The following is a 228814-nucleotide window of genomic DNA, read 5'->3' as shown; positions in this document are numbered from 1 at the left end:
CGGCACTTAAAGGCGTCCGCCAAGCGCATGGCTTCCACGCGCACATCGCCTGTGCCCGCCACCTTAATCAACGCGAGTTCACGGGCGACGGCGTCGCTGTCACCATAAAAGTCGATGACACGCTTCACTGGTACCAAACGGCCGAGCTGCGCGCGAATCTGGGTCAAGACGCTGGGCGTGCCCGAGGTGACGATGGTGATGCGCGACGTATGAGCTTCATGGTCGGTCTCGGCCACCGTCAAGCTCTCGATATTATAGCCGCGCGCCGAAAACAGGCCGACCACACGGGCCAAAACGCCCGGTTCATTGGTGACGATCACGGCCAAAGTGGTGCGAATGATCGGGCTTTCGCCTTCAGGAATGAAATAAGCGGAACCGGGTTGGGTCATGAATGGGTCTCGACTTTCAGAGTTATGATTGCTTTAGCGATCATAGAGGACGCGTGCAAACACCACTTGCCCTTGTTCGTTCAATTCCATCAGTTCGGTTGCCGTTGCTCCTGTTTCGTCTTGATAGATCAAGGCCAAGCCTTGCCGATCTTGGCAGATCGTAAAGAGGGTAAAGTGCAACTGCGGTCTGATTTGAAACGCAAAACTGAAATAGGGACGCAACTCCTCGCGATGGGTGAAAAAGGTCTTTTCGCCCTTGGTGCGAACCGCAACCTTTGGAGAATGAAACACGACATCCTCCACGTAATGGGAGAGGATTTTCTCCACATCATGAGCATTCCAATCGGCGATCCAAGCCGCGGCGAAGCTGGTGGGATCAGTCATCTGTCATCCTCGTCGTCTAAGTCGTCGCCATCCGGATACCAGCTTTCCCGTCCCGAACCATGCACAGGGACCGGGGTACGCGGAGGCATCACCGTTACGCTGTGCACAGGAATGAGCATCGCCCAAGTTGCAACGGGTGCAGCTACCCAAAATGGAAACTTCGTCAGGATCATAGGCTGCTCCTTCGCGGATGGTTAAGTGGGCCTAGGGAAATTAGCGGTGGCGGGAATGGCTAAACCACAAATTATACACATTTAATTACACACTAATTGACAGGCTGACTTCCTCTAATTACTCTATCTCAATGGAGCGCGACAGCAAGAAAATCGTCAAGCGGCTTTTGTCCGAAGGGTTTATTTTGGTTGCGAGCAAAGGTTCACATCACAAATTCGCCAAAGGCGGCTTGGTTGTGATCGTCCCGCATCCAAAGAAGGACCTACCGCTCGGCACGGCGCGATCCATTGCAAAAATGGCAGGATGGCTATGAAAGGCAACGCGATGTTCTATTACCACGGCATCGTCCACAAAGACGAAGACAGCTCTTTTGGCGTCTCTTTCCCAGATTTAGAGGGCTGCTTCTCAGCCGCTGATGATCTGGAAAGCGTTGTGCGCGAAGCCACCGAAGCGGTGTCACTTTATTTTGAGAACAATGACCGTGTCATCGAGCCATCCAGCATCGAGACGATCCGAGATTTGGCGAAAGAGGATTTGGCAAATGGTGCCTTCCTGATTTTGGTGCCCCATATCGCCGCAAGCAACACGCCCACCCGCATCAACATCTCACTCGATTCCGGAATCCTCGCCGCCATCGACACCGCCGCCTCTGCCCGCAAACTCACCCGCAGCGCGTTTTTAGCCCAAGCGGCGCGCAATGAGATTGTGGGGCGGTAGCTTCTGCCGAAGGGAGTCGTCTGGGAGCGGTTTTGGTGACCATTTTGGTCACGCAAAACCTTGTTTCAATTATGTTGTTACCCGTTCAAGCGCGTCAAGGGTCGCTTCGCTTCTGCCCTTGACCCGCTTGAACTGGGGGCCATGTCGACGGGGTTCTGCGTCTGATGGCGGCAGTCAAGGCCAGAGAGCCAAGCGTGCCTTGACGGCCGGAAGCAAACAATCTGGCTATTTGGAATCTTCCATTGCTTTCAAGCGCACAGCTGTTCGACCAAGAAATAGCATAATAGGCACGAGCCAAACAAACATTCCAATAACTGGAATTGCGCACCACAATGCTTCCAATTCCTTACCTTGTCCCTCTTTTTTAAGCAGTCTCCAAATGGCGATACCCAATATTGCCTGTAACAATAATGATGGCAAAAGCTGCATAAAAACTTCTGTCATAAAAAAACTCCCATTTCGAATTAAAATAATCTAGGGTAGAATGACGTTGGCTGCTAAAGGTGTCAACGGTGGTTGCGTTTAAGGTCAACGGCTAATCGGCAATCCTATTTTTGACCCCCATCACACCAACTGCCGCCCCTTCTCGTCAATCGCGGTACCCAAGTCCTGACCATCGTCGCCCAAGAGCATTTCATTATGGGCCGCACCCGATGGGATCATGGGGAAGCAGTTTTCGTCTTTGGTGACGCGGCAATCAAAGATCACCGGGCCATCATAGTCGATCATGTCTTGGATGGCTGCGTCCAATAAAGTCGGATCATCACAGCGGATGCCCTTGGCCCCAAAGGCTTCAGCGAGCTTCACAAAGTCAGGCAAAGAATGGGAATAGCTTTGGGAGTAACGCTCGCCATGCAGCAATTGCTGCCACTGGCGCACCATGCCCATCCACTCATTATTCAGGATGAAGATTTTGACCGGCAGGCCATATTGGACTGCACAGCTCATTTCTTGCATGCACATTTGGATGCTGGCTTCGCCGGCAATATCGATCACCAAGCCGTCCTTATGCGCCATTTGCACGCCAATGGCGGCAGGCAGACCATAGCCCATGGTGCCGAGACCACCCGATGTCATCCAACGGTTAGGCTCTTCAAAGCGATAAAATTGGGCGGCCCACATTTGATGCTGACCGACTTCGGTGGTGATGAAGGTCTTGCGGTCTTTGGTCAGTTCATAGAGGCGCTCGACCGCATATTGGGGTTTAATCACCTCGCCACTTTGACGATAGGCAAAGCCTTTGCGGGCGCGCCAGCTATCAATTTGGGCATTCCAAGCGGCAAGGTCGGCACGCTTGCCAACGCGGGCCTGCCACTGGGCCAACAGGGCCTCGATGGCTTTGCCCGCATCAGCCACAATGCCAATATCCACGCGCACATTCTTATTGATGCTGGAAGGATCAATATCGACGTGGATTTTCTTTGAATTAGGTGAAAAAGCGTCTAAACGTCCCGTCACACGGTCATCAAAGCGCGCGCCCAAGCAGATCATCACATCGCAATCATGCATGGCCATATTGGCTTCATAAGCGCCATGCATGCCCAACATGCCGAGCCATTGTGGATCACTCGCAGGGAAGCTGCCCAAGCCCATCAGGGTTGAAGTCACGGGGAAGCCCGTCGCCGCTGCCAATTGGCGCAAGAGCTTTGAAGCTTCTGGCCCCGCATTGATCACACCACCGCCGGTATAGAAAATCGGCTTCTTGGCCGAGGCCATCAGCTCCACCGCCTTTTCAATCGCCAGAAGGTCTGGGCTGGTAGGCGGGCGATAATTGGGCGACAGATCGTTGGGCTTGCCACGATAAATCGTCTTTTTGAACTGAACGTCCTTTGGAATATCGATCAAAACGGGGCCCGGACGGCCGGTGGTCGCCACTTGAAACGCCTCATGCACGATCCGCTCGAGGTCATTGACGTCCTTGACCAGATAATTGTGCTTGGTGGCAGAGCGCGTGATCCCCGTTGTATCGCATTCTTGAAACGCGTCAGAGCCGATCAAATGCGAGGGAACTTGGCCTGTGATGCACACCAGAGGAATGGAATCCATCAAAGCATCGACCAAAGCCGTCACCGCATTGGTGGCCCCTGGCCCAGACGTCACCAAAAGTACGCCGCATTTGCCTGTGGAGCGCGCATAGCCCTCTGCCGCATGGCCTGCCCCCTGCTCATGACGCACCAGCACATGGTGAATCTGCTCTTGCTGATAGAGCGCATCATAGATCGGCAAGACGGCCCCACCGGGATAGCCAAAAATCGTCTCCACGCCCTGCTCTTGCATGGCCCGCACCAGAATTTCGGCGCCTGTCATTTCAATAGGTTCAGGCTTTGTCATGGTGCTGGTCTCGATTTCTGTGTCGTACATGGGGAAGGCTTCCAAGTTTTGGTGCTTATGGCGGTTTTTTGGGCATGAAAAAAGGGGCCAGTTGAGCCCCTTGTGTTACAACGCCGCGATTTGGTGAGAGGACTATCCCTCACCAAGCCGCGGCATTCTAACGAGTACAAGTGCGACGTTGCGCATGATGGAGTTTCCTCAAACTTCTACGAAAGGCATAAACATGCGCGACGCCTTGGTCAAGTAAAATTTCTTAGAATTTTATGCTTAGTATATCAGATAAATTAGAATTTTAATTCAAAATCTGTATTGATTTACACAAAACCGTGTTTGCTGGCATTGTGTTGTTTGCAAGCGGGGAAGTTTGGTTAAGCTAAGCCTAAATGCACAAGCGCCTTGGCCAATCAGGCGCACACAAAATGAAACGGGGGATGTGATGTCAGATCAACGCGAAACTTTGGGAGCGTGGGGCCCAAAAGCGGACCCCGATGCGACAGTCGGCGCACCGCCCCAATTGAGCGCTGCCTATGTGCGCTATGCGCTCTGGATGTTGTTGATCATCTACACATTGAACTTTCTCGACCGTGGCATCATCAACATTCTCGCCGGCCCGATCAAAAAAGACCTTGGCATTAGTGACAGCGCTTTAGGCCTGCTGATGGGAATTGGGTTTGCGTTTTTCTATACGATTTTGGGGCTGCCCATCGCGCGCTTTGCCGAACGCGGGAACCGCGCCAAAATCATCTCGGTTTCGGTGGTGATCTGGAGTGCGTTTACCGCTTTGTCCGGCGCGGCTCAGAACTACTGGCAACTTTTACTGGCGCGAGTCGGAGTTGGCGTTGGCGAAGCTGGTTGCACACCGCCAGCACACTCCCTGATCTCGGACTATGTTCCAGCAGAAAAGCGGGCGTCGGCTATTGCGTTTTACTCCCTGGGCGTGCCGATTGGCAGCGCGCTGGGATTGATCATTGGGGCAACGATTGCCGACGCCTTTGGTTGGCGTTGGGCTTTTGCAATCGTCGGACTTCCCGGTGTTGCGATTGGTGCCCTCGCCTATTTTACTTTGAAAGAACCACGTAAGCTTGGTCTTGTCCCTCAACCCAAAGCTGGCTCTGGCCCAACACTTCTGGCGACAGCTAAAGAACTGACCAATCGGAAGTCCTATTGGTATGTGGTGGGTGCCGCGACCATGATTTCCTTCCTAAGCTATGGGAAGAGCGCCTTCATCCCGGTCATGTTATCGCGGGTTCATGGCCTATCCCTGACCGAGATCGGCACACTTCTGGCGCTTAGCGGTATCGTGGCAGGGGTTATGGGCACCATGATTGGCGGCTATATTGCCGATCGGGCGGCCAAAGCCGACGTGAGGGCTTATATGACCATCCCAATGGTGGCATTTGTGCTTTCCGTTCCATTCTTCTTGTTTGCGATGTTTTCCGACAATGCCTACTTCGCCATTGCCTTATTGACACTGCCGGGCCTCTTGAATTCCATTTGGTACGGGCCGGTCTATGCCTCCATTCAAGGGCTCGTCGGTCCGCAAAGCCGGGCCACAGCGGTCGCCCTGATGTTGTTTGTCCTGAACATGGTTGGCTTGGGTCTTGGCCCCTTCACAGTGGGGCTGGTGTCGGACATCCTGACCCATCAGCATTTTGCAGCCAATGCGCCGGCGGGAATTGAGTTCGCCTCTTATTGCGCCAAGAAAGCGGCGACTGCTGGCGAAGCCATTTGCACGGTGGCCCAAGCCGAAGGTCTACGCCTGTCGCTGGCTTGGCACAGTGTGTTGGGCGTCTTCGTGGTCGCGTTCTTTTTACTTGCACGCAAAACGCTGAAGCAGGACATGGCAGAAGTCAAAGCGATGAGTGCCAACTGAGGCTTCCCTCGACCATGCAAATAAATCGCGCCATGGCATTGCTTTTTTCCACGTCGGCCCGATGGTAGGCCGATAAGAAAGGCAGGCATAGACCTGCCTATAAGGGGAACGACCGGATGGACAAACCTTCAGACACGATAGTCGGCTCTGGCACGCCAGCACAGCCGCAAGCCTTAAGCCCGGCCTATGTGCGCTATGCGCTTTGGGTGCTGTTGATCATCTACACACTCAACTTCGTTGACCGCCAAATTGTGGCGATCTTGGCAGGGCCGATCAAGAAAGACTTGGGCATAACCGATGGCCAATTGGGCATGTTGATCGGTTTGGCTTTCGCCTTCTTTTATACCATCCTCGGCATCCCCATCGCGCGCTATGCCGAACGCGGCAACCGCCCTGGCATTATCGCAACCGCCGTCATCGTCTGGAGTGGTTTTACCGCTTTGTGCGGCTTAGCCCAGAACTTCACCCAATTGCTGCTCGCCCGCATCGGCGTCGGCGTGGGCGAAGCAGGCTGTACGCCCCCCGCCCACTCGCTCATCTCTGACTATGTACCCGCTGAAAAGCGGGCGTCGGCCATCGCCTTTTATTCCTTAGGCGTGCCCGTCGGCACCGCGATGGGCTATATCGTTGGGGCCTGGATCGCCCAACATTATGGCTGGCGCGTGGCTTTCTTTGCCGTTGGTATCCCCGGCCTAATCATTGGCGTCATTGCTATGTTGACGCTGAAAGAGCCGCGCAAATTGGGTCTTGTGAAGCTTGGGGCCGCAGGCTCTGCGCCCAGCTTACGCCAAACCGCGCGTGAACTCACCAACCGCAAATCCTATTGGTATGCCGTCGGTGCCGCGACCACGATTTCCTTCTTGGGCTATGGCCACGCAGCTTTCTTGCCCATCTTCTTAGCCCGCGTGCATGGTATGGCTTTGGGTGATATCGGGACGGCGATGGCCGCTATGACCTTTATCGCAGGGGTTGCTGGCACGATGATTGGCGGCATTGCCGCAGACCGCGCCGCCAAGAATGACACACGCGCTTATATGGTCGTGCCCATGCTGGCCTTTATCGCGGGTGCCCCCTTCTTCTGGGCAGGCATGTTGGTCGAAGGCACCTTGGCTTCGATCCTTTTGCTCGCCATTCCAACCTTGTTGAACGCCGTCTGGTACGGGCCAGTCTATGCAGCCGTCCAAAGCCTCGTGCGGCCACAAAGCCGGGCGACAGCCGTGGCGCTAATGCTGTTTGTCGTGAACATGGTGGGCCTCGGCGCTGGCCCAACGGCCGTCGGCTTCCTGTCCGACATGTTTGCCAATCAGCACTTTGCGACAATCGCGCCAGCGGGGGCTGAATTTGCCACCTTCTGCGCCAAGGGTGCGGCGACGGCTGGTGACGCCATGTGTGGTGCCGCCCAAGCCGAAGGCATCCGCTGGTCGCTGATCGCGTCGAGTTCGGTTGGCCTGTTGGTCATCTTGTTCTTTGCGCTGGCCCGCAACACCATCCGCGAAGATTTGATTGCGACAGCCGAAGTCACTGCAAAAGATCAAGCCGCAGCCGCTTCCTAAGCCCAAGCGCGGCTTTCCGCGCTTGACCTCTAGGCTCACACCTACAAAACAGGGCCGCCGGTGGGACTCACCAGCGGCCCTTTGTTTGATAACGGAACGCCAGCCATGATCCCCCGCTATGCCCGCCCTGAAATGATCGCCATCTGGGATGCCCAAACCCGCTTCAAAATCTGGTTTGAGATTGAAGCCCATGCCGCCGATGCGTTGGCAGAGCTGGGCGTCATCCCCAAGGAAGCGGCAAAGACTATCTGGGACAAAGCGGGCGATGCCGTGTTTGACGTGGCGCGCATTGATGCGATTGAGGCCGAGACCAAGCATGATGTCATCGCCTTTCTAACCCATTTGGCTGAGATCGTGGGCCCTGATGCCCGCTTCGTCCACCAAGGCATGACCAGCTCTGACGTGCTCGACACCTGCCTTGCGGTGCAATTGGCCCGCGCGAGTGACTTGTTGATTGCAGGCGTTGACCGGGTACTGGCGGCCCTTGAGACCCGGGCAAAGGAGCATCAGCACAGCGTGCGCATCGGCCGCAGCCACGGCATCCATGCAGAGCCCACCACGTTCGGCGTGACCTTGGCTGGCTTCCATGCCGAGTTTCAGCGCGCCAAGGCCCGCCTAATGGCCGCCAAGGCTGAAATCGCCACCTGCGCAATCTCTGGCGCGGTCGGCACGTTTGCCCAGATCGATCCGCGCGTAGAAGCCCATGTCGCAGCAAAGATGGGCCTCGCGATTGAGCCCGTCTCGACCCAAGTCATCCCGCGCGACCGTCACGCCGCTTTCTTCTGCGCGCTTGCCGTCGTGGCTTCCTCGATTGAGCGCTTGGCCACCGAAATCCGCCATATGCAGCGCACCGAAGTGCTGGAGGCCGAAGAATTTTTCTCGCCTGGGCAGAAAGGCTCTTCGGCCATGCCGCATAAGCGCAACCCTGTTCTGACCGAGAATTTGACCGGCCTTGCCCGCCTCGTCCGCTCGGCAGCTGTCCCCGCGCTGGAAAATGTCGCACTGTGGCATGAGCGCGATATCTCCCACTCCAGCGTGGAGCGCGGCATTGGCCCAGACGCCACCATCCACCTCGACTTCGCGCTGCATCGCCTCGCAGGGGTGGTGGAAAAGCTATTGATCTATCCAGAGCGGATGAAGGCCAATCTCGACTTGCTTGGCGGCCTGCATAATTCCCAGCGCGTCCTTCTGGCACTGACCCAAGCCGGGGCGAGCCGTGAGGAGTCCTATAAGATGGTGCAGGCCAATGCGATGGCCGTATGGTCCATGCCAAGCCCGCGTCCGGCGACCGCCCTACTCGATCGGCTTCTGGCCGACAGCCAAGTCACGAGCCTGCTGAGCGTGGAACACATCCAAAGCTTGTTCGATGACAGCCACCACTTCGCGCAAGTCGACACGATCTTCGCTCGTGTGTTTGGCTAAGCTTTAGGCGCTTGGTGCAGGAAAAGGGCGTATTTGGCATTCTCCGACTACTCGCTTTGCACCAAAGCTATGCCGCGTGCATCCGTTTGGGATGTACCGAGTGATTTTGCTGTTCTTGCGGTTTTTTTCGCTTAGGACAGCCTTTGCCGCAGGCTATGCCTAGGCAAAGGCTTTGTTTGAGTTTGGGCGCGCAAGATGGGGCGTCAAGGGGCGCGCCTGCGGCGCGTCGGCGAAGCCGATAGGACCCCTTGACTCCCCAGCTTGCGCAGAAAGAATTGTCAGACGGCTTCAAGGCAAGCGAAGTGCGGCCTGAAGCTGTTCTAAGTCATTTCCTTTAAGCCTCACCCTCATCACTCTTCAGCAAAAAATGACCGTGTAAAGCGGCGATGGGGTCTGCGCGGTCAAACTGCCAGGCTTCAACCCGCACATTGGCGATGCGCCGACCAAGCTTAGTCACATGGGCGCGGGCATAGGTATCGACGGGCCTTCCAGAACGCAGGTAATCAATAGAAATATCAATTACTTTGGGAATTTTCTTACCACCCTGTGCCAAGAAAATTTCTGCCACAGCCGTCAATTCCATTAGCGCCCCAACAACCCCGCCATGCAGCGCTGGCAACATCGGATTGCCGATCAAATCATCCTTGAAGGGCAAGATGGCCGTCAGCTCATCGCCTTTAAGCTCAAACTGCACGCCGAGGAATTTGGCGTATGGTACCGCTTCAAACATGGCGCTGAGTTCGCCTAAATTCACGCGAACGGGGGTGGCGGATGTATCACTCATTTCGGCGGCCTCCGGTTCTGTCCCATGCGGCCGGATGTGCCCATCATAAAGGCCGCTTGGGCGGCCGCGACGGGATCTGTTTCATCCTGGCCGTCAAAGGCAAAGGCGCGCACAAAGGCGACCGTCTTGGTCATGCGATAGCAGTGGGCTTCCGCGCGTATGGTCGCGCCTTTCTTGGCCGGGCGCATATAGTCGATCCGCAGATCGAGGGTGGCAGTCGACATAGGCTCGCTCAGCGCGGCAAAAGCCGCAACCCCGCACGTATTGTCTAATAGGGTTGTCACAACGCCCGAGGCGATCACCCCGGTTTCTGGATCGCCGACCAAATCCTCGCGCCAATCCACTTCAACGACCGCGCGGGCTTCGGTGATGGCAATCACGCGCATCCCCAAAGCGCGTGCCTGCGGTGTGCCTTGAATCATCATGGCGCCGGCTGTCGCCATTCTTTGCCAAAGGGGTGTGTCATCACTCATGCGGCTACCTTAATTGGATGCGCCGGATTTGGAAACGTGGCAAGACAGGCCATTGCCTGCCGGATGGAGTGATCGTGATGATTTCTAAAAGCCAACCTCTTTCAGAGCGCGCAGTTTTGTTCCTGCGTCTTGGTGTCGGCTTTTTTATTGGCCTGATCGTCGCTTACTTGATTGCTGATGAGGTCCGCCGAAGCGCAGATACCTTGTTGCGACAGGATTGGCGGGAAGTCCTCGCCCAGACTTTGACATTGGTGGCCTTCATCCTCTGGGCCGGGGCTGGGGTGATGCGGCGGGCAAGCCTTGCCCTTTGGACCGCGATCGCAGCGGCTTTGCTCTGTTTCATCCTCTGGCATACGCGGATTTACTCAGGTGATGGCAGCACCAGTGAATTGCAGTCCATCCTGATCCTATTGGCCCTGACCTTCATCGCCAATGAATTGGTGTCGAGTGCCGATCAAGCCGGCAAGCCCTTTGCACCCTATGAGCTTTATTTCGATGAGGCGTGGAAGCGCGGCGTACAGCTGATCCTAGCAATTGGCTTTACTTTATTGTTCTGGGGCATTTTGTGGATGGGCGCGGCCCTCTTGGGCTTCATCGGCTTCAAATGGCTCGAAGACTTATTGAAGAATGAGTATTTCGCCTTCCCCATCACAGGCTTGGCTTTTGCCAGTGCCGTGCATTTAGGCGACATCCAGCCCAAGCTTTTGGCCAATGTCCGTGGCCTCGCCTTGGGCGTTCTGGCTTGGCTCTTACCCGTCATTACCCTGATCGGGGCGATCTTTGCCGTCAGCCTCGTCTTCAGTGGCTTGCAGCCCTTGTGGGATACAAAAGCGGCGACAGCCACACTTTTGAGCGCATGCATTGGCTTTGTGCTGTTGATCAATGCGGCCTTCCAACAAGGCGAGACCGACCGCAAGGTGCAAGTCGTCTTGAAATGGTGCGTGCGGCTGGCAGGCCTTCTATTGTTGGTCTTTGCCGTTTTGGCAGCGTGGAGCCTTGGCCTGCGGATCAATCAATATGGCCTTACGATTGATCGCACGTTAGCAGGCATGGTTGTGGTAATCGCCTTGGCCTATGGCCTTGGCTATAGCGCCGCCGTTTTTTGGCGTGGGCCGTGGATGGAGCTTCTAAAGCCACTCAATATCGGCTTGGCGGTTTTCAAATGCGTCGTTTTCATCGCCATTCTGACGCCGCTGGCCTCGCCTGCCCGCTTGAGTGTGGATAATCAAGTCAAACGCCTCACCTCGGGCCTGGTAAAGCCTGAAAAGTTTGATTGGTGGTTCTTGCGCTATGACACCGGCACTTATGGCCGAAAGGCCATCGACCAGCTGATCCAATCACCCGATATGCGGATTGCAAAAATGGCAGCCAGCGCAAAAGCGGAAACTTTAGGGCCTCGGCCTCGGTATCGTGGCGGCGACGAATTCCAAGAGGTAGAGCGTCCCGATCTGTCGAAGTTGGAGGTAGTAGCCCCTAAGGGCGCGGCCCTTCCTGCTGGTTTTATGGCGCAGAAGTTTAACGATGAGGCAGAGGCTTTCGTGCCGGACTGCCTCGTCAGGAAACCAAAGAATACGGATGAAGCCTGCAAAGCAGCGGTATTGGATATAGATGGCGACGCACAGCCGGAAGTCCTGATTATGACCAAGGTTGGAACGGTGGCCGCTTTCAAGCAATCGACAAACATGTGGGTGGCGATCCGCGCCGAAGTCACGCCAAGCCGGAATATTGAGCTCGAAAGTGTCACAAAGGGCGAAATTCGGGTCGTGGCCCCTCTGTTCAAAGATGTGATGATTGGAGACTCACGAGTGCGGTTCTTCCCAATTGATCGCCCAACCAACATCATCGTCGATATGGAACCTGTTGCCACAGCCAAATCTGCAGAGCCCGCAGCACAAGCCCCTTCAAAGCCATAGCCAACAGCTTTAAGCACGGGCGGAAGAATTAAGGAGAGGCACCCCATGAGCACGCGCACCGAAACCGATACTTTTGGACCCATTGAAGTGGCTTCTGACCGCTATTGGGGTGCGCAGGCCGAACGCTCGCTCGGCAATTTCAAAATTGGCTGGGAAAAGCAGCCTTTGTCGATCGTCAAAGCGCTCGGCATCGTCAAGCAAGCTGCAGCCCTTGCCAATATGAAACTGGGCAAGATGGATAAGGAGCTTGGCGAAGTCATCATTAAGGCCGCTCAAGAGGTGATTGACGGCAAGCTGAATGACCATTTCCCGCTGGTGGTCTGGCAGACAGGTTCTGGCACCCAGTCCAATATGAATGCCAATGAAGTCATCTCCAACCGCGCGATTGAAATGCTGGGCGGCGAAATGGGCTCAAAAAAGCCTGTCCACCCCAATGATCATGTGAATATGAGCCAAAGCTCCAACGATACCTTCCCAACTGCCATGCATATTGCTTGCGCGGTCGAGGTCACCCACCATTTGTTGCCGGCGTTAACGCATTTGCACGCCGCCTTGGACGCCAAAGCAAAAGCTTGGGCCGATATCATCAAGATCGGCCGCACCCATACCCAAGACGCAACGCCTGTCACCTTGGGCCAAGAATTTTCTGGCTATGCCAAGCAAATTGAAAATGGCATCGCCCGCATCCGCCAGACCTTGCCTGCCTTGATGGAATTGGCCCAAGGCGGCACGGCCGTGGGCACCGGCCTTGCCTCCCCCGTTGGCTTTGCCGATGCTGTCGCGACAGAAATTGCGGGCCTGACAGGCCTGCCCTTTACCAGCGCACCCAATAAGTTTGAGGCCCTCGCCGCCCATGACGCCATGGTCTTCACCCATGGCGCCATTACCACTGTGGCGATGAGCTGCTTTAAAATTGCCAATGATATTCGCTTCTTAGGTTCTGGCCCGCGGGCAGGTTTGGGTGAATTGGCTCTGCCTGAAAATGAGCCCGGAAGCTCTATCATGCCAGGCAAGGTCAATCCGACCCAGTGCGAAGCTTTGACGCAGGTGTGCGCCCATATTCTGGGCAATAATGCCGCCATCGCCTTTGCCGGCAGCCAAGGCCATTTCGAACTCAATGTGTTCAACCCGATGATGGCCTATAACTTCCTACAATCGGTCCAGCTTTTGGGCGATGCGGCTGTCAGCTTCACCGACAATTGCGTTGTGGGCATTGAACCGCGCCTTGATAACATCGCCAAAGGCCTCGCCAATTCCTTGATGCTGGTGACGCCGTTGAAGGAAAAATATGGCTATGATCTGGCCGCCAAAGTCGCCAAAACCGCGCATAAAAACGGCACCACCTTGCGCGAGGAAGCCATTGCTCTGGGCATCAGCGGCGATGATTTCGACGCCATCGTCCGCCCAGAGTTGATGATCGCGCCGGGGTGAAGTCCTTCGAGGCCGACTGCCCTACACCCAAGCCTCAACCAATTCCTTCAAGATATCCAAGGGCACAAAACCGCTGCCCAGCACGATGTCGTGGAATTTCTTGATGTCATAGCGGCTGCCAAGGCGACGTTGGGCATCCGCGCGCAGGCGTAAAATCTCCATCTGGCCAATCATATAGGCCGTGGCTTGGCCGGGCATGACGATATAGCGATTAATGTCGCGTGTGGCGCTTTCAAGGTCGCCCGGCTGATTGGCGAGGATATAGGCGATTGCCTGCTCTTTCGGCCAGCGCTTGGCGTGCAGGCCCGTATCGACAACCAAGCGAATGGCGCGGCGCAGTTCGAGGACCTGACGACCAAAGTCTGAATAGGGGTCTTGGTAGAAGCCCATATCCTTGCCCAAACGCTCAGTATAAAGGCCCCAACCTTCCGAATAGGCCGTGAATCCCGAGAATTTGCGGAAGCGCGGGATGCCCTGCAATTCTTGCGCGATGGCAATCTGCATGTGATGGCCCGGCAGGCCTTCATGATAGGCCAAGGCCTCCATCTGATAAGTCGGGATCGCCTTCACATTGAAAGTATTCACATAATAATAGCCGGGGCGCTTCCCGTCGGCCGAGGGTCGGCTATAGAAGGCAAGACCAGCCGAAGCTTCGCGGAAAGGCTCCACTGCGCGGACTTCCAAGGGCGCTTTCGGCATCAGATTAAAGGCTGTCGGCAAACGATCCCGCATCGTGTCGATCAGCGCGGTCGCCTTGGCGACATAAGAGGCCTTTCCCTCGACTGTGTCGGCGACAAAGAAGCGCGGATCGGTCTCCATAAAGTCGAAGAAGGCATCGCGTGTGCCTGTAAAGCCCACTTTGCGCATGATCCCTGCCATCTCACCATGAATGCGGGCTACCGCGTCCAAACCCAATTGATGGATCTCGTTGGCGGTTAGGCGGGTCGTGGTTTGGGTTGCCAAACGCTCGGCATAATAGGCCTCGCCATCGGGCAGAGCCCACACGCCATCGGTGGTGCGGGCTGTGGCTTGCTGCTTGGTCATTTCCGCGATGATGGCCTCGTAAGCCGGCTTGACCTTGTTTACGAGGGCCGCGCGGGCTTGGACTTTGAGGCGGTCCTTGGTGGCGGCATCGAGCGTGGTCTTATCGATCTTGCCTTTGATATCGCTCCAGAAAACCGAATCCTTGCCGGTCTCCGTAAAGGGTGCGCCGGCGAGGAGATTGGTGCAGTTGGACAGCACAAAGTCATAGAGATGGCGCGGCGGCGTAATGCCTTTTGCGGCTGAGTCCGCTGAGCGCGCCAGCAGGCCCCCGACTTTCTCCGGCATGGCTTCAAGGCGGGCGATATAGGCCTGCGCATCTTCTAAGTTCGCCACGCTATGATTATTGGCTAAGAAGGTCGGGATGCCGGATTGGGCACCATTATGCTGATCAAACACATAGGCATGGCCCCGGTAGGGCGCATTGGCCTTGGCATTTTGGGTTAGCTTATCAAACAGGCGTACACTCAAAGCGTCAGTCGGGTTCAACTTGAGGGTCGCGGCAAAGGCGGCGACCTCCTGATTGGTTTTGACCTGTAACGCGAGGTTTTGGGCTGCATAAGTGTCAGACTCATCATTCCACCGATCTTGCCCGCGCTTATCGCCGAGGCTGGTTGCCCGCTCTGGATTGCGCACCAAAGTCTGGTCAAAATAGCTTTCGAATAAGGCATTTAAGGGTGCCGAGGCCTCTTGCGCTTGGGCGGGGATCGACAGGCCCGCCACACCGATGGTGGCTGTTCCAGTAGCAAGTAAGGTACGGCGCGAGATCATGGTGTGGGCCTTTCTAAGAAGCAGAGACTAGAGGTCGGAAAGTGCAGCGCGCAATGCCAGTAAGTCGTCCGGCAGGTCGCTTTGAAAGCTCATCCGCTCGCTCGTAGCGGGATGGGTGAAGGCCAAGGTCTCGGCATGCAGCGCTTGGCGCTTTAGGCGCACGTCTTCTGGCAAAGCGGCATTGAGTGCGCGCGCTGCTTTGGTGTCGCCATAGACCTGATCGCCGATCAGGGGCATACCAATATGAGCCATATGAACGCGGATTTGATGGGTCCGGCCTGTCTCAAGCACGCACACCATCTCGGTTGCCGCCGCGCCTGGATTGCCCTGCAAGCCAATGCCAAAGCGCTTGACGATTTCATAATTGGTTGCCGCATTTTTACCGGCAGAGGCCGTGTCGGCTACCACCGCCATGCGCTTGCGGTCGCGCGGGTCTCGCGCCAGCCGCGCATCGACCCGCCCCGTCTTGCCCCAAGGCGACTTAGGCTGGCCCACGCCAAAAGCGCGATAGCGGCGCGATATGGTGCGGTCTTGGAATTGCCGCCCCAGTGAGGCCAAAGCAAACTCACTCTTACACACCACCATCACGCCAGAGGTGTCCATGTCCAAGCGGTGCACGATACCGGGCCTGCCCGTCGCCCCCACCACTTTCAGGCTATCGCCAGCGTGCCACAGAACCGCATTGACCAAAGTCCCCGTCCAATTACCCGGTGCGGGATGCACCGACAGGCCGGCCGGCTTATCCACTACCAGCACATGGGCGTCCTCATAAAGGATCGACAGCGGGATATTTTCGGCTTGTGGTTCAGCGGGCTCTGGTGGCGGCACTTCGACGCGATAGTGCGTGCCAACTTTCACCTTGGCCGAGACATTCATCTCCTTGACGCCATCACGGTAAACCCGCGCCGCCTCGATCAAATGCTTGATGCGTGAGCGGGAAAGGGCCGGAAAGGCTTCAGACAAGAACTTATCCAGCCGCTCGCCCGCCGCCTCAGGCGAGACGACCACTTCTTGCAGGCTGGGCGCGACATCGGGGGCGTCTAAGGCCTCAAGGTCGGCAAACTCGTCATCTTCCATGCGGGTGATGACTATTGCGCCCGAAAATCAAGCGTCGTCCACGCCGCAAACCAAGCCGTGACCGCATAGACGGCGACATTCTGGCGGACAGAGGCCAAATCAACCTTCTCCAGAATGTCATCCGGCGTATGGTGAATGGAGAAATATTTGCTGGCATCTTGCTGCAAATCCATCACCGGCACGCCCAAGGGCCGCAAGGTGGAGATATCGGACTGGCCACGCGCATCGTCGGTACCACGGGCAACGCCTAAGGGTTTGAGCGCCTTGGCAATGGCGGCTTTCACAGGGCCCGTCCCCGCGCCAAAGCCGAAATCGGCCTGATAGACTTTGCCGTCCCCGGAATCCGATTCTGCCGCAAACACATAGGAATCGGCCTTGCCCTTGATGGCTTGGGCATGGGCGGCAGCACCAATCAGGCCGACCTCTTCGGCGCCATACCAAATGATGCGGATGGAGCGTTTGGGTGGACCAGCAATATCGCGCACGAGTTTTGCCGCAGCCGTCACAATCCCACAGCCGACCGCGTCGTCGAGCGCACCTGTGCCAAGGTCCCAGGAATCCAAATGACAGGCCAACACGACATATTCGTCCGGCCGTTCGGTACCGCGCATTTCGGCGATGACATTGCCAGACTGGGCTTCAGGCTGAACCTTGGTTTGAACCTGCATGCGAACCTGGGTGGGCCCGCGCTCCAGAATGCGGCCTAATTGATTGGCGTCGGCATTGGCAAGGATCAGAACTGGCAGCTTACCCTGTTGGCCGCGCGCGCCTTGCCCGACATGGACTTCACGCTCAGACGTTCCCGCCGAACGGATAAGACAGCCAATGGCCCCAAGTTCTGCGGCCACCGACGCACATTCCCGTCGCTTTGCCACCGCCTTGCCATAGCCACTGCCATCTTGGGTGACGGGCATCACATCATCGACAAAGGCAATCTTGCCCGCCAAGGAACCCGGCGCCGCAGCCTTTAAAGCCGCCATATCGGCAAAGCGCACCACGTCACCCACGAGGCCCTCGGCCGGGGTTGAAGGTGAGCCACCTGTGGCATGCACTTCAAGGCGTTGGGCATGGGGGCCTAGAACCGTCGCGGTTTCCACGACCCGCTCCCAAGCGGTTAAGGGGAAGGTCTCAATCCGCGCATCGGTGAAGCCTTCTTGGGTGAGGCGCGCCACAGCCCACGCCCGCGCACGGGCCTCAGCTTCTGTACCGGCCAAGCGCGGCCCGACATCGGTGGTGAGGTCGCGGGTAATCGCATAGGCGCGATCATCTTTCAGGGCCGCCTCAATCAAGGCCTTGGCGGGCGGGGTTGGCACCTTGGTTTGCGAGAAAGCCAGCGCGGGCAGCCCCGCCAACAAACCTGCGACAATCATCGCCTTAACTCTACCCATCACCTACCCCTTATGCGTCGCTTAAGCGATCATGGTAGTCGTGACCGCCGCCGCGATGCAAGCCCATTTACCCCGTCGGCCTACTTGATGGTGATGGTTTGGCTATTCTGGCCTTGTTGCACCACAAAGCGCGTCGCTTCAGGCTTTGGTGGACCCAATTGGGCCTTGGCATTGTTTGAAAATGCATAGGGCTCCTTCGGGATGCCGAACGGGCCAAGATCCAGTTCTTGATTGCCATTCACATCGCGAAACGCACGCATCGTGCAGACTTGACCCACCCGCTGGTCTGCAAAGCGGATCATAACTTGTGGGCCACGCACATCAGCTTGGGCGGAAACCGAACGCCCCTGATCGCCCGGCTTTTCGGCACAGGTCAATTGCGCCATCACTTGGCCCGCCTGCTTTTCAAAACCCGTAAAAACAAACTGCACTGGGGCTAAACTGGCAACAGGGGCTGCCATGACAAGGGGGCCGGTAGCGAGAAAAAGTGCGATCGCGGCAATCGGGAGGGGAGGAGACAAAAAGCGCATGGAAGTAGGTCCTTTAAGGATCGAATTTGGTTGGGAGGGAAGAATTGAGCTGCAGGGTCCTGCTACCCAAACAGCAGCGCATAGAAGGTGCGGCCGGGAATGAAGGTCATGACGCCCGCTACGCAGAGTCCGAAGTAAAGGCCTCGCATGGTTTTAAAATGGGCTTGCACATTGCCTTGGCGGACGAACCAAATGGCACGGGGCAGGCTGATGAATGTCCAGACGGACAGGATATGAATGGGGCCAAACTGCCCCAGCATGGGTGCAAAGCTCTTCATAAAGAGGCTGGAGAGCGCCGTTGTCATCATCGTCACAGCCCAGATTCGGCCCATCACCTTATGGCCGGGTGTGCCCTTTGGGCCAAAAAGCACGATGCCACCCAGAACTAAAGAACTGGTCGCTCCACCGACATGGATCAGCGTGACAAGGGGGAGCTCGGCGAAGACGCGCCAGTCAGGGGCACGAAGCGTAAAGCTCTGGCTCAACAGCCAAGACCACACATTCGGCCCGAAAGACGAAAGCGCCACAGCCACCATGACGACGGCAAAGGCAGGGCCTAGCACGGGGCGAATGATCTCCAGCATTTTGCCAGTCTGGTTCAATCGATTGGCCGTGAGGCTTAGGGTTTTTGGGGAGGAAATGTCGGTCATCAGCTTAAACTCCAAATCGTGTCACAAGCTCTTTGCGAGGGACGCAGGACTTGGTTAGAAGGGGGTTTGGGTGCTTGCACGCGCCGATACGTGGAGAAACTGGCTTTATGCGCGAAACACCAAGCACTGTGGTTCACGAAGCGCCAAATACCAGTTGGACTCGCCTGTTTGTTAGCGCCGAAAACCTGCGCGGCTATGGCATTAGTTTGGCGCTCGGCAGCCTTTTGGCCATATCTGGTGCGTTTGAAACCCAAAACTTGCCGCTCTGGGTCCGCTTTGCCTATTGGCTACCCATCATGCTGGCGGGCGCATTCATCGGCGGGCTGATCAGTTGGAAGCTGGTGGCCATTGAGCGCTGGGCCCGTTCGCCCTTCTTGAGTTGGGCCGTGGTGACTTTGTTGGTCTCCATCCCCATGACCGTCATCGTTTGGGCGGTTACGGGGTTGGCCTTTCAGGATCGATTACAGCCACACGCCCTGCCCTATTTCTTTGCCCCGGTTGCCATCATCTCAGCCTTTATGGCGGGCCTCCTGACCTTGACCAATCAAGCCCCGCGCGAGACTTATGGCGCGCCGCCCAGCAGCGCAGATGATAAACCCACAACCATTCGCTTCTTAGAACGCCTTCCCATCTCCCTGCGCGGTGCCGAAATCTATGCGGTCTCCAGCGAGGATCATTATTTGCGCATCCACAGCTCACGGGGGACAGATCTGATCCTCATGCGCTTAAGCGATGCGATCAACGAGCTAAACGGGATTGAAGGCGCGCAAGTCCACCGCTCGTGGTGGGTGGCGCGTGGTGCGGTCAAGGATGTCGAACGCGGCGACGGCAAAGCCGTCTTCACCCTCACCAACGACACCCAAGTCCCCGTCAGCCGCACCTATGCCAAAGCCCTGCGTGAGATTGGCTGGTATTAGGGGGTGTCTTCCCGAACGGCGTCTGCCGAGTCCCAGACCTTGCGGCGCAAAGTCCCAGGGGGTCCCCGCTCTGCGCTGACGCTTCGACTCGGGTGACATCGTGGGGGAACGGAGCGCGCAACAAAAGTTGCGCTTGTCCTCGCGTTTGCATGCCCAACTCGTGTTGCGCGGTCCTTTTGGTGATCCTTCCATCTCACCAAAATCGGTCCAGATGAAAACACCCCTTCAGTCCGCTTCGCGGCCAGCTTCCCCGCGAGCGGGGAAGCGGCAGCAGCTGGGACACGCCGCTTCCCCGTTTACGGGGTTTCGGCGCATGCGCCGATGTCCGCCGGAGGCGGTGAAGGGGTGCTTCCGCAAACTCACAAAGGTCCCCGCTCTCCGCTTCGCTGCGGCGGGGATGACATCGTTGGCGTGCAGCCTTCCCCTAATACCCTAAGCGACCACTCAAAGTGCCGATCAGATCTACAACCGCTTCGCCGATCACCGTGCCTGGCAGATAGACAGCACTTGCCCCCATTTGTTTGAGGACGGGCACATCATCAGGTGGGATCACGCCGCCGATGACGATCATGATGTCGCTGCGGCCTTCCGCAGACAGGGCTTGGCGCAGGGCAGGCAGCAGCGTCAAATGGCCCGCAGCCAGCGACGAGAAGCCGATGACATGGACATTATTCTCCACCGCTTGGCGCGCAGCCTCTTCCGGTGTCGCGAACAAGGGGCCGATGTCGACGTCAAAGCCCAGATCGCTAAAGGCCGTGGCAATCACCTTTTGGCCGCGATCATGGCCATCTTGGCCCATTTTGGCGACAAGGATTTTGGGTGCGCGACCATCGGCCTTGGCAAAGGCGGCAATGGCCTCGCGGGCCTGTTGCAGCACAGGATTTGAGGGGTCTGCTTCGCGGGCGTAGACGCCAGAATTGATCCGAATCTCTGCCTTGTGGCGGCCATAGACATCTTCTAGGGCCAGCGAGATTTCACCCACGGTCGCTTTGGCCCGGGCGGCCTTGATAGCGAGGTCGAGAAGATTGCCAGACCCGTCGCGGGCAGCGGCCGTCAAGGCGGCACAGGCGGCATCGACTTCGGCTTGGTTGCGTTCAGCCTTTAAGCGCTTGAGCTTCTCCAGCTGTTTCATGCGCACCGCCGTATTATCGACCTTCAGGACCGGCACGTCTTCGACGTCATCGAGCGGGAATTTATTGACGCCCACGACGGTCTGCATGCCCGTATCGATGCGCGCTTGGGTCTTAGCTGCGGCTTCTTCAATGCGCAGTTTGGGCAGGCCCTGTTCGATGGCTTTGGCCATGCCGCCCAAGGCTTCGACTTCTTCAATATGCTTCCAAGCCCGCTCGGCGAGATCAGCCGTCAGCTTCTCGACATAATAGCTGCCGCCCCAAGGATCGATGGGGCGAGAGAAACCGGCTTCTTCTTGCAAGACCAATTGCGTGTTGCGGGCGATGCGGGCGGAGAAGTCGGTTGGCAGGGCCAGCGCCTCGTCCAAGCTGTTGGTGTGCAAGCTCTGGGTGTGGCCATGGGTGGCGGCCATGGCTTCGACGCAGGTGCGCACGGCATTGTTGAACACGTCTTGCGCGGTCAGGCTCCAGCCAGAGGTCTGGCTGTGAGTGCGCAGGGCCAAGGACTTCTCGCTCTTAGGATTGAACTGCTGGACCAAGCGCGCCCACAAGGCCCGCCCTGCCCGCATCTTGGCGACTTCCATGAAGAAATTCATGCCAATCGCCCAGAAGAATGACAGACGCGGGGCAAATGCATCAATATCTAATCCTACCTCTAGGCCAGCTCGGATATAATCCAACCCGTCGGCAAGGGTGTAGGCGAGCTCGAGGTCTGCCGTCGCCCCGGCTTCTTGCATATGATAGCCGGAGATAGAGATGGAGTTGAACTTCGGCATGTTTTGGCTGGTGAAGGCGAAAATGTCCGAAATGATCCGCATGCTGGGTCCGGGCGGGTAGATATAGGTGTTGCGGACCATGAATTCTTTGAGGATGTCGTTTTGAATGGTGCCGGAAAGCTTGTCAGGGCTCACGCCTTGCTCTTCAGCTGCCACGACATAGAGCGCGAGGATGGGCAGGACCGCGCCATTCATGGTCATGGACACGCTCATTTGGTCGAGGGGAATGCCCTCAAACAAGGTGCGCATGTCGTAAATGCTGTCGATGGCAACGCCGGCCATGCCGACATCGCCTAGAACGCGGGGGTGGTCGCTGTCATAGCCGCGATGGGTCGCCAGATCGAAGGCAACCGACAGACCTTTTTGACCCGCTGCCAGATTGCGGCGGTAAAAAGCGTTGGAATCTTCGGCCGTAGAGAAGCCTGCATATTGGCGGATCGTCCAAGGCTGTTGCACATACATGGTGGGATAGGGCCCACGAATATTGGGGGCGATACCGGGAAGCCCGCCCAAATGGTCCAGCCCTTTGAGGTCTTCCGGGCCATAAGACGGCTTGACCAGCACATCTTCTGGCGTGCGCCACATCTCAGCGCTGGCCGCGCCCGTGGATGCCGGGGCTAGGTTTGGCGTGCCAAGCGCTAACTGGGCGAAGTCAGGTAGCTTGCTCATGCGGGCTCCTCCAGAAGCGTGATGGCGTGGGTGAGTTCGGCCAAAATGTCTGCCCCGGCAAAGAGGTTGCGATCGATGGCTGGGGCTTGGAATTTGCCGGCCAACCAAATTTGCGTGGCACCAGCGGCTTTAAGGGCGGCGGCAGCTTCGGAGGCCTGTGCCTCATAAGTCGCATCATCGCCGCACAGGCACACCAGCTGTGCGCCACTGGCCTTGAAAGCGGCAATGAGCGCCGCCTGATCTGTATGGGCGACGTCGGTGCCCAAGGCCTTGATACCGCCCGCTTCAAAGGCATTGCGGGCAAAGCCAGCGCGTGCACTGAACTTGGCGAGCGCGCCCAAAGTCGCCAGAAAAATCTTAGGGCTGAGGCTGTCTGCCCGGTCGCGCAGCGCTTCAAAATCTTGCGCCAAACGCATCGGTGGGATTGCGCCGGGCAAAGGTGTTGCGGGCGTCGAGGTCGCCGCGATGGCAGGCGTGGCGGGCAACACTTCGTCCAGATTGGCATAGATATTGATGCCAATGAGCTGCGTCTTGCGCTTGGCAATATCGCGGACCCGCGCAGCCCGCGTTTGGGCCACCCATGCTTGGACCAAGCCTTGATCCAAAGCAGTTGGCAGGCCACCTGCCCGTTCAATTTCTTGCACCAAGGGCCAAGCCGCTTGGGCCAAATCCTCGGCCAAAGCTTCCATCGCCCAAGCCCCACCGGCAGGATCGGTCACGCGACCCAGATGGCTCTCTTCTTGTAGGATCAATTGTGTGTTGCGGGCGATACGGCGGGCATTCTCGTCAGCCAGCCCTAACGCACTTGAATAAGGAAGGACGGTGATCACGTCTGCCCCACCGGCCGCGGCCCCAAAGCAGGCGCACGTGGCGCGCAAGATATTCGTCCACGGATCGCGCTTGGTTTGCATACGGCCAGAGGTCACAGCCTGCAGGCGCATGGGTGCTGCGACACCGCACGCATCCAAGACCCGTGCCCACAGCCTGCGGGCTGCGCGCTGCTTGGCGATCTCGACCACCACATCAGGACCTGCAGCCAGCGTGAACAGCAAGGTTGAATTCACCGCCGCAGCAGACAAGCCAAGCGCCTCACCTGCTCGCAAATGGGCGATCCCAGAGGCAATCAATACTGCGAGCTCTTGGGCCTCAGAACCACCGCCTTCATGCACGGGCCGCGCATCGGCGCGCAAGCAGGTCGCCATCGGAAACAGGGCTTGGGTCTGGGCGGCAAAGCCTGCTGCTGCTTCAAGGCTGCATCCGGTTTGGCCATTCATGCGGGCAGCTAGGGGGTCGAGATTAAAGGCAAGCTTTGCCGTCGCGCGGTCACCTTCCGGCACAGCATCAGCCAAAGCGCGCGCAGCGCCCAAGGGATCTGCTGGCGCATCCAAAGCCACCGTCGCCAGCGCCACGAAGATGCCTTTAATCAAGACTTGAAAGTCTGCAACGCGACTGGCGACGACGCCGCAATTACCGGTTGGATCAATCACAAACTCCAGCGAAGAGACGCCGCGTTCCAGATCATAAAGAGCAGTTTGATTGGCGGCTTGCGGGTCTGGCGTCAGAATGGTTTGGCGAACATCCCAAGGCAGGAACGCATCGCGCACCGAATCTGCACCGCGAATGAAAGGTGCTTGGCCTGCCACCCCGGTCTGTTCCGCCGGGTTCGGCGCATCGACCGACGTGTAAAGCGGACGAACGGGCACGCCATCATAGGTCTGCCCAATAAGGCGTTCAAACGGAGACCCCTTCAATGCTTTCTCTGCCAGCTCCTGCCAGCGCGGAATTTCAGGGTTAGTGAAGCCAGAAGCCAGTGCGAATGGATGAGTCATGAGATGGCAAGTGCAGGGCTAAGCCCGCCTCGTCAAGACCTCACCTAGCGGTAGATACCAGTCGAACCAAATCCGCTTGCCGCCGCAGGCCCAATTTTGCAAGCAGGCCTTTGATTTGACTCTTGACGGTCGCCACCGAAGTCTTGCGGATCGCCGCAATCTCTTCGACCATGCGGGCTTGCGAGAGGAGTGTTGCGATATTGGCCTCAGATTTGGTGAGGCCGGCAAAAACCTGCAAACCAGTGATGGTCGCCATCTCATCTTGCGCGGTTTTGGGCAATAGCACGGCGACATAGGGGCCCAAGGTCACCTCGCATTTAAACAGGCGGACCATATCGACGACCCAGCCATCCAAGTTCCGCAATGGCACAGACAAATGCTTGCCCTGATAGCCGTCATACAGAACACCAATCCCGGCTTGCAGGTCCGTGACACTGCGGGCTGCCAAAGCCGTCAATTTGCCGTCCTTCAAACGCAATGTGCTCGACGCCTCAATCCGGCGAGCCCATTTTGACGTGCCCGCGTGGACGTGGCCAGTTTGGTCCACAATCACGCCATGGACGCTAGCGGCCTCGAGACCAGCCAAAAACTGTTTAAGCTTGGCGCGACGGTCCTTCTCTGCCTTGGTGTCATAACCGGAATCGGTTTGCCAGGACGGCACATGCTCATCCGAGGTACGATCAATGGCATCAAAAGCCCATGAAATCCCCACGGCTTCTGGATCGTCGAAACCGATGGGCATTTCCTGCACAGGTTCATAATCAGGACGAATCTTTAGATCAGAACTGGTGCTATCAGCACTGGCGTCAACACTGATCATGGGAGTTGGTTCAAACGAACCATTTTCCTCGGGCTTTTCCGCGCTCATACAACTTCCCCAAGCCGAGGCTTCATCTTGTTGAGGCTATTGGGCAAAGTCCACTCAAAATAGCGGTTAATTCGCCACCGGATCAAAAATGTTTCGCAATTGTGATCAATAATCTGTCAGCCCCGCGCGAAACGCCGGTAAGCTTCTGGTGGTCAATGCCAGTTTTGTCCGGTGCTTCTACTTGCATCGCGGCGCAGGACGCGCCAAGACGGGACCATAAACGTAGCCATAATGGCACCTGCCACACTGCTCTGGGAGTTCATATGTCGGTACCTGCAGTTCTATCTCGTCTTCGGATCCCTGTGATTGGAGCCCCGCTCTTTATCATTTCCAACCCTGATCTGGTCATTGCTCAGTGTAAGGCCGGTGTGGTGGGTTCATTCCCAGCGCTCAACGCACGCCCTGCCCACGTACTGGAAGAATGGCTCGACAAAATCACCACCGAATTGGGTGAGTGGACCGACAAAAACCCAGACCGTCCCGCCGCACCATTCGCCGTCAACCAAATCGTTCACAAGACCAATGACCGTCTGATGCATGACGTTGAGGCTTGCGTGAAGTTTAAAGTACCGGTTGTCATCACCTCGCTGGGTGCCCGCGAAGATGTGAACCAAGCCATCCAGTCTTACGGCGGGATCACTTTGCACGACATCATCAACAATCGCTTTGCCAAAAAGGCCGTTGAAAAGGGTGCGACGGGTTTGATCGCCGTCTCGGCCGGTGCCGGTGGCCACGCAGGTACCTTGTCTCCTTTCGCTTTGGTACAAGAAATTCGCGAGTGGTTTGACGGACCTTTGTGCGTATCGGGCTCCATCGCCAATGGTGGTGCAGTTTTGGCAGCCCAAGCGATGGGCGCAGACTTTGGTTACATCGGCTCAGCCTTTATCGCGACGGCGGAAGCCAATGCCGAGGAGGCCTATAAGCAAATGATCGTCGACAGCAATGCCGACGATATCATCTATTCCAACTTGTTTACTGGCGTGCACGGCAATTACTTGGCTCCTTCGGTTGTCAACGCTGGCCTCGACCCCGCTAACCTGCCTGAAAGCGACCCATCGGCTATGAACTTCGGCTCTGGTGGCAATCAGTCGAAGAAGGCTTGGCGCGATATTTGGGGCTGTGGCCAAGGCATTGGTGCCGTCAAAAAGGTGGCGACTGCGGGTGAGTTTGTAGACCGCTTGGCTGCGGAATATGAAGCCGCGAAAGCGCGGATTATCGCAGCACCCTTGCGCTAGATTAGCCTGTATCGGTCAATCTATCCGACTGACCTATGACAAGGGCCATGGTGTCGTCTTCGTTCAGAGGATTGACCCATGGCCCTTTTTAATTCCCCACCCCCTGCCGCTCAGCTTGGTTGGCGTTGGCCGCACTTCACGGCGACAGAATTGTCCTGCCCGTGCCGCAAGCATTGTACAGGCGAGTATTTTCATGATCCGCGCTTTTTAGACGCCCTAGAGGCGATGCGGCACGACGTTGGCCCATTGATCATCCGATCCGGTCATCGCTGTCGGGCCCATAATGCCGCTGTAGGTGGTGTCCAAAATTCCTACCATGCCAAAGCGATAGCAGCCGACATTGCCGTTACAAACAAGGACCGGGCACGAATATTACAGGCAGCCGTCAATGCGGGCTTCACCGGTCTAGGCTATGGCCGCAGCTTTTTGCATGTCGATTTGGGTCCAGCCAGAGCTTGGACTTATCCAGGTGCCTTGGGCTTATGGGTTAGAGCACTCGGGTTTGACCCGATGCGCAATCCATTAAAACCTCAGAAGCAACAAGCTTAGCCGCCCTTGCCCTTATTCTTGGCTTCTTTGGCTTCGCGCTCGGCTTTGGTTGGCGGTGGTGGGGCGCTGGCTTTGATCTGACGCGCTTGCAAGGCCAAAGCCTCACCGCGAGCGCCCTCTTCATCTTCGCAACTGACGCGATCTTTAAGAATCGGGTCGCGTCCAACGACACACAAGCCACTGGCAGCCACGCGGACATTGCCGACGCTGTCAGCTGGATCATTGGTGTCGCGATTGAGAAGTTGAGATGAAACCTCGGCTTGGGCGCGCGATTTGATCTCTTGGGCGTAGAAGGACAAAGCCGCGCTCTCGCCAGAACGGCCCATCGAGCCAGTCGCACTGGCAAATCGCTGAACAGAGTCAGCAAAAGCACGCGGCGAGATTTTGCCGGAGAAATAAAGACGGCGAGCCAGCACGGCCTCTGCACCGAAAAATGTTTCAGCAGAGCGCGGGTCGCGCTTTTCAAAGGCTAAAAAGCCCAACCGCTTGGTGGCCTCTAACGCAACCGCATCGCCTGCTTCACCTGGCGGTGCCAATGTCAAAGCATTGCGGAACGCTTGTTCTGCTTGCCGAAGATCACCAGCCGCGCTGGCCGCCGTACCGGCTTTCAGGGCCTCGCGCGCAGCTTCATCGGTGATGGGCGGTGGCGGTGGGGCCGGTTCGGGTGTTGCGACTGGAGCTGGAGCCACGACTTCAACGACGGGGGCTGCAACCTCTTCAACCGGGGCCGGAGCCGGTTTTGGGGGCGTTACTTTCTGAACCACAGGCGGACGCTGGGTACGCTTGGACTTGCTATGCTTCTGACCTGCGGTTTGCGCCAAAGCGAGGCTGCCCAAGCTCGCCGCCATACCCGCTAACAGGAACAAGTTTGTTTTGGAAACTTTCAAGTGACCCTCGGTTCTAGAGCGAACAAACTGTTGCTCCAATTTAGTCAGGACTCGCGCCAAGCGCCTGTGATTGACCACAATAGCGAACGCACGCTGCGACGCAACGCGTAACACGCAGAAGGGTTAGGGATTTCCTGCATAGTCACAAAGTAAGGCCGCAACGTGGCGTTCTAAACTCTCCCACTTCTTATAGGCGCGCACATCTTGGTTTGCCTCATGCCAAGCCTGCTGGAAAGCGCTAGCAAGGGCTTGATCGGCAAGGAGGTCTGCCAATCGATAGAGTCGGATGCGTATGGTGAAGAGGACTGCGCCTGTTTGGGGAAGCCTGCGAATGGTCTGGCGCTCGACCCTCACATGAAGCGCGTCCCTTGCCGCATCAAGGGCGGCCGCAGTGGCCGCTGCGCGCAAGGGCGTGGCGTCGGGCGTATAACGCGCGTCGCTCCATTGCACGGTCCAATTAAAGCGCTCCAGAACGAGCTCATCACGCAATAAGGAGAAGACACGAGAAATCCGCCCGCCCAGACCTGGATCGCCGCCGGGCACCGGTCGATGCAGGGCAAAGAGGCTTTTGCCAATGGCTTCATGAGCCGAGAAAAAGGTTGGACTGCACAAACACAGGGCCGTGTTGGTCCAAGCGCCCTCGCGCATTTCCATCAGTACCAGATCGTCGGAAACCAACCGGCTGGCGGCAAACAGGGGAGGCTCACCTGGATCAAAACTCTGACCACAAGCGGTGGCAACCAGCTGTGCCGCCTCTAATTGACCGGGCATAGAGCCTGTTACGCTAGCAAAAACCGCGTCGGATTCGGTATCCATAAGCGCATTTTTAGGCGCAAGCCAATCGGCCTGATCATCGGGCATCAACCAAGCTTGCGGCTCAATCGGGGCGAGGCCGACATCAAAGCGCGGCGGGCCCTGCTCAAATGGCAGAGGACGGGAGGAGGATAGCGCGTGCGACACGCTTTGTTGAAACCTGTCTGGGCGCAGGTTGCAAGCGGGCAGATGCGGTGAAGCCGCTGCCCACCGCTAAATTAGGGTGAATAGATCAGGGGGTCGTTTGTGGCACCAAATCATTGGGCCCAATCACCCGATTGGTCGACCTACTTGGATTGGCCTTGCTGGCGGCCGCAGCCCGTTGGCGATAAGTCCAAGAATCCGCTTCGTCGCCGCAGACGGTGGCAAACACACGTTGCGGCTTGCCGTCGGCCCCAATACGCACATCCTCTTGGGTTTGGCAGGTGGAATCTGGGTTCACATCACCGCTGAAAATGTCAGACGTGACTTTCAGGCCTTGGTCTGGCGCTGCTGCGCAGCTGGGGGTGGGCTGTCCTGGAGTCACAACGCACAGATTGGACGGGCCGAACAAACTCGCGGTGGGATCAAAGGCTTCCACATTCGCATCCGCGCCGGGTTGCTTCGCTGCGGGCCCGGACCAATCCAGCGGAACGGCCCCATCCGGGGTCGCAATCGCATTCTTCAGACCTGGCATGAGAGGGCCAGATGGTGATTGAGTCTCTGCACCAGTAGGTGAATCTGGCGACAAGGGTGACGTCGCCGACAATGCGACCATCATAAGGGCCAAAAATTGGGTCAACGCGAAAACCTCTCATGCACGGAACGACGAGATTGTAGATTGGCTGGAACATGCCTGCGAAGTCTTACTTTGGCGTGAATGCGTCGCCGGCTTGGGAAGTCGGCGGGCATAAGGGTCCTCCAACTTGATCTCAGGACGGGGATGACTCAATTGATGGACCGATAGATCACCTCGCAACAAAGCACGCACCGCCGCCTGAACCCGATTGACGACACCCAATTTTCGCGAGGCATTGCCTAAATGAAACTGGACTGTGCGGGCCGTCACGCCTGTCACCACCCCGATTTCCCAATTGGTTTTGCCTTCCAGAACCCAATGCAAACACTCAATTTCACGACTGGTCAGATGGGCAGGTTCGGCAGGTTGAAACAGGGCGGCAGCCGTCAGACGGCGGACGCGCTGGTAAAAGGCCATGGCAATATGGCTGAGCGCCTCCTCATCATCCGGGTCAAGGCGGAGCAGTCGAGGTGCAGCAAACATCATGATGGCCACACAGCCTTGTGGCCCATGGACGGGCGTGGTGATGCCATCGCGAAACCCTTGTTCGCGCGAGGCCCGCACAAAGTCGCGCTGTTCAGGGTTGCGGGCAGAGGCAAAAGCCCGTTGCCATTGGACAGAGCCCGCCCGTTGGATGGCCTGATTGCGGGCAGGGTCAGTCCGACAACTGGGCTCTGTGGCATATTGGCGTCGCCAAGTCGGGTCAAAATTGCCAAAGTTCAAAAGGCTGGTTGGATCCAACATCGGGTTGTGCGGCCCCGGGGCCAATTGATACCAGCCAAAGCCGCAAGCCTTGGCATAGGTGGTGAGGATGTGGTGGAGGTCGCCTTCACGCCTTGCGGCACGCAACTCGAGTAAAACCGCGGCAGTTAGGCTTTGAATCTGAGTCATCGCCGTCTCCGTTTGTGCTGCACTCTTCTGGTGCATTTAATAAGTTTATCAATTTTAGATAGAGTTTCTTGGTGGCGATAGGGGGGCGCTGTGTGTTTCCTCCGTTGCATGGGACCGCTCTCAGTGAAAATCGCGGCTATTGGCGAAGGCGCGGGTGGTCCGCTGTTGGGCGAGTGCACGATTATTGGCTTGAGTCAGCTTTGGATCTTCGCGCGGACTTTGATGTTCATCGGCGCGGGCCAGTGCTTGGGTGAAGCCTTGGCTGCCGTCGGACAATTCTGCCAGACGGGGGTTCAGATTGGTGACTCGGTCCGCGATCACATGGATGACGCCATGCTCTCGCTGCAGCCTGCCTCTGATGCCCATGAATTTTGCAGCCAAAGTCTCACGCCGGAACCGCTCAAAAATCTTTGGCCAAACAATCACATTGGCAGAGCCAAATTCATCTTCCAGCGTCACAAACAAGACGCCTTTAGCCGTACCGGGCTTTTGCCGCACCAAGACAAGGCCAGCAATATCAACGCGCGCGCCATTGGGGGCGGTCTTGAGCGCTTGGGAAGTCACAAAGCGCTTCTCGGTCAATTCAGCGCGGAAGAAGGACACTGGATGGGCTTTGAGACTGAGGCGCAGACGGGCGTAATCATGCACGACCTGTTCGCTCAGCGGCATCTCTGGCAGGGCAGGATCCACTTCTGGGCCATATTCGCTCGCATGCTCAAATAAGGGCAAGGCATGTTCAGCTAGGCCTTTGGCACGCCAAAGTGCTTGGCGGCGATCCAAGTTCAAGCTGCCCATCGCATCCCCATCAGACAGCAAATCCATCGCCCGACCATTTAAGCGCGCGCGCCGTTTCAGGTCTTCCGCATCGAGGAATCTTGCACCCCCAGCGCGGGCCGCAACCAAGCGGGCGGCATCGGCCTCCTTAAAGCCCTTAATCTCCCGCAGCCCTAGGCGCACGGCTTTACGGGCCTGCCCCGGACGCGCTTCCAACATAGTGTCCCAATCCGAAAAGCCGACGTCTGGCGGCAGCACCTCCACCCCATGCTCCTTGGCATCGCGCACCAATTGGGCAGAGGCATAAAAGCCCATGGGTTGAGCGTTGAGAATGGCGGCTAAAAAGACCTCGGGCCAATGCTTCTTCAGCCAAGCCGACACATAAACAATCAAAGCGAAACTGGCCGCATGGCTTTCAGGGAAGCCATATTCGCCAAAGCCCTCAATCTGGCGGAAACAACGCTCGGCAAAATCTTGCTCATAGCCATTGGCCACCATGCCATCGACCAAGCGTTTGCCAAATTCATGGATGATGCCGACTTTGCGAAAAGTTGCCATGGCGCGGCGTAAACGGTCTGCTTCAGAGGGTGTGAAGCCTGCCGCAACAATGGCGATGCGCATGGCTTGTTCTTGAAACAAGGGCACACCAAGGGTCTTGCCCAAAACGTCTTCCAGTGCCTTGGAAGGAAAGGTGACCTTCTCTTGGCCTTGGCGGCGACGCAAATAAGGATGGACCATATCGCCTTGAATGGGCCCGGGCCGCACAATAGCGACTTCAATCACCAGATCGTAAAAGGTGCGTGGGCGCAGCCGTGGCAGCATGGACATTTGCGCCCGGCTTTCAATCTGAAACACACCAACCGTATCAGCCGCGCAAATCATATCATAAACGGCGGGGTCTTCAGCTGGAATATCGGCAAGCCCCAGCCGCACGCCATAGTCGTGCTCTAAAAACTCAAAGGCGCGGGCAACACAGGTCAACATGCCCAAGGCCAGCACATCAATCTTCAAAATACCCAAAGCATCCAAATCATCCTTATCCCACTCCACAAAGGTCCGGTCTGGCATGGCGGCATTGCCAATGGGCACCACTTCATCGAGCGGCCCACGTGTGATGACAAAGCCACCAACATGCTGAGACAAATGGCGGGGAAATCCGTGCAGGGTGCGGGCCAGCATCATGGTCTGGGCAATCACGGGGGTCGTAATATCCAAACCTGTCATCTTGTGAATAAGGGCCGGATCAACCCCGCCGCGGCCCCAGCCCCAAACCGACTTGGCCAAAGCCTCTTGTGTATCCCCGCTCAACCCCATGACTTTGCCAACCTCGCGCAAGGAAGAGCGGCCACGATAGGAAATCACCACCCCAGCAATACCCGCCCGATGGCGGCCAAATTTGTCATAGATATATTGGATCACCTCTTCGCGGCGCTCATGCTCAAAGTCGACATCAATATCGGGTGGTTCGCGCCGCTCTGCTGAGATGAAGCGCTCAAACAAGAGGTCAACGCGGATGGGATCTACCGCCGTGATCCCTAAGCAATAGCACACCACCGAATTGGCAGCAGACCCCCGGCCTTGGCAGACAATGCCCCGGCTGCGCGCAAAGGCGACAATGTCATAAACGGTCAGAAAATAAGGCGCGTAACTCAATTCCGCGATCAGCGCATATTCATGATCCAAGGCCGCCCGCACCCGCTCTGGCACACCCTCAGGATAGCGGCCTTGCGCGCCCAATTCACTCAATCGAATTAAACTATCCATCGGGGTTTCCCCCCGTGCTACAACTTCATCGGGATATTCATAGGCCAGTTGATCTAGGGAGAAAGTGATCGCATCAAAAAGTTTCTTTTGCGCCTGAAGACAATCTTCAAACCCTTTGAAGAGGCGGATGATTTCTTCAGGGGGTTTCAGGCATTTTTCGCTATTTTGTAACCGCAAATAGCCCGCAGCTTCCAAAGTCGTCTTGGTGCGGATACAGGCCAAGACATCGGCCAACAGCCGGCGGTCTGGCGTGTGGAACAGTGCATCCATGGTGGCAATCAGGCGTGCGCGCGTGCCCTGAACCAGGCTCACCAGAGCGGCCAGACGTTGAAAGTCTGTACCGTCAAAAGGTCGGGTCGCGGCCACATAAAGGTCAGCGGTCAAGGGTGCGTCGGACAGGTGGGTCTGGGCTTTATCCAACCAAGCTTGGGTGAGGATGGGGGGTGGCACAAGGATGGCACAAGCCCCGTCCATGGCCTCCAACAGATCGGCTTTTTCTAGCGTGCAACTGCCCTTGCGCGAGCGGCGGTTGCCGCGCGTCAGACACCGGGTCAAGCGTCCCCAAGCCGCCCGGTCTTTGGGATAAAGGACGGTCTCAAATCCATCGGGCTCAACCAAGCGCGCACCAACGATCAACCGGATGCCGGCCTCTTTGGCGGCGACATGGGCCCGCACCACACCGGCGACGGTATTGATATCGGCCACGCCCAATCCTTGCAGCCCAAGGCCATGGGCCGCCCACACCATCTCATCGGGCTGGCTTGCCCCTTTCAGGAAGGAGAAACTGGTTGTCGCCAAAGGCTCAAAGATGCGCATGGACGCACCTCAATGGGATCAGCATTAAGTGAAGGGGCTTCATGCCGCACTCCCATGCACATACCATTTGGGATGATCGACTTTGCCGGGCAGGCCTTGGCGATAGAGCCAAAAGCGACGGCCCTCACTGGTCTCAATCCGGTAATAGTCGCGGTCATGGGCCTCGCCACAGGCAATACGCTCTGGCCCTTCGGCGCAAGCGACTTTGAAGGCTAAAGCGCGCCAGCGAAACAGGCGGGGTGGGCCGTCTGGTACTTCGGCGATGGCATCAATTGGTTCGGCGCGTTCTAACAGCAAAGCGGGGCGTCGCGCCGCCAAAGCTTCGGGGAAATGGCTCGCCTGCGGGCGTCGATCGGCAACCGCCACTTGGCGCACAGCCTGTTCGGGCACCCAATGGGCCACCGCCTCCATACGCGTCACCCGTCCAGCGCCTAAGCGGGCGGATAGGCGGTCAGCCAAACGATGGAGCGCATCGGCACTGGCCAAGGCCGCCGCAGCCACCGGGTCCAAGTCCATGACCTGGCCTTCCAATATTTCCACCACGGGCGCACAAATTTCAACCAGATCGACCCCAAAGCCTAAATCAAGCCCAGCGCCATTGGCCTCTGCCTCAATCCGTTCGCACAAGACCTTCGCCCACAAAACCGCGTCGCGATGGGCGCGCCCAGACCCGCCAACAAGCTGTAAGACGACCCCATCCACACGATAGAGATTGAGAACCAAGCGGCGTGCGCCTTCATTATAGGAGTCCAAAAGCGTGCACATTTCTCCTGCAGCCTTCGCCCCTGCCAGCTCCAAGCCTTGGCGGGTCATCAAGGGTTCGGCCAAGCGCAAGCGGATACGCCGCGGGATGATCTCCGCAACCGGGTCAATGGCTTCTTCCTCAAGCCCACGGGCCCGGTCCAAAGCGCGCACCAGATCAATACCAAACCGTCTGGCTAAAGCCGCCGACGATTGGGTGGCGACTTGGCCAATGGTCTTCAAGCCCAAAGCGCGCAAGCCCGTGGTCGTGCCGCTTGGCAGACGCAAAGCTTCCACCGGCAAAGCCCCAACCAAGGCGCGCAAAGCCGCTCCATCCGGCGCACTCAAACCATGGCGCGCCTCTGGCGCAAAGCGCGCCAAAGCAAAGGCCGCCCCCGGTGTCGCCGCGCAAGCTGCCCGCGCTGTCAGGCCCAAAGCCCGCATTTTGATGACCATATCGGCTAACATGGCGGCTTCACCCCCAAACAAATGGGCGCAGCCGGTAATGTCGAGGAAAAGCGCATGCGTGCCCTCAAGCCCTTTGACTGGCGCACAATATGGGCTCCACCGCATGGCCCAGCGTGCCAAAGCGGTCAGATCCTCACCCTCCCCCACGGGGTCACTATCGGCGACACAAACATCTGGCACCAAGGCCTTCGCCCCGGCCAACATCATGCCAGAGGATAGACCTGCCTCTTGCGCGGCACGATTGAGGGCAATGAGGCGAATTCCCCCGGCACTACGCGCAACCGTGGCGCACGGCTTAGCGCGCGAGAAACGTGTCCCATCGCCCTTAAGCAGAGAGGCGTTGCGGCTGAGGCGATCGGTTGGCCAGCGTGGCAGGCTGATACAGGCTATGCGTCGCATCATCATACTCCAAATCAAAGGATTGTGGACGCGCACCATTGCGGGCGCGTTCGAGGTGAAGTCTCCAAGCGGGGGGTCCAAGCCCCGGCAAAGCCGTCCCCAAGGGCACAGGGCGGCACGGTCGACTGGCGACAACCAGTCGCGCGCGTGCTGGCGCAAAAGCAGAGGTGCGCAGCCCTTGGACAGCCAGAACAAAACTATGGGCCTGCTCTGCCGCCAATTGGACCCGCCGTGCGCCGGCAAGGCTAAAGCCTGCTTTAGGGCCAGACAGAGCCAAAACACCGGCCAATCCAAAGGTTCGCGCCGCATCCTCCAGACAGGCATGAAAACCCTTCACATCCGGAGCACGCACCAACAAAATTCGCGATGGGCACACGCCAAGCTTCTGCAAACCCGGCCCATAAAGCTGCCCCCAAGCAGGCCCCCACCCCTGCCCGCGACTGGCATCTTCAATCACCACCAGATCGCCCGAGCGCTGCTGCAGCGCCTTGGCCAAACAGGCAAAAGCAAAGTGCAAGCTTGCAGGTTCATCCATGAAAGCAGCTGGAACCACTTCGGTCACAGCGCCCAAAGCCAATCCACCCCCCAAAGCTACGTCCAACCCGTCTGCACCTGTTGGCAAACAGCTCAAGGCCGGACGGCCCTCGGTCTCAATAGCCCGTATCTGGGTACGCAAAGCGGTCAAATCCGGTCTCATGGCTGGAACTCACACACCTTTCTGCTCTTTATGTTCTTGATTTGTTCTAATCACGAAGAAGCCAGTGAGTCGAGTCGGAAATCTGATGCCTTTTTGCGGGCATGTCCGATAATGACGTAGAACCGAAACGAGGATATCCCACATGCACAAACAACTAAAACCAAGGTAATCGGCTAAAATCGGCAATTTAACTCAACAGAAACACCATTCAGTCTATAAACAGTCCATCTGTTTAGGATGGCTGCATGAAATCGCTCCCCAGGTTACTGACTGTGACGTTTGCAATCCTGCTTCTAGCAGCGGCTTCGTCGTGGCAGTTTGCCTCCTATCGCGATATCAATACGCGACAGATTTTGTTCACCGAAGCTACCGGCGAGATCAATCGTCTCGACGAAGTGTTGACCATGTCTGCGCTCATGCATGCGACGACAGCCGACCCGAAATGGGCAAAGCGTTACGAAGACAATACCCCCCGCCTGGAAGCAGCCATTGTCAAAGCCACCTCCATCGGCCCCTTGGGCGTGAAAGAAAGCCTCGGCGAAGTTGATCTGGCCAATACCAAGCTCATCGATCTTGAACGCCTGTCCTTTGCTTTGGTGGCCGACGGCAAAAAAGAAGACGCCCTCAAAATTCTATCGTCGCAAGATTATGCCGATCAAAAAGCCACTTATACACGTGAAATCAAAAAGGCCTTGGATTCTGGTTCCGCCGATATTCAATCCGCCAAAGCGCGTATCCAGACAGGGTTTCTGGTCACGATTATCCTGGTTGGCATTGCTTTCATTTTGATATTCGAACTTTGGCGACAAGATCGCGAGATCGTCCAAAAAGAAAAGATCCGCTATCGAGAGTTTGCACGCTTTGCCGAATTAGCGCGCAACCCCGTGGTGCGGACCAATCAGAAGCGCGAAATCATTTGGGCGAATGACGCCTATCTTGCGCTAACGGGCTATAGCCGCGAAGAAGTTATTGGCAAAAAGCCGAGCCAATTGACCCTTGCTCCAGAAGCTGATGCGGAACAAGTCGCCCAATTGATCCGTGCCCTCAATCGCGGTGAAGCGGCTAGCGCCACACTTTTGAACCGCAGCAAAACCGGCCGCAATTATTGGGTTAATCTCGACATCCAGCCGCTCCATGATGACCAGAACCAACTTGAAGGATTTCAAGCGATTGAAACCGAGGTTACCGATCTGGTCGAAGCCCAACGTCGCGCTGATGATGCCTTGGCCAATCTCAATGCCTATCAATCTGCCCTAGACGAACATTCCATCATCTCAGTCGCTGACCAATTTGGTCGCATCGAGTTCGTCAATGACCGCTATTGCGAGATCAGTGGCTATAGCCGCGAAGAATTGATCGGGCAAAGCTATCAGTCCGTTCAGTCTGGTAAGCATGATCCATCCTATTTCCAGGGCATGCGCGACACGATCAATGCGGGTCAATCTTGGCGGGGGGAAGTGTGCAATCGCGCCAAGGATGGTTCAGAATTCTGGGTCGACGCGACGGTTGTGCCCTTACCGGCCACGCGCACCGAAGGCGCACGCTTTGTCAGCATCCTTTACGACATCACCGAGCGTAAACGCACCGAAACGGAACTCTTGGCCGCTCGCGAGCAGGCCGAAGCCGCCAATCGCGCCAAGAGTAGCTTCTTGGCCAATATGAGCCATGAAATCCGCACCCCCTTAAATGGCGTCATTGGTGTGGTTGGTGCCTTGTCACGCACCGAACTCACGCAGTCCCAGCGCGAAATGGTCGACCTCATTCAGTCGTCTGGCGAAACGCTTGAGCTTCTTTTGTCCGATATTCTTGATGTCTCGAAGATTGAAGCGGGCAAATTCACCCTGCAACCTGAACCGTTTGACCTGCGCGAAACCATTGAGGCGACAGCCCAAGTCATGGGCATACGGGCTGAAGAAAAAGGCTTAGGCTTCTATCTCCGATTTGGTCCCGGTACCGAAGGCTTGTTTGAGGGCGATGGCATACGCGTGAAACAGATTGTTTCGAACTTGGCCTCAAATGCGGTGAAGTTCACCCAAAAAGGTCAAATCGACATCAGTATCGCAGCTACAGACAAAGCGGATGGGTCATGCGAAGTCATGATCAGCGTGAAAGACACAGGCATTGGCTTTGACGAGCAAACGAAACAACGCCTGTTTGCACGGTTTGAACAAGCAGACGCCTCCATTACCAAGAATTTTGGTGGCACAGGTCTCGGCCTGTCGATCTGCCGCACCTTGACCGACATGATGGGCGGCCAATTCCTCGTAACCTCCGAAGCCGGGATTGGTAGCCTCTTCTCCGTTATCTTGCCTTTGCCACGGGTCCATCCCGAAGCGTTTGCCCGCACTGAGCGAGCAGGGGCAAGCACCACGCCGACCGCCGTCCTGCCGCATACCGCCAGCCGTTCCATCTTGTTGGCCGAAGATCATCCAGTCAATCAACGCGTGATTGCGATGATCCTTGAGCCCCACGGCATCGCACTGACCATCGCCCAAAACGGCCAGGAAGCCGTTGAGATGTGGCAAAATGCACACTTTGATCTTGTGCTGATGGACATGCAAATGCCGGTTATGGATGGTCTGTCAGCGACCAAACAGATCCGCGAGATTGAACGCAGCAAAGGCTTGCAACGCACGCCAATCGCCATGGTAAGCGCCAATGCGATGAAAGAACACATCACCCAGTCCTTTTGGGCTGGCTGTGACTTCCATATCGCGAAGCCCGTCACACCTGAGGCCTTGCTCAAAGGTATAGATGCGACACTGGAGGCCTGTGAGGCAAACGAACACACAGGCAGCGGCAAGGCAAAGACGAAAGCCTAAGCCTAAGCCACTCGCGATTTGCGCTGCATGGGATCAGAACGGGATATCGTCCTCAAGGTCGGCCGCAAAGGAGCGCTTCTCGCCTTGAACCGCGCGAGGTGCCGAAGATCCCCCGCCAAAGCCACCGCCATTGCCGCCCATTGAACGGCCACCGCCAAACCCACCTTCAGAGCGGTCTTCGACCATGTCGCCGCCACCGGAACGACCATCCAGAATGGTGATTTCGCCTTTGAACCGGCCAATGACCACTTCAGTCGAATAACGCTTTTGGCCGGCCTGATCAGTCCATTCACGGGTCTGCAACTGGCCCTCAACATAGACCTTGCTGCCTTTTTTGACGTAATTCTCGACGACCTTCACCAGATTGTCGTTACGCACGACGACACGGTGCCATTCGGTCTTTTCTTTCTTCTCGCCGGTGGCTTTATCGTTCCAGCGCTCACTGGTTGCGACCGAAAACTCTGCGATGCGATCCCCGGACGGAAAGGACTTAATCTCAGGATCGCGCCCCAAGTTTCCAACCAAGATCACTTTGTTCACGCTGCCCGCCATTGCCCTAACTCCGTCTTTTTTGCCGTTGGCGACTCATCCTGTCGCGTCTTGGCATCGTATCCATTTGAAACTGACGCTACAGGTCTCATGTCCAAACCAGAAGAGAGGGGCGACACTCAAACCGCCTCGCCTTGTGGATAAGCATGTAAAACTGTGCATGCCGTGGACAAGCGTAAGATGTTCACATAATGTTCTATTCGTCAAGCTGGTTCGCACGCGCTAATCAGGGCGACATTGTTTTGGCTTTGGGGCTTGTGGCTCTGAGGTTTGCGTAATCAAGGTCACACATGTCTGAATCGCCTGTTATCCGTGTGCGCGGCGCGCGCGAACACAATTTGAAGAATTTCACGGTTGAGATCCCTCGCGGTGAGTTGGTGGTCATCACAGGCCTATCTGGGTCGGGCAAAAGCTCGCTCGCCTTTGATACCATCTATGCCGAAGGCCAAAGGCGCTATGTCGAAAGCCTGTCGGCCTATGCGCGCCAGTTCCTCGAGCTGATGCAAAAGCCGGACATGGATTCAATTGAGGGCTTGTCGCCAGCCATCTCGATTGAGCAGAAGACGACCTCGAAAAACCCACGCTCCACCGTCGGCACGGTGACTGAGATATACGACTATATGCGCTTGCTTTGGGCGCGCATTGGCGTGCCCTATTCGCCAGCAACCGGCCTGCCGATCGAAAGCCAGACGGTCAGCCAAATGGTGGATAAGATCAAAGTCCTGCCAGAGGGCACGCGCTTGTTCTTGTTGGCCCCCGTGGTGCGCGGCCGAAAGGGTGAGTTTAAGACCGAGTTCAAAAGCTGGATCAAGCAAGGCTTTGTACGCGCCAAAATCAATGGTGAGTATTATGAGCTGGAAAATGCCCCTGATCTCGACAAGAAACTGAAGCACGACATTGATGTGGTTGTTGACCGCATCGCTGTTCGCGCTGGCATTGAACAGCGCCTAGCCGAAGGCTTTGAGACCTGTTTGCGCTTAGCCGATGGGATTGCCTTAGCCGAATTTGCCGATGAAAAGGACGAAAAAGGTGCGGCAAAGCGGATGCTATTTTCGGCCAAATTCGCCTGCCCCGTATCGGGTTTTACCATCCCGGAGATCGAGCCGCGTCTTTTCTCCTTCAACAATCCGTTTGGGGCCTGCCCCACGTGTGATGGTCTTGGCGTGCAGCTTAAATTCGACCAAGAGTTGGTGGTCCCGGATTCAAGCAAGACCTTGAATGACGGCGTGATTGCACCCTGGGCCAAGGGGGCTTCACCACTTTACACCCAGACTTTGCAAGCCCTTGCCCGCCATGCCGAAGTCGCCCTGACAACACCTTGGACAAAACTGCCTGAGAGCTTTCAGAAGCTCGTGCTCTATGGCTCGGGGACGGAGAAGGTCAAATTCGTCTATGATGATGGCGCGCGCCGCTATGAAACCACCAAGACGTTTGAAGGCGTGATCCCCAATCTGGAACGGCGCTGGCGTGAAACGGATTCGGCTTGGTCGCGCGAGGAATTGGGCCGCTATCAATCAGCGCAGAAATGCCCGACCTGTGAGGGTAAGCGCCTCAAGCCTGAGGCCCTTGCGGTGCGTGTCGGCGGCGAAGATATTTCAGTCGTGTCTTCTCGTTCGATCCGGGGTGCGCGTGACTGGTTTGTCGATTTAGAAGGCCGCCTGACGCCCAAGGAATTGGAAATCGCCACCCGCGTGTTGAAAGAGATCAAGGAGCGCTTGCGCTTTCTGGTTGATGTTGGCTTGGACTATCTGACGCTCCACCGGGGTTCAGCGACGCTGTCGGGCGGCGAGAGCCAGCGGATTCGATTGGCCAGCCAAATCGGCTCTGGGCTGACGGGCGTGCTCTATGTCTTGGACGAGCCCAGCATTGGCCTGCATCAGCGCGATAACACCCGCCTCCTGACTTCGCTCAAAGGCCTGCGTGACCTCGGCAATAGCGTCATCGTGGTCGAGCATGATGAGGAAGCCATTCTGACGGCTGACCATGTGCTGGATATGGGGCCGCTCGCCGGTATCCATGGCGGCCAAGTGGTCGCCCAAGGCAAGCCGGCCGATATTGAAGCGACCAAGGGCAGCCTGACGGGGGCCTATCTGCGCGGTGAAAAGGCCATCCCCATCCCGCCAAAGCGCCGCCGCCGCAATCCTAAGAAGTTCCTTCGGATTGAAGGGGCGACAGGCAATAATCTGAAAAATGTCTCGGTCGATATCCCGCTGGGCATCTTCACTTGCGTCACCGGCGTGTCCGGCGGGGGCAAATCGACCCTCATTCTTGAGACGCTCTACAAAGCCCTTGCCCGTCGTCTGAACGGGGCGAATGAAGTGCCCGGGCCGCATAAGGCGCTGGAAGGCCTTCACCATCTCGACAAGGTGATTGATATCGACCAGAGCCCGATTGGCCGCACGCCACGGTCTAATCCTGCCACCTATACGGGGGCATTTGGTCCGATCCGCGACTGGTTTGCTGCCCTACCAGAGTCAAAAGCACGCGGCTATGGCCCCGGCCGCTTCAGCTTCAACGTCAAAGGTGGGCGCTGTGAAGCCTGCCAAGGCGATGGCGTGCAAAAGATCGAAATGCACTTCTTGCCCGACGTCTATGTCACTTGCGACGTCTGCCATGGCCAACGCTATAATCGCGAGACTTTGGAAGTCACCTATCGCAATAAATCCATTGCCCAAGTGCTGGATATGACGGTGGAGGAAGCTGCTGGCTTCTTCCAAGCGGTCCCCTCCATTCGCGATAAGATGGAGACTTTGGTACGGGTGGGCCTCGGCTATGTGAAGGTCGGTCAGCAGGCGACCACCCTCTCAGGTGGGGAAGCCCAACGGGTAAAATTGTCCAAGGAATTATCGCGCCGCGCAACCGGGCGAACGCTCTATATTCTCGATGAACCCACGACTGGCCTGCACTTTGAAGACACGCGTAAGCTGTTGGAAGTGCTGCAGGAATTGGTGGATCAAGGCAATAGCGTCTTGGTGATTGAGCATAATTTGGACGTGATCAAAACCGCCGATTGGCTAATTGATTTGGGTCCCGAAGGCGGCGATGGCGGCGGCTTGATCGTGGCCGAAGGTACGCCGGAAGAGGTGGCCTTGGTCAAGGGCTCTTGGACTGGTCGCTATCTCAAAGAGACCCTGCTCAAACACGAAGAACGCCGCCTCGCCCAAGCCGCACGTATGGCCCAAGAAGCAGAAGGGGAAGCTAAAGCTTAGGGGTTAGCCTTCTGGCTCGCTTCGACTCCGTTCCAGACCCGCAGGTTGAAATCAGTCCGCTCATTTTCACGGGCAGTGAGGATCGTGAGAGCCCAGAGGGCTGTGATCAAGGCGATGATCAGCCAGCCCCAAACAGTGCCGAAAAAGCGCAAAAGTCTCATGGCTTGGGCTCCGCCGTGTCAGAGACCAAACGGCCATCTTCCAACTCGATCACGCGACTGGCGAAAGGCACCAAGCGATCATCATGCGTGGCGCAAAGGATGGTTGCGCCCTGTTGTTTAGCAGCTTCACTCAGTAGTCTGGCGACCATGACGGCATTGCGGCCATCTAATGCCGACGTGGGTTCATCGCAGAAGATGAAGGCTGGTCGCTTTGCCAGCATGCGGGCGATAGCCACCCGTTGATTTTGGCCACCAGACAATTGACTGGGCTTTGATTGGGCGCGATCTAACAGGCCAACTAGGTCCAGATACTGAGATGCCCTTGCCTTGGCGTCTCCAGCGGGTACCCCCAAAAGTCGCAATGGAACAAAGACTTGCTGCCACGCCGTCAGAGACGGAAATAGCCCCGGGGTTTGAAAGACATAACCACAATACTGGCGACGAAAACGTTCAGCAGATCGGCCTCCTCGCCCCCAGACATCCGTCCCCTTCGCGATCACCACGCCGCCCTCTGGTCTTTGAAGTCCAGACAAGGCCGCCAGCAGACAGGATTTGCCAGACCCACTCGCCCCTTTGAGTAAGGTAAGGCTTCCCTGCTCCACCGAGAAAGAAACATCATGCAGCGCGTGCACTTTGCTGGCACCGCGTCCAAAAGACTTAGAGATCGCCTTTGCGGACAGGATAGGACCCTCTGTCATCGCAACAACTCAACCGGCTTGAGGCCAAAAATGGTGGGCAAACTCATCATGCCCGCAAGGCAAGATGTCGCGAGAATGGCACCTGTCACCATCGGGACCTGTGCCGGATAAAGTAGGATATAAACGTCGGCCTTCTCTAGAACCAATTGGCCGACAAGGCCGCCGGAAAGGGCAAAGGCAGATGCGATGAGGCCGATCCACACGGTCTGCTCTAGCACCAGAAGGGCAATCCGCCACTTTGGCACACCCATGGCCAGCAAAGTGGCAAACTCGACGCGCTGACCCGCCATCATGGCGTGAATGGCTTGTGAGATAATCAAAAGGGCGATCACACCGATAAAGATGGCAAGATAGAGAAATGCACGAATGTCGCGTTGATCCTTCAGAGCGTCCTCAATGACTTTTTGGGTTAGTTGCTCTCGGCTCATCACCTCTGCGCCAAGGGCATTCAATTCGCGATTGAGACCGGTAATCGCTTGGCCGACTGACTTCCCTTCCTTTGGTGCCACCAAGATGGAATAGACTGGGATTTCTTGTTTCCGATCTAAGGTGTCATTCAAGTTTGCAAGGCTCTCACGTGAGATCATGCTTCCCCGGGGACCTAGATTACCATCCATAAGCCCAACAACCCGAAACCGTACATTTTCTCGAACAACTTCGTCGCCCAAGCCAAGGCCGGTCGCCCGCGCATCTTCATCCGTCAGCAGAACTGAATTTGGTCGTTGGAGCAGTCGCTTGGCTTCCACAGACATAATTTGCGGTGCTGACAGTGCCGGTGAGATTGGGTCGATGACATTTACCTTTAGGCCGCCACCTGACGGACCTTGGCCCAAAAAGGCATGCTTCTGTCGGATCAGTTCAAAGGCACCCACATAGGAACTTCGACCGACTTGAGCGATCACGTCCTCAGGTATTTTTTCATACTGATCGTTGCCCTGCTTCTGAGACAAAATAACGATCGGTGCTGTCGCTTGCCTCTCAAGGAGCGCATAACGCGACAAAAAATAACTCGACAGCCCAAGCTGAAGATAAATGGCAATACCCGCCAAGATTAGCGTGAGAATGGCAAACCAAGCCCGCAGCCAATTGTGGGAAAGATGGAGTTGCGCAAGCGCATTCATCGCAATTTATCAGGCCTCAAAGACTTGGAATCAACTATAAGATCAAAACTAGGCCATGATTCCCAAACGCGCGCGACCTGTTGCAGCCCCAACTCCCCTAAAATTGTCTGGACCTCTACAAAGGTTTGCTAAGTCCGCCGCCCTATTCTCACGAAATGGTGACAAATTATCTTCATGCCCTGACCCATATGTTGGACATCACAGGGCGAACCGACCGCCGCTCGTATTGGTATTTCATTCTGATGGTGATGGCGCTGAGTTGCTTGGCAATTTCTGTCGACAGCGCAATCGTGCTTTCGACGCTTACGGATGGCACGCCAGAAATCAAAATCGGCACCATGACCATGACCTTCGGTGCCTTGCATTTCTTACCAATTTTTTCAGCCAGCGTGCGTCGCCTTCACGATATTGGCAAATCGGGCATTTGGATTCTTTTGAACTGCGTGCCCTTTGTTGGCAGTATGATCCTGTTTTCCTGGTATGCCCGTCCGAGTGCGCTCAACAGCATGCATGGCGAGGCCCCGCGTGAGCGGCTATCGCGCCCGAATTGGGCGGACCGCACGCAATTTTAAGCAACAAAAAAGGGCGGCTCCAATGGAACCGCCCTTTTTGTTTGACCCAATCGCAGGATTTAGCCCGCGATTGCGGCGGCGTCTTTTTCGCCCGTGCGGATGCGCAGGGCCATCTCGACGTCGACCACAAAGATTTTACCATCGCCGATTTTACCGGTGTTAGCGGCACCAGCCAGCGCCTCGACAACCTTTTCGACCATGTCATCTGTAACTACGGCTTCAATCTTGACCTTCGGCAAAAGCTTCACTTCATATTCAGCGCCGCGATAAACTTCGGTCTTACCCTTTTGACGCCCATAACCACGGACCTCGGTAACAGTCAGGCCTGAAATGCCCGCCTCAGTCGCAGCGTCAAGCACCGCATCGAGACGGCTTGGTTTGATAATAGCGGTGACAAGCTTCATTCTGTTCCCCTCACTTCGCATCGGGTTCGTTCTCAGGAACCAGACCCTGATTATTCCATCACATGCTAGATTAGACAATCAGCAGCACTTGTGACCCGCTTTCAATGCCTGACCGCAGAGCGGAGGATAATCGCTCAAATTTTGAGCGACTTTCACGACGATTGCCTTAAAAACGTGCGGCCGCCGGTTGTGCGAGCAAGACTCGCCGGCCCTGACCGGGCAGGCTGTCAGCATACAGACGCTTGACCGCTTCAACCAAAATGACCCCGCCAAGTGCTGGCCAAGCCCGCTCGCCGACGCCCTCCCACGTCTCAGCCGCTCCACCTGTGGCCATTTTCCACGACAAAGGCGGGCCATAAAGCGCGCGCGACCAAGCAACAGGCTGAAACATGGAATCGCTCAAAAGGCCCGCTAGCTGGCTGCGGCTATAAGGTCGACCTTGGCCAAAGGGGGTCGATTCCGCCCGCGCCCAAATACCACCGCGATTGGCGACGGCAATCATCAGACGTCCTTCAGGGGCGAGCAGGCGCCAGAGTTCGCGCAACAACACGCGCGGATTTTCGGCCTCCTCCAGCGCGTGGACACAAAGGATGCGGTCAAAAATCGCCTCGGTAAAAGGCATCCGATCTTCATCGCCAATACAGGCAAGGTTGGGCCCGCATGAAGGCCAGCGCTCCACCCCTTGCGTCGCTGGCATCAAAGCCGTCACCCGACGCGCCGTTGGCAGCCACGGCGTCAGAAAAGGCGTCGCATAACCAAAGCCCAGAACGTCGAGGCCTTTGCAATCGCCCCAGGCGTCCACCATGCGGCGGCCAGCCATAGCTTGCGCCGTCTGCCCCAAGGGGCTCGCATAAAAACTTTGCAGGGCAAGGACATCAACACGCATAAGGGCTAGGATAAACCAAGTTTCTCTCTTAAAGGACAGACATGCTTATCATTCATATGTTTCCCTGTCTGTCGGACAATTATGCCTTTCTTGTCCGCGATTCGGCCACTGGCAAAGTTGCCTGTATCGACACACCCGACGCCACCGCCATTCTGGCAGAAGCCCAGAAACTCGGTTGGCACATTGATGAAATCTGGAACACCCATTGGCATCCTGACCATGCCGGCGGCAATCAGGCGATTGAAAAGGCTTTGGGAACTGTCTCTTTGGGGCCAGAGGAAGTCCAAACACGCATCAGCCCGCTTGCCCGCGTCGTAAGACCAGGCGAAACGGTCACTTTGGGTGAAAGCAGCGCAGAAGTCATCGATGTCGGCGGCCATACGCTTGGCCATATCGCCTTTTATTTTGCGGACGATGAAGTGGCCTTTGTCGGGGATTCTTTGTTTGCGTTGGGTTGCGGGCGTTTGTTTGAAGGCACGGCGGAGCAGGCTTGGAATAGTCTCTCCCGATTGATGGCTCTACCCGATGCAACCACCATTTATTGCGCCCATGAATATACCGCCGCCAATGCGCGCTTTTGCGCGACAATTGAGACAGAGAATGCTGCATTGACCAGCCGCATCCAAGAGATCACCCGATTGCGCGCTGATAATGTGCCGACCGTGCCAACCAGTATTGGGCTGGAGCGGGCGACCAATCCGTTTGTGCGGGCAGATCTGCCCAGCGTACGGGTCGCAATTGGGGTTGCAGCGGATGCAGCACCTTATGAAGCATTTGCCCGGGTGCGGCAGATGAAGGATCAATTCTGATGCAAAGGGCATTGTCTGGCGATTTATCCGCCTCTGAGATCATCGCCTTGCTTCAGATGAAGCCCCACCCAGAGGGCGGCCATTATGTTGAGACGTTTCGCGACCCCAATGGGCCGGAGGATCGTGGTTTCTCAACCAGCATTTACTTCCTCCTTCAAGCTGGGGAAGTCTCGGCTTGGCACCGTGTGGATGCGGGCGAACATTGGTTTTGGCATGCGGGCGGGCCATTGGCGTTGAGCATTAGCGAGGATGGTCAAAAGGCCTATGCCCACCGCTTAGGGCCTGACTTGCGCGCCGGACAAAGACCACAAGCCATCGTGCCCGCAGGCGCTTGGCAGGCAGCTGAAAGCCTTGGGGCTTGGACCTTGGTTAGCTGTGTCGTTGCGCCGGGCTTCTTGTTCGAACGCTTTGAACTGGCCCATCCCGACTGGTTTCCGGGCAAGCCTGGGCAAGCGCCAATTTAGTTCGCTTTATCCAGCGCATAGCCTGCGGATCGCACCGTACGGATCGGATCAATCTCATCGCCTTCATTCAAGGCTTTGCGCAAACGACCGACATGGACGTCGACGGTCCGAGCTTCGACATAAACGTCAGAGCCCCAAACTGCGTCCAATAATTGCTCGCGCGAGAAAACGCGACCTGGATGTTGCATGAAATAATCCAATAGGCGGAATTCTGTGGGTCCCAAATGGACATCACGCTCGCCGCGCTTCACACGGTAGGACACACGGTCGACCACAATATCACCAAACACCAGACGGTCGTCGGCCAAACCCGGGCGGATGCGACGCAGGACAGCGCGCACCCGGGCCAAAAGTTCAGTCGTCGAAAATGGCTTGGTGACATAGTCGTCTGCACCGGTATCAAGGCCACGAATCCGGTCGGATTCCTCGCCGCGTGCTGTCAGCATGATGATGGGAATATTGCGGGCATCTGGCTTAGCCCGCAGCCTGCGACACACCTCAATGCCGGGCACCTTTGGTAACATCCAATCAAGAATGACCAAGTCTGGCAAGCGTTCCGACGCCATCATCAAGGCTTCTTCGCCATCGACGGCGACGCCGACATGATAACCATCCTTTTCAAGATTATAGCGCAACAGCGTCGCGAGGGCGTCTTCGTCTTCAACAACAAGAACGTAAGGGGTCATGACAATGGCTCCTGAGTGGGCGACGGTGGGAGGGGAGGCATGACAGGATCGACAGCTTTCGGGCGGTCGGTTCCAATGTCTTCACCGGTTTCAAGGAAATAAATAACTTCGGCCATATTGGTGCAGTGATCGCCGATCCGCTCGATATTCTTGGCGACAAACAGCAAATGCGCCCCCGGACCAATCATGCGGGGATCTTCCATCATGTAGGTCAGAAGTTCGCGGAAGAGTGAGTTATAATGCTCATCTAGCTCTTCATCCTGCATCCAGACAGAAACCGCTCCGGCCACTTCGCGTGAAGCGAACGTGTCGAGGATTTGCTTCAACTGGGTGACAGCAATCTTGCCCATACGCTCAACGCTGCGGGTCAGAGCGATTGGGTCAAATTCCTGAATGGTCAGCGCGCGCTTGGCGATATTCTTAGCCAAATCGCCAATGCGCTCAAGGTCGCCTGCGAGCTTCAAAGCTGCCACCGTTTGGCGTAGATCACGGCCCAAAGGCTGACGCAGCGCTAATAGGCGCATGATCTTACGCTCAATCTCACGCTGGAGTTCGTCAATCTTCTTGTCGCCGTCAATCACGCTGCGGGCGAGGCCAGCATCGCGGCGGGCGATGGCGGTCACCGCGTCGCTCAAAGCCTGCTCAGAATAGCCGCCCATACGGGTGAGGTCTGCCCCGAGGGCTTCCAATTCTTCGGTAAAGGCGCGGACGGTATGTTCTGTCATCTCAACTTACTTTCAGGGCACCCAAGTATGAAGGTGCTGGAGGCTTAGCCAAATCGGCCAGTGATATAGTCTTGGGTGCGGCTGTCGCGTGGGTTGGTGAAAATCTCTTCGGTCGGCCCCGCTTCCACCAGTTTGCCCATGTGGAAGAAGGCGGTCCGCTGGCTGACGCGGGCAGCCTGCGCCATCGAGTGGGTGACGATGATGATGCAGAAATTCTGCCGCAATTCGTCGATCAACTCTTCGATCTTGGCGGTCGCGATGGGGTCCAAAGCCGAACAAGGCTCGTCCATCAGAATGATCTCAGGATTAACGGCAATGGCGCGCGCAATCACCAAACGCTGCTGTTGACCGCCTGAAAGGCCCGTGCCGGGTTGATGCAAGCGGTCCTTCACCTCATCCCACAGGCCTGCCTTACGCAGGCTCTGCTCGACAATCCGCTCTAGGCCTTGCTTGTCATTGGCAATGCCGTGGATGCGCGGGCCATAGGCCACATTCTCAAAGATCGTCTTTGGGAAAGGATTAGGCTTTTGGAAGACCATGCCGACGGAAGCGCGCAACACAACTGGGTCAATCGCCCGATCATTTACATCGCGGCCATCGACTTGGATATTGCCAGTCACTTTGCAGGAATCGATGGTGTCGTTCATGCGGTTGATGCAGCGCAAGAAGGTGGATTTGCCGCAGCCAGATGGCCCGATAAAGGCCGTCACCGAAGCATCCGGGACATCCAATGAGACATCAAACAAGGCTTGCTTCGTGCCGTAAAAGACATTGACGTCGCGCGCGCGGACTTTAGCCGTGATGCCAGGCAGAATGCCTGTGGTCTGCTGCACATGGCCAGAATGGGCCTCGCTATGCGCTTCAGAGTTCGACTGAGAGAACGTATTCATCGGTTTACCACCTGCGCTCGAACTTACGCCGCAGGAAGATTGCGACAGCGTTCATCACTATCATAAAGAGAAGTAGAATCAGAATGGCCATGGCGGTGCGTGGCTCCCACGCCCGTTCTGGACGACCTGCCCACATAAAGAGTTCCACTGGCAAAACAGTTGCCGAGTCGGTCAAGCTGGTTGGCACATCGGCGATAAAGGCCACCATGCCGATCATCAAGAGCGGTGCGGTTTCACCCAAAGCATGGGCCATCGCGAGGATGGAGCCTGTCATGATGCCGGGCATGGCCAGAGGCAGGACATGGTGGAAAATCGCCTGCATCTTAGACGCACCTACCCCAAGAGCGGCTTCGCGGATTGAAGGTGGAACAGCCTTTAGGGCAGCGCGAGAAGCGATGATAATGACGGGCAGGCTCATCAAAGTCAGCACGATGCCGCCGACAATCGGGGCAGAGCGCGGCATGTTGAAGAAGGTCAGGAAGACCGCAAAGCCCAATAGACCAAACACAATGGAAGGCACGGCTGCCAGATTGTTGATATTGACTTCAATAAAGTCCGTGAGCGCATTTTTCGGCGCGAATTCTTCCAGATAGACAGCCGTCGCCACCCCAATCGGCACAGCCGTGCAGAAGGTCACCAAGAGGGTGAAGATAGAACCGACAAGAGCCGATAGAATGCCGGACAATTCGGGCTCATTTGAGTCAGAATTGGTGAAGATCGTCGTGTTCAGTGCTGGGCGAATAGCCCCTTCATTTTGCAACTGACGGCCAAACGCGATGACTTCATCATTCACGGCCCGTCCATTTTGCGGTGTCGCTAATTGGACGGTCCGCCAGACATAATCCACCGATTGTGGGCTGCGGGCGAGAAGTACGCCTTGTGCCGAGCTCGGCGAAATGCGCGTCAATTTATAGGTGGAACCACGCACCTCAACCAGAATGCTGGGCTTGTCATCATTGAGATCAATGGCACCGCCTTGACCTTTGATCGCCGCGCGATAGGCCTCGATGGTCGCCGCATCAGCCGCTGTCTCACCGACGAGATTGTCGACCAAGGTTTGGGCTTGATCTGCCAAGGCCTCTGCGGCTGCAAGGCCAGGCCCGCCAGAAGCTTTCAGCTCTGCAACCCGCGCTTTCAAGGCCGCGACTTGGGTTTGAGCAATGCTGAGGCGTTGGCGCTTGAGACCAAGCGCGGTTTCAAGCTCTGTGGCGGCGACAGCCAAATCTTCACGCAGATTGGCGACGGGTTTGGCAAAAGGCGCACGGCCGCCAGACAAGGTAAAGGTGTTGTCGGCTGCCTTGCTGACGTTCAGGGGTTCTTCGCCCTGGCTCACGCGCGTTTTGCCGTAAGCGCCCTTCAAAAACAGATCAAGGTCATCATTGATCGGCAAAGAGACGTCCAATGTCTTGCCAATCAAGCTGGGGTCTTCTGCCAAGGTGCGGCCGATGGGGACAGCTGCTAACGAAGTCACGACATCAAACAAATCATCCAGCTTCCGATCGGCTTCAGCAGTGGGAAAGCGCTGGATCAGCGCGTCTTGGACCAAGCCATAGAAATTGCCTTGTTCACGAATTTCAGACGGCACCCGATTGCCCATTGGATCGGCTTTTTCGGCGCTGACTTGCAAGGTCACATGCAAGCGGTTTTCGGTCATGGCGGGAATGGACTGGGCGATGACCGACAATAACAAAAGGCCGCAGGCCGCGATTGCGGTTGCAACCATCGTAATGCCAAACCAGCGGAAACGCGTTTCAGCCGCATGACGCCGCTTGATTTGACGGTTCACGATATCCCGCAGCGCGGTCCGAGAAGGGGCGGCTGAGTCACTCATATTTGTCTCGATATTTTTGAACGACACGCAAAGCGATGATGTTGAGGATCAAGGTCACGAAGAAGAGCACAAAGCCCAAAGCAAAGGCGGCATGGGTCTTGGGGCTGTCATATTCTTGATCGCCCGTGAGCAAGGTCACAATTTGTACGGTTACGGTTGTTACCATGTCCAACGGGTTCAGGGTGAGGTTGGCGTTTTGACCGGCAGCCATGGTCACAATCATGGTTTCGCCAAGGGCTTTTGAAACAGCCAGCAAGACAGACCCAACGATGCCGGGCAGAGCCGCGGGGATCACAACCCGGCTGATGGTCTCAGACTTGGTCGCACCCATCGCATAAGACCCATCGCGCAAGGCTTGGGGCACAGCATTGATCACGTCATCCGACAGCGAAGAAATAAAAGGAATGATCATAATCCCCATGACGAGGCCTGCCGCTAACGCACTTTGTGCAGACACATCGAGGCCAATGCTGGTGCCAATCGCCCGAATGATGGGCGCGACTGTCAACAAAGCAAAAAAGCCAAAGACGACGGTTGGAATGCCAGCCAGCAATTCCAGCACCGGCTTCACGACTGCGCGAGCCCGCGCGCTGGCATATTCGGAAAGGTAAATGGCAGAGCCGAGGCCGACCGGGATCGCAATCGCCATGGCGATCAGCATGATGAGCGCGGTCCCGGCAAACAGAGGAACCGCCCCAAACGCGCCGGATTGTCCGATTTGATCCGCCCGAATAGCGACTTGCGGGCTCCATTGTGTGCCAAACAAAAAGTCGATTGGACTATAGTTGGAGAAGAATTTTAGCGTCTCAAACAAAAGCGACAAAACAATCCCAAGGGTGGTCAGGATCGCAATGCCAGAAGCCACCATCATGGCCGCCTTGATACAGCTCTCAACCGCATTGCGGGCGCGGAAGTCACGACCCAGATGCGAGCGCGACAGGAAAAAGCCCAAGGCAGATAGCGCCAATGCACCCAGCCCAAATGCAATGTTCAGATTGGCCGAAATCCCGCGCATCGCCTCCGCAGCTGCCAAGACATCCGGGGTGCGTTGGCTGGGGGTGCCGCCAAAGGCAATCTTGCTGGCGTCGATAAAGAACAGGTCCAGCCGCTCTTTCGGCAGAGCCAAAACTTCCGGCGGCAAGCTATGCGACAAAAGCGAGCGAATGGCAGATGGGGCAATCAATTCGTGCAGCAGCAACAAGCCTAATGCAGGGCCGACAACCCACAAAACCGCGTACCACCCGTGATGTCCGGGTAAAGAGTTCAAACGGCCCTGACCTGAATTGGCGATTGCCAGCGCGTTGGTCGCGCCAGTTTGCCAAGCCCAGGTGCCGAAAGCCAGCACAATGGCTGCCGCGATCAGGCTTACAGGCACATCAGCGAACGCATCCATGAAGAATCATAGCCCCTGCCGGACAATCCAGCACCATTTCTCCCCCGCCCCTTAAGGCTTTGCTGAGAAGGCAAGATTACATTTTTATGACACTTCGATGACAGTGGCGGCGCAGCTGAAGTTTAGCCTGCTTGGACCTCGGCCATTGTCCGTACAGGACCCAATTCCAAGGGCTGGGGCAAATAGACAGAAAAGGCAGTGCCCCTGCCCTGCTCGCTCTCCACAACAAGGCCTCCGCGATGGCGATTGACGATGTGTTTGACGATGGCCAAGCCTAGACCGGTACCACTCTTGCCCGTGGCGGTTTCCTCCACGCGGTAAAAGCGCTCTGACAGGCGCGGTAAATGTTGGCGCGCAATACCCGGGCCTGAATCCTCAACTCGCAGCGTGCAATAGAGCCGATCCCGATCAACTTCTGGGCTGGTGAGCGGTAGGCGTGACGCGCCATCCCACTCGCGCATAGCCGATTTCAAAGCGGACTCTCGGTCGAGCCAAGCTGACAGCACGATGCGAATGTCCGACTGAGCGCCACCATATTTGAGGGCATTATCTATGAGGTTAGCCGCAATCTGCTGGATCTCATCCCAATCCCCAATCACCCAAAGCGGATCATCACCCGCCTTGAACTGAATGCGCTTTTGCTTGTCTGGCGGCAGGCTTTCAACGATTTCCTGCACGGCGGCAGCAAAGTCTGACCGTGCGGTTGGCGCAACGTGCTCATTAAGCTCAATGCGCGACAGACTCAGCAAGTCAGAGATCAAGCGGCTCATGCGATCTGCTTGAAGGTGCATAATCTCTAAGAATCGATCACGGGCCGCTGCGTCTTCGCGGGCCGGCCCCCGCAATGTCTCGATAAAGCCAATGATCCCCGCCAGTGGGGTGCGCAATTCGTGACTAGCATTGGCCAAGAAGTCTGCGCGCATGCGCTCTGACATGCGAGCCTCTGTCTCATCCTGAATAGATAAGAGGACAAAGCGCTCTTGATCAGCTTCAAAAGCCGCAATCGAAACGCGCTCATAGCGGTCAACCGGTACCCGGCTTTCAATCGACAAAGTCCGAGTCACGCCAGTCTTAAACACGTCGCTGACGGCGTCGACTAGATTCGGCCTCCGGATCACGGCGCTGAAGCGCACTTGGCCGGCATCAATGGAAAAGCGATCTCGGGAAGCTTGATTGGTACCGACCAGACGACCGGCTGAATCCACAATCAGAACTGGGTTGGGCGTTGCTTCGATGGCAGCACGAGCAAAGCGCACAGCATCGCGTACGAGGGTGGTCCCAGTTACTTCGCCGACAGCCCCAGAGCCTGGGACGGCCGCCACAAGACTTTGCCCAACAAGGCTTTTTTCTTCCAATGCGGTTTTGGTTGTGTCCGCGCCCAGCCACCAGCCAATCCCGAGCGACAGGCCGACACCAATGGCACCGAAGAGCGTCAACATGGCATTTTGAGTCAAACCGTAAATCAAGCCGCAAGCGACAAACAACACACCTAAAATGGTCGTAATAACAGGCCAATTCGGGGCAGTAGGTTCAGGCGAACTTTCAGGCATGGGAACTTTTCGTGATCTTGAGACGAAGCAGATACTTCAAGCTGACACGCAGCTATATCCTTAGGATGACAGTATTTTGACGGTTTTGCCACCCACGTTCAGTGGGTGCCAAGTTCGATGCGCCAGCGTAGACAGTGGGGGCCAAAGGTGGGAAGTTTGCACTGCAAGGAATGCATCAGGATTTAGAGCGAGGGCACAGCTATGTTGGCACGATTAGGATTGAGCTTCTGTCTCATCGGGGGCCTTGTTTCCCCAGCTTCCGCAGCCGCCCCCTCAATACAAAGACAGGCCATTGAGGCTGGTCGCACCCTCGCCCAATCCCATTGCGCAACCTGCCATGCCATCGGTAAACGCGGGCAAAGCCCGAACCCGCAAGCGCCACGATTTGCGACACTGGCGCAACGCTATCCGCTTGATAATTTGGCAGAAGCTTTTAGCGAGGGCATTCTGGTAGGCCATGGACCGATGCCTGAGTTTCAGTTTGATCCCGATCAAATCGATAGCCTGATTGCCTATCTAAGAAGCGTTCAGAGCCCCGTCAAAAAGGCAAAAAAGCGCGCGCCAAAATGAGTTGCCCGCACCCCCTTGTGTTGCCCAAAGGCCACACCTAACTGAAGGGACAACGATCCTTGCTACAAGGTCAATCCTGGACTTAACTTTAGGCTCTGCCACCATGAACTTAGATAAATTCACCGAACGCGCTCGTGCCATCGTCCAAGCCGGACAAATGGAAGCGATCAAACGCAAACACCAATATTTCACGCCAGAGCATTTGCTGAAGGCGCTGCTTGATGACGACAAACAACTGGCTGCTGGCCTGATCAGATCGGCTGGTGGGCGCCCCGATGAAGCCAAGCTTGCAACTGATGTGGCGGTTGCCGGTCTTCCTGTTGTCGAAGGTGGCGAAGATAAAATCTACATGCCGCCTGAAACCGCGCGTGTTCTGCAAGGTGCCGAGGATGCCGCTGGAAAAGCGGGCGATAGCTTTGTTGCTGCCGAGTGGCTCTTGCTGGCCATCTCGACCGCTCGCGCGACCAAAGCCGCAGATGCCTTGAAGGCAGCTGGGGTGACGCCTACCTCGCTCAATTCCGCCATCGGCATGATGCGCAGCGGTCGCACTGCCGATACCGCCAATGCGGACGACAATTATGAGGCGCTGAAAAAATATGCACGGGACCTCACCCAAGCGGCGCGCGACGGCAAGCTGGACCCTGTGATTGGTCGCGATGATGAAATCCGCCGCTGTGTGCAAGTCCTGTCACGGCGCACCAAGAATAATCCGGTGGTGATTGGGGAACCGGGGGTCGGTAAAACTGCCATCGCCGAAGGTCTTGCCCTTCGCATGATCAATGGCGACGTGCCCGAGAGCTTAAAGAACAAGAAGCTCATGAGCTTGGACATGGGTGCTTTGATCGCTGGCGCTAAATTCCGCGGTGAATTTGAGGAACGCCTCAAGGCGGTCTTGAGCGAAGTGGAAGCGGCCAATGGTGGCATTGTGCTGTTCATCGATGAAATGCACACCCTTGTCGGTGCGGGCAAATCTGAAGGCTCGATGGATGCGTCCAACCTCCTCAAGCCCGCCCTGTCGCGTGGCCAGTTGCGCTGCATTGGGGCAACCACGCTGGATGAATATCGCAAGCATGTGGAAAAGGACCCTGCCCTCGCCCGGCGGTTTCAACCCGTATTTGTCGATGAGCCCAGCGTTGAAGACACCATCTCCATCCTCCGCGGCTTGAAAGAAAAATACGAAGTCCACCATGGGGTTCGCATTTCTGATGCCGCGATTGTGGCCGCCGCCACCTTATCAAAGCGCTATATTGCAGATCGCTTCTTGCCCGATAAAGCTATCGATTTGATGGATGAGGCCTCGGCCCGCTTGCGCATGCAAGTCGACAGTAAGCCCGAAGAATTGGATGAAATTGACCGCCGCCTGATGCAATTGCGGATCGAAGCCTCGGCGCTGGGCAAAGAAAAAGACCCTGCCTCGATCGAACGTTTGGAAAGGCTTGAGGACGAGATCGACACCCTCCAAGCCAAGTCAGACGATATGAGCGAAACTTGGCGCTTGGAAAAAGCAAAGTTGGCGGATTCCACCAAGCTGAAAGAAGAATTGGAAAAGCTCAATCTTGAATTGGCCGAAGCCACGCGCCGGGGCGACTATGCCAAGGCCGGTGAATTGCAATATGGCACCATTCCCAATCTCGAAAAGGCGTTGAAAGAATCAGAGACCAGCGGCGAAAGCATGGTGCATGAAGTCGTCGATGCTGAACAAATTGCCGCCGTCGTAGCGCGCTGGACCGGTGTACCGGTCGAGCGCATGTTGGAGGGCGAGCGCGAAAAATTGCTCGCGATGGAAAACAGCCTGCGCGCCCGCGTGGTCGGCCAAGAAGAGGCGCTGGAAGCCGTTTCAGACGCGGTGCGGCGGTCACGTGCTGGCCTGCAAGATCCCAATAAGCCAATTGGTTCTTTTCTCTTCCTCGGTCCCACGGGCGTCGGCAAGACTGAGCTTACCAAAGCTTTGGCGGAATTCCTGTTCGATGACGACAGTGCGGTCACCCGCATCGACATGTCAGAATATATGGAGAAGCACTCCGTCAGCCGTCTGATCGGGGCCCCTCCGGGCTATGTCGGCTATGATGAGGGTGGGGCGTTAACAGAAGCCGTGCGGCGCAGACCCTATCAAGTCGTGTTGTTTGATGAAGTCGAAAAAGCCCACCCCGATGTGTTCAACGTCCTTTTGCAAGTGTTGGATGATGGCCGCCTGACCGATGGTCAAGGCAGGACAGTGGACTTTAAGAATGTCATCCTCGTCATGACGTCCAATCTGGGCAGCCAATATCTGGCTGAGCAGAATGATGGCGAAGATGTTGAGCTTGTACGGCCGCTGGTGATGGAGGCTGTGCGCGGCAATTTCCGCCCTGAGTTCATCAATCGTATTGATGAAATCATCCTGTTCCGACGCTTGGGTCGGGCGGAAATGGACCGGATTGTGCCGATCCAATTGCGCCGATTGGAAGCGCTCTTGGCATCGCGCGACATCAAAATTACTTTGGATGATGCCGCCAAAACCTGGTTAGCCGATAAGGGCTATGAGCCTGCCTATGGTGCCCGCCCTTTAAAGAGGGTGATCCAAAAGGATGTGCAAGACCCGCTGGCCCGCCTCATTCTCTCGGGCGCGATCAAGGACGGCGAAACAGTTGTCGTGACCGCGCAACCCGGTAGCGACGAGTTGAGCTTCAATGGCTTTACCGGGCAAAATGATAGCCCGCCCAAAGGCATTATTGTCAACTAAAACATTGAAAGTGTTTGGTTCGGGTCAGCTAACGGCCCGAACCGGACTCATCCCAAATGGCGGTTCTGGCGCTCTTGGGCTCTGGGTTGCCCCCCACTTCCAGCCCGCTTCGGCGAAGGCGAGTGCGGCGATCTTTGTGGTCTCGGTCATATCGGGGCCGGGCTCAAAACCTGCCAACCAGCGAAGCGCGGCCACAAGTGCGTCCTCATCATCTGCCTGCGCAGCGGCCAGAGCATTCAGTAGCGTCCGCTCGTCTGGGGAAGGTTCAAGGCTCCCTAAATCGCCTAGCCGTAGCTTGCGCCCAGACAAGAGAAGCAGATTGGCCAATTTGCGCATGGCGGCACGCGCTGTCTCGACACGCTCTGCCGTCACTGGGCAGCGGAAAACCGAAGGCCCAGCGGCGCGACGCATGGCATGGAGCGCAAGTTGCGCACCAGCTTCAAGACCATGGATCGGCTGTGAATGGGGCATGGCGGAACTATATGCGAATTATTCTCAAATACAAGCGGAAAAGGGGTGTGCCGCGCGATAAAACTTCGGAAAAATACTTTGCTCCGATGCCCCGCCGCCCCAAAACCAGCACGAAAAATTAAGCCCATTGCAACCTTTTTGGGCCATTCTAACCGCTCATAAATGCTCACAAAATTGGGAATTCGTGTGGCAAGTTAAGGAATCGGTTCGGTGGCCATCAATGCCAATGTCATTAGTCTGTTGAATTCAGGCGGGTTTTCCAACTCGTCCGTGCAGTCTATTGACTTGTCGGCACTCACCAATACCGCCACCGCCACCCGAACCGGTCCACCGACCCAGCGTGAAATTGCGCGGATGGCACCATGGGATTCCCGCGCTAAACCGGCAACTTTGTCGCAACTGGCTACTGAGGCATTGCGCGCCAGCCGTTTAGTGAATACCAGTTTGGGGTCAGGAGCAGGGTCTGCGGTCACCGACCCAAACGACAAAAGCTTGTTCGTCATTCATAATGGTGTTCAGAAGTTGCAAGCCTTGGCTGATGCTGCCGCCAAGGATGGGGTTAGCGCTGAAACGCGCAAGCGCCTGCAGGATCGGCTGACCAAAGGCATTGAGGAACTCAACGACCATATCAATGCCACCAAACTCGATGGGGCCTATTTGATTGGCGGGCGTCGTCTGGCGCGTCACGAAGGCGAAGGTATTCCCAAAGGTCTACTACAATACGACACCAAACCCTTGGTCAATGGCGATTTGACTGCCATCCCACAAGGCTTTCTGGGAGATCGCCGCTTCACATTGAAAGTGACCAAAGCTGGCGTCACCACCAATTTCGACATCAATCTTTCCGAAATGGGCACTACTGACCGAAATCTGGGCAATGTAACCAATTTCATCAATAGCAAGCTCGAAACGGCAGGGTTTGAGAGCCGATTTTCGCGTGTTGAAACCACAGTCCCCGCCACCACCAAGGGCGGGACGGCAACCGTTCAACAGCGGCTGCGGATCACCACCAACTCGCTAGAAACGCTGTCCTTTGAAGCTGCGGTAGGTGATACCAAGCCAGCGCTTTATGTTGCTGGCGGAAAGACCGTCGATAGCGCAACCCAAAGCGTGGTGAGCAAAATGACGGGCCTTGAGGGCACGGATGAGTTGGCGTCCTTCACTTCGGATATTTCGGCGGTCAAAGGCTCCACGGTTGGTGCCCGCGCATCAGTCGTAGGTTCAGACGGCTCGCTCTATGTGATTGCCGATGCGACCGGTAAAGTGAATGGCCAAACGCCTAAAGATAAAAGCGACGTCGTGTTGATGAAATACGACACAACGGGCCAAATCGTTTGGACGCGGGCCTTGGGATCGGCGGCTCCTGCCCAAGGATTCTCCCTCGCCATTGGCGCAGATGGGACTTTGGCAGTGGCGGGTTCAGTTTCTGGGCGCGCCGATACGGCGACCAGCACAACCGGTAATGGGCTGGATTCTTTTGTGGCTGCTTTTGATTCCGAAGGTCGGGACAAATGGTATCACCAGCAAGGGGCCACTGGCAGCGACAATGCCACCCATGTGCAAGTCGGCGCAGATGGGAGCGTCTTTGTCATGGGGACGACGACCAATAGTTATGGCGGCGCGGCTGCGTTAGGCGGTAAAGACGTCTATCTGCAGGCCTTTGACACCGCAGGTTCTGTGCGTTTTACTCAAACTTTGGGCACCACGGGCGATGACACGCCCGCAGGCTTAGCGCTTGCCAACGGCCAAGCCGTTGCCGTCTGGAACGAGAGCGGCGGCGCTCGCATGCGCAAATTTGATACGGTGACCGGCACTGCCAGCGGCGCAACCAACAATTTGGCTGCCAGCACTTTAAGCGCTGTTACCATGGTTACATCAGATTCCGCTGGCCGAATATTCCTTGCAGGCCGCACAGCCACGAGTTCGACCGCTAATAAATTAGTCGGCATGGAAATCAGTTCCGAAACCGTGCTGTTCCAAACCCAAACTTCTGGTGAAGCCATCCGGGCCCTAACCGCGGCAGGCGATCAGGTGGCCTATGCCACAGAGGCCGTTACGGTGACGCCAGCCAATGGCTCGACCCCTGCCAGCACAACGCGGGAAAGCTCGATCGTCGGTCTTGATGCAGATACAGGCGTGCAAGCGTTTAGTCGGACCGCCCCACAATTGGTTGATGCGCCAATTTCCATCGCCCTTGCGCCCACCGTTTCCCAAAGCCTCGATTCGATGGGCATTCCGCAAGGGACTTTGAGTTTCGGCATTTCTGATGCTTTGACTGACCGGACAGGTCTGCGCAGCGGCGACCAATTTAGTGTCATCGTCAACGGCGGTAGCGAGAAGAAAATCACCATCGCCCAGGGTGAGACCATGCGGACTTTGGCAGCCAAACTGAACCGCGTCTTGATGCGCGATGGCACTGCTGAGGCACGCTCCCTCAAAGGGATAGAAAGCTTGGTCATCACGCCAAAGGCTGGCGATCGGATCGAACTTAAGGCGACCGATGGCGTGGCAGACGCCCTGACTCAATTGGGCCTAGAACCCGGCGTGGCGATCCCTCGCCCTGCCCCTAAAAAGCCAGGCACCAAATCGGTCTCCGACCCGCCTCCCATTATTGCACTCGAAATGCCTTTGGAGGGCGATGTATCAGACAAGGCCAAAGCCAAGGCTTTGGCAGACTCATTTGACGGCGTGCTCCGACGTTTGCGTATTGGCTATCGGGAGATTTCCTCCGACCCAACGCAGGTCGAGTTGCGCAAGCAAAATGCAGCCAAGGCTGCCCAAAAATCAGGTGGCAACACAGCGGGCGTGGCCTATTACAATCGGCAAGCCGCTCTGGGTCAGGATGCCTTGCGCCGCCTCGGCGTTGTCGCCTAAGCAGGCAGTTTTTGTGCATGTTCATGCAATGCTCGTTTTAGGCTTGCATCTTGCCCGCCAGCCCCTAAACAAATGATATATCCTATCAGGAGGGCTATGCATGCGTCTGTGCGCGAAAGTGTTTTTTCTGGCGAGTGTCGTTGCAGCAGGTGCCGGGCTGGGCATCGCCGTAGCACAACAGGCTGCGCCGTCTACCCAAAGTGCTGAGCCCGCCAAAGACCCGACAAAAATCGTCGTACCGATTGAGCGCGTCCCCATCGACATTCGCCGCACCACTATCATCGTGAGGGACATGGAAACCTCACTCAAGCTCTATCGCGATGGGCTGGGTATGCGGGTGAATTATGATGAACGCATGAGTGTTTCGAGCCCGGCTTTTGCACAAGGCGGGCCACCCCGTCCGATTCGCTTAGTGTTACTCAATGCCAATGACCCTTGGATCGGCTGGATCGGCCTGATTCAATATACCGACCGCCCGGACCACCCCAAGGTCAAGCAGCCCAAAGTTTTGGGTCCGGGTAGCCATATCATAGTTGCCGCGGTTGCAGACGCGCAAAAGGCCTGTGATGCCGCCAAGGCGGCACCGGGCGTGCGTATGGTGGTGGAGCCGAAAATCTCGGTCTATCCGCCTCGTATCCCAGGTGCCCCCCCAATCCGGGTATTGGGCTGCCAATTCTTTGACGCCGATGGTGCTTATCTTGAGCTCAATCAAACTTTGCCACAATGAAGTCTCAGTAAAAGAAGATGGTTACTTGACGATGGCCTAGTCCCTGCAAGGTTGGGCGCAGCAACAAAGTGAGTGACGATGCGTGCCAATTTGATCCTTGTTTCGCTTTTAACGGGGTGGAGCTTTCAAGCTTTCGCCCAGCCAAATGCCCAACAAACCGCACCGCAACCCAAATCGGCACAGGTTCAAACTGTACAAGGGGAAGACCCTGCGGCGCTCGCACGGCTGGAAGACTCGCTGACGTGCGCTGCCGCAATTCAGGTGACGGCGATGGCTGCCCCTTCTTGGTCACGCGAACCAGGCGTTATCGACAGCAGCAATCGATGGCTGGCGGAAGTCTATGCCGCGGCCGATGCTTATGGCATTTCAAGCGATAAGGTACCCGAGTTGGTGCAGAGCGAAATGGAACGTCAACTTCAAGAAGCGGTTGAAAAACCAGATGCCCTATCCCGACGTGCCTTCAACTGCGCAGCCAGCCCGCCGAGCCCATCACTCTGATGGATTTAGAGGCCTGACTAGAATAAAAACGTCCCATGGCCGAGATCATCAATTTAAGACAAGCACGCAAAGCAAAAGCGCGCACCGCCAATGCCGCCAAAGGCGAGGCAAATCGTATCGCGTTTGGTCGCACGAAGCTGGAAAAGCTTGCCACAGAAAAGGCCAAAACGCAGACCAAAACGCGCCTCGATGGACATCTCCTGACCAAGGCGACAAATCATGAGCCTGATTAAGCGATCGGTTTCTCTCGAGGGACACGCCACAAGTGTTGCGCTAGAGGCAGAGTTCTGGGCGGCCTTGGACGGGCATGCCCGTCAGCGCCGCTTGTCTTTGGCAGGGCTGATCGGCGAGATCGACAGCCAAAGGGGCGATCGCCCGCTCGCAAGCGCCCTTCGGGTGTGGGCGCTTTTGCATCAAGTCTTGCCGGAAGGCTGAAGCCTTGCCAAATAGACGTATGCGCCCTGTTCTGACCCTATTGGCGATTCTCGCCGTTCTCCCCGCCCTTGTGAACGCACAAGAAGTCCCTGCCGCTGCGCCGACATCTGGCAGCATCACGCTGGACCGCCTGTTTGAGGATCCAGCACTCAATGGACCAGTCGCGCGCGCGCCGAAATTTTCGCCAGACGGCAAATTGGTCACCTGGCTACGACCGAATGAGCGCGATTTTTTGCGCTTAGACCTCTGGGCGGCCCCTGTCGCCGGCGGCGCGCCCTTTATGATGGTTGATTCAAAGGCTTTAGTCCCAGACGAGGGTGCCCTGTCCGAAGCAGAAGCCGCCCGTCGTGAGCGCCAACGCTTGGCCGGCACGCGTGGCCTTGTTGCCTATGAGTGGGACAAAAAGGGCGAGGCCATCTTGGCTCCTTTGGGCGGCGATCTCTATTATGTGTCGGTCGCGAACCCCAACAGCCCGCGCCGATTGACCCGCACACCAGAGTTTGAGACCGACGCTCAAATCTCACCTGCGGGCGGCTATGTGTCTTTCATTCGCGAAGGCCAGTTGATGGCCCTTAAACTAGGCACGAGTGAAGAAGTCGCGTTATCGCCAGCAGCCAGTGAAGCCACAACCTATGGCATGGCAGAATTCATCGCCCAAGAGGAAATGGATCGAGACACGGGCTATTGGTGGGCACCGAACGATGGCCGGATTGTCTTTACCCGAGTCGACGAGAGCGCAGTCGCCCTTGTCCCGCGCGTGGAGATTGGGGCGAGCCAGACCGAGATTGTCCAGCAACGCTATCCGCGCTCGGGTGCAACCAATGCCAGTGTCGCCTTATTTATCAAGGACATGACAACCGGTGCCGTCGTCCCAGTTGATCTAGGGGAGAATGACGACATCTATGTTGCGCGGGTCAATTGGTCGAAGGATGGCCAGACCCTGTATATTCAGCGGCAAAACCGTGCCCAAACGCGGCTCGACCTTCTGATGGTTGACCCGGCGACCGGCCAATCGAAAGTCATTCTCACAGAGGCGGATTTGGTTTGGCTGAACCTGACCAATGACTTCACGCCCTTGGCGTCGGGCGATTTCCTGTGGACGAGCGAGCGGACGGGTTGGCGCCACATCGAACGACGCAAGCGCGATGGTACCGGCGTACAAGTTTTGACAACCGGCAACTGGGCTGTGTCACAGATCACCGGTGTAGATGAGGCGGCAGGCCGCGTCTTTTTCATGTCCAATAAGGACGACAGCCTTGAACAGCGCCTTTACTCGGCACCTTTGGCCAAGCGTCGTGCGCCAAGTGCCGTAACCGCCAGCGGCGGCAGTTGGGGTGTGGCTATGGCTACCACCGGCAAAGCCTTCCTCGGAACCTATTCAGACCCCACAACACCCCCTCGCCTTGGCCTATATGAGGCCAGTGGGCGCTTGATCCGTTGGATTGAGGAAAACAAGCTCGACAGCAGGCACCCCTGGGCACCTTATCTCGCCAAACGCGCCTCGGTGCGGTTTGGTACCTTGAATGGTCCGTCCGGCGATGTGCTCAACTGGTCTATGCAACTGCCGGCCAATTTCGACCCCAGCAAGAAATGGCCTGTCATCGTCTATGTCTATGGTGGACCAGGCGTTCAGGTTGTTCGACGAAGCTGGGGTAGCAATACCGATCAGGTGCATGCCGCCCGCGGCTATATTGTGTTTTCCATCGACAATCGGGGCACGCCGAACCGGGGGCGCAGTTTTGAGCGCGCCATCAGCCGGAAACTGGGTGGGCCAGAGGTAGAGGACCAATTGGCGGGCCTCGCCTTTTTGAAAGCGCAGACCTATGTCGATCCTTCCCGCATTGGCGTTTGGGGTTGGTCCTATGGTGGCTATATGGCGCTGCGACTGGCGACCGAGGCACCGGAAGCCTACGCGGCTTATGTATCAGGAGCGCCCGTCACCGACTGGTCCTTGTACGACACCCATTATACCGAGCGCTTTATGGGCAAGCCTCAAGACGAGGCGGACGCTTATTCAAGATCGTCAGTTCTGCCGCGCTTGAAAAACGTCAAACGCCCGCTTTTGATCCTCCATGGCATGGCAGACGACAATGTGACGTTCGACAACTCAACCGCCGCGTTTGATGCCTTGCAATCCGCTTCGATCCCGTTTGAAACCATGGTCTATCCGGGGCAGAAGCACGGCATTCGCGAAAAAGCGCGGGCCAAGCACGTCCAACTCACGATCTTAAACTTCTTTGATCGAACTTTGGGACCTGGACCGCGCTAGATTAGCAATATCAGGCGAAGCGGTAAGGGCCACCCTTTTCAAGGGCGGCTTGCCATTGTGGTCTGGCATGAAGGCCTTCGAGCCAAGCTTTCATATTGGGAAGCATGCCCAGAGCCCCTTGGCCCTTGGCGATCTCGCCGACAAAGCTCATTTGAATGTCTGCGCCAGTCAGACGATCACCGACAAAAAACTGTTTTCCGGCCAACGCGCCTTCGACATAGGACAAATGGTTCATGATCTCACCTGTGATGCGCGGCATCAGCGGAGCAGCAGCATCCCCTAAGCGACCTGTGTAGAGCGCCAAAAGGAAGGGCAGCATGGCTGAACCTTCAGCAAAATGCAGCCAATGCGCATAGGCGGGATAAAGCGGTGAAGCAAAATCAACTGCCAGATCTGGGCCATAGCGGCGTGCCAACACATCGATAATCATCCCGGATTCAGCGAGAACTTCCCCGTCATCCGTCACCACAGGCGACTTCCCCAGTGGATGGACTTCCTTCAATTCTGGCGGGGCCAGATTGGTCACGGCATCGCGCTGATACTTCTTGATTTCATAGGGCGTTCCCATTTCTTCCAGCAGCCACAATATCCGCTGCGACCGGGAATCGTTAAGGTGATGCACGACAATCATAAAAGCCCCTCCACTCGGCTATGGTCTATCCACAGCGCTTAGATACGATCTGCCTCAACCCAAAAGCCGCGATTGGCAAGACCTTCGAGAACAAAATTTTTCCCAGCTTGTGCGGCGTCCTCATCATCATAGAGCGCAAAGCAGGTCGCGCCCGAACCCGACATACGGACAAAGCGGACATTTGGGCTGGCGGCCAAGCGCGCCATGGCGTCGGCAATTTCAGGGACAAGGCTGATGGCCGCTTGTTCAAGGTCATTGGGCATGGCGCGAAGATAGGCCAAGAGGCTTTCTCGGCTCGAGATTTCTGGCACAGGGCGAACATCCAACGCTGGACCGGCTCCTAAAGCGTCATAGGTGCGATAAACGGGCCCGGTAGGACACGGCACACCCGGATTGACCAAAACCACGCCCATGGGGGCTAAAGGCCCTGTACGCATTAAGGTCTCCCCTGTCCCGGTCATATGAACGGGTTGCCCGATTAGACAGGCAGGCACGTCAGCCCCTAGTTGAGCGCCCAAAGCCAGAAGTTGAGCTTGCGAAAGCTTGAGATTCCAAAATTCGTTCAGCGCATGCATTGCCGCTGCTGCATCGGCAGAGCCTCCACCAATCCCAGATGCGATCGGCAAATTCTTGGTCAAACGAATATGAGCTTGGGCCGGTATTCCTGCCGCGTCGGCGAGGATTTGTGCGCCACGGCAAACCAAATTATCTGGCCCTGCGCTCAGCCCCTCGCCAAACGGCCCTGAAATCTCCAGTTCCAGCCCAACGGACGCCTTCACCGAAAGGCGATCGCCAAGACTGTGCGTAAAGCATACGAGGCTATCGAGTGGGTGACGACCATCTGATTGTGGTGGCCCGACTCTCAAAGTCAGATTGAGTTTGGCGGGAGCAAAGCAGGCAGTCATCTGCGGCTTAGTTTGACTTGGTCTGAGCAAGAATGGCCGCATCTGCAGCCCGGCTAGGATCTGGCGGTAAGCCGTCGCTCAACTTGATTTCCAGTGCTTTGGTCTGTTCAGCCGTTGGTGTCAGCGACAAAGCGCGTCGCCATTCCAGCCGAGCCTCTTCTTGCCGGCCGGTGCGCCAATAGACATCCCCTAAATGGTCAGCCACCTCTGCAAGGTTGGGCGCAAGACTAGCCGCGCGCTCCAACATCGTAGCGGCCTCTTCATGGCGGCCACTTTTGAACAAAGCCCAGCCATAGGAATCCAGGATCGCGCCGGAGCGAGGGCGAAGCCGCATGGCATTGCGCAGCATCGCCAAGGCTTCGTCTAGATTTTCGCCACGATCAGCTAGAGCATAGCCTAAATAATTCAACACATTGGGTTGATTCGGGGCGGCAGCCTTTGCCAAGCGTAAGTCTGACAAGGCTTCTGGCCAACGACCGAGACGTTCGCGTGCGCCACCACGACCGAAATAAAGTGGCCACGTCTCAGCTGGTGACCAATTTGCCGCCTCACCCTGTTTAATCAGGCTGTGATAGGCGGCCTCCGCTTCGGCGTCGAGCCGATTGGCAGACAGCATATCGGCAAGTAGCGTCATGGCCGCAAAGTTTGTCGGATTTTTCGCCACCAGTTCGCGGGCGTTAAGCAAGGCTTGATTGGGGTCACGCGTATAAATCAGCCACGCCAATTCCGTGCGCGTTGCAACAAAATCCGGGCTAAAAACAGAGACACGCTCCAGCAAAGGCTCGGCCAGCTCATCATAACCATGACTAGCCAAATGCTGACCCAATGCCGCATTCACTTCATCTGAAGACGGGTGGAGAAAAGCCAACAAAAACAGAAGATCTGAGGTTTCAGTCGGTGGCCGGCTATCTTGCATCGCCTCGACCAAGGTCAACATGCCGATCGCAACATGGTCTTGCGCATTGAGGGCGACATTACCCTTATCGCCAGCGCGAGCCAGTGCCAAAGCCCCGGTAAAGGCTGAGGCCTTCACAGACCCGCGTTCGGCTAAAGGGGATAGAAGGGCCTCAGCTTTGTCCCGCTGCCCAACAGACAGCAGCAACTGGCTGTAAAACCGCAAGCCAGCTGGCGAATCTTGCTGAAGGCCCCGTGCCTTTTCAAACAAGGCAATAGCTTCTTGTGGGCGCTTGGCACGCGCCAAAATCATCGCTCGCGACATCAAGGCCGCATCGTCTAGCTCAGAAATGCCGGTAACTTGGCTCGCAAGATCAATTGCTTTTGGCCCTTGCCCTTGGCCTAACAGCGCATAGGCGCGGAGGTGGTTAGCAAATTGGGTGAGGCTCGGGCTAAACTTTTGCCCGTCTAGAGTGCGGGCGACATCTTGATATCGCCCCTGCCCAAGGGCCTCGACCGTCAAGGCCAAAACAGCTTTCGGAGAGCGCTGAGCAGGTGCAACCAATTTGGCCATTCGCACCACCATGCCTAGATTACCCACCTCTAGGTTTGCAGCAGTCGCCCGATCATATAGCTCCAAGTCGGAAGGGCGGCGGAAGAAGGCCCGCGCCCAAGCTTGCGCCGCTAATTTGGGATTATCGACACCTTGCGCATAGCGCCCAGCCAAGGTTGCTGCAAAAATATCGGCGTCTGAGCGCTGTAATAGGACAGGCGCGCCCGGCTTTGCAGCAGAAGAGCCTACTTGCACCGGATTTTGAGCAAAAGCCTGTGGCGCGCTGAAGCAAAGTGGAAGCGCCGCGAAGACGAGCGCACGCGCCACAGAATTTGGCTTTTGTCTAAACACTACCCGGCTCCACAAAGATTGGAGCTGTTTTTTTAACGGGTGCAGGCCCCTTAAGGCCATTTTTCAATTTCTCTTCCAGCTCCGCTTGCTTGAAATAATGCCCGCCGAAGTCCTTCACCATTTGCCACATGCGCCGCGCTTCACTTGGCTTACCTTGATGCCAATAGACGTCGCCCAGATTGTCATAAATCTCAGGGTCTGGTGCTTCCTTGCGCATGTCGACGGCTTTTTCGATCAAGCGTTGAGCTTCATCCAATTGGCCAAGCTTATAATGTGCGCGGCCTAGAGAGTCCGTTATCGCCCCAGAATAGGGGCGCAGTTCATAGGCTTTCTGCAACAATTGAAAGCCCTCTTCGACATCGATATCATACTCAACCAACGTGTAGCCCAAGGCATTCATGAAGAGTGGCGAACGTGGCATTTCTGCCAGTGCATCGCGCATCAGTTGAACGCCTTCAGCCCTAGTTCCAGGGAATTGCGCAAGGACGCCACCCAGGGAAAGCTTCGTGCGGCCATCTGCACCGAGCATCTTTAAACTTTCGCGCGCCGCTGGCAGCCCTTCAACATGTGTTGAGGGTTCGGCGGCAAGGAAGAGGCCGGCCGAACCACGAACCGGGTTCTCTGGCTTCAGCTTTTTGACCAAAGCGCGGGCGATCTCAATCGCTTCGGCTTTCTGGCCCAAGTCATAATGCGCACGCATCATACTCAGGCGGGCCAAGTCTTCATCCCACTCACCTGTACCGCGCGCTGCAACCACACTCTTATTGGCGCTTTCGAAAGCGCCCTTGAAATCACCCCGGGCGCTGCGAATACTGGCCTGAAGGTCCCACCAACGCCGGTCACGAAGATTCTGCGGGATCTGATCCAAAAGCGCCGCCGCGTTGGAGGCGTCTTCGAGGCTGAGATGTAGCACTGCCTTTTCGCGGCGCACTTCGTCCAGTCGCTCACCGGTCACAATCGGGGCCAGCGTTTCTAAGGCGGCCTTGTCTTCGTCAATCTCGCTTAGGGCTTCCGCCAAGCTAAAGCGCGCAGATTGATTGGACGGGTCAATCTTCAAGGCAGTCCGAAGCAACAAGGCATCGCCAACGAACAAAGCATCCGCATCAGGCTTTTCAGATGGCTCGCCGGACTTTGGATTGGTTGGATCATTTTGCTCTTGATTGGCTTGGAATATCCGAACCAGCATCATGGCTGAGGCATAATTACTCATCAAAGAGCTAACGCTTGCCTGTGGCAGCATCGCGGCTAGGGGCTTTGGCTTTCCAGACGCGATCGTCTCGCGAAATTGGGTTTCGAGGGGGTCCAGCCCCTTTGGTTCACCAAAAATCTCGTCATGGGCCTTTAGGGCATCATTCTTGCGACCAGCTTGAACCAATAAAGTGACATAGCGCCGGCTCAAGTCTCGCACAAAATGGAGCTCACCGGCTTTTTGAGCCTGCGCATAATAGCCCAAGGCAGCTTTGATTTCCCCATTCTGTTCAGCGAGCAGGCCGCGATAGGCGTTGAAGAAGGGACGATTACCATCGCCGCCATAGACTTCCCAAACATTAATCGCCTGGTCCAACTGGCCCTGTCCAACATGAGCCCATGTAACTAGACCAGCCGTCAGCATGTCATCCTTGTCGCTGTCACGTAGCGTGTCGGTGGCATCTTGATAATTTTGTTGGCTGAAAGCCCGCACGCCGCTGTAATAAAGTGCCGTGCTATTGTCACCGCCCGCACGGCCAAGCGCGGCAATCGACTTGAAGGCGAAATCCAGATCGTCATCAATCAATGCTTGCCGGATGGCGTCGCCCAAGCTTAGCCCAGCATAAGCGCGCTCGCGCTCAATCGCACCAGCGCTGTCTGCGTCTGGCGTACGCTCAATTACAGGCGGCGCAGAAGCCCAAGCTATCGGTGCCATGAGCGATGCGCCCATAAGGATGGTGGTGGTCGCAAAAAGGACTGCTCTGAGGCGCATGGCAACATCCTGCTGGTAGCGTGGATTGATGGATCGACCAAGGATTGGTCAAAGACTAAACTGGCGCTGATTGAGTGACCAAACAAGGGCTAGACCAAGGCCAGCCTGTGAAATGTGATCGCAATCAGCGCCGATGTTCAGCTCAACGCTACATATTCTGGTAGATTGGCCCTTCCCCACCCTGCGGCGTGGTCCAAGTGATGTTCTGGTTCGGGTCCTTGATGTCGCAAGTTTTGCAATGGACGCAATTCTGCGCATTGATCTGGAAGCGCTTTCCTGCCCCATCTTCGACCCACTCATAAACGCCCGCAGGACAATAGCGGTTTGAAGGCCCGGCAAAGACATCCAATTCACTCGACTTTTGAAGCGCAAGGTCGGCGACTTTCAAATGGATTGGCTGATTTTCTTCGTGATTGGTATTGGACAAGAAGACCGAGGACAGCTTGTCAAAGCTGACTACACCATCAGGCTTTGGATACTCAATCTTCGGGCATTGATCAGCAGGCAACAGACTGGCAGCGTCGGTTTTGCCGTGCTTCTGCGTGCCAAACGGTGACCAGCCGCCAAATACGGTGGTGCACCACATATCGATACCGCCGAGAGGCAAACCGATCAGGGTGCCAAACTTGCTCAGAAGTGGCTTCACGTTGCGGACCAGCTCCAAGTCCTTATAGACCCAGCTGGCTTCATAGGCGGCCTGATACTCTTCCAGCACGTCGCCAGACCGACCCGCCGCGATCGCCGCTGCTACCGTCTCAGCGGCCAGCATGCCGGTCTTCATCGCATTATGGCTGCCCTTAATGCGGGGCACGTTTACAAAGCCTGCCGAGCAGCCAATTAAGGCCCCGCCGGGGAATGGCAATTTAGGCACCGATTGCAGACCGCCTTCGGTGATAGCACGCGCGCCGTAAGACAAGCGCTTGCCACCTTCAAAAGTTGGGCGGACATCAGGATGCTGTTTAAAGCGCTGGAATTCATCAAATGGGCTCAGCCAAGGGTTCTTGTAATTCAAGTGAACCACATAGCCTACGGAGACCAGATTATCGCCCCAATGATAAAGGAAGGAGCCACCGCCTGTGCTCCAGTCCAACGGCCAACCAAAAGCGTGCTGAACCAGGCCAAGCTTGTGCTTTTCTGGCGCGACCTGCCAAACTTCCTTTAGGCCAATGCCGTATTTCTGGGGCTCTTTGCCTTCGTCGAGGCTGTATTTGGCGATGATCTGCTTAGCGAGCGAACCACGGACGCCCTCGCCGATCAGAGTATATTTGGCAAAAATATTGATGCCGGGGGTGAAGTCTGGACCCATTTCACCTTCGCGCGTGACGCCCATATCCCCGACTTGCACGCCTTTAACGGCACCGGCTTCATCATAAACGACTTCGGCGGCGGCAAAACCTGGATAGATCTCCACGCCCAATTCCTCTGCCTTGGCACCCAACCAGCGGCAGACATTGCCAAGCGAGCCGATGAAATTGCCGTGATTATTCATCAAGGGTGGCATGATGAAATTAGGCAATGGCAGGCTGCCCGCTTGACCCAAAAGCTTCAGCTCATCTTTCTCCACTTGCGTGGTCAAGGGCCGATCTGGCGCTTCGCGCCACTCAGGCAACAATTCGTCCAAAGCTTTGGGGTCGACAACAACGCCGGAGAGAATATGGGCACCAACCTCGCCGCCTTTTTCCAGCACCGCGACAGCTAAGTCAGCATTGAGCTGTTTTAAACGGATCGCAGCTGCCAAGCCTGCAGGCCCAGCACCAATGATCAGGACGTCATATTCCATCGATTCACGCTCAATCGCGTCAAAAGCCATCGTCACTCCCCTTTTCGCCTAGGCCCTGCATGGATCAGTTAGACTGTTATCGCATGAGGACAAATTTCAGATTGCCTTTGTCATCAGCCTCACGAATGCTTATCGAGGTCTTAAAGGACGAAGGTCAAGACCAGTTAGGCGCCCAAACCGCCGCAAAGTCTGCGATAGGAATGCTGAACGCATGCATGTACGCCCAAGTTTAACAGTTGAAACCGCTGCCCAAGCGCTGGCGCAATGGTGGGAGCTGGCGGGACTGGAGCCGTTTGACCTTGGCCCTGTCCAGCGTGCACGCGCGCAGGCCGTACAACGACAAGCCGTCGAAACCCCAGTTCCCGAAGCCAAAATCACGCCAGCGCGCGTGAATACCGCCAAAAAGCCAGTCGACGCGCTGGCAGAAGCCCAACGCCTTGCTCAATCCTGCACGAGTTTGGATGCCCTTTATAAAGCCTTGGAGAGCTTTGATGGTTGCGGGCTGAAGGCGAATGCACGCACCACCGTGTTCGCCGATGGCCGCGCCGAAGCGGAAATCATGGTGATTGGCGAAACGGCTGGTCGCGAAGACGATGAAATCGGAAAGCCGTTTCAGGGTCCCGAAGGCGATTTACTCACGAAAATGTTAGCCAGTATTGGGCTCGATCGGCAGCACGACAGTTATCTAACCTGCCTCATTCCATGGCGGCCGCCCGGCAACCGAAACCCGACCGCAGAAGAAGTAGCGCTTTGCCGACCTTTTCTGGTGCGCCATATTGAGCTCGCGGCCCCCAAGGCCGTTTTGATGGTGGGTGGCTTGACCGCCCAGACCCTGTTGAGCACCTCCGAAGGCATCATGAAGCTACGTAATCGGTCTTTTGATTACGGGCTTGGCGACAACGCGAAGGGATCTTCTGCCTATGCGCAATGTCTGTTTTCGCCTGCCTATCTGTTGAACAGACCGCGCGACAAAGCGCTCGCTTGGCAAGATTTATTAAGATTTGAACAGAAAATCTCAGCTTTGGGCGTTGCCACACGGGGCAGAAACGGGGCAAAAGGCACGTAAATCTGCCCATTCGACCTCTCAAGATGGTCCCCGGGCTTCATGGACCTCTGACCAGAACTGGTCGGGGCAAGCAGGCAAGTTGGTTTGAGACACTTCGGGACTTCCAAAGTTTATCAAGCACTTCGGCGAAAGGCCCAGATGATTTGACCCAATGTGGCATTACTCAGATTGGTGTGCGCAAGCGGCGATTACTGATGCCAATTTTGGCAATGGGCTGCTTTGCCCTAGCTGGCGCTTCTACGACGGCTTTAGCCCAAACAACCTCTACTGTCCCCGCTTTGCGCGGCACGGTAGCTGGCCCTGATGTCCTGACCAGCAGCGATGAAGCCAATTACCGAAAAGCCTTTACAGCTGCGGCCACCAATCAGAAGGGCGTCCTAGAAGACCTATTGCCGACGATTTCCGATGGCACCTTGAAGCCACATGTTGAGCGGGCACGCCTCATTGCTACAGCCACGCCACCTGATTTGCCAGCAATGGCTGCTTGGCTTGAGCGTTGGGGCGATGTGGCAGGCGCAGGCGCTGTTTATGAGCGCGCTCAAGAAGCACAAGAAGATGCCATTCAGGCCGCGCGGATCATGGGCGTAGTGCCCACACCCTTTAAGCTAAAACGGCCAGATCCTGTACCAACCCGTCGCTCGATGGGGGCCGTGCGCGAGCCAAGTTTTATTTCTGTGCCAATTGGGCAAGGGGCAACCCGCGCAGACCGCGCTCAAATTGACGCCTTGGCGGCACGCTTCTATGCGGGCGACGATGAAACCGCTTTGGCTATGGCACGCGAGGCGGTGAATGGCCCACAATCGGGGCAGGCCGGTTGGATTGGTGGCCTGGCGGCTTATCGCTTGGGTGATTTTGCCACCGCGCAAACCTTGTTTACGGCAGCAGCAAATTGGAATGCAAGCGACGATTGGGCGCGTTCGTCTGGTGCTTTTTGGGCCGCGCGCGCGTCTGAAAAGCTGGGCGACAAGGCCAAGACACAATCCTTTTTGGAACAAGCCGCTTCCAGCCCTCTGACTTTTTATGGGCAATTGGCACTGGCACGGCTCGGTCGCTGGGAGACTTTGAAAATCCCGCAGGCCCAAGACGAGAAGGATCGCGCAACGCGTTTAATGCGCGCTGATCCCGGCATTCGTCGTGCTGTCGCCTTGAAAGAAATTGGTCGTGTGTCCGATGCTGAGGCGGAATTGTTCAATAGTTGGAGCCGAGCGCGGTCTGAGGACGATCTCGGTTATCTGGCCGTGGCGCGCAGCCTCGATCTCGGCCCTGTAGCCGAACGGATAGCGCAGTCATCGTCTGCGGCGGCGTTAGCAGCGCTTTACCCCATCCCGGACCAATTCCGCCCAGTTGGTGGCGAATTTGTCCTAGACCGTGCCGTTATTTTGGCGGTGATGCGCCAGGAATCGAAGTTCGATACGAATGCGAAATCCTATGCCGGTGCGCGCGGACTGATGCAGGTGATGCCTAGAACTGCTGCTTGGATGACGGGCAGGCGCGATTTGGCGAGCAATCCGCGATTGCTGAATGATACCACGTTAAACGTGACTTTAGGTGAGGCTTATCTTGAAAAGATGATGGCGATGGGCGTTGTTTCCAACTGCCTGACGCGCACGTTCATGGCCTATAATGCGGGTCCTGGAAATGTGGCGCGCTGGAGCGCCAGCGTGAAGGGCGCGGAAGACACCTTGATGTTCATGGAGGCCGCTCCAAACGGTCAAGCCCGTGTCTATGCCGAACGGGTAATGAGCAATATGTGGATATACCATCGCCGCTTTGGCCAACGTGCACCAAGCCTTGAAAAACTGGCTCGTGGCCTTGCGCCTACATATGAGCCGCAGGATAATCCCCGTCTAGCCAGCACGAATGTCAGGTTCAGTGCCGTCACGTCGACAAGCACGAGCGGCACGACTGGGGCGACGGGGTCTGCCAGTTTTGCGAACTCTGGTGCCTTATCGCTGCGTTGAACGCTTCAGGCTGGCAACATCATCGACATCTTCAAGCTCGCGCAGAAAAGCGATCCGCCAAGTGGCTGGCAAACAAGCCAATGTGTCCGCTAAAGTGTGTGGGCTCGACCAACGCACTGGGGCAAGGTAGGCGCGGCGAGCAGCCCGCGGGGCCATGCCGATCAGCCAATAGCCGCCATCTGTCGCAGGCCCCAAAACAACGTCTGCCCGCTTTAAGGCGTAGAAGGCTTGAACCAAATCTGCCCGCTTCAGATCTGGTAAATCGGAACCAATGATACAAACAGGCACTCGGCCAAACGCCACCAAAGCGCGCGCCATGCGCTGCCCCAAATCGCCTTGTCCCTGCCCTACCCGCCGCAGATCAGAAGGCCAAGCACCGGGAAATCGTGCGTCCAAGTCTTTCTGGGGCGCGACCGCCAGCAGGGTTTCCCACCCTGTTGAGCGGGCTACTCTGCAGGTAAAGGCGTCCAAGCGCCTTTTTGTCCGCCAAGCTGCCACCTTACCCACCCCTTGAGCCAAACGCGTTTTGGCAAGCCCCATGCGCGGCGACTTTGCGAAGATGAGTAGCTTTGGCTTCACCGATACCAGCCCTTGATCCGATCTGGCGAAATCCCACACAAAAAGGCAGCCAGAAGCATTATGTTGCGCAAAGGGACGAACAACCAGCCGCCACGACGATATCGCTCAGCGCTGGTCTGAACCGAGGCAGGTAAGGCACGCAAACGCGCTTTGCCCAGCTTCCGCACCAGATCGACGTCCTCCATCAATGCAATTGGCTGAAACCCGCCCACAGCTTCGTACATGCTCCTCGAGATCAAAAGCCCTTGGTCTCCGTAAGGCAGACCGAACAGGCGGGCACGCCAATTGGCCCAGAAGGCAATCCGGCGGGCTGGAGCCTCATGCGCATCAAAGTCCAGGCGAAAATAGGCCGCTTGGCGCGGGGCCGTCGCGATATGGGCCTGACAAGCGGCAATCCAACCTTCCAACGGCACGGAATCGCCATGCAGGAACAAGATCCAGTCGCCCTTGGCGGCGATAGCCCCTGCAGCCAATTGTTGCCCACGGCCACGACCCGCAGACCCAACTTGCAGAACAGTGCAGCCCATATCGAGCGCAAGTTCCGCACCTTGATCGGATGAACTCGCATCCACTACGACGACATCTCGGACAAGGCCAGCGCCTAATCCGGCCACTAAAGTAGCGAGGCAATCTGCCAGTCTGGGCATCGCGTTCAAGGTTGGGATAACAATGGAAAGCGGTGGAGAGGTCATAGTCGCACTTCAAGGGCTTGCGCGAGCCAGTGGCAAGGGGGTTAAGTGTAAGCCGCCGTAGTATTAGGCCAAGTGAGTAGAAGAGGCACGCCATGCGTTTGGATGACATCCGCCGATCGAGCAATATTGAAGATCGTCGTGGCGGTGGTGGTGGCGGACTAGGCGGTGGTAGCGGTGGTGGCCCTCGCATGCCATTGCGCGGCAGGGGCGGCATAGCAATGATCGTGGTCGTCTTGCTGCTGGTCTTCTTTGGTGGCGGCGACACCATGGGCACCTTGATGTCGATCTTGGGAGCAGGATCTGGCGCGCCCAGCCAATCGGGTGGTTTTCAGCCCGAAGCTGCAGCACCGAAAGGCTTGGATCAAAATGCCAATACAAGCCGTAGCGAAGCAGAGACCGCTGATCGCGTCGCAGCAGTCTTGGGATCGACCGAAGACTTCTGGACGGCCCATTTTTCCAAGAATGGGGCAACTTACACCCCAGCGACCTTGGTGTTGTTTGATGACCAAACAGATTCGCCCTGCGGCACGGCCAGCGCCTCAACGGGGCCATTTTACTGCCCTAGCAACAAGAAAATCTATCTCGACATGAGCTTCTTTGAAGAAATGGACCGCGGGCTTGGGGCAAAAGGCGATTTCGCCCAAGCCTATGTGATCGCCCATGAAGTCGCTCACCACGTGCAAGACGTCACGGGTATTCTACCTAAAGCCAATCGCGCAATGCGTCAGCAGGGGCAAAACAAAGGGGCCGACTCCATTGCGGTTCGCATCGAATTACAGGCCGATTGCTATGCCGGCCTATGGGCTGCCCAGTCCAACATCGCCCAAGCCCTAGAGCCTGGCGACATGGAAGAGGCGCTCGGCGCAGCGAGCGCGGTTGGCGATGATCGCCTACAAAAGCGCGCGCAAGGGTTTGCGGTGCCTGACAGTTTCACACATGGAACCAGCGCCCAACGCATGGCTTGGTTCAAGAAGGGCTTTGAAAGCGGAGATTTGCGGGGCTGCGACACGTTCTCTGCGCGCGACTTGTGAGGACTAGGCATCTTCCTCGCCGGGCCAAATTTTAATCCGGCGGACGAGGTGACGCACCTTTACTTTGCCTTCGGGCACAGTTTGGTTCCGCACGCTCATCCCAGCCTTATGAACGCTGTCTGGATCTCCAGTCACCAAAGGATGCCAGTCAAACAAAGGCCGGCCTTCTTGAACCAGTCGATAGGCGCAAGTCATGGGTAGCCACGTTAGCTCGCTCAATGTTTCGGGTGTCAGCTTCACGCAATCGGGGACGTGGGTTTTGCGAGCGTCGTAATTGCTGCAGCGGCAGGAGCCTGAATCAAACATTTTGCAATGCACGTCGGTGGTGTGAATATCGCCTGTATCCTCATCTTCCAGACGGATCAGGCAGCACTTGCCACAGCCATCGCAGAGGCTCTCCCATTGGGCTTCGGTCATATCGGCAAGTTTGGTGTCGGTCCAAAAAGGCATCGGGTCTAACGCACAAACTTTGCCGCAATTTCGACATGCGACGTGAACCGGAATTGATCGAAGGTCTCAATCTCAGCGAGGCGATAACCCCCGTCGATCAAAATGCGGGCGTCTCGAGCGAAGCTGGCCGGATCGCACGAAATCGCGACCACCAGATCAATCTTGGACCTGGCAATCTGGACACTTTGCGCTTCAGCGCCTGCGCGCGGTGGATCAAAGACAATGGCATCCAAGCCTTTCATCTCAAGAGGAGCCAAGGGTGCCCGAAACAGGTCACGCGCTTCGGCAATCAACGTCTTGCCACCGGCCAAACCGTCTGAGGCTTTTTTCATCGCAGCGACAGCCTGAACGTCAGACTCAATGGCGCGCACGAGGGCTTTGTCTTTCAAGCGCAAGGCAAAGGTACCGATGCCAGCAAACAGGTCAGCGACATGCTTGCGGCCTTCTGTCCACTTCAGCACCCGGGCGGCCAAGGCCTCCTCGCCCGCGCGCGTCGCCTGTAAAAACGCTCCGGCTGGCAATTCGACAATCGCTTGCCCCATTTTTACACGCGGGGTGACGCGGGTCAGAGCGGTCTGGCCGTGCAACGTCAGACGACCAATGGCGGCAGCCTCCGCCAAGGCGGCCAAGCGTTCCAAGCCTTTACGCTCGAACTTATCAATTCGGCCTGCATTGCGCACATCGACATCAAGGCCTACCGGCGTTTCGGTGACGAGGAGATCAATCGTTTCCTGTTTTGGTGCCAAAGCTTCAGCCAAAATTGCCAAGCGCGGAATGGCTGCATTGAGGCCTGGAGTCAAAACAGGACAGGCACTGATCGGCTCAATCTGGTGGGTCTTGGCTTGGGTGAAGCCGAACAAAAAACGTGGCCCGGCGTGCTTGCCATGAAAGGTCGCCCGCCGGCGCCCTTGGCCCCAAGCCGGCTGGGTTGGTGGCAGAGCAACCTCTATCCCGACGCGCTGCAGCGCCCGCTCTACCAAGCCTGCCTTCCAGACCAAATAAGGGCCTTCCGCCCAATGCTGCAGCGAACAGCCACCGCAGATGCTAAAGTGGCCACAAACAGGCTCCACCCGTTCGTCAGAAGGCTGCAAGACCTTCACCAATGTCGCGCGATCGCCGCGCTGGTTCGCTTCGACCTGTTCGCCGGGCAAAGTGAAAGGCACGTGGACCGCACGATCCTGATCGCGCGAAACGCCATCGCCACGTGCACCAATATGCTCAATGTTGAGCGTGAGTGTTTCCTGAATGCTTTTGTTCATATCTGCTCATGCGCCGTTCAGGGAGGAAGTTGCAAGTTAGCTTTCACAGAAGGCCTGCACCTGTCCCCCATCTATCCCTTGGGTCTTCTCTGTAAAGGAGCACCGTGATGCGTACATTGATTTTCTCAAGCTTGGCTGCAACGCTGGCCCTTTCAGCCCCTGCCATTGCTTCCGCACAAACCTATGACAACAACTATCGTAACTATGGCTCTGTCTCGCAAGAGTGTCAGCAAAGCCTGAACAATAATCGCTTGGCGGGTGGTGCCATTGGTGCAGTTGCCGGTGCGGTCCTCGGAAAGCAGATTGCCGGACGTAACGCCCGTAAAGAGGGCACGGTTCTTGGTGCTGTGGTTGGCGCCGTTGCTGGGTCGCAAATCGCCAAAGGCCGCGTAGCCTGCGATGACCAAGTCTACCGTGGGTACGAGCCCAATCAGCGCCAAGATCGCCAAGAAGGCTATCGCAATCAAGGTTATCAAGACTATGGCTATTCCAAAGATGATCGCTACGTCGATTATCGTCCGAGCCGTCGGGGCCATCACCGGGATGATGATCGGGCTTATCAAGCCACTTATACGCCCCCAGTTGTAAGCCGTCAGGAGTGCGGTTGGGGCGAAGCTGCCCTGCGTCGTCCAGACGGCCTCTATGAGCGCCAACAAGTCTGGATGTGCCGAGACAACCGTGGCCAATGGCAAGTCGCCAACTAACGAATTGCCCTGTTAGTCAGGCCGCTTCCCTGTTAAAAGGGAGGCGGCTTTGTCTTTGGTTGTCGCCTGCCCGGCCTACAGCAGACTAGCCTGTATTTTGTTTTCCCTGTTTTGGTGAAGACAAGGGCCAATCGGCTTAGAGTTTGGCATAGTATTATGAAGTGACGAAAGAATTTCGTCGAGATTTGATTCGAACGTCCCAGAAAAGGACTTGAATATGCGCAGTGTTTTACTTGGTGTCGCGCTCTCGGGCTGGTTAGCAGGCCCAGCTCTTGCTCAATGCGTTTATGTCGCCTGTCCTGGCTCGTCCAGCAACAGCATGATGAGCGCTAGCAGCAGTTCAAGCTCGTCCAGCGCCTCGTCGACCATGTCACAGCATGAAGTCACCCAAACCGTGACCATCTCGCCAGAGACAACTGAGACCTTTGTGCGCGAAGAGATCGTGCGCGAACCAGAAGCGCATGACGGACATCACGCTCAACATCAGCAACATATGCAGCATGCCTATCGCCACGGTTATCGCGATGGGTATCGCGACGGCTACGCCGATCGCGGCAAGCCAAAGGCGCGCGCGACAAAGGCCCGCACTCGCGCAACGGTCGCCCCTTCCAACCATCGTCGCCCCGTACCGAAAGCCAAGCGCGCATCCAGCACGGTAACCAGCTCATCGGCTTGGGTATACGACAACCGTCCCTATGTGGACCCAATCAAGGACCGCGCAACCAGCTATGAGGCTGCCTCCAACGGTTCAGCCATTTCTTTAGCCAGCGAAAGCAGTGCGTCGAGCAACTCTTCCTGGTCGACTTCTTCCTCGATGAGCAGTTGGTCAAACCAAGGCGACATGACGTCTTGGCCTGCCCCCGCTATGCCGATGCAACAAGGTGGCCAAATCTGTGGTTGGAGCGTTCAAACGATCACGACGCCAGATGGCCAGGCTTTACCCCCGCAACAAACTTGGGTGTGCCAATGCCCGCAAGGCTGGCGTCCGCCCGGCTATTGATCCGCACGCTGTGATTTTGACTTTCTGGGAGACAATGATGCGCCAACCTATCCGCACGATTCTGATCGCAAGCCTTTGTGCCACCACCTGGTTCGGGGCAACCCAAGCTTTGGCGCATGGGGACAAAAATCGTTCAACCATGCCGCGCGCCATGGGTCAGCCTGAAGCCTTTTCCGGGACGTGTGCGGAAGCCAAGTCTGGCTCGCGCGCAGCGGGCGGCCTGATCGGCGCGGTTGGCGGTGGCATTGCTGGGAAAGCGCTGGCGGCGGCGGCTGTGCAGCCTGAAGGGATTGTCCTTGGCGCGGTAGTAGGTGCCTTTGTTGGCTCGCAAATTGGCGGCTCAAACGTCGATTGCCAAGCAGAAGCCATTTCAGAGCAACGGTTTGAGCCCCAAGGCGAACAAGAATTGCGCCCACATACGGGCTATGTACCAATGCCAGAGGCCTTACCAGAACCTGCTGCCCGGCGCGTGGTTGGTGGGGACTGGTATCAGCCTTCGCCGCATTCTTATTATGGTCGCGAACGGCGGGGGCCTCTCTATGCAGCCCCAGCTGATGTGCCGCGGCCTGCACAAGTGCCACGCGATTCCTATGTCGGCAGCCAACCAGTTCCGATGACAGGCGGCATGCACCCCGGCAGCTTCCCGCCGCCCTGCATGGTGTGTGCGCGCTAAAGGGCTGCAGAATCTTGCGCGACACGGCGCGCATGGAGCAGATATTCCCGATTGCCATCGCCACCGGCAATCGGGCTTTCGATCAGACCTAAGACTTTGAAGCCGCAAAGTCCGTCAAGCTCGTGGCGAACTTCTTCAGAGATGACAGCTGCCACAGCTGGATCAACTAAGCCGCGTTTGCCAACCCGGGCTGGGCCCGCTTGAAATTGCGGTTTTACCAGCGCCACCAGATCCGCGCTTGGCGCGACCAGCGGCAGGACGGAAGGCAGGATCTTTTCTAGCCCAATGAAGCTTACATCAATCACCACAAGGTCGGGCACAGGCTCACCCAAATCATCCGGGCTCAAACTGCGGGCATCTGTGCCCTCGAGAGAGGTGATGGCGGGATTGTCGCGCAAGCTTGCATCCAGCTGATCTCGCCCCACGTCGACCGCAACAACATGGGCCGCGCCTCGGCTGAGCAGCACTTGGGTAAAGCCCCCGGTGGAGGCCCCAATATCGAGGGCATAGCGATCCGTTGCCATGATCCCAAAAGCGTCCAAAGCTGCGATCAGTTTGAGGCCGGCACGCGACACCCAATGATAGGCCAGTTGCGCCGTCAGCGGGCAGTCGGGCTCTAAAAGTTCAGAAGGTTTGGCGATAATGCGGTCGCCTGAACGAACCAGACCACTCTCAATGGCTTCGCGCGCTTTGGCGCGGGTGGCGATCAGGCCGCGTGCCACCAATAACAAATCTGCTCTCATACGTTCCATGGCCAAGGGCCTATCCTGCGCGGCTTGGTTTGACCACCCCAGGTGCGCATGCCCTAAAACCGAAAACGGCGGGCCCAAGGACCCGCCGTCGTTCGTCAAGCAGGGATTAAACCCTAGTCGAGCTTGTGTGGCAATTCGTTTGCGGCAGGCTCATGACCTGTCACAAATTCACCCTTGGCGAGCTTGGAGTTCCACATCCCATAGAGGAAGTAGACGGCTGTCGCGCCCAACAAGAAGAGGAAGAAGAAGTGCAGCACGCGCTGTTCCACCGTGAAGATCAAAGCCCCGCACGACAAAATGCCGAAGATTGGCAAGATCGGATAGAGCGGTACTTTGAACCCGCGTGGTAGGTCTGGACGCGCCTGACGCAGCCAAATCACCGAGATACAAACGATGGCAAAAGCTGCCAACGTGCCGACCGAAGTGACATCACCCAAGACGTTGATGTCGAACAGGCCCGCAGCCAAAGCTACAATAACGCCGACGACAATCGTGTTGATCCAAGGGGTTTGGAACTTGGGGTGCACGCGCGAGAAGATCTTTGGCAACAGACCGTCACGGGCCATTGCGTAGAAGATCCGGGTTTGGCCGTACATCAGGACCAAGATCACAGAGGTCAGACCGATGATCGCACCGGCCTTAATCGTCATTGCGAACCAAGCCCATTGTGGACCCATAGAGTCCACGGCCACGGCCACTGGATCTGGCACGTTTAGTTCTTTGTAATTGACCAGCATGGTCAAAACGGCTGCCACCAACATGTAGAGGACGGTACAGACGAGCAAGGAACCAATGATGCCGATCGGCATGTCCTTCTTTGGGTTTTTAGCTTCTTGGCCAGCGGTAGAGACCGCTTCAAAGCCGATATAAGCGAAGAAGACGATGGAAGCAGCGCGGAACACACCTTCCCAGCCGAACTTACCTTCACCCTCATTTTCGGGAATGAACGGCACCCAATTCTTTGACAATTCAGGTAGATGGGTCAGGACCTTGTAGCCGCCAATCACAATGAACGCCACAATCACTGTGACTTTAATCGCTACGATGATGTTGTTGACTTGGCTCGATTCAGAAATCCCGATCGTTAGCAAGCAGGCCAGAACCAAGGTCACCAAGAAGGCAGGTACGTTGAACAAGGTTGTCAGCGTCGTGCCGTCTTTCAAAGTGGTCACATGGTTCAAGGGCCCCGTGAATTCTGGCGGGATCAGCAAGCCAAAGTCACCTAAAAGGCTGACGACATAGCCGGACCACCCCACAGCTACCACCGAGGCGGCAAGCCCATATTCAAGCAGCAAAAGCGCGCCCATGATCCAAGCGGCAAATTCGCCCAAAGTGGTGTAGGAATAGGTATAGGCTGAGCCTGAGACAGGCAAAGTTGAGGAAAGTTCTGCGTAGCAGAGACCGGCACAGGCGCAGACTAGGCCTGCAACCACGAAGGACAGCATCACAGCAGGGCCAGCGTGCAAAGCAGCCGCATTACCGGTCCGAACAAAGATACCGGCCCCGATGATGCAACCAATGCCCAGAAGCACCAGATTGACGGGCCCTAAGGTCCGCTTCAACTCACTCTTTTCGTTCTCGCTCATGATTTGAGCGACAGACTTACGCGCGAAAATTCGACTAAGTCCGGTCGCCGCTTTGGTTTCAGCCATTCAACCCCCCTTAAACAGGTTCATGTGGGTGCGACACTTTTGGGTCGCTTTCTCCCTCGTGACTTTACGCTAGTGCCCTCTGCCCAGATTGGCAACAAAACAACGTGCTAATCACCGCTTCTGCTGCACTCTTGATCGGTTTTAAGCACGATGTGAGGCAGATGTAGGGAGAGAATGTACGTCGCGTGCAGTGACGAGGTGCACGAAAGGCGATTTAGCGCTACATGAGCTGCATGAGCAATTCTTCTATTTATGAGGGTCTAGGTACCCTCGGCCAAGACGTTCGCGGTTACGCCTCGCCCGAAGTGGCCGTGCTAGAGCGCGTCGCCAATCCTCATCCCGGCACGGCCTATCTGGCACGCTTTGTCGCGCCAGAGTTCACGAGCCTATGCCCAGTAACCGGGCAACCGGACTTTGCGCATCTGGTTATCGACTATGTGCCAAGCGACTGGTTGGTTGAGAGCAAAAGCTTGAAGTTATTTCTAACCAGCTTCCGCAACCATGGTGCCTTCCATGAGGATTGCACCGTGGCCATTGGCAAGCGCTTGGTCGAACTATTGGCCCCAACATGGTTGCGCATCGGTGGCTATTGGTACCCGCGCGGCGGCATTCCAATCGATGTATTCTATGCCACAGGGCCTGCCCCAGAAGGTGTGTGGATTCCAGATCAAGGTGTGCCGCCTTATCGTGGGCGTGGCTAAGTGACCAAAGTGCTCGACCCGCGCGAAGCCAATCACCCCCATTTCCGCTTGGAACTACAAGAAACGGCGCAGACCCGCGCGTGGGAGACCTTGGCACTTGCTGCGGCGATGATTGAGCCCGGAATGAATGATCTAGACGGCAAAGCGATTGTCGATCAGGCCATTATGGACAGTGGGGCTGAAAGGCTATGGCATGCCAGCCAAGTGCGCTTTGGCCCCAATACGCTTTTACCCTTTGGGGAAGCGCCAGCAACGCCGCACATCCTAGAGCCCAATGATATCTTCTTCCTTGATATTGGACCCTGTTATGATGGCCATGAGGGCGATGTGGGTTCAGGGTTCACTCTGGGCCAAGTCCCTGCCTACCAAAACTTGATTGATGATTCCAAAGCCGTGTTTGCGGCCGTGAAAGCCCATTGGGCAGAAACAGGCGCTAACGGCCCAGACCTTTACAACTTTGCCCTCGCCGAGGCTGCGCGACGCGGACGAACCCTAGCGCTTGAGGGGGCGTCAGGCCACCGGATTGGGGCTTTCCCACACCGCGTGCATCACAGCGGCAAACTCAAGGCCTTTGGCAAAACCCCCTCGCCTGCCTGTTGGATATTAGAAATCCATGTCGTCGATCACGCCTTGAAGGCCGGAGCCTTCTACGAAGACATGCTGTAGGGCCAAGCCGTGCTGGCAATTTCCACCGGAAATGTCGCCAGATTTCAGCCCAAGAGCGCATTTATCAAGACTTTGTTAACCATGCCAAGCCATCCCATACCAGTGCGAAACTAGAATTGGTTTTTGAACGCCCTGAGTCGGAGAAGCTGACGATGAATGCCCCAGAAGTCCTTGATGTTGCCCGCGACGCGATCTGGTTGACGATCGCCATGTCGGCACCGGTCATGCTGGTTGGCCTGGCTGTCGGGTTGGTGATTGGTCTTTTGCAGGCACTGACGCAAATTCAAGAACAGACCTTGGTGTTTGTGCCGAAAATCCTTGCGATTTTTGCGGCTCTCCTGCTGTTTTTGCCCCTAATGGGTGGGATGCTGGGGGAATTCATGACCCAGATGATGGCTAAAGTTGCTTCTGGCGGCGCGGGCTAACGGGCCCCGCAGATGGAACTCCTCCCACAAACGGTTTGGGTGATTGGCCTCGTTTTCGCACGGGTTGGCGCCTTGATGATGCTGGCACCAGGTATCGGCGACCAATTCGTGCCGACACGGGCGCGCCTGATGGTCGCTCTGTTTATTGCTTTCACTTTGGCACCCGTCGTCTCTAACAAGATCGGACCTCTTCCTTCTGATACGGCTGCGATGTTTCTGGCTATTGCTAAGGAAATTTTGATTGGTTTGTCGTTGGGCTTAACGACCCGCATTCTGTTTTCAGCGCTTGCCACAGCCGGCGCGATTGCGGGGATGCAAACAGGTCTGGGTATGGCTATGGCTTTTGACCCGTCACAACAGCAACAAGGTGCCGTCTTCGGGACCTTTTTAGCACTATTGGGTACCGCTCTGGTGTTTCAAAGCGATGTGCATCATTTGTTTATCTCGGGCGCGGCGAAGAGTTTCGACAATTTCTTGCCCGGTGGCCCCTTGCGCTTGGGCGATATGGCCCAATTCAGCTTGCGCGCTTTTAGCCAAGCCTTTTCCCTCGCCATCCAAATCACCGCGCCCTTGTTGCTGTTCGGGATTGTGATCAACGTGGCTTTGGGCATTATCAACCGCGTGGCACCCGCCATCCAAGTCTTCTTCATCGCCCAACCCGTGCAAGTTCTGTTGGGGATTATGCTGTTTGCGATCACCGCAGGCGCAGGCATGTTGGTCTGGCTAGAAGCCATTGCTACTGCCGGCCGGTCTTTGAATTGAGGCCGCCCGATGGAAGAAGATGAATCACAAAAGACCGAAGCCCCCAGTCAGTACAAACTGGATGAGGCGCGTAAGAAGGGCGATGTTCCCAAATCGCAAGACATCGCGACTCTTTTTGTCTTAACCGCAGGCATTGCGGTACTTCTGACCCTGGGCCTACACAGCGCCAAGGACCTCGCCCGTTATATGACCGTGTTTATCGAACGGCCTGAGCAATTTGCCGTCGATGGAGGCGCGCTCCAGCGCCTCAGTTTTGATGTTGGCTCTAAAATGGTGATCCTGTTGAGCGCCACGATCGGCGCGATTTGTATCGCGGGCCTTGCAGGCCATGTTGTTCAATCGGGCCTTTTGTTCACCGCCGAAAAAATGATCCCTAAGATCGATAAGATTTCCCCGATCGCAGGCTTTAAGCGACTCTTTGGGGCCGAGGCCCTCTTGACCTTCGCTAAGACAGTTTTGAAACTCATCGTCATTTGCTGGGTCGCTTACGCAATCTTGGCCCCTCATGCCCGGGAAATGCCAATCTTGGTGGCGATGGAGCCAGCAGCATTGATGCCCGTGTTGGTCAAAATCCTGCTTGAACTCTGCTTTGCCTTGATTGGCATCATCGCTGTCGCTTCGGTAGCGGACTATGCGATCCAACGCTTTTCGTGGATCAAGCGCAACCGCATGAGCAAGCAAGAACAAAAGGACGAGTATAAAAAGCTGGAAGGTGATCCGTTAATCAAAATGAAAGTGCGTCAGATTCGGATGCAACGCGGACGCAATCGTATGATGGCGAAAGTACCTGAGGCGACTGTCATTATCACCAACCCAACCCACTATGCCGTGGCCTTGCTCTATGTTGCCGGCGAAACGGCTGCGCCCATCTGTGTCGCCAAGGGTGTGGACAATTTGGCATTGAAAATTCGAGAAATTGCAACGGCTTCTGACGTGCCCATCATTGAAGACCCCCCACTGGCGCGTGCGCTTTACGCCAGTGTGGACCTTGAAGAGACAATTCCGGCCGAACATTATCAAGCTGTAGCGAAAATCATTGGAGTGATTTTGGGTGTAGCCGCGCGGCGCAAATCAGGTGATTCTCTCCAGAGTCGAGTCCAAAACGCCGCCTAGGTGAATCTTTGGACCGGTTTGGGGCAAAGAAGCATGGCTGGACTTTTGAAGATGTTTTCCCGGTCGGAGTCGCACGACTGGCTCGCAAGTACGGATGGCCCTGCCGCCCTCTTCACTCGGTCAGGGCGTTTTGTCGCCGCTAATTCTGCATTTGCCGCCCTATATCGCCCTGTCTCAATTGACCCTCTTCTTATGAGCCTTTTGGATCAGGCCTACGCCTTTCGTGCCTCGAAGGCGGTTCGCCGTGGCCTGACCTTAGACGAAACCCAAGGTGATATGCGGGTACGCGTCAGTGCGATTGGCGATCAAGCTTTGGTACGCTTGACCAGGGTTGAAACCACAGCACTGGATCAAGCGACAGCTAACGATGGCGCTACACTTACTTCACAAGCTGTATCGGCCGTTCAGACGACCTCCTCTCTCTTAACCGGCCTCGCCCGATTGATAGCGGAAGCCCCAGTCGGGTTTGCCCGGTTGGACCGTCGGGACGCGCGCCAAGCCGTCATTCAAGAAGCCAATCCTGCTTTCATCCGTATTGCCGGCGCTGGCAAAGGGGCTAAGCTCGCAGACTTGGTTGCCCCCGCCCATGCAGATGACTTGGACCGATTAGAAGTCGGCGGGCAACGCGCCATAGAGCTGGATATTGCGAACACGGGCGGCCAAACTTGCGAAGGCTGGCTGTTAGAAGACGAAAATGACGGAGCAGCGCTGCTGCTGGTCGACGTATCAACCCGTCGCGAGATGGAACATCGCCTCGCTCAGACCAGCAAAATGCAAGCTGTCGGACAGATTGCGGGCGGGGTTGCGCACGAACTCAATAATTTCCTCTTGGTGATCACCCTGAATTGTGACGCTTTGCTGGCACGCCATCCAGTCGGCGACCCGAGTTATGGCGAGTTGCAGAGCATCCAAAATACGAGCGCGCGGGCAGCGGAGCTTGTTAAGATGCTGCTGGCCTATGCTCGCAAACAGACTTTCCGCCGTGACGTCCTCGATGTCGGGGCCGTCCTGACAGAGTTTGCCGTCCTGATGCGGCAAGTCTTGGACGAACGGATCGTCTTTGAAATCACTCACGGCCGCGACCTCCCCAATGTGCGGGCCGATAAGCAACAATTAGAAACCGTGTTTATGAACCTCGTCACCAATGCACGCGACGCGGTCTTGATGTCTGGCAGGGGCAAGGGATCGGTGACCGTTCGTACCAAGCGCGCGACGACTCAGGATGTGCGCACAGCGCTCAAAGGCCTCAGCATTGCCGATATTGAGAATTGCGATTGGGCGATGATCTCGGTGACCGATACCGGCACGGGCATGAGCCAAGATATTGCGACGAAAATCTTCGAGCCCTTCTTCACCACAAAAGAGCAAGGCAAGGGCACGGGCATTGGTCTCGCCACGGTTTATGGCATCATCAAGCAATCCGATGGCTTCATCGCGCTCGACTCGGTTGAGAACGAAGGCACGACGTTCCACGTCTTCTTGCCGGCCACCACGGCTGATGAAGTCAGCGACGCGATGCCAGCTGCTCAAGCCCAAGTCGTCGAAGCCCGCCCGATGGATCTGGCAGGGCGCGGACGGATTTTGCTCGTTGAGGATGAAGAAGGTGTTCGCAATATCGCCACACGCCTACTGACCCAGCGCGGCTATCAGGTGACCTCGGCGGGGGATGGCGAAGAAGCCCTCGAAATTCTTGAGAATGACCCCAATAGCTTCGATCTCGTCTTGTCGGACGTCGTCATGCCGGGCTTGGATGGTCCGGGCCTCCTGAAAGCAGCCAAGCCCTATTTGGGCCACGCGCGTATCGTCTTCATGTCTGGCTATGCCGAACAGGACTTTGCACAGACTTTGGAAGATGAACGCTCCATATCCTTCTTGCCAAAACCATTTACGCTGGCACAATTGGCAGAACGAGTTAAAACAGAGCTCGCAGCGGCCTGATACGTCAAAATTGGACGCATGTATTTTAAAAAAGTAGATTATTCCCCTATGTTCCACTTGCGTTCTGAGAACAGATCGGATACAAAACCTTCATGACGTGACAAAGTCTGGTTTGCACACAGCTCTACTGAGCCCATTGTGCGGATGCAGGCGGGAATCGTGAAAAGGGGTTCAAAGATGGCTACTCAGGCTTCAAATGCAGCGCTTCGCTTGGTGGAAAAGAACGATATGGACAAAGAAAAAGCTCTCGAATCGGCCCTGTCTCAGATTGAGCGTGCCTTCGGCAAAGGCTCGATCATGCGCTTGGGCGAACAAGGCGCAGCGGTTGAGATTGAATCAGTTTCAACCGGTTCTCTCGGGCTTGATATCGCTTTGGGGATTGGCGGCCTGCCTCGCGGTCGCATCGTTGAAATTTACGGCCCTGAAAGCTCGGGTAAAACCACTTTGGCGCTACATTGTATCGCTGAAGCGCAGAAGAGTGGCGGTGTTTGTGCCTTCGTCGACGCCGAACATGCGCTTGACCCCATCTATGCCCGCAAACTTGGCGTGGATTTGAGCGATCTTTTGATCTCGCAGCCAGACACGGGCGAACAGGCGCTTGAAATCACCGACACCTTGGTACGCTCTGGCGCGGTCGACGTCTTGGTAATCGACTCGGTTGCAGCACTCACGCCTAAGGCTGAAATTGAAGGCGACATGGGCGACAGCCTGCCAGGTCTACAAGCCCGCTTGATGAGCCAGGCTTTGCGCAAATTGACAGGCTCAATCTCGCGCTCCAAGACTTTGGTGATCTTCATCAACCAGATCCGCATGAAAATCGGCGTGATGTTCGGCAACCCTGAAACCACAACAGGCGGCAATGCCCTGAAATTTTACGCTTCGGTTCGTTTGGACATTCGCCGCATTGGCCAGATCAAAGACAAAGAAGATGTGGTGGGCAATGTCACCCGCGTCAAAGTCGTCAAGAATAAAGTCGCCCCACCGTTCAAACAGGTTGAGTTCGACATTCTCTACGGCGAGGGTATCTCCAAGCAGGGTGAACTAATTGATCTGGGCGTGAAGGCCGGGATCGTTGAGAAATCTGGGTCTTGGTATTCTTATGACAGCACCCGGATTGGCCAAGGCAAGGACAATGCCCGCGCCTTCCTGAAGTCAAATCCTGAAATGGCCGCTGAGATTGAGCATAAAGTGCGCCAGAACGCTGGCATTCTCGCGGAAGTTTTGGCCGGTGAGCCCGTCTCCGAAGATGGCGAGATGGACGACATGTAGACGAGCCTGAAGGGCGCTTGTCGCGCTTCACCACCGCTTGCGAAAACGTGCGGGGCTTTTACGCCCACCAGCATGAAAACAGGACCAAGCCTTTCCGGTTTGGTCCTGTTGCTTTTTCGTCCATTTCGATTCAGCGCAAAAGACTAAACCGCCTTACGCACCACAATCATGTAATTCATGCTGGTGTCAGATCCCAAGGACCAACGGTCCATTAGAGGATTATAATTCACGCCGATTGGCTCATCGAGCGTCAGTCCAGCTTCCGGCTTGAGGGCCGCTTGGATCTCGGATGGTTTGACCAGCTTGTCGTAATCATGTGTGCCCGGTGGCAACCAGCGCAAAATCCGCTCTGCCCCAATAATGGCGAGAGCGAGCGCTTTGGGCGTACGATTGATGGTGGCAACAAACATCAGGCCACCTGGTGCCACCAATTGCGCAGTATTCTTTAGAAAAGCTGCTGCATCAGCCACATGCTCCACCACTTCCATATTGAGCACAATGTCAAATGGGCCTTCGCCTGAAGCTAACAAGCCCTCAGCCGTGCCATGGCGATAGTCGATTTCAAGGCCGGTTTGTGCTGCATGCGTCATAGCCGTCTTGATATTAGGCTCGGTCGCATCCACTCCAGTGACCTTGGCACCAAGGCGTGTCATCGGCTCGCTCAACAGCCCACCACCGCAGCCAATGTCCAGCAGTTTCAGACCCTTGAGAGGCAAGTCAGCACCAGGCTTCAGGCCGAAATGGGCTTCAGCTGTCTCGCGAATAAAGCGCAACCGGGTGGGGTTGAATTTATGCAGAGGGCGGAACTTGCCATAGGGGTTCCACCAGTCTTCAGCCATGGCCGCAAACTTGGCCACTTCTGCCGGATCGATCGAAGGCGAGCGTGGCGGCATCTCCATCGTCGCGTCTTGGGTGGCTCTAGGCATCGGGTTCAACTCACCTGTGTGACAGTTTGCAACATGCAAAAGGATTGACCTAAAGACTTCATAGAGCGATGAGCGCGCGCGTCGAGAGCCATCGTCTGTTTGTAACAGCAGATTTCTGCGTCTAATGGCATAGCTGAGGAGCAAAGAAGCATGTCGCGTCTGGTGATGAAGTTTGGTGGAACCTCTGTGGGAGACGTCGAACGTATCCGCCGCGTTGCGCGCTTGGTGAGTGCTGAGCGTCAAGCAGGGCACGGGATTGCCGTGGTGGTTTCGGCCATGTCGGGTGAGACCAATCGCTTGGTTGAACTTTCGCGCCAAGCCGGCGAAGGCCTGCCACCAGAATTATTCGACGATGAATATGATGTGGTGGTCGCTACGGGCGAGCAAGTCACAACGGGCCTATTGGCGCTGGCCCTGCGCAGCATGGGAATTCCCGCCCGTTCATGGCAGGGCTGGCAAATCCGCGTCGCGTCCAGCTCCGCCCATGGCTCTGCCCGTATTTCTGATATTGATGCCGATGAAGTCGCCTCTGCCATTGATGCCGGCGAAGTGGCCGTGATCCCAGGCTTCCAAGGCGTGACCGAAGAAGACCGCATCACGACTCTGGGTCGGGGCGGGTCAGACACCTCTGCCGTGGCTGTAGCAGCCGCGCTGAAGGCAGAGCGCTGCGATATTTATACCGATGTGGACGGCGTCTACACGACCGACCCCCGCATGGTGCCCAAGGCCCAACGCCTTGAAAAAATCTCCTATGAGGAAATGCTCGAAATGGCCTCGCTCGGGGCGAAAGTCTTGCAAACTCGTTCGGTAGAATTGGCCATGGCCAAACGTGTGCCCGTACGCGTGTTGTCGAGTTTTGTTGAACCCGGTGAGCCAAACCCTGGAACTTTGGTCTGTGATGAGGATGAAATTGTGGAAAAGCAAATCGTGTCGGGCATCGCCTATTCGCGCGACGAAGCCAAAGTGTCGCTGAAAGCTTTGCAGGATCACCCAGGCGTTGCCGCCGATATCTTTGGTCGCTTGGCCGAAGCCAACATCAACGTGGACATGATCGTCCAAGCCCCTTCCCGCACTGAAGGGGCGGTCAATATGACCTTTACCGTGCCAGAGCGGGAAGCCGATCGCGCCATGGCGCTGATGAGTGCCGCACAAGAGCAAATTGGCTTTGAGCAGGTTGAGGTCAAAAAAGACGTCTCAAAAGTCTCCGTGATTGGCGTCGGCATGCGTTCGCACGTGGGTGTTGCACGCATCATGTTTGATGCCCTTTCAAAGAAGGGGATCAATATTGAGAACATCGCCACATCGGAGATCAAAATCTCGGTTCTGATCGACAGCTCCTACACGGAATTGGCGGTACGGGCGCTGCATACGGCCTATGGGCTCGACGCTGCCTAAGTTTTGTGCAGCTTGCGGCAAAAAATGCTGTCGCTTTGAAGGACAGTTTATCCCTTCTCTTGTATGAGGAAGGCGACTTATGGTGTGGTCCTGCGTGTGCGGGGTGCCACACCGCACCGTTTCGAGGAAGTGAATGAGCCCTGTTTCTTCTGGCAATGCGGGGGGGTCACGCGTTCTATTGCGTCGCCTACGCGATGTCATGGTACAGGACGTCGACACCCAGACCCGCTTAGACCGGATCGTCGCGCAAATCGGCACGACGATGGTAGCAGACGTGTGCTCAATTTACCTTCGGCGCTCCGACGGATCATTAGAATTATTCGCGACTGAGGGGCTCTCGCGAGACGCAATCCACCGCACACGGATGAAGGCTGGTGAAGGCCTTGTTGGCCTCGTGGCGGAAGGGGTCGAGCCGATTAGTTTGGCGGATGCTCCGAAACACCCCCGCTTTTCCTATCGCCCGGAAACAGGGGAAGACCCGTTTCAATCCTTCATGGGTGTGCCCGTCTTGCGCAGCGGCCGGGTTGTCGGGGTGTTGGTGGTGCAGAACCGCTATGCCCGCACCTATGAAGATGACGAAATCGAAGCGCTGCAACTGATTGCCACTGTGCTGGCTGAAATCGTGTCGGTGGAAGACCTTACCGGAGCGCTTTCAGAGTTTCAGATCAAACCGACGACGCCTGAAACACTCAAGGGCAAAGCCTATTCACGTGGGCTTGCTTCGGGGCAAGCGCTGTTACACGATCCCGATGTAGAGCCGACGCGCTATCTGTCTGACGATCCCGTGGCCGAGGAACAACGCCTTGATGAAGCCTTGGCCAAATTGCGGTCGGGCCTTGAAGCGCTTTTGGCGGGGGATGTGCAGACTTTGGGCGGTACCTCGTTTGAAGTGCTCGAAACCTTTCACCTGCTCAGCCAAGATCGTTCGTGGGAGAGACGGCTGCGCGATGGGGTGAAAAACGGCCTGACGGCAGAAGCCTCGGTCGAACAAGTTCGTTCCGAACACCGCGCGCGCATGACCAGCGCCAAGGACGGCTATATTCGCGACCGCCTGCACGATTTGGAAGAGCTGGATAACCGCCTGCTGCGCTATTTGTCGGGTGATGCCGGTGACCGAAAGGAAGCGCCGGAGGATTCTATTCTGGTGGCCCGCGACATTGGTCCTGCCGAGCTTCTCGAATATGGGCGTGGGCGCATCAAGGCCATTTTGCTGGAAGAAGGCTCCCCCTCCTCCCATGCGGCCATCGTGGCCAAGGCGATGGGGGTTCCAATGTTGGGCCAACTGCCCAATTTGCTCTCGCGGGTTGAGGCCGGCGACACGATCATTGTCGATGGCAATGAAGCGCAAGCTTATTTGCGGCCCGATAGAATGGTGTCGCAGGCGCTGCATAGTCGATTTGAAGCCCAAAGCGCAGAACAGGAATTGTTTGCTTCCACGAAGGATTTGCCTAGCAAAACCCGTGATGGCCAAACCATCCAATTGTTGCTGAATGCGGGCCTCGCCATAGATCTAGAGCAATTGGAAACCACCGGGGCCAGCGGCGTTGGTCTCTATCGCACCGAATTCCAATTTATGATCGCGGACTCTTTGCCCCGTCTTGATGCACAGACCGCCCTTTACACCGAAGCGCTCGACCTCGCCCAAGGTCGGCCCGTGACCTTTCGGACGCTGGACCTCGGTGGCGACAAAGTCGCGGCCTATATGCCGACCGAGCGGGAAGAAAACCCCGCCATGGGCTGGCGCGCTGTCCGCATGGGCCTCGATCGTCCTGGTCTGTCGCGCTACCAATTGCGGGCGCTCGTTCGCGCTGCCGAAGGCCGCCTATTGCGCGTGATGTTTCCACTCGTGGCTGTGGTGGATGAGTTCCATCGCGCCCGTGAGCTCCTCGAGAAAGAATTGGCTTGGGCGCGTGCTAATGGTCGCCTAGGCCCAACGCGGGTAGAGACGGGTGCGATGATTGAGGCTCCGGCTTTGGCTTGGGACACTGCCTCGATTGCCGAGCATGCTGACTTCCTATCGATCGGCACTAACGATTTGATGCAATTCTTCTTTGCTGCTGACCGCGGCACCGCCAAAGTGGCCGATCGCTATGATATTCTATCTCGTCCAGCGCTCACCTTTTTAAAGCATATTCGCGACAGCGCGGGGCAAACTCCGATCTCGATTTGCGGCGAACATGCCGGTCGCCCCCTCGAAGCCATGGCGATGATCGGCCTAGGCTTTACAAGGCTTTCCATGCCTGCTGGGGGAATCGGGCCGGTAAAAAGAATGCTGATGTCCCTTGATGGGGAAGATTTCTCCAAAACCTTGACGTCTTTGTTGCGTAAAGGTGACGTGCACCTTCGCAATGCACTGAAAGACTATGCAAAAGCACACAGCGTTGTAGTAAATTGACACGAAATAACGCTAAGAGTTTTTAAACCAAATGGCCGCACTGTGGTATGGCCTAAGATTAAGGATTGACACGATGAGTCCGGCAGAGGCCGCACGCACGTTAGACGCAGCCAAAGCGCTCCATTCGGGGCGTGGACATTTGCGTCTGGTGGGCTCAGTCGATAATCCTGATGCGGACGGTCCAGGGGCTCGTTTGCAAGCCGCTCGCCGCGATCAAGAATTGTCCATCCATCAAGTTGCCGCCGCCCTCAAGCTAAAGCCAGAGCAGGTCGCCGCGATTGAATCCATGCAATTCCAGAAGTTGCCCGGACTTGGCTATGCCCTTGGTTATGTGCGCGCTTATGGAGAGCTGTTAGGCCTTGTCGATTGCGACGGCCTTGTCAGCGAATTCCGCGACGCGTGGGAGCCTGTGCAGCGCCGCCGCGAATCCGAGATTGCTACGCAGCCGTCCAAATTTGTTGCGCCTGCCGGTGCGGTTGTGGCGCTCGCGCTATTGGGTTGGCTAATTGTGTGGGCCAGCTTGCACGCGATTAAGCCTCAGCCCGTGGACGTGGTTGCGCCACCTGATGAGAAGATCAAGGCATGGGCCGAAGCCCAGCCGAAGGGCCCGGTACAAGCCACGGCCGATGTACAACCGCTTTCAACCCTGAAAGCTTTGCAAGATGTGCGCGTGACATTGCGCGGCGAGGACGGTGCCCTAGTCACCGATCGGATCCTTCGCAAGGACGAAAGCATTTCTACCGATGGCTTGGGGCGCTGGTTCGTCTCCTCACCCTTTGGCGGCGTGCTAGAAGCCAGTGGCTATGGCCAGACGGTCGTGATTGGTGAAGCCGGCAAGAAAGTTGTCAATTGGCGCGTGCCTGATTTTGAAGCGATTGCGACTGCAAAATCAAAAGCTGAAGCCGAAGCAGCTGCCGCTTTGGCTGCGGAAGAAGCTGCAAAGCTAGCCGCGCAACAGGCTAAGGATCAGCCAGCGGCAACCCAATCTGTGGCCCCAAATGGGGCAAGCCCTGTTACCACCGCGCCTGGTCCAGCTGTAACAGCTACTGCCACACCAGCGACGGCATCACCTGCACCAGCCAAAGCCACCAGCCCTGCCGCCCAATAGGGTGCCGCACAGGCACGTGACTGGAACTTCTATCAAAGCCGTCCTATAGTTTTCTGTACGCTTTGGCGTGTGGTTGACGGTCTGGCCTGTCTGATGGTTCCAATCCCAACAGCTGGCCGGCTAGCTTCATGCTGAACGAGCCCTGATAAACTGCGAGAAACAAGAGGTTACGACGTGGCGACTGGTCTGGAACATATCCGCCCTTGGCGCACCATTGTGCGGCGCAAGTCACGCCAGATCATGGTGGGTAAAGTGGCCGTCGGTGGCGATGCGCCAATCAGCGTGCAGACCATGACCAATACGCCAACGCCAGATGCTGGGGCGACAATCGACCAAATCCGCCGTTGTGAAGAAGTCGGTGTCGACATTATCCGCGTCTCTTGTCCCGACGTTGAGTCTACCGCTGCGCTCAAAACCATTGTGCGTGCAGCACAGGTGCCGATCGTGGCGGATATCCACTTTCACTATAAGCGCGCGATTGAAGCCGCTGAAGCAGGCGCTGCCTGTTTGCGCATTAATCCCGGCAATATTGGCTCAGCCGAACGGGTGCGCGAAGTGGTCAGTGCCGCCCGCAACAATGGCTGCTCAATCCGCATTGGCGTGAATGCCGGTTCGCTTGAGGCTGATTTGCTCGAAAAATATGGTGAGCCTTGCCCAGAGGCCATGGTGGAAAGCGCGCTAGACCATGCACGCATTCTGCAAGACCTCGACTTTCATGAATTCAAAATCTCGGTCAAAGCCTCGGATACCTTCCTGACGGTTGCGGCCTATCAAGCCTTGTCTGAAGCGATTGATTGCCCACTGCACCTAGGCGTTACCGAAGCGGGGGCAGCGCGCTCGGGCACCGTGAAGTCGTCCATTGGCATTGGCTCGCTCCTCTGGGCTGGGATTGGTGACACGATCCGCGTGTCCTTGTCGGCAGAGCCCGAAGAGGAAGTGCGCGTCGGCTATGATATTCTCAAGAGCCTCGGCCTGCGCACGCGCGGCGTGAACATCATCGCGTGCCCATCTTGTGCCCGCCAAGGCTTTGACGTCATCCGCACGGTGGAGGCTTTGGAAAGCCGACTGTCGCATGTTTCCGAGCCAATCTCGCTGTCGATCATTGGCTGTGTGGTCAATGGCCCCGGTGAAGCGCTTTATACAGATCTGGGCTTTACCGGTGGCGGCAAGGGTGCGGGCATGATCTATATGGCCGGCAAAGCGCACCATAAACTCTCCAACGATGGCATGATTGACCATATTGTGGAGTTGGTGGAAGCCAAAGCCGAAGAGATGCGCGCGGCGAAAGCGGAAGAAGAGCTCGCTGCCGCGACTTAATTGAAAAAGGGCCTGAACTTCAGGAACAGGCCCTCATCAATCGGTTTAGACTTAGTACAAGGTCGCCAGTGCCTTGCCGTCATAATCCATCAGATCATCGGTACGGCCTTCTTTGACCTTCTTGGCCCATTCGGGATCTTGCAATAAAGCCCGCCCAATAGCCACCATGTCATACTCGCCCTTTTCTAAGCGGCGGACGACGTCATCGAGTGGCGCTTTGGCAGAGCCCTCTCCGCGGAAAGAACCCGCAAAATCGCTCGACAAGCCAATAGAACCAACGGTGATGGTTGGCACACCGGTGACTTTCTTAGTCCAGCCCGCACAATTGAGGCCATTTTCGCCATCGACATCGGGGAATTCTGCTTCCCAAACGCGGCGCTGCGAGCAATGCAGCATATCAACCCCGGCGGCCACGATGGGGGCTAAGAAGGCTTCAAGCTCTTGGGGCGTATGGGCCAATTTGATCGTGTAATCTTGCTGTTTCCATTGCGAAAAGCGCAAGATGATCGGCATATCTGGCCCCACTTGCTTGCGGCACTCGGCAACGATTTCAGCGGCAAAGGTCGCCCGTTCGGGCAAAGAGCCACCATAACGGTCAGTACGCGCGTTCATCACATCCCAAAAGAATTCGTCGATCAAATAGCCATGCGCACCATGGATTTCGATGGCATCAAAGCCCAGTTTAGCCGCGTCGCCTGCGGCACGCGCATAGGCCTGCACCATATCCCAGACTTCTTCAGTGGTCGGCACTGGCAGAACGGACTTGCCTGTGTGGGTGAGGCCCGAGGGGCTGTCGGTTGGCGCGTCGGGATAATGGCCTGTGCCGGGCTTGCGCATCATGCCCTGGTGCCAAATTTGCGGCGCAATCTTACCACCTTGTGCGTGGACATCTTCAACGACCTTTGCCCAGCCGGACAAAGCGTCTGCGCCATGAAAACGAGGCACATTGGCGTCGTTAGAGGCACCCTTGCGGTCTGTGACAGTGCCTTCGGTGATCAGGAGGCCAACATCTGCTGCCGCCCGGCGCGCATAATAATCGGCGACATTCTGCCCTGGCACGCCATTGGGCGAGAAGGAACGCGTCATGGGTGCCATCGCGATACGGTTGGGGATCGTCACACCGCGAATGGTGAGGGGCTGAAACAAAGCAGACACGTCGGTCATAGTCACTCCTGAGCACTTACATTACACGGCTTTTGTATCGGCTTGCCGCTTCGAATTAGGGGTTACGATGAAGTGGCGGTTAGGTCTAGACATCTAAGACCGCGCCATCGCAAATTGCCTGATAAGCAGCGCTAAACCGCCCCTCCCCGACTGGTGGGTGCATGTCTATCCCAGCCAAAAGGCGCAAGGGCGCACGAGACCCTTTGCGAGCTGACACCAGCACCCGCTTAGCCGGATCGCCCGCGCGTGGACGGACCGGGCAAACCCCAATGTCGCCAGCTTTGCCGCGAAGTGCTGCCAGAATATCCGGCAGACGGTCTGCTCGATGGATCATCAAGAACCGGCCTTTCGGCTTTGCCATGGCCAGCATGCCCTTGATCCAGGCATCGAGGGGTGCACCTAATATGTAGGCCGCTTGGCGCGACGCATCGGGGTCACGGATCGCTTGATCATCATCGAAATAAGGCGGATTGGAAAACACGAGGTCAAATTGGCTGATTAGGCCCTCGTCCGGGGCTAGAACGTCGCCTAACACAAACTTCACGGCCCCTTGCACGTGATTACGTCCAGCATTTGCGACAGCGAGCGACCAAGCCGCCGCGTCTTTCTCAAGCCCCGTCAACTCCTGCGTCGAATCGGCGCGCAACGATGCGAGGCTCAGCAGCGCCGTACCTACCCCACAACCTGCTTCGAGTGCCTTCCGGGCTGGAATTGCAGCGGCCGCCGCGGCCAAGAGAACAGCATCCGTACCCGCGCGATAACCCTTGCTGGGTTGCTCTATGGTCAAAGCTCCCTTCAGGAATATATCATGAGTTGTTTCGATCATACGAGCGTCCGAATATGTATCCAAAATACGTTTGCAGTCGCTTGGTTGAGACGGTAAATCTGGTCTCTGTCAACTAAACTGTTTTGAACGCCAAGGTTGGAAGCAGCGCATGCTTGACCCAAGCCCCCTCAAGAGGGCATGGAAATAAAAGACTTATAAGGAACAAGCTGTCGTGAATGTGACCACCCGCCCAGTTGATGCCGTGTCGGTTAATCCGACCGAAGCGCTCGCGGCCGTGTTGGCACCAGAATTGGCTGCGACTGAAGCTGAAATCGCAGCACGGATGGACAGCCCTGTTGGTCTTATCCCAGATGTGGCCCACCATTTGGTTGATGCCGGTGGTAAACGTCTGCGGCCCCTTCTCACTTTGGCTGCAGCGAGTGCTTGCGGCGGCGGCGGAGAGCCTGCGGTTAAGCTCGCAACGGCTGTTGAGTTCATTCACACAGCTACCTTGCTGCATGATGATGTGGTCGACGGCTCCTCGCTGCGGCGCGGCAAGCGCGCGGCCAATCTGATTTGGGGCGATAAGGCCAGCGTTCTGGTTGGCGACTTCTTGTTCGCGCGCGCTTTCAATCTGATGGTTGAGACGGGTTCTTTGCGCGTGCTGGACATTCTGGCCAAGGCAGCCAGCACGATTGCCGAGGGGGAAGTCTTGCAACTTGCCACCACCAACCGCGGCGAAGCCAGCCGTGAGCGCTATTATCAAGTAATCGAAGCCAAGACCGCTGCCTTGTTTGCTGCAGCTTGTGAGGCCGGTGCGATCACCGCAGGCGCTCCCGATGAGATGGTAGATGCACTCGCAACTTTCGGCCTTAAGCTGGGCCTTGCCTTCCAATTGGTCGATGACGCGTTGGATTATGGTGGCCTGACCCAAAGCCTGGGTAAGAATACCGGCGATGACTTCCGCGAAGGCAAAGCGACCCTCCCCTTGATCATTGCGTTAGAGCGCGCCCAGGGCGAAGAGCGTTTGTTCTGGCAACGGGTTCTGGCGCGCAAGCACCAGGATGAAGATCTAGCTTTTGCTATCCAGACGATGCGCTTGCGCGGGGCCGTAGAAGCCACGTTAGATGAAGCCCGTGGCCATATTACCGAAGCGAAGGTGGCCCTCGCCCGCTTGCCCGAAGGGGTCATCCCAGCGCTTTTGGCCAATCTTGCAGATTATGTCGTCGCACGCTTGAACTAATGGTCGAGGACGGCAGCCCTTGGAAGAAATGGCTGGCTGAAATTCGAGCCGCCATGCCCATCAGCTTTGAAGCCATAGTCGCCATTCTCGTCCTGATCATGGTCCTTACGGTGATGCTGATTGAAAGCATTCAAGAGCCGAACAAAGAGGTTTGTCACCGCACTCGAGGCTGCGACAGTCCTTTGCCGTCCAAGGCCAATCCAGCTTCTGATTTCTGACAACAAAAAGGGCGGGACCATTCAGTCCCGCCCTTCTTTATTTGGGTCAAGGCCAGAGTGCTTACTCGGCTGGTTTGACGTCCGTCTTGGGGGCGACCTTGCGGGTCCTCCACAAGGAATAGCCAATCGAGCCACCCAACAGAACCAAGGTGGCAATCAGCGACCAATGTGGTTCCATGTAAGGTACCATCTTCAGTTCCTTCGACAGACCGAAGTTCCAGATGATCTTACAGCCGATCAAAACCAGCACCAGCGACAGGCCATATTTCAGATACTTGAAGCGTTCGACCGCTTCAGCCAACATGAAATACATCGAGCGCAGCCCCAAGATCGCGAAGATATTGGAGGTGTAGACGATGAACGGGTCACGGGTGACGGCGAAGATCGCAGGCACGCTGTCGACGGCAAAAATGATGTCGACGATTTCAACCATCATCAAGGCCAAGAACAAAGGCGTGGCCCAGAGAACCAGTTTGCCTGAACCATCTGGATGCGGCTTTTTGACGAAGAAGTTGTGGTTTTCAATCGTCTCAGTCACGCGCATGCGCTTCTTGATGAACTTCAAAACAGGATTGTCTTCGAGCTTCATCTCATGATCGCCACCGAAAAGCATTTTATATCCGGTAAAGATCAAGAAGGCGGCGAAGATATAGAGCACCCAGGTGAATTCATTCACCACGGCAGAACCCAAGCTGATGAAGATCGCCCGGAACACGATGGCACCGATGATACCCCAGAACAGCACACGGTGCTGATATTCGCGCGGTACGGCAAAGAAGGTGAAGATCATGCCGATGACGAAAATATTATCAAAGGCCAAGGCTGTTTCCAGCAAATAGCCAGTGAAATATTGGATCACTGCTTGTTGGTTGAGATTATCCGGGCTGTTGTAATATTTTGGATCGGGCTCGTAGACAAAATAGACATAAGCCCCGAACGCGACAGCAAGGCTGGCGAAAGCGGCCCACATTTTGGCAGATTTCGAAGCCGAAACCACCCCGTCCTTATTGTTGATGACCCCAAGGTCAAGCCACAACAAGAAACCGATGAACGACAAAAAGGCGAGCCACAGCCAAATCGGCTGGCCCGCGTAAACGGCGGTTAAAAAAGGCAAGGCATCCATTGGCCCCGGTCCCCTCATCTTGGCTGCGTCTTCCGCGAGAACAATCAATCCGACATCACGATCAACGCCTTGATCGCCAGAGGGGCCCGGACTGCGGTAGTGGGCTGCATATGGGGCTCTGACCCAGATGCACAAGGCACTTAGATGTGAATTCACCGCATAGGCGCTTCACAAGGCCGTGAAGGACCTTGCGCCAGAAAGTACGTTTCCTAAGGCAAGCAAAATCAGGCGGTCGTAACTGCCTCTTGGCCGTGCTCGGCTAGAAAGCGCTCAGCTTCCAAAGCAGCCATGCAGCCCAGACCTGCCGCGGTGACGGCTTGCCGATAGGTTTCATCCGCCACATCGCCTGCAGCAAACACGCCAGCCACATTGGTTCGCGTGGTGCCGGGCTCTACGATAATATAGCCATTATCGCGCATGGCGACTTTGCCGACAAACAAATCTGTCGAAGGCTTATGACCGATGGCAACAAACACCCCATGAGCTGGCAAGTCTGAAAGCACGCCGGTCTTTAGGTTCTTCAGGCGCACACCGGTCACCGATTTGGGCTCAGGATCGGACAGGATTTCTTCCACCGCACTATCCCAAACTACTTCGATTTTGGGATGGGCGAACAAGCGGTCTTGCAGGATACGCTCAGCCCGCAATTCGTCACGGCGATGCACCAGCGTCACTTTGCTGGCAAAATTTGTCAGGAACAGCGCTTCTTCAACTGCGGTATTGCCGCCGCCGATGACCACCACTTCCTTGCCGCGATAGAAAAAGCCGTCGCAGGTAGCGCACGCCGAGACGCCAAAGCCACACAAGCCCTGTTCTTCGGGCAGGCCCAGCCATTTGGCTTGCGCGCCGGTCGCAATGATCAACGTATCGCCGGTATAGACTTGGCCTCCATCGCCAATCGCCTTGAAGGGGCGGCTGGTCAGATCGACTTCCATGATCCAATCGGAAATGATCTGAGTGCCAACATGCTCAGCTTGCGCGCGCATTTGCTCCATCAGCCAGGGCCCTTGGATAACGTCCGCAAAGCCCGGATAATTTTCGACCTCAGTCGTAATCGTCAGCTGCCCGCCGGGTTGGGGTCCTTCGACCAGCACAGGCTGGCGCATGGCACGGGCGGCATAGATGGCGGCTGTATAGCCGGCAGGCCCAGAACCAATGATGAGGACGGGGGCGTGGCGAGTTTCTGACATAAGGGGCTCCTTGAGCACACCTATCTAGTGATTCCCCTCAGGAATAAGAAGAGCCCTTCAGTCCATAGAGCGCCCAGAAAAGCAAAAGCCCCCCAGCTTTCGCTGGAGGGCTTTACAACACTGGCCAAAAGATTGCTTATCTCTTCTTGGCCAATGGCCCTTGGTAGGGTCTTAATACGGATGCCGAGACAGAGCCGCCACAATCGAAGTGTAGTCCGCTAACGCCCCTAAGTCAAAGGGGGAAGACCAAGGCCGTAGAGCACGCAATTGCTTATGGCCTTCATATGTGTGTCAGAAAGCTTGCCCATTTGGTAAATCCTCTTGCCATTTAAGTCTTTGCCCAAGCGCAATAAATCCAACCGATAAAGGCCTACAGCGCAGATCATATCACCTTTTACCCAGCGGGGGATATTTCCCCAGGGTTCAGGCAGTGGGAACGGGACGTCTAATCTGTAATGATAGCCCTGAGTTGGATCTGGCACACTGGTGCTGAGCGGCACAATGGTACAGAGCCCCACCCGAGCCTGAATGGGCGGCGACATAACAACGCAAAGTCTTCGCTTGACCATTTCTGGTTTCCGAAAACCTTGATCAAAGTCCGCGGTAACAATTGTTCCCCGCTTTGGGTGGTATGCTAAGGCCAAAATTATCTCTACATCATTGATTGTAATAATATTTGATTTTTTGTTACGATGATTACTATTCCAGCCTGTGGCGCGTTGATCTGAACCCAAAACTAGGAAGAACATGCCAAGTAAGAGAATTCTCCGGCCTCGAGCTCTTCGCAGCGACGCCATCTCGCACCATGCAACCCATTAGTAACCAATGCATGACTAAGTCAAGATCAACAGGATTAAGTTTGAGCCAATCGCTCCAATTGAAACGGAAGAGCTGTATCAGCGCCGCGCCCGAAAGAAGTTGCGGAGAATCTCAGAGCACGGCTCGGCTAAGATGCCCGACGTGACTTTTGGGCGCCAATGGCAAGTTTTTTGCTCAAAAAAGCGCACGCCGTGCTCCACCGCCCCGCCCTTTGCGTCGGAAGCGCCATAGACCAAGCGGGCAATACGGGCATGACTGATCGCCCCAGCACACATAGTACAAGGCTCAAGCGTCACATACAGGGTCAAGTCTGGGGCTAAGCGATAATTAGAAAGGGCAATGCCTGTCCGCCTCAACGCCAAAATCTCTGCATGGCCCGAGGGATCATGCAAAGTGATCGGTTCATTATGAGCCTCAGCCACCAGTGTTTGGGTTTTGCTGTCGACGACAAGTGCACCAATGGGGGCTTCGCCCAGACGGGCCGCCCGCTCCGCCAGCTCTAAAGCCCGCCCCATCCAATAGGCATCGTTCGCCTGATCCAGTTCCTCTGACATGAGGCTTTGTTAGCCGGTTCGGCTGCGTGAAGCCAGCTTTAGCGTCGGCAGCTGGCTACGGGGCCTGGAGGCACCATGCGGATATAGTTGCCACGCCGAACACTGTGGGCGGTCACCTCTTCGCACCGACCTGGTTTGCGGCGCACCCAATGACCATCGACACAGACTTGCCCCGTGCGGCTGCCATAGCAACGCGGCTCGATGAAACGCCAATTGCCGTCTGCGGGCATATTGAGCGTATAGCCATAACCATAGGCTGGCCCCTCCATCCCATTCCAGGCAAAATTGACGTCGGTTTCAGCCGGATAGCCGGAAGGGGTTGTACGGCTACGGTTTGAATTGTGTCGATTTTGTTCCTGATAGCTTGAAGATTCGTCTTGGCTTGGGATGGGCGCCGCTACATTGGCAGCATCCATCGGGCGGCGATAAGCCCCTGCTTCTGCCGAAACACTTGCTAAAACTACCAGCCCACCAAAGGCTAAAACCAAATTCAATCGCTTGTTACGCGCCACTTACTTGCTCCAACAACTTTATTTCGCCGGCGCAACAAAGCGTAAAGCTGCGGAAGAAGCACGCGGGTTCGTCCCTGCGGGGTAGCAGCGCAGGCATTTCCCCAATCCCGTGGGGCCAGTAACACCAAGATTTTACTTGACGTGTGCGTAAACGTAAGCCAAATGCGACTCCAAGGTCACCTCTGGAGGTCTTTTATGTCTGATCAAGCCGAGAAAAACAGGGTTTGGACGATTGGCGAGTTATCGCGTGAATTTGGTGCCACAGCGCGCGCCCTGCGCTTCTATGAAGATAAGGGTCTGCTTAGCCCGGCACGTGATGGCCTCAACAGACATTATTCGGTGCGTGACCGAGCCCGCCTCAAGCTAATTTTACGCGGCAAGCGGGTCGGGTTTTCCCTGTCGGAAATCCGCGAAATGATCGACCTCTATGATTTGGGCGACAATCAACGCACCCAGATGCAGCGCACGCATGACAAATATATCAAGCAAATTGAGCTTTTGAAGCGTCAGCGTGAAGACATTGTTGGTTCGATCGAGACCTTAGAAAATGGTGTTCAATGGCTCAATGAGCAATTGGCGAAAGCTCCAGCCGATCTCGCTGTTGCCGGAGCTTCGGCCTATGATGCGGTCGCGCGCGCCCGTCTCGATGGTGAAGACATCTCCTATCTCAACGAAAAAGCGTCTTAAAAAAAGCCAAGGCAAGGCCTGCTCAGGGCCCTTCAACATACAATACTGCGACAAAAACAAGGTTTGGCCAGCGGCTGGATGGGTTTGTTTTAACAAGCCCCCAGCCGCTAACGGCCACTAAGGGAGACACATTATGGGCTATCAAGCACCAATTCGCGACATGAAGTTTCTGTTTGATGATGTATTAAAGCTCGACCGCTTCTCAAACCTCGAAGGTTTTGCGGACGCGCCAAAGGATGTGCGCGACCAAATCCTCGAAGAAGGCGCAAAATTCTGCGAGAATGTCTTGGCACCGCTGAATTCGGTTGGCGACAAGCAAGGCTGCAAACTGAACCCAGACAATACAGTCACGGTTCCAGACGGCTTCACCGAGGCCTATCATGCGCTGGTTGAGGCGGGGTGGCCGCTGTTGAGCGCTGACCCAAACTATGGCGGCCAAGGCCTGCCCCATGTTGTGAACATGGCCTATAGCGAAATGACCTCGTCGGCCAATATGGCCTTTGGCATGTATCCGGGCCTGACCCATGGCTGCTATTCGGCGATCCATGAAGGCGGTACAGACGAACAAAAAGACCTCTATCTGCCAAAGCTCGCCAGCGGCGAATGGGCAGGCACGATGAATTTGACCGAGCCGCATTGCGGCACGGACTTAGGCCTATTGCGCACCAAAGCCGTCCCCCAAGCTGACGGTACCTACAAGATTTCTGGCCAAAAAATCTGGATTTCGGGTGGCGAACATTCGATGACAGACAATCACATCCATTTGGTCCTCGCCCGCATCGAAGGCGCGCCAGCTGGGGTGAAAGGCATTTCGCTTTTCATCGTGCCAAAGTTCATCGTCCATAAGGATGGCAGCTTGGGTGAGCGCAATACCGTTACCTGCGTCGGTCTCGAGGAAAAAATGGGCATTCACGGCAATGCCACTTGCGTCATGCAATATGAAGAAGCGACGGGCTATTTGATTGGCGAGCCCAATAAAGGCCTGTCCATCATGTTCGTGATGATGAATGAGGCCCGCCTCGGTGTCGGCCTGCAAGGCATGGCAGTGGGTGAATCGGCTTATCAAGCCGCCCTCTCCTTTGCCAAGGATCGCCGCCAAGGCCGCAGCTTGACCGGCCCGAAAGAGCCGGACCAGCCCGCCGACAACATTCTGGTTCACCCAGATGTCCGCCGCATGCTGATGGACATTAAGGCCCACACCGAAGGCGGTCGCGCCTTCCTGTATTGGACCGCACTCTATGGCGATCTTTTGCACAAGAGCCCTGACGAAGCCGTCCGCCAAAAGGCAGGCGATTACATGAGCCTTCTAACCCCCGTCCTCAAAGCCTATTTGACCGACAAGGGCCACAAGAATGCGTCTGATGCCCTTCAAGTGCATGGTGGGTCGGGCTTTACCGAGCATTATCAGGCCAGCCAATTCCTGCGCGACAGCAAAATCGCCATGATTTATGAAGGCACCAATGGCGTCCAAGCCCTCGACCTCGTCGGTCGTAAGCTGGCGGCTAATGGCGGTCGCGCCATTCAGACCTTCTTTGCCGAGATTGACGCCTTCGTAGCTGAACATGAAGGCGACGCAGATCTCGCCCCCTTCATCGCAGGCCTCGCCTCTGCCCGCGCGCAATTGCAAGACGCCACCATGTGGCTGATGGCCAATGGCATGAGCAATTTTGACAACGCCGGGGCGTCCAGCCACGATTATCTGCATGTGTTTGGCCTAACCGGCCTTGCCTATATGTGGGCTCTGATGGCCAAGGCTGCTTATGCCAAGGCTGGTACCGAGCCCTTCTATGACACCAAAATCAAGACCGGCCGCTATTTCGTAGACCGTATCTTGCCCGAAATTGCCGGGCATTTGGCAAAGGTCAAGACGGGTGCCGCGCCGGTGATGGCGCTTAGCGCTGAGGAGTTTTAATCCTTGTCCTTCCCCGCTTCGTAGCGGAGGACAAGGCCTACGCGGATCGAACCCCGTTCACCGGGGAGAACAAACAACAACAAAGCTTCGACACTCAAGGGAGAAACACCATGACAGCCATCACCATGCCGAAAGCCGTTTGGCGCGATAGTGAAGAACTCACCATGTTCGAAGATTCCGTGCGTGGGTTCTTCGCCAAGGAAGCACCGCCTGAAGCGTGCGCGAAATGGCGGGAGAATGGGATTGTTGATCGCGAGATGTGGACCAAGGCTGGTGAAGCGGGCTTGCTTTGTGTGTCGATGCCGGAAGAATTTGGCGGCGGTGGCGGCGATTTCCGCCATGAAGCGGTGATCATGGATGTGATGGGCACGATGGGCATTGATGGTTTTGGTCTGCCTTTGCACAACGCCATTATCGCCCCCTATATCAAGCATTATGGCAGCCAGGAGCAGAAGCAAAAGTGGTTGCCTAAAATGGCCTCGGGTGAGTTGGTCGGCGCGATTGCCATGACAGAACCCGGTGCTGGCTCTGACTTACAAGGTATCAAGACCACAGCTGTCAAAAGCGGCAATCACTATGTGATCAATGGTTCCAAGACCTTCATCACCAATGGTGCGACCGCCGATTTGATCATTGTCGTCGCCAAGACCGACCCGACCCAAGGGGCAAAGGGTACGAGCTTGATCGTGGTTGAAACCAAAGAAGTTGAGGGTTTCCGCCGGGGTCGCAACTTGGACAAGATCGGCCAAGATGCACAGGATACATCTGAGTTGTTCTTCGATGAAGTGCGTGTGCCAACGTCCAATCTTTTAGGCCCGGTTGAAGGCATGGGCTTTATCCAGCTGATGGAACAATTGGCCAGCGAACGCCTACAAATCGGCATTCAGGGCGTTGCCAGCATGGAGCGCGCGCTGACCGAAACCATCGCCTATGTCAAAGAGCGTAAGGCCTTTGGCAAGTCGATCCTAGATTTCCAGAACACCCAGTTTAAACTGGCCGAGTGCAAGACCAAAGCCACCGTGGCGCGTGCATTCTGTGACCGCTGTGTTGAATTGCTCATGGAAGGCAAACTCGACCCCGCCACTGCCAGCATGGCGAAATATTGGGTGTCAGATGTTGAAAATGAAGTGATGGACGAGTGCCTGCAATTGCATGGCGGCTGGGGCTATATGAATGAAATGCCGATTGCCCGCATGTGGCGCGACAGCCGCGTGCAGCGCATTTATGGCGGTGCCAACGAAGTCATGAAAGTTTTGATTGCGAGGACCTTGTGAACGACCCCCTCAATTCCGCCATTGCCGACGCGCTCGCGCTGATCGAAGCCAACCCAGAGCCGAGCGATGATAATCTGCGCGCGCTTTCGGTCCGCTTGGCCTTGGCCCATGCCGCAACCGAAGACGAGATCAATCAACTGGCCGTTGAAAGCTTTCAAGAAACGATTGAGGACATGCAGGCAGACAATGTCCCCGAGCATCGCGCCTATTTGTTTGAGCAATTGACGACAGGCTTGATGGCCTATGAAGTCCAGCTTTTGCTGGATGGTGCCAAGGCATGAGCACACATACCGCCACAATCCTTTGGGAACGGGCGGGCGCTGTCTTCACAGACGGCAAATATGCCCGCACGCATCAGGCAAGCTTTGATGGCGGGGTAGATATAGCGGTCACGACTGCCCTGCCCTTGCCCTCCAACACGGTGCCAGCGGCCGACCCAGAAGAAATGGTGGTGGCAGCAACCGCAAGTTGTCACATGATGTTCTTCTTGGCCTTTGCCAAACAGGCTGGCTTTATCGTCGATAGCTATCAGGATGCCCCAATCGGCACTTTGGGCAAGGATGACGCAGGCGTTGAGCGCTTTGTGGAGGTCGTGCTGAACCCCAAAATCAGCTGGGGTGGTGACAATATTCCAGGAGCCGCCGACATCGACCTCTTGCATCACAAAGCGCACAAGGCTTGCTATATTGGCAATTCCTTGGCCTGCCCCGTGAGAATTGGTGCATGAGCGACCACGCCCAAACCTTCCTCGACATCGGCATGAAGCAACCGTCGCAAAGCTCTCAGACATTGGGATTCAAGCTGATTGAAATGGATGTGAAGGCTGGAACTGCACGGGTAGAATTTGCGGGCAAGCCTGAGTTTGCCAACCCAACCGGCTATATTCAAGGCGGATTTCTCTCCGCCATGCTGGATGACGTGATGGGCATGATGGCGATGTTGAAAGTCGCGCCCAAAAGCTTTGCCAGCACGATTGATTTGCACGTCCACTATCTGCGCCCGGTCCGGGTCGGCAAGATTGAGGTCGCCGCACGCATCACCAATAAGGGTCCTAGCGTCATGTTCGCTGAAGCTGACCTCTATGATTGTCGGGGAAAAATCTCCGCCAAAGCCACTTCTGCCTTGGCGATCACGCCCTTGCAGATTAAAGCAGACGTATAACAAAGGGAGCGCCAAAATGGCCGAAGCATTTATCTATGACGCAGTCCGCACCCCACGGGGTAAAGGTCGCAATACCGGGTCGTTGCATGAAGTAACGGCGTTGAGCCTTGCCACCCAAGCCTTGCAGGCGATTCGGGACCGTAACAATTTGGACACTTCGAAAGTCGACGACGTCGTTCTAGGCTGCGTGAGCCCGGTAGGCGAGCAAGGCAGCGACATTGCCCGCATCGCAGTACTGAATGCAGATTATGCGGAAACCACCGCTGGCGTGCAGATCAACCGCTTCTGCGCTTCGGGTTTGGAAGCCTGCAATATGGCAGCAGCCAAAGTCATCTCCGGTGAAGCCGATATGGCCATTGGCGGTGGCGTAGAGAGCATGAGCCGCGTGCCGATGGGCTCGGACGGTGGCGCTTGGGCGTCTGACCCATCGATCGCGATCAAATCCTACTTCGCCCCCCAAGGCATTGGTGCCGACACGATTGCGACCAAATACGGCTTCTCGCGCGATGACGTCGACGCCTATGCCGTTGAAAGCCAAAAGCGCGCGGCGACTGCTTGGAAAGAAGGCCGATTTGCCAAGTCTATCGTGCCGGTAAAGGACCAAATGGGCGCGATCATCCTCGCCCATGACGAGCACATGCGCCCAGACACCACCATGCAGAGCTTGGCTTCACTGGACGCAAGCTTCATTGCACAAGGCACCATGATGCCAGGCTTTGATGCCATCATTCAACAGCGCTATCCTGAACTGGAAGCCATCAATCACGTGCACCATGCGGGCAACAGCTCTGGCATTGTGGACGGGGCTTCGGCTGTTTTAATCGGCAACAAGAAAATGGCCAAGGCCACTGGCATGAAGCCACGCGCCAAGATTGTCGCCATGGCTTCAATCGGCTCTGAGCCCTCGATCATGTTGACCGGTCCAGAATTCGTAGCCCGCAAGGCACTGGCTAAAGCTGGTATGAAGCCAGAAGACATTGATCTCTATGAACTCAATGAAGCCTTTGCTTCGGTTGTTTTGCGCTTCATGCAGGCCCTCAACATCCCACATGACAAGATCAATGTGTGCGGCGGGGCCATCGCCATGGGTCACCCACTGGGTGCCACTGGCGGCATGATCCTTGGCACCGTGCTCGATGAGCTAGAGCGTACCGGCAAGGAAACAGCCCTCATCACCCTGTGCGTCGGTGCAGGCATGGGCACTGCCACCATCATCCAGCGGGTTTAAGCCCACCTGACCTGTGACGCGGGCAGCCCAGCGGCCCGCTTGCTGGCCCATCGCCTATTCTTGTGGCGAGGCCAAGACCCTGAATTTTGGAGATAGTCTTATGGAAAATTTCAAAACCAACCTCGATGCCGATGGCGTGTTGCACATCGCGTTCGACGTTCCCGGCAAGACCATGAACACCATCACCGGTGGCGTGATGAAGGAAATGGGCGAATTGGTCGCTGAGATCAAAGGCAATGCCGCGATCAAAGGGGCCGTGCTTTACTCTGGCAAAGACAATGGCTTCTGCGCCGGCGCTGACCTTGGCGAAATCGGCGGCGGCAGCATGGATGCTGACAAGAAACTGTCGGAAGATGAGAAGCTGAAGAAGTCGTTCGAACAAGGCTTCAGCCTCAACCGTTCGCTGCGCGCGCTGGAAACCTGCGGCAAGCCAGTGGCTTGTGCGCTGGAAGGCTTGGCACTCGGCGGCGGTCTCGAAATCGCTTTGGCCTGTCATTACCGTGTGGCGGCCGACAATCCAAAGATCCAATTCGGCCTGCCAGAAGCCAAAGTCGGCCTTCTGCCCGGTGCTGGTGGGACCCAGCGCCTGCCGCGCCTGATCGGCGTGATGAATGCCATGCCGCATCTGTTGCAGGGTGCCAGCATGAACCCGCAAGAGGCCTTGAAAAAGGGCGTTGTGGGTGCCGTGGTGCCAGCAGGTGAAACCGTCGCAGCAGCCAAGGCTTGGGTGCTGGCCAATCCGACCGCCGTCGCGCCTTGGGACGTTAAAGGCTATCGCGTGAAGGACGGCCCCTACTCTCCCGGTGGTGGCATGGCCTTTGTCGGCGGCAATGCGATGCTGTCAAAAACCACCTACAGCAATTATCCAGCCCAAAAGGCAATCATGAGCGCCGTATTTGAAGGCATTCAAGTGCCAATGGATGCGGCACTGCGGATCGAGACCCGCTACTTCTTGAAAAATATGGCCAGCCCTTCTGCGAAAGCCATGGTGCGCTCGCTCTTCTTGTCGACCCAAGCGCTTGCAAAGGGGGCAAACCGTCCACAAGGCTTTGACAAATATGAGATCAAGAAGGTCTCGGTTCTGGGTGCCGGCATGATGGGTGCAGGCGTGGCCTATGTGCAGGCGATGGCCGGCATTGAAACCGTGCTGATCGACCAAAGCCAAGAAGCGGCTGAAAAGGGTAAGGATTACTCCAAGAAGCTGCTCGACAAGGCGGTCTCTCGCGGCAAAATGACCCAAGAAAAGGCCGATGCCGTTCTGGCCCTCATCACGCCAACCACCGACTATGCCCACGTCAAGAAGTCGGACCTCGTGATCGAAGCCGTGTTCGAAAACCGCGAAATCAAGGCCGATGTGACCCAAAAGGCAGAAGCCATGTTGGGCCCCAATGCGGTCTTTGGCTCAAACACCTCAACCCTACCGATCACGAGCCTCGCCACCGCTTCGAAGCGGCCCAAGAATTTCATCGGTGTCCACTTCTTCAGCCCCGTCGACAAAATGGGTCTGGTTGAAATCATCATGGGTAAAAAGACCACCCAAGAAACCTTGGCTAAGGCCGTCGATTACGTCTTGAAGATCAAAAAGACCCCCATCGTGGTCAATGATAGCCGCGGCTTCTACACCAGCCGTTGCTTTGGCACCTATGTGCAGGAAGGCCAGGAAATGTTGGCCGAAGGCATTAAGCCAGCCATTATTGAAAACGTTGGCCGCATGACCGGTATGCCCGTGCCGCCCTTGTCGATGGCTGACGAAGTCGCCCTCGACCTCGCTTATAAGGTTGGCCAGCAAACCAAAAAAGACCTTGGCAATAAATGGGTGGCGACGCCCAGCCAATTGATCATCGAAGAAATGGTGGAAGGCCTTGGCCGCTTTGGTCGCAAGAACAAGAAGGGCTTCTATGACTATAAGGAAGACGGCACCAAGGCGATTTGGCCGGGCCTGACCTCGGTCGTGGCAACCAAAGTGCATGAAGCCGATCCTGCCATGGTGAAGGAATATAAGAACCGCCTTCTCTATCGTCAGGCCTTGGAAACCGCGCGTTGCTTTGAAGAAGGCGTCATCACCGACCCGCGCGACGCCGACATCGGCTCCATCCTTGGCTGGGGCTTCGCCCCTTACACGGGCGGCACCGTCAGCTTCATGGACGGCATTGGCATCGCCAATTTCGTCGCCGAAGCCGAGCGCTTGGCTAAGAAATATGGCCCCCGCTTTAAGCCAAACAAGCTCTTGAAAGACATGGCGAAAAACGGCGAAACCTTCTATGGCCGCTTTGGCGGCGAGGCTGCCAAGAAGGCAGCTTAAGGGGCTTTTGTCTTCTCACGATTGCAGAAAGGGCTACCCCATGGGTGGCCCTTTTTGTTTTGCGGGGGGCAACCAATAGAAAGGTCTCAGAAAATTGGATCTTGTGGCGTACTTTGATCAAAGTAGGTTTTCTCAGCAAGCCGAGCAGCCTCTCTTGGTGTAGGTTGCAATATATCAGACGGTGAGTAGAAGCTTTGCACTATCTCCAAACCAATTCTCCCAAAGAAGATATCTGAGGGAACACCGGAAACGCGCGATACGCTCTTGGTGTATACAGATAGGACTTCTAACGGCTCTAATTTATTGATCAAATCGAATGCGGGTTCGTACAATATTCCACTACCATCGTGAATTCTTCCAACTAATGCTTCTGCTTCCTCACAAAATTGCGCAAAAACCAATCCGTTCGGATACTTCTTATACAGGCGCAGTATGAGTTCAAGGACTGGGACCGGATCGGCAGCACCAATAGCGACTGAGAAATTTTCGTAGAATAGTCTCAAGTCTGAATGAGAAAGGTAGGTCCTAACGTTCTTAGCGGAATATTCCTCATTATTATTTCCTAGTTCTGCTATCCTAGTTCTAAGGGCAGCGTTTTCCTCTGACAATCGAGCAAGTTCATTGGCAAGCTGCGGCGAAGCAACTTGATCTCCGCGAACTAGACCCACACGAGGATATACTCTGACAAGCTCATTCAGGGATTGACCTACGTTATTCGCCAGTTCGTACGCATTGGACCAGTATTTTACTACACGGCCATTCTCACACTTTGCTCGGAAGGCGTTGACTTTTTCTTCCTTGCTAAACTCTACCTTTGATCGGGACAAAGTCTCCCGAGCGGGTGCTGAAATTAAGTGCGCGGAAACTGGGACACCGAGGCGGATCGCCAAATCAAACTCTTTCTCTGTAAAGCTGATGCCATCTATTGCCTCCGACCCATATCTTTCACCGACTATCAGAACATAGTAATCGCACTCTGCGATACGCTGGCTTATGTAGCTCCACTGGTCGATATCGCTGGCTTGAAAAAGCTCCATCCCGACGGGCAAATGGCCCATATTCAAGATTTGCTCCATAACCTTTCGCCGCTCTTCTTGCAGATCATCAAACGTTGAACTCACAAAAATCAGATACCTTTTGTCCATTAAAATCTCTCCAAACAAAAACTGGAGGCTAATGCCCTATAAACAAAACTCTCTCTATGGTAGAAAAACACAAATGGTGTCGAAAGCAATCAATTTTAGAATGAGAACTGAACATGTCCAAGAGAAAGAAGTCAAACGTACGTCAAGATGGCAATCATGCGATGTCTGAGATACCCGAAGCCGCATCACCGCCGCCCAAAGAAAAACTCGACTTCGAAGCCATGCGCGCGCTCACCAGCAAAATGAAGCTCTATCCGGGTAGCTTCGTTGAGGACATGCGAGCAAAGGGCGAACTCTGACGCCCACACTGAAATCAACGCACATAGAGGCGTGACAGGCCTACGGGTCCGGCTTATGTCAGTCTTACGATGGCGAGCAAAGAAACCCCTCAAGACGTTTTCAAACGTGTGATCACCCATACGGCACGCGCCCTATCGCGTACCGAGGAGGTGGAGGTGAGCTTCTCTGCCGATGGGCCCAGCGTATCGGGCAATCGCATTGGCTTGCCCCATCCGGCGCGCGCTTTGGGTGAGCAAGAAGTCTCGCGTCTGCGTGGCCATGCCGATGCGGCGGCGCTCCGCCTCGCTCACCATGATTTAGCCGCCCACACTGCCGCTATGCCCGAAGGCCCGCGTGCGCGAGCGCTGTATGAAGTGGCCGAAAAAGCCCGCATTGAGGCGATTGGCGCTTTGGCTATGCCGGGCGTTGCGCAAAATCTGACAGCGGCTTTGGTCGAGACGTGCGAGAAAAAGGGCTATGCCCGCATGATGGACCGGCAGACAGCCCCCTTGGCCGATGCCTTGGGCCTGTTGCTGCGCGAACGCTTGACGGGGCTTGCCCCGCCTGAATCCGGGCGCGGCATTGCCGATCTGTGGCGCGATGAAGTCCAAGCCAAGGCGGGCGAGACAATTGATCGCCTGATCGAGCGCTTGTCGGACCAAAAGGCCTTTGCCGAAGTCACCCGCGATCTCATCCGCGACCTCGACCTAGGGGATGAATTGGGGGCAGAGCCTGATCCGTCCGATGAAGATGGCGAAGAACCAGATGGTGCCGACCAGCCACCGCCTGATCCCAATCAGAATGAGGATCAGCAGGAAGAAGGCGGCGAGCAGCAGGAAGATACCCAGCGCGGCGATTCGCAAGGCAGCGAGCAGGAAGATGTGCAAGTGCGCGTCGAGGCCGATGATAGCGATCAGCCCGATGATGACGATAGCGAAGTCGATGAAGGAACTACGCCTGTCCGGCCAAACTTTAAGCCCGGCGACGGCGATGGCTTTGCCTATAAAATCTATACCAAAAGCTTTGATGAGACCGTGGGTGCCGAAGATCTCTGTGACGGGGAAGAATTAGCCCGTCTGCGCAGCTATCTCGACGCCCAACTCACCCAATTGCAAGGCGTTGTCGGGCGGCTTGCCAACCGCCTTCAACGCCGCCTTATGGCGCAACAGAACCGCAGCTGGCAGTTTGACCTCGAAGAAGGCGTGCTGGACGTCGCGCGTCTGTCCCGCGTGGTTACCGAGCCTTTGGCCCCCCTCACCTTCAAGATGGAAGACGACACCAATTTCCGCGACACCGTAGTGACGCTTCTGCTGGACAACTCAGGCTCTATGCGCGGCAGACCGATCATGATTGCCGCCATCTGTGCCGACATTCTGGCCCGCACGCTGGAGCGGTGTGGCGTAAAAACCGAGATTCTGGGCTTTACCACCAAGGCGTGGAAGGGTGGCCAGTCGCGCGATAGCTGGATGAAGGCGGGCAAGCCTGCCAATCCCGGTCGTCTGAATGATCTGCGCCACATCATTTATAAGAGTGCAGATGCCCCGTGGCGGCGGGCGCGGCGCAATCTGGGCCTGATGATGCGCGAAGGCCTGCTAAAAGAAAATATCGACGGGGAAGCCTTGGAGTGGGCGCATGATCGCCTGCTAGCGCGGCCCGAACAGCGCCGCATCCTAATGGTGATCTCAGACGGCGCGCCAGTGGATGACAGCACCTTGTCGGTCAATTCGGGTGCCTATCTCGAACGCCATTTGCGCGACACCATCGCCAAAATCCAGGATTATAGCCCGGTGGAGCTGATCGCCATTGGCATTGGCCATGACGTGACGCGCTATTATCGTCGCGCCGTGACGATTGTGGATGCCGAACAATTGGGTGGCGCGATTGTCGATAAGCTGGCTGAATTGTTCGAAGAAGAACCCAAAGCCGCCAAAATGGCACGCGGCAAATCTGGCCCAGCGAAAGCAAGCCCCGCACCAGCCGCAACGGCTGGCAGCCGCATGGGATCACGACCTGTACGTTAACACAGGTCGCTTGATCGAACTCTAGTTCCGATAAGCAGGCCGCGCGATCCCGTCAGCACTCGGCTTATAACGGGCGGCGAGTTCGGTGGAGCGGCTGGTCATGGGTTGGGCTTGGCCGGCGATAAAGACCGCAGTGGCATAGCTTTGGCCTTCCAATGGATCGCCCGACCAGATGACCACATCGGCGGCTTTGCCCGCTTCAATCGAGCCAATCTCTTTATCCGCGCCCCAAATCTTGGCGGGGTTCAAAGTGATCGCGGCCAGTGCTGCTTGATAGGGCAAGCCATGGGCCACCGCCGTGCCCGCATTCATGCGGCTTTGGCGTAGATTATTATAATCGCGGCTGCCCATAATTGCGACTTGTACGCCTGCTTGATAGAGAATTTGGGCGTTGCGCAAATGCGTCGCCAGCGTTTCAAAGCTTGCGGGCAAGGCGGCTTGGGTGTCGATAATGACGGGCACCTTTGCCGCAGCTAGGTCAGAAGCAACGCGCCAGCCTTCTTCCGCCCCTTCTAAGACGATGGTCAGGTTTTCTTCCTTCGCAAGCTTCAGGACTTGGCGAATATCATTCGCGCTCGACACCCGGACCAATAAAGGGGTCTTGCCCTGTACCACCGGCACCAAGGCTTCCAGATCAAGGCGGCTGACCATCAAGTCACGCCCTTCACCCTTGTCATACAAAGCACGATTGGCGGCAAAGTGGCGTACATCGGCCAAGACGCGCTTGAGAATGATCAAAGACGCCCCGCGCGACCCACCAGCCGCAGCTGCTGCCGACTCGCCAAATTCCAGAACCATCCCAGCATTGGTTTTGAAGATCAGGTCCGGCGTATTGGCCGACAGATTGATGCCAATGCTTTGGCCTGCGAACAAGGTTGGGTCATCTTGCTCATGCCCGCCAGCGGTATCAAAAGCGCTATCATCATGGGCATGAGCACCATTGCCAGAGCGGCCCGCGACTGGAGTTAAAAAGGCGCGCGTTAGGCCATTCAGGCGGGCGAGCGCAATAGTCGGCGCATCAGGGTTGACGCCAGCGGCAGGATTGAAGGCAGCCCCAATCTGCCCGCCTGCCCCATCATCACGTGTAGAAGGCACTTGCTCGATCTCGGAAATGCCAAGGCTGGTGGTGGCAGCGACAAGGCCTGGCGTGACCACCGCCCCTTTAGCATCGATAATTTGTGCACCTTTGGGAATGACAACCGAAGGGCCAACGGCGACAATCTTACCGTTGTCCATCACAAGCGTCGCCGATGCCAGCGTGCCAGCAGGGCCAACGGTTTCAATCTTCGCATTGATGATGGCGATGGTGTCAGCGGCAGCGAGTGCGGGGGCCGAAACGGCCAGAGCGAGTGCCAGAGCAACAGGTTTCATTATTTTTGCTCCAAGCTGGGGCGACCAAGGTCAAAGTCTGACCGGGCATGGGTGGCCGGGTCGTTACGGTCGTAAGCAATGCCGCCGTCAACATAGACGGTTTGGGCAAGGGCGTAGGTCGAGAAGGGATCACGGTCCCACAGGACGATGTCTGCCATCTTGCCTGCTTCCAACGACCCCGTCTTAGCCCCAATACCCATGGCTCGCGCCGGGTTGGCAGTAATCCATTTAATCGCATCCAAGCGCGACACCGGGATCCCAGCGCGGGCGGCTGCCCCCATGGCCAATGCCGCTTCTTGATTGAGATGCTGGATCATGGTGGCGTCATCAGAGTGAATGATTGTGCAAGCCCCATAGGCTTGCAGAATCCCCGCATTCTCAGCAATCCCGTCGAGAGATTCCATTTTAAAGCCCTGCCAGTCGGCCCAAGTGGCGGCGCAAATGTCTGCCTCTTTCAAGGCCGGGGCGAGTTTATAGGCCTCAGATGAATGGTGGAAAGTGGTGATTTTATAGCCAAATTCCTTGGCCATATCCATCATCAGCGCCATTTCATCGGCGCGATAGCAATGGTTTTGGATGAGGATATCGCCATTGAGCACACCGGATAGGGTTTCCAACTTCAGGTCGCGCTTGGGCGGGTCGCCTGCAGCTTCGCCAGCCGCGATTTTGGCGCGATAGTCGTTCCATTTGCGATTATAGTCTGCCGCATCAATCCATGCCCGGCGGGCAACCGCAATATTGCCCATGCGGGTCGACGGAGAGCGGGAGCGCGAGCCATAGACGCGCTTGGGATTTTCACCGCAGGCCATTTTAAGGCCGTAGGGCGCCCCTGGAAACTTCATGCCTTGCTCTGTAATCGAGGGCACATTCTTCAGTGTCACCGAACGACCACCAAACAAGTTAGCAGAGCCCGGTAAGATCATCAGACTGGTGATGCCACCTTCACGAGCCCGATTGAAGCCCGGATCCTGTGGCCAGATCGAATGTTCAGCCCAGACTTCGGCCGTATTGGGGTCGGTGGCTTCATTGCCGTCGGAATTAGCTTGCACGCCGGGGCTTGGATAGACGCCCAAGTGCGAGTGAATGTCGATAATGCCGGGGGTGACAAACTTGCCGCGCCCGTCAATGCGCTTGGCCCCGTCTGGGATCGCAACATCCTTGCCCACCGCAACAATCTTGCCATCGGCGAAAACAATCGTGCCATTCTCAATTTCTTCGCCAGCAGCCGTGAGGATCGTGGCCCCAACAATCGCGGTCGTCACACCCGGTAAAGGCTTGTAGGTGGAAGGAAAAGGATCAAGCGCGCCATTGCTGTCCATGCCCTTGGCTAAAGGCTTTGGCGTGGCCTTTGGCTTAGCCGCAGGCTCTGCGCTTGCTGGCTTAGCATTTTGCGCGGCAGAGGTTGTCGCGCACCCAGCTACCAAGGTGACAGATAGAGCCAAAGCCACGGCTGAGGCGGATAGGATTGAATGACGCAGAGACAAGGCAATTGCTTTCTGGCTGACGATGTACGTCGTATCAGGCAACACGAAATCGTGATCTCGCACAAGAGCGATCCACGCACTTTCGCAGTCTGATTGTGCCCCTATCTGCGTGGCGACCTTGACCTTCGTCCACAGCGCAGACACTTGCCACGCATGAGCCGAGATATTGTCATCCAACTCAAAGATATTGCGCTGAAGCGCGGTGGTGCGCCTGTATTCTCGGGCGTGGATTTGACGCTGCGCCGTGGCGAGCGGGCGGCATTGGTTGGAGCCAATGGTGCGGGCAAGTCGACCCTGATGTCGGTACTGGCAGGCCAGTTGGAATATGACTCGGGCGAACGGGTAGTTTCAAACGGCACCCATGCTGCAACCCAGACTCAAGAGCCTGACTTTAGCGGGGCGACAAGCCTGTTAGAATGGGCCGCCCAAGACGTGCCGCATGATCGCGATGAATCCGCGCGTCTCGCGGCGGCTGCGGCAGAACTGCACAGCTTTGGCCTCGCCCCGGATCGCCCTGTTACCGGCATGTCCGGTGGGGAAGCGCGCCGCGCCTCGCTGGCCCGCGCCTTGGCCGCAGACCCAGACCTATTGATGCTGGACGAGCCGACCAATCACCTCGACATCGCTGCCATTGAGGAACTTGAGCGCCGCTTGAAGCAGTTTTCGGGCGCTGTGTTGGTCGTCAGCCATGACCGAGCCTTTTTGTCAGCCATTTCGACTTCATGCCTTTGGCTGCGTAATGGCGTGGTACGGCGCTTAGACGCGCCTTTCTCAAAGTTTGAGCCTTGGGCAGCAAGCATTGAGGAACAGGACCGCAAGGCCTTGGAAAAGCTTGATAAAACCTTGGAAGACGAAGCCCGTTGGCTGGCGCGCGGGGTGACGGCAAGGCGCACCCGCAATGAAGGCCGCTTACGCCGCTTGATGGACATGCGCGAGACCCGCAAAGGCCAAGCCGCCTTGGTCCGCAAGGATACCGCTGCCCTTCAGGCCGATACCGGCAATACGTCTGGTAAGTTGGTGTTTGAAGCCAAAAGCGTCTCAAAAGGCTTTGATGGCCGCGGCGATATCATCAAAAACCTCGATTTACGCGTTGTACGGGGCGACCGTTTAGGCATTGTAGGGCCCAATGGTGTGGGCAAATCGACCTTGATCAAAATGTTGGTCGGAAGCCTGGAGCCCGATGCCGGCACAACCCGGATGGGCAAAAATCTGACCATCGCCTATCTCGACCAATCGCGCGCCGCCCTCGACCCCAAAGCAACCTTGTGGGACACTTTTGCCCCAGCCGGCGGGGACCAGATTATGGTGCGCGAACGGCCTAAGCACGTCGCTGCCTATGCAAAGGACTTTTTGTTTGACAGTCGCCATTTGAGACAGCCCGTGGGCTCCTTCAGCGGTGGGGAACGCAACCGCGTGCTCTTAGCCCTCGCACTGGCCAAGCCCTCGAACGTTCTGGTGCTCGACGAACCAACCAACGATCTCGACATGGAAACCTTGGACGTTCTTGAGGATATGTTGGCAGATTACGACGGTACGGTCCTTTTGGTTAGTCACGATCGCGCCTTCCTCGACGGCGTCGTGACAGCAACCTTGGCACCACGCGGAGATGGGACCTGGATTGAAACGCCCGGCGGCTGGACCGATCTTGTGCGGCAGGGCATTCCAATTCTTGGCCATTTGCAGGCGTCCAAACCGAAACCAAGCGCGACGCCCATTGCGGAGCCAGTCGTAAAGTCTGCCAAAAAACTCTCTTACAAAGACGAACGGCGCTTAAGCGAATTGGAGGGCCTGATGCCAAAATTAGAGGGCCAGATCGCCAAATTGGAAGAAGCCTTAAACGACCCAAATCTATACAGTCGCGATCCAGCCCAATTTGAAAAGACTTCCGCACAAGCCGTCGCGGCCCGCGCCCAGCTGCAGGCCAGTGAGGATGAATGGCTAGCCTTGCTAGAACTCAAAGAATCCTTGTCCGGAAACGCTTAAATCTGCGAATTGAATCCAAACTTAATTCAACCTTAACCGACGCACGGCACCGATACTTCTTATATTAGGAGAGTGTATATGCGTGCGCGTGATTTCGCCTTCTGGCTGGCCTTTGCCCTTGCCGGTCCCAGTTTCGCCCAGAATGCTGCCTATTCACAGTTTCCGGTGGCCACTGCTGACACATGTGCAACTGCTTGTACTAGCGACAGAATGTGTGCGTCTTGGTCGTTCGGCGGCACCGCTCCGACAATCGAAACAACCAGTCGTCGTAGTAAGAACTTGGGGCCACCCCCCCGCATGTGTTCGCTCTCTAAGTCCTTAACGCCAGCACGGCAATCGGGCTACGAATCGGGGCTTCCCCGCAGATCGGGTGCATTGACGCCAACGGGCCGATTTGCAGATGGCCCAGCTAATTATGAAGTTCGCCCAGCACCTTGGCTGGATTCAAAGGCCCGCATGGCCCAACCAGCGTCGTCCTATAATCAGGGCGCGCCGATTGCACCACCTCGACCTATGCCGCCTGCGCCGACATCCAATCCCTCTGCTGGTCGGGTAGATTTCGTGCCAACCCAACCGAGTGCTGCCTCACCTACGCCAAGCGCTTCTGGCACGCCACGTTCAGGCGCGCGCGGGATGCCGCGCACCCGCGCCTCAGAGGTTCAACCGGCACCTCTGACGCAATCTAATTTTGAGACTCCAAGTCCTGTCGCAGCGGCACCTTCCAGTCCACAGCCGATGACCTACAGTTCGCCACCCAACCCAGCACCTATGGCCATGCCACAACCGATGCAGAGCCAAGTGGCTCCGCAACAAGCGACGGATTTATCGAAGTTTAGGGGCGCGGATGGCATGGTCGATGCTGCTGCTATGCGCCGCTCTCAAATCAATTCCGCCCGCGCGACTGGCCAACCAGCCTATGCGGTACAGCGGGAATGGGAAGCTGTAGAGGAAGAGCGTCAACGCGCCGCCGCCAATGGGGAAGTGCGGGCAGATCCGCTGGCGGGGACGGTGCCCGTTCCAGAAGCACCCCTACCAAAGTCGGCGCGACCCAAGCCAAGCTATAACCCTGCAGAGTCCAACACGCCCACTGATGACGGCCAAGCTGCGCCCGAGGTACAAAAACCTGCCAGTAAATCCAAGGGCGCGCGGGGCACGCCCCGTGCGGAGCAAACCAATGTAACCCGCCAAAGTGCGCTGAATGAAGCCGCGCGAGCGCGAGCGCGCAATCCCTCCTTCATCGACCGGGAGCCCCGCTTAAGCGGTGGTCCTGGTGGGTAACGTCAGACATTTTGATGAATTCTGACCACCAAATGTTTACGCTTATCCTGTAGGACAGGTGTAGAAATGGGAAATTGAGATGCAAGTTGGCGAAAGATACGCTAAGCTACTAGAGGTTGCGGGCGAGAGCTCCAGCGAAAAGCGTCGCGTACTACTCAATGAAGTTACAGATTTATTCTTTGACTCTCAGGACAACCAAAGTCCTTTAGAAACAAAGCTATTCGGCGACTTGATTTCCAAGGTTGCCTACGAGCTTGATACAGAAGTTCGCAAAGAACTGGCCCAGCGTTTCTCCGGTGGTGAAGCTCCACGCTCCCTTGCTGTGATGATGGCGCATGACGAAGAAATTGGCATTGCTGGTCCAATCTTGCGCCGCTCTACGTCATTGACCCAAGATGACCTGATCCGAGTTGTCGAAACCCGCGGCCATGCGCACCAGATGGTCGTCACGCAACGTCCTGACGTGGGTGAGCAATTGTCAGATGCCCTAGTTTCGCACGGTGACGACCGAGTGGTTGCCTCTCTGGTCAGCAACCAAACCGCCAAAGTGTCTGACGAAACATTCGACAAAATTGTTGATCGTGCAGCCAATAATCCGGATCTGCATCGTCCGATTGCGCAGCGCAAAGTTATCTCGCCAGAGCATTTGAACCGCCTGTACACCATTGTAGAAGGGCCGATGCGGCGTGAAATTCTCGAGCGCAATTCGGAATTCACCGAAGAAGAAGTTGAGCGCGCTATGCGTCGGGCACAAACGCGAGTCGCGGTTGTGAACGGTACTTTGCCGGCGGACTTTGAAGCGGTCCAAAAAGAGTTCACAAGGCAAAAGGCAGCCAACGCGCTCAATCGTGCCCATTTGCCGACCTTGTGGCGTAATCAGGAATCCACCAAATTCATGATTGCCTTTGGGGACTTCACGGGTCTCGACTACTTCCAAACCGCGCTGTTGTTTGAGAAAAAAGACATCGACACCATGGCGATGGTATGCCGTGCCGCGAACTTTGAACGCGCCTTGTTTGTAACAATCGCAGTTCTGGTGCTGGGCAATGACGGCATGGGTCAAGCTCAAATTCTTGGAAATATGTATAATGATGTTCCGCCAGAAGCCGCGCAACGCGCCTTGCGCTTCTTGCGCTTGCGGGCAAACGTGTCAGCCCAAGCTGCTTAGATCATCCGCTCACGCACGTTGGTGAAGCGGATTTTCGGGAATTTTTCAGCGACGTAGCCGATCTCCCAGGCATTCTTAGCCAAGAAGACTTCTGCGCCATCCAAATCTGTGCCCATCCCAGCGCGATTGCGATCAGCAAATTGCTCAAGGTCTGCCGCACTATCGGCCGCAATCCAGCGCACGCCATTGAAGGCACACGTCTCGAACACGACCTGCAGCCCATATTCGGCGGCCAAGCGCTCCACCAACACATCAAACTGCAACGGCCCGACGGCCCCGACAATCAAGTCCGAGCCGAAATGGGGCCGAAACAGCTGAGTCACGCCTTCTTCAGCCAAGGATTCAAGCGCCTTCTTCAAATGCTTGGCCTTCAAGGGGTCCTTGACCGAGGCGCGGCGCAAGATTTCTGGTGCGAAGTTTGGAATGCCCGCAAATTTCACTTGCCCAGTTTCAGACAGACTATCGCCGACGCGCAAGACGCCATGGTTTGGCACGCCTATCACGTCACCAGCCCAGGCCTCATCCGTGATCTCGCGGTCTTGGCCAACAAACATAAGGGGCGCATGCACGCCTATCTGCTTGCCCGACCCCGTCTTTAGGCGCATGCCGCGCTGGAACTTACCAGACGCCAGCCGCACCATCGCAACGCGGTCGCGGTGGGCAGGGTCCATATTGGCTTGGATCTTGAAGACAAACCCCGTGACTTCGTCCCGGTCCGCCTGAACTTGGGTCTCAACGCCTTTGTCGAGCGCCTTTTGATCGCGTGGCGATGGCGCATAGTCGCGCAGACCATCCAGCAATTCCCGCACGCCGAACTGGCGAAGCGCAGAGCCAAAGAAGACGGGTGTCATATGGCCTTCACGATAAGATTCGAGGTCAAAGGCCGGATAGCCGCCTTGGACCAGCTCAGCCGACCCGCGCAATTCGTCCATTTCAGCTTGGCTCAAAACTTCGGCGATCGCATTAGATGACAAGTCGATCTCATCATGCACCAAAGGCCCAGCATCTCCCACTTGTGGTCGGCGGAAGACGGTGAAGCGGTCATTTCTTAAATCAACCATGCCACGGAAGCGATTGCCCGAACCTTGCGGCCAAAAGATGGGGGCAGGATCGAGCGCCAATTTTGACGCCACTTCGTCCAGTAACTCCATCGGGTCTTGGGCCTCGCGGTCCATCTTGTTGATGAAAGTCAGAATAGGAATATCGCGCAAGCGACAGACTTCAAACAGTTTGAGGGTCTGTGGCTCAATACCCTTTGCCGCGTCCAACACCATGACAGCGGAATCTGCGGCCGTCAGTGTGCGATAGGTGTCTTCGGAAAAGTCTTCGTGGCCCGGGGTGTCCAAAAGGTTGATGATGCAATCATCATGCTCAAACGTCATCACCGAGGCCGAAACCGAGATGCCCCGTTCGCGCTCAATCTTCATCCAGTCTGAACGCGTCCGACGCTGTTCGCCGCGCGCCCTCACGGCACCAGCGGCGCGGATAGCACCGCCCATGAGCAGCAGATTTTCAGTGAGCGTGGTCTTGCCGGCGTCAGGGTGTGAAATGATGGCAAAGGTGCGACGGCGCTTAACTTCACGCGCGAGTTCGGCTGACATGATCGAGGCCTGACTAAGACGAATGGGCAAATTGGGAAACGGCTTGAAAGCTCAAGCCTTTGAACCCCTCATCTAGCTGAGGCTTCGCTATAATTAAAGGCCTTAGAGCAACGCTAGCTCGCGCCGGCGCGTCACGCGGCGGCAGATTGCCAGACAGAGGTATTGATGATGCCCGAAGTCAATCGCCCGGCATCTTGTTGGGCTTTCAAGCTGCCGAGTGTTGTCAAAGAGACCGTTGCCAAGCGAAAACCGACTTCTTGGGGACGCCGGCATTTGGGCGGCGCGATGAACAAAATCGCATTGGCGTCGCTGCGGCTGGCAATCAACCAAGCCAAAGCAGCAGCTTTTTGCGGGGCTTCGGTTGCCAAGTTCGGCATGTCCATGATGGCGGTCTGAACCGCTAGAATGGAATCGTTCAGCGTGTAACGGGCAACCGCGGTTGCCGGGATACCCGCATTGATCACCACGTCAGCATTGCCAGTTAACATCAGAACGCGGTCGTTGAACAGAAAAAGCATGCGAACGTCTCCAGTCGAGAACGAGACCCTAACGCACTTGGGTTAACAATCAGTCCACACGCTCCGTCAGAAAACTTCTGCCTAACTTGTCTTCAATCTCAACAATCCAAACATCTTGATCTTGTGCAGCCCGCTTAGACAGATAAGCATCAATGGAAGCCTCGTCTGGTCCGGCCGTTTTACCTGTTAAATCAAGATAGATACGCTCGCCCACGCCATCTCGCGCTGGGGTTAGTAGTCGCGCGGTGCCGTCCAGGCTCGCCACTTTCACCAATACTGCGCCTGCCGTCTCATCGCCCCGGCGCACAACATAGCCAGAAGCGCCTTGGCTTTGCGCCGTGCGCAATAAGGCTTGCACCCAGATATCGCTGCGAAGTTCGCTGTTGCTCATAAGTTTGTTTGCACCGGGCTTAATCGAAGTGAAAGAGAGGTCGCTGTAGATAAGGCCTATGATTTCATTTCATCGAGTCATTTTTTGTCTGGCGCTCGTCCTACCCGCCGCAAGCCATGCCCAAGTGAATGGATTGGAGCGAAGCTATGCGGAACGGATGGCGATGCGCGCCATTGATGAGCGCTGCCAGCTCTTGGAGAGCGGTCCTCGTCGGGCGTTAGCAGGCTTTACAGCCCAAGCGCGAGGCGCGGCCTTGCGGTCTGGGTCAAGTACGCAGCGCTTGGATATGATTGCAGGTCAGGCCAAAACAGCCGCTGCGGCAAAGCCTTGTCGCGATCCAGCCGTTCAGAGCGAAGCCCAACGTATCATCGCAGCGCATAAGGGCTGGCGCGCTCAGTTGACGGGAAATTATTCAGGTCTCGTGCGAAGTTGGAAGGTCGACCGAGGCGGCAAGGACATCTGGCGGGCTGTGCAAGACACGGGCAGTGCCACACGCGCTGGCCTGATTGCCAGCGGAACGGGCTTAAGCTTTGCGGTCGAAACACCCGATATGGATGCCTCTGGCGCCCGGCTATTCTTGCGCGATCTCTCCAAGCTTGGCCCCCCTCAGCCAAGTCGGACATTAGCCCCGCCCTTGCGCAATGGTACGATCATTCACGTCGCCGCCTCACGACGGCCAGCGGCAACGCGCGCGCGCGTTGAGTCTAAACCAAGAGCGGGAACTCTATTTGTTTTCTCGGATGCGACGACGCGGGCGGTAATGAATGCTGACCCACGCGACACATTTGAGATCGAGATCACTAGCCGATCTGGAACCGTGACCCGCCTCTTGGTCGAAGTTGGCGATCTGGTTGCTGCCTTTACGTTCGCCGCAGAATTTTAAGCTGTTGGTTGATCCAGATTGGCAAAGGGCAAACTCACTTTTGCTGTGGTCCCTTGTCCCAAGGTACTTTCCAACCAGAAGCGTCCGCCCTGCAATTCGGTTAGCCGCTTGACGACTGCCAAGCCCAGACCGGAACTGCGCACCACACGACTATTGGCACGACTTTGATTGTCGCCTTGCGCCCAAGGCTGGCCAATCCGCGCTAGGTCAGCCGGGCTGATCCCAGCCCCGTCATCCGCGATTTCCAAAATGGCTTGATTGGACGCCTGATCGGGACGGATGCGCAGGGTGATTGTACCGTCCTTTGGCGTGAACTTAATCGCGTTGGAGAGCAGGTTGAAGGCAATCTGGCGCATGGCGCGCGCATCGCCGCGCACGGTCACAGGAAGGCCAACTTCATGACGGATCTGCACGCCGGCAGAGCGCGCTGCCCCACTGGACAAGGCGGTCGCCTCAAACAAAAATTGGTCTAGACGAATATCTTCAAGACGGACTTCATAGCGGCCTGCCTCAATTTTTGAGATATCCAGCAAGTCTGAAACCAAGTCGAGCAAATGGCTGCCGCTGGTATGGATCAAGCCCGGATAATCCTCATAGCCTTTGGGAAGTGGGCCAAAGATACCTTCACGCATCGTATCAGCGAAACCCAGTATCGCATTGAGTGGCGTACGAATTTCGTGGCTCATCTCCGCCATGAATCTCGCACGGTCTTGGGTTTCAGCTTGGGCAATACGGGTTTCAGCTTGAGCAGCGTCCCGGCTATCGAAGGCCTGTTTTGCCTGATCGCGCGACGCCTGACGTACCTTCGCGATTACCCCACCCGCCCGTCCACAAATGGCCAAAGCCAAGACGGCGCTGATCCAAATGACCAAAAATTTTGGGATCATCGGCACCCAAGAACTTGCCGCAAAGGCGGGCCCAGCTGGCAGGAGCGGGGTCAGAAACAGCAGTGTAGCCGTCACACAAAGGCTGGCCGAAATGCCGTTAATGAGCGCGATGCCAGCCGCGCCCGCTCCCAACAACGGCCAAATCACCGCAGCAAAAGCGAGGCCTGTGGTCCCGCCATCAAGACTCCCAAGGCCTAGGGCGGCCCCAGCCCACAAGACGGGAATGATCACTGCCTGTCTTGCTTGATTGGTGTAAGACGTGACCAAAAACGCCACCATGGTGCAAACAGCAACACATGACAGACCAAACATCAAACGTGGCTCTGTCAGCCAAATGGCGTAAGCTAACGCCAGCGCTGAGAAAGCTGCGCTGCTGCCACTGGCCCATTGCGCATGGGTTAGCTTTTGGTCCGATACGGACCAAGCCTTAGCGCTGCCTTTAGAATCAGCCAAATCTGAGTGTTGCGTCGCGTCCACATGCGCTTGTAACTGACGGGCATTCTAAAGTCGCGTCAGTTCGCGTGAGAGGTGAAGTTTTGATATTTTGCGTCATCTTGGTTGTGATTTATTCAGACACCCTCTGTCATAAGGTGTTAGTGCAGGCAGTGGGGTGCCTATAGGAGATTGAAATGAGCAAAAAGTGGCTCGCATGTGCCGTTGCGACACTGTTTGTCAGTGCAGGTCTAGCCATCAGCGTGGATGCCTCAGCACAACAACGTCCGAAAGCCAGCGCTACAAAAGCTACCGCCAAGAAGGCGCCTGCCCGCAAAGCCGCTGCGAAAAAGGCTCCCGCCTCTAAAGCGCCTGTGGCCAAAGCGGTCCCTACGACGCCAGGCGTACTTGCAGGCCTTGCGATTCCGCCTGGTGCGAATACGCTTGGTGCCCATGCAGCCCTATATGCGTCCTACGCGGCTGACGTTGAAGCGCTAACGATTGGCTCCATCACAACGGGCCGCGCCCTCACCCTTTCCACCGAGCGTATTGCCCGCCATTTGAATTCAGACCGATTGGCCTTAGGCGTGGTTGCCTATGGCGCTGCTTGGGCCGCGACGCAGGACGAATTTGTGAGTGAAGTGCGTAAGCTAGAAGCGCGGATAGGCCGCGATGCTTTGATCGCCAAACTGCGCACCGAAATCGCATTTGCGCGGAGTTTGCCCGGTGGCGAGCAAGCCGCTCAATTGGCCGCACGCGCCATTCTGGCTGATGCCGCCAAAATCCAAGAAGAAGGCGACGCCTTCAAACAGGCGGCTTATGATTGGCAGAAATATGCGTGGGCAAAAGTCAGTACATCTGACTCAAAGGCTCGCAATGCGGCGCTGCGCACTCTGGTCGCCCCAGTCCCGGCGACCGAGGCAGCGATTACTTTGTCTGCGTTGCCAGAAGCCAGCGTCTCCCCTCAAACGACGCAAGCGCGCGCTACCTCCATTCAGCGTAGTGTGCGGCTGACAAACCAAACCGCACGCGATGGCGTAACCTTTGCAGAGCCAATTCGCGCTTGGTCGCCGATTGATCGGATGGTCTCGCTCGCGGCTCTGTCAGCCATTGGCGGGCCTGTCGACCGCAAAGAAGACACCGAAGCCTTGATGCGTGATCCCCGCCTTGTGAGCTGCGTGAACTCCTCACGATTGAACATGCAAATGTGCAACGCAGCCACAAAACAGCCCTATGAACGCTCTTTCTGCTTGGCTGAACATCCTTTAGGTGAAATCGCCAAATGCATGGCTAAAACAGTTCGTTAGATTGACCATGAATGATCCACGTCTTGAAGAACTAATCGAAGAATTCTCCTTCCTAGACGATTGGGAGGAACGGTATCGCTATGTGATCGACCTTGGCCGCACATTGCCACCATTGGCGGAGAGCGAGCGGGTGGAGATCGCCAAAGTGCGGGGCTGTGCCAGCCAAGTCTGGCTTGTGTCTGCCGCAGCACCGGACACTGGTTTGGTCGAGTTTCGGGGCCAGTCAGACGCGGCCATCGTGCAAGGTCTTTTAGCGATTTTGGTGCGACTCTATTCAGGTCGTCTCCCCGCAGAGATTCTGGCCCTAGACGCCCAAACTGCCTTTCAAGCTTTAGGTCTGGGTGATGCACTCACGCCGCAGCGTTCCAACGGCCTCAAAGCAATGGCGCAGCGCATGCACGACGTGGCGCGGGATGCACTAGCTGCGTCGCAAGTTTAGGCAGCCTTTCGTTCAAACACCAGTCGCGGGGCTGGGGCCGCTCGTAAGGCTGCTTCGAGTTGATCGAGCATATCATCCACCTTTGGATCATCGCGCCGGTCCTCGATCAAATGACAGGCATAGGCCACCGTTGAACGGTCGCGGCCAAAGGCAACCGCAACCCGATGCAGGCTCATGCCGAAGGCAATGTGGGTCAAATACATTGCAACCTGACGCGCAAAGGCGTGTGGGGCCGTCCCACGATCAGGTACCAACAAATCGACACTTATCCCTAAAGCGAAGGCCGCGGCATCGCAGGCAAAGCGAGCCCGTGCACAGTCTAACTGGTATTTCTCAACTGGTTTCATCATCGTCCCACCTCGGTCAATGCGCCAAGATTGGCATGTGCCGAGACGGGGGAGGATGAACGAGAAACTATCCCCCCGTCAGCCTGTCCAAGCCGACAGGGTGGGACAATCTCAAGCCGACTTGCTGACCGGTTGGAATGCGCGGTAGCCGGCGAACAAAATCGCCAACATAATCACTTCAATGACCATAGGAGCTGGGGCCGTCGGGGCGAAGCCGTCGAGCGCCAGACTTACAAAACGCCCAGTCAAGGCAAGGCCAAGCATGACCATAGGCACCAGCAAGGCATCCGCCCGCATCTTCCAAGCGCCATAAAGCGCGAACAAGGATGCCCCAATAAAGAAGCCCGTGAAATCAGCTCGAATGGTGGCAAGGCCTTGGGTGCCGACTGGCGACAAAAAGAAGGCCGCAGCCAATCTGGCAGGCTGCAGCAAAAAGCCCAGCCCAATGACGAGATTAAAGAGGCCCAAGACAAGGACTAGGCCGCGTACGATTGTTTTCATTTGTTTTACTCCCCGAACGCTTTCAGACCTAACCGGATTGAAGGGGTTTGCAAAGATAGCGGTTTTGGGGTGATGCTAGGCAGTGCCCATTGCGCGCCGGGTTAAGGCGCTGCTTCTAAGGTTTGAACACCATCAAATAGAGAATGATCAACAAGGGTACGGTCGCAATCAAGCCAATCGTAATCCACCATCTTGCGTCGCGCCAATAACTATCGGGGATGTCCCCTGTTTCTGCGAAGAGCTTTGCAGCCCTGCTCTGACGGATTTGGAGCGGGATTAAGAAGACCATCCAGAGTAATCCGGCCACAACAAACCAGAATACGCTCCAACTTAACCATGAAACCTCAAAGAGTGGCCATTGCCCCATCAGTGATATTCCAATTCCCCCAACCAAGGTCAGCACGATACCCGGCAGGGTGAACAACCAGTCAGCGATGATGACAGCGCGATTGGCAAATGCAATCTGTTTGGCGTCTTTGGTCATATCCGCCAACACCTTCCAAAACGCTGTGATCGTGATGTTTCCGGCAAGCAGGATCACACCCAAGATGTGTGCGTAGACGAGGGTTTGGTAGAGGGTGGGGTTCAACGTGATTCCTTCGGTACGTTTCAATTGGAGCGCGCAGAACTAGCTGCGCATTTGAGGAAATGGCGTGGCACGAGCCGCACGCTGCCATTTCTTTCACTCAATACAAACTTAAAGGCAAATTCTCAGTCTTGGAATGCCAGCCTTTAGCTTCGCTCAGACGCATTACAAATCCTGAACAAAGGAAGTGTCAACGTTGTAAAGACGAGCGTACAGCAATGGCCTTGCCTTTGCTTCGACGACTTTGCCCAGCTTATGCTGCGCGCTCCCATTCACCCATCAAAAAGCGCGGCCCGTTGCCGGACCGCGCTCGTTTGAATTTGACGATGGCGAAATGGACTTCTTAGAAGTCCATATCGCCCATGCCGCCCATGCCACCTGGCATGCCGCCTGGTGCGCCGCCAGCGCTCTTCTTTGGCGCTTCAGCGATGGTGGCTTCGGTGGTGATCAACAAGGAAGCAACCGAAGCTGCGTCTTGCAGAGCCGTGCGCACGACCTTTACGGGGTCGATGATGCCGGCGGTGATCATGTCGACATATTCTTCAGTCTGAGCGTTGAAGCCGAAGGAAACCGAAGCATTCTCAAGGATCTTACCGACCACGATCGAACCTTCGACGCCTGCGTTTTCCACGATCTGACGGATCGGGGCTTGCAGCGCCTTACGGACAATATTGACGCCAGCTTCTTCGTCGTCGTTCGAGCCCTTTACGGTGATGGCTTTCGAAGCGCGCAGCAAGGCGCAACCGCCGCCAGCCACAATGCCTTCTTCCACCGCAGCGCGGGTTGCGTTCAGTGCGTCATCCACGCGGTCCTTACGCTCTTTCACTTCAACTTCAGTCGCGCCGCCAACCTTGATCACGGCAACACCGCCAGCCAACTTGGCCAGACGCTCTTGCAGCTTTTCACGGTCATAGTCAGAGGTGGTTTCTTCGACTTGACGCTTGATTTGCGCGATGCGGCCTTCGATGTCGGCCTTTTCACCAATGCCATCGACGATGGTGGTGTTTTCCTTGGTGATGGTGACTTTCTTGGCGCGGCCCAACATCTCGATGGAAACGGTTTCCAACTTAATGCCCAGGTCTTCCGAGATCACTTGACCACCGGTCAAGATCGCGAGGTCTTCCAGCATGGCTTTACGACGGTCGCCGAAGCCAGGCGCTTTCACCGCAGCAACCTTCAAGCCACCGCGCAGTTTGTTGACCACCAAAGTCGCCAAGGCTTCGCCTTCAACGTCTTCTGCGATGATCAAGAGTGGACGGCCGGATTGGACCACAGCTTCGAGGACTGGCAACATGGGCTGCAAGCTCGACAGCTTCTTTTCGTGGATCAAGATCAGAGGATCGTCGAGCGAAACTTCCATCTTGTCCGCGTTGGTGATGAAGTAAGGCGACAGGTAGCCACGGTCGAACTGCATGCCTTCCACGACGTCCAACTCGGACTCGAGGCTCTTGGCTTCTTCAACGGTGATCACGCCTTCATTGCCAACCTTGCTCATGGCTTCAGCAATCATCTTACCGATTTCTGCTTCGCCATTGGCCGAGATGGTGCCGACTTGTTCGATTTCAGAGTTCGACGAAACCTTCTTGGCCGAAGCCTTCAGGCCTGCAACCACTTCGGTTACAGCTTTGTCGATACCGCGCTTCAGATCCATTGGGTTGCGGCCAGAGGACACAGCCTTCATGCCTTCGCGAACAATGGCTTGAGCCAGAACGGTTGCAGTGGTGGTGCCGTCGCCAGCGGTGTCGTTGGTCTTCGAAGCCACTTCGCGCAACATTTGTGCGCCCATGTTCTGGAACTTATCTTCCAGTTCGATTTCCTTCGCGACCGAAACGCCGTCCTTAGTGGTGCGGGGTGCGCCAAAGGACTTTTCGATCACCACATTGCGGCCCTTAGGACCCAAGGTGACCTTTACGGCATTTGCCAAGATATCAACGCCCTGAAGCATGCGGTCGCGTGCGTCAGAACCAAACAATACGATTTTTGCAGCCATGATAGGTGCCTTTCAGAATTTAAAGAGGAGGAAGAATTAGGATTCGAGGACGCCCATGACGTCGCTTTCCTTCATGATCAGAAGGTCATCGCCGTCGATCTTCACTTCCGTGCCAGACCATTTGCCGAACAAGATGCGGTCGCCGACCTTCAGGTCCATCGCGATGCGCTCGCCGTCTTCGTCGCGGGCACCAGGGCCAACCGCAACGACTTCGCCTTCTTGTGGCTTTTCTTTAGCGGTGTCTGGGATGATGATCCCGCCTTTGGTTTTGGTTTCTTCTTCAACGCGCTTTACCAGCACGCGATCGCCAAGCGGACGAAATGCCATTTGACTTGCTCCCTTTGAGGATTGTCAGGTTTAAGAAAATCAGTGTCGGCCAATCGGACGGGCGGTGTGCTTTAGCACTCACCCTGCCCGACTGCTAACACAGCGTGGAGGTAGGGATGCCCCTTCCGCCTGTCAACAGGTGCCGAGGTGAAAAAAGTGCAGTCAGCGAAGCTTGATAACAGGATTACGAGAGAAGCTTAGGCGCGGGGTTGGAAGCCCGGCACCCCGGCCCGCCAGAGGGTGAAGGCATATTCATCCGCCGATTTTGAGTCTATCTGCTCCCGTGTGGAGCCGATGCCATGACCCTCATCAAAGGTAACGCGCATCAGGACAGGCTTTTTCTGCTTGGGCAGCACTTGCAGACGGGCGGCAAGCTTGGCGCCATGATAGGGCGCGACACGAGGATCCGTCGCACCTGTTATCACCATCACCGCTGGATAGGCGATGTCGTCTTTCACATTAAGATAGGTGTCCATGCCGACAAGATTACGATAATCCTCGGCCACCGAGGGATCGCCGAATTCTGGGAAATTGCCGGGTCCATTCTGCTCGACTTCGGTCCGCGAGCTGTTCATTGACCCCACATCACAAATCACGCCTGCGAATAGGTCTGGTCGGGTTGTCATGGCACGACCAACTGCAATGCCGCCGGCCGACGTGCCCTTGATCGTCAACTTTGATGGACTGGTCAGGCCACGTGCGATCATATCTTCGCAACAGGCGATGTAATCATTCCAAGTATTAAACTTAGTCGCCTTCTTGCCGGCTTCGTACCAAGGCCGTCCGTAATCTCCACCGCCGCGCACACTGGCGAACATAAAGATGCCGCCCTGTTCCATCATGGCGGGCCAGCGTAAATTGAGAAAGGGGGTGTTCGAAATCTGGTACGCGCCATAGGCGTCTGCCAAACAAGGTGCTGGGCCGCGCCTGGTCGCATTCTTGGCCGATATGACCACATAGGGGATTTGCGTCCCGTCTTTGGCCTTGGCGAGGTAGCGCTTACTTTCAAAGGGCGTCAGATCAATGTTGGGCGTTGGCGACAACCCGGTATCGGAGAAAGTGTCGGTATCGGGGCTATAGTTCCAAATTCCGCGATGTTGCAGCCATCCCCCTAGGACCATATCAATTCCCGGGCGGTTTACGTTGCCAAAGATTGCGTAAATTCCTGCTTCAAAAGGCATTTTGACGTCGGAAAGCTCGCCATTCTTGCTCAGCCTACGAAGCCCCTGAGGGCCGCCGTCCATGATCTGGATGTAAAGCCCATCTGAGGCAACGCCTATGCCCTCAATCGGGTTTTTGCTAGCTGGCACAACTTCCTTCGCGTTCACCAAATTAGGGATCTCAAGGTCTATTGCCACGACCCGCCCCAGAGGGCTCTCCTTCTCCGAGACAAGATAAAGTGTCGAGCCGGAAAGCGCGTAACCTGTGATCTTATCATTTTGCGCGCAGATCTTCGTCCAAGCTGGACTGCCAGCCACTATCCCATCGAGGGAGGCACTCCAAATGCTGACTTCGCGGCGAACTCCATCAACGCCCAGTAAGAGTGCAAATTTTGAATCATCACTGGGGAAAATGATCGGCACTTCGACTTCAGTCAGGTCCAAAACTTTGTTGAGACCATAAGTCGCGACGTTTAGATCGTCCTTGGGATCTTGGCCCAGTTTGTGGAGCCAGCAGACAGACTTCATGAAGTATTCTGGCGAGCCTGGCACCGACTTGTCGGACAGCCGATTGAGAAAGAATCCTGATGAATCTGGCAGCCATAGCGCTGGCCCAAACAAAGCGCGCTGAAATGTTTCCCTTAAAGTGATGCCATCGGCTACCCGAATGATGCGCCCAACAGATTCTTCTGATCCCGCGGGGGAGGAGCCATAAACAACATAGGCACCGTCTGGAGAGGCGCGCCACCAGTCAATCGAGATATGGACCCCATCCTCGCCCTTCATCAAATTAGGATCCAAAAGGACACGGCGATTGCCGTCCGGGCCTTTGACTTCAAGGCGGATCGTACTGGCCCCAGCGGGGCGCACAGTTAGAAATAAATTATCACCGGCGCGCTGAATTTCCCTGACCGCTTCAGTCCCACCCGACAAGCCAGAAATGCGCTTCTCAAGGGCGGCACGTCCGGGAATCCTATCCAAAACATGACGGGCATAGGCGCCCTGTCCTTTGGCATAAGGCAGCCAATCGGGGTCCTTTGGGTTTTCCATCCAACGGTAAGGGTCGGTTGTGGTAATTCCAAAACGGCTCATCACGACGGGTTCAACACGCGCGACTGGTGGGCGAATTGCCGCCAAAGCTGGCTGAAAGCCGATGAAACCTGCCCCTGCGACCGCACCAGCGCCCGCCAGTAATGTCCGTCGTGTCGTCATAATCCGCTCCACTTACAAAAGCAGACTCGCGCCCGCAAACCTAAAATCACGAAAATGTTACAATTGGCATTGCGAAGTCGTCAATCGAAATCAAAGACGAATTCGCTCTAAGCCTCTAACTGTTGCCAAGTACCGGCTAGACGATGACATTGCCCAGACTAATCCCTATTTGCTCGCCATGACCGATACACCCCTTACCCTCGTCAAAGCTTGGACGGCCGCCCGCAAGCGCTTGGAAGCGGCCAAAATCGACACGCCTGTGATTGATGCCCGGATCTTGTTGTTAGCGGCCGCAGAGACCGACCGCGCAACCTTGATTGGCGACCCGCACCGCCCGTTGACGCCGGAAGCGGCCATGAAATTTGAAACATTCGTGCAACGTCGCGAGCAGCGCGAACCTGCCGCCCATATCGTGGGGAAAAGGGGCTTTTGGACGCTGGACCTCATCAGCGACCGTCGAGGCCTTGTGCCGCGGCCTGAAACCGAAGTGATTGTCGATTTGATTTTAAAAACCCATGCTGTCGATGTGCCCAATCGGGTGTTGGACCTTGGCGTGGGCTCAGGCACAATCCTGTTGGCACTATTGGCTGAGCGCAAAAGCTGGACTGGGGTGGGGATTGACCGCTCGGAGGAGGCGCTTTCACTTGCTGGGGAGAATGCGTCGTTACATGGCCTAACAGACCGCGTTGATTTGCGTTTGGGCGATTGGCATCAGGGTTTGGACGAGCAATTTGATATTGTCGTCTCTAATCCCCCCTACATCCCGTCGGCCGTAATCGACTCGCTACAAGATGAAGTGCGCCTACACGATCCGCGCTTGGCACTGGATGGCGGCGAGGATGGTCTTGATCCCTATCGCATTCTGTTTGCCGCACTTCCGAAGGTTTTAAAACCTTCAGGTGTGTTTGCTTTTGAGTTCGGGATCGACCAGGCCGATGCCGTCATGGCACTCGCCCAATCCGTCCGAGGACTGATTAATTTGCGTGTGATCAAGGACTTATCTGACATTGATCGTGTCATTTTTGGGACCCTCGCCTAGACGCCAAGGTTTCCCCAACGGCTTTGGGACTCACCAAGTAAAATCAAGTCAAAAATTATCCTTTACAGATAGAAATTCCAGTCGCACACTTTCCTTGTCTGAAGCGGATCCACCCAAAAAAGGACCGCACGGACAAGGGAGGACAATATGGCTAGAAAAGCATTGCTCAACGGGGCTAGTGCCCTGTTGGCTGTTATCATGACGACAGGCGCGGCTCAGGCATTCGCACAAACCGCTACGACGGACGAAGCTCCAAAGAAAGAAGTAGAAGTTATTGTGGTAACCGGTTCCTTCATTCGGGGAACTTCGGAAAGCGCTTCTTTACCCGTCAATGTGATCAGCTCGGCTGATCTGGAAAAAGCGGGCACCCCCAGCACGGTTGAGTTGATCAAGCTCCTCAATGTCTCGAGCGGGGTACAAGGCGACACCAACCAATTTGATGCCCGCGCTCAAGGCAATGAAGGTGCTGGCTCGGTCAACTTGCGCGGCATTGGTCCAGAGCGGACACTCGTGTTGTTGAACGGTCGCCGCATGGCCTACAACCCATTCGGTTTGGTCGGCACGGTGGTTGACACCAATCTGATCCCATCGGCTGCAATCGGCCGGGTTGAAGTTCTCAAAGATGGTGCGGCAGCGACTTACGGCTCTGACGCTGTGGCTGGCGTGGTCAATTTCATTACCCGCACCAATCTCGAAGGTTTTGAAGTCGGTGGCGACTATAAAGCCATTGACGGCTCGGACGGCAATTATACGCTCGCTGCCTCATGGGGCCATCAAACCGATCGGGCCAAGCTCTTTGTCTCGCTCGGCGTCCAGATGAAGACCGAGCTTCCGATTACAGCCCGCGACTGGGCCAATCTGGACTATCTGTCTAACCCAGAAGGCGGCTGGTCGGCCGCAGGCAACCCCGGCACTTATATCGCGATTGGCCCCACGGGTGGCCCAGTTTCGGGCATTACACGCGAACCAAATTGCGGCCCCCTTGGCGGCTTTGCGGGCTTCAGTGCCACAACGCCCGTGTGCTTCTTCCACTTCACGCCCTATGACAATATCGTCGAAAAGGAAGAACGGTCGCAATTGTTTGCGAGTGCGGATGTGGACATCAATGAAGACCACAAGCTGCATGCCGAGCTTCTGATCTCCAATACGAACACGCCAGAATGGAAAACCTCGCCCAGCTACGCCTTCTTGCAGGCCCCCTCGGCACAGGCATTGCCAGCCATCTCTGGCCTACCCGGACGTTTCTTCGTGCCGGTGACGAACCCGGGCTATATTGACCTTCTGGCCAAGAACCCCGGCTTGTTCCCAGCCAGCACCATTGGGGTAAACATGTTGGCCTATCGGCCATTCAGCTACGGCGGCAACCCTAAATTCACCCCAGATGACCCACGCGGTGGCTCGCAGGGTGAACGCAGCTTCGAAGCTGTACGCGTGTCTGTTGGCATGAAAGGCAAATTGACCAGCACCATCGATTATGACGTCAATCTGGCGGCTATGGATGATACCGGTATCCGCACCGGCTATGACGTCTTGGTCAACCGCTTCCAACTCGCCCTGCGCGGCTTGGGTGGTGCCAATTGTAACGTGGCAGCCAATACGCCAGGGGCCAATGGATGTCAGTGGTTCAGCCCGTTTGGTACCGCCATTCCAGGCAACTCCATTACCGGCGTCGCCAATCCCCAGTATAATCCAGCCTTGGGCGCTGCGAACGCGGCCTTGGTGGAGTGGTTCTATCCAGAAGTGCGCACCAAGCAGACGTCCAGTCTGGTCGTGTTTGATGCGGTCATTAATGGCGAGACCAGCTTCAAGCTGGGTGATGGCCCAATTGGCTGGGCTTTGGGCTACCAGTACCGGAAGAACTCATTCCGCTCTGATTTCTCAAAGTTCTCAGACCTGACACAACAGCCTTGCGTCTCGTCACCAGACTTCAACAACAACACCTGCGCGGCCGTTACTGGCCCAACCGTGTTCTTGTCAGGTTCATTCCCAGCGAATGTTAGTGCAGACGTGAATGCGGCCTTCTTTGAACTCCGCCTGCCGTTTACCAGCTCATTTGAAGCCCAAATTGCTGGTCGCTATGAAGACTTTGGTGGGGCAGTTGGTTCAACCTTTAACCCGAAATTCTCGGCGAAATGGCAAGTCACCGACGCATTTGCCGTGCGTGGGTCCACCAGCACCACGTTCCGAGCCCCATCGGTGTCCAACATCCAGCCAACTTCTGTGACAACCTTGCAGAGTATTTTGGGCACCTTCCGGGCGGTCGATATCTTCGGCAACCCGAATTTGGACCCTGAAACGGCGACCACCTATAATATTGGTGCCTTGCTGAACACGGGAAATTTCAAAGCCTCGATCGATTACTGGCGCTTTGACTTTGACAATCCAATCGTGAGCGAGCCAATCGCAGGACTTGTTTCAACCCTGTTCCCGACAACGGGTGCTGGAAATTGCGGCAATCCAACCTTTGCCGCCATCCAAGCGAAATTCACCTTCAGTGGTGGCGTTTGTAACTCAGCGAACATCTCTCGCCTCAACACGACGGTGATCAACGGTTCCGCCGTTCTGACCGACGGGGTGGACATCAGCGTCGACTACACCTTCCAAGAAATCATGGGCGGTGACTTGAAGCTCGGGTTGGATGCCACTTACACGATGAGCTATGACGTCGACCCACTCTCAATTGGTGGCGTCCCTGTCGCGCCGGCATTGGATGCTTTGGGTAAGCTGAACTTCCAAACAACAGCCTATCCACTGCCGCAATATAAAGGCACGCTCTATGGCCTTTATGAAACCGGTGGCCATTCGCTGCGCCTCGCGATGAACTTCATCGATGAGTATACAGACCAACGTACCGCCCCGTTTGCACCCAGCTTGAACTATAGCACGGTTGCTGGTGTCACCGGTTCGGTCACCACGGGCAAAACGATTGAGGCTTGGCAGTCCTTTGACCTGACCTATCGTTGGGCGATGGAAAATGACCTGACCTTTACGTTTGGGATTGAAAACATCCTCGACAAGGATCCAAGCTTTGCCCGTCTGGAACTCAATTATGACCCATTCACGGGCAACCCCTTGGGCCGGACGTATAAGATCGGCCTGAAGAAAGCCTTCGGTGGCCCTAAGTAAGATCCGAAGCCAACGCGTTTGCTGCGGCCCGACCTTTCAAAGGTCGGGCCGTTTGCTTTGAACCCAAGAGCACTTTAACTGAGAGCAACAGAATTAGGCCTTTTCAACAGAAGCTAATCAAGCTAAGAGACTATTCGTCCGTGATGCAGCCCAAAGGGGGGCCTGCATATGGAAACGACACACCATCAACTCTAGCCCAAACCTTTAATCCGCTTTCGCTTTGATCTTGGCCTTTGGTCTCGATTTAGGTGACATGCAATTGAGGCTTGTGGAATCAGGGAAATGATCGTGTGGATACAGTCTGTCCGTGAGACGTTGAAATCCATTTCGGGATTAGGTGTTAGCGATAGCTGTTTTCGGAGCCGGTTGTGCAAGGTCACGGATCAATTGCACGAAAACCACGCTCTCTTTTTTAAATCTTTGCGTGTCAGACGTCTTTTTGAAGCAGTCACGCAAAAACCATGAAGCCGGCTTGCAGGCTTGCTCATGGCATTAATTGGCCAAACCACAGCCAGGAAACAAACAGGGCTTGCATGATGAAGCGGCAACGCGGTCGGGGACGTAATCCAGGCCAAAAACCACAGAATAACAATCCAAATCGCGCCTATGAGTCGAACGGACCCGACATTAAAGTCCGGGGTTCGGCCCAAACGGTTTTTGAGAAATACCAACAGCTCGCCCGCGATGCCAATTCTTCTGGCGACCGGGTCTTGGGCGAAAACTATTTGCAGCATGCGGAACATTATTTCCGCGTTTTGCGCGCCATGCAGCCAACCTTTGTGCCCCGCACCGAAATGATGATCGCGGGCTATGAAGATGAATCCGATGATGGCGACGAGAACAGCGAAGCCATGGAAGGCGCAGAGGGCGAAGGCGCTGAAGGCAGCGAAGGCGCGCCTCAGCCTGAATTCAACCCCAACCGCCCACCCCGCGAAAACCGGTTTGACCAAAACCGTGGTGAGGGACGTAATGAACCCCGTGGTGAGGGTGATGAAGACCGCTTTGGTCGTCGTCGTCGTCGTCGCAGAGACCGGTTTGGCAATGAACTTCCCTATCAGGCCAATGGCGGCGGGGAAGAAGGTCAAGGCGAAAATGCGCGCCCACCACGTCAAGATAATCGCGGTGAAGCAGGTGGCGAGCCCGGCTTCAACGGCGGGGGCGAAAGCTATAGCCGCCCACTGAGCGCGCCACCAAGTGAATTCGCTGAGCCGACGAGCTTTAGCGAGCCACAGGAAATCGTTGCCGCTTCTGAAACCACACCAGCACGTGAACGTCGTCCACGCCCACCGCGTGCGCCGCGCCCACCGCGTGAAGCAAAAGCTGAGGATTCAGGCTTTGGCGGGGAATTGCCAGCCTTCCTAACGGCCCCGGTCCCAACACCGACGGTGGACTAAGCCAAGCGGCTTTCTTTCGAAATTTAAAGGGCGGTGAGGCTTTGGCTTCGCCGCCCTTTTCTTGTTACCGATCAGTTGACAAGCAATCACAAGGTTGTGATTAATGGCCCTTCAACTGAGGAATTTTAGCGATGTCATCTCTCGATCCTGTTCGCGTGCCTGCGAGCACCGAGCGAAATTTTTTCTTGATCTTTTGGGTGCTAAGCCTCGCAGCGGTGTCATTTGGATTTATGCCGGGTCTTGGCCCCTATCTGGCTGGGTCAAAACCGTGGCCGCCCCTTGTGGTGCATATGCACGCCGTGTTGTTTTATGGCTGGATGGCGTTTTTTCTGGTTCAGATTTGGATGATCCGCACCAAGAATCTCAAAACCCATATGAAGCTAGGGCTGGGTGGCATTGGCCTTGGCGCGGCCATGACGGTGATTGGCACCTATATGACGCTCTATATGGCCAAGTTCCATTATTTAAATGGCGAGAGCCGCCAGCTTGAATTCATGATCGTGCCCTTGTCGGATATGGTCAGCTTTCCGATTTTCTTTGTGGCGGCAATTGCCTTTCGGAAAACAGGGGCCACCCACAAGCGCCTGATGCTATTGGCGACGACGGTTTTGTTGGGTGCAGGCTTTGGACGCTTTATGGGCCGCCCCCTCTCAGAAGTCTTTGGTGACGATACGATCTTCGGCTTCTGGTTTACACTTTATCTTATGCAATTTCTGATGATGATGGGTGCCATGATCTACGACTTGGCGACGCGGCGCGTAATCCATCCTGCTTACCTCATGGGCGTGCCTTTCGTGCTAGCCGTTCAGCTATTCACAGCCTATGTCATCACCAATCCGGCGTGGCCGAGCTTCGCAAAAAGTTTGATTGGAGTGAGTTGATGAAGTTTACATTTCAGCCTTTGCGTTCGGCCTTGGCGGTAGGTTTTGTTGCGACCGCCAGTTTGGTTTCAGGCTGTGACGTCAAGGCAAAGGTCGATATCGCAGAAGGTGGCAGAATCGCTTTCGTTGAGCCCGTCATTCGCACTCCGATCGCAGGGCGTCCAACTGCAGGCTACTTCGGCTATGAACGTTCATATAACTCGACGGATCGGATCATTGCGGTGGCATCACCCGCATTCAAACGCGTTGAAATGCATGACAGCGTTACGGAAGGCGGGATGAAGAAGATGGTCAAGCTCGATACGCTTGATCTACCGGCCAAAAGCGCGATTAAATTTGCGCCTGGCGGCAAACATCTTATGCTGTTCGAGCCCACAAAAGAGCTCAAAGACGGCGATCAGGTTAAAGTGACGTTTGTGTTCGCGGAGCAGAACCCAATGGTCATCACCTTTAATGTGCGAGACGTCGTTCTCATTACTGGCACTGAGGAATCCATGGACCATAGTAAGATGGATCACGGCTCCATGGATCATGGTGCCATGAACCATGGCGACAAAAAGCCTTGATCGCACGCGCCCTGCGTGAGGTAAGGCGCTAGGGTCTAGTCGGGGCGGGGTGACCTCGTTAAACCTGAGCGCGTGACCATTCCTCTTGATGCCCAACCCCGCACTTTTGTCGAACGCGCCCCACAGGCGTGGCAACCTTTTTTGCGCCTATCCCGCTTTGACCGCCCGATTGGGTTTTGGCTTTTGGCCTTGCCTTGCTTGATGGGCCAATTCTTGGGACGCGCAGGAATCGGATTTTCGGCACTCGACGCGCTCCTCATCGCTTTGTGGGTCATTGGCTCCATCGCCATGCGTGGGGCCGGCTGCAGTTTTAACGACCTTGTCGACCGCGATATTGATGCCCAAGTAGAGCGTACAGCTGGCAGGCCCCTGCCCGCAGGCTTGATCAGCGCCAAACAAGCCCTGATCTGGACTCTGGCGCAATGTTTTGTGGGCCTTCTGGTTTTGCTCGTCTTGCCCACACCCGCCCAAATCATGGCACTGTGCGCCATCCCGATGGTTGCAGCCTATCCTTTCATGAAGCGCATCACGTGGTGGCCACAGGTGTGGCTGGGCCTCACGTTCAATTGGGGGGTTTTGGTCGGCTATGTCGCCGTGATGGGCAGCCTCGATGCGTCCGCACTTGCCCTTTATGCAGCCTGCGTGGCTTGGACGATTGGCTATGACACCATCTACGCCCAGCAAGATGTTGAAGATGATGCACTGGTCGGCGTGAAATCCACCGCGCGCTTGTTTGGCGATCATGCCAAGCGTTGGGTTGGCGGATTTTACCTTTCCACGGCGCTATTGGCTGCTGCGGCGTGCATGTTGCGCGATCAACCCCTTGCCAGCCTGATTGTCGGCCTGTCAGGGGTCTTGGCCTTTGGCTTTCACCTCTTGGGGCAAATCCGGCAAATTCCTGTCACTGGGCTAGCCAAAGACCCTTTAGCCCTGTTTAAATCCAACAAGACAGCTGGCTTGATCTTGGTGGTCGGCCTGATGGTGCAAGCCTTAGTCGGCTGGACGCTGTCCTTGGGGGGATTGGGATGAGCGAAGCCTTGGCAGCTTTAGACCCGGTGATGGCGCGCTTAGTTGCCGCCCATGGCCCATGCCCCATCCCGACGCGTGAGAGCCAAAGCGCGTATCAGAGCCTGTTTCGCGCCATCGTCTATCAACAATTGTCCGGCAAAGCGGCAGGCACAATTTTAGGCCGCGTTCTCACCCTGTGTGGCGACCCGGAGGCTGCACCTGACCCTGCAGACTTCTTGAGCCATTCTGATGAAGCGCTGCGCGCGTGCGGCCTGTCGCGGCAAAAGTTGGCGGCTTTGCGCGACCTCTCTACGAAACGGCTGGAAGGCATTGTACCCGATAGTGCTGAGATTGATCATCTGCCAGATGAGGAGATCATCACCCGCCTGACCGCCGTGCGCGGCGTTGGTCAATGGACGGTGGAGATGTATTTGATGTTCACCTTGGGCCGACCCGATGTGTGGCCCGTGGATGATTTGGGTGTGCGCAAGGGCTGGATGATCGCCCATGGCCTGCCCGAAATGCCCAAGCCCAAGCCGTTTAAAACCATGGCTGACCATTTGCGCCCATATCGAACGCAGGTGGCTTGGTATTGCTGGCGCGCCGTCGATACAGTGACGCCCGATGCGTAAACGCTGGTTTCCACTGGCATTCTGCCTTGGCCTGACGGCGTGCGCGAGCTTGCCAACGCGAGAGGCCTTGCCGCCCGGACAGGCTTTGATCGGGACTTGGGATAATCAAGCACAGATTAAAGCCGCCCCTCCAGAACTTGTGCGCCCACCAGTTGCAGGAAACCCCTATCCTTGGGTGGATGGGCAAAGCGCGCAATTCTTTGAGGTCCGCGCCCCGAACATCGCCGGACCAAAAGATCAGGCCATCTATCTAATATGGCGCAGTGGAAGTCCGACTGGCCCGATCAGTCGCCAACGTCTGTGGGTGTTTCGCCCGCAAGAGGGTGGCAAGATTTCGATGGACTTCTACGCCTTCAAAACCCCTGAAGCCTTCGCCGACGCAGGTCCAGGAAGCAAAGCCTTCGAAGCAGTGACTATTGAGGATTTAACGGCCTATGGGCCCGCCTGCAGCTTGCCGGTGATCAAGACCGCGACTGGCTGGACGGCGTCTATCCCCACGACCTGTTCAATCATAGCCCGCTCGGGCCGCAAAATGACCCTATCGGCCGACTTGCAGGTTGATGGAGACCGCTTCAGCTATCAAGAACACGGCCTACTAGAAACTGGGGCCTATGCGTTTAAGGTACCCGGCGGCCCCGCCTATGAATTCAACAAAAAAGGACCTGCCTCATGACCCTGCTCATCCTTGGACTGATCATCTTCTTAGGCTCACATGCTTTCATTCGATTTCGTGGGCCTCGGGACCAAATGGCCAGCAAATTGGGCGCTCAGCCTTATCGCGGCGTGTTTTCCCTGATCAGCTTGGCAGGCTTTGTGCTGTTGATTTTCGGCTATGGCCAATATCGCGCAGCGGGCATGATCCCAGTCTGGACCCCGCCGACTTTCCTCAGCCACATCACGCTGTTGTTGATGTTGCCGGTGATGATTTTGTTGGTAGCCGCTTATTCGCCCGGTAAAATCAAAGCTGCCGTTGTCCACCCCATGCTGGCAGCGGTCAAAATCTGGGCTTTGGCGCACCTTTTGGCCAATGGAGACTTAGGCTCAATGCTCTTGTTCGGCAGCTTCTTTGCTTGGGCTTTGTTTGCCCGCATTCGCCTTGGAAAAGCCGAGCGCGTGACCTTGCCGATGAGCACGGGTGACTGGATTGCGATTGGTGGCGGGCTTGCTGTCTGGGTTGGGTTTATCGCGGGTCTGCACAAAATGCTGATCGGCGTCAGCGTTTTTGGCTAACCCATGGCCTCACCCACGATCGACCCCAAAACTATCTTTACGCCAGACGAGTGGGCGGGCTTGCGCCAGCGCAATGACTGGATCGGCTTAGGACTGGTCGTTCATGCTTATGTGCTGATCGGCTTGGCCGTGGCGCTTTTTGCTTGGGCGCCAAACCCCGTGACCTGGTTTATCGCGGTCATGGTGGTGGGCGCGCGCCAATTGGGCTTAGCCATCCTGATGCATGAAGCGGCCCATGGTGGCCTCAGCACCAACCAAAAGCTCAATGACTTTGTTGGCCATTGGCTGTGTGGTGCACCTGTCGGCGCGTCTCTGCATCGATATCGGCCCTATCACCTCTCACACCATCGCAATACCCAACAAAGCAATGATCCAGACCTTGGCCTTGCCGCCCATTTTCCGATCAGCAAAAAGAGCTATCAGCGCAAGTTAATCCGCGATTTGACGGGGCAGACCTTTTTCAAACATACGCTGCGGCCCTTATGGGGATTTCTGCGCGCACCGGCTCAAGCAAGCCCTGAGGCGCGCGCCGCTGCCCTGACGTTTTTGGGCGCACAGGCGGTGGTGTTCATCTTGTTTGCTGCCGCTGGCCAAGCATTAGCCTTTGTGACAATCTGGCTTGTCGCCCAAGCCAGCTGGTATCCGGCCGTTACGCGCCTGCGCAATATTGGCGAACATGCCTGCGCAACACCAGACCCTAGCGACCCATGGCGGCTTGCCCGCACGACCTATGCGAACCCGTTAGAACGCCTTCTGATTGCGCCCTATTGGGTCCATTACCATGCCGAGCATCATTTATGGATGTACATCCCGTGCTATCGGCTGGAGGCTACCCATGCGCTCTTGAACCAAAAGGGTTGGACCGAAAAGATGGAAATCAAGCAGGGCTATCGCCAGATTTTAGAGTTGGCGACGGCAAAGCAAGCCTTATAAATTAAGGCTCCAGACGCACTGGCGTTGGATTGGCCTCCAAAGCAGGCAAAGCGCCATAAGGCGACTTGCCGCTGCTAGGCATATCGCGATCAATTGCGGCAGTTTCAGCCGCATTCGACGAAGAAACCACGCTTGTGGCGCACCCAGCCAAGACCATGAGCGAAACAGCGGTGAGAGCAACTAACTTAAGTGCCATGACATCCCCCGATACCCAGCAAACCCACGCATAAACATTGTCTACCCCTATCGGAATGGTACAGTTTCTCTGGATTTCGCTGAATCAACACAACTTATGATACAGATCGAAAGCTAAACACAGGCCTAGGATTGTCAAGTATTTAGAATAGGATTTTCGAGCCCTGCTGAACAAGAAAAAAGCCCAGTCCGAGGTTCGAACTGGGCCTTCACCTGCTTTAGTGATACGTGGCTTAGCTATTGGGCTGGCTAGCTGGTGCCGCAGCACCTTCTGGCTCCAACGTCACTTTCATTGGATTTGGGACCAAGTCCAACATAGCACCAGAGCTTGCGTCCACGCCCGCACCAATCAGGCCACCAACTAGAACGTTTCCAGCCATAGCCGCGCCACCAGCGCCAGCTACTTTGGTGACAACGGTGCCAGTGTAGGTCTTATAACCTGGCTTCGTGATGGTGACCGTGAACTCAGACTTGCGTGGCATCTTGAACGTACACGGTGTTGCCAAGCAGCCATAGCCATTTGTTGTCGCAACCGTCGCGCCAGATGGCATGGTCTCGACGGTGAAAGTCGTGTTCGTACCACGCGTAATTGTCGCACAACCAGAAACAGCCATGACTGAAACCGCGACAACAGCAACCAATTTTAACTTCATATTTTCCCCCAAAAAGTCAAGCAAAACAGGACACAAGTCATAGGAATACTTATCGTAAGCCCCCAATCCTTTTTTAGTTTTGCTCAGCCAACACAACTTACGATATGAAGCCCAAGCTAAACACGAGCTTTAGCTTGTCAATCATTTAGAGTGTAGATTATGGAGTCCTGCAAAGGCCCCTTGTGATGGCACCTTTGTTAAGGAAATAGGGGTCCATGACCATTGAAAGCTTAGCGCCTTTTATCCTTGCCAATACCCGCCAGCTTCAGCCACCCCACTGCCCTGAGATCACCTTACATTTGGCAGACGAAGCGGTGGCTCTGTGGCAGTTAAGTGCCGAGGAACTTGATCAGAAAGGCCTTCCCCTCCCTTTTTGGGCGTTTGCTTGGGCGGGTGGACAAGCCCTCGCGCGCTATCTTCTCGACAATCCAGACCTTGTGAGCGGCAAGGACGTGCATGACTTAGCCTCAGGCTCTGGTTTGGTGGCGATCGCGGCCAAGCTCTCGGGCGCAAGTAAAGTGACTGCGGTCGATATTGATCCCTACGCCATTGCAGCCATTGACCTAAACGCACACTTGAACGGGGTGAGCCTTCTCACGCATCAAGGCGACATCATCGGCCAGCCGCTTGAGACAGACGTACTATTGGTCGGCGATCTCTTTTACGAGCGCGAACTCGCAGAGCCTTTATTTGTTTGGCTCAAGCAGTGCCAGCAGGCCGGAATTCTGGTCTTGATTGGGGACCCAGGCCGGACCTATTTGCCGAAGGCAGGCCTAAAAGAACGCGCCTGTTACCAGATCGAAGTATCACGCGAGCTAGAAGATCAGGACGTCAAGGTGACTCGGGTTTGGGGCCTCGCTTGACCCTCACCTGATTGTTCGATTGAAGAGCAATGAGATCAGCCTATGTGTTAGGCGAAACGCACAAAGCGCAAATCCTTTGAGAGGGAAACGACATGAAACAATGGTTGGCTGCCATATTGGCGCTTTGCAGCGTTAGCGCCTGTTCTGGCCCGCAAGTGCTCAACCTCGTTGCACAAACGCCCGGGCCGGTTCAGCACAATATTGCTTATGGCCCACTGCCACGCCACACCCTGGATATCTATTCCCCGAAAGTTATGAAGCCAGACACCCCCGTTTTGGTGTTCTACCATGGCGGATCTTGGCAATATGGTTCGAAGGACGACTATAAATTCTTAGGCTCGGCCTTTGCGGCGCGCGGTATTCAAACTGTGATCGTCAATTACCGCTTGCATCCAGACGTGATTTTCCCCGCTTTTGTTGAGGACGGTGCCAAAGCGCTTGCCTATACCCAAAAGTCGATCGCCAAAGGCCGCCCTGTATTCATCTCGGGACATTCCGCTGGGGCCCATATTGCCGCCATGATCGCGCTGGACCCTGAATTCCTCGCCGCGGAAGGCACCAATATTTGTGATGCAACTAGAGGCTTGATTGGTATTGCTGGGCCTTATGACTTCACCCCAGTCGAGCCAGTTTTCAAGCGCATCTTCCCGACTGAAATTCTGCCCAGCACCAAGCCGATCAATTACGTCGCCAACAAGGCCCCGCCTATGCTGTTGCTGCACGGCACCAAGGATATGACCGTGGACCCCAAACGGAGCGAGCAAATGGCCGCCGCCTTGGCCCAGCATGACAATCTGGCGCAAGTGAAGCTCTATCCCGGTGTAGAGCACCTCTACATCATCGGCGCGATCTCGCCTGTGGTTCGGCGCAGCGCACCGACCTTGGTCGATACCGTCAACTTTATCCAAGAGCAGAAATCGGCTGGTTATCCAGGTTGTAGAAATCAGGTCAAAAGCTGATGCGGCGCTTTGATCCCGCCGCCCGCAATGTTTTGGGTGGCCCGCTCGAGATCTGCTCTATGGATCCACTCACGGGCTGGTTCCGCAATGGTTGTTGCGAGACCGAAGGGCTCGATCACGGCACACATGTTGTCTGCGCCGTGATGACGGAGGCCTTTCTGACCCATCAACGTCGCGAAGGAAATGACCTCATAACGCCGCGCCCTGAATATGGCTTTGCGGGCCTGAAACCGGGCGATCAATGGTGTGTGTGCTTGACGCGTTGGAAAGATGCGCTGGATGCCGGCTGTGCGCCGCCGATCATGTTGGAAGCCACCCATGAGGAGGCTTTGGTGGTTGTTCCTTTGAAGACTCTGAAAGCCTATGGGGCGGAGGCCTAAAGCCTATGTCAGATATCGCCGAGCCCAGCTTTGAAGACCTTGGCGCAGGCCGCGCCCGGCTCACCCTCGTTCGGGATACACCAACTGGTCCAAAACTCTGTGAGATCACCTGGTATCACCGGAGTGATGGTACGCGTGTCCTTGATCACACCTTCGTCCCGCCAGCGCTCAATGGCCAAGGCTTAGCGGCAACCCTGACAGAGGCAGCCCTCACTTTGGCACGACAAGATCAGGTCCGGATCGTGCCGCAATGTTCCTATGTGGCCCGCTGGATTGACCGCCATCCCGCTTGGCAGGATTTGGTCGCGTCCTAGTTACGCGCGCACGAGAAGACCGTTTAGGGCGTTCATTTCAACGGCGTCGGGCAATTCCCACATGGTCTCGACAAAATCGAACATGGAACGGTCGACCTCCATCGCGTAGGTATCGCCCTTATTCGCATTGCGGCCTTCGACCCGCGCCCATCGTTCCTCGACCGGCACATCGAGAACATGCAGCACGACAGGGATTTGCGCTTCGGCGGCCAGCTTGGCGAATTTCTGCCGATGGGCCGACTTCGTAAAACCCAAGTCTAAAATAGCCGGAACCCCAATCGAGACAGCCTGTTTCGCCGTTTCAAAGATCATGGCCTCACACCGATCAATGCGCGCCATCGTCCAGTCGAATTCGATTGGCTGCGGGCTATCCTGCCAAAACAAAGTCACCATCCAGCGATCGATGGCAAAGTGGAGGCCACCTAAGTCGCTCGCCAGAGCTTGGGCGTAGGTTGACTTGCCCGCGCCTGTACTGCCGCAGATCAAATGAAACGCTGCTTCTGCCATTAGCCCTGCCCCTCGTCCGGAAATGCCCGTCTGCTTAGGTGTTGAAGATGGGCTTGTACATCATTTGGCCAGTTTGCGATCAAGGACAAAAAGCGTGCCTTCTGGCCTGCAAACAATGCCCGAGACACCTCATCATAATCTGGTGCATTTCCTGACACAGCAGCCATAAACCGGTAAAGCGCGTCTCGCCCTTCCGTAATGGCACCTGCGCCTTCAGTCTCACGTCGGGCCGCTTCAACCAATTTTCGCAAGGTGACGCTGGCACCACCCGGCTGGCGGGCCAACCAGTCCCAATGGCGCGGGAGAAGCGTGACTTCTCGGGCCGCGACGCCCAATTTGGGTCGACCTACCTTGCGTGCTGACGGAAGCTCTACCGGCTCTAGACGCGCGACAACATCAGCAACACTCCCCCGCAAATCCAACTCAATCGGCTGACTGGTCTCGCCATGAAGGACCAAGACCGAAAGGTTGGGGTCTGTGTCCAATTGTTGTTTGACGCTGGCCGCCACCTCACGCAGAGGCCCAAAAGCCAGCATACTTGGGCCAGCAAAGGCAATCGCGGGTAAATTTTCTTGATAGGTCATGTTCATCTCCTGTCGCTAATTATTATCCGGATAAAATAGGTGACGTCAATATCATCCGGATAAAATTATGCAGCGACGACACCCTGCGCACTGTCACGTGACTGAAAACAGGGATGACCTGACCCCTGCCTCGGACTACATGAGGTCGGACGGAGGACACATGGCCTATAAAAGTATGCGCGAGTTCATGGCGCGGTTGGAGAGCGAGCAAAAACTGGTGCGCGTGCGCGAACCGGTCTCGACTGTCTTGGAGATGACGGAGATTCAGACGCGTCTCTTGGCGACAGGCGGGCCTGCAACCTTGTATGAGCATGCCTTGATGGCAGATGGCTCAAAATCCAGCATGCCGGTCCTCACCAATTTGTTTGGCACCGTCGAGCGCGTGGCCATGGGCGTAACCATGGACGGCAAGGACCGCCGCACGGCGCAAGACTTGCGCGAAGTGGGCGAGTTGTTGGCATTCTTGCGCCAGCCAGAGCCGCCACGTGGCCTAAAGGAAGCTTTTGACCTGCTACCTTTGGCCAAAACCGTCATGCAAATGCGGCCCAATACGATTTCGGGTGGGGTGTTTGCCAAAGCGCCGTGCCAAGAGGTGGTTTGGGAAGGCGCGGATATCGACTTGTCGCGCTTGCCCATACAAAGCTGCTGGCCCGGTGAGCCTGCGCCATTGATCACTTGGCCCCTGATCGTCACCAAAGGGCCGAGCGATAAGCGGCAGGATAATTACAATCTCGGCATTTATCGGATGCAGCAATTGGGTAAGGATCGCGCCATTATGCGCTGGCTCGCCCATCGTGGTGGTGCCCAACATTACAAGCGCTGGAAAGATACCAAGCCCGAGCCTCTACCCGCTGCCGTCGTCATTGGGGCAGACCCCGGCACCATTCTCGCTGCTGTGACCCCAGTCCCGGACACGTTGAGCGAATATCAGTTCGCAGGCCTGATGCGCGGCCGAAAGCTGGACCTCGTTCCCTGCAAGACGATCCCGATTGAAGTGCCAGCGGAAGCTGAAATCATCATTGAAGGCCACGTGCTGCTGGATGAATTCGCCGATGAAGGCCCATATGGCGACCATACCGGCTATTACAACTCCGTCGAGAAGTTCCCGATCTTCCAAGTCTCCTGCATTACCATGCGCAAGGATCCGATCTATCTTTCGACCTTTACGGGCCGGCCGCCCGATGAACCCTCGGTTTTGGGCGAGGCGCTGAATGAGGTCTTCATCCCGCTTCTTCAGCAGCAATTTCCCGAGATCACAGATTTCTGGTTGCCGCCAGAGGGCTGTTCCTATCGCATTGCCGTGATCTCGATGAAGAAGGCCTATCCGGGCCATGCCAAAAGGGTGATGATGGGCGCTTGGTCGTTTTTGCGCCAATTCATGTACACCAAATGGATCATTGTGGTGGATGACGATATCAATGCACGTGACTGGAAAGATGTGATGTGGGCCGTCTCCACCCGTATGGACCCAGCGCGCGATATCACCCTCGTTGACCGCACGCCAATCGACTATTTGGACTTTGCCAGCCCAGAAAGCGGCCTCGGGTCCAAAATTGGCCTTGATGCAACCAATAAAATCCATCCCGAAACCCACCGCGAATGGGGCGAAGAAATCCGGATGGACAAGAAAGTCATTGATGCTGTGACAGAGAAATGGGGTCGCTTGGGCCTACCCGGTGAAGGCAAGCCAATCTGGAAATAGCGCTGGCTAACGCGGTCAAGCGATAAGGTTGACGCGCGGGCCATCGGTTCGGGTGTCAGTGTGAGGGCTTGTATCGCGGCGTACGTTCAAATCCGCCAGCAGCCCGCCGAACTGCACAGCGTCTGAAAACACTTTGGTCTTTGCGGGCTGTTCATTCGGTTGCGCGCTGTCCTTGGGATGGGCAGGGTCGATGTTCTTCTTGGCATAAGACACATCGGTGCAGTCGCGGCACATATAGCCATTGACGATTTCCATGATGCACTTCCTCACTGAGACTTCACTCAATGGAGGTTACGCAGCACCTAAGACTTTGGTTACAGTAAACATTTATCGCTGAACCAGAATGGATTTTATGGTTTCTACTTCCTTAACGCCGCTTAGCAGCCTCTAAAGCCAAAGCGCGCTTGGCCCGGTGAACGGCGGCATCTAATTCCTGCAGAAAGCGCGAGCGGTCTGAAGCCGCAAAGGCCCGCGGCCCAGAGGTTGCGACCCCCATGGCACGAAGGTGCTCGCCAATTTCACGACCCGCCAGCGCGGAGCCAATGGAATCGCGCGTGAAGGGCTTGCCTTGATTGCCAATCGCTTGTGCCCCGGCTTTCAAAGCCCGATCGGCCAAGGGAATGTCTTGGGTGATAACAATGTCGCCGGTGCGGCATCGTTCGGCAATCCAATCATCGGCGGCATCAGGGCCGGCATCGACGACCAGTCTCTCAATCAATGGATGAGCCGGAATTTGGATAAAACTATTGGCCACGACCAAGGTCTGCAAGCCATAACGCAAAGCGACTTTATAGACCTCATCTTTGACGGGGCAGGCGTCGGCATCCACAAATAGGCGAGTCATGCCGCTTTATGACTGAAAGCTTTGGTCAGCACCAGTCTAGCACCAGTCTAGCACCAGCAAAGGGTCAGTCGCGCCGACTAGGCACTTCGATAAAGCCGGAATAATCGACCATGCGCTGCGGCATTAGTTCTTCAAACTGTTCCCGCATGACGCGCGCCAACTTCAGACCGAGATATAGGGCCAAACTGCCCATTGCGACCAAGATAAGACTTGCAATGATAACTGGCATCTGCGTGCCTCCCCACCATTTTTTCTCAGGCTACCACCCGAGTGCTGAAATCCGATAAACTTACTCTTCACGTTTATGATGCGCCTTTTCATTCATTCTTAAAGGCTGCTTCGATGACGATTTGATGTTATCTGCCTGATGAACAGCCAATTTTGGCTCATTGAAGGGGGCCATCATGACCGCATCCGCCGCCATCTCACTATATACAGGCTTGAATGTAATGATTATTTTTGCGCTAATCTGGCAAGTTATCGCCCATCGCCGCCGCGAAAAGATCACATTGGGCGACGGCGGATTTCCGCCATTGATTCGTGCCATTCGCGCCCACGCCAATGCAACCGAAGTAGCCCCTATCGCCTTGATCGGCCTGATAGCGATGGCCATGGCTAATGCGCCCCTTTGGGCCATTCACGCCGGCGGACTCAGTCTAACACTTGGCCGCGCATTGCATGCCTATGGGTTAAGCCGGGTGGAAGGAGCATCCTTTGGCCGCATGGTGGGGATGGTATTGTCGTTGGTTGCCTTGCTTTGGATCGGAATAGTTTGCATCTGGGTCGCCTTCTAGGGAAGGCGTAGTACCAATCGACAAAGGGCCGCTGCTCGAAAGCAGCGACCCTTCAGCCCCCTAAGAGCGCCAAGTAGCGCCCTTAATTCTGTGATCGACCAAATCCCTGTTCGATTGGATCAAAATACGCCTTGGCCAACGCCGCCATCGACGAACATCGATGCGCGGAAAGTTGCAGCTTGCTGAGTAGCCGACTGACGTGTGTTGGTGAAGGTCTCCGTCCGGGTGATGGTGGCGAATTTGATGCCTGGACCGAAACGACGCAGAAGTGAGCGCTCGTTGCAATCCGCTTCTGCCTTTTGCGCAACACACTGAACGGTTGCAGCACCTACGGCACCCTTGTCGCCCTTGTAGGACAAGGCCTGACCTTTTTGGCACGAAATGGTACGACCGCCATCGAAATTGGCTTCACCATTGACGACTTTGCCGATGGTGACGTCCATCCGGGTCCCAGCCATACAACGGAAAACTTCGCCGTCGAACTCAGCGCCGACTTTCGCATCGCCATTGGTGCGCGAAGCTGGGTGTGGCATGCCACGGTCGTCCATGCAGACGGCGCGGATGGCAATGGTTTCCGTGATCGTGCGGCTATCTTGGAACTGTTCCATCACAGTTGCCATTTGACCGCCAGAAACTTGCAAGCCGTCGATAAGGCCGGTGGTCGCAGGCATTGGGACCGAGAAGCCACCGCCGCCGCCGCCGCCAATATAGACACCGCCGCCACCGCCGCCGCCCACCACAGTGGTGCTACCGCCGACATAGGTGTTACCACCTACCAGAACATTGGTGCCGCCGAAGTAGCTGCCGCCAACGCTGACATTCACATTCGGGCCAGGCACATAGACATTTGGCACGCCGATGATGTGGCCAGTGGCAGAGCCACAGCAACCGCCCGATGGGCCTTGAACGACTGGGATATTTGTTGTGCCGTTACCGCCGGTGCCACAGCTATTGCAGCCACCCGCTTGAGCGGATGATGCCATAAAGGCCGCTAGAAGTGTGGCTGCGGCGATGTATCGAACTGAAACACTCATGGTGGGACTCCCCGAAATTTACAGAACCATCCAGCAAGTCCGGCGCCAATTTCGCGCGTGTGGAGAGTATAGGCGGTCAAGGTCACCGAACTGGTTTGGCATGAGACGTGCGCTACCCTTCGGAAAGCTGCCAGAAGGCGGCTAAAACCGAGGAAATAGACATGCATTACGGCGCACTCCATCCAGAAAGCCGGGCTTTCTTGAGCTCTTGGCAGGCCTTAAACGGGCTTGCAGACCAATCTGAGACAGGGTCTGCCATGTCAAAAGATGCGTCATCCATGATTGGGCGTATCTTTTTGGCGCAACGAGCGAGCGAAGGTGTCTTCACCTTTAAGACTGTCGGCGCGGACTTAAAGCTCTGGACTGGTCGCGATTTACGCGATCATGATGTCGCAAGCCTCTTCCACGGTGCCGACCGAAGCCTCATTCGCGCCCTCCTAGAGTCGGCCATCACAGGTCCCGGCCCCGCATTGGCCCGTGCAGCCGCCTTTGGTGCCGGCTTTGGGCAAAGAACCGAAGTGGAGTGGGTTTTCTTACCTTTGACAGATAAGTCGGGTGCTGAGCGGGTCCTAGGCCTCTTTCAGCCAATCAGCCAATCGCCGTCGATTTCAAAACCAGTGCTGCGCTTTTCATTGACGGCGCTGCTGCCACCAACACCTGAAATGCCCGTGCGTCAGGGTCTGCGCCTCGTCGTCAGCCGCGACTAAGCCTCTCTAGGCCTCTGGCTGCGCCCCAGTTTGAAACTGCAGCGCCGCAAGCTCTGCGTATAGGCCACCTCTGGCAATCAGCTGGTCGTGCGTGCCCGCCTCGACAATACGGCCTTGGTTCAGCACCAAAATCAGATTGGCCCGGCGGACCGTCGACAGGCGATGCGCGACCACAATCGTCGTGCGATTAGCGGCAAAGCGGTCAAGCGCCTCTTGAACGCGGGCTTCTGAGTCAGAGTCGAGGGCACTGGTAGGCTCATCGAGCAACAGGATGGGGCAGTCGCGCACAATCGCTCGCGCCAAAGACAGACGCTGGCGTTCGCCGCCTGAAAGACGCGACCCTCGCGGTCCAACTTGTGATGACAACCCGTCTGAGAGCCGATCCACAAAATCACACGCCGCAGCTGATAAAGCCGCGCGAATGGCAGCCTCATCCGCGCCAGGCAATCCCATTGCGACATTATCGGCTATGGAAGCATCAAATAGCGTAGCATCTTGGCTGACCAAGGCAATGTGTTGGCGCAAACTTGCCAAGGTCGCCTGACCAATGTCTTGGCCATCAATCAAAACGCGCCCGACACTTGGATCAAACAAGCGCGGAATCAGATTGAGAATGGTGGACTTGCCAGAACCCGACGGCCCAACCAAAGCCAAGGTTTGTCCAGGCTCTGCCGTAAAGCTGATCGTGTCGAGCCCCACGGTGCCATTGGGCCAACTAAACCCAACATTTTGAAACTCAATTCGGCCGGGGCCACGGGCAAGGGTGACCGCTTGAGGATGGTCGGCAATGCTGGGGGCTTCATCTAGGACAGAGAAGAAGCGCTCTAACGCCGAAAGCCCCTCCTGCAGGACACTGTTCAAGCCGCCAAGACTGCGGATCGACTGGGCGGCCAATAGCAGCGAAGCGATAAAGGCCGTCAGCGTACCAACACTCGCCGCTCCTTGGGTGATGCGAAAGCCTGCAAAGGCAAAAACGCCCGCAATCGCAAGCCCGCCCAGGACTTCAAGGATAGGGTCCACGCGGCCCTTTTGTTCAGCCATTTTGAGCAATAGCGACATGCGCGTGGAAAGCGCCGCCCCTACCCGGTTGCTCTCAGCCTTCTCCAAGCCGTAGGTTTTTACCAACCGAATGCCGCCCAAGCTTTCTTCAACCACGCCCGCAAGGTCTGCTGCTTGGTGCTGGGCGCGAGCGGCGGTCTTGCGAAGCCTTGCCCCAATCATGGAAACCGGACCAATCGCCAAGGGCAGGATGACAAGGCACACAAGAGCCAATTGCCAGTCGCCCATAATCATAACGGCTACGACGCCGACCAGCGTCAGAATATCGCGAACTAGGCTGTTGGCTGCCCGCAGCACCGCTTCACGAACCGCATTGATGTCATTTAGAAAGCGCGCCGAGAATGCGCCCGATGGTTCAGAGCTAAGCCTGGCAAAATCCAAGGTCAAAAGCTTGGCAAACAAGTCTTGCTGCAATTTCGTCGTGGCAGCGAGCGCGACGCGATTGGTCAAAACGGTCGAGGCATAAAGCGCTATGCCCTTGATCAAGGTCGCGACAATAATCGCCAAAGGCCCGATCGTGGCCATCGCGGCCGGGGTCAGCCAATGGGGTGTGCCGTCTGCTACTTGGCCGGTGCCTGCGCCAAGTTTGGCCAAAGCATCGATGACTTGACCAAAAAGCCAAGGATAAGAGGCCGAGGCGGCAGCAACCACCGCCATCAAAATGGTTGCCACCCACAATACGCCTGCATGCGGTGTCAGCCAGCCCGACCAAAACCGCTTGATCAAATCGGTGCTTCGCCCCGATTGTGTGGCGGCGTCCTTAGTGATCGTCTTCATCCGGGGTTGGCCCGTTCGGATCGATCAAGCGGTGGGCGTGGATGACAAAATAGCGCATATGGGCGTTATCCACTGTGCGCTGGGACGCGCTCTTCCACGCGTCGCGGGCTTCGGCATAGTTAGGATAGGCCCCAACAAAGTCCATTGCCTTTAGATCGCGAAACTCGACATCCTCTAAGTCTTGAACCTCCCCACCGATCACGATGTGGAGTAATTGTTTCTTTGGGGCGGCTTTACGTTCCATTCGTTCCTCACGACAGTTTTACATGGTGGACGCGTTCAATGAGTAAGGGATGGAGGGGCTTGCCCGCAACCACCAAACTTTTCTGAAGCGGTACAAGCTGATTGTAAACAAAGGCTGCACCTTCATGCGTCGTCGCCAGCGCGCCTGCCTCATCCACGATTACATGGGCGGCCGCCAAATCCCAGTCGCTCTTGGCTGAAAGGGCAATGGCACCATCATAATGGCCGGCTGCAACCAGACACATCCGATAAGCAATCGAATTGCGAGAGACGACATCCATCTCGGGCCAAGGCGTTGGCCAAGCCGGATGGCGGAACATGCCGGGATCGCCCAGCATGGCACAGCCTTCCAGCTGATCGACCTTACTGGGCTGGATCGCCACCCCATTCAGACGTGCGCCACCTCCTTGAAATGCGTCAAACATCTCGCCCGTAGCTGGATTAAACACCACCCCTAAAACGGGCTGACTATCGGCCAACAAGCCAATACAGATGGTAAAATGAGGCTTAGCTTTGATAAAGGCACGTGTGCCATCAATTGGGTCCACCACCCAGCAGAAGCGTGCCGATTGGCGCGATTGATCGTCGACGGTTTCTTCAGACAGCCAACCATAATCCGGGCGCTTGGCCAATAAGCGCTCTTTCAGCAAGGCATCTATCGCCAAATCCGCGTCACTGACGGGATTATTGGGAGACTTGTCGCGCACATCCATCTGCGTGCCGAAATAGCGCATCGCAACGGCCCCTGCCTCTGTGGCGGCCTCCAATGCAAGCGCCAGATCAGCCGCCAGATTCATGCCCTATGCCCCCGCAATTGTCATAGCGGGGATGAGCAGGCTGGGGCATTGAAGCGAAGCGCGACCATCATAATCATTGCCGGGGATGAGCTTGCTATACATATCGAGCATATTGCCCGCCACCGTGATTTCGTTAACGGGGCGAACAATCTTCCCGTTCTCAAACCAGAGGCCCGAAACACCAACAGAATAATCCCCGGTGTTTGGATTAAAACTGGGCGACAGGGTCTCGATGACCAATAGGCCAGTACCTGCTTGCGCCTGTAATCCTGCAAGATCATGTTGCCCCGGCATCACGGTCACATTGCTCGAGCCAATGCCGGGTGCACCACCAGGGTTCATACTGGCATGGCCGGTTGACTTCAGGCCCAATTGTTTGGCGCTGGACGTATTGAGCAACCAAGTCTGCAACACGCCATCGCTCACCAAATCGCGCGCGGCAACCGGCAAACCTTCGCCGTCAAACGGGTGGGATGCCCAACCACCCTTCTTCAGGGGGTCGTCCGTGATGCGAATATTTGGGGCAAAAACTTGTTGGCCTAGCTTGTCGCGCAGGAAAGACACCCCGCGTGCGATCGAAGCCCCCGAGATTGCCCCTAAAAAGAAGCCAATGAGACGGCTTGCCACGCGATTTTCGAAGATAACCGGCGCCACACAGCTTTCAAGCTTGGTAGCGCCCAGACGCGCCAAGGTGCGCTCTCCAGCGTTGCGGCCGATAATGGCAGATGCCTTCAAGTCGCTCAGAAAGCGGCTGGAATCACTATCCCAATCCCGCTCCTTATGATCACCACGCTCTGCAATGGCAGAAAGACCTAGCCCCCAGGACGTTCCCCGATAGCCGCCACGGAAGCCATTGCTGGCCCCATACACGACTTGACTTGCGCCCCATTCAGCCCCAGAGCCCCCCGAATTGGTGATGCCTGTAAGGCCTAAAGCAGCGGCTTCGCTTTCTAAGGCGCGGGCCTCTAGATCGGCAATATCGGCTTCGGTCTCATCCCAGAGTTCAAGGTCCACAATGTTTGTGGCAAGTTCGGCCGCATCTGGTAGGCCACACCAAGGATCCTCAGCGGCCGCTTTCGCCATGGCGACGACTCGCTCTGCCAAGGCATCCAAGGCAGCGATGCTGAAATCGGAAGTGGAGGCACCAGCTTGTTTCTTGCCGATTAAGACGCGTAAGCCCGCAGAACGGCTCTCTTCGCTTTCGACGGATTCCAAATTGCCCAGCCGAACCGACACAGACAGACTCTTGCGGTCAACACAGGCCGCATCAGCCGCTTCAGCACCTAAGGATTTTGCGCGGGACAGGAGCCGGTCAACGGCTGCATCAAGATTTGAGCTCATGCGCTTCTTCTAAAGCGGGTTTGACTCGATGCGAAGTCAATTGCGCACAAAAGCTTCAGTTCGACCATTTTAGAAAAGAGCCGCCCAATGCGGCTGCTTGTGAGCGTTAAAGTGCAGAGTCGATATCTGTACTCAATAACTGCTCTGCAAAAGCATCCGCATCTGCCGTCAGCGCTTTCTGTTCGGTCTGCCAAGACTGGTAATAGACAAAGCCACCGACACCGAGAACCAAGCTTGCGGCCAAAGCACCAAAGGTTTTCACCCACGCATGGCGCGGAGCCGTCTGCGCGCCAAAGGCAGCCATCGCAGCCGCTTCGATACGGGCGGCAGGCATTTCAGGCACCGGACTCGCATGATTGAGCACGTCAGCCAGAGCCTTATTCAGCGGGTGATGATCGATGATACTCATGCTGCATGTCCTTCCACGGACGCTTGTAACAAATCGGCCTTCTCAGGCGCAAGGGCAAGACGCAAGGCGCGCCGGCCCCGGGCCAAGAGGGATTCTACGGCATCGACACTAATGCCTAAAACTTCGCCCACATCTTTGGCGGCCAATTCCTCATAATGGGTGAGGACAATGGCGGCCCGTTGGCGGTCGGGTAAACTGGCTAGAGCCGCATCAACGCTGTCCCGTAGGGCAGATTGATGCAATCTTGTGTCGGGCATTGGCCCTGGATCGAGAGGCTCTGGCGCTTGGTCTTCATCAACAAAGCGCCCAGCTTTACGTAGTCGGTCGAAGCAGAGATTGGTGGTCACTTGATGCAACCAAGTCTCCACCCTTGCCCGGCCAGTCTGCCAAGTTGGCAGCACCTTCCACAAGCGGATCAGGGCTTCTTGAGTCACATCCTCTGCCTCGGCAGCGTCCCGCAAGAGACGCCAGCTGACCCGCCACAGCTTCGGCGAGACAGCCTTGACCAAGTCAGCAGCCGCGGCACGATCACCGCGGCCTGCTTTGGCGATCAGACCCGCCAGAGGATCAAAGACGAGGGGGTTTGACACGCGATGCGACCCTATTCCGATTTACCAAGGACGACCGGGACCGCGACGTGGGCCACCTTCGCGGCCTTGACGGGCAGCAGCAGCAGCCTCTTCACGGGTCAGGCGACCATCCTTGTTGGCGTCGGCGCGCTCAAACATCGGGTCAGGACGCGACACCCATTCATCCCGGCTGATCTTGCCGTCCTTATTGGTATCAAAGGTCCCAAGCGGTGGTGGCGGCGGTGGCCCATCGCGACGATCCTTCATGCGGTCACCCATTTTGCCGCGCATGGCGTCCAACTCGTCGCGCGTGACACGACCGTCCTTATTGGCATCGAGGCGGGTAAACATCTCAGCTGAGCGCTGCTGCATCATCGCTTGCTTCTCTTGTGCGCGGGCGGCCATCGCGGCGTCAAATTCAGCGCGCGTAACTGCTCCATCCTTATTGGCGTCAGCCAAGGTCATCAGGTCACGGCCTTCGCGCGGTTCACGCGGCGGGCGGCCCTGCATGCCATCTGGACGCGGTGGGCGGGCAGCGCGCATTTCTTCTTCGGTGACAAAGCCATCTTTGTTCTTATCAGCCCGATCGAACATGGCTGTGCGTGCGGTGCGCACTTCGTCCATGGTAATCGCCCCATCCTTGTTCAGGTCAGCACGTTCAAAGAAACCGGGACCTTCGCCTGGGGGTGGCGGTGGGCCTTGCTGTGCCAATACGGGGCTAGCCAGCATCATAAAACCGGCGGTGGCTAGAAAAGTCTTCAAACGCATGATCGGGCTCCTTGGTGCAGCCGACCTTGGGGAGAAGGCCGAGCTTATTGGTGATCTGCCTTTAAAACGTCGGAGAACGACTATTCCGTCGGAACACCTGCAATCTGATTAAAGTGGTGCCGGATTAGAGCACGCGCATCGTCATACATCGCAATGGCCGTGTTGAAGTCTGGCGCATCAAGACAGCGGGCTACCGCTTGCTTTAGCCCCGCTGCCGCCCGGCCTGGCTCAAAGTCAGACCCTGCTGCTACGGCGAGAAGTTGACGCACATTCTGGAGGACTGAGCCTGCTTGTATCAAGCGCCCTGCCTCCTCGAGTTCCAGAAACCCATAATTGGCGAGGGCTTGAATGGCTTCGATCGTATTGGCGTGGATGATGGGTTTGCCGGAACTGGCTGCCAGTAATTGATGATATTGCGCGAAGAACTCCAGATCGATCAGTCCACCGCGCTGGCGCTTCACATCCCAACCGCCGCGTACAGGATGGGCAGCCACCATTTTCTCCCGCATGGCGGCAATTTCGCTGGCCAAAGCCTCGTTTGAACGCGGCTTCTGCAGCACTTTTTGCGCGAGGTCAGCGATCTCAGTCATCAGGCTGGCATCCCCTGCAACCGGGCGCAGGCGGGTTAGCGCCTGAAACTCCCACGTCCAAGCTTGGCTGTCATAATAGCGCTCCAAGGCTGACAAACGCACCGCCACAGGCCCTGCCCGACCAGAAGGTCGCAGTTGCATATCGACTTCGTAGAGACTGCCTTCGGCTGTTTGGACGGACAGCGCCGAAACCAAACGCTGAGTCAGGCGGGAATGCCATTGTTCGCCACTGATCGGTCGCTTACCGTCAGACTCACAGTCCGTATCAGCCACATCATAGACGATCATCAAGTCGAGATCAGAGTCCGCCGCCAATTCCTGACCGCCCAGCTTCCCCCAAGCACACACCGCCACACGGCCTGGAATAAGGCCGTGCGCCTCCTTCATGGCTTCATGCGCCACGGGCAGGAGCGCAGAAATGCTCGCTTCGGCAAGATTTGAATAGGCGATCCCCGCCTCATCGGCCTTGGCTCGTCCGTGCAACACCTGAAAACCGATGCGGAACATTTCTTCTCGGTGGGCACGTCGCACCGCATCGAGACTTTCTTCAAAACCCTGGGCTTGGGCCATCCCGGCGCGCAGCACCTCCAGCCGGGTTTGTGGTTCATCTAAGGATAAAGGCGCCGTGAAGCGCGGCGATAGCATGGCATCTAAAATGGCTGGGCGTTGGGCCAGAACCGCTCCCAAGCGCGGTGCTAAAGCCAAAGTCGCGCAGGTCTCCTTGAGGATGAGTGGTTCCGCCTTGAATAAGGACAGGACCTGCACACCGGCTGGCAAAGCGGCAAAGAAGTCTTGAAACCGCACAAATCCGGTATCGGCTTCCCCGGTTGCGGCAATGGCCTGCAATAAGTCCGGAGTCAGTGCGGTCAGAAGTTCGCGGGCCCGCGCCGTCCGGGTAGCAGGGATATGGCCATGGTGCCAGGCGCGAATGGTGCGAGCGATTTGGCTGGGCCCGGTAAATCCAAGAGAGGCGATGGTTTCAATCGTCTCGGGGTCATCTTCCACGCCGGTAAAGACCAGAGATCCTAGCGGGCTGGAAAGTGGCTTGCTATCGGGAAACAATTCACGCACGCGGGTACGCACCATTTCGCGGCAAGCTTTAACATCTCGATCAAGGGCGGCTAAGTCTTGATGACCAGACAAAGCCGCAACGCGGGCGCGCCGATTTGGATCGGCTGGTAGCTTATGGGTCTGCTCATCATCGAGCATTTGGATGCGGTGCTCGATCGCGCGTAAGAAGCGATAGCCCTGCGCCAAGTCATCGCGGGCAGCGGCATCAATCCGACCTGCCGCTACCAATGCATCGAGAGCCTGCAAGGTGCCGCGCACACGCAAAGTGGTGTCTCGCCCGCCTAAAATGAGCTGTTGGGTCTGGGCAAAAAACTCGATCTCGCGGATGCCGCCGCGACCCAGTTTCACATCAAACGCCGGATCATCCAAATCGGTAGAACGACGCACCGCATGGATCTGGCGTAGAATGGATTGCACATCGTCAATCGCGGCGAAGTCCAAATTCTTGCGCCAAATGAAGGGTAGCAAATGCTTCAACAGGCTGTTAGCAGCCGCAAAATCCCCGCCAATGGCGCGCGCCTTGATAAAGGCAGCCCGCTCCCAATTCTGTCCGACGCTTTCATAATAGGCTTCTGCTGCGCGCAACGACACCGCGACCGGGGTTGAGGCAGGGTCGGGGCGAAGACGCCAATCAACGCGGAACACATAACCCTCAGGTGTGACCTCTTCCAAGATGCGCGAAACGGCTTGGACATGGCGCACGCAGACGCCGCTGGCCCCATCCTGATCCTCTAGCCGGAATGCATCGCGATCAAAGAAGGCAGCTAGATCAATGTCACTGGAATAATTGAGCTCGTGCGCGCCGTGCTTGCCCATAGCAATGATGAAAAGTCCCGGCACCCGATCTGGCACCAGAAAGCTTGAAGAATCGCGACTGGCCGCCGCCCGACTTGCCAAGATCATGGCCGATTGCGTGGCTTGGTCAGCCAGATTGGACAAGGCTACGGTCACATCGCCCAATTCCAAACGCCCGCTTAAGTCGCCAAGGGCGCAGGCGAGATGTGTATCGGCTTTGGCTTGACGCAAGACCGCCATGGCTTCGGGGACGCCAAGCTCAGTAGCTTTTCGAGCCGCCAGCAGACTGTCGGCTAGCACCTCAGACACCTGCCCAGATAAGATGGTGCTGGCTGCTTCTGGCCGCCTTTGGCTTAAACGATCAAGATAAGGGGCAACAAAGCGTGCCGCCTCTAAGGCGTCTATCATAGAGCCTAAGGACTGGACCGCGACCATCAGGCTTTCAGCGGCAGGATAAGCCGCGCCTCTAAACCGCAATCAGCACCGCGCGGCAGGCCGTCGGCCAAGGTCAGGCGGCCACCATGTAGCTCTGCAATCGCTACGGCCAGTGATAGGCCAATGCCAGAACCTGGCAGGGAACGTGCGCTATCCAAGCGCACAAACCGCTCCAGCACATGGTCGCGCTGGTCCACGGGGATACCACTGCCGCTGTCACTCACGCTGATGGACATTTGGTTGGCGGGTAGGCGCTTGGCCGACAGGCGCACCTCGCCTTCGCTGGTGTATTTGACCGCATTATCCAAGAGATTGGAGATGGATTGGGCCAAGAGAGATCGGTCCGCCATGATTATGAGTTCAGGCTCAATCTCGGCTGTGAATACCAAGCCCGCCTCTTCAATCACGGGCTCAAACAGATCGGCCAATTGGCCAAGCAGGAGACTGACGTCCAAAGGTTCCAGCTTGCCGCCTTCACCCGCTTCGAGGCGAGACAAACGCAGCACGGCATTAAAGGTTGCTACCACGCCGTCCAATTGGATCAAGGCATCTTCAATCGCGTCACGCAAGTCTTCCGTCGACTGCGCCTTAGCTGCAGCTCCTTCTAGGCGCGCGCGCAATCGTGTGAGGGGAGAGCGCAAGTCATGCGCAATGGAATCCCCCGTCGTGCGCGCGGCAGCGACCAAACGGTCAATCCGCTCCAACATCGCATTGAGGTCTTCGGTTAAATCGTCAAACTCATCGCCATCGCCGGGTCTGATGGTGCGCACAGCTGCGCGACGCTTGAGGTCTCCGGCCATGACGGCACGCGCGGTGCGAGTGAGTTCATCAACCCGTCCCGCTGCTTGGCGTGCAGCCAAAAAGCCACCGACCAAGGCAAAGGCCAACACCCCTGCCCCGCCCATCCAAATGACGCGCGCCACATGGTCTGCAATCTGAACACCAGGGCCCAAGTCGCGGGCAACAAACAGGCCGAACCCGTCGGGCCCAGCCAAGAACAAGCCTCGCGCCCGTCGACGCTCTATCTTGCCGGTCTCCAGATCCGGCCGCTCATAACTAAAGCCAGACGATACCGCACGCTCTGGCTGAAGCGTGCTGTTTGGATCGGGTTTGTCGATCTGCGACAAATCTAGCGGCGCGCCATCAATATTCCCGGACAGGACCTTGCCGTCGGGTTGGACCAGCACATAGAGCGAGTCACTGGCGCGGGCAGCGCGTTGAATCACTTCCATATTCAAGCCATCAATATTCTGGCGTTGCCAGATATCCGCTAGTTCGGAGAGTTCTTGACGCGCAAACCGGTCTGCCTCTAGGCCAAGTCGACCGACGGTCGTGGCATAGAGGAAGCCCAGCAGTAGGATCGCAAAACCTGCAAATAGACCTGCAAATGCCATGGCGACGCGAAACGTCGTGGTGCGCATCAGCGACCGCAATGGCAAGAGCATTTTTTTGATCATCGGCTCTAGGCTTCGAGCCGATACCCGGCACCACGCACCGTGTGCAGCATGGGTTTATCGAACTCACGATCAATCTTGGACCGCAAGCGCGAGACATGGACGTCGATTACATTGGTCTGCGGATCAAAATGATAGTCCCACACTTTCTCCAACAACATCGTACGGGTCACCACCTGATTGGCATTGCGCATCAGATATTCGAGGAGTCGGAATTCACGCGGCTGAATGTCGATCTTCCGACCTTCGCGACGGACGACACGGGCCAGCAAATCCATCTCCAACTCGCCAACTTTCAAGTGGGTTGAGGGCGCTCCGCCTTCATGCCGACGGCCTAACGCCTCAACCCGGGCGATCAGTTCACTGGCGGCATAGGGCTTGGCCAGATAATCATCGCCACCGGCTTTAAGACCTTCGACCCGATGCTCCACATCGCCTAAAGCCGACAAGAACAACACGGGCGTAGCAATCCCCGCCGTACGCAAATCTGTCACGACACTGAGGCCGTCTTTCTTTGGCAACATGCGGTCGAACACCAGAACATCAAATGCCCCGCCGCGCGCCATCATCTCGCCAGTCGGTCCGTCTGCGGCCAAATCAACCACATGGCCAGCTTCTTCCAGAGCACGCCGCATGTAGAGTGCGGTCTCTCCAGCATCTTCAACAATGAGAACACGCATCGGATTCCCCCCTGATGGCGCTAATTACTTCTTCGGCTCAGGCTTGGACGCGGCTTCCAAGGGCAGAGGCACAAACCCGCCACCACCACTTTGGCTTTGTACAAACAGCCCGATGAAAGAGCGACCAGCGGCACGAGCCGCTTCGATGGCCGCATCCAACTCTTCAGCGGAGCGAACTTCTTGATCATTAGCCGTCAAAATCGCATCGCCTGCGCGAATGCCTCGCTCTGCGGCGCGAGAGTCTGGATCAACTTCCAAAATCAGCACACCAGCTTCATTGGCAGGAAGGCGCAGGCGGGTGCGAGCTTGTGCCGACAATGGCCCAACACTCAAGCCCAAGGCATTATCCGCAGCACTTGCTGGCTGAGCAGCATCAGCGCCCGGCACTGGATCGGCCTGAGTCAATTGCTGTTCGGTGGGACGCGCCGTGATGGTGACTGGCACGGTGCGCCGGACCCCTTTGGCGCCAACGACATCCAAGCGCACAACCTCACCCACGCGTGTCTGACCAACGCGGCGCGTTAGATCAGCCGATCCTTCAATCTTCTGACCGTTAAACGCCAGCACGACATCGCCGCGCTTCAAGCCGGCCTTCGCCGCTGGCGCGCCGGGCGTGACATTGGCGATCAAAGCGCCTTTAACATCGCTGCCGAGGCCGAAGCTGTCAGCCATTTCGCGGCTGACATCTTGGATCAAAACGCCAAGCCAACCATAAGTGACTTTACCTTGCTCAATGATTTGCTTGGTTGTTCGATCTGCCAAGGAAGCCGGAATGGCAAAGCCAATGCCGACATTACCGCCTGAACGGGAGAAAATCGCCGTATTCACACCGATCACGCGGCCACTCATGTCAAAAGTTGGACCGCCCGAATTGCCGGGGTTGATTGGAGCATCAATCTGAATGAAGTCGGCAATATTGCCTTCACCGCGGATGTCGCGACCCAAGGCCGAGACGATCCCAGCGGTTGCTGTGCCGCCCAAACCAAATGGGTTACCAATCGCAACGACCCAATCACCCACGCGGACACGGGCTTCTGGAGCAAATTGCACATAAGGGAAGCTACCGCCTTCGACTTTCAACACGGCTAAGTCGGTGCGCTCATCGCGGCCCACAACAGTAGCCTTCAACTCGCGGCCATCTTTCAAGGTAGCGGTGATTTCCTTAGCCTTTTCGACCACGTGATTATTGGTGACGATATAGCCAGTCGAGGTGATGAAGAAGCCAGAGCCGCCGCCACGTTGCTCACGCGGGCGGGCCTGATTGCCGCGCTGGTTTGGCATTTGCTCGAAGAAACGACGCCATTGCGGCGGCATACCTTCCAAATCATCTGCCGACGGCCCTTCCTCAGCAGCGACGGCGACGACCTCCAGCGACACCACGGCAGGCGATACACGCTCAACCAGATCGGCAAAGCCGGGCAGCATCGCAGCAGCCTTTGGCGCTTCAGTTTTGATTTGTTGGGCAGTGGACAGGCTCGGCGACAAAATCTGACCGGCACCAAATGCCGCCACACCTAATGCCAGCGCCGCAGCCCCTGTCAGGACAGGACGACGCAAAAAGCGATGTGCTTTGGCCTTCTGAGCTACAGGGCCAGAAAGGGTGGTCTGATCTTCACCTTGCTTATCCAACGACATGAAACTTCATCCTGCAGTGTGCGACAGCCCGCCATTCGAGCCGCTCGTTGGATACACTATGACAGGGCGAAGATGGCCAGACCATGGCCAATACATTACAATGTTGTAATAAAGCAGATTCTCAGATGAACATGCTGTTAGATTGCAGCTTTAGTCGGCGGCGGGCTTGTTTTCAAACTCTTTCAAGGCCGCCAGAGCCTGTGCGTCGTCCACAGACGGTGCCGTAGCCGCTGCTGCTTGACTGCGTCGACTGGCGATAAAAAGACCAAGCCCGCCGAGTAGCAGCAAGGCCAAGGGCGCGCCCCATAGGGCAAATGTGTCCAACCCGATTCGGGGACGCAGCAACACAAACTCGCCATAGCGGTCTGCAAAAAAACGCCGAACTTGGGCGTCGCTATCGCCTGCCGCAATCCGCTCACGAATGGCCTTGCGCATATCTACGGCGATCTCAGCCGATGACAGAGCAACGGGTTCATTCTCGCACACCACGCAGCGGATTTCCCGAGCGAGGCTTTGGGCACGGGCTTCCAAGGCGGGGTCGGTTAAGGGCGCTTCGACTGCCTGCACGCCAGCAGGTACAGCAAGCAGAACCAGCCAGCCAATCGCGAAAAGGGTTAGGAGCGGCCGTTTCATTCCGCCGCCACGCCAACGTTTGCAGGGTCAGTTGGCGGAGCTACCCCGGCACTTTCGCGCTTTGATTTGGCCGGTTGTGGTGCGCCGATACGCAAGCGACGATCGGTCAGGCTGATAGCCCCACCCAACGCCATCAAGAAAGCACCGCCGAAAATGGCAACCACGAGCGGGTTCCAATACATTCGGACCGTCCAAGCCATGCGGCCATTGATCTCGGCAGGATCGCCCAATGCTGCATAGACATCGCCAGCTAAAGATGACCGCAAGGCCACTTCTGTGGTGGGCATACGCGCGGCGGGATAGAAGCGCCGCTCTGGTGCCAAAGTCAGTTCACGTTTGCCATCCGTGACGATCAATTGCGCACGGTCAGCATAATAATTGGGGCCTTCTTCGGCCGTGACGGCTTTTAGGGTTACCGTGCGGCCAGCAAAACTCGTCGTCTCGCCAAGACCTAGTGAGGCGGTATGTTCAACGCGGAATGCGGTCTCAGAAACCGCGCCCAGAACAAATACACCCATGCCTAAATGCGCGACCGTCATGCCCCACGCGGCACGCTGAAGGCCTTTCACACGGGCCCAGACTTGGGCTGCCGGCAATTTGCCAAAGCGGACGCGGTCAAGCACTTCGGAAATCGAGCCGCAGACGAGCCAGGTCCCAAGACCAATCCCGATTGCCGCCAAGGCTTTCCCGCCCATAAAAGCCCAGCTCAAGGTGATGGCCAGCGCGGTCAAAGCGGCAGCCACCCAAAGGCGCTGCAACACGGCCATCAGGTCTCCGCGCTTCCAAGCCAAAAAGGGTGCAATTGGCAAAGCCAGAAGGACCAAGGCCATGAGGGGCGTGAAGGTCAGGTTGAAATAGGGTGGGCCCACGGATAGCGCGCGCTTGAACACGGCTTCGCCCAATAGCGGATAGAGCGTGCCGACCAAAACGGTCGCGGTTGCGACGGTCAGGAACAGATTGTTTAAAACCAAGGCCCCTTCCCGGCTAATCGGGGCAAAGAGGCCGCGGTCAGAGCCTAAACTTGGCCCGCGCCAAGCAAACAAGGTCAACGCACCACCGGTAAAGGCTGCGAGGATCATCAAGATGATGAAGCCGCGCTCTGGGTCGAGCGCAAATGCGTGAACCGAAGTCAGAACGCCAGATCGAACGAGGAAAGTGCCCAATAAGGATAGCGAGAAGGTAAGGATGGCCAGCAGCACTGTCCAACTGGCAAGGCCGCCACGTTTTTCAGTGACGATTGCCGAATGCAAAAGCGCTGCCCCCAAAAGCCACGGCATGAAGCTGGCATTTTCAACAGGGTCCCAGAACCACCAGCCGCCCCAGCCAAGCTCATAATAAGCCCAGTAGGAGCCCAGCGTGATCCCAATCGTCAAGAACGTCCAAGAAGCCAGAGCCCAAGGCCGCACCCATCGCGCCCAAGCCGCGTCGACACGGCCCTCCAACAAGGCGGCAACGGCCAAGGAGAAGACCACGGACGAACCAACATAGCCCAAATACAAGAAGGGCGGATGGGCCGCGAGCGAGGGGTCTTGAAGTAGGGGGTTGAGGCCTGCGCCTTGCAAGGGGGCGGGATCCAAGCGAACAAATGGGTTAGATGCAAAGGCCAGATAGGCCATCATCACAGCGGTCAAAAGGCCTTGGACTCCGACAGCGCGCGACCGCAAATCCCAACGCAATCCTTTGGAGAAATGCGCTAACATCCAGCCAAAGCCCGCCGAGATCAAACACCACAGCACCATCGAGCCTTCGTGGCTGCCCCAAGTGCCTGCGATTTTGTAGAGCATCGGTTTCAGGGTGTGGCTGTTGGTCGCGACATTCTGGACCGAGAAGTCAGAACGGATGAATGCGCTCATTAGCGCGAAGAAAGCCAAAGCAATGGCAACAATTGAGATATCAGACGCCGCCTTGGCCATTGCGGCAAATCGGCCATCCCGGGCGTGACCGCCCCATAAACCTGTCGCCGCTTGGGCAAAGCTGGCGAAAAGAGCGAGGAAGATGAGGAAGTGTCCGAGTTCTGCGATCATACCCGACTATGTACCTCGCAGGCCTATGGGTTCAACCTGTTTACGCTGCTGAAACTACGAATTTAACGCCCGTCGAATTCACGTTTATTTTGACCCGGTGTGCGTCGGGTTCAACATGCCGGCACCCGTGCCCAAATTGGATTGGTTGCTGGTTTGATTGACAGGCAGAGGTGCATCGCGCCATTGGCCAGAGGCCTTCAAGGCATCAGCCACTTCCTTGGGCATATAGTTTTCATCGTGGCGCGCAAGAATGGTGCGCGCCTCAAACGTATCGGGGGCGGTGAATTTGCCCTCAGCGACCACACCTTGGCCTTCACGGAACAAATCTGGCAATACGCCGCGATAGCTAACGCGCACGTCGGCCTTCATATCGGTCACAACGAAATTGACTTTGCCATTATCTCCGCGAACGACGGTCCCCTTGGCGACAAGACCACCGATGCGCGCTTGGGTACCAGCTTCAGGTTGTTTGGCTTGGGCATCGGTTGGCGAGTAAAAGAAAGACGCCGTTTGGCGCAGAGCGACACTGGCAACCGCAGTTGCGCCCAGCAGGACAATCCCTGCTGCAGAAATCAGAAGAAGGCGGCGGTCGCGTCTGCGCATGGCTCTTACTCGATCTTTCCCTTAAACTACTGCGTCACGTCGAGAATGGAAAGCAACCTTTCCCTCACTTTCACTCACCTTTTCGGCATCGCCACCGGGCCTGACGCGCCAGCGGAAGGCAGCACGGGTACACGCTCAAGCGCCAAGCCAAAAACGGCCGTCAGCAAGGGATCGTTTGCCTGCTGCTTTTGGCCCACCAACAAGACTTCTCTGGCCTCTTTAAGTTTGCCGGTCATCAACAAAACGCGCGCCGCAGAAAGGCGCAGAGCGGGATCGGATGGGTTCTCTGCCAATCGGTCAATGCGTTTGGCAATCATGGTTTCAATGAAGGCTTTCTGGGCCTCAGGACCGGCATTGGCCATTTCAGCCATTGGTCCGCCACCTTCTTCCCCGGGACCGCGATCCAATTGCGATAAGACCTCAGCGACACGGGCGGCGAGTTGCATTTGGCTCTCAGCTTCCTTGGCATTAGCCACATAAGCCGCGCGCCAAGCGGTCAACGCCTCGGCCTTTTTGCCAGCCTGCCAGTCTGCCAGACCCAAGTAGAAGCGCGCCGGCGCTGAATTTGGCTTGAGTTGGAGCGCGGCATCAAAAGCCGACTTGGCATCTGCCCCCATCACGCCCTTGTTTAAGCGTATCAAAACAGCCCCGGTCTCAGCGATTAAGTCAGCATTCTTAGGGTCGCGCCGCATAGCGGCTTGAAACGCCCGCAGGGCATCTTGGTCGCGCCCGGCGCTACCCAGAACTTGCGCCATCAAAGCGTGCGGCACAGGATCTTTTGGTGCTTTTTTCGCCTGCTCTTGCAGAATCAGCATGATCTCATCTTCGCTCAAGGTTTCCGGCGGGCGCGAGAGCAACTCCGCTTCGCGCTGAACAAAGGGCTGGTCTGTCTTTTGCGGTGAGCCATAGATGAGGTACAAACCGCCTGATCCCAACGCAATCGCGGCGGCCACACTGGTCAAAGCCAATTTACCCAGCCGCGGGCCTTCCCCCAAAATGCGATCGCGAGCCTGCACAAGTCTGCGGCCAATCTCGAGCTTGCCAGCTTGGGCGGCTTCTTCAGATATCCGACCTTGGCTCAAGTCGCGCTCGATCTCAGCGATCTGATCTTGATAGACCTGCAGATCCGCGCGGTCGCTTTCAAGCGCGCCACCACGGGCACCAGCCCGCAACACCCACCAAGCAGCACCTACAAGGGAAACCAGCAAGGCAAGCCAAAACAGTCCAGCAATAAGAACAGGGGGGAGTTGGGTCATGATAGAGGGCGACATGCACGCTCCCATCCTCGGGTTCAAGGCTTCAGGGTGAAAATGTCGCAGGCAGAAGCTTCAAGCTTACGCGATTAGTCGGTGCCTCAAGCAGCTTTTCTGATCAGAGCGGTGATGCGGCGCTCAAAATTCTTGGCAGGCAACGGACCATCGAGCGCATTGATTAGGGAAGAAGTTGCATTGATCCAATCTTGGAAATGCTGCGAAGTTGCGCCTTCGCGCGCGACGCGGACAAGCCCTTCACAAACGGCATCCAATTGGCCAGCTGCCGTCCGGCTCGCATTGTCACGAAAGCCGCCAAAACCCGCAAGGGGCGCGAGGAGGCGCGTGGCGACCAAGAATTGCATGTGGCAACGGGCAACTTCTACTTTGGCAGGATCTATGGCCGCGCCATAACGGGGTTCTGTTATCATACCCGCGTTCTTTTTGCGCACCATATCCATCGGCAAAGCTAGGTCGAGTGCCTTTACAGCCGCATGGCAAATCATTTCCAACCGTGAACCGACCTGGCTACAGATGGCGGTCAGCTCCTGTCTCCAAGGGCCATTTGGGGATAGGATGGTATCACGCGTCATCCCATGGACCAGCTTATTGTGACGGTCGATCGCAGCTTTGACGGCTTCCACGTCGAAGGAACCGCCCAATGCAGCGTGCTCAATGACGGTGCCTTCGCGGCGCAGAAGGGCAATGACGCGCCTTCCGACAACCGCAAAATGGGTTGTATCTATCTTGCGGTCGTCGACGCCGCGCGACACCCGTTGCAGAACCCGCAGCGCCTGATAGGGCTTTGGCAACACCGACATGGTCAGCAACAGAATTTCCGTAGCGGTTTGCGGATTGTTATTCTCAGCTTCTTTGACAGCCGTAGCTAAGCGTAGGATCGACTGCTCATGCATGTCGCCGCGCAAGCTTTGCACGCCTGTCCAAATTTCACGCCCAGCTTTCTCGGCCGACAAAAGCGGGATCAATCGGGTTAGAATATGCGCGGCCTCTGGCATTTTCGTCAAAGCACCCAAGCGCTCTGGCGGAATGTCCCGAATATTGTCCAGCAGCTCGTTTCGCATTTTCTGCGCATACTCTCTGGCTTGGCCCATATCGCCGCGGAGGCTGGCAGCCGTGCCCAAAGGCTCCAGATCGACATAGGCGTCTGGCGCAAGTTGGCCGATGATCAATTTCCAAACGGGACCCAATCCGATCCGAGGCAAAGAGCCTGGCATCAACCGATGTAAGGGGCCGTTCTCAAACAGATTTTCAAAAGGTTCGAAGAAAAGCCGATCAAAGCTGAGGATGCGCGTATGCGCCTTGCCAGTTGCGAACCCAGATGGGATGCCTGCTTCACGCATGGCGTCGAGCAATTCACCGGTTGGAATGGATTGTACGCCTTGGACTTTCATGCGCTCCAACAGCGCCCACAGCTTCCCTGCGGTTGCTGGCGGGGTCGAGAGCAACAATGCCTTTAAGGCTGCAATCTTGTCGTCGGTTAGAACAGTCATCGGCGGATACTCAAGTAGGTACTCTATTGAAGCCACATCACCTGCAGCCATCAAGCAAACTGTCGTAACAAAAATGGGTTAATTTGAAGTTTGCGGGGTCAAACAAATAAAATTTAAATCTAAACAGAGGTTTCGGCTGCAGGTAGCAATAATTGAGCTCGTAACCCACCCAATTCGGACCGATCCAACTTCAAACTTCCACCGTAAGCGCGCGCCAATTCATCGCAAATTGACAACCCTAAGCCAGACCCCGGCAAAGTCTCATCTAAACGCGCGCCGCGCTTGAGGGCCGCGACCAAGGCCTCGCCCTCCAAACCTTCGCCGTCATCTTCGATAACAATCTCAATCTGCCCAGTTGCTGCCATGCGAGCGTCAATTTCAACAAGCCCCCCGCCGTATTTGCAAGCATTCTCAGATAGATTGCCGATAAGATCTTCCAAATCTTCCTTCTCACCACGAAAGACCAAATTGTCTTCAAATCGGGCTGTGACTTTCACGCCTTCGGCTTTGAACAAACGCCCTAACGTGCGACTGACATCGTCAATCACAGGCCCAATTGGCGTGCGTGCGCCCAAGGATTCTGCGCGCGCTGCCGCCGAGGCGCGCTTGAGATAATGCTCGACTTGACGGGTCATGGCTTGCGCCTGTCGTGCCACCAAATCCTCAAACTCACCCTTATTCTGCCGCGATTCATTGAGAAGGACTGACAACGGGGTTTTCAAAGCGTGTGCGAGATTGCCAACATGGGTGCGCGCGCGCTCCACCACTTCCTGATTATGAGAAATGAGTGCATTCAACTCCCCCGCCAAGGGGGCCAGTTCTTTGGGGGCATCTTCATCCAAACGGTCTCGCTCGCCATTTCGGATCATCGCAAGCTCACGACCCATTCGGCGCAGAGGCTCTAAGCCCAATTGGACCTGCAGGAAAATCGCGCCCAATAGCCCGAGTGCCAAGGCTAATAGTCCAAGTGACAGCGCCAGATTGAAACGATCACCAGCGGCGACCGCCTCACCCGTATCTGCACCCACCATCAAAAGCGTCTGACTGGTGCGAGACGGCAATTGTACCAAGCGGGCGGCAACCCGAAGGCGCTCTTTATCGCGCGTCATCTCGACTGTTTTGGTGGTACCTGGTTGGGCAAGCACTTGCTCCACCAAGGGCAATGGGGGTTCAAATGGCTCATCCCAAACGGATCGCGAACTGACGCCGGGTCCGATTAACTTAGGTCCGGCTGTCACATCCACCACGCGCCAATAATGGCCCGACAGGGGACGCACAAAGCGCGGATCGGTCGGGGCACGCGGCACCCGTAATTGACCCTGCGCGTCGGTTTCTATGGTTGCAGCAAGCGCATCGATTGAGACAGTTAGCTCTCGGTCGAATGCTTCAAAAACCGAATTGCGAAACAAAGCCGAAAGGCCGTAACCTGTCGCGACCAGCACTAAGGCTGACCAGATGGCCGCAACAGCGACCAGTCTTCCGGCAAGGGAACGCCGAGACCTCACCCCTTACCTGACTGGCTGGATGCGTCGGGATCAAGCAATTGATAGCCAAGGCCACGAACCGTCGCGATCCGATCCTGACCGATTTTCTTTCGCAACCGTCCAACAAAGACTTCGATCGTGTTGGAATCGCGGTCAAAGTCTTGATCATAAATATGTTCGATCAATTCCGACCGGGGAACGACGCGACCGACATGATGCATCAGATAGGTCAACAGGCGCAGCTCATGGCTAGTCAATTTAACTGGGTCGCCCGCCACAGTGGCGCGCTGAGCGCGCGGGTCAAGCCGCAGGTCGCCGCATTCAAGTGCGGGTGTCGCGTGGCCAGCGGCACGCCGGACAAGCGCCCGCAGTCGGGCCAGCAATTCCTCAATGTGAAACGGCTTAGTGAGATAGTCGTCCGCCCCGGCGTCAAAGCCGGCCACCTTCTCGCTCCAGCGATCGCGCGCGGTCAAAATCAGTACGGGCACAACTTTGCCCGCATTACGCCAGCGCTCTAGGACTGTGACGCCATCGATCAACGGTAGACCCAAATCCAGAACAATCACGTCATAGGGCTCAGTGTCACCAAGAAAGTGGCCTTCTTCGCCATCGGCGGCGACATCTACGGCATAGCCGGAATCATGCAGGGCGCGCTCAAGCTGACGACGTAAATCGGGATCATCTTCCACTACCAGACAGCGCATCCGCCTCATTCCTTTCACAAACATGTGCCGCCATATGGACAAACGAGCCTGCAGGGAGTCCGTTAGAACGGACGTTGCTTGACAGGCAGCTTAACCTTGTCGGCCGACAATTTGCCCAGATTGAGCATCGACTTTAAATATCATGATCCGGCCACGAGAAGCCTGCCAGCGCACAATATAAAATGGTCGCCCATTCTCGGTTACAATCTGAGTATCTAACTGATTGCCAGGCTCAATGGCGTTGATCATCTCCAAGACTTGGCTCAAGGGAACGATCTGGCTGGCCATCTGAAACAGGCCACCATTGCGCAAATCTTCGCGAAACACCAAACCCGAAGGGCTGGGTGGCGCAGCACTTGCCCGACCTGCTTGCGCAGGCCCAACCAGAGCGAGGCTGGCTAGGAGGGATGTGCTCCAAAGAAAGGCGAACAGCTTTTTCATAAGACCTAGGTTATACGCATGGTTCTGAACGTGGATTAAACGGGATCGATCAGTTTCATTCATAGAGACAGATGATCGCCAATACTTTACTCGAATTTTAAAGGCTGTAACAACGGGTAAGTATGCGGAAAATACTGCTTTACAGTGTTGAAGGCTGAAGTCGAGCCGCTTTTGTCCATTCATGCGCGGCGCCAACAAAGGCACGGAACAATGCATCGGCATCGTCCGTGTCGTCAATCAAGCGCTCTGGATGCCATTGGACGCCCAGCGCAAACCGTCGGTCTGGCCGTTCAATCGCCTCAACCAGCCCATCGTCTGAATAGCCCGACACGCGCACGTGATCGCTGATCTCTACCAATGCCTCACGGTGAAAGCTATTGACCTGCAGATACTCAAGACCCGCGATGGCATGGAGTTTGGTGCCAGGCGTCACCTTAAGGCCATGGCGGGTCATGCGATCATCATGGGCGATGCTGCCATCGGTGTAGGATTTTGCATTGCCACTCATCCGGCAGCCAGACAAACAGCCCAGCATCTGCATGCCGTTACAAATGCCCAAATAAGGCCGATCTTCTGCCAAAAAGGTCTCAACCAAGGCCCGTTCAATCGCAAAGCGGTCTGATTGTGGCGCATAGCTTTCTTGGCCCGGAACATACCACTCAGAGGGAAATTTGATCCGCGCGCCTGTCGACATGAGACCTGCACAATATTCGCGCGCAAATGCCAACGAGTCCGCCGCATAGGGTAGACCAATTGCCACGCCACCGACTTTTTCTATGGCCCGGAAATAGCCCTTGCCTGTCTCATAGGACGCCCCGCCTTGGCTGGTGTTTTCGTCCAGAATGATGCCGATAATCGGCTTGTCCCCCAAAAGACCCATGGCCCCTCATCCTATTGCCTTAAGCTAACGCTTTGGTGGCTCATCCCGTCGAGACCAATTTGCCAGAAGCGCCTTCAATTCCCCATTATCGCCCTCGGGCAAGCCCAAGATCAGCCGGATAAACAAGTCGCCCGGCGCACCGGGACGGGCCACGCCTTTGCCCTTTAAGCGCAAGACAGTGCCTGAATTCGAGCCGGGTGGGATGGTGAGCGAGACTGTGCCGTTGGGAATGGTGGCTTCAACCCGGCCACCTTCGAGAATTTCGCTCAAGGACACGGGCAGGTCCATCCGCACATCATCACCATCGCGCTGGAAAACGGAATGGGGCTTGACTGTGACAGTCACCATCAGATCGCCCGCAGGCATGCCGCCTTGTCCCGGTCCACCTTGACCACGCAGCCTGAGAGTTCGGCCCGTTTCCACGCCAGCAGGAATGGTCACATCAATTGAGCGATCACCCGCTTTAACCCGTTGCTTGGCACCGGAAATGGCATCTTCAAAGTCGATCTTGACGGTGGTTTGAATGTCTTGACCCTTTGTACCGGCTTGAAAGCCCGGCCGAGCGCCACCGCGCGCACCAAAGGCTGCACCAAAAAGGTCGCCAAACATGTCTTCAAATTCGGGTTGGCCGGGACCTGTCTGACGCCGCCCGGCACCTGCCCCACCAAAGGGTCCGCCGGGGCCAAAGGGATCGCCACCGCCAAACGGACCGCGTCCACCGCCACCGCCGCCAAAGCCTGCAAACTTTGGATTGCCGTCGGCATCAATTTCGCCACGGTCGTATTTGGCCTTGCGCTCTGGATCGTCGAGAAAGGTGAAGGCGGCCGACACGCGCTTGAAGCGTTCTTCTGCCGCTTTATTGTTTGGGTTCGCGTCTGGATGCAATTCCTTGGCGAGCTTGCGATAGACTTTTCGAACCTCAGCAAAGGGGGCTCCGCGCGCAACGCCAAGCACTGCATAAGGTTCTTCTGCCACGCCTTGATCTCCCGGTTTCCTGCAAATCCAGCGGGCGCACCCACTATATCTGTCACAGACTTAGGCGCTCTCTACTGACGGCGAAAGGGGGGCTAGCTCATGTGTTGCACGCTTATCCGTTCTTCGAGCCAATGGCCCAAGCGACCGGCGGCCCCCAATTGACAAACGGACAGGCTGATCTCGGTCTGCGCTGCACCAAAATCGGCTTGTTCTTGAGCGGTTGGATACAGGTAGGATGGGCCATCTACCTCAATTGATCGAAGGCTTGCACCAGCTGCACTCAGCAGTGTCACCACATAGCGCTCTTTCGCGACGACTTGCGGCACTTCCGGCAGGGCCCAGCTATCGCCATCGCCGCTGGCGCGTCGCACCCAAGACAGCTGAATACCGCTTGAAGTTCGACGCGCCCGCAGATGACAAGGCGACCATGGCAAGGCAGCAAGCCCGGAAAAGCTTGCTTGCTGCTGCGTCTCCAACGCTGGCTGCGCTGAAGGTGCCGCCGTCCATTCCAAGGGCAGCCCTAAGAAGCTTGGATCAAAATCAGCCGGGACGAGGGCGTCATCTAGGACCACAAAGCCAGTGTCTGTCGGAGCCACAGGGCCAGACGCACCGCCATGATAGCCGCGCACCACGCCTTCCAATCGCCAAGTCTGGCTGGCAATCCAGCTAGCATTCGACCAGCTCAAAACATCGATCACACCGTCTGGCCCAAATAGCGCAGCTTTGCCAGAGGTGGGCGGCGCATTGCTGGTCGCAAATTCGACGAGACATCCCGCAGCCAAACGGCGGGAACTAGGCGCAACCGGCAAGGCTTCCGCCAAGCGGCCATTGGTCATGGGTCTATCCACGCGCGCAACGATCCGCTCGGATAAGCGCACCTCGATTGTCCCGGGCCACGGGCTGGCAAACGCCCCAATCAAAGGCTTTGGTGCTTGTATTTGGGTGAAGGGCGCAGGCAAATCCAGAACCACAAAATCCGGGGGTGCCGCAAGCCAAGGCAAGTCAGGTTGGGCTTCCACGGCATGGCTTGCCAATGGGGTAGGCCTTGGTTGGGGCGCGGGCGTTGCGACCAGTTCTTGCGCCCAAGGCCCCTCCAGTCGATCAACCCGCCACAGGGTGCCGTCCTCCCACATGAACCGATCACCGACTTGCAAACAGGCAGCAATTGCGGGGGTTAACTTGCCTTGCAGCCGCTCTAAGGGTGGCGTCATTGCCAATTGATGCGCCACGGATTGTCGGCTTTCTGCGTCCACCACCATAGGCAAGGAGATAGACAGATTGAGGCCGCTCGATCCTGTGCCTTCAGTCCGATAACTAGCAGGCTCAAAATCGCGCTCACTTGCATAAGTGATGACTTGGACGTGAGAAGGCGCATCTTGCGGCTGCATCATCCAAGAGACATCGGCCGCGCCGCTCTTCATTTGAAAATCCGAAGTGGCCAAAGTCCGGACGGCCTCCGGCGCTGAGATATCTGTAATCTCAAGCCCTTCAAAACGGGGACGAGCCTCAAGTCCCAACGGCTGCAGCAATTGGTCGATCAAGGCACGCGCGGTAGCCGGGGTCTCCACTACAAAGCCCTCAATAAAGCCTGATACGCCGTCTGGATTCAGGAAGCTCAGGCCAGCGCGTGCGCCAATCCCGACCAATAGCTCGCGTATAGGCAGAATTCCGGCTCGGCCCGCTAACCAGTGCCCCGTGGCCGCATGCGCGCCATCGCCCCAAACCGCTTCTAGCTGTGGGAAGTGGGGATAAGGTCGGGCATCCCAAGTCCATAAGAAGATGTGTTCCGGCGCAATCATCGGCTGCCCGTTCACAGCTGAGATCGGGCTATGATCCCGCCAATAGGCCAGACAGGCCTCCAGCGCGAGGCGCTGTTCACCATCATCGCGCGCCCCGGTTGAGAAGGGCGGAAGACCGGCTTCAGAGGATTTAGGATCGGGGAAGACGCTGGGGCGGTTAGCCGCCTTATCGACGGCTGGGAAACCCAGTTCCATCAGCCGGATCGGCTTGGATTGTGGCACCCAAGGCGTGGGGTTGGTTAGCCGCTGGCCACCTATGCGTTCAAAATGGTTTTGGTTCCAGAAACTTCGCATGTCTTTGACCCGCCAAACCCAAGGCTCTTGATACGCCTCGTCGGTTATCGGTGTACGGGTGCGGGCAAGACGGTCGGCTTCACGCGCATAATAAAAGTCATAGCCCTCCCCGCCTTCGATGCCCGCCTGCAGCGAGGCCAAATCGGGTTCGGGTTCACCCGGCCGCCGGTCGGTCAATGGCGGATACCAATCCAGCCCGATGAAATCCAAGTTGGGGTCTGCCCAGAGGGGGTCAAGCGGGAAGCAAAGGTCCTGGCTACCCGCAGGATTATAGCCGCCATACTCCGTCCAGTCCGCCGCATAGCCAATTTTAACCTGTGGCCCAAGGATGAGACGGACTTGTGCAGCAAGCGCTTTCAGGGCTGCTACGGCTGGGAACTGCCCGGTTGAAGACCGCCTATGGGTAAGGCCCACGAGTTCGGAGCCAATCAAGAAGCTCTCCACCCCACCTGCGGCTTTGGCCAGCATCGCCTGATGCAAAATAAAGCGCCGATAGGACCATTCCGCTGGACCAGAATAGATGGGTTCCTGCCCCCGCAAGCTAAAGTGGCTCGCCGCCGCTGTGCCAAAGAAGGCGGCAATTTGAGCTTCAGTCGTCGTGGGGCCCGAAATGCAGGTGATGCGGCCGCGCCAAGGATAGGCTGGTTGGCCAATTCCGCCTTGGGGATTTGGCAAGCCATTGCCTGCAGGGATGTCCATCATAACAAATGGGTTCAGCGTGACCTGATGGCCGCGGGCCTTAAGCTCTGTGATGGCCTCGATGACACTGGCATCTTCCGCCGTGCCGCCATAGGCGGGCCTGCCATCCACCGAGGAGACCAGATTGGCGTTGCCACGGCTCAAGCCAGCCACTTGCCAAGCACGTGGACGGGTTGGCTTAAAGCGTTGGTCGACGCGGGGCTCAATCCGGCACTGCCCTGCCCGCAGGTCCGTCCCGAACCAAGCCACTACCAAAGAAACATGATTAACTTGGGGCAGATCGCGCGCCAAATTATCTAAGGAAACACACAAGTCGGTGCGCGCACTTTGAACATGCAGGTTCTCGGTCTGCGCAGTGCCCGGTTTCCAAATGGTTTGGACCGGCGTGGTGGCATAGGCAAATTCCCCGGCACCAGGGATCAGACAAACTGCCCGTGCCAAGTCTTGTAAGCGCGGGCGATTGGCCTCTGCAGGTGTTGGCGCCAGGATTTCAACTGAGATATTGGGGATGCGGTCATTAAAGGCCGTGACGACCAAATCTTCAAACACCAGATAGGCAAGACCGCGAAAAGCCGGCGCAACGTCTAAGCCTTCGATCGCCTCAATCAAGGGATCAGGCTCTTGATCCTCCCCGCCTAAATAGAGCCGGTAGGTGGTTTGGCTCAAATCATAGACCTCGCCATTCACCCACATGCGACCGATGCCTTGGATGGGCCCTTCGCACAGGCCAAGGGCAAAGCTAATCGAGTAATAGCGCTCCACGACGCGTTGCCCGCCTTTGCCGCCAATGGTGCGCTTCTTATCATGCTCTTTGAATTGTGCGGCCCAGATGACTTGGCCTGTTACGCGGGCACGACCAAAGACAAGCGGAATGGGCGCACCTTCGCCGCCGCCTTGTACTTTCAAACTTGACAGGCGAGAGGGCTGGACCCGGGCGGGCGTGAGGCTTGAAATCAGCGCTTGGTCGATGGAGTTACCGACAAAAGTGCCAATGGTACCGCCGACCGGCCCAAACAGCGCGGAGCCGATGGTGGAGAGGATTAAGCTTGCCATCAGATTGATCCTTTTTCAGCCGGAGCATGGGTGGAAAGGCTTGGGTCAGGCCAGTCAAACAGGTGTGTGGTGCGCATCTTAAACCAGCGGCCATAGCGATTTTCGACAACGCCAGCCGTCCAATGGGCATGGATGAAGCGCCCGTCCTCGCCCATTAGGCCCGCGTGAGCAGGTGACCCACTTGGGACTTGTGCAAACAGGATCACGCAGCCCGGGCGGGGCTCGTCGAGGGGTTCTAAAAACAAATGGGCTGCCGCCACGAGGTCGCGCTTCAGCGCCGTCCGCGAGGGACAAGTTAGGCCTAAATCGCGGGCAACGCCCTCAATCAAGCCAACACAATCAGTTGCTATTCCGCACTGGCTTGCCCCTTCGGCATAGGGTGTGCCCAGCCAAGCCCTTGCCAAGTGCATGGCATCCACCCTCATCGTTTGCCCCCAACATTTCCTGCGGGGCTGGGACCCGTGACCGTCGCGGCTTCACCGGGCAAAGTGGGGACACCCCGGAAGTTCAAGCCATTGCCAAAACGGGTGCGGCAGGTGTCATAGCGTTTGTCACACCCAAGGCTAAAAGTGACGGCATCACCCTGCGCTGGCAAAATCGGCATCGGTTGGGCTAGTTTGACGGCGAGCTGACCGCCGACCAGTTCCACCTGCTGAATCGGTCGTGACAGGCCCTTCGCGCGCCCAGAATTGACCCGCAGTATTCCACCACTAAAGGCATTTAAATCAAATTCTTGCACGAAGGAGGTAGTTAAGGCACGGTCACTCTGCACTGCCATGATGGTCGCGGTCGCGCGATAAGCCGGGTCATTTAAATTGACGCCACAGCGTCCGTCGCCCAGGCTTGCGTCACAGCTACGGGCATAAAGACGGCCCACCATTTGGTTCATGGCGGGTTCGAGTGTTTGGATATTCAACTCGAAATTACTGCCATGACACACAATCGTCTGCACAAAGCCAGACCACAGCGGCAGACTTATCGTCGGCTCTTGCCAGTCGATCAGAAAAGCCTCAACCCGCGCTTGATCCCAAAGACCCAGCTTGATGTCATCGGCGTCCATCCCTGCCAGCGAGAGCGCGCCTGACAGGGCGGCATGGCCGGGGCTGAGCGACAATTCAGCTTCAACCGGGCTTTCGCTGAGGCTGAACGCAGCTTTGAAGAGTGTGTCGGCGACTTGAAGATCGCGGTCATGCTCGGTGGCAGCAAGGACCAAGCCGTCTTGCCGGATCAAGCGCCAAGCGCGCGCCAAAGTGGTGATACCAGCGCGCCATTTTGCGTCCAAGGTAGGTGGCAAAGACCTCATAACAAGATCTCCACCAGAGCCAGCGAGATAACCCGGCCTGCCTCAAACGCATCATGGGCAATGTCGAGGCGGTCGCTGTCAAAGCGGACGGGGGTATCAAAGCTAAAGCCTGCCCGCACCGACTGGCCAGCCGCTGGGGCCGTCGAAAGCGTGATCAAGCCTGTTTGGGTGTCCACAGAGAAAGCTGAAGCCGGAAGCTCTGTTGTGCCAATGCCCACCCGCACCGTGCCGAGGCCCGGCAGATGGATCGGTCGAACGCTGTTGCCCGCCGCATCGCCATAGGTTTTCTGCAACTGAAAGACCTTTTGGCTGCCATTGCCCGTGCCCAGAAGCTGATCGAACGGCCCCGGCATTTGTGACGGTCGACAGCTCTTGTGGTCCGCCGGATCACTGAAACGAAATCCATGGAGGCGTCCGAGACGGGCTTCAAAAAAGGCTGTGATTTCCGATAGATCGTCTAAGTTTCGAATGGCTGAGCCGACATCCCAGCGCCGTCGCGACCGAGACAAGCAGGTGTTGCGCACTTCGCGACCATTGGCCAAGGCCACCACTTCGGTCACCCGCTCTGGCCCACCTATGGCACCACGGGCCAGTTTCAGGGGAAAGTTGATGTTGTGAAACGCGGTCATAGCAAGCTTCCCCCGCGTTGAACGGCGCGGGCCAAAGCGGCCGCAACTTGGGTAGACGAGCGCTTTACCTCAGCCAGATTGCTACCAGGTGCCATATGGATCGTGATGTTGATTGGCTGACCAGCCCCGCTCGGAAGGATTGAGCCCGAGTTGGAAGGCACAAACAGTTCTGGTCCACGCTCGCCAACCAGATAGGCCCCGCCAGACGTCACCGGGCCACCATCTGCACGCGCGCCTGCTTGCGGGATGCTCTGCACGATCTGCTGAAAGGCCGCCTCCAAGGGTTTTGTGACAAAGCGCTCTAAGGCCAAATTGGACAGATCACGCACCAGACTGGCAGCCAGACCTCGAACAGAAAGTTCGCCACTACGCGCGGCTTCGGCCAAAGATGAGGACACGCGCTTGCCAGCTTTGGCAAAAGCGTCGCCTAATACGTCCGCTGCGGCTTGCGCAGGACCGGTGGCAAACGCATCCAAACTGTCTGCGGCGCGCTGCAAATCATCTTCAAATGAATTTTTATTCATTGATGTCATTAGGAGGAGTCTCCTCATCTGGGAAACGAAGCGATAGAAGGGTTAGGTTGGCGCGTGTCATGACCTCGGCGGTTGCCAGATCAGGGGCCACTAGGGCGCGCCATTCGGCAACCGAGACCTCCCAGAAGGAAGCAGGATCTAGGCTGAGGCCAATAGCTTGGCGAAGCAGGCTGGGCCACGGCAAAAGGCTCATGCCCCCGCCCCTTCAAACGCCTTTGTAATGGCCTCTGCTGCCTCCGCCGGGCGAATTTGTGCCTTGGCAAGGTCGGCTGCGCTCATGGCCTCGCCGCACAAGAGGGCAGAGATGATCACCAACACATCGTGACTGGACAGGGTGGCGAGGCGGGCCTCGAGGGCTTCTAATGTGTTGACTTCCAAGGCAGCTTCAAGGCGGGCCAGAGCGCCCATCGTCAAGCACAAGATCAAAGGGCGGCCATCGACATGCAAGACGGCTTCGCCGCGCGCGGGATTAATCAACCCGGTCATAGTGCGACAAATCCCAATTCGCCGGCGCTGACCAAAGTCATTGAGAAAGTTGCCTCCCCATCATGGGCACCGCCATATTCAAGCGCGGCGATCTGAAACGGCCCCTCAAGCGTGCCAAAGTCTGGGACGATTAAGCGCCAGATTCTGCGATCTTGCGCAAAAAAGCTTGTGCGTACCAAGGCATCAGACGCGGCATCCTTAAATACGCCGCTGCCGGTGACACTGGCTTCCTTCAAACCTGCCCCAGCCAAGAGTTCGCGCCAGGCATTTGGGCTTTCCGCCGAAGTGGCGTCCACCGACTTGGCGGCCAGCGCAATCGTCTTCGCACGCAAACCGGCGATCGTTACAAAATTCGGGATTGCGGCCCCATCGGATATCTTGAGTAGGACGTCCCGTCCTGCTTGTCCCGCCATAGCGGCCTCCTTAATGAAAATATATTCAGATACGATCAGCAATGATCTTTAAACGCACGATCCCGAGCCAAGACCGCCCGTCCGCACTGCGCATCACATCGCTATAAAGTGGCAGGATCAGCACGATGCGCGCGCCTAGTGGATTGGGCTTTGCCGCAGCGGCGCAGGTGGCGAGCGCTGCGACGGCTTGGCGGGCGATTTCGGCCCCCGGCTGGCGGCAGACGACCTCTAATGTCGCAATATGCTCGTCGCTTTGGACCACTGAGGCATCAACTGGCTTGGTCTCCCAACGTCGCCAAAAGGCAAAAGGATATGCAGCCAGTTTCACCGGGGCTTCGACCAATCGGACCGGATTGCCCAAGACCGCTTGAACGGCCGGATCTGCCCGAAACACGGCGTCCAACGCCTGCTGGCAAGCAGCCGCACTCATAGTTTGACCCTTTCGAAGCTCTGATCCCAAGAGGCTCTCTCGCCAGCTGCGGGGGCAGAGCCATCGCCATCGCGGCGCGCAATGGCATCCGCGACGGCTTCTAGAATGGCCAATCGGTCGGCTTGGGGCACCAGCGCGTTAGTGGCATAGCCCGCCTGATACTCGACGCTGAAGTCGCGCATCGGTTGGTTCAAGACGAATTTCCCATCAATCAGACTGAGGATGTTGCCACTCGGATCCGCCAGAGCGCCTGAAGGCAAAATCGTCCGCACCGCATGGATTGCGGTAACAGGATTGGTCGCCGGGATCAGAAAACCTGGAGACAAGGCACCAAGGAAATTCTGACGCACCCGCCGTGTGAGGAGCGCACGCCCGGTCCGCGCTTCAAAAGCCTCGCGCGCTGCCGTAATGAAGAGCGCGAGCAGAGCGTCATCCCCTTGCGCGCCGATCCGAAGATAGGCGCGCACATCTGAAAGGGACACGGGCTCCCCCTCTGGGGGGATCAGAATTTCCAGGGCCATGGGATTTTGCCTTAGCTGACGGTGAATTTGAGCAGTTTGATCGCGTCGAAGTTCTGCACACCACCGCCGAGGCGCTTGGTGACATAGAACATGACAAACGGCTTATTGGTGTAAGGATCCCGCAAGACCCGCACATCGGCCCGATCGACGATCAGATAGCCCTTCTCGAAGTCACCAAAGGCGATGGCGAGACCGCTGGCGCTGACGTCGGGCATGTCCTCGCACTCGACAACCGGGAAGCCCAAAAGCGTAGCGGGCTGGCCGGCGACCAAAGACGGTTGCCAGATGTATTGGCCAGCAGAGTCCTTAAATTTACGGACCAAACCAACCGTTCGACGGTTCATCAAGAAGCTGGCATTGGCCCGGTACGGCGTCTTCGGGGCATAGGTGAGGTCAACCAATTTATCGACCGGACTAGCGGCCGGAAATGCGCCCGCCACGCCCGAAGCGAGATAGCCAAGCTGGCCCCAAGTCGCGCTGGCATCGGGTGCCGCGGTATAGGCCAGAAGGCCCTTGGGTTTATTGACGCCATCGCCGGAGATGAAGGCAATGCTTTCCGCACTCGAGAAGCTTTCGGCAATCTCGCCCGCCAGCCATTGATCCATGTCCAGCAGCGCATCATCAAGAAGCGTCTGGGTCGCTGCTGCCATGGCGTAGATTTCGCCCATTGGAAACGAGAGTAAGTCCAAAGATGGAGTCGCTGTTTCGGTGCGCGTGCCGGTTTCGGCTACCCAGCCCACAGCTGGAGCCGAGATGGCAATCGGCTTACGGAAGATATTGGCAGACGTGGTACGGATCGAAGCCAAACGACGCATAGGTGAAGCGGCAAAGATGCGCCGATCAATCGTGGCTTGGACTTCTGGCGGCGCAACATGGCCGCCATCCGCGGCGACACCAACCGACAAGGATTTGGCTTCAATCGCTGCCAGAGCGCTTTCGTCACCCCGACGCATAAAGCCTGCCCAAGCAGCCTTAGCTTCTTGCCGCTCAAGGTCGACAGCTGGCTGGGTGCCAGGGCGAAGGCCTGCCAGCGACAAACGGTCCAAACTGGCCTGCGCGCGGTTTAGGCTACGATCAATACGATCTACTTTCTCTTCCAGCAGAACATCGGCCGAGGATTTTTGTTCGATCTGGGCCAGCCTTTGGTCGTTGGCGGCCCGAAAGGCCTCAAAAGCAGACATGAGTTCATTATGGGCCGCCCGTACTTCGGGCGACTGGGTCATTTTCGTTTCCATGGACTTCTCCGTTAGGCCGCCGGAGCGGCAGGGGGTTGAACTTGACGCGCAAGGTCCGCAGGCGCTGAAGGCCTTACGGATTGGGTTGGGCCGCGCACACGAAACCGGGCGCGCGGCAGCATGGGGAAGGTGACGATTGAAACTTCACGCAGATCAATCGTCTTCAAAATGCGCCCGCCAGCTGGCCGCGGCGTGGCTTCCAGCGTGCGAAAGCCAATCGAGAGGCCGTCGGCGAGACCGGCTTGGATCAAGGCGGCGATCTTTTGGGTTTCAGGATGATTGGGCTCAACCAGCCCCTTCATCCATAGGCCCGCTTGGTCCTCAAAGGCCTCTATCCAGCGCCCAATGGGTCGATCTGGATCATGCTGATAGAGCATGCGAATCGACGCGGCAGGCAGACGGCGGAGTGAGGTTTGAAATGCCCCCCGCTCAACCACATCGCCCGCTAAATCCGGCAAGCCAAATAGGCTGGCATAGCCTGCAATGATCAAAGGCTCGGTCATTTCGCCTCCTGATCAATGTGGTTTTCAATCCGATCAAGGCTGGAGCGGATAGCGGCGACCTGCGCTTCAATTCGGGCCATCCGTTCCAAAATCGGCTGCTGCAGCTTGATCTCGGACTCCAGATTATCGAGGCGTTGAGCTGCCGCCCCAACCCACAGCAGGGCCGCAATGGCTTGCAGCAAAAGGGTTAGGAGAATGGCCAAGGTCAGACGGAAATCTGGCGCTTGGCGGAGGATGGAAGCCGCACTTTGGTCGCTCATGATTTGCCCCCTTCAGCTGGTGGCAAATCGGCAGGTGCCAAGCCCGCCAGAGCGCGCTTTTCTTGCGTGGTAAGGAAGGAGGTTGCCTCAAGCCGTGCCCAGAAAGCTTCTCTCTCAGCCGAAAGCGCGGGCACATGGTCGAGATCGGATCGGATCAGAAGCGGTTCGTCACTCCACGGGCCTAGCCATGTTGCCAAAGCTGCTGCGGCTTTGGCGACCAAGGGCACAATCGTTTGTCGCCAGAAGGCGGTATTGGCTTCTTTGTAATTGGCGTAGGTCGCGTCACCTGGAATACCGAGCAGCATGGGCGGCACACCAAAGGCTAAGGCAATGTCGCGGGCAGCGGCGCGCCGAGCCTCGACAAAGTCCATCTCGGCCGGCGTCAGGCTCATGCTCGTCCATTCAAGCCCGCCTTCGAGAAGAAGTGGTCGGCCTGCATTGGCAGCACCGGTATGGGCTTGGCTGAGTTCAGCTTTCAGGCGCTCAAATTGGTCTTCACTTAGGCGTTCCGCGCCCGGCACACCACGATAGACTAAGGCCCCAGATGGCCGCGCCGCATTATCAATCAGCGCCTTATTCCAAGCACCACCGGCATTGTGAATATCCACCGCAATCGCAGCCGCCTCTAAAGGCGACTGACCATAGAGATCATCGCTCGGGTTAAAGAGCTTGAGGTGACACATGGGCGAGCGCCCAGTTGCAGGATCGCGCCAAAGTCGTCGCTTGATGCCATTTGCCTCATGCTCCCAACCCGCAGGCCAACCCGAAACACCCGGAATGATGCGGACGCGGTCCGGGCGAAGCGCACAAATCTCGCGTGGCTCCCCCTCCAGGGCAACGAGCTCTAGCCAGCCATTACCGGCGATTTGGAGGTGACCGAAGAAGGCTTCCAACAGCTCTGGCCCGGATTGCTCTGGATTGGGGCGATCTAGAAGGGCGGAAAAGCGGTGTGTTTGGCCGTTACGACCCGTGATCCGCAGTGGGACAGACGCAGCAGCCTCTGCGACCAGTCGCACGCAGCGATAAGCAATCGCATTGCGCTGGAATCCTTCACGTGCCAGTGCGCCATAGTCGCGCGGCGTCCAGACTGGGCGGCCTGGGCTTGTATAGGCCAAGAGCGAGGAGCCCATTTTGGCTTCAGGCCGCGCCTCTGGCGGGCTGGATTTTGACTTTGAGAAACGGGTGAGCAGAGGAAAGACGGCCATGACTGAATATCCGTTCATAAGCTACGGGCGGAAGGGCTAGGCCCTTGGTCGAGGATGAGGTCGGTTAGCGCCCAGACGAGCGCATCAACGCGGTCGGGTGAGCCCGTGAAGCCTGGCGCGCTAAAGCTGCACATTTGGTCCTCCAACTCGCGGAAGTGCGCCGCATGGCAGACGCGGTCCTGCGCATAGAGCAGCGCAACGGGTTCGGCGCGGGCGCGCTTGCCATGACTGGCGTGAACCAAGCGAATGGGGGCCAGCGGGACTGCGAGGCGCAGCACGGTGCGCACCATTTCACCACCTTGATTGGCCTCGGCAATGATCACATTGGCCTTGAAGTGCTGATAAGCTTCGGCCACCACCGCGGCCCATTCAGAAGGCTGCAAACCCTGCTTGGAAAGATCTGCCAGCACGATCGCGCGGCGTTGATGCCCTTCCCCGACGGCTGCAGCGACGATGATCCCACAATAATCGGCATGGGCACCAACACTCGCGGGGGGATCAATGGCGACAACAACGCGGTCATAGGCTGCATCGAGTTGACGGGCCTGCGCCGCGACCAGTTGCGCGCGGGTCCATAGCGCGCCTTCTGGGTCCTCGACCAGTTCGCCTTCCAATTCCTGCCGCGCCCAGACAGAACCCTGCCAGCGCGCTGCCAGATCTTCAGCAAATCCCCGCGCCAAGAAGTGGCGATTATCCTGCGTGGCAGAACGGGTGACGGCGCAAGTTGGGTCCGCCAATAATTGCTTGAGGGCTGGGATTGGCCTTGGTGTCGTCGAGAGCACCAATTGGGGCTCTTGCCCCAAGCGCAGCGCGGGTCTCAAAGTTGCGAAAACGGCATCAGGCTTTGACCAAGCGGCCATTTCATCGCCCCAGGCCCCGTCAAATTGTGGCCCGCGCAGACTGTCTGGGTCCTCAGCCGAAAAAAGAAGCGCATAGCCGCCATTGGGCCAAACCAAGCGCCGCCGCGAGACTTCAAAGCGGGGTCGTTCGCGCCGGCTGGCGATGGCCTTTAGGCCGGATTGGCCCTCGACCATCACATCGCGTACATCGGCAAAGGTCGGGCCAATCAAGGCCATGCGAGAGCAAACAGCGTTTTCCATCCGCTCACGCACCCACTCGGCACCCGAGCGCGTTTTGCCCGATCCGCGTCCGCCCAGAATGAGCCAAGTCCGCCATTCTTGCGGTGGAGAAAGCTGACTGCTGCGCGCCCAAAACGGCCACAATGTTTGCAGCCGATTGATTTGCCTGTTGCTGAAACACGCGACAAACTGTTGCCGTTTGTCGTCCGACAGGCTGGTCACTTGGTTGAAGGTCCAGCGAAACGGCTCGCGCTCGGGTAAGGGCCGGATGGTTTTGCGGATCGGCTTGCCTGTCACGTTGCATGTCTTTCTCCAAAGCGCCCAAAGGCGTGGGCCGTTGATGGCGAAGACAAGGATGACCGAATGAGGTGGTCGGTCTGAGAGAACGCGCGGCTCGAACTTCAAGAAGCGGCGAAAAGCCTGAAAATTTGAGCATTTGATCGCCCTGCAGGTCGATTTCTACATGGATAAAGCTTGACCCATCGGGCGGATCAGCGGCGTTCTCTGACCTCATTTTAAGGACGGGTTTCAGGCTGATGCAGGGCGTCTTTCGCGCAGACCTATTGGAGCGCAAAGCCAAAATCAGGGCCTATCACATGCGCTTGCTGACCATATTGGCAGTCAGCGTGATCGTCTTGGTTTGCCTGACAACCTACGCCGCGTGGCGGCACTTCCTATCGGATTTGCCTAAGATCGCCTCTAATGAAGAAATCTGGACCGCCAACCGCAAATCCAGTCTTGAAATGGTCGATGCCAATGGAGAAACCATCACCATTCGCGGGCCGCGTTATGGCCGCAGGGTCAGCGTGGATGCCCTGCCCGCCCATGTTCTACAGGCATTTCTGGCGGTTGAGGACGCACGCTTCTTTGAGCATGGCGGCGTTGACTTGTGGTCGATTGGTCGGGCTGTATTTGAAAACCTAACTGCTGGGCACACCGTGCAAGGCGCTTCGACCATCACGCAACAATTGGTCAAGAACGTCTATCTCAGCCCCGAACAGACCTTTAAGCGCAAGCTGCAGGAAATGGTTTTGGCGTGGCAGATCGACAGCCGCCTGACGAAGAAGCAAATCCTCGAAATCTATCTCAACCGCATTTATTTCGGGCAGAATGCCTATGGCATAGACGCCGCCGCTTGGCGCTTCTTCTCCAAGCACCCGAGCAAGTTAACTTTAGCCGAAGCATCCATGTTGGCAGGCCTTCCAAAGGCACCCGGCCGCTTGGCCGTTGATTTAACGGCAGCCCCAGCCATAGAGCGACGCGCCGTTGTGCTGCAGCGTATGGTGGCCGCAGGCTTTATCACCCAAGCCACAGCGGAAGCGACGATGCGCGAGCCGGTGGCTTTAAAAGTGACGCCCGATATTCCTGAAGGCCAGATGGGCTATGTCATCGATATGGCGCAGAAAGAGGTGGAAAGCGTTGGGAAACAGGTCGCTCCAGATCGGATTCTCCGACTAACCGTGGACGCCAAAATACAGGCTTCAGCTGTGCAAGCGGTGCAAGCGCTGGTGGGGGATGGAACGGGGACCGGCGTGACCCAAGCCGCCTTGATTGCGATGGATCGGCAAGGCCGCATCCTCGCGATTGTCGGGGGCCGCAATTATGACGAAAGCAAGTATAATCGGGCGACTATGGCCAAGCGCCAGCCCGGTTCCAGCTTTAAGCCCTTTGTCTATGCAGCCGCGCTCGAAAAAGGCATGACGCCCGACACAATCCGCGTGGATAAGCCGATTAGCTTTGGCGGCTGGCGACCGCGCAATTTCAATGGCGGCTATTCGGGTGCCATGAGCCTTTCGACAGCGCTTACGCGCTCGATCAATACCATTGCCGTCCAATTGGCCTCTGAAGTCGGCATTGATCGCTTGATCTTATTGGCTCAGCGATTGGGCATCGATAGTGAGTTGCCGCGCAATCTGTCGATCTCACTGGGCGCGGGTGAAGTGACCCTGTTGGACATGACACGCGCCTATGCCACCTTGGCCAATGATGGGGTGCGCGTTGACCCCTATCTGATTGAGCGGATTGATACGACGCGCGGTACGGTGGCGTTTCAGCGCGAAAGCAAAGCCCCGGTCCAAGTCTACGAACCGTTGCGCGCGCGGCAAATGACCGCCATGCTGGCCGATGTGGTTGCCTTTGGTACGGGCAAGCGCGCGCGTCTGCCCGGTGGCCGCGAAGCTGCCGGCAAGACGGGCACCTCGCAGAATTTTCGCGACGCTTGGTTTGTTGGCTATACGTCCGACATCATTTGCGGCGTCTGGGTTGGCAATGACAGTTCCAGCCCGATGAATGGCGTTACAGGCGGGACCTTGCCCGCGCTCATCTGGGAAGACTTCATGGCCGCCGCCCATGAGGGCAAACCCCTCTCGCCCCTGCCTACTTTGGACGATCTCAAACGGCCCAGCCCCAATACATTGGCCGCTTTTTACGAAAGCTTGGCGGATATGTTTGCCGCGGCGGGTGGGCAGGATGTGGCAGCCCTACCCGCTTTGCGCAAACTGCCCAACCCGACTGCAGCGGCACCAGCCCCTGCAGCCAATGTAGGCCGCTAGATTTATGCGGCCTGACGCGCCGCCAAAATCATGTCTGACGCCTTCTCAGCGATCATGATGGTCGGCGCATTCGTATTGCCCGAAATCAGACGCGGCATGATCGAGGCATCGACAACCCGTAAGCCCTCCACCCCGATCACACGAAGCTGGGGATCCACCACCGCCATCGGATCGCGGCCCATCTTTGCCGTCCCAACCGGGTGATAAATGGTTGAGCCTGTTTCGCGGGCATAGGCGAGGAATTGTTCGTCACTCACAACGCCATTGCCCGGCTCCATCTCCGCCTCGATCAAGCCCGCCAAAGAGGGTGCCTCAGCCATGCGACGGCCAATCTTCAGGCCTTCAACAATGGTTTGCTGATCTAGGCTATCGGCCAGATAATTAGGCCAAATACCCGCATGCTGACTGGGGTCGGCAGACTTGATTTGAATCCGCCCCGTGCTTTCCGGCCGCAATTGGCATGGTGCGATGGTGAGGCCAGGTTGGTCTTCCAGCACCATTTTTTGCTCTTCAAACAGCTTCTTCTGGTCCATGGTGGCGGGCAGAATATGATATTGAACATCGGGGGTTTCGAGGTCTGGCCGCGTCTTCACAAAGGCGGCGATATGGGCCGCCGACAGGGTCAATAGGCCTTTGCGCTGGAACAGAAACTTCAAAACCTCGCCAACAAAGGTCAGGCCCTTGGTCATTTCATTGACCGACTTTACCCCTGCCTTCAGGCGATAGCGCATGCCCACGACATAATGGTCGCGCAGATTTTCGCCTACGCCCGGCGCGTCGACTTTGACGTCAATGCCATGGCGCTTGAGCAAATCTGCCGGGCCAATGCCCGACAATTGCAACAATTGTGGTGAGTTGATCGCCCCGCCGGAGAGAATAACCTCATGCTTGGCAGACGCCGTGATCAAATCGCCATCGACAGAGAATAAAACCCCTGTTGCCCGCTTGCCGTCAAACAAGACTTTATGCGCCAGTGCATGGGTGCGGATCGTCAAGTTTGTGCGATGCTTGATGGGATTGAGATAGGCCACCGCAGCCGAGCAGCGCATGCCATTCTTCACCGTCAATTGGTAATAGCCAATGCCTTCTTGGTTCTCGCCATTGACGTCGTCATTGCGCGGAATACCGGCTTCAATGCCAGCCTGAATAACGGCATCTGAGACGGGATGTTTTTGCGTCACGTCGGACACATTTAAGGGGCCGCCTGTCGCGTGCCCTTCCATGCCGGATCGTTCTTGGTTTTGCGACTTCAAGAAATAGGGCGAGCAATCATCCCAGCCCCAGCCTTCGCAGCCCAATTGCCGCCAGATGTCATAGTCGCGCTGTTGGCCACGAATATAAAGAAGGCCGTTGATCGAGCTGGACCCGCCCAGCACTTTGCCGCGTGGCCAAACATGCTGGCGACCATTGGTGCCGGGGTCTTCTTCGGTCTGATAGAGCCAATTGACCTTGGGATCCTTCAAGGTCTCAGCATAGCCCACTGGGATGTGAATCAGAGGTGAGGTGTCCTTCCCGCCGGCTTCCAACAGCAGGACTCGAATTTTTGGATCCGCCGTGAGTCGATTTGCCAAAACGCAACCCGCGCTACCTGCGCCAATGATGATGTAGTCATAGGTTTCGCCCGCAGGCAGATTGGCTTCGCTCATCCCAGTGTCCTCTGTTTTTGCTTTGATTTGCCGACAGCTTAGCCAAGACCAACTCAAATGAAAGTGCTTTCTCGGATTGGCCGCAAAAAATGACACTGCCGTCAACATGACGTAGCGTAAACTTTGTGCTTGACGTTACGGAAATCTGTTCTAATTGTTATAACACTGGCCAGCAAACCAGCTGTTCAGCTCCAGCTTTAGGAGACAACGTCATGAAACAGTCCCATGCCCTCGCACCCCCCACCCAAAAACTGCTGTACCGAACAGCCGCACTAACGGGGTCTGGGATCCTTTGGATCGGCCTTGGTTACCTCGCCTTGACCTATGTTCCCACGATCCAAAAGCTGCAAATGCCCGAACCGCCACCGATCGCCGTAGCCCCCCGCGACCCGCCAAAGCCGATCATCCCGCCCAAGCCCGAACCGGAAAAGCCCGTCAAAAACCAGCAAGTCCAACAAACCCCAGACAACACACCAACATTGACAGAGAGGCCCACAACCGAAGTCGTGCCGCTTGGCCCAGTCGATAGCCTGCCCATTGGACCGGTGGGTGAAGGGCCTGTGGCCTTCACGGGGGGTGGTGAGACATTGGGACCAGCCTTAGGCCCCATGCCGACAGAGATTGCGCCTGAAGCCCCAGCTGCCCCCCGTCTGATCATCAACCCCATCCGCCAAGCCGGGGCTAATCCTGGCTTTCCGCGCAAGGCGCTCGACCGGGAAATCTCCGGCGAAGTCACGTTGAGCTTCACGGTCACCGCCCAAGGTAAAGTGGCCAATTTGACGGTGATCAATGAGGCACCGAAGGGCTACGGCTTCGCAGAGGCTGCTCGCAAAGCGGTGGAGGCTTGGACGTTCCAGCCCCAAACAATCGACGGAATCGCAGTCGCCTATCCTGCCCGCTATACGATCAGCTTCAAGCTAGAGGATTAGGATTTTACCAAGCGGGTCACGGCTTCGGCCGAAGCTGCGGCCATGACCCGCCCCAGCGCCTCAATCCATACCTAAAAACGCATTCACCGTCAGCCGTCCCGTGGCAGGATTTAGATCAAAAACAAAGTCATCTGGAATATGGGCGCAATGAAGGCTGGAGCTGAGATAGACAATCATGCGGTTAAAGCGCGCCTGATGGCGGCCAATCATTTCATATAGCGGACTGGTCTCATTGATATAGCCGAAATCGGGCAGACCGTGGTGCGCAACGTCGGCATTTAGGGCCGCTTCAAAGGCTGAAAAGCGGCCCGCATCGACACTTTCAAATCCTGTGCTGCGTTGCCGGTAAAAGGCTGTGCCGCCTTGGTTCTCGCCACGACACAGATAGAGAAGCGCCGCGACGCGACCATATTCGAGACTGTCGAAATGCGGCAAACGCTGGATCGGTTGCAACTGATCTGAAGGCGTCGTCACCAGCGAGAAATTGCACTCGCGCAGACCTGCGCGTCCGGAATAGTCAAAGCATCGCGGAAGAATTTCCGCCAAGGGTCCCAGCAAAGTTTGAAAGGATGATGGCGGCACAGGTGCCCGTATACCTGGATAAAAGGGCCCGTTCGGCGCAAAGGCTGGCCCGGCCACGGCAAGGTCCATAATCGCTTCAGGATCTGCCAGATAATCGTCTAGCACCACGACTTTGATAGGTTCGCGCCCGTGGTGATAGACGCGCGCGGTTCGGCCCTGCGTTTCAAAAACCTCAATCGGAGTCTGGAGCAGCTCGGCCATCACATCCCATCTGTAACGGTGCGACAAAAATCCTTGGCGCGCTCCCCTTGCACGCGCTTGAACGCCTCGGCACTCGGGGCAAGACGACGAACCAGCAAGAGGCCCTTATCGCTTGGCAGACTGACGACGACTTCGCCGGGTTTGGCCGCAATCGGTGATCGGGCCGAGACCACCATGATTTGCGCACCCTCTGGGCCGATTTTGCGGTCATTCAGGGTGAAGACATTATCGGTGTTGCCAGCATAGAAGGCCGCTGATGTATAATCAGCACCTTTGCCGATAAAGACCCGGACAGGGCCTTTGCTGAGGTCGAGGGCGCACGTGGAATAGGCAAGATCGGGCGAAGAGCGCACAATTTGTTGGTTCTGCGGCGTCACCATATTGCCGTGCGCGAGGCGATTGATACCACCAGAGGCTTCGGCGATCCGCTTCATCGCGATATTCATGATCACGCTGGGGATAAGGCCAATGGTCAGCAAATGACCTAAAACGGCCAACAATGCACCAAAGGCCAAAGGCTTCAGCCAGCCGGGCTTTTTTTGATCTTGGGCCATTAGTTTGTCCCTCCCGAAGCTGGAGTTTGGGTGCAGGAGACTTTCTTGACGCTGGGTAGCTTCAAGGCTTGCAGGGCGGACTTCTCAACCGATTGCGGATTATAAAGGCGGATGGTGAGAGAATAAGTGCCGCCACCCTTGCTGGACAACCAAGGCCCGGGCGTTTTGGGCCGTGTCGGGCTGAGAGTCCCCGTCCAACTCGTCGCTGGCGCGACAAGGGCGCGGGTGGCATCAATCGAGCTTGCGCCATCGGTATTGATGGGCAACATCTGGTCCGCGCCATAAATGGTGATCGACCACCAGCGGGTTGGGATCACCTCCCCGCTCAAGGCATAGGTGCAGCCTTCAACCAGTTTGGCGCCATCGTCATCGACATCTCGGTTGAAATAGACCGTCTCTTCCTTGGTCAAAGCCAATAAGCCAACACGCGCAATGGTGGCGCGCAGCCACGGGTTTGCGGCCGCCGCACCGACGGTTGGATCGGTAGACCAGCGGCCAGAGACCAGCTTTGCGTCGCTAAACAGGCCGCCCGAGACACCAAGTGCCGAGCCCACGCCTAGGCCTAGACCCAAGACGCCGCAGATAAGCCATCGCCGCATAGGCACCCTCCCCCTGAGTTCTTTGTTGCGGTCAGCTTAAGCGACTGGGCGGGAAAAAATAGTGCCTCAATACACTCAAGGCTTGGGCTTAAGCTTTGGCGAGCGCGAGGCAAAGCTCTCGCCCGATCAGGGCAGCTGTTCCAACATCGCCACGGTCCCAGCGCAGTACCAACGCCTTAGCGCGCAAGCTTAAAAACGGGGCTTCTCCACCGGCGGCCGACATCGTCAAAGCGGGGCCAAGCCTGACAGACCAAGGCAAAGCTGGATCGCGGTCTGTCGCCCAAGCTAGCCCTTCTACGCCGCCCGGCGTGGGAATGGGCGTCAGCGCGCCATCGGCTGGCAAAGCAAATGGCCAAGGGGCAGCCTTCGGGGCAAAAATCAGGCTGAGCGGGACGGCCTCTTTCAAACGAATGACCAAAAACACATGCGCACCAGATTGAAGGGCTGCCATGGCAAAGCCTTGCATGCGGCCCGTCATGGCATCTTGCACCTCGCGGGGCCCTAACGCGCGCAGGCCGGCATCTTCAGCGTCTGAAAGTGCTGCTTGGATCGCAGACTCATTGACGATGGAGGTGGGTTGCACGAGCACACCACCTCCTTCACGCGCTCCTTGCGCCATCAGCCGCCACAGGGCAATCGCCCCTGCCCCCGTCGATGCCAAGACCAGCACCAAAACCAAGACCCCTGCGCCATAGGACACAAAGCCCGGCGCATTGAGTGCCAAGGGTGCCAGCAAAGCGAGCAAGAAAAAAGCTAAGATCAACCCGCCGGCCGAAAGCGCAATCAGCCCGCCTTCATGACCCGTGCGCGCCTTGGCCGCATCAAAGCCATCACGCAAATTCTGCATGAGATATTTGGGGTTTAGAGGAAACGGGGTGCGCGCCATGGTCTAGTGATGACGTGACTCTTTGGGTTTGTGAAATCCGATCCGTCGCAGACGTTTAGACGCGGTCAAAATAGCGCGCCAACACGCCTTCATAAATGTCCGTTAGCGTTTCAATATCGCGCGTCTCCACCCGCTCATTGACTTGATGCATGGTCGCGCCAACCAAGCCGAACTCGCACACCGGGCAATAATCCTTGATGAAGCGCGCGTCTGACGTGCCACCCGTGGTCGATAACTCAGGTCTGCGCCCGGTCACGGCCTCACAGGATTCTTGGATAAGGTGGGTCAATAGGCCAGGTGGGGTAAAAAAGGCTTCGCCAGAGACCATAATCGACAGCTCAATCCTACCGTTAAACCCAGCTTCGGCCCGCTTGGCTTCGGTTAGAAGCCAGTTCGTGAGGCTTTCGCCTGAATGGGCCGTATTAAAGCGGATGTTGAAGCGGGCCGTCGCCTTTTCCGGGATTACATTGGTGGCTGGGTTGCCGACATCCATGGTCACGACTTCCAGATTAGACGGCTGAAAGCCTTCAGCCCCGTTATCGAGCTGGTGGCTTTGGATTTGATGCAAAAAGCCGATTAAAGCGCGCACTGGATTGGCAGCCTTATGGGGATAGGCAACATGGCCCTGAATCCCCGTCACGGTGACGGTACAATTGAGGGAGCCGCGGCGACCATTCTTGATCATATCGCCCATGGCATCTGGATTGGTCGGCTCGCCCACCAAGCATTGATCCAGGACTTCGCCTTCTTCGGTAATGGCTCGGAGGAGTTTCTTTGTGCCATGCAGCGCGACACCTTCTTCATCCCCGGTGATGAGGAAGGAGATAGAGCCCTTGGGTTTTGGATTCTTCTCCAAATAGCGGGCTGTCGCCGCGATAAAGGCAGCAATCCCACCCTTCATATCGGCAGCCCCCCGTCCGATCAGCAAGCCATCTTGCAAGGCGGCTTCAAACGGATCGACCTTCCATTGCGCCAAATCCCCCGTCGGCACCACATCGGTGTGGCCAGCAAAGCAGAAATTGGGGCCTTCGCTGCCTAAGCGCGCATAGAGATTATCGACATCCTCAAAAGGATAGCGCTTGACCACAAAGCCTAAGGCCTCCAGCGCCTGTTGCACGACGTCGAGCGCCCCGAGATCCGCTGGCGTGACAGAGGGCTTGCGGATCAAATCGCAAGCAAGATGGATCGGGTCGAAGAGGTTTGTGGTCATAAGCCCAACCTAGGGCAGATTGGTGGCTCTAGCCAGTGGCAGCCACTCGACGGATCGCAGCCATGGCTGCAGCATTGGCGATCAAGTCCGCGCCTTCGGTCCAGACAGGTTGGCCAGATTGAATGGCGTCGACAATGCCATCGAATTGATAGGCGAACGTCGGACGGCGCGGAAAGGTTTCGCGGGTTTCTTGGCCGTCTAGGGTCAATTTCAATTCCGCGCCATATTGGGGGGCAAGCGGGTTATCAATATCGAGGCGACCTTTGGTGCCGACAAGTTCTAACCTTGGCGGCTTGCGCCCGCCTTCGGGGTCCATGTCGCAAATCACATCGGCCTGAAGGCCATTTGGGAAAGAAAAATGCGCTGTCGTGCGTCGATCAATGCCATCAGGCTCAAGGTCTTGATGCGCGGAAGTCACTTCAGGCTCTGCCCCTGTTAATTGTCGTAGCCAGCTGACGGGATAGCAACCGAGATCAGCCAGAGCGCCCCCACCTTGGGAAGCCTGCCAGCGAAATTCGCGTGCGTTGCGGACGATGGGCACCGAAAACTCTGCCTCGGCCGAGACAAGCTCGCCCAATTGCCCCGATTGCACGATCTCTACGGCACGACGAAACAAGGGGTGCCAGCGATAGTGAAAGGCCTCAATCAAGCGCTTACCGGCCTTTTTGGCAGCATCCACCAAAACCCGCGCCTCGGCCTCATTCACGGTCGCAGGCTTTTCGAGGAAAACATGTTTGCCCGCTTCAAGGGCCTTCAGGCTCCACTCACAATGGCCTGCCGGCGGCAGCGCGATATAGACCACATCGACATCATCGCGCGCGATGACTTCTTCATAGGTTCCCGCGTTGGGGATGGCGTGCGTCATCGCATATTCAAGCGCGCGCTCCCGCGTCGACGCCCCAATCGCCACCAGACTGGCATCTGGGTTCTCTGAAAGAGGATCAATCAATGCTGGTTTGGCGATACGTGCCGCGCCGAGAATAGCGAACCGAAGAGCCATCTACTTCCAATTCATAAAGACGGACACAAATACTAAAAGTCCACATTGTTGTGAGAGTCAACAAAAAATCAACCAGCGCACTTTGATTTGGTTCCCCGCTGGGTCAAGCCCTACTGATCACGAAAGCGTGATAATTGTGACAATGACTGCGAAATTTTGCATTACCGCAAGAAACCAAAGCTAACCGCAGCGTTTGGAGCGCCATTCAGCAACTTGAGGCAAGCTCTGCCAACCAAAAGCCGCTTCGCTTGGGCCATTGGCCCGCAGCGCTTCTAGGCGCGCCATGCCTTCATCATAGGTCGGAATATGGCCGATCGGGACTCACCAGAACGCCATATGGGCGGTGCCGAGCATGGGAAACCATTCGGCCTTTTGATTATAGACTTTAAAGTGCGCGGTCTTCCACACAAAGTCCTCTAGCGCTTGGGCTGTCGTCCACACGCTCATATTGATCAGGAATCGGGGATCTTCAGAGGCGCGAATGTCCATCGCACTGCCGGAATCCGACTTTAACCGCCAAATAAAGCCCTCTGCCCGCTCTGCAATTGCATTGACGGCATCAATGCGACTGGTGAAGCCTGCAAACCGCGGATCATCCTGATCATAACGCGAGACCGACACATTGATCTGGGCCAGATAATGCCCATCAGGCTGCGGAAACATGGGGCCTCCTAGTCGCGCAACAGCTCATTGATACCGGTTTTAGAACGCGTCTGGGCATCGACGGTCTTGACGATCACGGCGCATGCCAAGCTGGGCCCGCCCTTGGGGTCTGGTAAGGAACCCGGTACGACCACGGCATAGGATGGCACTTCGCCGCGATAGACGGCACCAGTCGCCCGATCGATGATCTTGGTCGACGCGCCCAAGAAGACGCCCATGGAGATAACCGCCCCTTCGCGCACGATAACACCTTCAGCGACTTCAGAACGCGCACCGACAAACACATTGTCTTCAATGATGACAGGGCCAGCTTGCAAGGGCTCCAGCACGCCGCCAATACCCGTGCCACCCGAAATATGGACATTGGCCCCAATCTGCGCGCAGGAACCAACCGTCGCCCAGGTGTCAATCATGGTGTTTTCGCCGACATAGGCGCCAATATTCACAAAGCTGGGCATCAAAACCGCACCCTTGGCGATAAAGCTGCCGCGGCGCACGACAGAGCCCGGCACCATACGGAAGCCTGCTTCGCGGAAATCAGGCGCTAACCAGCGCGCGGTCTTCAGGGGCACCTTATCAAAGGCGCGCCCGGCATGTTGCACCGGATGGGGATCATGCTCTGGGTCGATCAGATAATTGTCGTTGAGACGGAAGGATAACAGCACGGCCTTCTTCAGCCATTGGTGCGTCGTCCATTGCCCGTCAGCGCCACGCGAAGCCACGCGTACGACGCCCTGATCCAATAAGGTTAAAGCTTCCCCCACCGCATCGCGAACGGCCCCTGTCGTCTCAATCGAGATGGCGGTCCGGTCTTCCCACGCGGCATTAATGGTGGCTTCAAGATGGTTTAGATCAGTCATGGGCGTGGTCATTTTCAGCTAGCGGGTTTGGCCTTAAGGCCTTTTGCTATGCCCGTGCTTGGCCTGTCACGCAATCGCTTGCGTCACTTGCAACAGCCAGAATTAAAACAAACGTCCACCATTCGGCACTTTTTGGTCGGGCGCAAATAGGACGACTTGGCCATCGGGGTCTGGGAAGCCCAAGGTCAGCACTTCAGACCGGATCGGACCAATCTGACGCGGCGGGAAATTGACAACGGCCGCAACTTGACGACCGACAAGCTCATCAAGGCGATAATGCGTGGTGATTTGGGCGGAGGATTTCTTGATGCCTAAGGTCGGGCCAAAGTCGATCATCAAGATGTAAGCGGGCTTGCGGGCGGCCTCAAACACCTCTGCCGCGACAATCGTGCCGACGCGAATATCGACCGTCAAAAAGTCGTCGAAGGTGATGGGCTCAGCGGCGGGGGCCGAGGGGTCGTGCAAGTGGTGCATGGGCTGGCCTAGATCGAACCCTTTTCTTCAACCACCAAAATTCGGGCGGCCCCGACAGGGCGCGCAATGTGCTCATCGCCCACTTGGGCGACAAAAACATCATTGGGACCAAGGCGTACGGTCTGTTCAACGCCATTGACCTTATAGGACATATCAACCGCGCCATCGACGACCATAAAGACTTCCGCGCCTGTATTGGTGTGCCAGATATAGGGCTTATCGGTCCAATGCAGCCGTACACTCGCCCCAGCAATTTCGGCCAAATCCCGCGCACCCCACGCCCGCTCGGCGGTGAATTGGGTGATGTCCTGATGGATCTCAGCCATGTTGGGTTCCCGCTTCGACAACCGCTTCCAAAAAGGTGGTCAGATCATTGGTCATGTGATGGACATGGTCAGGTGTCTCATCGACAGGCCCTGCAGGCCTTCCATCAAGGGGCTCGTGGCTCCAGTCCTTCCAAGACCAGACGAGGATGGTGGAAAAGCCAAGCTCGTGGGCGGTCAACAAATTGCGCGACAAATCTTCCACCATGACGGCTTTGGTTGGCTCAACCACATGGCGGTCAATCAGAACGTCAAAGGCTTCCCGCTTGGGCTTGGGCACATAGCCTGTCGCTTCAATGTCAAACAGATCGTGGAAAATGTCCTCAAGGCCCAAGGCCTTCAGCGTGCGCTCCGCATGGCCGCGTGAGCCATTGGTGAACACCAGTTTCCGGCCGGGCAAAGCCTCAATCGCGGCGCGCAATTTCGGCGCGGGCACGACGGGGCTGTAGTCGAGGTCATGGACATAATCGAGGAAGGCGCTGGCGGGCATATCATGCTCGCGCATCATGCCATTCAACGTCGTGCCATAAGTCGTATAATAATGCTTCTGCTTGGCCTTGGCTGCATCATAATCGAGACCCAGATAGCGGCCGACAAACTCGGTCATGCGCTCGTCAATTTGGGCAAACAAGTCACATTCAGCGGGATAAAGCGTATTGTCGAGATCAAAGACCCAATCTTCGGCCTCAAAAAGTCGGGTCAGCGGGCGTGTGGTCATGAGCGAATAAGGGTTCCTGAACCGGAGTCAGTGAAAAGTTCGTTGAGGATGGCGTGGGGCGTGCGGCCATCCAAGATGACGACGGCCTCCACACCGGATTCAATCGCCGTGATGGCTGTCTCTAATTTAGGGATCATCCCGCCATTCGCAACGCCCGACGCCATCAAAGCCCGCGCATCGGCAATCGTCATCTCGGGGATCAGATTGCCATTGCCGTCCTTCACCCCTTCAATATCGGTCAACAACAAGAAGCGCTTGGCATGTAGCGAGCCAGCCAAGGCCCCGGCAGCGGTGTCGGCATTGATATTGAAGGTGGCACCAGCCGGGTCCACACCGATGGGGGCCACCACTGGCACATAATCCTGCTCGGCCTTGATCAAGGTCATGACCAATTGCGCATCGACTTCTTTAGGGTCGCCGACAAAGCCCAGATCGACCACTTGTTCGATCCGGCTTTCAGGGTCCTTGCGGGTGCGCACGACTTTTTCGACCGTGAATAGGCGCGCATCCTTGCCCGAGAGGCCAACGCCGCGCACATCGGCTTCGCGGCCTGCTTGGGTGATCAAATGCGCCAATTGCTTATTGACCGCACCCGACAACACCATTTCGGCGATTTCCATCGTGGCGGTATCGGTGACGCGCAGACCGTCGACAAACTCAGACTTTACGCCTGCCCGGTTCAGCATGGCGCTGATCTGTGGCCCACCGCCATGCACGACGACGGGGTGAATGCCGACGAGTTTCAACAAGACCACATCGGCGGCAAAGCGCTGAGCGGTCGCCTCATCGCCCATCGCATGGCCGCCATATTTGATCACCACCGTTTCGCGGTCATAGCGCTGGATAAAGGGTAGCGCCTCGGCCAAGGTTTTAGCGGTTGCAAAAGCGGTCTCAGCTTTGCTGGGGGCGGCAGTGTCGGCAGTCATAGGCGTTAGATTCCCAAAGGGCTCACAGGCAGGGTGATCGCTTTAGCGGGCTACGCCCCTCACGCCAAGCTGTTTGGGCTTTGGTATAAGGGCAAGGGGCAGATTTACCGAAACGTCTTCACCTCAAAGCGCCCTGTATGGGTCGCAATCCCGCGCTTCATGCCTTCGCTGACATAGGGCGTGGAGACATTGCCCATGGCGTCTACGGCAATCAAGCCGCCATCGCCGCCTTGGGTTTCCATATCGGCCAAGGCACCCGCGCAAGCAGACGCCAAGGTTTGCCCGCCATAGCGGACGCGGGCAGAGATGTCGGCAGCAACAGCGGCGCGCATGAAATATTCGCCTTGGCCCGTACAGGAAACGGCCACGCGCTCATCCGCCCAGGTCCCTGCCCCGATCAAGGGCGTATCGCCAACCCGGCCCGGCATTTTGTTCAACAGGCCACCAGTCGAGGTGGCCGCTGCCAGTCGCCCTGCAATATCGCGCGCCACCGCACCCACCGTGCCATGGGCCAGCTCACCGGGCTCCACAGGGCGACGAACAGCTGGGGTGTAATAAGCGGCAGGGTCTTCAATTTCCTCAAGGCCCATGTCGTGGGCGAACGCCTTGGCCCCAGCGCCAACCAGCAGCACATGCGGGGTCTCGTCCATCACCGCGCGCGCGGCCATAATGGGCGAGCGGAAGCCAACCAAAGCCCCAACCGCGCCAGCACGCCTGAGCGCGCCATCCATCACGGCAGCATCCAACTCATACTCACCATTGCCATTAGCCGAGGCACCCTTGCCTGCGACGTGGAAGCCTGAATCCTCCAGTTCTCGCACCATGGAGACCACCACGTCGAGTGCGGACAAGCCTTCTTCCAGCATATCGGCACCGCGTTTGAGAACTTCCGCCATGTGGGCTTCTTCCCGGTCATAGGTGCGACCGCGTGCAGGCCCTGCCCCGCCATGAAGTGCCAATGCCCAAGCCATGAAATGCTCCCTATGCGCTGGGCACCAAAAAGGTCACCCAAGAAAAATGAGAAATGAGACATCCTGCTCTAGTGCGAAGCGTAGCACTTCGCTATGCCTTTCAAAACAGATTGCTCAGGAGACACATCATGAAGGCGCTTTTGTCCAACTCACCCGGTATGCCCGAGACCCTCAGCTTGTCGGAATTGCCCGATCCAGTTGCTGGCAAAGGCGATGTTATTCTCGATGTGAAAGCCGTCGGCATCAATTATCCTGACGTTCTGATCATTCAAGACAAGTATCAGTTCAAGCCAGAGCGCCCGTTTGCACCAGGCGGTGAAGTCTCGGGCGTTGTTTCCGCTGTCGGCGAAGGCGTCACCCACCTCAAAGTCGGTGACCGCGTGATTGGCTCGACCGGTTGGGGCGGCTTGGCAGAAAAGATCGCTTTGCCTGCCGCGCGCTGCATTCCCATCCCCGATACCATGCCGTTTGATGAGGCTGCGGCCTTCATCATGACCTATGGCACCAGCCATTATGGCCTGAAAGATCGTGGCCATCTGAAAGCCGGTGAGACTTTGTTGGTTCTGGGTGCGGCCGGCGGGGTTGGCCTTGCTGCGGTTGAACTCGGCAAAGCCATGGGCGCAAGGGTCATTGCTGCCTGCTCGACGCAAGAAAAAGTCGACGTCTGTCTTGCCCATGGCGCAGATGAAGGCCTTGTCTATCCAACGGGCGAATTTGATGCCGAAGGCAAAAAGGCCTTGGCAGACTTGTTCAAAAAAGCCTGCGGCCCCAATGGCGCAGACGTGATTTATGATGGCGTGGGCGGTGCTTATGCCGAGGCCAGCTTGCGCGCCATTGGCTGGGAAGGCCGTTTCTTGGTCATCGGCTTCCCCGCAGGCATTCCAGCCATTCCGCTGAATCTGACGCTTTTGAAGTCCTGCCAGATTGTCGGCGTTTTCTGGGGCGCATTTACTGCGCGCAACCCGAAAGCGAATCAGGAGAACATCGCTGAACTGATGGCGTTGTATGCAGCGGGAAAAATCAAACCGCACGTCTCTGCACATTTCCCATTGGACAAGGGCGCTGAAGCGATCCGTCATCTTATGGACCGCAAAGCCACTGGAAAGGTTGTTGTGACGTTATGACCGAACAAAAGCCTCCCGGCGCTGTGATTGTAGCCGGGACTTTGCGGGCAAGACGGGGGGTTACCTTACCCGTTTTGGCAGCGATGGCAGCTATGTCGACGGCGTCTCGCGCAGAAGATGGGTGTGAGCTTTATACCTATGCGGTGGATGCCTTCGACCCGATGACGATCCGCGTCTTCGAGATTTGGACGGATATGGCGTCGCTCAAACGCCATCGAGAAGCCAATCATACGAAAATTTGGCGCGGCAAATGGAATGATCTTGGGCTGGGCGATCCCAATCTGACCTCATACGAAATTGATAATAAAGCACCGCTCTAGACGGTGCCTTAAAAACTCAGGGAGTACAGCCATGGTTGGACGCGTAAAAGACAAGGTCATTGTCGTGACGGGGGCTGCCAGTGGCATTGGCCTTGGCACGGTCGAGCGCTTGATTGAGGAAGGTGCCTTTGTTCTGGCTGCCGATATTCAAGATGAAAAAGGCGCCAATCTGGAAGCCCGCTTCAAGGATCGGCTGATCTATCGCCACTGCGATGTCACCGATGAAGCCCAAGTCAAAGCCATTCTCGACGATGCGGCAAGCCATTTTGGTGGCGTGGACGGCCTGTTCAATAATGCAGGCTCAGCCGGGATTATGAGCCCCTTGGAAGAAGTTGAATCCAAAGACTGGAAAGCAATCTTCGACATATTGGTGACCTCGGTCTTTTACGGCACCAAGCACGCCGTGCCGCATCTGGCCAAGCGCGGTGGCGGCTCGATCGTCAACACAGCCTCCATTGCTGGCCTTGAAGCTGGCTGGGGGCCGATTGCTTACTCAACGGCCAAAGCAGCGGTGATTCATTTCAGCAAAGTGGCAGCCGCCCAATTGTGTGCGAAAAACATTCGGGTCAATGCGATTTGCCCCGGCCTGATTGCGACGTCCATATTCGGCACCGCATTGGGTATGCCGCGCGAACAAGCCGATCAACTCGCTGCCCTTATCGCCCATCAAGGCGGCGCGGCCCAACCGATTGGCCGAGCAGGTCAGCCAAACGACATTGCTGAAGCCGTTCTGCTTCTGATGAGTGATGCGGGCAGCTTTATGACGGGCACGCATCTGGTCGTCGATGGCGGCATCACGGTCGGTCCACGCCATGCATGGGACCCTGCCGCCCCGTCCCCCATGGCCTCAATCTTTGGCGACGCTGTGCCGACACCACAGGGCTAGTTCAGGCATTTCATGGATCAGACCGGAAGCCCCGCCCCAAAGAAACCACCACTCTCGCCCAATGGCATTGGTGCGCTCTGGATGTTGGGGTCGGCTGCAGGCTTTTTGGTGATGGCGGTGTTGGCCAAGGGCTTAGGCTCGACCACCAGCGTCGCCATGCTGATCTTCTGGCGCTCACTCGCGGGTGTAGTGGCAGTCTTGCCCTTTGCTTTGATGGCTGGGCCGAAGGTGTGGAAGACCAGCAGACCTGGCAAGCTCTTGCTGCGCTCCAGCTATGGTACAATTGGCTTTTTTGCGGGCTTTTATGCTTTGGTGCATCTGCCGCTGGCGCAAAGTCAGGCTTTGAGCTTTTCGCGCACGCTGTTCATGACCATCCTCGCGGTCGTGATCTTGAAAGAAAAAGTCGCATGGCGACGCTGGACGGCGGTCGGTATCGGCTTCCTTGGTATCTTGATGATGACCAAGCCCGATTTTTCTGCCCATGCGACAGCCATTGATCCGGCAACTTTAGCAGCACTTGTATCCGCGCTTGCCTTCGCCTTTGCCCTCGTCACGGTCAAGGATTTGACCAAGGATCACTCGTCTTTGACCTTGGTGGTCTATGGCAATGTATTCACCACTTTGGCGGGTTTGCCGTTCCTGATTCTCGACCCCGTCTTGCCAGACTTGCAGACCATGGGCCTTTTAATCGCGATGGGTTTTGCAGGCGTTGCCGCCCAATCTTGCTATGTGCGGGCTTTATCGACGGGTGAGGCCTCATTAATGGGCTTGATTGATTATATTCGCCTGCCCTTGGTGGCGGGCGCTGGCGTGATTTTCTTCCACGAGGTCCCCGACACTTTAGCAATGGTGGGGGCCGCGATCGTGATCATCTCCACCATTTACATCACCGTGCGCGATGCCCAAACCAAAACGGCTAAGCCACCTGGCCCGCCACCAGCCTAGCGCCCCACTCGTTTAAGATGCCGAGCGTGATCAACGCTTGGCCGCCATAATAAAGGGTCCAGACCGCAGGGCTCGTGACCCGGTGCCATGGCGAGTCTGGCTTGAGTGCGAACATCTCAAACCCTAAAATCATGTCAGACGTTGCAAACGCGACGACACCAATCACGGCATAGGTCAGATACGGGCTTGTCGGTAGAGCGAGGGCCGAGAAGCACATGCCCAAGATGATCACGAAATAGACGCTCAACGGCCCCTTCATCGGCCCTAAATGCCGCCACAGGACGCCGAACAGCAAACCAGCACTTGTGACCAGCAAAGCTAGGGCGGCCACGACCTGCCAAGCCGCTAAGCCGTGCTTAAAGGCGCCAAATTCCAGAAACAGCGGGATGTAAAAGCCATGCGCAATGGCAAAAGCGACCACCCCCGCCATAAAGCGCTTCTCGCCCGGCCCTGCGAGCAGCAAGTCCCCCACCGCACTGGCCGCTAAGGCAAATAGCAAGAAGCTTGGCCCTTGCGCTTGCCACACCACCAGCGCGAGGCCCGCCACGGCCGCCGTCTTCATAAAGCTTCGCACTGGATTAGGTGCCTGCTTGTTGAAGATGAGGCCATAGAGCGCGGCCGCACTTGCTGACAGCATCCACAGCCACACCATCGGCTCGGCAAAATTAATCAGCATGGCCTAACCCCCTACGCGCAGGGATAGGCCACCGTCGACGCAAAGGCCTTGGCCCGTGATGAATCCAGCGTCAGCGCTCGCTAAAAAGAGCGCGACTTTGGCAATATCGTCTGGCTCGCCTAAACGCCGCAGCACGGCCTTATTGGCCCACGTATCAGCAATTTCGGGGCGCTGGTCCCAAAGACCTTGCGTCATACCAGTGCGAATAGCTCCGGGCAGTAGCCAATTTGCGGTGACACCAAACTTGCCAAGTTCAATCGCCACAGCACGTGTAAAGCCCTGCACACCAGACTTGGAAGCCGAATAAGCGGCGAGCCCCATGCCGCTACCTTCGGCCATGACAGAAGCGGTGTTGACGATTCGGCCAGCAGCACTGGCCTTGAGATCCGGGATAGCTGCGCGTGTCAGGCGGAACATGGCGCGCAAGTTCACATCCAAGGTCTGGTCCCAATCAGCATCGCTCGTCCGCTCCACCAAACTATTGGTCGCAATGCCGGCATTGTTGAACAAGATGTCGACCCCGCCCAAATGATTGCGCGCCGCCGCTAGGATTTGGTCTGGCGCATCCGGATCGGTGACCGATTGGCCATGGGTCACAATGCCAGATCCGTCGAAGGCTTGCGCCAGCTTCTCTCCCGGCAGATCAACCGCTAAAACCGCCGCCCCTTCTTGCGCGAAAAGTTTTGCGGTAGCGAGCCCAATGCCGGAAGCGGCCCCGGTGATAATGGCGCGACGGCCAGCCAATCTTTGGGTCAAAAAAAATCCCTTCTCTGCGTGTGCAAAGAAGGGATAATGGATTAGGGCGCAGTGTCGATGGAAAAAAACTTGTGCGTCGGTTGAACTGCAGTCCGCAGACCCTGGAGGGGGGCTGGGGGGGCTGTTGGGAAACCAGAACCTGCAAGATGTTCTGCTGTCCAACCGACAATGCCCTTATCGACCCCGCTTGTGGCGCGATCTGGGTGCAAATGCGGCGGAACGGGGGCATTGCATTAATTATTTGTCATTTAACATCACCAAAGCATGAAGATGGTTTCCACTTGGTGTTTTACTTCAGTTCAAATGGGCCTAAATAAACGCCATGAAATTCGCAAAAATGAATGGTCTTGGCAATGAGATCGCCGTCTTAGATGCGCGCGACCGTCCAATGACTCTAAATGCCAGCGCGGTTGAAGCTTTAGCGACTGCTGGAAAAGGCATTGGCTTTGACCAATTGATGGTTCTCCGTCCGCCCAAAAATCCGTTGGCAGACGTCTATAGCGAGATTTGGAACGCTGATGGCTCAAAGGTCGCCGCCTGTGGCAACGGCTCCCGCTGTGTTGCTTGGTATATGATGCGCGAGATGGGCCTAGATAATCTGGTCATTGAGACCGAAGCCGGATTGTTAGGGGCCATCCGCGTCGGCCCCAATAGGATCAGCGTGGATATGGGCGAACCCATTTTTGAGTGGGAGCGTATTCCCATGTCGGAACGCATGGACACGATCCGCATCGAACTGCAGGTCGGCCCTATCGACGATCCGATCCTGCATGGACCTGGTGTTGTCAGCATGGGCAATCCGCATTGCGTCTTTTTTGTCCAAGATGCAGAGCTGGCCCCAGTTGAAGCTGTTGGACCGATGATTGAATATCATCCCCTTTTCCCAGAGCGCACCAATGTCGGCTTTGCGGAGATCGTGGCAAGAGACCATATTCGACTGCGGGTTTGGGAACGGGGTGCGGGTCTGACGAAGGCCTGTGGTACGGGCGCCTGTGCGGCCCTAGTCGCTGCTGTTCGGCGCCGCCTATGCGACCGAGTCGCTAACGTCCAAGTTGATGGCGGCATGCTTCAGATCGAATGGCGGGAAAGCGATAATCACGTCATTATGACCGGGGCCGTCGCCCTTGAATCTGAAGGCACTCTAAGCGGAAATTAAGCAGATCGCAGCCTGATAGCTTGACGTGTTGGCCATCAGACCCCAAGCACCCCGCGCAAGCAGGGAGTTTAGACTCATGGCGAATGTGGTGGTTGTCGGGGCCCAATGGGGCGACGAAGGCAAAGGTAAGATTGTTGATTGGTTGAGCGACCGAGCCGATGTGGTGACGCGCTTCCAAGGCGGTCATAATGCCGGCCATACGTTGGTCGTGGGCGACAAGGTCTATAAGCTCTCGCTACTGCCCTCCGGCGTTGTTCAAGGCAAATTGTCGGTGATCGGCAATGGTGTCGTGGTAGACCCGCACGCCCTTCTCGATGAAATCAAGCGCGTGAGCGACCAAGGGGTGGTGATCGACCCGTCCATCCTCGTGCTCGCCGATAATGCGACACTGATCCTCGCCTTGCATCGCGACCTAGATGGCGCGCGCGAAGCCCAAGCTGGCGCGGGTAAGATTGGCACCACGGGCCGCGGCATTGGCCCTGCCTATGAAGATAAGGTCGGTCGTCGCGCTATTCGTGTCGCCGACTTGGCCGATCCTGATGCGCTGGATGCCAAGATCGACCGCCTGCTGGCCCATCACACGGCGCTGCGCAAAGGCCTCGACCTGCCGGAATTGGATGGCGCGGCGATCAAGGCCGAGCTTGTCGGCCTCGCGCCCAAAATCCTGCCCTATGCCCAACCTGTCTGGAAAGTGCTGGAAGAAGCCCGTCGCCGTGGCCGCCGCATTCTGTTTGAGGGCGCGCAAGGTACATTGCTCGACATCGACCATGGCACTTATCCCTATGTGACCTCGTCAAACACGGTTTCAGGCCAAGCCTCAGCGGGCACCGGCATGGGCCCCAATTCCTTGGGCTATGTGCTGGGCATCTGCAAAGCCTATACTACACGCGTCGGCGAAGGCCCCTTCCCGACGGAATTGTTCGACGATGTGGGTAAGCGCATCGGCGAGCGCGGGCATGAGTTCGGCACCGTAACAGGCCGCCCGCGCCGGTGCGGCTGGTTTGACGCGGTGCTGGTGCGCCAAGCAGCGATTGTCGGTGGCATCAGTGGCCTCGCCCTCACCAAGCTCGATGTGCTCGATGGGTTTGAGCAACTCAAAGTCTGCGTCGGCTATCGGATCGGCGACCGCGCCTTGGATTGGTTCCCGGCAGGTCTGAAAGATCAAGCCAGTGTTGAGCCGATCTTTGAATATTTCGACGGTTGGCAAGAAACCACGCGCGGTGCCCGCTCGTGGAAGGACTTGCCCGCAAATGCGATCAAATATGTGCGTCGCATCGAAGAATTGGTGACGCGCCCCGTCGCGCTTTTGTCCACCAGCCCTGAGCGGGACGACACAATCTTGGTGCGTGATCCATTTGAGGGGTAAAATCCATGAGCAAGATCATTTTCAACTGCCCACTTGGTCATTTTGAGCCCGGTACTGTAGAGTTGGATTTGTCGAGCCGGATTAACACCTTTGTTGGCATCAATAATATCGGGAAAAGCAAACTAGTCCGAAACCTAGAAATTTTAGGCAAGAGTGGCTTTAAGCTCTCGTCTGTCGATCATTCAATCGTAGCTTCGGTGCGCTTTGATACTGAATTTGCCCAATGGCTTGCCCCAATGCTTGGCTATTTCCCTGATCAACTCCTCAATGCGCTGCAGTTCCAAAACAGTTCGCTACCGCAAGAGATAAACGCGGAGATTTCTGGAAGAATCAAAAACGGATCAAGCACTTCACTGGAGCGCCTCGGCTATTTGTACGGCACAACCGAAAAGATTATAAAAAACCAATATTTCAAGATAAATTCGTTCGATCAGGCGGTATACATTGCCGCGGAGCGTGATTTTCAAATCGCGCCTCCTTGGTCAGGAAGCCCGAAGCCCCCCTATCAAGAGAATGGTAGCAATATCCAACAAGCTTACGATTTTCTGCATCGGGCAGCGGCAACTGGAAGACAGATAAACCAAACAATCGTTGGGCAATTAAATCAGGTTTTGGCACCAGACTTTGCTTTCACTGAGATTTGGCCAGATACGGCTGAAGGAAGTCCGGTGCTTAAGTTAGGATTAGGTGATGCCAAGTACCGCAGAATTGACGAAATAGGCAGCGGGATAAAGACAGTTCTCCATGCATTACTGGTTTTGAACGCTTACCACGAAATCTGGGAAAATATCCCCTCGTGCATCGTGATCGAAGAAATTGAGAACAATCTTCACCCGCGTGCTATTCGGCGATTAATCGATATTCTTGTTAAAGAAAGCGCTCATGCTGAGACGCGACTGATTTTCGTCACGCATTCACCCGTCGTTATGGAGCATTTGGCGTCAGTGCACGACGCAACGACACACCATGTTTATCGAGAAGGCGCTGCCACTGTTTGCCGTCCAATTCAGCACTTCAAAGACGCTTGTAATGCTCTGACCGATCTTGGTGCGAGGGCAAGCGATTTGTTGCAGGCCAACTTTGTGATTTGGGTCGAAGGTCCAACAGAACAAATCCTCATCCCCTACCTGATTTCAAAATATGCCCAAGACCTTGTTTTTGGAACAGATTACATTGTGGTTCTTTACGGTGGAAACTTGCTTCTTCATTTCTCTGGAGACATGCCTGAGTTGGCCAATTCAGATGAAAGTATGTCAACTGATATTGGGGATCATCGGATCGAAGTCGCTCGTTTGAACCGGAATTTTGCTTTCGTGATGGACAGCGATGGTGAAGTAGAAGGTAAGCCCCCGAAACGAGCTAAAGAAGCTATAAGGCAGGCACAGAATGATGGTCTCGAATTTCCAATTTGGACCACATACTGTCGCGAAATAGAGGGCATTTATCCAATTGAGATATTCACTAAAGTTTACGGACTGCCAAAGAATGCGTCAGCACTCGCAGAGCGAGATCACACATGGGGAGCAAGCGACATTCTGGCTATAGGTTGGGGCGTAGAACGCGGAAAGCCAATCAAGAAGATTGAACTTGCTAAAGAAGCAGTCAATTCAAGAGTCGAACTCACATATCAGGGAGACTTAAAGGCGTTGAATGAAATAATCGATGCAATTCGTCATGCAAAAAGTCGTTAAGATGCAGGATAATCAGGATCAGCCCCCCTCTTCCGACAATACCCCCAACCCGGACTGGGACGACGAGGACGTCGATGATGCCCCGCGCGAGCTAACGCCCGAGGAGCAGGCTCTGCATCAGGAGAATATGGCCAAGCTTGGCCGGATCATGCGGGCCTATGGCATTTTGAAGATTGGCTTAACCGCGCTTTTGATTGCCATTGTGATCAAATTCTTCGGCCGCTAGGCCTTAGCGCCACAGTGCCCGTGGGTCCCGTGTACAACTGACCTGGGTGCCGCCCACATCCAGCGCCAATCGGGTCGCCTTTGGTTCCCCCCACGCATAGCCTTCGGCCCGGTCATCGCCATCCACCAACAGATAGAGCGTCAAGGACGGCCTGTTCTGGCCCACCGGCCATTCCACGTTGCGTAGGCGGAGGCGTATCTTGGCGGGACTGCCGCCGACAAAGTCCGCGCTCGCCATGCCGCCTTGGTCATGCACCACGAGGTCGCTCACGATCGCGCGCTCGGCCCCTTTGGCCACCGAGGCCCAGCAGGTAAATGTCTCGGCGCGCTTCAAGCGGGTTGGCGGTGTATCACTGCCACCAAAGACCCGCACGCCGCGTTCGTCGACGCCAACATCGCGCACTTCCCAGACATTGGCAGAGAGGTCATGCTGCTCGCTGACATTAAGGACCCGCTTGTCGGCATTGGTCACAAGTTTACAGGACGCAGGACGGGTAGCCCCACTAAAGCCTTCCCCGCGCCGGCGCCAAATGATGTCACAACCGGCAATGGGGGTGAAGGCGTCCTTCTTGACTTGATCGGGCTTCAGGCCCGATGACGCATCCGTTTGACGCCACGCCCCTTCTAAGGACTTGCCATCCTTGGGCGCAAAGCCTGTTAGACGGACTGCTCCCAGTTCTTGATCCACACTCAATGTCCAGATGCGCTGGCGCAAAACAGGGCCCGCTTCGCCGCCCTTCCGATATTCAACATAAAAGCTGATAGGCCCGAATTCTGGCGCTTCAATTGGCCTGACGACCGCATGCAGCCGCTCATGGCGCAAAGGAAGGGGCACATTGAGTTCGGGCTCAAAAAAGGTCTGGAGCTCATTATCCCAGCGGCCAGCCAGGAGGTCAGCCAAGTCCAACAGGTCCTTGTTGAGGACTTCCACCATTGCAGGTGCCAAAGGCTTGACCGGAACCGGGACAGGTGGCGGCGCAGATACTTTTATGGGCGTGGTTGTTGCAAGGTCTGGCAAGCCCGCTTGTTCGGCAATCGACTGATTGACCAAGTCGGTCAAAATGCCTTCTGGAGTCATTTCTGGCGGCAACGCCTGGGTGGCCGAAGCCGGTGAAGACAATAGAGGTGCTTTGGGGGCTAACTGCGCCCAGCCCAGATTGGGTGATAGCCAGAAGAGGCCAGCCACAAGCAGGGCGGCTTTCAATTGGCTGTGGCGTGTCGAAATCGGCATGTCCAAACCCTGTTTTCCCCTATAAGGCGAAAGACTATGTCATGATTTTGTCAGGCGCTGCCAGCCCTCGCCCTGCGATACCCGCAGGTTCGCTCATGATGCCAAGGCGGTCGGGATCGCAGAGCGGATGAGCGATGGCGTTGCGCTCGCCGGCGCTGGCGTTAACAGACGGACAAATTCGCTCGCGACCATGGGCTTGCCAAACAGATAGCCCTGCAAGGTATGCACGCCGGCCGCCTTGAGAACTGCATGCTGGGTCGCCGTCTCCACGCCCTCGGCCACCACTTCACGACCCAAAGCTCGGCCGATACTGGAAACGGCTTGGATGATCGCCAAAGCTTCCCGCGAGGTCTTGGGGTCGAGGTCCAGACTGGTCACGAATTCGCGGTCGATCTTGATCTTGTCAAACGGGAAGCGGTGCAATGAGGTCAAGCTGGAATAGCCAACACCGAAGTCATCTAGCGCCAGTTTGCAGCCCATGGATTTGAGTTGTGCAAACAATTGGCGCACGCGATCTGGGTCACCCAAAAACGCCGTCTCGGTCACTTCCAGCACCACACGGGCGGGATTATAGCCGGTCTCAGCGAAGAGTTCTTTCAGATCACCGACGAAGTTTTCATCGATCAGTTCAAGCGGCGACACGTTAAGTGCGATGGGCAGATTGCCCCAATCGGCGGTGTCACTAAACACAGCTTGGCGGACAAAATGGCCAATATGGGCGATGAAGCCAGACTTCTCGGCGATTGGAATGAAGACGTCTGGGCCAACCCGCGCCCGCCCGCCACGATCCCACCGCAACAGCGCTTCAGCGGACACAACCTGATTGCCCGTACGGTCATACAAGGGCTGGTAAACCATGCTGAGAGCACCGGTCTCCAGATCAGCCTCCAACTCATCGCGCAGGGCTTTTTCTTCCGGCGACAGGATTGCGGTATTCATGACTTCAACGACGGATGGTTTCACTTCCGCTTTGATAACGGGTGCGGCTTCAGGCTCCGTCAGGTCGGTTTCCATCAGCTGCGCAAGACGATCGAGAGTCATATGAAGCAGCGCGATAGCGCGCTCAATCTCGGACGGGGCGACAGGCGTGTTGTGGATGCGAACCGCCGCCTCAATCCCACCTGCCAGCTTTGCAACAGCACTCGCCCCAATATTGAGGCTCATGGATTTGAGCGCGTGCGCCGCTTTTGCCAGACGCTCACGGTCACCGGCGTCCAAGGCTTCTTTCAATTCAATCAGGGTGCTGGGGGCGTGGTTGCGATAGAGGCCGACCACACGAACGACGAAATCGCGGCGATGCGTCTTTAAATCGCGCAGGAACGGCAGGATGACGGCGTCGTCAAACAAGCCGCCTTCGCCCGCGCCCCCGGCAGCCTCTGCGGTTGGCTCTACGGTTTGATCGTCAGACCGGGCGTCAATCATTTCGAGCGCTTTGGTTGCCAGATGGGCCGGTAGATTGGCTTGCAGGATTTCACCCAAAGCCACCAAGGTGAAGGGCTTATGCAGCACGCCGTCCATGCCACATTCCGACCAAGCGTTGGCTGCGGTGCCGACAACATGAGCAGTCAGAGCAACGACGGGCAAACGCTTCAAGCCTTCATCGGCCTCGCGCTTACGAATAGCACGCGTGGCTTCATAGCCGTCCATGACAGGCATGGAGCCGTCCATCAGCACCAGATCATAGTCTTTATTAGCCAACACATTCAGCGCATCTTGGCCATCAACAGCCACGTCCGCCTTAATTTCAAAGCGCGACAGCGCTTCTACCGCCACTTCGCGGTTAACTTCACCATCATCGACCACCAACACGCGGGCATCCGGGAAGGCCACCGTGATGGCTTGGTTCGTCAAGCCGCCTTGGCTGATCGCGAAAGTCGTCCCATTGCGCAGCGCTAGGATCAAATGATCTATGTCGGCGTGGCGGATCGGCCGCTGAAGGGCGGCGACCGCTTGACCGGCGCGCACCATGGAATCAGCAGCGGCATCATCGGGGTCGGCGAGCAACACAAGCTTCTTGGGATTGAACCCAGGCGGCAGTTCCGTCCGATTGACCTTATCCGCAATCACCAGATCAGGCTGAAGGGCATCGGTTTGGCCAATGACAGCCCCTGCTGCTGCAAAGCGGCGGCTGATCGCCCATGATTCAACCTGGCCTTCAACAAAAATCTTGACGCAAGACGGCGTGTCGGCCTCTTCCAAATGGGGTGGGGCCGCAAGCACGCGTGCGTCACCGGTCAGGGCTGGCAAGCGCACATGAAAGCTGGTGCCATGGCCTTGCTTACTGGTCGCGCCAATTTGGCCACCCATGGCTTCAACCAAGCGCTTGGAAATAGACAGGCCCAGACCCGTCCCACCAAAGCGGCGCGTCGTTGTTTGGTCTTCCTGTGAGAAGGCCGAAAAGATGCCTGAAATCTTGTCTTCCGCAATCCCGATGCCGGTATCTTGCACGATCATGCGCCAGAACTGGCTATCGGGATCGGGCTCAAGGCGAACCAGCACATGGCCGGTTTCGGTAAACTTCAAAGCGTTGGAAACGAGGTTGGAGATCACTTGGCCCAAACGCACAGAGTCCGCAGGGATCATTTTCGGTGCTTGGGGATGGGCCGAGGCTACCAGTTCCAAACCTTTTTCGCGAGCTTTGGTGTGGAACAAAGCCAAGACATCATCGACCAAGTCCAGCGCATTGATTTCGCAGATCTCAACTTCCAGCTTGCCCGCTTCAATCTTCGAGAAGTCGAGAATATCGTTGATGACGGCCAGCAAGCTGCGTCCAGACTTCACAATGGTGTCGGCATGACGCTTCGCTTTGGCTGGCAAGGATTCCGCCGCCAAAAGTTCTGCCATCACCATCACGCCATTCATTGGCGTGCGGATTTCGTGGCTCATGGTGGCCAAAAAGTCGGACTTGGCGGCATTGGCGCGCTCGGCCGAGTCGCGGGCGACCAGATAGTCACTGGTCCGCGCGGCCACTTCAGCTTCCAGACCACGCATGTGGGCTTCGATACGACGATCCCGCTCGCCAATGGCTTCCAACATGGCGTTGAAGCCGGTCACCAAGGTGCCGACTTCGTCCGTGGTCGTGGCTTCCACCCGCTGCGAGAAGTCACCCTTCTCGCCAATCGCAGCCACCGACTTGGTTAGATCCGTCAAAGGCTCGGTCAGCGCGCGTTGAATCCGCCGTGAAATCCCTAACGACATCAGCAACGCCAGTAAGGCGATGCCCAACACGCTGCCGATGGAGCGCAGCAATGGCGTCAAGAAGTCATTGGCCATATGGACGACCACGACACGCCCGAGTACCTGCCCACCCAATTCGATCGGCGAGACAACTTCCACCGATTTGGTGGTGATCAGCGCCACAAGGTTCGGGTTGGCGCTTTCACTGTCCAAGCGCACGTCATTGCGCAACCGCGTGCCAGAGCCGTTTTCAGCCAAGGACATGCCATTGGCCATCTCCACCCGCGCATAGACGATCCCTGGGCTGCGTGAGATGGCGCGAATAGCGATGAAGGCACGTTGGCGATCTTGGGCTTGCACCGCTTCCGCCGCGCTACTCGCCAGAACTTGCGCTGCAGTCCGCATTTCAGACCAGCGCGCCTCCGCGTGGCGCGTCATGTCCTGATAGGCAAAAATCATTGTGACCGGCACAACCGAGAAGATCACCGAGCCCAACACAAGCGCCGCCAGCCGTGACCGGATGGAGCTCGGCTTTTTAGCCTTTTGGACTTTCTGTTTAGGAGGCTTCGTCTGAGATTTCACCTGATCAAACCTGGGAACTTGCATCGTACACACTCGGTAGCGCGGACACATTAAGTGCGGGTTAAGCCAACAGAATTTGGCCACTGCTGAACTGGGCGGTAGTGCTGCAACGCGACAACTTGGCTTGACGGGCGGTTAACAGATTTAAGCTACAGACTGCACGTAACAGGAGTTAGATAGACGTGCATAACGCCGTTTCCATCCATCATTATGGGCGCGCTGAAATCGCGATTGCCTGTCGTTCTGCTAAGGCCGCTCCCGATGAGTGACTTAAGCCTGACGGCCACATCTCAATTCGTGCCAACCGACTATGCGCGGATCTTGGTGGTTGATGATGATCCCATTCTGCGTGAATTTGCCGGCGTCTATCTGACCAGCCCTACGATGGAAGTTGAAGTCGCAGAAGATGGCCAGGCCGCGTTAGCGCGCTTGAAAAAGGGCGGGATCGACATTGCTTTGGTCGATCTGGAAATGCCCGTTATGGACGGCTTTGAACTGATCGCCGCAGTGCGTGCCGAACCCAGCCTTGAAGATCTGCCCATCGTCGTGATCACCGGTCGCGAAGATATGGAAGCAATCGACCGCGCCTATGGTACCGGAGCAACATCGTTTGCGATCAAGCCGCTGAACTGGCGCTTGGTCAGCCACCAATTGGCCTATGTGCTGCGCAATAGCCGCGCCGATGCCAAACAGCGCCAAGGTCGGCGCTTGGCAGAACAGGCCGATGGTTTGAAAACCAACATCCTGCGTTTGATGCGGCATGAGTTTAACACACCCTTCAATGTGATCTTGGGCTTTGGTCGCCTGATTGAGGGCCATAGCGACAATGCAGCCATTCAAGGCCATGCCCGTCAGATTTTGATGGCCGCTGAAAAGTTCAAGCGGATGCATGATCAATTGATGGAATCGGCGCGTATCTTATCTGGAGATATTGAAGTCACGAAAAAGGTATTTTCGGTTGCCGATCTGATAAAGGCCGCAGCGCGCGAGGCATTGCGCGGGGGTGGTAAGTCAACAGATCTGAAACTGGCCGATCGGACTGGCAATACCGAAATCACGGGTGATTATGATTTGTTGCTGACGGCTTTGCGCAATCTGATTGAAAACGCCTTTGCCCATGGCCAAGCCCCAATTCATGTGACAGGCCAGCGGACGGCCAACGGCCGGGTGGCGATCCGCGTCTCAGATGCCGGCCAAGGCATGGATCAAACCAGCTTTGCACTCGCGATCCAAGCCTTCAAACAAGGCAATAGCGCCCTGCAGCGTACCGAAGATGGCTTAGGTTTGGGCTTAGCCACAGCGGTTGGCAGCTTGAAAGCTGTTGGTGGTGAAATACATCTTGTCAGCGGCGAAGATGTCGGCTTTGGTATTGAGATGGAGTTTCCACTAGAATTGTCCTAATTCAAAGCCGGACATTTGAGTGCACTGAAAATACGCATGAATCATGGTAATTGATTACTTACGAACGTTAATTAGATCATAACGTCCAATTTAATCACCCCTTTAGCTTGTAGGTCTATAGAATGCCTTTCGGCAGTAGGCGTAAAAACATGTTTTACCGTTCAAACTCAAAGCGTTCTCGACGGGGCAACATTACGATGGTCAGTGCATTGGCGCTGGTGCCATTGAGTTATGCGGTCTTGTGTGGTGTCGAGATTGCCGGAATCTCGAAAGGACGAGCCAACTTGCAAGCGGCTGCGGATGCGGGTGCTTTGGCTGGCGCGGGTGAGTTAAGCGTTTCCACCCGTGGCGATGACGGGATCCGCAGCACAGCGATCGCCCTTGCCAATAGTGCGCTCAGCGGCCTGACAGATACAACCACGCCCAGTTTCACCGTCGACATCAATCGCAATGCCGGGACTGTCACCGTTACCGCGCGTGCGCAGTTTCAGTCGATGTTCTCAGGTCTCGTAACAAACAAGACGCCGCTGGAAGTCACTTCGACCGCCGAAACCTTAAGCAAGACGCCACTATGTGTGCTGCAGATCGACCAAACTGCCACGATTGGTGCGAATGTCATGGATCGTTCGATCATTCGGGCCCCTGGCTGCTTAGTCCAATCCAATTCCGGAATCTCCGTTATCAATTCGGCCCGCATTGAGGCCGGTGTCGTGCAGGCGGTGAAATCCGCAACTGGTATGATTTCGCCTGCCGCCAGCGTGGGTGCTTTGCCGATTGAGGATCCGTTTAAGGACCTCAACCTTGCCCCTCCCTCGGGTTGTTCCACGACAGCGGAAAGCATCCAATATAGCGGGAGCGAGACCGTCAGCCTGCCACCGGGCGTGCATTGCGAGCAGATTTCGATCAATGGCAATGCCACCATGATCTTGGAACCCGGCGAGCATTATTTCAAAGGCGAGATGGAATTTAATGGCAATGCGACGCTGAAAGGCGATGACGTTGTTCTGATCTTTGATACCAATCGCGCCTTTTCCTTTGGCCAAAACTCTACTGTGAACCTGACCGCCCGAAAAACAGGGCCGCTGGCAGGTTTCTTGATTGCGACTGGCCGCACCAATACCAAACGCTTCACGATTTCGTCGAACCGTGTTCGGGAATTGCTCGGCACCATCTATATGCCCGGCAGCGACCTTTACATTTCGGCGGCCGGCAATGTGGCGCAAGACTCGGCTTGGAGCGTCATTGTGGCCAAATCGCTTACTTTGGACAAAAATCCAGTTTTGGTGATTAACAAGAATTATGTCGGCTCAGGCGTCCCGGTACCTGAAGGGGTTGGCCCATCCTCTGGCTCGCCACGCCTCGCCCGCTAATCAGCCGAAGTTCTGTGCCGTCGCCATGGCACCCATCCGACCAGAAATGGCGTGAAACTCCGCGACTGTCTCTTCGATAATGGCGCGGGCGGACTTAATCTCATCGATGAGACCCGAGGTTTGGCCAGCCAAGCCCACAGCGGCTTCCATGTCGCCACCAAAATAGAGGTCGAGAATACCTTTAAACGTATCGGGCGGCATGACACCTGCCTCATAGATGGCCGCCGTGCGCTCGGTCTTCAGCGCGCGAATACAAGGGCTTGCCTTCTTATTGAGGACAAAGGTCCCCGTTTCTTTGGCATCGAGTATGGCTTGTTTATAATTGTGATGGACTGGGCTTTCCGCGCAACTGACAAAACGGGTGCCCATTTGGATCGCTTCCGCCCCTAAGGCGAAGGCGGCTGCCATGCCTTTGCCGTCACAAATGCCGCCTGCCGCCACCAAGGGCACATCGGTCACCCGACGGATCGCCTGCAACAAGACCAGGGTGGAGACTTCTTCGGGGTTCTTAAAGCCCCCGCCCTCCGCGCCTTCGACCACCAGACCATCAATGCCCGCTTCCACGCATTTCAGGGCCGCATCGACCGTTGGTACGGCGTGATAGACGACGATCCCAGCAGCCTTTAAAGGCGCAATGAACTTAGCTGGGCTGCCCGCGGAAGTGGTCACAAACTTGACGCCAGACTCGCAGATGAATTGCAAAATCGCATCATTTTTCAAAAACATGATCGGAAGATTGACGCCAAAAGGGGCCGACGTCAGCGTCTTCATTTTGAGAATTTCCGCTTGGCAATTCTCCGTCTCGCCAGAAGAAGTTTCAATCACACCCAGCCCACCCGCTTCACAAACGGCGGACGCCAATTGCGAGCGGGCGATCCAGCCCATAGGTGCTTGGACGATGGGGTATTTCGCGCCGGTATGGGCCAAGAAGCGGTTCATAGCGATTTCCTTCCTTTGATTTTTTAGCGGCCGGGCCGATAGCTGCGCTCAATTTGGCCAGCAAGGTCGGTACGGTTAAACAGAACGGGCTTTGTCTTCATCTCAACAAAGAGTTTGCCCTGATCGGCATAATGGGGCGAGGTTTTGTCCAGAGTGGCGGAGCCATATTGATGCACACTGCTCGACGATAATTTGCCCGCTTTGTCCCAACTGACGAACATGATGAAGGTATCACCACCATTGGCCGTCAGCGTCCCATCTTTCTGGGTTGCGCCATAGACAGCACGATAGACATCCGGCCCACCGTCCACGGGTAAGTCCAGCGTGCCGCGTCGATAGCGATTGACCTCGCCCCAGGTGGGGTCAAGCCGCCCGAAATGGGTCTTGAGTTGGGTGATGGCGGCATCCAAGGCAGGGCGCAGAGGCGGCAAAGCCTCGCCATTTTCTGCGGCGCGCCCAATGGGTTGGCCCATCAGGACAGCCAAAGCCGCCCCACGGTTGGCACGGTCGGTGCGACGATCCCACGCTTTCAGCACTTTCTGAGCTTCGGCTAAGTCTGGATTGCCCGTGGCGTCATAGGTCAAGGCCTCGCGGATCAGGCCAGCCAAAATACCCTTCTCGCTATAACCAAGATCATATTTATAGGCCTCAAACTCTTCGGCAGAGATGGAAGGGTCCAAAGCATAGGTTTCCAGCACGCGGTAAGCGCGATTGGTCATATTGGTCTGTAGGCCCAAATGCGCGCCGAGGCTTTCCGAGCGGATATTGTCTGGGCCGTCAGTTGCCACCAATGGACTATTATTGGAGTTGAAGACCAAGCCCGATTGCGGGTTCCAAAGCTGGGGCAGCTTGTCGAATGCCACGCGGCCCTGCCACAAAAGGTCGCTGCGATCACCGGGCAACGTGCCCAGCCAATCCACGCCATCCTTGCGGATCGGGAATTGACCATTGGACAGATAGCCGACATTGCCCGCCTCATCAGCATAGATGAAATTGATGCTGGGCAGCGCCTGCATCGCCATGGCGGCGCGCCACTCGGCTAGGTTCTTGGCTTTATTGATCGCCATATATTGGTTGGGCTGGCGGAGTTCGCCTTGCCCGGCATAGCTGACAGCAAAAATACCGTGATCGGTCTCCAAGGCAGGGCCATGCACGGACCATAGAAGATCGCGCTTCACGGTCCATAGGATCGGACCCCAGATTTTCACGCGGAAGGTTGCAACCTTCTTTTCAAACTTCACCCATTTGCCGTCCAAGAGATACTGATCAGGCTTTTTCGGGTCAGTGGTCAGGCGGTAGACGTCTGCCAGATCGGGCTTATTGACCGTGCTGGCCCAACCCAGATGCGCGTTATGGCCGTGCAGCATGAAGGGGGAGCCGGGGAAAAAGCCGCCAGCGACATGCCAACCTTCGCCACTGTCCAGCACAGCCTCATACCATGCCACCATGCCATCATAGGGCTGATGCGAATTGACCAGAAGGCGGGTCGCGCCATCGGTGGAGCGCTTGGGCGCAATCGCAATCCCGTTAGAGCCTTTGGGCGGGGCTTTATCCGGCCCGGTCGCAGGCTCTAGGATCGACTTGAAGACCTTATCTAGCCCATAGAAAAACGGCCCCCGAAACACGGTGCCAGCCGCCACATCCTTACCGGACAGGGGCAAAAGCCCACTCGGCACTTTGGTTGGGTTTTGCGCGGCATATAAATTGACGCCATCGGCATAGGCTTGCATGATGGCGCGGGCTTCTGGCGTAACTTCGCGCTCATAGCCTGCATTCACGCTGTCCCAGACTTTCAGCAATTGTACCAGATAATCGCCAATGGCGGCATCCTTGCCCTTGGTTTCACTCATGGTGCCGCGCGTGGTCAGGACGGCTTCGGTGATCGTAGCAAAATCATCTTCGGAATGCGCATAGCCCATGCCAAAGGCGACATCGACGTCGCGCGGTCCTGAAATATGGGGCACGCCAAACTTATCGCGCTCGATTAGCGCATCATAGGTCTTGGCCTTTTCAAGATAGGGCGCTGGATTGATGACCTCAGGGAATAGGGCCAGTCGAACACCAGCTGCATAAGCCCCCGCACCCAAAATAAGGATCAATAGACCAGCCACTAGGCCGATCTTGCCACGTCTTTGCATGATGTTGCCCCCTTGAGCGCTTATGAAACTGCACTCTTGACCCATCTTGGTAACGCAATTGCGAGCAATGTCTACGGGGGTGAGAGAAGGGTCCAGCTCTGGCCTGCGATTTTCCGCGACAAGTCCGTCGGGGTGCGTTAGCAAAGGTCAAAATCATCATTTGCGGAGAAAACACCATGAGCGACACCCAACTGCACGGCCTTGAATTGCGGT

The 228814-nt window shown here is 56.5% G+C and carries 215 protein-coding genes and 2 pseudogenes (1 of these 217 cut by a window edge); 87 read left to right on the top strand and 130 right to left on the bottom strand.

Annotated elements, in window-relative coordinates; genetic code table 11:
- On the bottom strand, positions 1 to 389 hold the 5' portion of the coding sequence (gene ilvN / locus ACOVRA_RS16580) for an acetolactate synthase small subunit (RefSeq protein ID WP_290806776.1). It extends 154 nt beyond the left edge of the window; 389 of the gene's 543 nt are visible here — the first part of the coding sequence; its start codon is at positions 387 to 389; the stop codon falls past the left edge of the window.
- A 33-nt stretch (positions 390 to 422) separates the two neighbouring features.
- Positions 423 to 773, bottom strand: a complete 351-nt coding sequence (locus ACOVRA_RS16575) for a nuclear transport factor 2 family protein (RefSeq protein WP_421721257.1) — start codon at positions 771 to 773, stop codon at positions 423 to 425.
- Between the two features lie 304 nt (positions 774 to 1077).
- Between ACOVRA_RS16575 and ACOVRA_RS16570 the strand changes: the two genes are divergently transcribed.
- Together ACOVRA_RS16570 and ACOVRA_RS16565 are read left to right on the top strand one after the other, a co-directional pair.
- The gene (locus ACOVRA_RS16570) at positions 1078 to 1260 is read left to right on the top strand and encodes a type II toxin-antitoxin system HicA family toxin (protein WP_298226324.1); all 183 of its coding nucleotides are present in this window, start codon (positions 1078 to 1080) and stop codon (positions 1258 to 1260) included.
- Positions 1257 to 1664: a type II toxin-antitoxin system HicB family antitoxin gene (locus tag ACOVRA_RS16565; protein WP_298226322.1), complete on the top strand. Its 408-nt coding sequence runs from the start codon at positions 1257 to 1259 to the stop codon at positions 1662 to 1664. The genes ACOVRA_RS16570 and ACOVRA_RS16565 overlap by 4 nt, the downstream gene beginning before the upstream one ends.
- Positions 1665 to 1889: 225 nt before the next feature.
- On the opposite strand, the gene ACOVRA_RS16560 is transcribed toward ACOVRA_RS16565, so the two are convergent.
- Together ACOVRA_RS16560 and ACOVRA_RS16555 are read right to left on the bottom strand one after the other, a co-directional pair.
- On the bottom strand, positions 1890 to 2108 hold the full coding sequence (locus ACOVRA_RS16560) for a hypothetical protein (RefSeq protein WP_421721256.1): 219 nt from the start codon (positions 2106 to 2108) through the stop codon (positions 1890 to 1892).
- A gap of 120 nt (positions 2109 to 2228) precedes the next feature.
- Positions 2229 to 4025 (bottom strand): acetolactate synthase 3 large subunit, encoded by a 1797-nt coding sequence (locus ACOVRA_RS16555; RefSeq protein WP_421721255.1) that lies wholly within the window; start codon positions 4023 to 4025, stop codon positions 2229 to 2231.
- A 406-nt stretch (positions 4026 to 4431) separates the two neighbouring features.
- Between ACOVRA_RS16555 and ACOVRA_RS16550 the strand changes: the two genes are divergently transcribed.
- The 3 genes from ACOVRA_RS16550 (at position 4432) to purB (ending at position 8843) form a co-directional block, all read left to right on the top strand.
- On the top strand, positions 4432 to 5868 hold the full coding sequence (locus tag ACOVRA_RS16550) for a spinster family MFS transporter (protein WP_421721254.1): 1437 nt from the start codon (positions 4432 to 4434) through the stop codon (positions 5866 to 5868).
- 116 nt (positions 5869 to 5984) lie between these two features.
- The gene (locus tag ACOVRA_RS16545; protein WP_421721253.1) at positions 5985 to 7421 is read left to right on the top strand and encodes a spinster family MFS transporter; all 1437 of its coding nucleotides are present in this window, start codon (positions 5985 to 5987) and stop codon (positions 7419 to 7421) included.
- Between the two features lie 105 nt (positions 7422 to 7526).
- Positions 7527 to 8843 carry an adenylosuccinate lyase gene (purB, locus tag ACOVRA_RS16540; protein WP_421721252.1) on the top strand — a complete coding sequence of 439 codons (1317 nt, stop codon included), beginning with the start codon at positions 7527 to 7529 and terminating at the stop codon, positions 8841 to 8843.
- A gap of 334 nt (positions 8844 to 9177) precedes the next feature.
- On the opposite strand, the gene ACOVRA_RS16535 is transcribed toward purB, so the two are convergent.
- Together ACOVRA_RS16535 and ACOVRA_RS16530 are read right to left on the bottom strand one after the other, a co-directional pair.
- Positions 9178 to 9627 carry a PaaI family thioesterase gene (locus ACOVRA_RS16535; RefSeq protein ID WP_421721251.1) on the bottom strand — a complete coding sequence of 150 codons (450 nt, stop codon included), beginning with the start codon at positions 9625 to 9627 and terminating at the stop codon, positions 9178 to 9180.
- The gene (locus ACOVRA_RS16530) at positions 9624 to 10100 is read right to left on the bottom strand and encodes a PaaI family thioesterase (protein WP_290805277.1); all 477 of its coding nucleotides are present in this window, start codon (positions 10098 to 10100) and stop codon (positions 9624 to 9626) included. Before ACOVRA_RS16530 ends, ACOVRA_RS16535 begins: the two co-directional genes overlap by 4 nt.
- 74 nt (positions 10101 to 10174) lie before the next feature.
- Here ACOVRA_RS16530 and ACOVRA_RS16525 point away from each other — a divergent pair, with 74 nt between their 5' ends.
- Together ACOVRA_RS16525 and fumC are read left to right on the top strand one after the other, a co-directional pair.
- Positions 10175 to 12013 carry a DUF4153 domain-containing protein gene (locus ACOVRA_RS16525; RefSeq protein ID WP_421721250.1) on the top strand — a complete coding sequence of 613 codons (1839 nt, stop codon included), beginning with the start codon at positions 10175 to 10177 and terminating at the stop codon, positions 12011 to 12013.
- Between the two features lie 45 nt (positions 12014 to 12058).
- Positions 12059 to 13444 carry a class II fumarate hydratase gene (fumC, locus tag ACOVRA_RS16520; RefSeq protein ID WP_421721249.1) on the top strand — a complete coding sequence of 462 codons (1386 nt, stop codon included), beginning with the start codon at positions 12059 to 12061 and terminating at the stop codon, positions 13442 to 13444.
- 21 nt (positions 13445 to 13465) lie between these two features.
- On the opposite strand, the gene ACOVRA_RS16515 is transcribed toward fumC, so the two are convergent.
- The 5 genes from ACOVRA_RS16515 to ACOVRA_RS16495 form a co-directional block, all read right to left on the bottom strand.
- On the bottom strand, positions 13466 to 15256 hold the full coding sequence (locus ACOVRA_RS16515; protein WP_421721248.1) for a DUF885 domain-containing protein: 1791 nt from the start codon (positions 15254 to 15256) through the stop codon (positions 13466 to 13468).
- A 27-nt stretch (positions 15257 to 15283) separates the two neighbouring features.
- Positions 15284 to 16333: an RluA family pseudouridine synthase gene (locus ACOVRA_RS16510; protein WP_421721247.1), complete on the bottom strand. Its 1050-nt coding sequence runs from the start codon at positions 16331 to 16333 to the stop codon at positions 15284 to 15286.
- Between the two features lie 11 nt (positions 16334 to 16344).
- Positions 16345 to 17721, bottom strand: coding sequence for a M28 family peptidase (locus ACOVRA_RS16505; RefSeq protein ID WP_421721246.1), 1377 nt, complete (start codon positions 17719 to 17721; stop codon positions 16345 to 16347).
- Between the two features lie 80 nt (positions 17722 to 17801).
- Complete coding sequence (locus ACOVRA_RS16500; RefSeq protein WP_298230380.1) at positions 17802 to 18251, bottom strand: DUF2141 domain-containing protein; 450 nt, start codon at positions 18249 to 18251, stop codon at positions 17802 to 17804.
- A 62-nt stretch (positions 18252 to 18313) separates the two neighbouring features.
- Positions 18314 to 18901, bottom strand: a complete 588-nt coding sequence (locus ACOVRA_RS16495) for a DUF2306 domain-containing protein (protein ID WP_421721245.1) — start codon at positions 18899 to 18901, stop codon at positions 18314 to 18316.
- Between the two features lie 107 nt (positions 18902 to 19008).
- Between ACOVRA_RS16495 and ACOVRA_RS16490 the strand changes: the two genes are divergently transcribed.
- The gene (locus ACOVRA_RS16490; RefSeq protein ID WP_421721244.1) at positions 19009 to 19818 is read left to right on the top strand and encodes a LytTR family DNA-binding domain-containing protein; all 810 of its coding nucleotides are present in this window, start codon (positions 19009 to 19011) and stop codon (positions 19816 to 19818) included.
- A 424-nt stretch (positions 19819 to 20242) separates the two neighbouring features.
- On the opposite strand, the gene scpA is transcribed toward ACOVRA_RS16490, so the two are convergent.
- The 3 genes from scpA to ACOVRA_RS16475 are packed head-to-tail and all read right to left on the bottom strand — an operon-like array spanning position 20243 to position 25090.
- Positions 20243 to 22393 (bottom strand): methylmalonyl-CoA mutase, encoded by a 2151-nt coding sequence (gene scpA / locus ACOVRA_RS16485; RefSeq protein ID WP_421721243.1) that lies wholly within the window; start codon positions 22391 to 22393, stop codon positions 20243 to 20245.
- Positions 22390 to 24222: a methylmalonyl-CoA mutase family protein gene (locus ACOVRA_RS16480; RefSeq protein WP_421721242.1), complete on the bottom strand. Its 1833-nt coding sequence runs from the start codon at positions 24220 to 24222 to the stop codon at positions 22390 to 22392. Before ACOVRA_RS16480 ends, scpA begins: the two co-directional genes overlap by 4 nt.
- 40 nt (positions 24223 to 24262) lie before the next feature.
- Positions 24263 to 25090 carry a helix-turn-helix transcriptional regulator gene (locus tag ACOVRA_RS16475; protein WP_421721241.1) on the bottom strand — a complete coding sequence of 276 codons (828 nt, stop codon included), beginning with the start codon at positions 25088 to 25090 and terminating at the stop codon, positions 24263 to 24265.
- A 263-nt stretch (positions 25091 to 25353) separates the two neighbouring features.
- On the opposite strand from ACOVRA_RS16475, the gene ACOVRA_RS16470 reads away from it, so the two are divergent.
- Together ACOVRA_RS16470 and ACOVRA_RS16465 are read left to right on the top strand one after the other, a co-directional pair.
- Positions 25354 to 26325 (top strand): NAD(P)H-dependent flavin oxidoreductase, encoded by a 972-nt coding sequence (locus ACOVRA_RS16470; RefSeq protein WP_421721240.1) that lies wholly within the window; start codon positions 25354 to 25356, stop codon positions 26323 to 26325.
- Between the two features lie 78 nt (positions 26326 to 26403).
- Positions 26404 to 26874, top strand: coding sequence for a D-Ala-D-Ala carboxypeptidase family metallohydrolase (locus ACOVRA_RS16465; RefSeq protein ID WP_421721239.1), 471 nt, complete (start codon positions 26404 to 26406; stop codon positions 26872 to 26874).
- Here the strand turns inward: ACOVRA_RS16465 and ACOVRA_RS16460 are convergent.
- The 7 genes from ACOVRA_RS16460 to ACOVRA_RS16430 form a co-directional block, all read right to left on the bottom strand.
- Positions 26871 to 27761 (bottom strand): hypothetical protein, encoded by an 891-nt coding sequence (locus ACOVRA_RS16460; RefSeq protein WP_421721238.1) that lies wholly within the window; start codon positions 27759 to 27761, stop codon positions 26871 to 26873. The two genes, ACOVRA_RS16465 and ACOVRA_RS16460, sit on opposite strands and share 4 nt — an antisense overlap.
- A gap of 123 nt (positions 27762 to 27884) precedes the next feature.
- Positions 27885 to 28721, bottom strand: coding sequence for a heme-dependent oxidative N-demethylase subunit alpha family protein (locus ACOVRA_RS16455; protein WP_421721237.1), 837 nt, complete (start codon positions 28719 to 28721; stop codon positions 27885 to 27887).
- Between the two features lie 85 nt (positions 28722 to 28806).
- Complete coding sequence (locus tag ACOVRA_RS16450; protein WP_421721236.1) at positions 28807 to 29355, bottom strand: hypothetical protein; 549 nt, start codon at positions 29353 to 29355, stop codon at positions 28807 to 28809.
- A 12-nt stretch (positions 29356 to 29367) separates the two neighbouring features.
- Complete coding sequence (locus tag ACOVRA_RS16445) at positions 29368 to 30243, bottom strand: helix-turn-helix transcriptional regulator (protein ID WP_421721235.1); 876 nt, start codon at positions 30241 to 30243, stop codon at positions 29368 to 29370.
- A gap of 120 nt (positions 30244 to 30363) precedes the next feature.
- Positions 30364 to 33597, bottom strand: a complete 3234-nt coding sequence (locus ACOVRA_RS16440; protein ID WP_421721234.1) for an error-prone DNA polymerase — start codon at positions 33595 to 33597, stop codon at positions 30364 to 30366.
- 39 nt (positions 33598 to 33636) lie between these two features.
- Positions 33637 to 35211 carry a DNA polymerase Y family protein gene (locus tag ACOVRA_RS16435; protein WP_421721233.1) on the bottom strand — a complete coding sequence of 525 codons (1575 nt, stop codon included), beginning with the start codon at positions 35209 to 35211 and terminating at the stop codon, positions 33637 to 33639.
- Entirely contained in the window at positions 35132 to 35902 is a 771-nt protein-coding gene (locus ACOVRA_RS16430; protein ID WP_421721232.1) for an ImuA family protein, read from the bottom strand. The genes ACOVRA_RS16435 and ACOVRA_RS16430 overlap by 80 nt, the downstream gene beginning before the upstream one ends.
- 245 nt (positions 35903 to 36147) lie before the next feature.
- Here ACOVRA_RS16430 and ACOVRA_RS16425 point away from each other — a divergent pair, with 245 nt between their 5' ends.
- Entirely contained in the window at positions 36148 to 38724 is a 2577-nt protein-coding gene (locus tag ACOVRA_RS16425; RefSeq protein ID WP_421721231.1) for a PAS domain S-box protein, read from the top strand.
- Between the two features lie 33 nt (positions 38725 to 38757).
- On the opposite strand, the gene ssb is transcribed toward ACOVRA_RS16425, so the two are convergent.
- Entirely contained in the window at positions 38758 to 39276 is a 519-nt protein-coding gene (gene ssb, locus ACOVRA_RS16420) for a single-stranded DNA-binding protein (protein WP_290806638.1), read from the bottom strand.
- 287 nt (positions 39277 to 39563) lie between these two features.
- Here ssb and uvrA point away from each other — a divergent pair, with 287 nt between their 5' ends.
- Positions 39564 to 42482, top strand: a complete 2919-nt coding sequence (gene uvrA / locus ACOVRA_RS16415; protein WP_421721230.1) for an excinuclease ABC subunit UvrA — start codon at positions 39564 to 39566, stop codon at positions 42480 to 42482.
- On the opposite strand, the gene ACOVRA_RS16410 is transcribed toward uvrA, so the two are convergent.
- The 3 genes from ACOVRA_RS16410 to ACOVRA_RS16400 are packed head-to-tail and all read right to left on the bottom strand — an operon-like array spanning position 42479 to position 44462.
- On the bottom strand, positions 42479 to 42643 hold the full coding sequence (locus ACOVRA_RS16410; protein ID WP_298228305.1) for a hypothetical protein: 165 nt from the start codon (positions 42641 to 42643) through the stop codon (positions 42479 to 42481). The genes uvrA and ACOVRA_RS16410 overlap by 4 nt on opposite strands.
- Positions 42640 to 43341, bottom strand: a complete 702-nt coding sequence (locus ACOVRA_RS16405) for an ABC transporter ATP-binding protein (protein WP_298228303.1) — start codon at positions 43339 to 43341, stop codon at positions 42640 to 42642. The genes ACOVRA_RS16410 and ACOVRA_RS16405 overlap by 4 nt, the downstream gene beginning before the upstream one ends.
- Positions 43338 to 44462, bottom strand: coding sequence for an ABC transporter permease (locus ACOVRA_RS16400; protein ID WP_421721229.1), 1125 nt, complete (start codon positions 44460 to 44462; stop codon positions 43338 to 43340). Before ACOVRA_RS16400 ends, ACOVRA_RS16405 begins: the two co-directional genes overlap by 4 nt.
- Positions 44463 to 44587: 125 nt before the next feature.
- On the opposite strand from ACOVRA_RS16400, the gene ACOVRA_RS16395 reads away from it, so the two are divergent.
- The gene (locus tag ACOVRA_RS16395; protein ID WP_421721228.1) at positions 44588 to 45034 is read left to right on the top strand and encodes a DUF805 domain-containing protein; all 447 of its coding nucleotides are present in this window, start codon (positions 44588 to 44590) and stop codon (positions 45032 to 45034) included.
- Between the two features lie 59 nt (positions 45035 to 45093).
- Here the strand turns inward: ACOVRA_RS16395 and ACOVRA_RS16390 are convergent, their stop codons facing one another.
- Complete coding sequence (locus tag ACOVRA_RS16390; RefSeq protein WP_085338996.1) at positions 45094 to 45438, bottom strand: P-II family nitrogen regulator; 345 nt, start codon at positions 45436 to 45438, stop codon at positions 45094 to 45096.
- 166 nt (positions 45439 to 45604) lie between these two features.
- A complete protein-coding gene (locus ACOVRA_RS16385; RefSeq protein ID WP_290806621.1) occupies positions 45605 to 46324 on the bottom strand; it encodes a class I SAM-dependent methyltransferase in 720 nt (239 codons plus the stop codon).
- A gap of 41 nt (positions 46325 to 46365) precedes the next feature.
- On the opposite strand from ACOVRA_RS16385, the gene gloB reads away from it, so the two are divergent.
- Both gloB and ACOVRA_RS16375 read left to right on the top strand, forming a co-directional pair.
- A complete protein-coding gene (gene gloB, locus ACOVRA_RS16380) occupies positions 46366 to 47133 on the top strand; it encodes a hydroxyacylglutathione hydrolase (protein ID WP_421721227.1) in 768 nt (255 codons plus the stop codon).
- On the top strand, positions 47133 to 47597 hold the full coding sequence (locus ACOVRA_RS16375) for a cupin domain-containing protein (RefSeq protein WP_421721226.1): 465 nt from the start codon (positions 47133 to 47135) through the stop codon (positions 47595 to 47597). The genes gloB and ACOVRA_RS16375 overlap by 1 nt, the downstream gene beginning before the upstream one ends.
- On the opposite strand, the gene phoB is transcribed toward ACOVRA_RS16375, so the two are convergent.
- The 6 genes and pseudogenes from phoB to ACOVRA_RS16345 form a co-directional block, all read right to left on the bottom strand.
- Positions 47594 to 48283, bottom strand: coding sequence for a phosphate regulon transcriptional regulator PhoB (gene phoB, locus ACOVRA_RS16370; protein WP_290806612.1), 690 nt, complete (start codon positions 48281 to 48283; stop codon positions 47594 to 47596). The genes ACOVRA_RS16375 and phoB overlap by 4 nt on opposite strands.
- The gene (gene phoU / locus ACOVRA_RS16365) at positions 48280 to 49008 is read right to left on the bottom strand and encodes a phosphate signaling complex protein PhoU (RefSeq protein WP_290806609.1); all 729 of its coding nucleotides are present in this window, start codon (positions 49006 to 49008) and stop codon (positions 48280 to 48282) included. Before phoU ends, phoB begins: the two co-directional genes overlap by 4 nt.
- Positions 49009 to 49052: 44 nt before the next feature.
- Entirely contained in the window at positions 49053 to 49898 is an 846-nt protein-coding gene (gene pstB / locus ACOVRA_RS16360) for a phosphate ABC transporter ATP-binding protein PstB (protein WP_421721225.1), read from the bottom strand.
- A gap of 4 nt (positions 49899 to 49902) precedes the next feature.
- Positions 49903 to 51729: a phosphate ABC transporter permease PstA gene (gene pstA / locus ACOVRA_RS16355; protein ID WP_421721224.1), complete on the bottom strand. Its 1827-nt coding sequence runs from the start codon at positions 51727 to 51729 to the stop codon at positions 49903 to 49905.
- Positions 51722 to 53122 (bottom strand): phosphate ABC transporter permease subunit PstC, encoded by a 1401-nt coding sequence (pstC, locus tag ACOVRA_RS16350; RefSeq protein ID WP_421721223.1) that lies wholly within the window; start codon positions 53120 to 53122, stop codon positions 51722 to 51724. Before pstC ends, pstA begins: the two co-directional genes overlap by 8 nt.
- Positions 53123 to 53244: 122 nt before the next feature.
- Positions 53245 to 54090 (bottom strand): annotated as a pseudogene (locus tag ACOVRA_RS16345) (sensor histidine kinase); the annotation flags it as partial.
- A 783-nt stretch (positions 54091 to 54873) separates the two neighbouring features.
- On the opposite strand from ACOVRA_RS16345, the gene ACOVRA_RS16340 reads away from it, so the two are divergent.
- Both ACOVRA_RS16340 and clpB read left to right on the top strand, forming a co-directional pair.
- Complete coding sequence (locus tag ACOVRA_RS16340; RefSeq protein WP_421721222.1) at positions 54874 to 55242, top strand: c-type cytochrome; 369 nt, start codon at positions 54874 to 54876, stop codon at positions 55240 to 55242.
- A 103-nt stretch (positions 55243 to 55345) separates the two neighbouring features.
- Entirely contained in the window at positions 55346 to 57964 is a 2619-nt protein-coding gene (clpB, locus tag ACOVRA_RS16335; RefSeq protein ID WP_421721221.1) for an ATP-dependent chaperone ClpB, read from the top strand.
- A gap of 24 nt (positions 57965 to 57988) precedes the next feature.
- On the opposite strand, the gene ACOVRA_RS16330 is transcribed toward clpB, so the two are convergent.
- Entirely contained in the window at positions 57989 to 58435 is a 447-nt protein-coding gene (locus tag ACOVRA_RS16330; RefSeq protein ID WP_421721220.1) for a hypothetical protein, read from the bottom strand.
- A gap of 210 nt (positions 58436 to 58645) precedes the next feature.
- Here ACOVRA_RS16330 and ACOVRA_RS16325 point away from each other — a divergent pair, with 210 nt between their 5' ends.
- From ACOVRA_RS16325 to ACOVRA_RS16300, 6 genes are all read left to right on the top strand, one after another.
- Positions 58646 to 61309 (top strand): hypothetical protein, encoded by a 2664-nt coding sequence (locus ACOVRA_RS16325; RefSeq protein WP_421721219.1) that lies wholly within the window; start codon positions 58646 to 58648, stop codon positions 61307 to 61309.
- 100 nt (positions 61310 to 61409) lie between these two features.
- A complete protein-coding gene (locus tag ACOVRA_RS16320) occupies positions 61410 to 62036 on the top strand; it encodes a VOC family protein (protein WP_421721218.1) in 627 nt (208 codons plus the stop codon).
- Positions 62037 to 62114: 78 nt separating this feature from the next.
- Positions 62115 to 62534, top strand: a complete 420-nt coding sequence (locus ACOVRA_RS16315) for a hypothetical protein (RefSeq protein WP_421721217.1) — start codon at positions 62115 to 62117, stop codon at positions 62532 to 62534.
- A 35-nt stretch (positions 62535 to 62569) separates the two neighbouring features.
- On the top strand, positions 62570 to 62767 hold the full coding sequence (locus tag ACOVRA_RS16310) for a DUF4169 family protein (RefSeq protein WP_421721216.1): 198 nt from the start codon (positions 62570 to 62572) through the stop codon (positions 62765 to 62767).
- A complete protein-coding gene (locus tag ACOVRA_RS16305; protein WP_421721215.1) occupies positions 62754 to 62969 on the top strand; it encodes a ribbon-helix-helix domain-containing protein in 216 nt (71 codons plus the stop codon). The genes ACOVRA_RS16310 and ACOVRA_RS16305 overlap by 14 nt, the downstream gene beginning before the upstream one ends.
- A 4-nt stretch (positions 62970 to 62973) precedes the next feature.
- Positions 62974 to 65238 (top strand): S9 family peptidase, encoded by a 2265-nt coding sequence (locus ACOVRA_RS16300; protein ID WP_421721214.1) that lies wholly within the window; start codon positions 62974 to 62976, stop codon positions 65236 to 65238.
- Between the two features lie 10 nt (positions 65239 to 65248).
- Here the strand turns inward: ACOVRA_RS16300 and ACOVRA_RS16295 are convergent, their stop codons facing one another.
- The 5 genes from ACOVRA_RS16295 to ACOVRA_RS16275 all read right to left on the bottom strand — a co-directional run bounded on the left by ACOVRA_RS16295 (position 65249) and on the right by ACOVRA_RS16275 (position 72342).
- Positions 65249 to 65869: a glutathione S-transferase family protein gene (locus ACOVRA_RS16295; protein ID WP_421721213.1), complete on the bottom strand. Its 621-nt coding sequence runs from the start codon at positions 65867 to 65869 to the stop codon at positions 65249 to 65251.
- Between the two features lie 38 nt (positions 65870 to 65907).
- The gene (locus tag ACOVRA_RS16290) at positions 65908 to 66774 is read right to left on the bottom strand and encodes a 4-(cytidine 5'-diphospho)-2-C-methyl-D-erythritol kinase (RefSeq protein ID WP_421721212.1); all 867 of its coding nucleotides are present in this window, start codon (positions 66772 to 66774) and stop codon (positions 65908 to 65910) included.
- A gap of 7 nt (positions 66775 to 66781) precedes the next feature.
- On the bottom strand, positions 66782 to 68572 hold the full coding sequence (locus ACOVRA_RS16285; protein ID WP_421721211.1) for a tetratricopeptide repeat protein: 1791 nt from the start codon (positions 68570 to 68572) through the stop codon (positions 66782 to 66784).
- On the bottom strand, positions 68565 to 70532 hold the full coding sequence (locus ACOVRA_RS16280; protein ID WP_421721210.1) for a tetratricopeptide repeat protein: 1968 nt from the start codon (positions 70530 to 70532) through the stop codon (positions 68565 to 68567). Before ACOVRA_RS16280 ends, ACOVRA_RS16285 begins: the two co-directional genes overlap by 8 nt.
- 148 nt (positions 70533 to 70680) lie before the next feature.
- Positions 70681 to 72342: an electron transfer flavoprotein-ubiquinone oxidoreductase gene (locus ACOVRA_RS16275; RefSeq protein WP_421721209.1), complete on the bottom strand. Its 1662-nt coding sequence runs from the start codon at positions 72340 to 72342 to the stop codon at positions 70681 to 70683.
- Positions 72343 to 72523: 181 nt separating this feature from the next.
- Here ACOVRA_RS16275 and ACOVRA_RS16270 point away from each other — a divergent pair, with 181 nt between their 5' ends.
- Positions 72524 to 73378 (top strand): uracil-DNA glycosylase, encoded by an 855-nt coding sequence (locus ACOVRA_RS16270; protein WP_421721208.1) that lies wholly within the window; start codon positions 72524 to 72526, stop codon positions 73376 to 73378.
- A 194-nt stretch (positions 73379 to 73572) separates the two neighbouring features.
- A complete protein-coding gene (locus tag ACOVRA_RS16265) occupies positions 73573 to 75339 on the top strand; it encodes a transglycosylase SLT domain-containing protein (RefSeq protein ID WP_421721207.1) in 1767 nt (588 codons plus the stop codon).
- Here ACOVRA_RS16265 and ACOVRA_RS16260 read toward each other — a convergent pair.
- Both ACOVRA_RS16260 and ACOVRA_RS16255 read right to left on the bottom strand, forming a co-directional pair.
- Positions 75325 to 75918, bottom strand: a complete 594-nt coding sequence (locus tag ACOVRA_RS16260; protein WP_290801393.1) for a TIGR04282 family arsenosugar biosynthesis glycosyltransferase — start codon at positions 75916 to 75918, stop codon at positions 75325 to 75327. The two genes, ACOVRA_RS16265 and ACOVRA_RS16260, sit on opposite strands and share 15 nt — an antisense overlap.
- On the bottom strand, positions 75915 to 76610 hold the full coding sequence (locus ACOVRA_RS16255) for a TIGR04283 family arsenosugar biosynthesis glycosyltransferase (RefSeq protein WP_421721206.1): 696 nt from the start codon (positions 76608 to 76610) through the stop codon (positions 75915 to 75917). The genes ACOVRA_RS16260 and ACOVRA_RS16255 overlap by 4 nt, the downstream gene beginning before the upstream one ends.
- 92 nt (positions 76611 to 76702) lie before the next feature.
- Between ACOVRA_RS16255 and ACOVRA_RS16250 the strand changes: the two genes are divergently transcribed.
- A complete protein-coding gene (locus ACOVRA_RS16250) occupies positions 76703 to 77641 on the top strand; it encodes a neutral zinc metallopeptidase (RefSeq protein WP_421721205.1) in 939 nt (312 codons plus the stop codon).
- Positions 77642 to 77644: 3 nt separating this feature from the next.
- Here ACOVRA_RS16250 and ACOVRA_RS16245 read toward each other — a convergent pair whose 3' ends face one another.
- Both ACOVRA_RS16245 and ACOVRA_RS16240 read right to left on the bottom strand, forming a co-directional pair.
- On the bottom strand, positions 77645 to 78091 hold the full coding sequence (locus ACOVRA_RS16245; RefSeq protein WP_421721204.1) for a YcgN family cysteine cluster protein: 447 nt from the start codon (positions 78089 to 78091) through the stop codon (positions 77645 to 77647).
- A gap of 5 nt (positions 78092 to 78096) precedes the next feature.
- Positions 78097 to 79350, bottom strand: a complete 1254-nt coding sequence (locus ACOVRA_RS16240; protein ID WP_421721203.1) for a class I SAM-dependent RNA methyltransferase — start codon at positions 79348 to 79350, stop codon at positions 78097 to 78099.
- A gap of 107 nt (positions 79351 to 79457) precedes the next feature.
- Between ACOVRA_RS16240 and ACOVRA_RS16235 the strand changes: the two genes are divergently transcribed.
- From ACOVRA_RS16235 to ACOVRA_RS16225, 3 genes are all read left to right on the top strand, one after another.
- Positions 79458 to 80054, top strand: a complete 597-nt coding sequence (locus ACOVRA_RS16235) for a glycine zipper 2TM domain-containing protein (RefSeq protein ID WP_421721202.1) — start codon at positions 79458 to 79460, stop codon at positions 80052 to 80054.
- 217 nt (positions 80055 to 80271) lie between these two features.
- The gene (locus ACOVRA_RS16230; RefSeq protein WP_421721201.1) at positions 80272 to 81054 is read left to right on the top strand and encodes a hypothetical protein; all 783 of its coding nucleotides are present in this window, start codon (positions 80272 to 80274) and stop codon (positions 81052 to 81054) included.
- Positions 81055 to 81091: 37 nt separating this feature from the next.
- A complete protein-coding gene (locus tag ACOVRA_RS16225; RefSeq protein WP_421721200.1) occupies positions 81092 to 81727 on the top strand; it encodes a hypothetical protein in 636 nt (211 codons plus the stop codon).
- On the opposite strand, the gene ACOVRA_RS16220 is transcribed toward ACOVRA_RS16225, so the two are convergent.
- Both ACOVRA_RS16220 and ACOVRA_RS16215 read right to left on the bottom strand, forming a co-directional pair.
- On the bottom strand, positions 81724 to 82479 hold the full coding sequence (locus ACOVRA_RS16220) for a TlyA family RNA methyltransferase (protein ID WP_421721199.1): 756 nt from the start codon (positions 82477 to 82479) through the stop codon (positions 81724 to 81726). The genes ACOVRA_RS16225 and ACOVRA_RS16220 overlap by 4 nt on opposite strands.
- A gap of 113 nt (positions 82480 to 82592) precedes the next feature.
- Positions 82593 to 84131, bottom strand: a complete 1539-nt coding sequence (locus ACOVRA_RS16215; protein ID WP_421721198.1) for an amino acid permease — start codon at positions 84129 to 84131, stop codon at positions 82593 to 82595.
- Between the two features lie 233 nt (positions 84132 to 84364).
- On the opposite strand from ACOVRA_RS16215, the gene queF reads away from it, so the two are divergent.
- The 7 genes from queF (at position 84365) to recA (ending at position 91005) form a co-directional block, all read left to right on the top strand.
- Positions 84365 to 84832, top strand: a complete 468-nt coding sequence (gene queF / locus ACOVRA_RS16210) for a preQ(1) synthase (RefSeq protein WP_298225913.1) — start codon at positions 84365 to 84367, stop codon at positions 84830 to 84832.
- The gene (locus ACOVRA_RS16205) at positions 84833 to 85498 is read left to right on the top strand and encodes a M24 family metallopeptidase (RefSeq protein ID WP_421721197.1); all 666 of its coding nucleotides are present in this window, start codon (positions 84833 to 84835) and stop codon (positions 85496 to 85498) included.
- A 152-nt stretch (positions 85499 to 85650) separates the two neighbouring features.
- Positions 85651 to 85923, top strand: coding sequence for a flagellar biosynthesis protein FliQ (gene fliQ, locus ACOVRA_RS16200; RefSeq protein WP_290807838.1), 273 nt, complete (start codon positions 85651 to 85653; stop codon positions 85921 to 85923).
- Positions 85924 to 85935: 12 nt separating this feature from the next.
- Positions 85936 to 86685, top strand: a complete 750-nt coding sequence (fliR, locus tag ACOVRA_RS16195) for a flagellar biosynthetic protein FliR (RefSeq protein ID WP_421721196.1) — start codon at positions 85936 to 85938, stop codon at positions 86683 to 86685.
- Between the two features lie 9 nt (positions 86686 to 86694).
- A complete protein-coding gene (gene flhB, locus ACOVRA_RS16190) occupies positions 86695 to 87798 on the top strand; it encodes a flagellar biosynthesis protein FlhB (RefSeq protein ID WP_421721195.1) in 1104 nt (367 codons plus the stop codon).
- 192 nt (positions 87799 to 87990) lie between these two features.
- On the top strand, positions 87991 to 89736 hold the full coding sequence (locus tag ACOVRA_RS16185; protein ID WP_421721194.1) for a response regulator: 1746 nt from the start codon (positions 87991 to 87993) through the stop codon (positions 89734 to 89736).
- Positions 89737 to 89913: 177 nt separating this feature from the next.
- Entirely contained in the window at positions 89914 to 91005 is a 1092-nt protein-coding gene (recA, locus tag ACOVRA_RS16180) for a recombinase RecA (protein ID WP_290807831.1), read from the top strand.
- 143 nt (positions 91006 to 91148) lie between these two features.
- Here recA and ubiG read toward each other — a convergent pair whose 3' ends face one another.
- Positions 91149 to 91931, bottom strand: a complete 783-nt coding sequence (ubiG, locus tag ACOVRA_RS16175; protein WP_421721193.1) for a bifunctional 2-polyprenyl-6-hydroxyphenol methylase/3-demethylubiquinol 3-O-methyltransferase UbiG — start codon at positions 91929 to 91931, stop codon at positions 91149 to 91151.
- Positions 91932 to 92081: 150 nt separating this feature from the next.
- On the opposite strand from ubiG, the gene ACOVRA_RS16170 reads away from it, so the two are divergent.
- From ACOVRA_RS16170 to ispG, 4 genes are all read left to right on the top strand, one after another.
- Positions 92082 to 93326: an aspartate kinase gene (locus ACOVRA_RS16170; RefSeq protein WP_421721192.1), complete on the top strand. Its 1245-nt coding sequence runs from the start codon at positions 92082 to 92084 to the stop codon at positions 93324 to 93326.
- A gap of 133 nt (positions 93327 to 93459) precedes the next feature.
- Positions 93460 to 95721 (top strand): phosphoenolpyruvate--protein phosphotransferase, encoded by a 2262-nt coding sequence (ptsP, locus tag ACOVRA_RS16165; protein ID WP_421721191.1) that lies wholly within the window; start codon positions 93460 to 93462, stop codon positions 95719 to 95721.
- A 73-nt stretch (positions 95722 to 95794) separates the two neighbouring features.
- Positions 95795 to 96829, top strand: a complete 1035-nt coding sequence (locus ACOVRA_RS16160) for a helix-turn-helix domain-containing protein (protein ID WP_421721190.1) — start codon at positions 95795 to 95797, stop codon at positions 96827 to 96829.
- Between the two features lie 174 nt (positions 96830 to 97003).
- Complete coding sequence (gene ispG / locus ACOVRA_RS16155; protein WP_290807821.1) at positions 97004 to 98146, top strand: flavodoxin-dependent (E)-4-hydroxy-3-methylbut-2-enyl-diphosphate synthase; 1143 nt, start codon at positions 97004 to 97006, stop codon at positions 98144 to 98146.
- Between the two features lie 51 nt (positions 98147 to 98197).
- Here ispG and ACOVRA_RS16150 read toward each other — a convergent pair whose 3' ends face one another.
- Together ACOVRA_RS16150 and ACOVRA_RS16145 are read right to left on the bottom strand one after the other, a co-directional pair.
- Positions 98198 to 99310 carry an NADH:flavin oxidoreductase gene (locus ACOVRA_RS16150; protein WP_290807819.1) on the bottom strand — a complete coding sequence of 371 codons (1113 nt, stop codon included), beginning with the start codon at positions 99308 to 99310 and terminating at the stop codon, positions 98198 to 98200.
- An 85-nt stretch (positions 99311 to 99395) separates the two neighbouring features.
- Entirely contained in the window at positions 99396 to 100136 is a 741-nt protein-coding gene (locus tag ACOVRA_RS16145) for a tRNA1(Val) (adenine(37)-N6)-methyltransferase (protein WP_421721189.1), read from the bottom strand.
- 172 nt (positions 100137 to 100308) lie between these two features.
- Between ACOVRA_RS16145 and ACOVRA_RS16140 the strand changes: the two genes are divergently transcribed.
- Together ACOVRA_RS16140 and ACOVRA_RS16135 are read left to right on the top strand one after the other, a co-directional pair.
- The gene (locus ACOVRA_RS16140) at positions 100309 to 101319 is read left to right on the top strand and encodes a polyprenyl synthetase family protein (RefSeq protein ID WP_421721188.1); all 1011 of its coding nucleotides are present in this window, start codon (positions 100309 to 100311) and stop codon (positions 101317 to 101319) included.
- Entirely contained in the window at positions 101319 to 101537 is a 219-nt protein-coding gene (locus tag ACOVRA_RS16135) for a hypothetical protein (protein WP_421721187.1), read from the top strand. Before ACOVRA_RS16140 ends, ACOVRA_RS16135 begins: the two co-directional genes overlap by 1 nt.
- 61 nt (positions 101538 to 101598) lie before the next feature.
- Here the strand turns inward: ACOVRA_RS16135 and ACOVRA_RS16130 are convergent, their stop codons facing one another.
- From ACOVRA_RS16130 to ACOVRA_RS16110, 5 genes are all read right to left on the bottom strand, one after another.
- Complete coding sequence (locus tag ACOVRA_RS16130) at positions 101599 to 102660, bottom strand: TerC family protein (protein ID WP_421721186.1); 1062 nt, start codon at positions 102658 to 102660, stop codon at positions 101599 to 101601.
- 224 nt (positions 102661 to 102884) lie between these two features.
- A complete protein-coding gene (trxB, locus tag ACOVRA_RS16125; RefSeq protein ID WP_421721185.1) occupies positions 102885 to 103850 on the bottom strand; it encodes a thioredoxin-disulfide reductase in 966 nt (321 codons plus the stop codon).
- 227 nt (positions 103851 to 104077) lie between these two features.
- A complete protein-coding gene (locus tag ACOVRA_RS16120; protein WP_421721184.1) occupies positions 104078 to 104599 on the bottom strand; it encodes a type II toxin-antitoxin system PemK/MazF family toxin in 522 nt (173 codons plus the stop codon).
- 147 nt (positions 104600 to 104746) lie between these two features.
- Complete coding sequence (gene tadA / locus ACOVRA_RS16115; RefSeq protein ID WP_421721183.1) at positions 104747 to 105223, bottom strand: tRNA adenosine(34) deaminase TadA; 477 nt, start codon at positions 105221 to 105223, stop codon at positions 104747 to 104749.
- Between the two features lie 38 nt (positions 105224 to 105261).
- Complete coding sequence (locus ACOVRA_RS16110; RefSeq protein WP_421721182.1) at positions 105262 to 105735, bottom strand: hypothetical protein; 474 nt, start codon at positions 105733 to 105735, stop codon at positions 105262 to 105264.
- A gap of 195 nt (positions 105736 to 105930) precedes the next feature.
- On the opposite strand from ACOVRA_RS16110, the gene ACOVRA_RS16105 reads away from it, so the two are divergent.
- From ACOVRA_RS16105 to ACOVRA_RS16070, 8 genes are all read left to right on the top strand, one after another.
- Positions 105931 to 106422 (top strand): MerR family transcriptional regulator, encoded by a 492-nt coding sequence (locus ACOVRA_RS16105; RefSeq protein WP_290808683.1) that lies wholly within the window; start codon positions 105931 to 105933, stop codon positions 106420 to 106422.
- A 133-nt stretch (positions 106423 to 106555) separates the two neighbouring features.
- Positions 106556 to 108334 (top strand): acyl-CoA dehydrogenase C-terminal domain-containing protein, encoded by a 1779-nt coding sequence (locus ACOVRA_RS16100; protein WP_421721181.1) that lies wholly within the window; start codon positions 106556 to 106558, stop codon positions 108332 to 108334.
- 110 nt (positions 108335 to 108444) lie between these two features.
- Positions 108445 to 109608, top strand: coding sequence for an acyl-CoA dehydrogenase family protein (locus tag ACOVRA_RS16095; protein WP_421721180.1), 1164 nt, complete (start codon positions 108445 to 108447; stop codon positions 109606 to 109608).
- Positions 109605 to 109889: a hypothetical protein gene (locus ACOVRA_RS16090; protein ID WP_298225894.1), complete on the top strand. Its 285-nt coding sequence runs from the start codon at positions 109605 to 109607 to the stop codon at positions 109887 to 109889. The genes ACOVRA_RS16095 and ACOVRA_RS16090 overlap by 4 nt, the downstream gene beginning before the upstream one ends.
- On the top strand, positions 109886 to 110335 hold the full coding sequence (locus ACOVRA_RS16085; RefSeq protein ID WP_298225893.1) for an OsmC family protein: 450 nt from the start codon (positions 109886 to 109888) through the stop codon (positions 110333 to 110335). Before ACOVRA_RS16090 ends, ACOVRA_RS16085 begins: the two co-directional genes overlap by 4 nt.
- Positions 110332 to 110769 (top strand): PaaI family thioesterase, encoded by a 438-nt coding sequence (locus ACOVRA_RS16080; protein ID WP_298225892.1) that lies wholly within the window; start codon positions 110332 to 110334, stop codon positions 110767 to 110769. Before ACOVRA_RS16085 ends, ACOVRA_RS16080 begins: the two co-directional genes overlap by 4 nt.
- A gap of 16 nt (positions 110770 to 110785) precedes the next feature.
- A complete protein-coding gene (locus tag ACOVRA_RS16075) occupies positions 110786 to 111997 on the top strand; it encodes an acetyl-CoA C-acetyltransferase (protein ID WP_421721179.1) in 1212 nt (403 codons plus the stop codon).
- A 100-nt stretch (positions 111998 to 112097) separates the two neighbouring features.
- Complete coding sequence (locus ACOVRA_RS16070; protein ID WP_421721178.1) at positions 112098 to 114299, top strand: 3-hydroxyacyl-CoA dehydrogenase NAD-binding domain-containing protein; 2202 nt, start codon at positions 112098 to 112100, stop codon at positions 114297 to 114299.
- Between the two features lie 86 nt (positions 114300 to 114385).
- On the opposite strand, the gene ACOVRA_RS16065 is transcribed toward ACOVRA_RS16070, so the two are convergent.
- Positions 114386 to 115444 (bottom strand): DUF4062 domain-containing protein, encoded by a 1059-nt coding sequence (locus tag ACOVRA_RS16065; protein ID WP_421721177.1) that lies wholly within the window; start codon positions 115442 to 115444, stop codon positions 114386 to 114388.
- 113 nt (positions 115445 to 115557) lie between these two features.
- On the opposite strand from ACOVRA_RS16065, the gene ACOVRA_RS16060 reads away from it, so the two are divergent.
- A complete protein-coding gene (locus ACOVRA_RS16060; protein WP_421721176.1) occupies positions 115558 to 115743 on the top strand; it encodes a hypothetical protein in 186 nt (61 codons plus the stop codon).
- A gap of 69 nt (positions 115744 to 115812) precedes the next feature.
- Complete coding sequence (gene cobT, locus ACOVRA_RS16055; protein ID WP_421721175.1) at positions 115813 to 117744, top strand: cobaltochelatase subunit CobT; 1932 nt, start codon at positions 115813 to 115815, stop codon at positions 117742 to 117744.
- 21 nt (positions 117745 to 117765) lie between these two features.
- Here the strand turns inward: cobT and ACOVRA_RS16050 are convergent, their stop codons facing one another.
- Positions 117766 to 119115, bottom strand: coding sequence for an amidohydrolase family protein (locus ACOVRA_RS16050; RefSeq protein ID WP_421721174.1), 1350 nt, complete (start codon positions 119113 to 119115; stop codon positions 117766 to 117768).
- Positions 119115 to 120662, bottom strand: coding sequence for an amidohydrolase (locus ACOVRA_RS16045; protein ID WP_421721173.1), 1548 nt, complete (start codon positions 120660 to 120662; stop codon positions 119115 to 119117). Before ACOVRA_RS16045 ends, ACOVRA_RS16050 begins: the two co-directional genes overlap by 1 nt.
- Before the next feature lie 81 nt (positions 120663 to 120743).
- Here ACOVRA_RS16045 and ACOVRA_RS16040 point away from each other — a divergent pair, with 81 nt between their 5' ends.
- The 3 genes from ACOVRA_RS16040 (at position 120744) to ACOVRA_RS16030 (ending at position 125028) form a co-directional block, all read left to right on the top strand.
- A complete protein-coding gene (locus ACOVRA_RS16040; RefSeq protein ID WP_421721172.1) occupies positions 120744 to 122582 on the top strand; it encodes an ABC-F family ATP-binding cassette domain-containing protein in 1839 nt (612 codons plus the stop codon).
- A gap of 78 nt (positions 122583 to 122660) precedes the next feature.
- Entirely contained in the window at positions 122661 to 123860 is a 1200-nt protein-coding gene (locus ACOVRA_RS16035; RefSeq protein WP_421721171.1) for a hypothetical protein, read from the top strand.
- A gap of 79 nt (positions 123861 to 123939) precedes the next feature.
- Positions 123940 to 125028, top strand: coding sequence for a DUF2336 domain-containing protein (locus ACOVRA_RS16030; protein WP_421721170.1), 1089 nt, complete (start codon positions 123940 to 123942; stop codon positions 125026 to 125028).
- Here ACOVRA_RS16030 and ACOVRA_RS16025 read toward each other — a convergent pair.
- The 3 genes from ACOVRA_RS16025 to ACOVRA_RS16015 form a co-directional block, all read right to left on the bottom strand.
- Positions 125025 to 126629 (bottom strand): peptide chain release factor 3, encoded by a 1605-nt coding sequence (locus ACOVRA_RS16025; protein ID WP_421721169.1) that lies wholly within the window; start codon positions 126627 to 126629, stop codon positions 125025 to 125027. The two genes, ACOVRA_RS16030 and ACOVRA_RS16025, sit on opposite strands and share 4 nt — an antisense overlap.
- Before the next feature lie 131 nt (positions 126630 to 126760).
- Positions 126761 to 127147 (bottom strand): hypothetical protein, encoded by a 387-nt coding sequence (locus tag ACOVRA_RS16020; protein ID WP_421721168.1) that lies wholly within the window; start codon positions 127145 to 127147, stop codon positions 126761 to 126763.
- 49 nt (positions 127148 to 127196) lie between these two features.
- Complete coding sequence (locus ACOVRA_RS16015; protein ID WP_421721167.1) at positions 127197 to 127538, bottom strand: DUF1491 family protein; 342 nt, start codon at positions 127536 to 127538, stop codon at positions 127197 to 127199.
- A 58-nt stretch (positions 127539 to 127596) separates the two neighbouring features.
- Here ACOVRA_RS16015 and ACOVRA_RS16010 point away from each other — a divergent pair, with 58 nt between their 5' ends.
- On the top strand, positions 127597 to 128421 hold the full coding sequence (locus tag ACOVRA_RS16010; RefSeq protein WP_421721166.1) for a hypothetical protein: 825 nt from the start codon (positions 127597 to 127599) through the stop codon (positions 128419 to 128421).
- Here the strand turns inward: ACOVRA_RS16010 and ACOVRA_RS16005 are convergent.
- Entirely contained in the window at positions 128418 to 129761 is a 1344-nt protein-coding gene (locus ACOVRA_RS16005) for a sensor histidine kinase (protein WP_421721165.1), read from the bottom strand. The genes ACOVRA_RS16010 and ACOVRA_RS16005 overlap by 4 nt on opposite strands.
- A 176-nt stretch (positions 129762 to 129937) precedes the next feature.
- Here ACOVRA_RS16005 and ACOVRA_RS16000 point away from each other — a divergent pair, with 176 nt between their 5' ends.
- Together ACOVRA_RS16000 and ACOVRA_RS15995 are read left to right on the top strand one after the other, a co-directional pair.
- Entirely contained in the window at positions 129938 to 131047 is a 1110-nt protein-coding gene (locus tag ACOVRA_RS16000; RefSeq protein ID WP_421721164.1) for a hypothetical protein, read from the top strand.
- Between the two features lie 7 nt (positions 131048 to 131054).
- A complete protein-coding gene (locus ACOVRA_RS15995) occupies positions 131055 to 131486 on the top strand; it encodes a SufE family protein (protein ID WP_421721163.1) in 432 nt (143 codons plus the stop codon).
- Here the strand turns inward: ACOVRA_RS15995 and ACOVRA_RS15990 are convergent.
- The 6 genes from ACOVRA_RS15990 to ACOVRA_RS15965 all read right to left on the bottom strand — a co-directional run bounded on the left by ACOVRA_RS15990 (position 131483) and on the right by ACOVRA_RS15965 (position 137609).
- Positions 131483 to 131836 (bottom strand): helix-turn-helix domain-containing protein, encoded by a 354-nt coding sequence (locus tag ACOVRA_RS15990; protein WP_421721162.1) that lies wholly within the window; start codon positions 131834 to 131836, stop codon positions 131483 to 131485. The two genes, ACOVRA_RS15995 and ACOVRA_RS15990, sit on opposite strands and share 4 nt — an antisense overlap.
- Before the next feature lie 108 nt (positions 131837 to 131944).
- The gene (locus ACOVRA_RS15985) at positions 131945 to 132334 is read right to left on the bottom strand and encodes a DUF4345 family protein (RefSeq protein ID WP_421721161.1); all 390 of its coding nucleotides are present in this window, start codon (positions 132332 to 132334) and stop codon (positions 131945 to 131947) included.
- Between the two features lie 115 nt (positions 132335 to 132449).
- Positions 132450 to 132923 carry a DUF2269 family protein gene (locus tag ACOVRA_RS15980; RefSeq protein WP_421721160.1) on the bottom strand — a complete coding sequence of 158 codons (474 nt, stop codon included), beginning with the start codon at positions 132921 to 132923 and terminating at the stop codon, positions 132450 to 132452.
- Positions 132924 to 133263: 340 nt separating this feature from the next.
- A complete protein-coding gene (gene groL, locus ACOVRA_RS15975) occupies positions 133264 to 134910 on the bottom strand; it encodes a chaperonin GroEL (RefSeq protein ID WP_421721159.1) in 1647 nt (548 codons plus the stop codon).
- Positions 134911 to 134946: 36 nt separating this feature from the next.
- Entirely contained in the window at positions 134947 to 135237 is a 291-nt protein-coding gene (gene groES / locus ACOVRA_RS15970) for a co-chaperone GroES (protein WP_290803848.1), read from the bottom strand.
- Between the two features lie 197 nt (positions 135238 to 135434).
- On the bottom strand, positions 135435 to 137609 hold the full coding sequence (locus tag ACOVRA_RS15965; protein WP_421721158.1) for a prolyl oligopeptidase family serine peptidase: 2175 nt from the start codon (positions 137607 to 137609) through the stop codon (positions 135435 to 135437).
- A gap of 178 nt (positions 137610 to 137787) precedes the next feature.
- Here ACOVRA_RS15965 and prmC point away from each other — a divergent pair, with 178 nt between their 5' ends.
- From prmC to ACOVRA_RS15915, 10 genes are all read left to right on the top strand, one after another.
- A complete protein-coding gene (gene prmC / locus ACOVRA_RS15960; RefSeq protein WP_421721157.1) occupies positions 137788 to 138648 on the top strand; it encodes a peptide chain release factor N(5)-glutamine methyltransferase in 861 nt (286 codons plus the stop codon).
- Positions 138649 to 138795: 147 nt separating this feature from the next.
- Positions 138796 to 141774: a TonB-dependent receptor domain-containing protein gene (locus ACOVRA_RS15955; protein ID WP_421721156.1), complete on the top strand. Its 2979-nt coding sequence runs from the start codon at positions 138796 to 138798 to the stop codon at positions 141772 to 141774.
- A gap of 533 nt (positions 141775 to 142307) precedes the next feature.
- On the top strand, positions 142308 to 143168 hold the full coding sequence (locus ACOVRA_RS15950) for a DUF4167 domain-containing protein (RefSeq protein WP_421721155.1): 861 nt from the start codon (positions 142308 to 142310) through the stop codon (positions 143166 to 143168).
- 131 nt (positions 143169 to 143299) lie between these two features.
- The gene (locus ACOVRA_RS15945; protein WP_421721154.1) at positions 143300 to 144049 is read left to right on the top strand and encodes a hypothetical protein; all 750 of its coding nucleotides are present in this window, start codon (positions 143300 to 143302) and stop codon (positions 144047 to 144049) included.
- Positions 144049 to 144615, top strand: a complete 567-nt coding sequence (locus ACOVRA_RS15940) for a copper chaperone PCu(A)C (RefSeq protein WP_421721153.1) — start codon at positions 144049 to 144051, stop codon at positions 144613 to 144615. The genes ACOVRA_RS15945 and ACOVRA_RS15940 overlap by 1 nt, the downstream gene beginning before the upstream one ends.
- Before the next feature lie 72 nt (positions 144616 to 144687).
- Entirely contained in the window at positions 144688 to 145644 is a 957-nt protein-coding gene (gene ubiA, locus ACOVRA_RS15935) for a 4-hydroxybenzoate octaprenyltransferase (protein ID WP_421721152.1), read from the top strand.
- Positions 145641 to 146255: a DNA-3-methyladenine glycosylase family protein gene (locus tag ACOVRA_RS15930; RefSeq protein WP_421721151.1), complete on the top strand. Its 615-nt coding sequence runs from the start codon at positions 145641 to 145643 to the stop codon at positions 146253 to 146255. Before ubiA ends, ACOVRA_RS15930 begins: the two co-directional genes overlap by 4 nt.
- Positions 146248 to 146928 (top strand): CpcT/CpeT family chromophore lyase, encoded by a 681-nt coding sequence (locus ACOVRA_RS15925; RefSeq protein WP_421721150.1) that lies wholly within the window; start codon positions 146248 to 146250, stop codon positions 146926 to 146928. Before ACOVRA_RS15930 ends, ACOVRA_RS15925 begins: the two co-directional genes overlap by 8 nt.
- Positions 146925 to 147485, top strand: a complete 561-nt coding sequence (locus ACOVRA_RS15920) for an NnrU family protein (protein ID WP_421721149.1) — start codon at positions 146925 to 146927, stop codon at positions 147483 to 147485. Before ACOVRA_RS15925 ends, ACOVRA_RS15920 begins: the two co-directional genes overlap by 4 nt.
- A gap of 3 nt (positions 147486 to 147488) precedes the next feature.
- Positions 147489 to 148418: a fatty acid desaturase family protein gene (locus tag ACOVRA_RS15915; RefSeq protein ID WP_421721148.1), complete on the top strand. Its 930-nt coding sequence runs from the start codon at positions 147489 to 147491 to the stop codon at positions 148416 to 148418.
- 1 nt (position 148419) lies between these two features.
- Here ACOVRA_RS15915 and ACOVRA_RS15910 read toward each other — a convergent pair whose 3' ends face one another.
- On the bottom strand, positions 148420 to 148614 hold the full coding sequence (locus tag ACOVRA_RS15910; RefSeq protein WP_421721147.1) for a hypothetical protein: 195 nt from the start codon (positions 148612 to 148614) through the stop codon (positions 148420 to 148422).
- 232 nt (positions 148615 to 148846) lie between these two features.
- Positions 148847 to 149266 carry a PEGA domain-containing protein gene (locus ACOVRA_RS15905; protein WP_290804979.1) on the bottom strand — a complete coding sequence of 140 codons (420 nt, stop codon included), beginning with the start codon at positions 149264 to 149266 and terminating at the stop codon, positions 148847 to 148849.
- A 215-nt stretch (positions 149267 to 149481) separates the two neighbouring features.
- On the opposite strand from ACOVRA_RS15905, the gene ACOVRA_RS15900 reads away from it, so the two are divergent.
- The 4 genes from ACOVRA_RS15900 to ACOVRA_RS15885 all read left to right on the top strand — a co-directional run bounded on the left by ACOVRA_RS15900 (position 149482) and on the right by ACOVRA_RS15885 (position 151782).
- Entirely contained in the window at positions 149482 to 150129 is a 648-nt protein-coding gene (locus tag ACOVRA_RS15900) for a class I SAM-dependent methyltransferase (RefSeq protein ID WP_421721146.1), read from the top strand.
- Positions 150130 to 150221: 92 nt separating this feature from the next.
- Entirely contained in the window at positions 150222 to 151088 is an 867-nt protein-coding gene (locus ACOVRA_RS15895; RefSeq protein WP_421721145.1) for an alpha/beta hydrolase, read from the top strand.
- Positions 151088 to 151468, top strand: coding sequence for a DUF2237 family protein (locus tag ACOVRA_RS15890; protein ID WP_367117177.1), 381 nt, complete (start codon positions 151088 to 151090; stop codon positions 151466 to 151468). Before ACOVRA_RS15895 ends, ACOVRA_RS15890 begins: the two co-directional genes overlap by 1 nt.
- A 5-nt stretch (positions 151469 to 151473) precedes the next feature.
- Positions 151474 to 151782 carry a GNAT family N-acetyltransferase gene (locus ACOVRA_RS15885; RefSeq protein ID WP_421721144.1) on the top strand — a complete coding sequence of 103 codons (309 nt, stop codon included), beginning with the start codon at positions 151474 to 151476 and terminating at the stop codon, positions 151780 to 151782.
- On the opposite strand, the gene ACOVRA_RS15880 is transcribed toward ACOVRA_RS15885, so the two are convergent.
- Complete coding sequence (locus ACOVRA_RS15880) at positions 151783 to 152289, bottom strand: AAA family ATPase (RefSeq protein ID WP_298229208.1); 507 nt, start codon at positions 152287 to 152289, stop codon at positions 151783 to 151785. It abuts the gene before it with no gap.
- On the bottom strand, positions 152289 to 152873 hold the full coding sequence (locus ACOVRA_RS15875; RefSeq protein ID WP_421721143.1) for a DUF2239 family protein: 585 nt from the start codon (positions 152871 to 152873) through the stop codon (positions 152289 to 152291). The genes ACOVRA_RS15880 and ACOVRA_RS15875 overlap by 1 nt, the downstream gene beginning before the upstream one ends.
- A gap of 160 nt (positions 152874 to 153033) precedes the next feature.
- Here ACOVRA_RS15875 and ACOVRA_RS15870 point away from each other — a divergent pair, with 160 nt between their 5' ends.
- Positions 153034 to 154575: a UbiD family decarboxylase gene (locus ACOVRA_RS15870; RefSeq protein ID WP_290804995.1), complete on the top strand. Its 1542-nt coding sequence runs from the start codon at positions 153034 to 153036 to the stop codon at positions 154573 to 154575.
- A gap of 15 nt (positions 154576 to 154590) precedes the next feature.
- Here the strand turns inward: ACOVRA_RS15870 and ACOVRA_RS15865 are convergent, their stop codons facing one another.
- The 3 genes from ACOVRA_RS15865 to ACOVRA_RS15855 all read right to left on the bottom strand — a co-directional run bounded on the left by ACOVRA_RS15865 (position 154591) and on the right by ACOVRA_RS15855 (position 155648).
- Positions 154591 to 154830 carry a hypothetical protein gene (locus ACOVRA_RS15865; RefSeq protein ID WP_421721142.1) on the bottom strand — a complete coding sequence of 80 codons (240 nt, stop codon included), beginning with the start codon at positions 154828 to 154830 and terminating at the stop codon, positions 154591 to 154593.
- 112 nt (positions 154831 to 154942) lie between these two features.
- Positions 154943 to 155419 carry a YaiI/YqxD family protein gene (locus tag ACOVRA_RS15860; protein ID WP_421721141.1) on the bottom strand — a complete coding sequence of 159 codons (477 nt, stop codon included), beginning with the start codon at positions 155417 to 155419 and terminating at the stop codon, positions 154943 to 154945.
- Positions 155420 to 155483: 64 nt separating this feature from the next.
- Positions 155484 to 155648, bottom strand: coding sequence for a hypothetical protein (locus ACOVRA_RS15855; RefSeq protein ID WP_421721140.1), 165 nt, complete (start codon positions 155646 to 155648; stop codon positions 155484 to 155486).
- 175 nt (positions 155649 to 155823) lie between these two features.
- Between ACOVRA_RS15855 and ACOVRA_RS15850 the strand changes: the two genes are divergently transcribed.
- On the top strand, positions 155824 to 156213 hold the full coding sequence (locus tag ACOVRA_RS15850; RefSeq protein ID WP_421721139.1) for an MAPEG family protein: 390 nt from the start codon (positions 155824 to 155826) through the stop codon (positions 156211 to 156213).
- 119 nt (positions 156214 to 156332) lie between these two features.
- Here the strand turns inward: ACOVRA_RS15850 and ACOVRA_RS15845 are convergent, their stop codons facing one another.
- Positions 156333 to 157247, bottom strand: coding sequence for a hypothetical protein (locus tag ACOVRA_RS15845; RefSeq protein ID WP_421721138.1), 915 nt, complete (start codon positions 157245 to 157247; stop codon positions 156333 to 156335).
- A gap of 161 nt (positions 157248 to 157408) precedes the next feature.
- Between ACOVRA_RS15845 and ACOVRA_RS15840 the strand changes: the two genes are divergently transcribed.
- Entirely contained in the window at positions 157409 to 157954 is a 546-nt protein-coding gene (locus ACOVRA_RS15840) for a PAS domain-containing protein (RefSeq protein ID WP_290805013.1), read from the top strand.
- A gap of 6 nt (positions 157955 to 157960) precedes the next feature.
- On the opposite strand, the gene ACOVRA_RS15835 is transcribed toward ACOVRA_RS15840, so the two are convergent.
- From ACOVRA_RS15835 to ACOVRA_RS15660, 36 genes are all read right to left on the bottom strand, one after another.
- Positions 157961 to 159790: an ABC transporter ATP-binding protein gene (locus tag ACOVRA_RS15835; RefSeq protein ID WP_421721137.1), complete on the bottom strand. Its 1830-nt coding sequence runs from the start codon at positions 159788 to 159790 to the stop codon at positions 157961 to 157963.
- Positions 159774 to 160034: a DUF4170 domain-containing protein gene (locus ACOVRA_RS15830; RefSeq protein ID WP_298229188.1), complete on the bottom strand. Its 261-nt coding sequence runs from the start codon at positions 160032 to 160034 to the stop codon at positions 159774 to 159776. The genes ACOVRA_RS15835 and ACOVRA_RS15830 overlap by 17 nt, the downstream gene beginning before the upstream one ends.
- Positions 160035 to 160041: 7 nt before the next feature.
- Entirely contained in the window at positions 160042 to 160830 is a 789-nt protein-coding gene (locus ACOVRA_RS15825; protein WP_421721136.1) for an inositol monophosphatase family protein, read from the bottom strand.
- A 3-nt stretch (positions 160831 to 160833) separates the two neighbouring features.
- Positions 160834 to 162171, bottom strand: a complete 1338-nt coding sequence (locus ACOVRA_RS15820; RefSeq protein WP_421721135.1) for a TldD/PmbA family protein — start codon at positions 162169 to 162171, stop codon at positions 160834 to 160836.
- 106 nt (positions 162172 to 162277) lie between these two features.
- Entirely contained in the window at positions 162278 to 162580 is a 303-nt protein-coding gene (locus ACOVRA_RS15815) for a hypothetical protein (RefSeq protein ID WP_421721134.1), read from the bottom strand.
- On the bottom strand, positions 162577 to 163170 hold the full coding sequence (locus tag ACOVRA_RS15810) for a sigma-70 family RNA polymerase sigma factor (RefSeq protein WP_290802274.1): 594 nt from the start codon (positions 163168 to 163170) through the stop codon (positions 162577 to 162579). Before ACOVRA_RS15810 ends, ACOVRA_RS15815 begins: the two co-directional genes overlap by 4 nt.
- Before the next feature lie 21 nt (positions 163171 to 163191).
- The gene (locus ACOVRA_RS15805) at positions 163192 to 163917 is read right to left on the bottom strand and encodes an EF-hand domain-containing protein (protein ID WP_421721133.1); all 726 of its coding nucleotides are present in this window, start codon (positions 163915 to 163917) and stop codon (positions 163192 to 163194) included.
- Positions 163918 to 163997: 80 nt separating this feature from the next.
- On the bottom strand, positions 163998 to 166850 hold the full coding sequence (locus tag ACOVRA_RS15800; RefSeq protein WP_421721132.1) for a bifunctional [glutamine synthetase] adenylyltransferase/[glutamine synthetase]-adenylyl-L-tyrosine phosphorylase: 2853 nt from the start codon (positions 166848 to 166850) through the stop codon (positions 163998 to 164000).
- Positions 166808 to 168265: a sensor histidine kinase gene (locus ACOVRA_RS15795; RefSeq protein WP_290802266.1), complete on the bottom strand. Its 1458-nt coding sequence runs from the start codon at positions 168263 to 168265 to the stop codon at positions 166808 to 166810. Before ACOVRA_RS15795 ends, ACOVRA_RS15800 begins: the two co-directional genes overlap by 43 nt.
- Positions 168266 to 168270: 5 nt before the next feature.
- Entirely contained in the window at positions 168271 to 168942 is a 672-nt protein-coding gene (locus ACOVRA_RS15790; RefSeq protein ID WP_290802263.1) for a response regulator transcription factor, read from the bottom strand.
- Positions 168943 to 168966: 24 nt separating this feature from the next.
- Complete coding sequence (locus ACOVRA_RS15785) at positions 168967 to 170577, bottom strand: Do family serine endopeptidase (RefSeq protein WP_290802260.1); 1611 nt, start codon at positions 170575 to 170577, stop codon at positions 168967 to 168969.
- Between the two features lie 150 nt (positions 170578 to 170727).
- A complete protein-coding gene (locus ACOVRA_RS15780) occupies positions 170728 to 171210 on the bottom strand; it encodes a cytochrome c-type biogenesis protein (protein ID WP_421721131.1) in 483 nt (160 codons plus the stop codon).
- Positions 171207 to 173234, bottom strand: coding sequence for a heme lyase CcmF/NrfE family subunit (locus ACOVRA_RS15775; RefSeq protein ID WP_290802254.1), 2028 nt, complete (start codon positions 173232 to 173234; stop codon positions 171207 to 171209). Before ACOVRA_RS15775 ends, ACOVRA_RS15780 begins: the two co-directional genes overlap by 4 nt.
- Positions 173235 to 173318: 84 nt before the next feature.
- A complete protein-coding gene (gene ccmE, locus ACOVRA_RS15770) occupies positions 173319 to 173837 on the bottom strand; it encodes a cytochrome c maturation protein CcmE (protein ID WP_290802251.1) in 519 nt (172 codons plus the stop codon).
- 74 nt (positions 173838 to 173911) lie between these two features.
- Complete coding sequence (gene ccmI, locus ACOVRA_RS15765) at positions 173912 to 175108, bottom strand: c-type cytochrome biogenesis protein CcmI (RefSeq protein ID WP_421721130.1); 1197 nt, start codon at positions 175106 to 175108, stop codon at positions 173912 to 173914.
- Between the two features lie 83 nt (positions 175109 to 175191).
- Complete coding sequence (locus ACOVRA_RS15760) at positions 175192 to 176598, bottom strand: hypothetical protein (RefSeq protein ID WP_421721129.1); 1407 nt, start codon at positions 176596 to 176598, stop codon at positions 175192 to 175194.
- Between the two features lie 119 nt (positions 176599 to 176717).
- On the bottom strand, positions 176718 to 178103 hold the full coding sequence (locus ACOVRA_RS15755) for an ATP-binding protein (RefSeq protein WP_421721128.1): 1386 nt from the start codon (positions 178101 to 178103) through the stop codon (positions 176718 to 176720).
- Positions 178100 to 178786, bottom strand: coding sequence for a response regulator transcription factor (locus ACOVRA_RS15750; protein WP_290802239.1), 687 nt, complete (start codon positions 178784 to 178786; stop codon positions 178100 to 178102). Before ACOVRA_RS15750 ends, ACOVRA_RS15755 begins: the two co-directional genes overlap by 4 nt.
- A gap of 90 nt (positions 178787 to 178876) precedes the next feature.
- Positions 178877 to 179227, bottom strand: a complete 351-nt coding sequence (locus ACOVRA_RS15745; protein ID WP_421721127.1) for a PepSY domain-containing protein — start codon at positions 179225 to 179227, stop codon at positions 178877 to 178879.
- A 139-nt stretch (positions 179228 to 179366) separates the two neighbouring features.
- Positions 179367 to 180107, bottom strand: coding sequence for a gamma-glutamyl-gamma-aminobutyrate hydrolase family protein (locus ACOVRA_RS15740; RefSeq protein WP_421721126.1), 741 nt, complete (start codon positions 180105 to 180107; stop codon positions 179367 to 179369).
- A gap of 24 nt (positions 180108 to 180131) precedes the next feature.
- Positions 180132 to 181082: a DnaJ C-terminal domain-containing protein gene (locus tag ACOVRA_RS15735; protein WP_421721125.1), complete on the bottom strand. Its 951-nt coding sequence runs from the start codon at positions 181080 to 181082 to the stop codon at positions 180132 to 180134.
- Between the two features lie 92 nt (positions 181083 to 181174).
- Positions 181175 to 184927, bottom strand: a complete 3753-nt coding sequence (locus ACOVRA_RS15730; protein WP_421721124.1) for a baseplate multidomain protein megatron — start codon at positions 184925 to 184927, stop codon at positions 181175 to 181177.
- The gene (locus ACOVRA_RS15725) at positions 184927 to 185352 is read right to left on the bottom strand and encodes an NlpC/P60 family protein (protein WP_421721123.1); all 426 of its coding nucleotides are present in this window, start codon (positions 185350 to 185352) and stop codon (positions 184927 to 184929) included. The genes ACOVRA_RS15730 and ACOVRA_RS15725 overlap by 1 nt, the downstream gene beginning before the upstream one ends.
- Positions 185349 to 186230 (bottom strand): DUF2163 domain-containing protein, encoded by an 882-nt coding sequence (locus ACOVRA_RS15720; protein ID WP_421721122.1) that lies wholly within the window; start codon positions 186228 to 186230, stop codon positions 185349 to 185351. The genes ACOVRA_RS15725 and ACOVRA_RS15720 overlap by 4 nt, the downstream gene beginning before the upstream one ends.
- Positions 186227 to 186859, bottom strand: a complete 633-nt coding sequence (locus tag ACOVRA_RS15715; RefSeq protein ID WP_421721121.1) for a phage distal tail protein, Rcc01695 family — start codon at positions 186857 to 186859, stop codon at positions 186227 to 186229. The genes ACOVRA_RS15720 and ACOVRA_RS15715 overlap by 4 nt, the downstream gene beginning before the upstream one ends.
- On the bottom strand, positions 186856 to 187392 hold the full coding sequence (locus ACOVRA_RS15710) for a phage tail tape measure C-terminal domain-containing protein (protein ID WP_421721120.1): 537 nt from the start codon (positions 187390 to 187392) through the stop codon (positions 186856 to 186858). Before ACOVRA_RS15710 ends, ACOVRA_RS15715 begins: the two co-directional genes overlap by 4 nt.
- Complete coding sequence (locus ACOVRA_RS15705) at positions 187376 to 187585, bottom strand: phage tail assembly chaperone (protein ID WP_421721119.1); 210 nt, start codon at positions 187583 to 187585, stop codon at positions 187376 to 187378. Before ACOVRA_RS15705 ends, ACOVRA_RS15710 begins: the two co-directional genes overlap by 17 nt.
- Entirely contained in the window at positions 187582 to 187878 is a 297-nt protein-coding gene (locus ACOVRA_RS15700; protein WP_421721118.1) for a GTA-gp10 family protein, read from the bottom strand. The genes ACOVRA_RS15705 and ACOVRA_RS15700 overlap by 4 nt, the downstream gene beginning before the upstream one ends.
- A complete protein-coding gene (locus ACOVRA_RS15695; protein ID WP_421721117.1) occupies positions 187875 to 188291 on the bottom strand; it encodes a phage major tail protein, TP901-1 family in 417 nt (138 codons plus the stop codon). Before ACOVRA_RS15695 ends, ACOVRA_RS15700 begins: the two co-directional genes overlap by 4 nt.
- Before the next feature lie 25 nt (positions 188292 to 188316).
- Positions 188317 to 188721 (bottom strand): DUF3168 domain-containing protein, encoded by a 405-nt coding sequence (locus tag ACOVRA_RS15690; RefSeq protein WP_421721116.1) that lies wholly within the window; start codon positions 188719 to 188721, stop codon positions 188317 to 188319.
- Positions 188718 to 189242 carry a head-tail connector protein gene (locus tag ACOVRA_RS15685; RefSeq protein WP_421721115.1) on the bottom strand — a complete coding sequence of 175 codons (525 nt, stop codon included), beginning with the start codon at positions 189240 to 189242 and terminating at the stop codon, positions 188718 to 188720. Before ACOVRA_RS15685 ends, ACOVRA_RS15690 begins: the two co-directional genes overlap by 4 nt.
- A gap of 11 nt (positions 189243 to 189253) precedes the next feature.
- Positions 189254 to 190465 carry a phage major capsid protein gene (locus ACOVRA_RS15680; RefSeq protein ID WP_421721114.1) on the bottom strand — a complete coding sequence of 404 codons (1212 nt, stop codon included), beginning with the start codon at positions 190463 to 190465 and terminating at the stop codon, positions 189254 to 189256.
- A gap of 23 nt (positions 190466 to 190488) precedes the next feature.
- Entirely contained in the window at positions 190489 to 190980 is a 492-nt protein-coding gene (locus tag ACOVRA_RS15675; RefSeq protein WP_421721113.1) for an HK97 family phage prohead protease, read from the bottom strand.
- Positions 190977 to 191240: a hypothetical protein gene (locus ACOVRA_RS15670; protein WP_421721112.1), complete on the bottom strand. Its 264-nt coding sequence runs from the start codon at positions 191238 to 191240 to the stop codon at positions 190977 to 190979. The genes ACOVRA_RS15675 and ACOVRA_RS15670 overlap by 4 nt, the downstream gene beginning before the upstream one ends.
- Positions 191237 to 192445: a phage portal protein gene (locus tag ACOVRA_RS15665; protein WP_421721111.1), complete on the bottom strand. Its 1209-nt coding sequence runs from the start codon at positions 192443 to 192445 to the stop codon at positions 191237 to 191239. Before ACOVRA_RS15665 ends, ACOVRA_RS15670 begins: the two co-directional genes overlap by 4 nt.
- A 14-nt stretch (positions 192446 to 192459) precedes the next feature.
- A complete protein-coding gene (locus ACOVRA_RS15660; protein ID WP_421721110.1) occupies positions 192460 to 193821 on the bottom strand; it encodes a DNA-packaging protein in 1362 nt (453 codons plus the stop codon).
- 239 nt (positions 193822 to 194060) lie between these two features.
- On the opposite strand from ACOVRA_RS15660, the gene ACOVRA_RS15655 reads away from it, so the two are divergent.
- Entirely contained in the window at positions 194061 to 196076 is a 2016-nt protein-coding gene (locus ACOVRA_RS15655) for a transglycosylase domain-containing protein (protein ID WP_421721109.1), read from the top strand.
- Between the two features lie 2 nt (positions 196077 to 196078).
- Here the strand turns inward: ACOVRA_RS15655 and ACOVRA_RS15650 are convergent, their stop codons facing one another.
- Positions 196079 to 197722, bottom strand: a complete 1644-nt coding sequence (locus ACOVRA_RS15650) for a GMC family oxidoreductase (protein ID WP_421721108.1) — start codon at positions 197720 to 197722, stop codon at positions 196079 to 196081.
- Positions 197723 to 197934: 212 nt separating this feature from the next.
- Here ACOVRA_RS15650 and ACOVRA_RS15645 point away from each other — a divergent pair, with 212 nt between their 5' ends.
- On the top strand, positions 197935 to 198651 hold the full coding sequence (locus ACOVRA_RS15645; protein WP_421721107.1) for an energy transducer TonB: 717 nt from the start codon (positions 197935 to 197937) through the stop codon (positions 198649 to 198651).
- Between the two features lie 60 nt (positions 198652 to 198711).
- On the opposite strand, the gene ACOVRA_RS15640 is transcribed toward ACOVRA_RS15645, so the two are convergent.
- The 13 genes and pseudogenes from ACOVRA_RS15640 to ACOVRA_RS15580 form a co-directional block, all read right to left on the bottom strand.
- On the bottom strand, positions 198712 to 199434 hold the full coding sequence (locus ACOVRA_RS15640; protein WP_421721106.1) for a DUF6445 family protein: 723 nt from the start codon (positions 199432 to 199434) through the stop codon (positions 198712 to 198714).
- Positions 199434 to 199988 carry a DUF1254 domain-containing protein gene (locus ACOVRA_RS15635; RefSeq protein ID WP_421721105.1) on the bottom strand — a complete coding sequence of 185 codons (555 nt, stop codon included), beginning with the start codon at positions 199986 to 199988 and terminating at the stop codon, positions 199434 to 199436. The genes ACOVRA_RS15640 and ACOVRA_RS15635 overlap by 1 nt, the downstream gene beginning before the upstream one ends.
- Entirely contained in the window at positions 199988 to 200587 is a 600-nt protein-coding gene (locus tag ACOVRA_RS15630) for a DUF1214 domain-containing protein (RefSeq protein ID WP_421721104.1), read from the bottom strand. The genes ACOVRA_RS15635 and ACOVRA_RS15630 overlap by 1 nt, the downstream gene beginning before the upstream one ends.
- A gap of 88 nt (positions 200588 to 200675) precedes the next feature.
- Positions 200676 to 201473: a hypothetical protein gene (locus ACOVRA_RS15625; protein ID WP_421721103.1), complete on the bottom strand. Its 798-nt coding sequence runs from the start codon at positions 201471 to 201473 to the stop codon at positions 200676 to 200678.
- A gap of 55 nt (positions 201474 to 201528) precedes the next feature.
- Positions 201529 to 202683 (bottom strand): succinyl-diaminopimelate desuccinylase, encoded by a 1155-nt coding sequence (gene dapE, locus ACOVRA_RS15620; RefSeq protein ID WP_421721102.1) that lies wholly within the window; start codon positions 202681 to 202683, stop codon positions 201529 to 201531.
- A 28-nt stretch (positions 202684 to 202711) separates the two neighbouring features.
- Positions 202712 to 203683, bottom strand: coding sequence for a Gfo/Idh/MocA family protein (locus ACOVRA_RS15615; protein WP_421721101.1), 972 nt, complete (start codon positions 203681 to 203683; stop codon positions 202712 to 202714).
- A gap of 180 nt (positions 203684 to 203863) precedes the next feature.
- A pseudogene (locus ACOVRA_RS15610) lies at positions 203864 to 204346 on the bottom strand (DUF3291 domain-containing protein).
- An 8-nt stretch (positions 204347 to 204354) separates the two neighbouring features.
- Complete coding sequence (gene dapD / locus ACOVRA_RS15605; protein ID WP_421721100.1) at positions 204355 to 205206, bottom strand: 2,3,4,5-tetrahydropyridine-2,6-dicarboxylate N-succinyltransferase; 852 nt, start codon at positions 205204 to 205206, stop codon at positions 204355 to 204357.
- Positions 205207 to 205308: 102 nt separating this feature from the next.
- Positions 205309 to 205680, bottom strand: a complete 372-nt coding sequence (locus ACOVRA_RS15600; RefSeq protein WP_421721099.1) for a tRNA-binding protein — start codon at positions 205678 to 205680, stop codon at positions 205309 to 205311.
- Between the two features lie 8 nt (positions 205681 to 205688).
- On the bottom strand, positions 205689 to 206006 hold the full coding sequence (locus ACOVRA_RS15595; RefSeq protein ID WP_421721098.1) for a cupin: 318 nt from the start codon (positions 206004 to 206006) through the stop codon (positions 205689 to 205691).
- Positions 205999 to 206721, bottom strand: a complete 723-nt coding sequence (locus ACOVRA_RS15590; protein WP_421721097.1) for a pyrimidine 5'-nucleotidase — start codon at positions 206719 to 206721, stop codon at positions 205999 to 206001. Before ACOVRA_RS15590 ends, ACOVRA_RS15595 begins: the two co-directional genes overlap by 8 nt.
- On the bottom strand, positions 206718 to 207647 hold the full coding sequence (gene argB, locus ACOVRA_RS15585) for an acetylglutamate kinase (RefSeq protein ID WP_421721096.1): 930 nt from the start codon (positions 207645 to 207647) through the stop codon (positions 206718 to 206720). Before argB ends, ACOVRA_RS15590 begins: the two co-directional genes overlap by 4 nt.
- Before the next feature lie 104 nt (positions 207648 to 207751).
- Positions 207752 to 208618 (bottom strand): isoaspartyl peptidase/L-asparaginase family protein, encoded by an 867-nt coding sequence (locus ACOVRA_RS15580; RefSeq protein WP_298230942.1) that lies wholly within the window; start codon positions 208616 to 208618, stop codon positions 207752 to 207754.
- 128 nt (positions 208619 to 208746) lie between these two features.
- On the opposite strand from ACOVRA_RS15580, the gene ACOVRA_RS15575 reads away from it, so the two are divergent.
- The 4 genes from ACOVRA_RS15575 to ACOVRA_RS15560 are packed head-to-tail and all read left to right on the top strand — an operon-like array spanning position 208747 to position 211893.
- Positions 208747 to 209742 (top strand): NADPH:quinone oxidoreductase family protein, encoded by a 996-nt coding sequence (locus ACOVRA_RS15575; protein WP_421721095.1) that lies wholly within the window; start codon positions 208747 to 208749, stop codon positions 209740 to 209742.
- A complete protein-coding gene (locus ACOVRA_RS15570; protein WP_421721094.1) occupies positions 209739 to 210062 on the top strand; it encodes a putative quinol monooxygenase in 324 nt (107 codons plus the stop codon). Before ACOVRA_RS15575 ends, ACOVRA_RS15570 begins: the two co-directional genes overlap by 4 nt.
- A gap of 31 nt (positions 210063 to 210093) precedes the next feature.
- Positions 210094 to 210948 carry an SDR family NAD(P)-dependent oxidoreductase gene (locus ACOVRA_RS15565; protein ID WP_421721093.1) on the top strand — a complete coding sequence of 285 codons (855 nt, stop codon included), beginning with the start codon at positions 210094 to 210096 and terminating at the stop codon, positions 210946 to 210948.
- A gap of 12 nt (positions 210949 to 210960) precedes the next feature.
- On the top strand, positions 210961 to 211893 hold the full coding sequence (locus tag ACOVRA_RS15560; protein WP_421721092.1) for a DMT family transporter: 933 nt from the start codon (positions 210961 to 210963) through the stop codon (positions 211891 to 211893).
- Here ACOVRA_RS15560 and ACOVRA_RS15555 read toward each other — a convergent pair.
- Together ACOVRA_RS15555 and ACOVRA_RS15550 are read right to left on the bottom strand one after the other, a co-directional pair.
- Positions 211865 to 212569 carry a lysoplasmalogenase gene (locus ACOVRA_RS15555; RefSeq protein WP_421721091.1) on the bottom strand — a complete coding sequence of 235 codons (705 nt, stop codon included), beginning with the start codon at positions 212567 to 212569 and terminating at the stop codon, positions 211865 to 211867. The two genes, ACOVRA_RS15560 and ACOVRA_RS15555, sit on opposite strands and share 29 nt — an antisense overlap.
- Positions 212570 to 212572: 3 nt before the next feature.
- The gene (locus ACOVRA_RS15550; protein WP_421721090.1) at positions 212573 to 213325 is read right to left on the bottom strand and encodes an SDR family NAD(P)-dependent oxidoreductase; all 753 of its coding nucleotides are present in this window, start codon (positions 213323 to 213325) and stop codon (positions 212573 to 212575) included.
- Positions 213326 to 213647: 322 nt separating this feature from the next.
- On the opposite strand from ACOVRA_RS15550, the gene dapF reads away from it, so the two are divergent.
- The 4 genes from dapF (at position 213648) to ACOVRA_RS15530 (ending at position 217764) form a co-directional block, all read left to right on the top strand.
- A complete protein-coding gene (gene dapF, locus ACOVRA_RS15545) occupies positions 213648 to 214481 on the top strand; it encodes a diaminopimelate epimerase (protein WP_421721089.1) in 834 nt (277 codons plus the stop codon).
- 76 nt (positions 214482 to 214557) lie between these two features.
- Entirely contained in the window at positions 214558 to 215847 is a 1290-nt protein-coding gene (locus ACOVRA_RS15540) for an adenylosuccinate synthase (protein ID WP_421721088.1), read from the top strand.
- 5 nt (positions 215848 to 215852) lie between these two features.
- Positions 215853 to 217538, top strand: a complete 1686-nt coding sequence (locus ACOVRA_RS15535; RefSeq protein ID WP_421721087.1) for an ATP-dependent nuclease — start codon at positions 215853 to 215855, stop codon at positions 217536 to 217538.
- Positions 217522 to 217764: a hypothetical protein gene (locus ACOVRA_RS15530; RefSeq protein WP_421721086.1), complete on the top strand. Its 243-nt coding sequence runs from the start codon at positions 217522 to 217524 to the stop codon at positions 217762 to 217764. Before ACOVRA_RS15535 ends, ACOVRA_RS15530 begins: the two co-directional genes overlap by 17 nt.
- 3 nt (positions 217765 to 217767) lie before the next feature.
- Here the strand turns inward: ACOVRA_RS15530 and ACOVRA_RS15525 are convergent, their stop codons facing one another.
- A complete protein-coding gene (locus ACOVRA_RS15525; protein WP_421721085.1) occupies positions 217768 to 218994 on the bottom strand; it encodes a chromophore lyase CpcT/CpeT in 1227 nt (408 codons plus the stop codon).
- A gap of 93 nt (positions 218995 to 219087) precedes the next feature.
- On the bottom strand, positions 219088 to 222753 hold the full coding sequence (locus ACOVRA_RS15520) for an EAL domain-containing protein (protein WP_421721084.1): 3666 nt from the start codon (positions 222751 to 222753) through the stop codon (positions 219088 to 219090).
- Between the two features lie 261 nt (positions 222754 to 223014).
- On the opposite strand from ACOVRA_RS15520, the gene ACOVRA_RS15515 reads away from it, so the two are divergent.
- Together ACOVRA_RS15515 and ACOVRA_RS15510 are read left to right on the top strand one after the other, a co-directional pair.
- Complete coding sequence (locus ACOVRA_RS15515) at positions 223015 to 224154, top strand: hybrid sensor histidine kinase/response regulator (RefSeq protein WP_421721083.1); 1140 nt, start codon at positions 223015 to 223017, stop codon at positions 224152 to 224154.
- Positions 224155 to 224303: 149 nt separating this feature from the next.
- Entirely contained in the window at positions 224304 to 225524 is a 1221-nt protein-coding gene (locus ACOVRA_RS15510; protein WP_421721082.1) for a pilus assembly protein TadG-related protein, read from the top strand.
- Here the strand turns inward: ACOVRA_RS15510 and ACOVRA_RS15505 are convergent, their stop codons facing one another.
- Together ACOVRA_RS15505 and ACOVRA_RS15500 are read right to left on the bottom strand one after the other, a co-directional pair.
- Positions 225525 to 226463: an NAD(P)H-dependent flavin oxidoreductase gene (locus ACOVRA_RS15505; protein ID WP_421721081.1), complete on the bottom strand. Its 939-nt coding sequence runs from the start codon at positions 226461 to 226463 to the stop codon at positions 225525 to 225527.
- Positions 226464 to 226486: 23 nt separating this feature from the next.
- On the bottom strand, positions 226487 to 228601 hold the full coding sequence (locus ACOVRA_RS15500) for an acylase (protein WP_421721080.1): 2115 nt from the start codon (positions 228599 to 228601) through the stop codon (positions 226487 to 226489).
- Between the last annotated feature and the right edge of the window lie 213 nt (positions 228602 to 228814).

The organism is Aquidulcibacter sp. (assembly GCF_049239865.1).
GTDB lineage: Bacteria > Pseudomonadota > Alphaproteobacteria > Caulobacterales > Aquidulcibacteraceae > Aquidulcibacter.
This window is presented reverse-complemented; position numbering and strand designations above follow the sequence as displayed.

Coding starts and splice junctions, on each gene's coding strand:
- ssb (WP_290806638.1), bottom strand. CDS start 39,276: ATGGCGGGCAGCGTGAACAAAGTGATCTTGGTTGGAAACTTGGGGCGC.
- ACOVRA_RS15990 (WP_421721162.1), bottom strand. CDS start 131,836: ATGATGAAACCAGTTGAGAAATACCAGTTAGACTGTGCACGGGCTCGC.
- ACOVRA_RS16000 (WP_421721164.1), top strand. CDS start 129,938: ATGAGCAAAAAGTGGCTCGCATGTGCCGTTGCGACACTGTTTGTCAGT.
- ACOVRA_RS16120 (WP_421721184.1), bottom strand. CDS start 104,599: ATGTTCTTCCTAGTTTTGGGTTCAGATCAACGCGCCACAGGCTGGAAT.
- phoU (WP_290806609.1), bottom strand. CDS start 49,008: ATGACAGAACATACCGTCCGCGCCTTTACCGAAGAATTGGAAGCCCTC.
- ACOVRA_RS16305 (WP_421721215.1), top strand. CDS start 62,754: ATGAGCCTGATTAAGCGATCGGTTTCTCTCGAGGGACACGCCACAAGT.
- ACOVRA_RS15965 (WP_421721158.1), bottom strand. CDS start 137,609: ATGACGACACGACGGACATTACTGGCGGGCGCTGGTGCGGTCGCAGGG.
- ACOVRA_RS15510 (WP_421721082.1), top strand. CDS start 224,304: ATGTTTTACCGTTCAAACTCAAAGCGTTCTCGACGGGGCAACATTACG.
- ACOVRA_RS16100 (WP_421721181.1), top strand. CDS start 106,556: ATGGGCTATCAAGCACCAATTCGCGACATGAAGTTTCTGTTTGATGAT.
- ACOVRA_RS15825 (WP_421721136.1), bottom strand. CDS start 160,830: ATGAATCTGGCGGCTGATCTGGCGCTTGCATTGGAGGCCGCCACAGAG.
- ACOVRA_RS15665 (WP_421721111.1), bottom strand. CDS start 192,445: ATGGCCGTCTTTCCTCTGCTCACCCGTTTCTCAAAGTCAAAATCCAGC.
- ACOVRA_RS16135 (WP_421721187.1), top strand. CDS start 101,319: ATGGTCGAGGACGGCAGCCCTTGGAAGAAATGGCTGGCTGAAATTCGA.
- ACOVRA_RS16010 (WP_421721166.1), top strand. CDS start 127,597: ATGATTTCATTTCATCGAGTCATTTTTTGTCTGGCGCTCGTCCTACCC.
- ACOVRA_RS16435 (WP_421721233.1), bottom strand. CDS start 35,211: ATGATGATGCGACGCATAGCCTGTATCAGCCTGCCACGCTGGCCAACC.
- ACOVRA_RS15690 (WP_421721116.1), bottom strand. CDS start 188,721: ATGAGTGCGGCTGCTTGCCAGCAGGCGTTGGACGCCGTGTTTCGGGCA.
- pstB (WP_421721225.1), bottom strand. CDS start 49,898: ATGAATACGTTCTCTCAGTCGAACTCTGAAGCGCATAGCGAGGCCCAT.
- pstC (WP_421721223.1), bottom strand. CDS start 53,122: ATGGATGCGTTCGCTGATGTGCCTGTAAGCCTGATCGCGGCAGCCATT.
- ACOVRA_RS16030 (WP_421721170.1), top strand. CDS start 123,940: ATGCAAGTTGGCGAAAGATACGCTAAGCTACTAGAGGTTGCGGGCGAG.
- ACOVRA_RS15645 (WP_421721107.1), top strand. CDS start 197,935: ATGAAACAGTCCCATGCCCTCGCACCCCCCACCCAAAAACTGCTGTAC.
- flhB (WP_421721195.1), top strand. CDS start 86,695: ATGGAAGAAGATGAATCACAAAAGACCGAAGCCCCCAGTCAGTACAAA.
- ACOVRA_RS16495 (WP_421721245.1), bottom strand. CDS start 18,901: ATGACCGACATTTCCTCCCCAAAAACCCTAAGCCTCACGGCCAATCGA.
- ACOVRA_RS16290 (WP_421721212.1), bottom strand. CDS start 66,774: ATGACTGCCTGCTTTGCTCCCGCCAAACTCAATCTGACTTTGAGAGTC.
- ACOVRA_RS16480 (WP_421721242.1), bottom strand. CDS start 24,222: ATGACTCATCCATTCGCACTGGCTTCTGGCTTCACTAACCCTGAAATT.
- ACOVRA_RS16095 (WP_421721180.1), top strand. CDS start 108,445: ATGACAGCCATCACCATGCCGAAAGCCGTTTGGCGCGATAGTGAAGAA.
- ACOVRA_RS15785 (WP_290802260.1), bottom strand. CDS start 170,577: ATGTCGTTGGATAAGCAAGGTGAAGATCAGACCACCCTTTCTGGCCCT.
- ACOVRA_RS16255 (WP_421721206.1), bottom strand. CDS start 76,610: ATGACCTCTCCACCGCTTTCCATTGTTATCCCAACCTTGAACGCGATG.
- ACOVRA_RS16385 (WP_290806621.1), bottom strand. CDS start 46,324: ATGCGTGTTGATGTCCTTGCCCTGCAAAGTTTTTATGCGAGCCCCTTG.
- gloB (WP_421721227.1), top strand. CDS start 46,366: ATGCTTATCATTCATATGTTTCCCTGTCTGTCGGACAATTATGCCTTT.
- clpB (WP_421721221.1), top strand. CDS start 55,346: ATGAACTTAGATAAATTCACCGAACGCGCTCGTGCCATCGTCCAAGCC.
- ACOVRA_RS16330 (WP_421721220.1), bottom strand. CDS start 58,435: ATGCCCCATTCACAGCCGATCCATGGTCTTGAAGCTGGTGCGCAACTT.
- ACOVRA_RS15595 (WP_421721098.1), bottom strand. CDS start 206,006: ATGGCTGAGATCCATCAGGACATCACCCAATTCACCGCCGAGCGGGCG.
- ACOVRA_RS15780 (WP_421721131.1), bottom strand. CDS start 171,210: ATGAAACGGCCGCTCCTAACCCTTTTCGCGATTGGCTGGCTGGTTCTG.
- argB (WP_421721096.1), bottom strand. CDS start 207,647: ATGACTGCCGACACTGCCGCCCCCAGCAAAGCTGAGACCGCTTTTGCA.
- ACOVRA_RS15500 (WP_421721080.1), bottom strand. CDS start 228,601: ATGCAAAGACGTGGCAAGATCGGCCTAGTGGCTGGTCTATTGATCCTT.
- ACOVRA_RS16225 (WP_421721200.1), top strand. CDS start 81,092: ATGCGCCAACCTATCCGCACGATTCTGATCGCAAGCCTTTGTGCCACC.
- uvrA (WP_421721230.1), top strand. CDS start 39,564: ATGTCTGAATCGCCTGTTATCCGTGTGCGCGGCGCGCGCGAACACAAT.
- ACOVRA_RS15895 (WP_421721145.1), top strand. CDS start 150,222: ATGAAACAATGGTTGGCTGCCATATTGGCGCTTTGCAGCGTTAGCGCC.
- ACOVRA_RS16555 (WP_421721255.1), bottom strand. CDS start 4,025: ATGTACGACACAGAAATCGAGACCAGCACCATGACAAAGCCTGAACCT.
- pstA (WP_421721224.1), bottom strand. CDS start 51,729: ATGAGTGACTCAGCCGCCCCTTCTCGGACCGCGCTGCGGGATATCGTG.
- ACOVRA_RS16035 (WP_421721171.1), top strand. CDS start 122,661: ATGCGTGCGCGTGATTTCGCCTTCTGGCTGGCCTTTGCCCTTGCCGGT.
- ACOVRA_RS15655 (WP_421721109.1), top strand. CDS start 194,061: ATGCAGGGCGTCTTTCGCGCAGACCTATTGGAGCGCAAAGCCAAAATC.
- ccmE (WP_290802251.1), bottom strand. CDS start 173,837: ATGCGCAGACGCGACCGCCGCCTTCTTCTGATTTCTGCAGCAGGGATT.
- ACOVRA_RS15740 (WP_421721126.1), bottom strand. CDS start 180,107: ATGGGTCTTTTGGGGGACAAGCCGATTATCGGCATCATTCTGGACGAA.
- ACOVRA_RS15725 (WP_421721123.1), bottom strand. CDS start 185,352: ATGAGGGTGGATGCCATGCACTTGGCAAGGGCTTGGCTGGGCACACCC.
- ACOVRA_RS16150 (WP_290807819.1), bottom strand. CDS start 99,310: ATGACCGACGTGTCTGCTTTGTTTCAGCCCCTCACCATTCGCGGTGTG.
- ACOVRA_RS15860 (WP_421721141.1), bottom strand. CDS start 155,419: ATGACTCGCCTATTTGTGGATGCCGACGCCTGCCCCGTCAAAGATGAG.
- groES (WP_290803848.1), bottom strand. CDS start 135,237: ATGGCATTTCGTCCGCTTGGCGATCGCGTGCTGGTAAAGCGCGTTGAA.
- ACOVRA_RS15540 (WP_421721088.1), top strand. CDS start 214,558: ATGGCGAATGTGGTGGTTGTCGGGGCCCAATGGGGCGACGAAGGCAAA.
- scpA (WP_421721243.1), bottom strand. CDS start 22,393: ATGAGCAAGCTACCTGACTTCGCCCAGTTAGCGCTTGGCACGCCAAAC.
- fliR (WP_421721196.1), top strand. CDS start 85,936: ATGGAACTCCTCCCACAAACGGTTTGGGTGATTGGCCTCGTTTTCGCA.
- ubiG (WP_421721193.1), bottom strand. CDS start 91,931: ATGCCTAGAGCCACCCAAGACGCGACGATGGAGATGCCGCCACGCTCG.
- ACOVRA_RS15955 (WP_421721156.1), top strand. CDS start 138,796: ATGGCTAGAAAAGCATTGCTCAACGGGGCTAGTGCCCTGTTGGCTGTT.
- ACOVRA_RS15625 (WP_421721103.1), bottom strand. CDS start 201,473: ATGGCGCGCACCCCGTTTCCTCTAAACCCCAAATATCTCATGCAGAAT.
- ACOVRA_RS16060 (WP_421721176.1), top strand. CDS start 115,558: ATGTCCAAGAGAAAGAAGTCAAACGTACGTCAAGATGGCAATCATGCG.
- ACOVRA_RS16130 (WP_421721186.1), bottom strand. CDS start 102,660: ATGGATGCCTTGCCTTTTTTAACCGCCGTTTACGCGGGCCAGCCGATT.
- ACOVRA_RS16080 (WP_298225892.1), top strand. CDS start 110,332: ATGAGCGACCACGCCCAAACCTTCCTCGACATCGGCATGAAGCAACCG.
- ACOVRA_RS15720 (WP_421721122.1), bottom strand. CDS start 186,230: ATGAGGTCTTTGCCACCTACCTTGGACGCAAAATGGCGCGCTGGTATC.
- ACOVRA_RS16340 (WP_421721222.1), top strand. CDS start 54,874: ATGTTGGCACGATTAGGATTGAGCTTCTGTCTCATCGGGGGCCTTGTT.
- purB (WP_421721252.1), top strand. CDS start 7,527: ATGATCCCCCGCTATGCCCGCCCTGAAATGATCGCCATCTGGGATGCC.
- ACOVRA_RS16160 (WP_421721190.1), top strand. CDS start 95,795: ATGAGTCCGGCAGAGGCCGCACGCACGTTAGACGCAGCCAAAGCGCTC.
- ACOVRA_RS16105 (WP_290808683.1), top strand. CDS start 105,931: ATGTCTGATCAAGCCGAGAAAAACAGGGTTTGGACGATTGGCGAGTTA.
- ACOVRA_RS15515 (WP_421721083.1), top strand. CDS start 223,015: ATGAGTGACTTAAGCCTGACGGCCACATCTCAATTCGTGCCAACCGAC.
- ACOVRA_RS16510 (WP_421721247.1), bottom strand. CDS start 16,333: ATGGAAGATGACGAGTTTGCCGACCTTGAGGCCTTAGACGCCCCCGAT.
- ACOVRA_RS15570 (WP_421721094.1), top strand. CDS start 209,739: ATGACCGAACAAAAGCCTCCCGGCGCTGTGATTGTAGCCGGGACTTTG.
- ACOVRA_RS15675 (WP_421721113.1), bottom strand. CDS start 190,980: ATGACCGAGCCTTTGATCATTGCAGGCTATGCCAGCCTATTTGGCTTG.
- ACOVRA_RS15855 (WP_421721140.1), bottom strand. CDS start 155,648: ATGCCAGTTATCATTGCAAGTCTTATCTTGGTCGCAATGGGCAGTTTG.
- ACOVRA_RS16020 (WP_421721168.1), bottom strand. CDS start 127,147: ATGCTTTTTCTGTTCAACGACCGCGTTCTGATGTTAACTGGCAATGCT.
- ACOVRA_RS16310 (WP_421721216.1), top strand. CDS start 62,570: ATGGCCGAGATCATCAATTTAAGACAAGCACGCAAAGCAAAAGCGCGC.
- ACOVRA_RS15685 (WP_421721115.1), bottom strand. CDS start 189,242: ATGGCCCTGGAAATTCTGATCCCCCCAGAGGGGGAGCCCGTGTCCCTT.
- fumC (WP_421721249.1), top strand. CDS start 12,059: ATGAGCACGCGCACCGAAACCGATACTTTTGGACCCATTGAAGTGGCT.
- ACOVRA_RS15710 (WP_421721120.1), bottom strand. CDS start 187,392: ATGACATCAATGAATAAAAATTCATTTGAAGATGATTTGCAGCGCGCC.
- tadA (WP_421721183.1), bottom strand. CDS start 105,223: ATGTCAGAGGAACTGGATCAGGCGAACGATGCCTATTGGATGGGGCGG.
- ACOVRA_RS16265 (WP_421721207.1), top strand. CDS start 73,573: ATGCCAATTTTGGCAATGGGCTGCTTTGCCCTAGCTGGCGCTTCTACG.
- ACOVRA_RS16475 (WP_421721241.1), bottom strand. CDS start 25,090: ATGAGCGCGGAAAAGCCCGAGGAAAATGGTTCGTTTGAACCAACTCCC.
- ACOVRA_RS16575 (WP_421721257.1), bottom strand. CDS start 773: ATGACTGATCCCACCAGCTTCGCCGCGGCTTGGATCGCCGATTGGAAT.
- ACOVRA_RS16235 (WP_421721202.1), top strand. CDS start 79,458: ATGCGTACATTGATTTTCTCAAGCTTGGCTGCAACGCTGGCCCTTTCA.
- ACOVRA_RS15535 (WP_421721087.1), top strand. CDS start 215,853: ATGAGCAAGATCATTTTCAACTGCCCACTTGGTCATTTTGAGCCCGGT.
- ACOVRA_RS16500 (WP_298230380.1), bottom strand. CDS start 18,251: ATGCGCTTTTTGTCTCCTCCCCTCCCGATTGCCGCGATCGCACTTTTT.
- ACOVRA_RS15525 (WP_421721085.1), bottom strand. CDS start 218,994: ATGCCGATTTCGACACGCCACAGCCAATTGAAAGCCGCCCTGCTTGTG.
- ACOVRA_RS16550 (WP_421721254.1), top strand. CDS start 4,432: ATGTCAGATCAACGCGAAACTTTGGGAGCGTGGGGCCCAAAAGCGGAC.
- ACOVRA_RS15745 (WP_421721127.1), bottom strand. CDS start 179,227: ATGAAAAAGCTGTTCGCCTTTCTTTGGAGCACATCCCTCCTAGCCAGC.
- ACOVRA_RS16505 (WP_421721246.1), bottom strand. CDS start 17,721: ATGGGTAGAGTTAAGGCGATGATTGTCGCAGGTTTGTTGGCGGGGCTG.
- ccmI (WP_421721130.1), bottom strand. CDS start 175,108: ATGTCGCCCTCTATCATGACCCAACTCCCCCCTGTTCTTATTGCTGGA.
- ACOVRA_RS16015 (WP_421721167.1), bottom strand. CDS start 127,538: ATGAGCAACAGCGAACTTCGCAGCGATATCTGGGTGCAAGCCTTATTG.
- ACOVRA_RS15760 (WP_421721129.1), bottom strand. CDS start 176,598: ATGACTGTTCTAACCGACGACAAGATTGCAGCCTTAAAGGCATTGTTG.
- ACOVRA_RS15870 (WP_290804995.1), top strand. CDS start 153,034: ATGGCCTATAAAAGTATGCGCGAGTTCATGGCGCGGTTGGAGAGCGAG.
- ACOVRA_RS16220 (WP_421721199.1), bottom strand. CDS start 82,479: ATGGAACGTATGAGAGCAGATTTGTTATTGGTGGCACGCGGCCTGATC.
- ACOVRA_RS15680 (WP_421721114.1), bottom strand. CDS start 190,465: ATGACCCAGTCGCCCGAAGTACGGGCGGCCCATAATGAACTCATGTCT.
- ACOVRA_RS16315 (WP_421721217.1), top strand. CDS start 62,115: ATGCGTGCCAATTTGATCCTTGTTTCGCTTTTAACGGGGTGGAGCTTT.
- ACOVRA_RS15565 (WP_421721093.1), top strand. CDS start 210,094: ATGGTTGGACGCGTAAAAGACAAGGTCATTGTCGTGACGGGGGCTGCC.
- ACOVRA_RS15600 (WP_421721099.1), bottom strand. CDS start 205,680: ATGCACCACTTGCACGACCCCTCGGCCCCCGCCGCTGAGCCCATCACC.
- ACOVRA_RS16375 (WP_421721226.1), top strand. CDS start 47,133: ATGCAAAGGGCATTGTCTGGCGATTTATCCGCCTCTGAGATCATCGCC.
- ACOVRA_RS15730 (WP_421721124.1), bottom strand. CDS start 184,927: ATGGCAAGCTTAATCCTCTCCACCATCGGCTCCGCGCTGTTTGGGCCG.
- ACOVRA_RS16465 (WP_421721239.1), top strand. CDS start 26,404: ATGGCCCTTTTTAATTCCCCACCCCCTGCCGCTCAGCTTGGTTGGCGT.
- ACOVRA_RS16530 (WP_290805277.1), bottom strand. CDS start 10,100: ATGAGTGATGACACACCCCTTTGGCAAAGAATGGCGACAGCCGGCGCC.
- ACOVRA_RS16085 (WP_298225893.1), top strand. CDS start 109,886: ATGAGCACACATACCGCCACAATCCTTTGGGAACGGGCGGGCGCTGTC.
- ACOVRA_RS16400 (WP_421721229.1), bottom strand. CDS start 44,462: ATGAATGCGCTTGCGCAACTCCATCTTTCCCACAATTGGCTGCGGGCT.
- ACOVRA_RS15590 (WP_421721097.1), bottom strand. CDS start 206,721: ATGACCACACGCCCGCTGACCCGACTTTTTGAGGCCGAAGATTGGGTC.
- ACOVRA_RS15555 (WP_421721091.1), bottom strand. CDS start 212,569: ATGCTGATTAATTTTGCCGAGCCGATGGTGTGGCTGTGGATGCTGTCA.
- groL (WP_421721159.1), bottom strand. CDS start 134,910: ATGGCTGCAAAAATCGTATTGTTTGGTTCTGACGCACGCGACCGCATG.
- ACOVRA_RS16240 (WP_421721203.1), bottom strand. CDS start 79,350: ATGAACAAAAGCATTCAGGAAACACTCACGCTCAACATTGAGCATATT.
- ACOVRA_RS15865 (WP_421721142.1), bottom strand. CDS start 154,830: ATGGAAATCGTCAATGGCTATATGTGCCGCGACTGCACCGATGTGTCT.
- ACOVRA_RS15940 (WP_421721153.1), top strand. CDS start 144,049: ATGAAGTTTACATTTCAGCCTTTGCGTTCGGCCTTGGCGGTAGGTTTT.
- ACOVRA_RS16570 (WP_298226324.1), top strand. CDS start 1,078: ATGGAGCGCGACAGCAAGAAAATCGTCAAGCGGCTTTTGTCCGAAGGG.
- ACOVRA_RS15560 (WP_421721092.1), top strand. CDS start 210,961: ATGGATCAGACCGGAAGCCCCGCCCCAAAGAAACCACCACTCTCGCCC.
- ACOVRA_RS16515 (WP_421721248.1), bottom strand. CDS start 15,256: ATGATCTCGCGCCGTACCTTACTTGCTACTGGAACAGCCACCATCGGT.
- ACOVRA_RS15850 (WP_421721139.1), top strand. CDS start 155,824: ATGACCGCATCCGCCGCCATCTCACTATATACAGGCTTGAATGTAATG.
- ACOVRA_RS15580 (WP_298230942.1), bottom strand. CDS start 208,618: ATGGCTTGGGCATTGGCACTTCATGGCGGGGCAGGGCCTGCACGCGGT.
- trxB (WP_421721185.1), bottom strand. CDS start 103,850: ATGTCAGAAACTCGCCACGCCCCCGTCCTCATCATTGGTTCTGGGCCT.
- ACOVRA_RS15900 (WP_421721146.1), top strand. CDS start 149,482: ATGACCATTGAAAGCTTAGCGCCTTTTATCCTTGCCAATACCCGCCAG.
- ACOVRA_RS15945 (WP_421721154.1), top strand. CDS start 143,300: ATGTCATCTCTCGATCCTGTTCGCGTGCCTGCGAGCACCGAGCGAAAT.
- ACOVRA_RS15905 (WP_290804979.1), bottom strand. CDS start 149,266: ATGAAGTTAAAATTGGTTGCTGTTGTCGCGGTTTCAGTCATGGCTGTT.
- dapE (WP_421721102.1), bottom strand. CDS start 202,683: ATGACCACAAACCTCTTCGACCCGATCCATCTTGCTTGCGATTTGATC.
- ACOVRA_RS16245 (WP_421721204.1), bottom strand. CDS start 78,091: ATGCCTTTTTGGACCGACACCAAACTTGCCGATATGACCGAAGCCCAA.
- ACOVRA_RS15875 (WP_421721143.1), bottom strand. CDS start 152,873: ATGACCTATCAAGAAAATTTACCCGCGATTGCCTTTGCTGGCCCAAGT.
- ACOVRA_RS15505 (WP_421721081.1), bottom strand. CDS start 226,463: ATGAACCGCTTCTTGGCCCATACCGGCGCGAAATACCCCATCGTCCAA.
- ACOVRA_RS15845 (WP_421721138.1), bottom strand. CDS start 157,247: ATGAGTGTTTCAGTTCGATACATCGCCGCAGCCACACTTCTAGCGGCC.
- cobT (WP_421721175.1), top strand. CDS start 115,813: ATGGCGAGCAAAGAAACCCCTCAAGACGTTTTCAAACGTGTGATCACC.
- dapF (WP_421721089.1), top strand. CDS start 213,648: ATGAAATTCGCAAAAATGAATGGTCTTGGCAATGAGATCGCCGTCTTA.
- ACOVRA_RS15670 (WP_421721112.1), bottom strand. CDS start 191,240: ATGAGCGACCAAAGTGCGGCTTCCATCCTCCGCCAAGCGCCAGATTTC.
- ACOVRA_RS15795 (WP_290802266.1), bottom strand. CDS start 168,265: ATGATCAAAAAAATGCTCTTGCCATTGCGGTCGCTGATGCGCACCACG.
- queF (WP_298225913.1), top strand. CDS start 84,365: ATGAGCAATTCTTCTATTTATGAGGGTCTAGGTACCCTCGGCCAAGAC.
- ptsP (WP_421721191.1), top strand. CDS start 93,460: ATGAGCCCTGTTTCTTCTGGCAATGCGGGGGGGTCACGCGTTCTATTG.
- ACOVRA_RS15815 (WP_421721134.1), bottom strand. CDS start 162,580: ATGAGTATCATCGATCATCACCCGCTGAATAAGGCTCTGGCTGACGTG.
- ACOVRA_RS16430 (WP_421721232.1), bottom strand. CDS start 35,902: ATGAGACCGGATTTGACCGCTTTGCGTACCCAGATACGGGCTATTGAG.
- ACOVRA_RS15790 (WP_290802263.1), bottom strand. CDS start 168,942: ATGCGTGTTCTCATTGTTGAAGATGCTGGAGAGACCGCACTCTACATG.
- ACOVRA_RS16145 (WP_421721189.1), bottom strand. CDS start 100,136: ATGATCGAAACAACTCATGATATATTCCTGAAGGGAGCTTTGACCATA.
- ACOVRA_RS16490 (WP_421721244.1), top strand. CDS start 19,009: ATGCGCGAAACACCAAGCACTGTGGTTCACGAAGCGCCAAATACCAGT.
- ACOVRA_RS15930 (WP_421721151.1), top strand. CDS start 145,641: ATGAGCGAAGCCTTGGCAGCTTTAGACCCGGTGATGGCGCGCTTAGTT.
- ACOVRA_RS15885 (WP_421721144.1), top strand. CDS start 151,474: ATGTCAGATATCGCCGAGCCCAGCTTTGAAGACCTTGGCGCAGGCCGC.
- ACOVRA_RS15880 (WP_298229208.1), bottom strand. CDS start 152,289: ATGGCAGAAGCAGCGTTTCATTTGATCTGCGGCAGTACAGGCGCGGGC.
- ACOVRA_RS15890 (WP_367117177.1), top strand. CDS start 151,088: ATGCGGCGCTTTGATCCCGCCGCCCGCAATGTTTTGGGTGGCCCGCTC.
- ACOVRA_RS15985 (WP_421721161.1), bottom strand. CDS start 132,334: ATGAAAACAATCGTACGCGGCCTAGTCCTTGTCTTGGGCCTCTTTAAT.
- ACOVRA_RS15920 (WP_421721149.1), top strand. CDS start 146,925: ATGACCCTGCTCATCCTTGGACTGATCATCTTCTTAGGCTCACATGCT.
- ACOVRA_RS16470 (WP_421721240.1), top strand. CDS start 25,354: ATGTCGGTACCTGCAGTTCTATCTCGTCTTCGGATCCCTGTGATTGGA.
- recA (WP_290807831.1), top strand. CDS start 89,914: ATGGCTACTCAGGCTTCAAATGCAGCGCTTCGCTTGGTGGAAAAGAAC.
- ACOVRA_RS16390 (WP_085338996.1), bottom strand. CDS start 45,438: ATGAAGCTTGTCACCGCTATTATCAAACCAAGCCGTCTCGATGCGGTG.
- ACOVRA_RS16560 (WP_421721256.1), bottom strand. CDS start 2,108: ATGACAGAAGTTTTTATGCAGCTTTTGCCATCATTATTGTTACAGGCA.
- ACOVRA_RS16170 (WP_421721192.1), top strand. CDS start 92,082: ATGTCGCGTCTGGTGATGAAGTTTGGTGGAACCTCTGTGGGAGACGTC.
- ACOVRA_RS15705 (WP_421721119.1), bottom strand. CDS start 187,585: ATGAGCCTTTTGCCGTGGCCCAGCCTGCTTCGCCAAGCTATTGGCCTC.
- ACOVRA_RS15840 (WP_290805013.1), top strand. CDS start 157,409: ATGCATTACGGCGCACTCCATCCAGAAAGCCGGGCTTTCTTGAGCTCT.
- ACOVRA_RS16230 (WP_421721201.1), top strand. CDS start 80,272: ATGCGCAGTGTTTTACTTGGTGTCGCGCTCTCGGGCTGGTTAGCAGGC.
- ACOVRA_RS16535 (WP_421721251.1), bottom strand. CDS start 9,627: ATGAGTGATACATCCGCCACCCCCGTTCGCGTGAATTTAGGCGAACTC.
- ACOVRA_RS15995 (WP_421721163.1), top strand. CDS start 131,055: ATGAATGATCCACGTCTTGAAGAACTAATCGAAGAATTCTCCTTCCTA.
- ACOVRA_RS16050 (WP_421721174.1), bottom strand. CDS start 119,115: ATGAAACCTGTTGCTCTGGCACTCGCTCTGGCCGTTTCGGCCCCCGCA.
- ACOVRA_RS15750 (WP_290802239.1), bottom strand. CDS start 178,786: ATGCGCTGTCTGGTAGTGGAAGATGATCCCGATTTACGTCGTCAGCTT.
- ACOVRA_RS15650 (WP_421721108.1), bottom strand. CDS start 197,722: ATGAGCGAAGCCAATCTGCCTGCGGGCGAAACCTATGACTACATCATC.
- dapD (WP_421721100.1), bottom strand. CDS start 205,206: ATGACTGATCTAAACCATCTTGAAGCCACCATTAATGCCGCGTGGGAA.
- ACOVRA_RS15635 (WP_421721105.1), bottom strand. CDS start 199,988: ATGGCCCAAGATCAAAAAAAGCCCGGCTGGCTGAAGCCTTTGGCCTTT.
- ACOVRA_RS16440 (WP_421721234.1), bottom strand. CDS start 33,597: ATGCGCATCTTTGAGCCTTTGGCGACAACCAGTTTCTCCTTCCTGAAA.
- ACOVRA_RS16545 (WP_421721253.1), top strand. CDS start 5,985: ATGGACAAACCTTCAGACACGATAGTCGGCTCTGGCACGCCAGCACAG.
- fliQ (WP_290807838.1), top strand. CDS start 85,651: ATGAATGCCCCAGAAGTCCTTGATGTTGCCCGCGACGCGATCTGGTTG.
- ACOVRA_RS15820 (WP_421721135.1), bottom strand. CDS start 162,171: ATGAGCTCAAATCTTGATGCAGCCGTTGACCGGCTCCTGTCCCGCGCA.
- ACOVRA_RS16295 (WP_421721213.1), bottom strand. CDS start 65,869: ATGATTGTCGTGCATCACCTTAACGATTCCCGGTCGCAGCGGATATTG.
- ACOVRA_RS15640 (WP_421721106.1), bottom strand. CDS start 199,434: ATGGCCGAGCTGCTCCAGACTCCGATTGAGGTTTTTGAAACGCAGGGC.
- ACOVRA_RS15910 (WP_421721147.1), bottom strand. CDS start 148,614: ATGGCACTTAAGTTAGTTGCTCTCACCGCTGTTTCGCTCATGGTCTTG.
- ACOVRA_RS16410 (WP_298228305.1), bottom strand. CDS start 42,643: ATGAGACTTTTGCGCTTTTTCGGCACTGTTTGGGGCTGGCTGATCATC.
- ACOVRA_RS15805 (WP_421721133.1), bottom strand. CDS start 163,917: ATGCGTTTGAAGACTTTTCTAGCCACCGCCGGTTTTATGATGCTGGCT.
- ACOVRA_RS16405 (WP_298228303.1), bottom strand. CDS start 43,341: ATGACAGAGGGTCCTATCCTGTCCGCAAAGGCGATCTCTAAGTCTTTT.
- ACOVRA_RS16070 (WP_421721178.1), top strand. CDS start 112,098: ATGGAAAATTTCAAAACCAACCTCGATGCCGATGGCGTGTTGCACATC.
- ACOVRA_RS16275 (WP_421721209.1), bottom strand. CDS start 72,342: ATGGCTTTTGACGCGATTGAGCGTGAATCGATGGAATATGACGTCCTG.
- ACOVRA_RS16445 (WP_421721235.1), bottom strand. CDS start 30,243: ATGACTCAGATTCAAAGCCTAACTGCCGCGGTTTTACTCGAGTTGCGT.
- ACOVRA_RS16185 (WP_421721194.1), top strand. CDS start 87,991: ATGAGCCTTTTGGATCAGGCCTACGCCTTTCGTGCCTCGAAGGCGGTT.
- ACOVRA_RS15830 (WP_298229188.1), bottom strand. CDS start 160,034: ATGGAACGTAAAGCCGCCCCAAAGAAACAATTACTCCACATCGTGATC.
- ACOVRA_RS15575 (WP_421721095.1), top strand. CDS start 208,747: ATGAAGGCGCTTTTGTCCAACTCACCCGGTATGCCCGAGACCCTCAGC.
- ACOVRA_RS15530 (WP_421721086.1), top strand. CDS start 217,522: ATGCAAAAAGTCGTTAAGATGCAGGATAATCAGGATCAGCCCCCCTCT.
- ACOVRA_RS16270 (WP_421721208.1), top strand. CDS start 72,524: ATGCATGTACGCCCAAGTTTAACAGTTGAAACCGCTGCCCAAGCGCTG.
- ACOVRA_RS15950 (WP_421721155.1), top strand. CDS start 142,308: ATGATGAAGCGGCAACGCGGTCGGGGACGTAATCCAGGCCAAAAACCA.
- ACOVRA_RS15835 (WP_421721137.1), bottom strand. CDS start 159,790: ATGAAGACGATCACTAAGGACGCCGCCACACAATCGGGGCGAAGCACC.
- ACOVRA_RS16280 (WP_421721210.1), bottom strand. CDS start 70,532: ATGCGCCTCAGAGCAGTCCTTTTTGCGACCACCACCATCCTTATGGGC.
- ACOVRA_RS15615 (WP_421721101.1), bottom strand. CDS start 203,683: ATGGCTCTTCGGTTCGCTATTCTCGGCGCGGCACGTATCGCCAAACCA.
- phoB (WP_290806612.1), bottom strand. CDS start 48,283: ATGACCCCTTACGTTCTTGTTGTTGAAGACGAAGACGCCCTCGCGACG.
- ACOVRA_RS15715 (WP_421721121.1), bottom strand. CDS start 186,859: ATGACCGCGTTTCACAACATCAACTTTCCCCTGAAACTGGCCCGTGGT.
- prmC (WP_421721157.1), top strand. CDS start 137,788: ATGACCGATACACCCCTTACCCTCGTCAAAGCTTGGACGGCCGCCCGC.
- ACOVRA_RS16320 (WP_421721218.1), top strand. CDS start 61,410: ATGCGTCTGTGCGCGAAAGTGTTTTTTCTGGCGAGTGTCGTTGCAGCA.
- ACOVRA_RS16565 (WP_298226322.1), top strand. CDS start 1,257: ATGAAAGGCAACGCGATGTTCTATTACCACGGCATCGTCCACAAAGAC.
- ACOVRA_RS16250 (WP_421721205.1), top strand. CDS start 76,703: ATGCGTTTGGATGACATCCGCCGATCGAGCAATATTGAAGATCGTCGT.
- ACOVRA_RS15925 (WP_421721150.1), top strand. CDS start 146,248: ATGCGTAAACGCTGGTTTCCACTGGCATTCTGCCTTGGCCTGACGGCG.
- ACOVRA_RS15630 (WP_421721104.1), bottom strand. CDS start 200,587: ATGCGGCGATGGCTTATCTGCGGCGTCTTGGGTCTAGGCCTAGGCGTG.
- ACOVRA_RS16065 (WP_421721177.1), bottom strand. CDS start 115,444: ATGGACAAAAGGTATCTGATTTTTGTGAGTTCAACGTTTGATGATCTG.
- ACOVRA_RS16425 (WP_421721231.1), top strand. CDS start 36,148: ATGAAATCGCTCCCCAGGTTACTGACTGTGACGTTTGCAATCCTGCTT.
- ACOVRA_RS16215 (WP_421721198.1), bottom strand. CDS start 84,131: ATGGCTGAAACCAAAGCGGCGACCGGACTTAGTCGAATTTTCGCGCGT.
- ACOVRA_RS15695 (WP_421721117.1), bottom strand. CDS start 188,291: ATGGCGGGACAAGCAGGACGGGACGTCCTACTCAAGATATCCGATGGG.
- ACOVRA_RS15775 (WP_290802254.1), bottom strand. CDS start 173,234: ATGATCGCAGAACTCGGACACTTCCTCATCTTCCTCGCTCTTTTCGCC.
- ACOVRA_RS16075 (WP_421721179.1), top strand. CDS start 110,786: ATGGCCGAAGCATTTATCTATGACGCAGTCCGCACCCCACGGGGTAAA.
- ACOVRA_RS15700 (WP_421721118.1), bottom strand. CDS start 187,878: ATGACCGGGTTGATTAATCCCGCGCGCGGCGAAGCCGTCTTGCATGTC.
- ACOVRA_RS16025 (WP_421721169.1), bottom strand. CDS start 126,629: ATGTCAGCCGAACTCGCGCGTGAAGTTAAGCGCCGTCGCACCTTTGCC.
- ACOVRA_RS15915 (WP_421721148.1), top strand. CDS start 147,489: ATGGCCTCACCCACGATCGACCCCAAAACTATCTTTACGCCAGACGAG.